Annotated in this window: 159 protein-coding genes and 1 tRNA gene; 72 read left to right on the top strand and 88 right to left on the bottom strand. The window is 57.5% G+C overall.

Annotated features, from left to right (window positions below):
• The coding region (locus IEN85_RS09045) for an IS256 family transposase (protein WP_191616775.1) at positions 1-696 on the top strand (696 nt) is incomplete at its 5' end.
• 44 nt (positions 697-740) lie between these two features.
• Here IEN85_RS09045 and lpxI read toward each other — a convergent pair.
• The 6 genes from lpxI to IEN85_RS09020 form a co-directional block, all read right to left on the bottom strand.
• The gene (gene lpxI, locus IEN85_RS24885; protein ID WP_343222471.1) at positions 741-1,079 is read right to left on the bottom strand and encodes a UDP-2,3-diacylglucosamine diphosphatase LpxI domain-containing protein; all 339 of its coding nucleotides are present in this window, start codon (positions 1,077-1,079) and stop codon (positions 741-743) included.
• Complete coding sequence (locus IEN85_RS24395; RefSeq protein ID WP_224772530.1) at positions 968-3,448, bottom strand: S8 family peptidase; 2,481 nt, start codon at positions 3,446-3,448, stop codon at positions 968-970. The genes lpxI and IEN85_RS24395 overlap by 112 nt, the downstream gene beginning before the upstream one ends.
• Before the next feature lie 7 nt (positions 3,449-3,455).
• Entirely contained in the window at positions 3,456-4,415 is a 960-nt protein-coding gene (locus tag IEN85_RS09035; RefSeq protein WP_191616773.1) for an AAA family ATPase, read from the bottom strand.
• A gap of 76 nt (positions 4,416-4,491) precedes the next feature.
• Positions 4,492-5,328, bottom strand: a complete 837-nt coding sequence (locus tag IEN85_RS09030; RefSeq protein WP_191616772.1) for an LpxI family protein — start codon at positions 5,326-5,328, stop codon at positions 4,492-4,494.
• A 117-nt stretch (positions 5,329-5,445) separates the two neighbouring features.
• Positions 5,446-8,016, bottom strand: a complete 2,571-nt coding sequence (gene leuS, locus IEN85_RS09025) for a leucine--tRNA ligase (protein WP_191616771.1) — start codon at positions 8,014-8,016, stop codon at positions 5,446-5,448.
• A gap of 160 nt (positions 8,017-8,176) precedes the next feature.
• Positions 8,177-8,668 carry a hypothetical protein gene (locus IEN85_RS09020; RefSeq protein WP_191616770.1) on the bottom strand — a complete coding sequence of 164 codons (492 nt, stop codon included), beginning with the start codon at positions 8,666-8,668 and terminating at the stop codon, positions 8,177-8,179.
• 332 nt (positions 8,669-9,000) lie between these two features.
• Between IEN85_RS09020 and IEN85_RS09015 the strand changes: the two genes are divergently transcribed.
• Together IEN85_RS09015 and IEN85_RS09010 are read left to right on the top strand one after the other, a co-directional pair.
• A complete protein-coding gene (locus tag IEN85_RS09015) occupies positions 9,001-9,588 on the top strand; it encodes a hypothetical protein (RefSeq protein ID WP_191616769.1) in 588 nt (195 codons plus the stop codon).
• A 17-nt stretch (positions 9,589-9,605) separates the two neighbouring features.
• A complete protein-coding gene (locus IEN85_RS09010; protein WP_191616768.1) occupies positions 9,606-10,373 on the top strand; it encodes a hypothetical protein in 768 nt (255 codons plus the stop codon).
• Positions 10,374-10,475: 102 nt separating this feature from the next.
• On the opposite strand, the gene IEN85_RS09005 is transcribed toward IEN85_RS09010, so the two are convergent.
• The 3 genes from IEN85_RS09005 to IEN85_RS08995 are packed head-to-tail and all read right to left on the bottom strand — an operon-like array spanning position 10,476 to position 13,254.
• The gene (locus tag IEN85_RS09005) at positions 10,476-10,988 is read right to left on the bottom strand and encodes a 3-keto-disaccharide hydrolase (protein WP_309028744.1); all 513 of its coding nucleotides are present in this window, start codon (positions 10,986-10,988) and stop codon (positions 10,476-10,478) included.
• Between the two features lie 56 nt (positions 10,989-11,044).
• Entirely contained in the window at positions 11,045-11,806 is a 762-nt protein-coding gene (locus IEN85_RS09000; RefSeq protein WP_191616767.1) for a 3-keto-disaccharide hydrolase, read from the bottom strand.
• Between the two features lie 32 nt (positions 11,807-11,838).
• Positions 11,839-13,254 (bottom strand): Gfo/Idh/MocA family oxidoreductase, encoded by a 1,416-nt coding sequence (locus IEN85_RS08995; protein ID WP_191616766.1) that lies wholly within the window; start codon positions 13,252-13,254, stop codon positions 11,839-11,841.
• Positions 13,255-13,326: 72 nt separating this feature from the next.
• On the opposite strand from IEN85_RS08995, the gene IEN85_RS08990 reads away from it, so the two are divergent.
• Complete coding sequence (locus IEN85_RS08990; protein WP_191616765.1) at positions 13,327-14,526, top strand: ROK family transcriptional regulator; 1,200 nt, start codon at positions 13,327-13,329, stop codon at positions 14,524-14,526.
• Positions 14,527-15,007: 481 nt separating this feature from the next.
• On the opposite strand, the gene IEN85_RS08985 is transcribed toward IEN85_RS08990, so the two are convergent.
• Positions 15,008-15,811, bottom strand: coding sequence for an MIP/aquaporin family protein (locus IEN85_RS08985; RefSeq protein WP_191616764.1), 804 nt, complete (start codon positions 15,809-15,811; stop codon positions 15,008-15,010).
• A 228-nt stretch (positions 15,812-16,039) separates the two neighbouring features.
• On the opposite strand from IEN85_RS08985, the gene IEN85_RS08980 reads away from it, so the two are divergent.
• On the top strand, positions 16,040-19,000 hold the full coding sequence (locus IEN85_RS08980) for an ATP-binding protein (RefSeq protein ID WP_191616763.1): 2,961 nt from the start codon (positions 16,040-16,042) through the stop codon (positions 18,998-19,000).
• 79 nt (positions 19,001-19,079) lie between these two features.
• Here IEN85_RS08980 and mog read toward each other — a convergent pair whose 3' ends face one another.
• The 3 genes from mog to IEN85_RS08965 all read right to left on the bottom strand — a co-directional run bounded on the left by mog (position 19,080) and on the right by IEN85_RS08965 (position 24,503).
• Complete coding sequence (mog, locus tag IEN85_RS08975; RefSeq protein WP_191616762.1) at positions 19,080-19,619, bottom strand: molybdopterin adenylyltransferase; 540 nt, start codon at positions 19,617-19,619, stop codon at positions 19,080-19,082.
• A 60-nt stretch (positions 19,620-19,679) separates the two neighbouring features.
• On the bottom strand, positions 19,680-23,309 hold the full coding sequence (locus IEN85_RS08970; protein ID WP_318186598.1) for an efflux RND transporter permease subunit: 3,630 nt from the start codon (positions 23,307-23,309) through the stop codon (positions 19,680-19,682).
• 108 nt (positions 23,310-23,417) lie between these two features.
• Complete coding sequence (locus IEN85_RS08965; protein ID WP_191616761.1) at positions 23,418-24,503, bottom strand: efflux RND transporter periplasmic adaptor subunit; 1,086 nt, start codon at positions 24,501-24,503, stop codon at positions 23,418-23,420.
• Positions 24,504-24,716: 213 nt separating this feature from the next.
• Here IEN85_RS08965 and IEN85_RS08960 point away from each other — a divergent pair, with 213 nt between their 5' ends.
• The 3 genes from IEN85_RS08960 to IEN85_RS08950 all read left to right on the top strand — a co-directional run bounded on the left by IEN85_RS08960 (position 24,717) and on the right by IEN85_RS08950 (position 29,044).
• A complete protein-coding gene (locus IEN85_RS08960) occupies positions 24,717-25,160 on the top strand; it encodes a Minf_1886 family protein (RefSeq protein ID WP_191616760.1) in 444 nt (147 codons plus the stop codon).
• A 107-nt stretch (positions 25,161-25,267) separates the two neighbouring features.
• On the top strand, positions 25,268-27,841 hold the full coding sequence (locus IEN85_RS08955) for a M16 family metallopeptidase (RefSeq protein ID WP_191616759.1): 2,574 nt from the start codon (positions 25,268-25,270) through the stop codon (positions 27,839-27,841).
• Positions 27,842-28,045: 204 nt separating this feature from the next.
• Positions 28,046-29,044 (top strand): tetratricopeptide repeat protein, encoded by a 999-nt coding sequence (locus tag IEN85_RS08950; RefSeq protein WP_191616758.1) that lies wholly within the window; start codon positions 28,046-28,048, stop codon positions 29,042-29,044.
• 18 nt (positions 29,045-29,062) lie between these two features.
• On the opposite strand, the gene IEN85_RS08945 is transcribed toward IEN85_RS08950, so the two are convergent.
• The 8 genes from IEN85_RS08945 to IEN85_RS08910 form a co-directional block, all read right to left on the bottom strand.
• Complete coding sequence (locus IEN85_RS08945; protein ID WP_191616757.1) at positions 29,063-29,971, bottom strand: Ppx/GppA phosphatase family protein; 909 nt, start codon at positions 29,969-29,971, stop codon at positions 29,063-29,065.
• Positions 29,972-30,052: 81 nt separating this feature from the next.
• The gene (gene rsmI, locus IEN85_RS08940) at positions 30,053-30,769 is read right to left on the bottom strand and encodes a 16S rRNA (cytidine(1402)-2'-O)-methyltransferase (protein ID WP_191616756.1); all 717 of its coding nucleotides are present in this window, start codon (positions 30,767-30,769) and stop codon (positions 30,053-30,055) included.
• A gap of 142 nt (positions 30,770-30,911) precedes the next feature.
• The gene (locus tag IEN85_RS08935; protein WP_191616755.1) at positions 30,912-31,061 is read right to left on the bottom strand and encodes a hypothetical protein; all 150 of its coding nucleotides are present in this window, start codon (positions 31,059-31,061) and stop codon (positions 30,912-30,914) included.
• Positions 31,062-31,072: 11 nt separating this feature from the next.
• Positions 31,073-31,822 carry a hypothetical protein gene (locus IEN85_RS08930; protein WP_191616754.1) on the bottom strand — a complete coding sequence of 250 codons (750 nt, stop codon included), beginning with the start codon at positions 31,820-31,822 and terminating at the stop codon, positions 31,073-31,075.
• A 65-nt stretch (positions 31,823-31,887) separates the two neighbouring features.
• A complete protein-coding gene (locus tag IEN85_RS08925) occupies positions 31,888-32,541 on the bottom strand; it encodes a lysophospholipid acyltransferase family protein (protein WP_191616753.1) in 654 nt (217 codons plus the stop codon).
• Between the two features lies 1 nt (position 32,542).
• Complete coding sequence (cmk, locus tag IEN85_RS08920) at positions 32,543-33,211, bottom strand: (d)CMP kinase (protein WP_191616752.1); 669 nt, start codon at positions 33,209-33,211, stop codon at positions 32,543-32,545.
• 53 nt (positions 33,212-33,264) lie between these two features.
• Positions 33,265-34,599 carry a 3-phosphoshikimate 1-carboxyvinyltransferase gene (gene aroA, locus IEN85_RS08915; protein WP_191616751.1) on the bottom strand — a complete coding sequence of 445 codons (1,335 nt, stop codon included), beginning with the start codon at positions 34,597-34,599 and terminating at the stop codon, positions 33,265-33,267.
• A 43-nt stretch (positions 34,600-34,642) separates the two neighbouring features.
• Positions 34,643-35,485, bottom strand: coding sequence for a prephenate dehydrogenase (locus IEN85_RS08910; protein WP_191616750.1), 843 nt, complete (start codon positions 35,483-35,485; stop codon positions 34,643-34,645).
• A 330-nt stretch (positions 35,486-35,815) separates the two neighbouring features.
• On the opposite strand from IEN85_RS08910, the gene IEN85_RS08905 reads away from it, so the two are divergent.
• Positions 35,816-36,820 carry a twitching motility protein PilT gene (locus IEN85_RS08905; protein WP_191616749.1) on the top strand — a complete coding sequence of 335 codons (1,005 nt, stop codon included), beginning with the start codon at positions 35,816-35,818 and terminating at the stop codon, positions 36,818-36,820.
• Positions 36,821-36,977: 157 nt separating this feature from the next.
• Positions 36,978-37,994, top strand: coding sequence for an aldose epimerase family protein (locus IEN85_RS08900; RefSeq protein WP_191616748.1), 1,017 nt, complete (start codon positions 36,978-36,980; stop codon positions 37,992-37,994).
• 82 nt (positions 37,995-38,076) lie between these two features.
• On the opposite strand, the gene IEN85_RS08895 is transcribed toward IEN85_RS08900, so the two are convergent.
• From IEN85_RS08895 to IEN85_RS08880, 4 genes are read right to left on the bottom strand one after another with little or no spacing between them, the layout of a single operon-like run.
• A complete protein-coding gene (locus IEN85_RS08895; RefSeq protein WP_191616747.1) occupies positions 38,077-38,670 on the bottom strand; it encodes a class I SAM-dependent methyltransferase in 594 nt (197 codons plus the stop codon).
• Between the two features lie 37 nt (positions 38,671-38,707).
• Complete coding sequence (gene tsaE / locus IEN85_RS08890) at positions 38,708-39,139, bottom strand: tRNA (adenosine(37)-N6)-threonylcarbamoyltransferase complex ATPase subunit type 1 TsaE (RefSeq protein ID WP_191616746.1); 432 nt, start codon at positions 39,137-39,139, stop codon at positions 38,708-38,710.
• Positions 39,123-40,103, bottom strand: coding sequence for a thiamine-phosphate kinase (locus IEN85_RS08885; protein ID WP_191616745.1), 981 nt, complete (start codon positions 40,101-40,103; stop codon positions 39,123-39,125). Before IEN85_RS08885 ends, tsaE begins: the two co-directional genes overlap by 17 nt.
• The gene (locus IEN85_RS08880) at positions 40,087-40,872 is read right to left on the bottom strand and encodes a CPBP family intramembrane glutamic endopeptidase (protein WP_191616744.1); all 786 of its coding nucleotides are present in this window, start codon (positions 40,870-40,872) and stop codon (positions 40,087-40,089) included. The genes IEN85_RS08885 and IEN85_RS08880 overlap by 17 nt, the downstream gene beginning before the upstream one ends.
• Positions 40,873-40,993: 121 nt before the next feature.
• Between IEN85_RS08880 and mtaB the strand changes: the two genes are divergently transcribed.
• Complete coding sequence (mtaB, locus tag IEN85_RS08875; protein WP_191616743.1) at positions 40,994-42,328, top strand: tRNA (N(6)-L-threonylcarbamoyladenosine(37)-C(2))-methylthiotransferase MtaB; 1,335 nt, start codon at positions 40,994-40,996, stop codon at positions 42,326-42,328.
• Between the two features lie 95 nt (positions 42,329-42,423).
• Here the strand turns inward: mtaB and IEN85_RS08870 are convergent, their stop codons facing one another.
• From IEN85_RS08870 to rho, 12 genes are all read right to left on the bottom strand, one after another.
• The gene (locus tag IEN85_RS08870) at positions 42,424-42,801 is read right to left on the bottom strand and encodes a VOC family protein (RefSeq protein WP_191616742.1); all 378 of its coding nucleotides are present in this window, start codon (positions 42,799-42,801) and stop codon (positions 42,424-42,426) included.
• 86 nt (positions 42,802-42,887) lie between these two features.
• Complete coding sequence (locus IEN85_RS08865; protein ID WP_191616741.1) at positions 42,888-43,379, bottom strand: hypothetical protein; 492 nt, start codon at positions 43,377-43,379, stop codon at positions 42,888-42,890.
• Positions 43,380-43,510: 131 nt separating this feature from the next.
• A complete protein-coding gene (locus tag IEN85_RS08860) occupies positions 43,511-44,851 on the bottom strand; it encodes a cytochrome c3 family protein (protein ID WP_191616740.1) in 1,341 nt (446 codons plus the stop codon).
• A gap of 1 nt (position 44,852) precedes the next feature.
• Positions 44,853-46,811, bottom strand: a complete 1,959-nt coding sequence (locus IEN85_RS08855; protein ID WP_191616739.1) for an FAD-dependent oxidoreductase — start codon at positions 46,809-46,811, stop codon at positions 44,853-44,855.
• 95 nt (positions 46,812-46,906) lie between these two features.
• The gene (locus tag IEN85_RS08850; protein WP_191616738.1) at positions 46,907-47,323 is read right to left on the bottom strand and encodes a globin family protein; all 417 of its coding nucleotides are present in this window, start codon (positions 47,321-47,323) and stop codon (positions 46,907-46,909) included.
• A gap of 30 nt (positions 47,324-47,353) precedes the next feature.
• A complete protein-coding gene (locus IEN85_RS08845) occupies positions 47,354-47,737 on the bottom strand; it encodes a c-type cytochrome (RefSeq protein WP_191616737.1) in 384 nt (127 codons plus the stop codon).
• 87 nt (positions 47,738-47,824) lie between these two features.
• A complete protein-coding gene (locus IEN85_RS08840) occupies positions 47,825-48,418 on the bottom strand; it encodes a Tll0287-like domain-containing protein (protein WP_191616736.1) in 594 nt (197 codons plus the stop codon).
• Between the two features lie 255 nt (positions 48,419-48,673).
• On the bottom strand, positions 48,674-49,108 hold the full coding sequence (locus IEN85_RS08835) for an RrF2 family transcriptional regulator (RefSeq protein WP_191616735.1): 435 nt from the start codon (positions 49,106-49,108) through the stop codon (positions 48,674-48,676).
• 30 nt (positions 49,109-49,138) lie between these two features.
• Positions 49,139-49,894: an imidazole glycerol phosphate synthase subunit HisF gene (gene hisF / locus IEN85_RS08830; protein WP_191616734.1), complete on the bottom strand. Its 756-nt coding sequence runs from the start codon at positions 49,892-49,894 to the stop codon at positions 49,139-49,141.
• Positions 49,895-49,988: 94 nt separating this feature from the next.
• Complete coding sequence (locus IEN85_RS08825; protein ID WP_191616733.1) at positions 49,989-53,777, bottom strand: ATP-binding protein; 3,789 nt, start codon at positions 53,775-53,777, stop codon at positions 49,989-49,991.
• A gap of 259 nt (positions 53,778-54,036) precedes the next feature.
• Positions 54,037-55,803, bottom strand: a complete 1,767-nt coding sequence (locus IEN85_RS08820; protein WP_224772528.1) for a hypothetical protein — start codon at positions 55,801-55,803, stop codon at positions 54,037-54,039.
• 145 nt (positions 55,804-55,948) lie between these two features.
• Positions 55,949-57,109: a transcription termination factor Rho gene (rho, locus tag IEN85_RS08815; protein ID WP_318186599.1), complete on the bottom strand. Its 1,161-nt coding sequence runs from the start codon at positions 57,107-57,109 to the stop codon at positions 55,949-55,951.
• 186 nt (positions 57,110-57,295) lie between these two features.
• Here rho and acs point away from each other — a divergent pair, with 186 nt between their 5' ends.
• Entirely contained in the window at positions 57,296-59,239 is a 1,944-nt protein-coding gene (gene acs / locus IEN85_RS08810; RefSeq protein WP_191616731.1) for an acetate--CoA ligase, read from the top strand.
• A 113-nt stretch (positions 59,240-59,352) separates the two neighbouring features.
• Here the strand turns inward: acs and IEN85_RS08805 are convergent, their stop codons facing one another.
• From IEN85_RS08805 to IEN85_RS08795, 3 genes are all read right to left on the bottom strand, one after another.
• Positions 59,353-59,727, bottom strand: a complete 375-nt coding sequence (locus tag IEN85_RS08805) for a hypothetical protein (protein WP_191616730.1) — start codon at positions 59,725-59,727, stop codon at positions 59,353-59,355.
• Positions 59,728-59,817: 90 nt separating this feature from the next.
• A complete protein-coding gene (locus tag IEN85_RS08800; protein ID WP_191616729.1) occupies positions 59,818-60,396 on the bottom strand; it encodes an Hcp family type VI secretion system effector in 579 nt (192 codons plus the stop codon).
• Positions 60,397-60,496: 100 nt separating this feature from the next.
• Complete coding sequence (locus IEN85_RS08795; RefSeq protein WP_191616728.1) at positions 60,497-61,369, bottom strand: LysR family transcriptional regulator; 873 nt, start codon at positions 61,367-61,369, stop codon at positions 60,497-60,499.
• Between the two features lie 71 nt (positions 61,370-61,440).
• Here IEN85_RS08795 and IEN85_RS08790 point away from each other — a divergent pair, with 71 nt between their 5' ends.
• Entirely contained in the window at positions 61,441-62,700 is a 1,260-nt protein-coding gene (locus tag IEN85_RS08790; protein WP_191616727.1) for an MFS transporter, read from the top strand.
• A 21-nt stretch (positions 62,701-62,721) separates the two neighbouring features.
• Here IEN85_RS08790 and IEN85_RS08785 read toward each other — a convergent pair whose 3' ends face one another.
• The 6 genes from IEN85_RS08785 to IEN85_RS08760 form a co-directional block, all read right to left on the bottom strand.
• On the bottom strand, positions 62,722-66,264 hold the full coding sequence (locus tag IEN85_RS08785) for a caspase family protein (protein ID WP_191616726.1): 3,543 nt from the start codon (positions 66,262-66,264) through the stop codon (positions 62,722-62,724).
• A 122-nt stretch (positions 66,265-66,386) separates the two neighbouring features.
• Positions 66,387-66,950 carry an REP-associated tyrosine transposase gene (locus tag IEN85_RS08780; RefSeq protein WP_191616725.1) on the bottom strand — a complete coding sequence of 188 codons (564 nt, stop codon included), beginning with the start codon at positions 66,948-66,950 and terminating at the stop codon, positions 66,387-66,389.
• 105 nt (positions 66,951-67,055) lie between these two features.
• Entirely contained in the window at positions 67,056-70,304 is a 3,249-nt protein-coding gene (locus IEN85_RS08775; RefSeq protein ID WP_191616724.1) for a caspase family protein, read from the bottom strand.
• Between the two features lie 153 nt (positions 70,305-70,457).
• A complete protein-coding gene (locus IEN85_RS08770) occupies positions 70,458-73,793 on the bottom strand; it encodes a caspase family protein (RefSeq protein ID WP_191616723.1) in 3,336 nt (1,111 codons plus the stop codon).
• 109 nt (positions 73,794-73,902) lie between these two features.
• Positions 73,903-77,316 carry a caspase family protein gene (locus tag IEN85_RS08765; RefSeq protein WP_191616722.1) on the bottom strand — a complete coding sequence of 1,138 codons (3,414 nt, stop codon included), beginning with the start codon at positions 77,314-77,316 and terminating at the stop codon, positions 73,903-73,905.
• A 136-nt stretch (positions 77,317-77,452) separates the two neighbouring features.
• Entirely contained in the window at positions 77,453-78,931 is a 1,479-nt protein-coding gene (locus IEN85_RS08760; RefSeq protein ID WP_191616721.1) for a C1 family peptidase, read from the bottom strand.
• Between the two features lie 132 nt (positions 78,932-79,063).
• Between IEN85_RS08760 and IEN85_RS08755 the strand changes: the two genes are divergently transcribed.
• On the top strand, positions 79,064-79,531 hold the full coding sequence (locus IEN85_RS08755) for a hypothetical protein (protein ID WP_191616720.1): 468 nt from the start codon (positions 79,064-79,066) through the stop codon (positions 79,529-79,531).
• 10 nt (positions 79,532-79,541) lie between these two features.
• On the opposite strand, the gene IEN85_RS08750 is transcribed toward IEN85_RS08755, so the two are convergent.
• The 4 genes from IEN85_RS08750 to IEN85_RS08735 form a co-directional block, all read right to left on the bottom strand.
• The gene (locus IEN85_RS08750) at positions 79,542-79,997 is read right to left on the bottom strand and encodes a hypothetical protein (RefSeq protein ID WP_191616719.1); all 456 of its coding nucleotides are present in this window, start codon (positions 79,995-79,997) and stop codon (positions 79,542-79,544) included.
• Between the two features lie 7 nt (positions 79,998-80,004).
• Positions 80,005-80,565: a hypothetical protein gene (locus tag IEN85_RS08745; RefSeq protein ID WP_191616718.1), complete on the bottom strand. Its 561-nt coding sequence runs from the start codon at positions 80,563-80,565 to the stop codon at positions 80,005-80,007.
• Positions 80,566-80,672: 107 nt separating this feature from the next.
• A complete protein-coding gene (locus IEN85_RS08740; RefSeq protein WP_191616717.1) occupies positions 80,673-84,878 on the bottom strand; it encodes a hypothetical protein in 4,206 nt (1,401 codons plus the stop codon).
• 29 nt (positions 84,879-84,907) lie between these two features.
• Positions 84,908-85,366: a cupin domain-containing protein gene (locus IEN85_RS08735; protein WP_191616716.1), complete on the bottom strand. Its 459-nt coding sequence runs from the start codon at positions 85,364-85,366 to the stop codon at positions 84,908-84,910.
• Positions 85,367-85,440: 74 nt separating this feature from the next.
• On the opposite strand from IEN85_RS08735, the gene IEN85_RS08730 reads away from it, so the two are divergent.
• The 3 genes from IEN85_RS08730 to IEN85_RS08720 all read left to right on the top strand — a co-directional run bounded on the left by IEN85_RS08730 (position 85,441) and on the right by IEN85_RS08720 (position 87,963).
• The gene (locus IEN85_RS08730; protein WP_191616715.1) at positions 85,441-86,043 is read left to right on the top strand and encodes a TetR/AcrR family transcriptional regulator; all 603 of its coding nucleotides are present in this window, start codon (positions 85,441-85,443) and stop codon (positions 86,041-86,043) included.
• Positions 86,044-86,419: 376 nt separating this feature from the next.
• Complete coding sequence (locus tag IEN85_RS08725; protein WP_191616714.1) at positions 86,420-87,613, top strand: MFS transporter; 1,194 nt, start codon at positions 86,420-86,422, stop codon at positions 87,611-87,613.
• A 128-nt stretch (positions 87,614-87,741) separates the two neighbouring features.
• Complete coding sequence (locus tag IEN85_RS08720; RefSeq protein ID WP_191616713.1) at positions 87,742-87,963, top strand: hypothetical protein; 222 nt, start codon at positions 87,742-87,744, stop codon at positions 87,961-87,963.
• Positions 87,964-88,010: 47 nt separating this feature from the next.
• Here the strand turns inward: IEN85_RS08720 and IEN85_RS08715 are convergent, their stop codons facing one another.
• From IEN85_RS08715 to IEN85_RS08700, 4 genes are all read right to left on the bottom strand, one after another.
• A complete protein-coding gene (locus IEN85_RS08715) occupies positions 88,011-89,069 on the bottom strand; it encodes a M20/M25/M40 family metallo-hydrolase (protein ID WP_191616712.1) in 1,059 nt (352 codons plus the stop codon).
• Between the two features lie 57 nt (positions 89,070-89,126).
• Positions 89,127-89,855, bottom strand: coding sequence for an SDR family NAD(P)-dependent oxidoreductase (locus IEN85_RS08710; RefSeq protein ID WP_191616711.1), 729 nt, complete (start codon positions 89,853-89,855; stop codon positions 89,127-89,129).
• 61 nt (positions 89,856-89,916) lie between these two features.
• On the bottom strand, positions 89,917-91,302 hold the full coding sequence (locus IEN85_RS08705; protein ID WP_191616710.1) for a dihydrolipoyl dehydrogenase family protein: 1,386 nt from the start codon (positions 91,300-91,302) through the stop codon (positions 89,917-89,919).
• Between the two features lie 4 nt (positions 91,303-91,306).
• On the bottom strand, positions 91,307-91,867 hold the full coding sequence (locus IEN85_RS08700; RefSeq protein ID WP_191616709.1) for a DJ-1 family glyoxalase III: 561 nt from the start codon (positions 91,865-91,867) through the stop codon (positions 91,307-91,309).
• A 124-nt stretch (positions 91,868-91,991) separates the two neighbouring features.
• Here IEN85_RS08700 and IEN85_RS08695 point away from each other — a divergent pair, with 124 nt between their 5' ends.
• From IEN85_RS08695 to IEN85_RS08680, 4 genes are all read left to right on the top strand, one after another.
• Positions 91,992-92,903 (top strand): NAD-dependent epimerase/dehydratase family protein, encoded by a 912-nt coding sequence (locus IEN85_RS08695; protein ID WP_191616708.1) that lies wholly within the window; start codon positions 91,992-91,994, stop codon positions 92,901-92,903.
• A gap of 90 nt (positions 92,904-92,993) precedes the next feature.
• Entirely contained in the window at positions 92,994-93,302 is a 309-nt protein-coding gene (locus IEN85_RS08690; RefSeq protein ID WP_191616707.1) for a YbaB/EbfC family nucleoid-associated protein, read from the top strand.
• 22 nt (positions 93,303-93,324) lie between these two features.
• A complete protein-coding gene (recR, locus tag IEN85_RS08685) occupies positions 93,325-93,918 on the top strand; it encodes a recombination mediator RecR (protein WP_191616706.1) in 594 nt (197 codons plus the stop codon).
• A 21-nt stretch (positions 93,919-93,939) separates the two neighbouring features.
• Positions 93,940-94,311 carry an Hpt domain-containing protein gene (locus IEN85_RS08680; RefSeq protein ID WP_191616705.1) on the top strand — a complete coding sequence of 124 codons (372 nt, stop codon included), beginning with the start codon at positions 93,940-93,942 and terminating at the stop codon, positions 94,309-94,311.
• A 192-nt stretch (positions 94,312-94,503) separates the two neighbouring features.
• On the opposite strand, the gene IEN85_RS08675 is transcribed toward IEN85_RS08680, so the two are convergent.
• Positions 94,504-95,139 carry a response regulator gene (locus IEN85_RS08675; RefSeq protein ID WP_191616704.1) on the bottom strand — a complete coding sequence of 212 codons (636 nt, stop codon included), beginning with the start codon at positions 95,137-95,139 and terminating at the stop codon, positions 94,504-94,506.
• A 393-nt stretch (positions 95,140-95,532) separates the two neighbouring features.
• On the opposite strand from IEN85_RS08675, the gene IEN85_RS08670 reads away from it, so the two are divergent.
• The 3 genes from IEN85_RS08670 (at position 95,533) to IEN85_RS08660 (ending at position 98,528) form a co-directional block, all read left to right on the top strand.
• Positions 95,533-96,768: a beta-ketoacyl-[acyl-carrier-protein] synthase family protein gene (locus IEN85_RS08670; protein WP_191616703.1), complete on the top strand. Its 1,236-nt coding sequence runs from the start codon at positions 95,533-95,535 to the stop codon at positions 96,766-96,768.
• A gap of 14 nt (positions 96,769-96,782) precedes the next feature.
• A complete protein-coding gene (locus tag IEN85_RS08665) occupies positions 96,783-97,037 on the top strand; it encodes an acyl carrier protein (protein ID WP_191616702.1) in 255 nt (84 codons plus the stop codon).
• 84 nt (positions 97,038-97,121) lie between these two features.
• A complete protein-coding gene (locus IEN85_RS08660) occupies positions 97,122-98,528 on the top strand; it encodes a phytoene desaturase family protein (protein ID WP_191616701.1) in 1,407 nt (468 codons plus the stop codon).
• Between the two features lie 3 nt (positions 98,529-98,531).
• Here the strand turns inward: IEN85_RS08660 and IEN85_RS08655 are convergent, their stop codons facing one another.
• The 3 genes from IEN85_RS08655 to rplU all read right to left on the bottom strand — a co-directional run bounded on the left by IEN85_RS08655 (position 98,532) and on the right by rplU (position 99,693).
• Entirely contained in the window at positions 98,532-98,876 is a 345-nt protein-coding gene (locus IEN85_RS08655; protein ID WP_191616700.1) for a hypothetical protein, read from the bottom strand.
• Between the two features lie 220 nt (positions 98,877-99,096).
• Positions 99,097-99,339, bottom strand: coding sequence for a 50S ribosomal protein L27 (gene rpmA, locus IEN85_RS08650; RefSeq protein ID WP_191616699.1), 243 nt, complete (start codon positions 99,337-99,339; stop codon positions 99,097-99,099).
• Positions 99,340-99,378: 39 nt separating this feature from the next.
• Positions 99,379-99,693 carry a 50S ribosomal protein L21 gene (gene rplU, locus IEN85_RS08645; RefSeq protein ID WP_191616698.1) on the bottom strand — a complete coding sequence of 105 codons (315 nt, stop codon included), beginning with the start codon at positions 99,691-99,693 and terminating at the stop codon, positions 99,379-99,381.
• Between the two features lie 76 nt (positions 99,694-99,769).
• Here rplU and IEN85_RS08640 point away from each other — a divergent pair, with 76 nt between their 5' ends.
• The 4 genes from IEN85_RS08640 to IEN85_RS08625 all read left to right on the top strand — a co-directional run bounded on the left by IEN85_RS08640 (position 99,770) and on the right by IEN85_RS08625 (position 104,740).
• Positions 99,770-100,507 (top strand): class I SAM-dependent methyltransferase, encoded by a 738-nt coding sequence (locus IEN85_RS08640; protein WP_191616697.1) that lies wholly within the window; start codon positions 99,770-99,772, stop codon positions 100,505-100,507.
• 89 nt (positions 100,508-100,596) lie between these two features.
• A complete protein-coding gene (ilvC, locus tag IEN85_RS08635; RefSeq protein WP_191616696.1) occupies positions 100,597-102,081 on the top strand; it encodes a ketol-acid reductoisomerase in 1,485 nt (494 codons plus the stop codon).
• A 323-nt stretch (positions 102,082-102,404) separates the two neighbouring features.
• Positions 102,405-103,733, top strand: a complete 1,329-nt coding sequence (locus IEN85_RS08630) for a cytochrome ubiquinol oxidase subunit I (RefSeq protein ID WP_191616695.1) — start codon at positions 102,405-102,407, stop codon at positions 103,731-103,733.
• Positions 103,730-104,740, top strand: a complete 1,011-nt coding sequence (locus IEN85_RS08625) for a cytochrome d ubiquinol oxidase subunit II (protein WP_191616694.1) — start codon at positions 103,730-103,732, stop codon at positions 104,738-104,740. Before IEN85_RS08630 ends, IEN85_RS08625 begins: the two co-directional genes overlap by 4 nt.
• Positions 104,741-104,758: 18 nt before the next feature.
• Here IEN85_RS08625 and IEN85_RS08620 read toward each other — a convergent pair whose 3' ends face one another.
• Positions 104,759-106,027 carry a tetratricopeptide repeat protein gene (locus IEN85_RS08620; protein WP_191616693.1) on the bottom strand — a complete coding sequence of 423 codons (1,269 nt, stop codon included), beginning with the start codon at positions 106,025-106,027 and terminating at the stop codon, positions 104,759-104,761.
• Between the two features lie 87 nt (positions 106,028-106,114).
• A complete protein-coding gene (locus IEN85_RS08615) occupies positions 106,115-107,608 on the bottom strand; it encodes a DUF4331 domain-containing protein (protein WP_191616692.1) in 1,494 nt (497 codons plus the stop codon).
• 233 nt (positions 107,609-107,841) lie between these two features.
• On the opposite strand from IEN85_RS08615, the gene IEN85_RS08610 reads away from it, so the two are divergent.
• The 5 genes from IEN85_RS08610 to IEN85_RS08590 all read left to right on the top strand — a co-directional run bounded on the left by IEN85_RS08610 (position 107,842) and on the right by IEN85_RS08590 (position 111,878).
• Positions 107,842-108,426, top strand: a complete 585-nt coding sequence (locus tag IEN85_RS08610; protein ID WP_191616691.1) for an RNA polymerase sigma factor — start codon at positions 107,842-107,844, stop codon at positions 108,424-108,426.
• Entirely contained in the window at positions 108,423-109,331 is a 909-nt protein-coding gene (locus IEN85_RS08605) for an anti-sigma factor (protein ID WP_191616690.1), read from the top strand. Before IEN85_RS08610 ends, IEN85_RS08605 begins: the two co-directional genes overlap by 4 nt.
• A 64-nt stretch (positions 109,332-109,395) precedes the next feature.
• Positions 109,396-110,349: a helix-turn-helix transcriptional regulator gene (locus tag IEN85_RS08600; protein ID WP_191616689.1), complete on the top strand. Its 954-nt coding sequence runs from the start codon at positions 109,396-109,398 to the stop codon at positions 110,347-110,349.
• A gap of 110 nt (positions 110,350-110,459) precedes the next feature.
• A complete protein-coding gene (locus IEN85_RS08595; RefSeq protein WP_191616688.1) occupies positions 110,460-110,906 on the top strand; it encodes a cytochrome b562 in 447 nt (148 codons plus the stop codon).
• Positions 110,907-111,023: 117 nt separating this feature from the next.
• Entirely contained in the window at positions 111,024-111,878 is an 855-nt protein-coding gene (locus IEN85_RS08590; RefSeq protein ID WP_191616687.1) for a VOC family protein, read from the top strand.
• Here IEN85_RS08590 and IEN85_RS08585 read toward each other — a convergent pair.
• Positions 111,875-113,365, bottom strand: a complete 1,491-nt coding sequence (locus tag IEN85_RS08585) for a capsule assembly Wzi family protein (protein WP_191616686.1) — start codon at positions 113,363-113,365, stop codon at positions 111,875-111,877. The two genes, IEN85_RS08590 and IEN85_RS08585, sit on opposite strands and share 4 nt — an antisense overlap.
• A 146-nt stretch (positions 113,366-113,511) precedes the next feature.
• Here IEN85_RS08585 and trhO point away from each other — a divergent pair, with 146 nt between their 5' ends.
• Entirely contained in the window at positions 113,512-114,501 is a 990-nt protein-coding gene (gene trhO, locus IEN85_RS08580) for an oxygen-dependent tRNA uridine(34) hydroxylase TrhO (RefSeq protein ID WP_191616685.1), read from the top strand.
• Between the two features lie 31 nt (positions 114,502-114,532).
• On the opposite strand, the gene IEN85_RS08575 is transcribed toward trhO, so the two are convergent.
• The 3 genes from IEN85_RS08575 to IEN85_RS08565 form a co-directional block, all read right to left on the bottom strand.
• A complete protein-coding gene (locus tag IEN85_RS08575) occupies positions 114,533-115,792 on the bottom strand; it encodes a TolB family protein (protein ID WP_224772526.1) in 1,260 nt (419 codons plus the stop codon).
• A gap of 16 nt (positions 115,793-115,808) precedes the next feature.
• Positions 115,809-117,260 carry an SLC5 family protein gene (locus IEN85_RS08570; protein WP_191616684.1) on the bottom strand — a complete coding sequence of 484 codons (1,452 nt, stop codon included), beginning with the start codon at positions 117,258-117,260 and terminating at the stop codon, positions 115,809-115,811.
• Positions 117,261-117,332: 72 nt separating this feature from the next.
• Complete coding sequence (locus tag IEN85_RS08565; RefSeq protein ID WP_191616683.1) at positions 117,333-118,127, bottom strand: class I SAM-dependent methyltransferase; 795 nt, start codon at positions 118,125-118,127, stop codon at positions 117,333-117,335.
• Between the two features lie 357 nt (positions 118,128-118,484).
• Here IEN85_RS08565 and IEN85_RS08560 point away from each other — a divergent pair, with 357 nt between their 5' ends.
• Positions 118,485-118,889: a hypothetical protein gene (locus tag IEN85_RS08560; protein WP_191616682.1), complete on the top strand. Its 405-nt coding sequence runs from the start codon at positions 118,485-118,487 to the stop codon at positions 118,887-118,889.
• Here the strand turns inward: IEN85_RS08560 and IEN85_RS08555 are convergent.
• Positions 118,882-120,045 carry a THUMP domain-containing class I SAM-dependent RNA methyltransferase gene (locus tag IEN85_RS08555; RefSeq protein ID WP_191616681.1) on the bottom strand — a complete coding sequence of 388 codons (1,164 nt, stop codon included), beginning with the start codon at positions 120,043-120,045 and terminating at the stop codon, positions 118,882-118,884. The two genes, IEN85_RS08560 and IEN85_RS08555, sit on opposite strands and share 8 nt — an antisense overlap.
• Before the next feature lie 379 nt (positions 120,046-120,424).
• Between IEN85_RS08555 and IEN85_RS08550 the strand changes: the two genes are divergently transcribed.
• The gene (locus IEN85_RS08550; protein ID WP_191616680.1) at positions 120,425-123,895 is read left to right on the top strand and encodes a hypothetical protein; all 3,471 of its coding nucleotides are present in this window, start codon (positions 120,425-120,427) and stop codon (positions 123,893-123,895) included.
• 128 nt (positions 123,896-124,023) lie between these two features.
• Here IEN85_RS08550 and fusA read toward each other — a convergent pair whose 3' ends face one another.
• Positions 124,024-126,138 (bottom strand): elongation factor G, encoded by a 2,115-nt coding sequence (fusA, locus tag IEN85_RS08545; RefSeq protein ID WP_191616679.1) that lies wholly within the window; start codon positions 126,136-126,138, stop codon positions 124,024-124,026.
• A gap of 228 nt (positions 126,139-126,366) precedes the next feature.
• A complete protein-coding gene (locus IEN85_RS08540) occupies positions 126,367-127,470 on the bottom strand; it encodes a hypothetical protein (protein ID WP_191616678.1) in 1,104 nt (367 codons plus the stop codon).
• Positions 127,471-127,758: 288 nt separating this feature from the next.
• Between IEN85_RS08540 and IEN85_RS08535 the strand changes: the two genes are divergently transcribed.
• The 4 genes from IEN85_RS08535 (at position 127,759) to IEN85_RS08520 (ending at position 134,125) form a co-directional block, all read left to right on the top strand.
• Entirely contained in the window at positions 127,759-129,912 is a 2,154-nt protein-coding gene (locus IEN85_RS08535) for a hypothetical protein (protein ID WP_191616677.1), read from the top strand.
• Entirely contained in the window at positions 129,909-130,886 is a 978-nt protein-coding gene (locus IEN85_RS08530) for a S1C family serine protease (protein WP_191616676.1), read from the top strand. The genes IEN85_RS08535 and IEN85_RS08530 overlap by 4 nt, the downstream gene beginning before the upstream one ends.
• Positions 130,870-132,675, top strand: coding sequence for a hypothetical protein (locus IEN85_RS08525; RefSeq protein ID WP_191616675.1), 1,806 nt, complete (start codon positions 130,870-130,872; stop codon positions 132,673-132,675). Before IEN85_RS08530 ends, IEN85_RS08525 begins: the two co-directional genes overlap by 17 nt.
• A gap of 253 nt (positions 132,676-132,928) precedes the next feature.
• A complete protein-coding gene (locus tag IEN85_RS08520; RefSeq protein WP_191616674.1) occupies positions 132,929-134,125 on the top strand; it encodes a hypothetical protein in 1,197 nt (398 codons plus the stop codon).
• On the opposite strand, the gene aroQ is transcribed toward IEN85_RS08520, so the two are convergent.
• Complete coding sequence (aroQ, locus tag IEN85_RS08515; protein ID WP_191616673.1) at positions 134,086-134,514, bottom strand: type II 3-dehydroquinate dehydratase; 429 nt, start codon at positions 134,512-134,514, stop codon at positions 134,086-134,088. The genes IEN85_RS08520 and aroQ overlap by 40 nt on opposite strands.
• A 395-nt stretch (positions 134,515-134,909) precedes the next feature.
• On the opposite strand from aroQ, the gene IEN85_RS08510 reads away from it, so the two are divergent.
• Positions 134,910-135,644, top strand: a complete 735-nt coding sequence (locus IEN85_RS08510; RefSeq protein WP_191616672.1) for a VPDSG-CTERM sorting domain-containing protein — start codon at positions 134,910-134,912, stop codon at positions 135,642-135,644.
• A gap of 112 nt (positions 135,645-135,756) precedes the next feature.
• On the opposite strand, the gene IEN85_RS08505 is transcribed toward IEN85_RS08510, so the two are convergent.
• The gene (locus IEN85_RS08505) at positions 135,757-136,512 is read right to left on the bottom strand and encodes a Nif3-like dinuclear metal center hexameric protein (RefSeq protein WP_191616671.1); all 756 of its coding nucleotides are present in this window, start codon (positions 136,510-136,512) and stop codon (positions 135,757-135,759) included.
• A 154-nt stretch (positions 136,513-136,666) separates the two neighbouring features.
• Between IEN85_RS08505 and IEN85_RS08500 the strand changes: the two genes are divergently transcribed.
• The 5 genes from IEN85_RS08500 (at position 136,667) to IEN85_RS08480 (ending at position 139,411) form a co-directional block, all read left to right on the top strand.
• Complete coding sequence (locus tag IEN85_RS08500; RefSeq protein ID WP_191616670.1) at positions 136,667-137,230, top strand: YqgE/AlgH family protein; 564 nt, start codon at positions 136,667-136,669, stop codon at positions 137,228-137,230.
• Positions 137,231-137,327: 97 nt separating this feature from the next.
• Positions 137,328-137,453, top strand: coding sequence for a type B 50S ribosomal protein L36 (ykgO, locus tag IEN85_RS08495; protein WP_083794514.1), 126 nt, complete (start codon positions 137,328-137,330; stop codon positions 137,451-137,453).
• Between the two features lie 28 nt (positions 137,454-137,481).
• Positions 137,482-137,733 carry a type B 50S ribosomal protein L31 gene (locus IEN85_RS08490; protein WP_191616669.1) on the top strand — a complete coding sequence of 84 codons (252 nt, stop codon included), beginning with the start codon at positions 137,482-137,484 and terminating at the stop codon, positions 137,731-137,733.
• Positions 137,734-137,893: 160 nt separating this feature from the next.
• Positions 137,894-138,535 (top strand): HAD-IB family phosphatase, encoded by a 642-nt coding sequence (locus tag IEN85_RS08485; RefSeq protein ID WP_191616668.1) that lies wholly within the window; start codon positions 137,894-137,896, stop codon positions 138,533-138,535.
• Between the two features lie 3 nt (positions 138,536-138,538).
• On the top strand, positions 138,539-139,411 hold the full coding sequence (locus tag IEN85_RS08480; RefSeq protein ID WP_191616667.1) for a 1,4-dihydroxy-2-naphthoate polyprenyltransferase: 873 nt from the start codon (positions 138,539-138,541) through the stop codon (positions 139,409-139,411).
• On the opposite strand, the gene IEN85_RS08475 is transcribed toward IEN85_RS08480, so the two are convergent.
• Positions 139,408-140,346, bottom strand: coding sequence for a sugar phosphate isomerase/epimerase family protein (locus IEN85_RS08475; RefSeq protein WP_191616666.1), 939 nt, complete (start codon positions 140,344-140,346; stop codon positions 139,408-139,410). The genes IEN85_RS08480 and IEN85_RS08475 overlap by 4 nt on opposite strands.
• Before the next feature lie 147 nt (positions 140,347-140,493).
• Here IEN85_RS08475 and IEN85_RS08470 point away from each other — a divergent pair, with 147 nt between their 5' ends.
• Positions 140,494-141,570 carry a Gfo/Idh/MocA family protein gene (locus IEN85_RS08470; RefSeq protein WP_191616665.1) on the top strand — a complete coding sequence of 359 codons (1,077 nt, stop codon included), beginning with the start codon at positions 140,494-140,496 and terminating at the stop codon, positions 141,568-141,570.
• Between the two features lie 16 nt (positions 141,571-141,586).
• Here IEN85_RS08470 and IEN85_RS08465 read toward each other — a convergent pair whose 3' ends face one another.
• On the bottom strand, positions 141,587-143,125 hold the full coding sequence (locus IEN85_RS08465; protein ID WP_191616664.1) for a sialate O-acetylesterase: 1,539 nt from the start codon (positions 143,123-143,125) through the stop codon (positions 141,587-141,589).
• A 298-nt stretch (positions 143,126-143,423) separates the two neighbouring features.
• Between IEN85_RS08465 and IEN85_RS08460 the strand changes: the two genes are divergently transcribed.
• Positions 143,424-143,765 carry an energy transducer TonB gene (locus tag IEN85_RS08460; protein ID WP_191616663.1) on the top strand — a complete coding sequence of 114 codons (342 nt, stop codon included), beginning with the start codon at positions 143,424-143,426 and terminating at the stop codon, positions 143,763-143,765.
• Positions 143,766-143,863: 98 nt separating this feature from the next.
• Here IEN85_RS08460 and IEN85_RS08455 read toward each other — a convergent pair whose 3' ends face one another.
• Entirely contained in the window at positions 143,864-144,703 is an 840-nt protein-coding gene (locus IEN85_RS08455) for an aldo/keto reductase (protein WP_191616662.1), read from the bottom strand.
• 518 nt (positions 144,704-145,221) lie between these two features.
• Between IEN85_RS08455 and IEN85_RS08450 the strand changes: the two genes are divergently transcribed.
• The gene (locus tag IEN85_RS08450; protein WP_191616661.1) at positions 145,222-147,132 is read left to right on the top strand and encodes a glycosyl hydrolase family 28-related protein; all 1,911 of its coding nucleotides are present in this window, start codon (positions 145,222-145,224) and stop codon (positions 147,130-147,132) included.
• 34 nt (positions 147,133-147,166) lie between these two features.
• Here IEN85_RS08450 and IEN85_RS08445 read toward each other — a convergent pair whose 3' ends face one another.
• The 8 genes from IEN85_RS08445 to IEN85_RS08410 form a co-directional block, all read right to left on the bottom strand.
• The gene (locus IEN85_RS08445; RefSeq protein ID WP_191616660.1) at positions 147,167-148,378 is read right to left on the bottom strand and encodes a hypothetical protein; all 1,212 of its coding nucleotides are present in this window, start codon (positions 148,376-148,378) and stop codon (positions 147,167-147,169) included.
• 28 nt (positions 148,379-148,406) lie between these two features.
• A complete protein-coding gene (locus IEN85_RS08440; protein ID WP_191616659.1) occupies positions 148,407-150,185 on the bottom strand; it encodes a methyl-accepting chemotaxis protein in 1,779 nt (592 codons plus the stop codon).
• 260 nt (positions 150,186-150,445) lie between these two features.
• Positions 150,446-152,206, bottom strand: a complete 1,761-nt coding sequence (locus IEN85_RS08435) for an ulvan lysase-like protein (protein ID WP_191616658.1) — start codon at positions 152,204-152,206, stop codon at positions 150,446-150,448.
• A gap of 112 nt (positions 152,207-152,318) precedes the next feature.
• Positions 152,319-153,488, bottom strand: a complete 1,170-nt coding sequence (locus IEN85_RS08430; protein ID WP_191616657.1) for an MFS transporter — start codon at positions 153,486-153,488, stop codon at positions 152,319-152,321.
• A 19-nt stretch (positions 153,489-153,507) separates the two neighbouring features.
• The gene (locus tag IEN85_RS08425) at positions 153,508-154,896 is read right to left on the bottom strand and encodes a sulfatase (protein WP_191616656.1); all 1,389 of its coding nucleotides are present in this window, start codon (positions 154,894-154,896) and stop codon (positions 153,508-153,510) included.
• Positions 154,897-155,051: 155 nt separating this feature from the next.
• On the bottom strand, positions 155,052-155,396 hold the full coding sequence (locus IEN85_RS08420) for a diacylglycerol kinase family protein (protein WP_191616655.1): 345 nt from the start codon (positions 155,394-155,396) through the stop codon (positions 155,052-155,054).
• Positions 155,397-155,424: 28 nt separating this feature from the next.
• The gene (locus tag IEN85_RS08415; protein WP_191616654.1) at positions 155,425-155,919 is read right to left on the bottom strand and encodes a DUF4240 domain-containing protein; all 495 of its coding nucleotides are present in this window, start codon (positions 155,917-155,919) and stop codon (positions 155,425-155,427) included.
• A 650-nt stretch (positions 155,920-156,569) separates the two neighbouring features.
• Positions 156,570-160,130, bottom strand: coding sequence for a TonB-dependent siderophore receptor (locus IEN85_RS08410; protein ID WP_191616653.1), 3,561 nt, complete (start codon positions 160,128-160,130; stop codon positions 156,570-156,572).
• Between the two features lie 941 nt (positions 160,131-161,071).
• On the opposite strand from IEN85_RS08410, the gene IEN85_RS08405 reads away from it, so the two are divergent.
• A complete protein-coding gene (locus tag IEN85_RS08405) occupies positions 161,072-164,470 on the top strand; it encodes a TonB-dependent receptor (protein ID WP_191616652.1) in 3,399 nt (1,132 codons plus the stop codon).
• Positions 164,471-164,684: 214 nt separating this feature from the next.
• On the opposite strand, the gene IEN85_RS08400 is transcribed toward IEN85_RS08405, so the two are convergent.
• Positions 164,685-165,656 carry a hydroxypyruvate isomerase family protein gene (locus IEN85_RS08400; protein WP_191616651.1) on the bottom strand — a complete coding sequence of 324 codons (972 nt, stop codon included), beginning with the start codon at positions 165,654-165,656 and terminating at the stop codon, positions 164,685-164,687.
• A 185-nt stretch (positions 165,657-165,841) separates the two neighbouring features.
• Between IEN85_RS08400 and IEN85_RS08395 the strand changes: the two genes are divergently transcribed.
• The 9 genes from IEN85_RS08395 to IEN85_RS08355 all read left to right on the top strand — a co-directional run bounded on the left by IEN85_RS08395 (position 165,842) and on the right by IEN85_RS08355 (position 178,985).
• Positions 165,842-167,767, top strand: a complete 1,926-nt coding sequence (locus IEN85_RS08395) for a Gfo/Idh/MocA family oxidoreductase (protein ID WP_191616650.1) — start codon at positions 165,842-165,844, stop codon at positions 167,765-167,767.
• Between the two features lie 55 nt (positions 167,768-167,822).
• Complete coding sequence (dut, locus tag IEN85_RS08390) at positions 167,823-168,275, top strand: dUTP diphosphatase (RefSeq protein WP_191616649.1); 453 nt, start codon at positions 167,823-167,825, stop codon at positions 168,273-168,275.
• Positions 168,276-168,344: 69 nt separating this feature from the next.
• The gene (locus IEN85_RS08385) at positions 168,345-169,112 is read left to right on the top strand and encodes a hypothetical protein (RefSeq protein WP_191616648.1); all 768 of its coding nucleotides are present in this window, start codon (positions 168,345-168,347) and stop codon (positions 169,110-169,112) included.
• A 71-nt stretch (positions 169,113-169,183) separates the two neighbouring features.
• On the top strand, positions 169,184-170,338 hold the full coding sequence (locus IEN85_RS08380) for an ABC transporter substrate-binding protein (protein WP_191616647.1): 1,155 nt from the start codon (positions 169,184-169,186) through the stop codon (positions 170,336-170,338).
• A 3-nt stretch (positions 170,339-170,341) separates the two neighbouring features.
• Positions 170,342-172,777: a response regulator gene (locus IEN85_RS08375; RefSeq protein WP_191616646.1), complete on the top strand. Its 2,436-nt coding sequence runs from the start codon at positions 170,342-170,344 to the stop codon at positions 172,775-172,777.
• Between the two features lie 158 nt (positions 172,778-172,935).
• Positions 172,936-174,306, top strand: a complete 1,371-nt coding sequence (locus tag IEN85_RS08370) for an SGNH/GDSL hydrolase family protein (RefSeq protein ID WP_191616645.1) — start codon at positions 172,936-172,938, stop codon at positions 174,304-174,306.
• 285 nt (positions 174,307-174,591) lie between these two features.
• Complete coding sequence (locus IEN85_RS08365) at positions 174,592-176,700, top strand: DUF1549 domain-containing protein (RefSeq protein ID WP_191616644.1); 2,109 nt, start codon at positions 174,592-174,594, stop codon at positions 176,698-176,700.
• 20 nt (positions 176,701-176,720) lie between these two features.
• Positions 176,721-178,013, top strand: coding sequence for a DUF1501 domain-containing protein (locus IEN85_RS08360; protein WP_191616643.1), 1,293 nt, complete (start codon positions 176,721-176,723; stop codon positions 178,011-178,013).
• A gap of 27 nt (positions 178,014-178,040) precedes the next feature.
• Positions 178,041-178,985, top strand: a complete 945-nt coding sequence (locus tag IEN85_RS08355; RefSeq protein ID WP_191616642.1) for a c-type cytochrome domain-containing protein — start codon at positions 178,041-178,043, stop codon at positions 178,983-178,985.
• Between the two features lie 224 nt (positions 178,986-179,209).
• Here the strand turns inward: IEN85_RS08355 and IEN85_RS08350 are convergent.
• Positions 179,210-179,294: transfer RNA gene (locus IEN85_RS08350), tRNA-Leu, on the bottom strand.
• 213 nt (positions 179,295-179,507) lie between these two features.
• Between IEN85_RS08350 and IEN85_RS08345 the strand changes: the two genes are divergently transcribed.
• Positions 179,508-180,815 carry a TolC family protein gene (locus IEN85_RS08345; protein WP_191616641.1) on the top strand — a complete coding sequence of 436 codons (1,308 nt, stop codon included), beginning with the start codon at positions 179,508-179,510 and terminating at the stop codon, positions 180,813-180,815.
• Between the two features lie 30 nt (positions 180,816-180,845).
• Positions 180,846-181,970 carry an efflux RND transporter periplasmic adaptor subunit gene (locus IEN85_RS08340; protein WP_224772525.1) on the top strand — a complete coding sequence of 375 codons (1,125 nt, stop codon included), beginning with the start codon at positions 180,846-180,848 and terminating at the stop codon, positions 181,968-181,970.
• Between the two features lie 53 nt (positions 181,971-182,023).
• Here the strand turns inward: IEN85_RS08340 and IEN85_RS08335 are convergent, their stop codons facing one another.
• From IEN85_RS08335 to IEN85_RS08325, 3 genes are all read right to left on the bottom strand, one after another.
• Complete coding sequence (locus IEN85_RS08335) at positions 182,024-182,920, bottom strand: nucleotidyltransferase family protein (protein ID WP_191616639.1); 897 nt, start codon at positions 182,918-182,920, stop codon at positions 182,024-182,026.
• 93 nt (positions 182,921-183,013) lie between these two features.
• Complete coding sequence (locus IEN85_RS08330) at positions 183,014-184,237, bottom strand: energy transducer TonB (RefSeq protein WP_191616638.1); 1,224 nt, start codon at positions 184,235-184,237, stop codon at positions 183,014-183,016.
• 297 nt (positions 184,238-184,534) lie between these two features.
• Positions 184,535-186,310 (bottom strand): DUF255 domain-containing protein, encoded by a 1,776-nt coding sequence (locus IEN85_RS08325; protein ID WP_191616637.1) that lies wholly within the window; start codon positions 186,308-186,310, stop codon positions 184,535-184,537.
• A 157-nt stretch (positions 186,311-186,467) separates the two neighbouring features.
• Here IEN85_RS08325 and queF point away from each other — a divergent pair, with 157 nt between their 5' ends.
• The 3 genes from queF to IEN85_RS08310 all read left to right on the top strand — a co-directional run bounded on the left by queF (position 186,468) and on the right by IEN85_RS08310 (position 188,151).
• Positions 186,468-186,848 (top strand): preQ(1) synthase, encoded by a 381-nt coding sequence (queF, locus tag IEN85_RS08320; RefSeq protein ID WP_191616636.1) that lies wholly within the window; start codon positions 186,468-186,470, stop codon positions 186,846-186,848.
• Between the two features lie 12 nt (positions 186,849-186,860).
• Positions 186,861-187,643: a hypothetical protein gene (locus IEN85_RS08315; RefSeq protein WP_191616635.1), complete on the top strand. Its 783-nt coding sequence runs from the start codon at positions 186,861-186,863 to the stop codon at positions 187,641-187,643.
• A 232-nt stretch (positions 187,644-187,875) separates the two neighbouring features.
• On the top strand, positions 187,876-188,151 hold the full coding sequence (locus tag IEN85_RS08310) for a response regulator transcription factor (RefSeq protein ID WP_309029388.1): 276 nt from the start codon (positions 187,876-187,878) through the stop codon (positions 188,149-188,151).
• A 93-nt stretch (positions 188,152-188,244) separates the two neighbouring features.
• Here the strand turns inward: IEN85_RS08310 and IEN85_RS08305 are convergent, their stop codons facing one another.
• The 3 genes from IEN85_RS08305 to ychF all read right to left on the bottom strand — a co-directional run bounded on the left by IEN85_RS08305 (position 188,245) and on the right by ychF (position 192,852).
• On the bottom strand, positions 188,245-190,557 hold the full coding sequence (locus tag IEN85_RS08305; protein WP_191616634.1) for a carboxy terminal-processing peptidase: 2,313 nt from the start codon (positions 190,555-190,557) through the stop codon (positions 188,245-188,247).
• A 141-nt stretch (positions 190,558-190,698) separates the two neighbouring features.
• Positions 190,699-191,583: a rhomboid family intramembrane serine protease gene (locus IEN85_RS08300; protein WP_191616633.1), complete on the bottom strand. Its 885-nt coding sequence runs from the start codon at positions 191,581-191,583 to the stop codon at positions 190,699-190,701.
• Positions 191,584-191,748: 165 nt separating this feature from the next.
• Complete coding sequence (gene ychF / locus IEN85_RS08295; protein ID WP_191616632.1) at positions 191,749-192,852, bottom strand: redox-regulated ATPase YchF; 1,104 nt, start codon at positions 192,850-192,852, stop codon at positions 191,749-191,751.
• 94 nt (positions 192,853-192,946) lie between these two features.
• Between ychF and rpsP the strand changes: the two genes are divergently transcribed.
• The 8 genes from rpsP to rfbA form a co-directional block, all read left to right on the top strand.
• Positions 192,947-193,216, top strand: coding sequence for a 30S ribosomal protein S16 (gene rpsP / locus IEN85_RS08290; protein WP_191616631.1), 270 nt, complete (start codon positions 192,947-192,949; stop codon positions 193,214-193,216).
• A 144-nt stretch (positions 193,217-193,360) separates the two neighbouring features.
• On the top strand, positions 193,361-194,038 hold the full coding sequence (gene trmD / locus IEN85_RS08285; protein WP_191616630.1) for a tRNA (guanosine(37)-N1)-methyltransferase TrmD: 678 nt from the start codon (positions 193,361-193,363) through the stop codon (positions 194,036-194,038).
• A complete protein-coding gene (gene rplS, locus IEN85_RS08280) occupies positions 194,035-194,400 on the top strand; it encodes a 50S ribosomal protein L19 (RefSeq protein WP_191616629.1) in 366 nt (121 codons plus the stop codon). The genes trmD and rplS overlap by 4 nt, the downstream gene beginning before the upstream one ends.
• 357 nt (positions 194,401-194,757) lie before the next feature.
• Positions 194,758-196,731 (top strand): transketolase, encoded by a 1,974-nt coding sequence (gene tkt / locus IEN85_RS08275; RefSeq protein ID WP_191616628.1) that lies wholly within the window; start codon positions 194,758-194,760, stop codon positions 196,729-196,731.
• A gap of 496 nt (positions 196,732-197,227) precedes the next feature.
• The gene (locus tag IEN85_RS08270) at positions 197,228-197,854 is read left to right on the top strand and encodes a polysaccharide biosynthesis/export family protein (RefSeq protein ID WP_191616627.1); all 627 of its coding nucleotides are present in this window, start codon (positions 197,228-197,230) and stop codon (positions 197,852-197,854) included.
• Positions 197,855-197,892: 38 nt separating this feature from the next.
• Positions 197,893-198,813 (top strand): sugar nucleotide-binding protein, encoded by a 921-nt coding sequence (locus IEN85_RS08265; RefSeq protein ID WP_191616626.1) that lies wholly within the window; start codon positions 197,893-197,895, stop codon positions 198,811-198,813.
• 143 nt (positions 198,814-198,956) lie between these two features.
• Positions 198,957-200,063 carry a dTDP-glucose 4,6-dehydratase gene (gene rfbB / locus IEN85_RS08260; protein WP_191616625.1) on the top strand — a complete coding sequence of 369 codons (1,107 nt, stop codon included), beginning with the start codon at positions 198,957-198,959 and terminating at the stop codon, positions 200,061-200,063.
• A gap of 231 nt (positions 200,064-200,294) precedes the next feature.
• A partial coding sequence (gene rfbA, locus IEN85_RS08255) for a glucose-1-phosphate thymidylyltransferase RfbA (protein WP_191616624.1) occupies positions 200,295-200,950 on the top strand: 656 nt, incomplete at its 3' end.

The following is a 200,950-nucleotide window of genomic DNA, read 5'->3' as shown; positions in this document are numbered from 1 at the left end:
TGGCTGAAGCGCTCGTGGGGAGGCGAGATGGAGAACGTGAGCGTGCTTGTCGCCATCGGCGTCAACGAGCATGGCTTCCGCGAGGTGCTCGGCGTCGTCGAGGGGATGAGCGAGTCGAAGGACAGCTGGCTGGAGCTGCTGAAGAACCTCTACTCGCGAGGACTCGAGAAGATAGACCTAACGGTTTCCGACAAGTCCAAGGGGCTCGTCGAAGCGCTTCCCGAGATCTATCCGGCAAGCAAGTGGCAGAGATGCCTCTTCCACTTCCACCGCAACGTGCTGGCCAAGGTCTCGCACAGCAAGAAGGCGACCGCGGCGGCGATGCTCAAGGCGATCCACGCCCAAGAGTCTGCCGAAGCGGCTACCCGCAAGGCGATCGAGGTGGCCGACGCGCTCGAGTCGATGAAGCTTGCCGCTGCGGCTGCGGTCCTTCGAGAGGGTGTATCCGAGAGCGTCACCTACTACCGGTTCCCCAGGAAGCACCACCGAAGCATACGGACCAACAACATGCTGGAACGGATAATGAAGGAGATCAGGCGACGAACCCGCGTTGTCGGTTGCTTCCCTGACGGCAAGAGCGCGTTGATGCTGGCTTGCGCCAGATTGCGATACGTCGCTTCGAAGTCGTGGTCGGACAGCCGAGTCTATCTGGACATGAAGCTGCTGGCCGAAGAAAACGAGGAGAAGAGCGCCTGAAGCGGCGGCAGCCCCCTCGGGGGCTAATTGACTTTTAGATACCTTTAACCAATAACCAAAAAACGAATACGCCACTGCCTTAAGGTACAGCTACCTTTTTGCGAAAGATTCCGGACACTAACTTCCAGGATCTTTGATCGTGTCGCTGGGCTCGGCACCTTTTCGACCATGATGACGTCGCCGGCTTTGAGGACGGCGGTGCCGATGTTGTGCTCGGCCATGATCTCTAGGGTGCGTAGTCCAAAAACGGGTACGTCGAAGCGGTAGGTGACTAGACCGTTATCTCGACTGGAGTCGAAACTCCTATCTGGGTGGAGACTGGGACATACAAATCCACATCTTCTCTTGGTGTTGAAATTGAAACCACCAGAGAGTATCTGCACTCGCGTTCTCCTTGCCTGAGCCATGTTCGCTCAGCCCACCAACCTCTAACTGGATAGACTGCTAGAACATTAGAGGATGCAAGTTCCGCTGCTGATCCTTTCCAGATGTCAGAGTGGATTGATCCTTTGTGTCGATTGTCGCTTCCCAATGTCCAATATTCACTAGCACCAGACGTATCCACATCATCATCACGCTCGGTCGCTGCACTTACTCGTGCTTCGAAATTCGATTCCGACTCTCCCGGTTTCTTTATTCCAAATCGCAACCCATGCGATGGGTATTTGTATCGATCTTTCCAACCAACTTCACCTGGTCCCGGTTCAATAAAGTAAGACAACGTTACCCTCATCGAAACGTTCGTTTCGGGTGGTAAGTTTAGCAGCGCCTCAGTTGGCCAAGGTAGCTTGTGCTTGTGCCAATCCTTGGTTTTGTACGCGTATCCCGAGGAGTCCCTTTGATAAGGTTGGAGTGTCGACTCTGAAACTAGCGTTAGGGAGTTCGAAGCACTGTATAGGGCTCTTTCTAAGCTAGGTACACCCCAGCCGCACACTCTGACCAAGCTAGCAATCTGCCCTTTGCTTGGATGCTCCACGTCAGTTAGGAACTGACGTTTCATTGTGTCTGTCCATTCCGAGCTATGGATTAACAAGGCTCTAATGGTTTCAGGCCAATACTCTCTGTAACGGCTTTGGATTTGAGCTGCCATCCAAGAGGCTTGGGCACAAGCTGCGCTTGTGGCATTTATGGTGTCGAACGTTCCCTCGTTTGGCTTGTAGTAGGTGGTGAGCAAATCAAAATTGATGCAATCCTGCGTCACTGTCTCGCTGCTAACGGCTAGATTTCCACCTTCCAGTACAATGTCTGGTTTCAATGGCCACTTACTGTCCCATACCGTGGAAGACGAAGAGTGAGGAGATAGTCCACCTTGTGGAGCTAGCGGTCTGTACTCCGGGTATCGATCGGCGTCTATATCGACTAAATTTGTATAAGCTCCCACCGTTACGGCGTTCCATGCTTGTGCAGGGTCTTGAATCGATTCGAGTGTCTGTTGATTTGGATATGCGTTTGGATTGCTATCCCAAGGGGTGTTTCCCGCACTGATGACGAATAGTTTCTTTAGGTCGTCCGACGCCCCAGATGCAGACTTGTCAACATAACCAGACCATGAGCTGGGTCTGCCTCTGTCCCGATGGTCGTCGGCGGTTACGGCCATGCAGAGAATACGTTTACGAAAAGGAGCTGCTTCGGCCGCTCGACTGATAGCTCTGTCGGTGATGTCTCCGTAAAGTCGATACTCTGAACGTCCGAAGGGCGGTAGTATTTTACCCGACTCTAGGACATGGAGAACCTCGACTTCCCCCTGGGTCTCGAGGGCAGACTTCAAATCGCCATAAGCAGCTAGACCAGCCATAAGCGTTCCGTGCCCGTCGTGGTCATGTCCTCCCCAATCAATTTCGGCTGCGTGTTGATCTTCGCGTGAGAGCAACGGTTCCAGCAGAGTGTGTCCGTTGTTGACTCCTGTGTCTAATATGCAGATCGCAATGTCTCGATTTTCGCCGACCCTTAGCCTTTCTCTCAAACTCTGAGCCCAATCAGCTTGCTCTTCGGGCTCGAGCTGAAGAAAGAAAGCTGCAGATTCCTTGGCTTTTCGAAACTCAGCTATGTGCGGAGAATTTTGATACAGTGTTTCCAACTGTTGTCTGCTGGCTTCGATCACCAAAACTCTTCGGTCCGGAAATACAATTGAACCTGCAGTAACAGTAATCTCAAATTCTCCACAGGCTTCAACGAAACGAATTAGGGTATCCTCGCTATCGCTGTTTAGCCAAACCTCAACGTGCTCCGGGGCGTTTCCAGGTAGGGGAGCGGAGTCAGTCCAGAAAGATTCGAGTAGTGCCTTCTTTATGTCTGCAATACTGTTTACCAGCTCTTTATTCTTTGGGACGCCTGGCGTCTGGTCTCTGGCAATGTAATCGTCCAGTTTTTCTGCGATATATCCGCGTTTATCATTAGAAATATAAACTGTAGCGAGGGTGGTTTTCTGGCCTTCCGAGTTTTCTTTTTCTCTTACATTGACGACACGCACTTTTTTGGAACGCATGTCTTCTAAGCGTTTGAATACTAATTCAGTGTTCGGGTCGCTGACAAACTCCAAGTAAACACCTTCCGGTATCCTGTGGGTTACAGTGTTTTCTCCACTGGAAGCGGCCCATGCTTCCTCAAATTTTTGCTTTAGCCTTTGACCGTGACTTTGTCGATCGCGAGTCGGTCCAGGTGGAGAGTTAAAGGGCCTAGGAGGCCGTGTGTAAGCTAAAGGAGTTTGGAAATTCTCGTTGAGTTGGATGTGTGGGTAACGTTCTCCGGCCATTCGGGATTTATTTCAGGTAGGCGTGTTGCTTTTCATGCAAGGAGTTGAGGAGGGATTCGCTTTCGACGGTTTCTTTTCCGGCTAAAATGGCGTTCTTGATGGCGTCGCGAGCTGCACTCGCGATCTCTGCCTGACTGAGTCCTTCTGCTGCAGTGGCGGCTTTGGCAAAGGGGAACCTCGGTGTCTTGAAGCTTGCGAGTAGGTTCTTCAGCAATTTCAGACGCTCGGCCTTATCTGGCAGGCCGTATCGAAGGATATCGTCGAATCTTCGAAAGAGCGCGCGGTCTAGAAGGTTTGGATTGTTAGTGGCCGCAACGATGACGTTTTCGGAGCGGTCGGCATCGATGAATTGGAGAAAAGCGTTCAGCACCCGACGCATTTCGCCTACGTCGTTGTCCCGTCCTCGGTCGCCACCTATGGCGTCGAATTCGTCGAAAAGGAAGACTCCCTTCGAGCTTTCAATGACGTCGAAGATTTGACGGAGCTTTGCGGAAGTTTCGCCCATGAACTTCGTCACGAGCCGATCTACTTGGATTGTGCGCAACGGGAGCATTAGCTCTGACGCAAGAATCCTGGCGGTTAGTGTCTTCCCTGTCCCGGGAGGACCTGAGAGTAAGACCTTGCGGCGATGATCAAGGCCGTGATTCTTAAGGGTCTCTCGTTGGCGGTATTCGCTCAGAATACGTTCAATGCGCTCGCGTTGGCCTTCTTCAAGCACGAGCACCGCAAGACGCTCCTTGGGCTCTTCTGTAAGGATTAGCCCCTCCAGTTCATTGGGGAAGCGAACCAGCGCTTGCTTGCGAGTCTGACGTGACTTGTCGACGAGACTCTTAATTTCGTGGGCTAGTGAAGAGTGCCCCTGCCTCGCTTCGTGGGCGGCAAGCTGGAGTGCGACCGTATAGAATCGCTCCCCATCCTCCTCAAGATGGGAACGGATCAGTGATTTGATCTGCTCAGCGGTTGCCATTGGGGACAAGCGTGCCGATTTGGAGTAGAACTGCAACTCTCCAGTATTCCTTAATCGGGAGTTGGGCGAATTCTTGTTAAAAGCCGATTAGCTGGATTTTGTGACGAGCGGCAGCGGCGAGGATCTTCTCTTTTTCGACCATGATGACGTCGCCGGCTTTGAGGACGGCGGTGCCGATGTTGTGCTCTGCCATGATCTCTAGGGTGCGTAGTCCAAAAACGGGTACGTCGAAGCGGTAGTCCTGCTGGCGCTTGACGGTTTTGACGAAGATGAGCTGGTCGGTCTTGAAGCCGCCGGCTCGCTTCAGCATTGGGTCGGTGCCTTCGAAGGCTTCGACCGCTAGGACCGTTCCTTTGCGCACGACGACGCCTTGGCCGACGTCGAGGCGGGCCATCTCTTGAGCGATCTCGATGCCGTGCTGAATGTAAGTGTCCTCAATTTTCTCGTACGCCTTGGTCATGTGGCCGAGGTCGGCCATCTGGTCGTCGAGGAAACTGCGGGCGTCGAGGGCGGTTTGGCCGTTGGCGGCGAGCTCTTCGGCGATGGCGCCGAAGATGGTGTGGGCGTTCTTGCGCTTGAGCTTCATGAGAAGCGCGGCGGCCTTGAGGTCGGGCTTGAGGTCGCGGAAGAGTTTGCCGGGCTTAACTTGGCCGGCGGCGATGGTGTAGCGACAGTCGAACTTGCGCAGGGCTTTGAGCCAGGCCCCGACTTTGCCGACATTGATGACGGCTCGCTTATCCTCGGGGAAGAGGTCGATGGTTTCTTGGGCGGCTTCGCCGTCGAAGGCGATGAGGTGGAGCTCGATGCCGGCGGCGAGGGCTTTCTCCGCGATCAGACGGGGATAGACGCCGCGCCCGGCGATAAGGCCGACGGGCGCGGTGGGATCGAAGTCTGATGGGAGATATTTGGACATGGTGTTTCGCCCACGAAGAGCACTAAGGTGCAAGAATAGAATAGGTTGTGTTTATCGCGACCAAGGTCGCTCCTACTTTTTTCTTCGTGAATCTTCGTGTACTTTGTGGGCAAATTTCTAGTTGGCGACGATGTTTAGGATGCGGCCGGGGACGTAGATGACTTTGCGGATGGTTTTGCCTTCGAGGTGGGCGGCTACCTTGGGATCCGCTTGGGCAACCGCCAAGACTTCGTCTTGTGTCGCGGTTTTGGATACAGTGGCTTGGCCGCGGGTTTTGCCCATGACTTGGAAGGCGATATTTACCTCGTCGCTGACGAGCTTCTTTTCGTCAAACTCGGGCCAAGGGCCGAAACCGACAGAGTTCTTTTCACCGAGGCGGGACCAGAGCTCTTCGCCGATGTGCGGAGCCATAGGAGCGACCATTTGCACGAAGGCTTTGGCGGTGGCGAGGGAGATGGCTTCTTGGCCTTGCAGGTGGTTGATGAGGATCATCAGCTGCGAGATGGCGGTGTTGAAGCTGAGGGCGTCGAGGTCTTCGCTGACCTTTTTGATGGTCTCGTGGAGGAGCTTTTCGGTTTCCTTGGAGTCTTGGTGCCCGTCCTTGATTTTTGGATTCAACTCGCCGTCCTTGCCGACGATCTCGCGCCAGACTTTGTTGAGGAAGCGGCTGATGCCGCCGATGCCCTTGGAGTTCCAGGGCTTGCGGGCTTCTAGCGGGCCGAGGAACATGAGGTACATGCGCATGGTGTCGGCGCCGTATTCGTTTACTACGGACACGGGATCGACGCCGTTGCCGGCTGACTTGGAGATCTTCTTGCCGTCTTCGCCGAGCAGCATGCCTTGGTGGAAGAGTTTTCTGAATGGTTCCTTGTTCTTCACCACGCCGGCATCGTAGAGCACCTTGTGCCAGAAGCGGGCGTAGAGGAGGTGGAGTACGGCGTGCTCGGCGCCGCCGACGTACATGTCGGGAGTTTCCCAATACGCGATGGCTTCGGGCGAAGCGAGTGCGTCCTCGTTGTGAGGATCCATGTAGCGGAGGTAGTACCAGCAGGAGCCAGCCCATTGCGGCATGGTATTGGTCTCGCGGGAAGCGCGGACCCATTCTTCGCCTTCGGGCTTCTCGCCGGAAGCGGGCACGAAGGCGCCGGTGGCGTAGTTGTACCAGATCTCCATCCAGTCGTCGGCTTTCTTGAGCGGGCTTTCGCCGGTGCCGGCGGGCTCGTAGGACTCGACGTAGGGGAGTTCGAGCGGAAGAGCGGAGGGCGGTACTGGCAAAGCGAATACAGTGCCGGTCTCGTCGGTGTAGGTGACGGGCTCCTCGGGAAGCCAGTCGGCGAGCACGCCGGAGGCGACTGCCTTGACGTAGTCTTCCTTGCTAACCCAGGCGATGGGGAAGGGCTCGCCCCAGTAGCGTTGGCGGGAGAAGAGCCAGTCGCGCAGCTTGTACTGGGTGGACTCTTCGCCGGTGCCTTCGGCCTTGAGCTTGGCAGTGATCTTTTCCTTGGCTTCTTGCCAAGGGAGGCCGTCGAATTCGCCGGAGTTAACGAGTACGCCGTCGCCGGTGTAGGGAAGAGTGTCCTCGTCGCTGCCCTTGATGACTTGGGTGATGGGCAAATTGAATTGTTGGGCGAACTCGAAGTCGCGGGTGTCGTGGGCGGGTACGGCCATGATGGCGCCGGTGCCGTAGGAGATGAGCACGTAGTCGGCGACCCAGACGGGGATCTTGTCTCCAGTTATTGGATGCACGGCGTAGGAGCCGGTGAAGACGCCGGACTTTTCCTTGGCGAGGTCGGTACGCTCGAGGTCGGACTTGGCGGCTGCGGCGGTGACGTAGGCGGCGACTTCGTCCTTCTTCTCGGCGATGGTGAGCTTGTCGAGCAGCGGGTGTTCGGGAGAGACCACCATGTAGGTGACGCCCATGAGGGTGTCGGGGCGGGTGGTGTAGATTTCGAGGGACTCGTCGAGGCCTTCGAGGGCGAAGCGGGCGGTGGCGCCGGTGGACTTGCCGATCCACTCTTGCTGCATCTTTTTGGTGGATGCGGGCCAGTCGACGAGGTCGAGGTCTTCGATGAGGCGGTCGGCGTACTCGGTGATCTTGAGCACAACTTGGCGGAGGTTGCGGCGCACGACGGGATGGTTGCCGCGTTCGGATTTGCCGTCGATGACTTCTTCGTTGGCGAGTACGGTCTTGAGTTCGTCGCACCACCAGACGGGGCGCATGTCGACGTAAGCGAGGCCGCGCTTGAAGAGTTGGAGGAAGATCCACTGGGTCCAGCGGTAGTACTTCGGGTCGGTGGTGTCGACTTCGCGGTCGTAGTCGAAGGAGAAGCCGATGGTCTTGAGCTGCTTGCGAAAGTGGCCGATGCGCTCGACGGAAGTGGTGCGCGGGTGCTTGCCGGTTTTGATGGCGTATTGCTCGGTGGCGAGGCCGAAGGCGTCCCAGCCGATGGGGTGGAGCACGTTCTTGCCTTGGGCGCGCTTGTAGCGGGCGAGGATGTCGGAGCCGGTGTAGCCGAGCGGGTGCCCGATGTGGAGGCCGGCGCCGGACGGGTAGGGGAACATGTCCAGGACGAAGTACTTCTCCTTGTCGGACTCGTTGGAGGCCGCGAAGGTTTTGTTTTCTTCCCAGTATTGCTGCCAGGTCGATTCGATTTCGCTGAAGTTATAGTCGGAGGATTTTGTGGACATGATGGAAACTGTTTTGCCCACGAAGGGCACGAAGGGTCACGAAGGTGAGGTAGGGGAGCTGAAACGCTCTGCTTGCCTCTGGAAAAAGAGGAGGGATGTTGGGGAAAACGGGGGAGGCGTCAAGGTCGAGGGACGGCCGTTGGACATGGGGCTCGCTGCCTCAGAGTTCTTGGGCGACTTGGCGGGCGATTTGACGTTGCAGCCAGTCGATGGACTCGCGGCCGGTGCGGCTGGCGTCGGGAGTGAACATGCGGGTGCTTTGGCTGAGGGAAAGTTGGGTGGCTTGGTAGCCGGAGGGGGATTCGGAGAGGGTGAGCTTGAGGGAGATTGCGGCCTGTCCGGCGGCTCCGTTGGTCTTGATGCGGAGGGGAACGTTGCCTTCTTGGTAGGTGGTGATGGCACCGGAGAGCACGAGCGCTGGGGTGGCTGGGACGGATCGGAGGACTTGGCGGAACTCGTCCTTGCGGATGAGTTCGGAGGCGATTTGGTCGGCGAGGATGCGTCCGACTCGGGGATGGTCCGATTCGAGGTCGAGCACGACGATCGTGTCGTGGCTGGCTCGGTCCACGAAGGGGTTCCACTCGCGGGTGCTGCTGCAGGCGGCGAGGGCGAGGAGCAATGGAAGAAGGGTCCAGTTTCGAAGCGTGTTCATGCCTAGTTTTAATTTGAAAACGAAAATGCCCTTTGGGGCAAAGCCAAGCGCTGCGGGATTTAGGCTTTAAGCTTTTAAACTGGGTTTGGACGACAGGGTGCGGAGCTTGGTTGAACAGCGAGAAAGGCTCCCTGGCTGGGGGCTATGGCCTGCCTGCGGGTTTCATAGAAAACGCACAGGAAGTTCACGCTGGTTTCATCCACGTGGTTCATGATCGGCGTGTGTTGATTCAGATGAGAAGTCAGGCGGTCGCCCTTTTAGCGGGTGAGCCGGAGCCGCTTTGGGGGCGATTGGAGGAGCAAGGGAGCAGGTTGTGGATTCAGTTGCTGACTATGATCGCTCTGGGCGCGGGCGTGTATGGAGCGACGATTGGACTGTGGAGAAGCCCGTGGCAGGCTTTGTATGCGGGAATCAAGTTTCCTGCGGTTGTGCTGCTCACCTGTGCAGGCAATGCTGTGTTGAATGGCATTCTAGCTCAGTTGCACGCGACTGGATTGAGCTTTCGCCAAACGACGCTTGCCATCTTGATGAGCTTTTCGGTGGCGTCCTTGGTACTGTTGGCGATGTCTCCCTTGGCTGTGTTCCTCCTCTGGAATACGCCCCCGCTGGGTTCGGAGGGAACGACTACGGGGCATAGCCTGACCTTGCTGGCCCATGTGGGAGTGATCGCGTTTGCGGGGTGGTGCGGGACGTGGCGCTTGTATCGATTATTGAAATACGTTGCTCCGACTGGAAATCGGGCCCTTTCCACGCTGCTCGCATGGCTTGCGGGCAACCTTTTGTTGGGAAGCCAGGTTTCGTGGATTCTGCGGCCGTTTATCGGCAACCCTAAGCTTCCGGTCGAATTCTTGCGGGACGATCCGTTCTACGGCGGCTTCTACGAGCAAGTATGGAAGTCCCTGATGCAATTGTTTTCCTAAAACTGTATCCAAAAATTATGACAAAAGATAGTGCTGAAAACGAAACCCATGATTCTCCCCTTGCTGCAAGGCAAGTCACGGCGACGCTGGACCCTTATGCGGAAGAGCCGCTAGAGGGGCGCGGTTTGCTCGTATCCTTGGAGTCGCTACTGAAGCGACCGGGTCGCTTGCTGCATGCCCTCAGAGGAAAAACGAGCAAGAGTGTCGTCCTTCCTTTGAGTGTGGTCGCGTGCTTTTGCCTTACGTTTTACGGGGTAGTGGTGGGCGGGCTCTCGGGAGGCGAGCAATTGTGGCAAGCTCCGGCCAAGATCGTTTTGGGAACGCTGGCGAGCGCATTGATCTGTCTGCCCAGCCTGTACGTCTTTCTGTGTTTAGGCGGTGTGGATGCTCGCTTTCGCGAAGTACTGGGTTCCTTGGTTGCGATGGTGGCGTTGTCGGCGGTGATGTTGATCGGACTGGCTCCCGTGGCGTGGGTCTTTTCGCAGTCGACAGATTCGGTGGCCTTGATGAGCGTGATGCATCTGGGCTTCTGGGGCATCGCCACGGCGATGGGGGCGCGCTTGTTGAGTCGCTTCTTGGGAAGCTCGGGAAACAGGGCAAGGTTGAAGGGTTGGATCGCGATCTACTTGCTGGTCTGCGTGCAGATGATGACCTCGTTGCGGCCCATCGTGGGACGAGCGGAGACAAGCCTACCGACCGAGAAACGCTTTTTTCTGCAGCACTTTATGGAAATGCTTGGCGAAGATGTGAACCGAGACCCAGGGATCTCGGCTCGCGGCAGGTGAGGGGGTGTCGCTTTGGGAAGCGGCTTTTATCGCGACGCGAGGTCGCTTCCTACAAGCTAATCGCGTGACAAGCACGCTCCCACACGCACGGTTATAGGAGCTTTAAAGTTCTCGGATGTGGACGTTGCGGTACCAGACTTTGTCGTTGTGGTCTTGGAGGTGGATAGAGCCGGTCCAGCTGCCGAATCCTTCGTGCTTGGCGTATTTGCTGGCGGCGAAGGCGGCATTCCAGGCGGCGCTGCCGTATTCGACTTCCAGGATCTTCTTTCCGTTTAGCCAGTGCTCGATGTGGTTCCCTTTAGCGACGATACGACCGCTGTTCCACTCGCCAACGGGCTTGATCGGCTTGTCGTCGGGAGCGGCGAAGAGGTCATAGAGCGAAGCGGCTCGGTGGCTGGGCAGCTTGCCGTCCCGGTGGTTCTCGTCGTCGAGGATTTGGTATTCGAGCCCGAGGCTGTCGTGGGCCCGATACTTGATGCCGCTGTTGCCGGCGTGGGAAATTTTCCATTCGAAGCTCAGTTCGAAGTCTTTGTATTGGGCGACTGTATTGATGCTGCCAGGACGCAAGCCTTCGCGAGCGACGATGCCGTTCTTGATGCTCCAGCCCTCGCCGATGGCACCGCCACCTGTTTTTGTCCAAGCGGAAAAGTCTCCGTTTTCGAAGAGGTCAGTTACTTGTCTTTTTTTTTTGGAGCGACGAGCTCCTTGACCTTGATGTTGCGGAAGTGGACTTCGCCTTCCTTGCCGGAGTGCACTTGGAGGCCGAAGAAGCCTTCGAAGTAGGTGTCGGTCTGGTAGTGGGCGGCGGGGATGCCGTTGACCCAGGTCTTGATGTCCTTGCCAACGGCTTTAATGGTGATGCGATTCCATTCGCCTTCCTTGAGGGCGTCGCGGACTTCCTTGTGGGCGTCAAGCCAGAGTGGATACAGCCAGCCGCCGGCTGCCTCGCCGTAGATCCCGCCGGACCAGCCGCGCTCGTTTTTCAAACCTTCCATTTCGGCTTGGGGGCCGTAGACTCGGCCGTTCTCGTCCGCTTTGGTCCGCCCTCTGAAGATAATGCCGCTGTTGCTGTCGACGGCCCAAAAGAGTTCGGCTGTGAATATGAAGTCCGTATAGTCGTCGCGGACGGTCGAGAGAAAGGTGTTCGGGGAGCCTGGGACGCAGGTGCCGACTATCTTGTCACCGGTGGGTTCGAAGGTGCAGGTGCCGCCGCGCGAGACCCAGCCATCGAGGTTTTTGCCGTTGTAGAGGTCGACGAAGCCTTTCTTGAGTTTCGGCTCCTTTTCGGTGTTGATGAGGGCGTCCTCGGGAGCGACCTTGAGGGTCTGCTTTTCGTAGCGTGCGATGTATTGCTGCTGGCTGTCCGAAACTTGACCAGCGGTAGCGATCGAAATTATGGATACGGCGACGGAGGCGAGTAGGGCGTTTTTCATTGTTCGGTATACAGGGTGTGAGGTCTTGGTGTTTAAAGGGCGTAGTATTGTTCCCAGCCTTTTCGAGGGGCGGGATCGAGAAGCGCGTTGGCCAGCTTGTTGTTGGTGATCTTTTTCCGATTGCGGCTGAACTTTAGGCTGCCGCCGAGTCGCTGGGCGATGCAGCCGAGGTTGAAGACTTGGGTTAGCGGACCGCTGATGCTGAAGGGCGATCGGGCTTGTTCCTCGCCTTTGCAGGCGCGTAGGAAGTTCAGGTAGTGGTTGGAATTCTTTTGCGGGAAGCGAGGCAGCTCGCGGCGCATGTCCATGTATTTCTCGTAGGGCAAGACCCTGAGGTAGTCCTCGTGGGAGCCGCCTTGGAAAACGAGATCCTTGGAGTAGATGATCTTGCCCGGCTTCTTTATCTCTACGGGAGCGCGGGAGGTCTTGCCGGTGGCGGGGTCCTTTTCCAGCTTGCCGTACTCTGCTTCCACCTCGGGGAGGTTCTCAGTGCCGTCGTACCAGGTCACGTCGCATTTCGGCATGTTGCCGCGTTTCGGGAAGGCGAACTTGATGGTGGAGGCCTGAGGGAAGACGAACTCGTTGGCTCCCTCGCGCTTGAGGGCGCTGATTTCCTCGGGAAGTCCGAGGTCGAGGAATTCGTGGCAGGTATCCAAAATGTGGGGACCCCAATCGCCGAATGCCCCGCTGCCGTAGTCGAACCAGCTGCGCCACTCGGCGGGGTGGAGCTTTTCGCTGTGAGGGTGCTCGGGAGCGTAGTCCATCCAGAGGTCCCAGTCCATTCCGGCGGGCACGGGTTGGCTCGGGTAGGCGGTTACGTCCTGGCCCCATCCGTGCCAGCGGCGCGGATTGTTCATATGGGCGGTGATGCGGGTGACGTCCTTGATGACGCCGGCGTCCTTCCAAGCTTTGAACTGGAAGTAATTGGCTCCGGAGTGACCTTGGTTTCCCATTTGGGTGACGACTCCGCTGCGTTTTTCGAGGTCCATGAGGCGCTCGACTTGGCCGAAGGTATGGGCGAGGGGCTTCTCGACGTAGACGTGCTTGCCCAAGGACATGGCCAGCATGGTCATGCTGAAGTGGGAATGGTCGGGGGTTGAAATGAGGACGGCGTCAATCTGGTCAGCCATCTCGTCGAAGAGCTTTCGGAAGTCGCTGAACTTTCGCGCCTTTGGAAAATTTTCCTGGATCTCGGCGGTGTGCTCGCCCTGCAGGTCGACGTCGCAGAGGGCGACGATTTCGCAAATATCGTTTTGGGCGATATTGTTAATGTTGGCCTTGCCGCGATTGCCGATGCCGATGCAGGCGAGACGGATTTTTTCGTTGGGCGTGCCGGCTCCCCAGAGCATCCGGGAGGGGAGGAAAGCGAAGGCGCCGATCGCGGCGGACGCTTTTAGGAAGTGGCGTCGAGAGAGGTCGGCGCGTGGGGAGATGGGGGCGGGTTTCATGTTTTGGACCTTGAGCCGTTTGGCGCTTGAATTCAATAGTTTATTAACTAAACAAATTGAATATTAGATTGAATGCAGGCGAAGTACGACAGAGGTGATATCAGGCGGCTAAACGCGGTAAGCGCTCTCAAGCAGCTGCGCGAGAACGGTCCCTTGTCGCGCGCTCAAATCGCGGATCGCCTCGGCCTGACGCGGGCGACCGTGTCGGCTATAGTCGCGGACTTGATCGGCGCTTCGCTAGTCACCGAGAGCCAGTACGAGGAGGGCGGCGTGGGGCGGCGGGGGATGTTGCTCGACTTGAATCCCTCTTGCGGGTCGATGGTGGCGGTGGAGTTGGACATCGACCGGGTGGAGGTCGTACTGGCGAATTTGGGCATGAAATTCCTCTGGCGGGGCGAATCGAGCCTGTCGGCCCCCGTTTCGGCAGAGGAGGGCTTGCGTCGCGCGGGGCAGCTGGTGGAGCAGGCAGTAGCCAAGTCAGCCGAGCTGGGCTTGCCTTGTTTCGGGATCGGCGTGGCTTGGGCGGGATTGGTCAAGCGGGCGACCGGGGAATTGGCCTACGGTCCGACTTCCGGCTGGGAGAGCGTAGCGATCAAGGATGAGTGGGAGGCCAAGTTCCGCTTGCCCGTTTACGTGGAAAACGAAGCCCATGCGGGGGCGATCGCGGCCCATCATCTGGGCGAACCGCGCGGGGTGCGGGACTTGATTTACTTGAGCCTGGGAGTGGGCTTGAGCTCTGGCGTTTTCGTAGACGGCGGTTTGCTGCGTGGGAGCCAAGGCTACGCTGGGCAGGTCGGACACACGCCTTTTGTCGCGGAAGGGCACCAGTGCAGCTGCGGGCGCAAAGGATGTTGGGTCACGGAGATCGGAGCCGCGGGAGTGTTGCGCAAGCTGCGAACAGCAGGGGTGGAATTGCCTTCGGGCGCTGACGGAAACCTGGACTGGATTCCGGAGATTTGCGCCATGGCGAAGGAGGGGGACTCGAGGATTCGAAATGTTTTGGCGGAAGAAGGGAGGCAAATTGGAGAAGGCCTAGCCCAGCTCATCCAAGTCTTTAATCCATCCCAGGTTGTGATTGGCGGGCATTTGAGGGACCTGCTGGTTTTGTGCGAGGAGCAGGTTCGCTCTACCTTGCGGGAGAAGGTTTTGTATCCAATGGGCAAGGAGGTCAGCGTTCTAGTGAGTGCCTCGCCAGAGGATCAGCTGATGGGGTGTTTGGCGACGGTGTTTGATGCGGTGATGCAAAACCCGATGCCAATTTCGGCAAGCTAGCCCGCTTTTGATTGAATTGACGCGGAAAGCCGCATGGCGAGCGCGCCCCCCGCAGGAACTTGCGGTCATGTGTCCGGCGATAGGGTTGACGAAAAATGCACGAAACGCTTCGAGTTGGGATCGGAGCGCATCGTTTAGACTTCTGTCCAATAGTAGCGGAAAATGGATACAGGCCTCTTTGCAGGGGGCGACTCGGCTCTTCGGCGAAGGCTTTGCTCGTCCGTCGGAAGCGTCTTCAGCGCGTCGCTCTGCTGTTGGATTGTGTGTGGCGCGGGTTGGCCCGATGGAGCCCAAGGTAAGGGGGTGATCCCTGGTACCGTACTTGGGAGGAATCGCAGGGGGCAAAGGCGGCAAGCGAGTTTGATGGGAAGGTCGATCAGCCACGGCGACCCCAGTGGTCAGACCACTGCCTTGGGTGGTCTGACCACTGGGAGCGCGGAACGTTTTTTTGGTGGGGTGGCATGGGCTCGTTTACGGGGAGCTAGTCCCGGGAGAGCAGGAGCTTTTGCAAGTAAGCTCCGACAATGGCTCCGGCAATGGGGGCGAGGATGTAGACGGTGAGCCAACCGTGTCCGTTCAGCTCGAAGGGGAGGCTGCCCCAGCCGGCTAGGCTGGAAAAGAGCCTGGGAGCGAAGTCGCGGGCTGGATTGAATCCGCCCATGGAGAGCGGCGCGAGCAGGGAAATGAGCACGGTGAGGGTCGCCCCGATGGCGAAGGGAACATAGCGTGGAAGGATGGCGCTGTTTTTCGGGTCGGTGAAGCCGAAGACCGCGAAGGCGAGCAGGCCGGTGCCCAAGAATTCGGCGAGCAGGGCGTGGGGAAGGCCGATGTGCGAACGGGCGGCTTCGGTCAGCGGCGCTCCTCCGGGATTGGGGAAGTATTCGCCGAAAATCATGGCGCTGGCTTCGCTGCCGGCTTGCCCGCGCACGATACCGTTGCTGGCCTCGAAAAGGGCGATGCCGCCTCCAAAAAGTCCGTATAAGGTGGCGGCCGCGAGGAAGGCTCCGAGAAATTGGGCGACCAAATAGAGGGGGACGCGTCGCCAGGGAAAGTCCCGCACGGTGGCGAAGGCGAGGGTGATGGCGGGATTGATGTGGGCTCCGCTGGCGCTTCCAGCAAGGAGGATGGCCACGGTGACGCCGAAACCCCAGACGATGGCGACTTGAAAGAGGCCGACTTGGGCTCCCATGGCTACGGCTGCAGCGACGCTTCCGCATCCGAAAAAGACGAGGAGGAAGGTGCCGACGAGTTCGCCTAGGAAAGCAGTGCTGTTTTTGGGAGACATGTGAGTTGCGGAAATGGGAAGGAAGGCGGCGGTTCGTTTCGCGTCGAACGGTCGAATCTCTTGCGAGCTTCGCTAGGTTTCGATTTGTCGCGAAGGATGCAAGTCCTTCGAAGGCTGCCCTTTAATCGAATCCGCCAGTGTGTGGTTTTCTATTGTTGGATTGCCTTGGAGTACAAGGGATTGCAACGATGTCGATAGTTGGAATGTTAATTTTGCCGACTCGCCCGCATGCTTCCCACCGATCCTAACGCCCCGCAACTGATTCCGAGCTGGATATTCGAGCAGGACTTTTTGGTCTTCCTCTCGTTTTTCGGATGGATGCTGGTTGGGCTTCTGGCGCTTTCCAAGCCCTTGTCCAAGAACGGGGGAGCGCGGCTGCCGTGGCTTTGGATCGGCTTCTACGCATTCTCGCAGGCGGTTTCTGACTTCTTGCGGACTTTGTCTTTTTCCGACGAGTTTTTCCGCACCTTCAACTTGGAAGTAGGCTTCGAGATGCTGGGCTACGGACTTCTGGTGGAAACGGCGATCCGCTATGCCAAGAAGGACGAAGAGCGCTACTTTTTTCCGTATTCCGCGCTGGGGGGCTTGTTTTTGGGGCTATCCATCGAAATCGGTGACCTGCTGTATACCTTGGTGGTGTCGTTTTTGGTCTCGGCTGGGGCGGTGTTTTGGGCTGGTCGCGTGTTTGCTCGGGCTGCGATGGAGGAAAAGCGGAGGGAACTCTATGCGATCGTAGCCGGTTTGGCGCTGCTGTTTCCGACATGGTTGCTGGCTCCAGGGCGCCTGGATGCGCTGATGACGGATCAGTCGGTCGCGTACGAAGATTTTCCCTACTATGGCTTCGACCTCTTGCTGCTGAGAATCGTGGCGGGGTGGACGATATTGGCCGGATTTTGGTACTATCGCTTGCAGCGCCGCATCGAGGACGTTGTGCCGCAAATCGGCAACCAGTTGCGTCTCTGGGGGCATCGAGTATTGCCGGTCGCCCTAGGCCTTGTGGTGGGGGCGAGCTTTCTGGTGACCAGCTGGAACGGGCAACGCATGAAGGATCGCATGTCGCAGGATTACCTGTCGCGCGTGCAGACTGCGGCGGTGCCTATGGACGTGGCGGAAATCGGTACGCTCGACGAGATTTTGGCGGATGGCCGTCGCCTAGACGGCGCGATTGCGGGGCAGCTGCTGGGAATCAAGCGTGTTGGCTCTGATGTTCGAAGCGTGTATTTGTGGAACGGGGACGGAGACGGAATTCGGACGGCGGCTTTCGAAACAGAACAGAGCGAGCAGCCGTTTTTGGCGAAGTCGCACCTCAAGCTCTCGGCTCTAGACGGATTCGACTCAGGGGAAGCCTTCTTGGCTGGCCCCTTTGCGGCGGGAGGCGAGTCGCTCATGTTTCTCAGCGCGCCCATACGCGACCGAAGCACCGGAGAGATCGCTTATTGGCTGGGGATCGACGTGTCCGGTGCGGCTTGGTTTCGCAACGTATCTCTTTCGCGACTACAAACGATCATCATTGCGGGGCTGATCATGGCCCTTGTGATCTTCTTCTTGTACTATCAAATCGAGCACGAGAGCGAAGCGGACCTGATTCTTGCGAAGGAGCGCGCGGAGGCGGGAGACCGGGCGAAGAGCGAGTTTTTGGCGGTGATCAGCCACGAGATCCGCACGCCGCTACAAAGCGTCCTTGGCTATAGCGATTTGCTCAAAGGGACGCGCTTGGACGAGAAGCAGCGGGCCTGTTTGGATACCATCCAGTCGGAAGGCAAAATCCTGCTTCGTATCGTACAGGACATCTTGGACTTCAGTAACCTGCGCAAGGCGAGCTTCCAATTGGAGTACGGACCGGTGCGGCTGCGTCGTTTGATCGAGGAAACCTTTCGTACTATCAAGCCGATGGCGGATCGCAAGGGCCTGAAGGCTCATCTCGAGATCACTCAAGAAGTGCCCGAACTCGTGAAAGCAGACGCGGTTCGATTGCGGCAAGTATTGCTCAACCTGTTTGGAAATTCGGTGAAGTACACCGAGGAAGGGGAGGTTTTTCTCAAAGCTTTCGTCGACGATAAGGATGACGCGCTTCCCTTGAAGTTCGAGATTTTGGATACAGGTGTGGGGATCAAGGAAGCCGACTTGGTCCGCTTGTTCGAACCGTTTATCCAACTGGAACATTCCAGCAAATTCCCCCGCGAGGGCGCGGGTCTGGGGCTCGCCATCGTTAACCGCATCGTGGAGCTGATGGGAGGCCGTATCGACGTGCAGAGCGAAGTGGGCAAGGGCTCTTGCTTTACCGCGTCTTTCGCCTTCGAAGCTTTGGAGCTCGAAGCGGGCGAATCGAATGAGCTAGCCGGGACTGAGGTAGAGGAAGAGGACGAGTTCCCCATGGGACAGCTTTATCCCCTAAAGATTTTGGTGGTCGACGACAACCCGATGGTGCGGCGGCTTATCTTGCAGTACTTGGAGGCCTTGGGCTACGAGGCTGACGAGTGCGATGGAGGGCAAGTTGCTGCGGACCGGGGTCTGGAATATGACCTGCTGATCATGGATCTTCGCATGCCAGGGGTCGATGGCCCGACGGCTGCGAGCATGTTACGGGAGAAGGGGGGCGCTGCCGAGCGACCATGGATCATCGCGGTTTCCGCCTCGCTGCAAGAAGACGAGGTCAAGCGGGCTCGCGATGCGGGCGTGAACGACTTCTTGGGTAAGCCATTCTACGCTGGCCAGCTGGGGGAAACGATTGAAGCGATCGCTTGGATCGAAGAGAAGCGAGTTGATCCGGATTCAATCGTCGGAGAGAGCGCAGCAGCCGCCCCGGAGCCTGAGCATGTACCTTTGTTCATTGGCCCTGCCAGGGAGGAGGAGCCAGAGGAGGAAATCGAGCCAGCAGCGAAGCCTGCGATCCCGCAAACGGTATTTGGCGGAATCGACAGCTACCCCGAAGAAGCGGTCAAGGCGGCGGTAGCCGAAGTGTATTCGAAACACCGTGACATGGAAGCGAGCGCGCAGAAGGGCGATTGGTTTATGGTCAAGGAGGATGCTCATTACTTGGCCAATACAGCGATGGCACTCGGAATTGATCAGCTGTATTTGGATTCCAAGGACGTGGAGAACGCGGCCCTTGCGGAAGACGCGGAAAAGGTCGCCAAAGGCCTATTGGAGTTGAAGCTGAACTTCGAGGCTTGGGAAAGCGACGAGTAGGAGGGGAGGGAACGCTGCGTGTTGAAAGGGTGGGGACAAGGTGGTGCCGCGCGCAGCGACACGTTCACTCATCCCTCCACTACGCTCCCTTGGGGCGGAAGGCTTTCATGACTGCCTCGTTGGTTTCGAAGCGGGCGCCACCGATGAGATCGATGCAGTAAGGGATGGCTGGAAAGACGGCTTCCAGGTTCTCTCGGATGGCTTTAGGCTTGCCGGGCAGGTTGACGATAAGGCTGTGGCCTCGGGTGCCAGCGGTTTGGCGAGAAAGGATGGCGGTGGGCACGTACTTGAGCGAGGCGCTGCGCATCAGTTCGCCGAACCCCGGTAGCATCTTTTCGCAAACGGCTTCAGTGGCTTCGGGGGTGATGTCGCGGGGAGCGGGGCCCGTGCCACCTGTCGTTACGATTAAACTACAGCCTTCCTCGTCGGCAAATTTCTTGAGAGTGGATTCGATTTGCTCCTGTTCGTCGGGAATGACGGCGTAGGAGGTTTCGAAGTCGGTGACGAGCCACTCTTTCAGGATTTCCAAGCAGGCCTTGCCCGGGATATCTTCGTAGATGCCTTGGGAGGCGCGGTCTGAGATGTTGATGACGCCGATGCGGGGACTATAGGGGGACATATTTTTTTTCGCAGATTGCTCAAACGGGTTCAGTGGTAGGCTTTAAGTCATTGGTTGTGACTAGTTGCGGAGTAATCGGAAAATCTTTAGCGTACGCTTCTTCGAAGTCTCTTTATTGGCTTCAGTAGCTGTATGCTCCTCGCTTATTCGAAGAAATTCACTTTGTGTCCGATCCTCCCAGAACTTGATTTCTATCCAAGCGAGGGAGTTCGATATCCATTGAAGAGGGAGACGGTTGATTACTCTATGCTGAAAATTATCTGTGGTGAGCATCGCTGCTCTAATGCTTCTTAGGCGTAACATGCTGTATAAGAAATATCCTGCTCCAACTCCGCTAAGGAATAATGTGACGTTCAGAATCCTTCTGAGAATGGTAAGTGGGAAGTTGCCGAGTCTATGCTCTTGAAGGTACTCAAAATCTTCTTTATCCCATAGGAAATCGTAGGCGACTAATATTGTTCGCTGACATGTGTCTCTCCATACTCTGGGAAGAATTCGTATTGTTCCGGTTATCCAAGATTTTTGAGAAATCTTATTGCATAACCAGATTATGAATACGGCAGGAGAAGCAGCTGCTTTGTAGGTGATTTTAAACGCATAAAATTTAACTGGTGCTCGAATCGCAAGCATCGTCGGGGTTAGTACGAGAGTTAGGACAGTAGCAAACGCAAGCCCGTAAGCAATGGAGCTAGCGAGTTGAGTCCACCATTGGGTCGATGGCGCTCCAACGGAAACGTGTCTACTGACGAAGTCCAAGTTGATGGCGAAAACCATGGGGACGAGGCCCAAAATCGTAGTGACTGTAGTAAGAAGGACCGGTCGTAATCTTTGGGCAGAGGTCAATAATGCTGCTTGAATCGGATCGTTTATAGATTTGCGGTGATGATTAAAGGTGTCGATGAGGACGATGTTGTTGTTGACCACGATGCCGGCGAGGGCGATGACGCCGATGCCATTCATGACGATCCCGAAGGGCTGTTCGGTGATGAGCAGTCCGATAAAAACGCCGAAGGTGGAGAAGAGCACAGCAGTGAGGATGAGTCCGCTTTGATAGATGCTGTTGAATTGGGTGATGAGGATGATGGCGATGGCGAAGACCGCGATGACGAAGGCTTTCTCGAGGAAAAGCATGGCTTCTTGCTGTTCTTCGTCTTCTCCACGGTAGTCGATCTTAACATGGGAAAAATCGATACCGGAGTTGGGTAGCCAGTCTTTCAACTCTTGCACCATTTGGGCGGGCTGGACGCCGTCCTCGACTTCTGCTGCAACGGTGTAGACGCGACGCTGCTCGACGCGATCGATCTTTTGCACGCGGGGCGAAGCTTTTTGTGTGATGAAATTGGATACGGGAGCGAGCCCGGAATCGGTGACAACTTTGAGTTGGCTGAGTTGATCGAGGTTACGTTCGTCGAAAGGGTAGCGGGCTCGGATTTCGACTTCATCGTCGGCGTCGAGCGGACGGTACTCCCCAATTTCGACGCCGTTGGTGAGCATTTGGATTTCGTTGCCGATGAGGGTGATGTCGGCTCCGTAGCGGGCTGCTTCGGTGCGGTCGACGGTCACTTCCCATTCGAAGCCTTCCACGCCGCGGGTGTCGGTGACGTCGATCAGCCCCTCGGTGGCTTCGAACTTGTCGACTACGATTTGGGTGGCGGCTTTCAGTTCCTCTGGGAAAGGAGAGCTGAGCTGAATTTGCACCGGTTTGCCGACGGGTGGGCCGGCGTCGGGCTTGGCGAATTCGATATGAATACCAGCAAGGTCCGCGGTACGTTGGCGAATCGTGTCAAAGATTTCTTTCGCCTTGGGGCGGCTTTCCCAGTGGGTGAATTCGAATTGAATGATACCGATGGTGTCCTCTGGCACGTTTTGAGCCCTCAGTTCAGGATCGGCTCGGGAGTAGAGGTATTTGAGGCCATCCACATCTTGGATACGGTCTTCGACTTGCTTGACCAGCAGGTTGGCTTCGTCGACGGAGAGGTTGCCGCGGGCGCGGATATTCATGCTGGCGAACTCCGGTTCGACCTCGGGAAAGAACTCGATGCCCTTGCCGAAGAAGCCGTAGACGACGAGGACTCCAATGAAGAGGCCCACCAAGGCGAAGAGCTGCAGGATGGGGTGGCGGATGACGCTATTGAGAAAGCGGGCGTAGGCGCCGGTGAAGCCTTTGAGTTGGGTCAAATCTGCCTTCTTTGCCCCGTCGAGGGCGTCGAGGGCGTCGTTGTCGGAATTGTTGGCCTTGCCGAAGATGGCCCCGAGGGCGGGCACGAATATGAGGGCCATGGCAAGCGAGGCGCTGAGGGTGGCGATAAGGGTTATGGGCAAGTATTTCATGAACTCGCCGGTGATGCCGGGCCAGAAGAGCAGCGGGGCGAAGGCGGCGAGAGTCGTCAGGGTGGAAGCGATGATGGGCAGGGCCATTCGCTTGGAGGCCTCCGCGTAAGCCCTGCCTTTGGGCAGGCCTTCGGCCATCTTGCGGTCGGCGAACTCGGTGACCACGATGGCGCCGTCCACCAGCATGCCCACGGCCATGATAAGGGAGAAGAGGACGACGATGTTTACGGTGAAGCCGATGGCATAGAGGAAGAGCACGCCAGCAAGGAAGGATCCTGGGATGGCGATTCCGACGAGGAGGGCGGAGCGCACGCCGAGGGCAATGATGACGACGATCATCACCAGCAAGATGGCGCTGATGACGTTGTTTTGCAGGTCGAGCAGCATGTCGCGGATGCCGATGGACTTGTCTTGGGAGTAGGTGACGGTGAGGTTGTCGGGCCAGAGGGGGCGGGTGCTTTCTACCAGCTCTTTCACTGCAGCAATGGTGTCGAGGACGTTTTCGCCGGCGCGTTTGGAGACTTCGATGCCGATGGAGGGTTCGCCGTTGAGGCGGGCGTAGGCGGCGCGGTCCTTGAAGGTGCGGCGAACGGTGGCCACGTCGGCGAGTCTGATGACCTTGTCCCCGTCTCTCTTGACGGGAATGTCCATTACCTCTTGGGCGGTTTTGAAAAGCCCGGGGACTTTGACTGCGAATCGGCCCTCGCCTTTGTCCATGTTGCCGGCGGCGACGATCTTGTTGTTGCGGGAAATGAAGGTGATGATCTCGCCTTGGGAGAGGCTGTAGGAGCGCAGCACGGTGGGGTCGATGATGACTTCGACCACCTCTTCCCGGTCGCCGATAACGCGAGCTTCCAGCACTTGGCCGATGCTTTCGATTTCGTCGCCGAGGTCTTTGGCGATTTTCGTCAGGGCGCGCTCCGGCACGTCTCCGGATAGGGTGATGACGATGACGGGAAACTGGGAGAAATTGATCTCGTGCACGGTCGGTTCCTCGGCGGCCTGAGGGAGCTCGGCGTTGGCGAGGTCGACCTTTTCCCGCACGTCGGCGAGAGCGGTGTCGGGATCGAATCCAGCGTCGAACTCAAGGGTGACGGAGGCCGAGTTCTGGGAGGCGGTAGCGGTCATCTCCTTCACGCCTTCTACGCTGGAGAGCTCTTGCTCCATGGGGCGGACGAGGAGTCGCTCTGCGTCTTCCGGCGAAATGCCTTCCATGTACATGGAGACGTAGATGGTGGGAATGGTGATGTCCGGGTCGGACTCCTTGGGGATCTTTATGTAAGCGAAGAGGCCGGCCGCCAAGATGAAGAAAAGCGTCAGGTTGACCGTGCGCTTGCGACTGAGAATGAGTTCGATCACTGCGTGTAGGGAGTGGGAGAGTTGGGTCCTAGCTGCTAGGTGGCGAGAAGGGATTTGGTTCGCTCGGGGAATCGCGGCGCAAGGCCGCTTCCCACGGATCCTGCATTATCATTGGATGCTGCTTTCTTCGACGGGGGCGACGGTGGCCCCGGGAACGACGAAGCCTTGGCCTACGGTGATGAGGGTGACTTGTTCCGGAAGGCCGCTGACCCAGACGCCATCGTTGTCGGTGCCGACGATTTGGGTTTTGTGGAAGCTGACCACGTTTTGCTCGTCGATGGTCTTCAGGCCGAGCTCGCCGTTGGTGTCGGCGCTGAGGAAGAGGATGGCAGGAGTTACCTTGTGTGCCATCTGGGTTGCGGTGGTGGCGACGATGTCGGCGGTCATTCCGGCTTCGAAGGAGAGGTTGGGGTTGTCGAACTCGAACTCCACGGTGTAGGTGCGCACGGCGGAGTTGGCAGCTTTTGAAAGGTAGCGGATACGACCCTCGAGCGTCTTGTCGCCGATCTTGGCGACGGCGGGGGAATCGGAGTCGATCTGTTGGATCTCGCGTTCGGTGGCTTCGGCAGTCACGATCATGGGATCGAGGGCGAGGAAGTGGGCGAGGGGATCGCCGACGGCGACGTATTCGCCTGTTTCCACGAGTCGATCGTTGAAGACGCCATCGTAGGGGGCGGTGAGGGTGGTGTTTTCCAAGGCGATTCGGGTGGCGGCGAGGGTGCTCTTGGCGTTGGCGAAGGCGGCGGCGGCTTCGGCGAAGCGGGTTTCGGATTGGTAGCCGCTGGAGCGGAGCTTTTGGGCGGCTTCGAATTCCATCTGCCTTTGGGCCAGCACGGCCTCGGCGGCTTCGAGCTGCTCGGGAAGGTTTTTCGGGTCGATCTTGATGAGGGGATCGCCGGCTTTGACCTGTCCTCCGCGTGGAGCGACGATTTGCAGGATTTGTCCGCCGACCTCCGCTTTGAGCACGCTTTCGCGGGAGGGAAGGGTTTTGCCGCGCAGGGTAAGCTTGGCTGCGAACTCCTCGGCTCGCGACTCCCGCACCCGTACGCTGGGAAGCGGCTTCTCCTCTGCTTTCTCCGCTTGGGCGGCAGCGGCGTCCTTTTGGGCATCGGTTTTCGCTCCGATGGATCCGAACAGCATCCAGAGGGTAAGTATGACGACGATGAGGGTCGCGATCGTGAGGTTGGTTTTCATCAAATGGCTAGGTCAGAGGGAAATGGCGAATCGGAGGTTAGCTTGATTCAGCCTCCCTTACGCAAGGAGGATTCGAATGGTTACGAAAAATGACTGCAGCTTGCGACAAAGGGGCTCAACTTTCTTTTTGCGAGATTGACAGTACAACCCCGCGCAACTGGGGTTCTCTCTAGAAAAGTTTGCCTCTCGTTAGGGGCGGGTTGCGTTACCATAATGAAAGAGCACGATTTTACGGAAGTTGTTAGCCTCATCGTCAAAGAGGATCCGCGCTATGCGAAGAACGGTTACCTCTTTCTGCAGAAGGCCTTGAACTTCACCATAGACCGGGAGCGCAAGCGTCAGGGCAAGGTAGTTACCAAGGCGGCCAAGCGGCACGTTTCGGGCCAGGAGCTCTTGGATGGGATTCGCGAGTATGCGCTAGACCAATACGGACCGATGACCTACTACATTCTAACATCCTGGGGGATAACGAGATGTGAGGATTTTGGCGAGATGGTTTTTAACCTGATCGAATACGGCGTCTTCAGCAAAAACGAGAACGACGCCCGGGAAGACTTCGCCGCCACCTATACTTTCGAAGAGGCATTCGAAAAGCCCTTCAAACCGAAGAAACGTTTCCTCAAGCGTCCCAGCTACCGCTCGATCGATTCGCTCTAAGCGAGCGACCGGCGAGTCTGGAGTGTGGATCGTTCTGAGCAGCGTAACCGTTTTTTTAATTTGCATTGCGGACGACGTGGAAGTCGTCCCTCCAAAGTCTTATCGCTATGATTGATTCTCCTAATAATCGCTCGCTGGACGCGGGACAGGCTATGATCGCTCCTCTGATGAAGGAGCCGGTTCACCGCTACCTCTTGGAAAACGGGCTCACGGTTTTGCTGAAGCCCGACAACGCTTCGCCAGTCTGCTCGGTGCAGGTTTGGGTGAAGACCGGCAGCATGCACGAGGATCGTTTTCTTGGTTCCGGCATTTCCCACTTTGTCGAGCACATGCTCTTCAAGGGAACGGATAAGCGTCCGGGCAAGGAAATCGCCCGCCTCGTGCACGAGTCCGGCGGGTATATCAACGCTTACACCACCTTCGACCGTACCGTCTACTACATCGACATGCCGGCCGAGAATGCGGAGGTCGCTCTCGACGTTTTGGGCGATTCGGTCTTCGCCTCGACATTTCCTGCGGAGGAGGTCGACAAGGAACGCGAAGTGATCAATCGGGAAATAGCCATGGGCGAGGACGACCCCGACAGCAAGGTCATGCATTCGCTCTTCGAGACTGCGTTCAACAAGCACACCTACCGCTATCCAATTATTGGATACAAGGACGTGTTTAACAAAATCTCGCGCAATGACCTCCTTGACTACTATCAGGAACGCTACGTGCCCAACAATGCGGTGCTGGTGGTATCCGGCGATTTCCAGGTCGCGGACATGCGAGCTGCGGTGGAAAAGCACTTTGCCGCCTACCAGCGTCGCTCCTTGGCGCCGGTCTATTTGCCGGAAGAGCCGCTCCAGCTTTCGGAACGTCGCTCGGACCTCTACGAAGACGTGCAAATCTCAAGGGTCGCGATGGGCTTTCAAGTCCCGGGTTTGACGCATGCGGACACGCCGGCTCTCGATGCCTTAGCTCTCGCGTTGGGAAGCGGGGACAGCGCTCTGCTGTACCAGCGCTTGCGCGAAGAAAAGCAATTGGTCCACCATGTCGATGTGTCGAATTGGACCCCTGGAAATGTGGGCGTGTTTTATGTTTCCATGGTTTGCGACCCGGACAAGCTAGAAGCTGCCTTAGAGGAGATGCGCAGCTATCTGGAGTCGCTTCAGGAGGAGGATTTTCCTCAAAAGATCGTGGAGAAGGTGCGGCGCCAGCTGCTGGTGACGGAGATCAATACTCGAAAGACGGCTTCCGGACAAGCTTCTCGGCTGGGCACGGCTGAAGTCGTAGTGGGAGATATCGGCTACGCGAAAAACTATTTGAACCGGATCTCTCAGGTGACGAGTTCCGATCTGAAACGTGTGCTTGATTCGTGGATACGTTGGGAACGATTGACGACGGTGACACTCAATCCCAAGGAGGAACTCGGAAAAGTAACGACCTTGGAGGGGCAAGAAAAAGCGTCTTTGGACTTCGAGGAATCGGTCTTGCCCAATGGCTGCAAGGTTTTGCTGCGCGAAAACAAGCGCCTTCCAAATTTGCACATCCGTGTGGCTTTGCAGGCCGGAGCTCTTTACGAGCCAGCTGGCAAGCAAGGCCTGACGGCTTTGTTGTCGACGATGATGACCAAGGACACGGAAAAGCGCAGCGCTTTGGAAGTCGCCGAGGCGATCGAAGGCGTGGGAGGAAGTTTCTACGAGTTCTCCGGGAACAATAGTCTAGGTTTTGCGATGGAAGTGTTGCCTTCCGATCTGGACCTAGCGCTTGACCTTTTGGAGGAAGCCTTGTTGCGCCCCCGTTTTGACGAGGATGTCTTTGCGATTGAGAAGGACTCGCACATTGCAGGCATCAAGGAGCACCTCGACGACATCGTCACGTCTGGTCGTCGTGCCCTGCGCAAGAAATTCTTTGGGGCCCATCCGTTTGGAGTTAGCGGTAGTGGTGATCTGGATACAGTTGAGTCCATCACTTTGGAAGACGTGAAGTCATTCTGGAAGCAGGTCGTGGTAGGCGGAAACGTGACGATAGGCGTTTCTGGGCACTTCGATGCGACAGAGCTGAAGGCGAAGCTAGAGGCGTTGCTCGAGAAGCTGCTTCCTGCAGCGCTGCCAAAGCGGGAGGTCGAATTCGCAAAACCTGCAGAGCCGGGCGTGCATCGCGAGTTCATGGACCGCCAGCAAGCTATCGTTTTCCATGCTTACCCCGGTCCAGGACTGAAGGCGGACGACTATTTCGTGTCCGAGGTTGCGGATGAGCTGTTTTCGGGGATGTCGAGCGAGTTGTTCGATCGTGTTCGAGAGAAGCTTAGCTTGGCCTACTTTGTTCGCTCTTCGCGTATCGTTGGGTTGGATACGTCGATGTTCTATTTTTATGCTGGTACATCGCCAGAGCGATTTGAGGAAGTAATTGTCGAACTGGATCGCGAAACCCGTCGCGTGATGGACGGTGTTGCGGAGGACGAGTTGGCTCGTTGCAAGAAGCGGCTCAAGGCGGCCAAGCGAATGAGCATGCAAACCAACTCCAGCTGCGCGAGCCAAGCTGTACTGAATGCGACCTACGGCCTTCCTGCCAACGAGTGGCGAATCTATGACGAGAAGATAGATGCGGTATCCGTAGATTCGCTACGCGAGTTCGCGAAAAACTATTTCGCCGCGGAGAATCGCGTGGAGCTCGTGATCGGGCCCAAGCGTTAAGGCGGCTTCCTATCGACCTTCCTCGCTGGCTAAGCGAGGAGGGTATTCTTCTGAGGATTCGTGAGTGTTGACCTCGCGGACGATCTATGGAGCTTAGGTTTTATGTTGCTCGCTCTTTCCCGGTCCGCTCGATCCTCGGTTGTGTTCTTTGCGTTTTTCCTTGGAGGCGATTGCATCGATACGGAGCTTCACGCAGTAGGGCAAGTGGCTGAGAAGGTCTCCTCTGCTGTCGAAGAAAAGTTGCTTCAAGCGTCAGCTCTGCAAGCGTACGGATTGGCGCGAACGGACGAGGAGCGGATCTCTGCGTTGGCCGTTTTGGAACCTCTGGCTGAAAAAGGAGACCTTAACGCTATCCTTGTGGTGGCGGGGCATTATTCCCTTTACCCGACTAGCGAAGCGGATCTTCGCAAGTCGTTCGAGCTCTACCTTCGAGGCGCGGAGTCCGAGGATCCGACCTGCCTGCTTTTGGTGGGCGTAAAGTACGGAGCGGGCGAGGGAGTGGAGGAGGACCGGGAAAAAGCCTTCGCTTTTTTAGATCGCGCCATCGAGGCGGGTTCTGCAGAGGCCTACAAGGCCAAGGCGCATTTGTTGTTGAAGCCTGAAACTTTTGAGGAGGCGAAAGCTCTTTTGTGGAGAGCCTGCGAATTGGGGGTGGTTGATGCCCACGCGTACCTCGGGGACATCTTCTACTACGGCGAGTTTTGTGAGGCTGATCCTGTATTGGCTCTCGCTCACTTCGAAAAAGCGATGGAGGGCGGAGATGCTTATTCGGCGGTGATGGTAGGCGACTGTTATTTGCAAGGATTGGGTGGGGGCAAGGACAGCTCCAAGGCTTATTCCGCATTCATCCGGGCCAAGGAGTTGGGAGATGCGAGGGCCTGGAACCGTCTCGGGCGAATGTACCTGTTTGGGGAGGGGGTGAGTTTCGACATTGAGTTGTCGGTTGCCCATTTCAGGAAAGGAATCGAAGTAGGGGATCGGGAGAGTATGATTTGGCTAGGTGTGGCCTATTCTGTACCCGGAGCCGACTTTGAGGATACCGAAGAGTGTTTTCTCTGGACCTATGTCGCGGGAGAAATGGGAGTCGAGACGGCGCGCAGCCACAACCAAGATTTGGCTGCTTATCTGAGTTCCAAGGCTCGAGAGGAGCTTAAAGCCAAGGCTGCCCCGATAATCGCTCAGCTCAAGGAGGGCGCTCCTTGATTCCGATTGCTCAGAAGCTCACGAGTGCAGCAGTTTGGCGGCGACTCCGAAGCGGAGGTTGAATTCAGTGAAGTAGAGGCGTTCGCAACCGAGGTGTTTGAGAGACGCCTCCAGGGTGGCCATCGCAGTTGGAAAAATGTCGGCTCGGCTGGCGGGAATTCCGTATTTCTTGACCCGTTCGTTGAGGGGCAGGTCGCAAATGTGATGGGCGATCTTGCGGAACTCCTTGAAGTGGAGTCCTCCATCCAGCTTTTTTCCGCTTAAGGCTTCCGCGAGGTGCTTGGCTGCTCCTCCGGTGAGCACCGCAACCTCGGAAGGACTGGAGTTCGCGGGAAATTTGGACGCGAGCCAGCATTCTTTAACGTAGTTGGTGATCTTGGCGCGATTGCTGGAGTCCAAGGGGACCTCGCGGTTGGCGATCAGCATGGAAGCGAGTCTCACGGACCCGAGTTGCAGGCTTTGGGCGTCCCTCAGTCTCCCGTTCAGAAACTGGATACACTCGAGGCTTCCTCCTCCGAGGTCCAGAAGTGAAAAGGAATCGAGGTGCGATAGTGCGGGGTCGCACTTGAGGGCCTCGCCGATGAAAGCGGCTTCCTCGTCGCCGGAAAGGATACGCAGCTCGTGGCCGCAGGCTTTCTCCACGGCGTTCACGAATTCCTGCTTGTTGGAGGCGTCCCGTACCGCGGAGGTGGCGACGATGCAAAGGGAGTCGCAGTCGGCTGCGGCTTTGACGAGGCGGGCGATGGCGGCTGAGCCACGAGCAATCGCTTCTTTGTCAATAACAGGAGGGTGTCCTGTCATGCCTTCGCCAATACGCGTTTCTTCGACCACGAAGGTAACTTTTTCGGCGGGCAGGGTCTTGCCCGGTTTTGCGATCAGCAGTTTGATCGTGTTGGAACCTACGTCGATGACGCCGACTGATTTCATGCGGGAGATAGGGATTTGTTTTTGCCCAGGATAGCTTCGAAGGAAGGTGTGGAGTTTGCGGCGTGGCGGCGCTTGCCAGCCTTACAATTCGTATCCGTCGGGAGCGATGAGGACGACGAATTCGCCTTTCTTGCTGGCGGTGGCCATTTGTTCGCGGATTTGGGAAATGGGGCCGCTGCGGATGGTTTCGAATTTCTTGGTGAGCTCGCGGCCGATGCAGACTACGCGCTGGGGACCGAGCACGTCTTCAAGTTCGGCGGTCATCTTCTCGATGCGGTGGGTAGATTCGTAGAGCGCGATGGTGTGCTTGAAATCTCGATACTCTTCGAAGAAGCGACGGCGGGCGGCTGACTTGGGTGGTAAGAATCCGGCGAAGAAGAAGGCATCGGTGGGGAGTCCGCTGACGCTAAGGAGGGACGTTAGGGCGCAGGCTCCGGGCACGGGGATGACGGGGAGACCGAGCCGTTGGCATTCGCGAGCCGCTCGAAAGCCGGGATCGGAGATGGCGGGAGTTCCGGCGTCGGACACGAGGGCGACGGATTCGCCAGCTTGCAGTTTGGCTACGATGGAGTCGGCGGCCCGTTTTTCGTTGTGGTCGTGGTAGGCGAAAAGAGGGCGGCGTATGTCGAGTCGCGTGAGCATTGCCCCCGTGGTGCGGGTGTCCTCGCAAGCGATGCAGTCGACCTTGGAGAGCAGGGCGAGGGCGCGTTCAGAGATGTCGGCGAGGTTTCCGATGGGAGTGGCGACCACGTATAGGTGGCCGGGTTCGGGAGTGAGGGAGGGATTGTCGGAGGACATTTCTGTTAAGGCGCGGACTTGTGACGCCCGCGGAGCGGAGGTCCCGCCTTGTTTGAGTTTTGCAAAAAAAAGTCGGATCCCTTGCGAGATCCGCTACTTGTTTTCGAATCTCATGGGAGATTCTTTCCAGTGGATGCTGATTTTAGTTGCTGCCCATGCCGGGAACGCCGCCTTCCCAGTCCTTTGGACGGCTCCAAGGAATGGTGGACTCGTCTGGGTCGGCGCAACCGGTGACGTAGAAAAGGGACGCGATGCTCGCGGCAGCGAGGATGATGGAGATGAACTTTTTCATGCTTGTAGAAGTCAGTTGAGGCTGGAGACGGAGTCTCCTGTTTGCGGAGTCTTGACCAAGGACTCTGGCAGAACTCGGGCGATGCTCAAGTTTTCCTTCACCTCGGTGACCTGTATTTTGGCTATAGGTGTGTCAGCGTGCTGAACGTAAAGTTCATTCTGCAGGCGCACGCCGTCGCTGTAACCGATGTCCAAAACGACGAAGGAGGCGCCTTTCCCCACGGTGAGCACGTTGCCCCGGAGGGAGGGATCTGCCGGGATCGAGCTTGGAAGGATTGAGCTAACTTGTTGCAGGGGTTGGGTTTGCTGGAGCTCGAGGACTTGTCGCTCGAGGTTGGCGATGGCGAGCTCGTAGTTGGCGATTTCCTCTTGGGGTACGCTGGTGGCCTTCAGGACATTTACCTCTTGGGTGAGGCGGCTGTTTTCTTTTTGCAGGCGGCGCTCGGCGATCTCCTGGGCGTCGCGCTCGTCGGCGAGGCGCTTGTTTTCGCGTTGGATTTGCAGGAGCTGATTGTTGGCGAGCAGGGAATCGGCGGTGAGCTTCTGGATTTCGTCGGCTTGGGCGGCTAGGGTTTCCGCTTGGGCGGCGTTCTCCTTCTGCAGCTTTTGCACGCGAGTCCTTTCGGCTTTCAGGGAAGCGTTTAGGGACTGGAGGTTGGTATCGAGGGACTGGTACTCGTTCTTGGCGAGAAAGTAGAACACGCCGGCTGCGATGGCTCCGAGAACGGCCAAAGCTTGTAGGGTGCGGGTGATTACTTTCATTGCGGGTAATGCTAGGTTTCTGCTTTTGCGGAGGAAAGCTGTTTTTTCGCGGACAGTGCCGCCTGTTATATAGCTTGAGGGCGGGGGCGGGTGAGTTTGGCGATTTCGGCCATGATGCGGTCGGCTACGATTTGGTAGCGCTCCTTGCCGGCTTCGCGGCCGGGGTCGTAGGCGGATGGGGGAAGCGGCTTCCCGTAGCGCATGTGCACGCTGAGGTTGAAGTTAGGCAAGACCTTCCCTTTGGAGAGGACCTTGTTGGAATTGAAGATGCGGCAGGGGATGACAGTCGCTTGCGACTTGGCGGCGATGAGTCCGATGCCGGGTTTGGCGGCTTGCAGCTTGCCGTCGGGGCTGCGGGTTCCTTCGGGAAAGAGGGAAAGCAGTCCGCCGTTTTTGAGGGTGGAGAGGGTGGCTTTCATGGCCTTGATGTCAGAGTCGCCGTCACGGTCGACGGGAATGGTCCCTACGCTGTCGAGCCACCAGCTGGCGGCTTTGTTGAACCAGAGGGTTTTACGGGCAAAAAAGTTGATATGGCGGCGAAGCAGGCAGCCGATGAGAGGCGGGTCGAAGTGGCTGGCGTGGTTCACGGCGAGGATGACGCCGCCTTTGGCGGGGACGTTGCGCATGCCTTCCACGTCGCCGATGAGGAGCTGGCTGAGGACTCCGGCCGCGAAAGTCTTGCTGGCGTGGTAGATGGTTGGCGAGTAGGGAGCGGGCATATTATTGTAGGTAAGCCTTGGATACGAGGTCTGAGACGTGTTCGACCACTTCTTCGAGCGTCATTTCGGAGGAGTCGACGAGGGTGGCCCCCTCGGGGATGGACAAGGGGGCTGTCTTGCGGCTGCTGTCCATTTGGTCGCGCTTTTCGATGCTGTCGCTAAGACCTTCGGCAGCCCGGCGGGCGGCTCGCTTGGCGGGGTCGGCGTAGAGGTAGAGGCGCAGGTCGGCGTCGGGGAAAATGACGGAACCGATGTCGCGGCCTTCCATGATGAGTCCGGCGAAGCCCTCTTCGCGGGCGATGTTCGCTTGGTCGCGTTGGTAGTCGAAGAGGAACTTGCGCAGTTCGGGAATGGCGGCGTATTGGGAGACGTTGGCGTTGACCTCCTCGCTGCGGATGGATTCGTCGGGTATCCAGTCGTTGACTACGATGTAGGCGGAGTTTTCGTCGATGTAGGTGCCGAGTTCTAGCTTTGCGAGCGCGGCGTCCATGGCGGGGCCTGCTTCGGGAGCGACACCTGCTTCGAGGAGCTTGACGGTGGTCGCTCGGTAGAAGGAGCCGGTATCGACGTGCATGAGGTCGAATTTGCTGCTGAGGGCGCGGGAAGTGGAGCTTTTGCCAGCGGCAGCCCCTCCGTCGACGGCTATGATGATGAAGTCTTTTTTGGACATGTGACGAGTGGCGAGTGGGATCGGGTGGGTGCGGCGTGGCGCAAGCGCCAGCCCTACTGGGCGGAATTGATCGAGTCTTGTCTCAGCTTTTCCAATACTTGGAAGAAGTCTGGGAAGGTCTTTTTGCAGCAGGTTGGGTCTTCGACCTGCAGCCAGGGCTGGCCGTTGCCGAGAGCGTCGTAGCAGCCGAGGATGCCGAAGCTCATGGCCACGCGGTGGTCGTGGTAGGTGGCTACGGTGCCGGGCTGGAGGGGGCGCGGGGTAATGGAGAGAGAGCCCTCGGTCTCTTTGACTTCTTGTCCGAGGAGTTGCAGGCCGTCAGCCATGGCGGCGATGCGGTCGCACTCTTGGTGGCGGGTGTGGCCGATCTCTTCGATGGTGGTGGTGCCGTTGAAAAGCGGCGCTACTGCTGCGGCTGTGAGGAAGGTGTCGGAGTAGGGGTAGAAGCTGCCTTCGAGAGATTCGGGCTGAGCTCCAGGCTCGTAGTGCACGGTGGCGGAGGTTTCGTTCCACACCACGTAGGCTCCGGCTTCCTCCATGCGGCCGGCGAAGGCGATATCCCCTTGTAGCGATTCTTTGGTGACGCCATGGATTTCGAGCTCGCCGGTGACCGCGACGGGTAGGGCGAAGAAGTAGGAGGCGGCGGAGGCGTCGCCCTCGACGAGGTAGCCGTCGGGCTTGGCTTGGTAGGGGGTGTGGTGCTTAATGGAGTAGCCTTCTTCCGAGGCGGCAAGGGCGGACTTTGGCACGCCGAACTGCTTGAGCATGGCGAGGGTCATGTCGATGTAGCTGCGGCGCACGGAGGTGTCTTCCATGACGATTTCGATGCCCTTGGAAGCGTAGGGGGCGGCCATGACGAGGGCAGATACGAATTGGCTGGAGGATGAGGCGTCGATGGAGGCGCGTCCGCCGGCGAGTCCGTTGGAGCGGATGCGCAGCGGGGCGAATCCGTCGGTGGTTTCGATGTTGGCTCCGAGTTGGTTGAGCGTCTCGGCGAGGTCGGCGATCGGACGCTTACGCATTTGCGGGACCCCGTCGAGAGTGTAGTCGCCTCCTTTGCTGAGGCAGAGGAATGCGGTGAGGAAGCGGGCGGAGGTGCCTGAGTTGCCGACGAAGAGCTCGGCTTGTTTGTTGGGAATTTGGCCGGAGAGCCCGACTACGCGAATGGTTTTAGCGGCCGGGTCGGGCTGCACGTCGAAGCCTAGGTCTTGCAGGGCATTGACCATGATTTCGGTGTCTTCAGAGAAGAGACAGTTTTGCAGCAGCGTTTCGCCGTCGGCGAGGGCGGCGATAATGAGAGCCCGATTGGTGATGCTCTTGGAACCGGGCACGGTGACGCTGCCGCGGACGGGCGTGGTAAAGGGGGTGACTGGATAGGGATCTTGCATGGGAGACATTGACGCCCGCGGAGCGGCCGTCCCACGTGGAGTGTTAAAGTTGGTCGCGGAATTGTTTTCCGTCGGCGAGTTGCTGTAGGAGTTCGAAATCGCTTTCGTTGGCGATGGCGGCGGCGAGGGTTTGCAGATGGTTTTGGAAATCGCGCAGGGCGCGGAGGACTTCGTGGCGATTTTGGGCGACGATTTCCCGCCAGAGTTCGGGGCTGCCGGAGGCGACGCGGGTGGTGTCGCGCAGGCCGTTGCCGCAGTAGTCAGCGGCGGCGGGGCAGCGGTTGGCGAGGAAAGTGGCGAGCGAGGAAGCGAGCAGGTGGGGGAGGTGGCTGACCTGGGCGACGATCTCGTCGTGTCGGTCGGGCGTTTCTTCGACGACTTGGGAGCCGACGGCTTTCCAGAAGGCGATGGTTTTGGCGAGGGCTTCGGGATCGGAGCTTTGCGAAGGAGTGACGAAGCAAGTTCGTTGCTCGAAGAGGTCGCCACTGGCGTTCTCCATGCCGGTCTTCTCGGAGCCGGCCATCGGGTGGGAGCCGAGGAAGCGAGCTTTTCCTGCGAGGGCGGCTTCGCACTGGCGTACGATGTCGGCCTTCACGCTGCCGACATCGGTCACGATCGGATTTCCGGTGGCGAAGGCGGCGATTTCGCGGGCGAGGGTGATGATGCGGTTTACGGGGGCGCAGAGGACGATGAGCTCCGCATCGCTGCAGGCTTCGGCGAGGTCGGTGCTGGCGCGGGCGCACCATGGTTGTTGCAGGAGGGAGTCGACGGCTTCGGAGCGACGGGCCCAGAGGGAAACTTTTTGGGCGACGCCTTTCTCGTGGGCGGCGATGGCGAGGGAGGCGCCGAGGAGTCCGGGGGCTACGATGGTGATGGTTTGGAACACGTTGGCGGAAAGGGTCTTGAAAGTGTAGTTGCGAGGAAATTCAGTTCTTGGGCGGCGCTTGGTCCTTTACTGGAAACGGCTGTCCGCTAGCGTTTTGGCTAGATTTCGAAGGATGGAAGAGCCGGAAGAAAACAGTGAAGAGGCAAAGCGCGCCAAGCGAATAATTTATTGGGTCATGACGGTGTTCATCGCTGCCCCAATCCTCGCTCTGGCGTACATGGTATTTTCCGGTTGATTGGGGTCTTTCCGGGTCGATAGGAAAAGGATACCTAGGGCTTCGATTATTGCCCGCCGGACATCCCATAATTCCTGTCCGAAACGACTCCTACCATGAACCAATCGATCTTCACTTTTCGTGCTATCCTTTTGGCGTTCTGCGCCTTAGGTGGCTATGGCGTTTGGTACGCCTTCAACGACCTCGGCAGCGTTTGGCTGGTTATGACTGTTTCCGTCTTGATCGGCTGCCTTCTCATTTTGGTGGACATGCTGATGAAGGGCTTCTCCTTGCGGGGCTTGTCGGCCCTGACTTTCGGTCTCTTGGCGGGAATTTTAGCAGCTCACCTGATCACGATTTCACCGCTTTTCGAAGAGGGAGACGCCCAGGTCATCTACATTTCCCGAGTCGGGGTGTTCGTGGCCGTCAGCTACCTGGGGGCAGTCATAGCCTTGCGGGGCAAGGACGAGTTTAACTTGGTCATTCCCTACGTGCGATTCGAGCAACAGCAGGTGGAAGTGCCGCTGGCGGTCTTGGACGAGACGGTATTGGTGGACGGTCGCGTCTCCAAGCTCGTAGCCGCTCGCATGTTGGTGGACCTCTTTTTCGTTCCCAAGTTCGTGGTGGATGAGCTCAACGAACTGAGCAACTCCTCGGTGGAAGAGGAGCGAAACCGGGGAAAGCGTGGGCTGAAAACCTTGTCGGAGCTGCGGTCCTTCGACCATGTGGAGGTGCGGGTGCACGAGAGCGAGCTCAAGTCTGGGCAAAGCCGCGAGGAAAAGATGCTCTTTATCGTGCGGAGCTTGAAAGGGCGATTGCTGGCGGCAAGCGAGTCGCTCACCACGCGGGCCAAGCAAGAAGGCGTGCCGTTCGTCGACATGCTCGGTTTGGCGAAGGCGATTTCGCAAGAGGTGACGGTGGGGCAAGCCATCACGGTGCGTCTGGTCAAAACCGGCCGCGAAGACAGCCAAGGCGTAGGTTACTTGGAAGACGGTTCCATGGTCGTGGTCAACGGGGCTGCGGATTTGGTGGGAACGGAGGTTCTCATCGAAGTCGACAGCATCATCCCCACCAGCGGCGGGCGGATGGTCTTCGGAAAGATGCTTGGCCAAGGGCGTTAGCGAGAACGCTTCGAAGTGGGGAGCTGCCTCCTTTGGGGGATGCGGGTGACTTGGTGCTTGCCACTCGGAAGGAGCGCTTAGAATGCGGAGCGTCGGCGGGACTTTTGTCCTGCGGGTCGTTTCCACTACTTCATTATCACCCTAGAAACCCTCTTTTATGGAGTTCTTCACGCTCGAAAACAAAAACGGTCTTAAGCTCAAGTTCACGGATCTTGGCGGGATCGTATCGGAAATTCACGTACCGGACCGCGACGGCACCTTCGCTGACGTCGCGCTCGGCTTTGAAACGGTAGAGGAGTATCGCGACCACAACGACGCGTACTTTGGAGCGATCATCGGCCGTTACGGGAATCGTATTGGAAACTGCAAGTTTTCCCTCGATGACGAGGAGTTCGCAGGTTTGTTCGCTAACGACGGAGCAAACCATTTGCATGGTGGGAAGCTCGGCTTCGACAAGGTCGTTTGGAAGACTGAGCTCGTATCCGGAGATGGATACACGGGAGCAAAGCTCACTTACCGGAGCGCCGACGGCGAAGAGGGATATCCTGGCAATTTGGAGGCCACCGTTGTCTACAAGCTAACGGACGCGAACGAGTGGATCATCGAATACGAAGCGACCACGGACAAGCCGACTGTCTACAATCCGACCAACCACGCCTACTTCAACTTGGCGGGCCACGACGGTGATTCGCCCTTGAGCCACGAGATGCAAATCAACGCCAAGTTCTTTACGCCGACCGACGAGGGCGGAATCCCGACGGGCGAGATCAAGAGCGTTGTCGGCACGGACATGGACTTCCGTTCGCCACGAGTATACGGCTCGACCATAAACTCGGAGGACCCGCTTATCAGCCAGCTAGGGGGGTACGACCACAATTGGGTATTGGACAAGCAGTTCGGTTCCTTCGGACTTGCGGCGGTCGCCTACGATTCGAAGTCCGGCCGTGAGATGAAGGTCTACACCAGCGAACCAGGGGTTCAGTTCTACGCTGGCAACTTTCTGGATGGATCGCTCACCGGCAAGGGAGGCAAGGTCTATCAGAAGCGTGACGGCTTCTGCCTAGAAACGCAGCACTTTCCGAACTCGCCAAACTTTGGCCATTTTCCCTCCACGACCTTACGGCCGGGAGAGGTGTTCCGATCGAAGACCGTGTACGCCTTCGGTGTCAGGTAAGGCACGCGCGCGTTTCGCAAATGGCGGCGTTCCCTTTGTGGGGCGCCGCCATTTTTGTGAGCAAACGCAGGTTTGATTTTTCCTACTCCTTAATCGCTACCACTTGGACTATGGATCCGATTCCGGTGTGCAGCTGTCCTTCTCGGATGTCTCGTTCGGTTTCGCGAGCGAGGACAAAGTTAAGCCCATCCAAGTCTTGGCGCAGGTCATCAAGGCTTAGCAGGAGGTCTGCAACGGGAGGCCCCCCAGTGCCTTTTCCGAGTTGGTTCGGCGTGTAAGCTTCCAGGATGAATGCGCCTCCAGGGCGTAGGGCCGCTACTGATTTTCGGTAGACAGATTTGCGCAATTCGGAGGGAAGGTGGCAAAAGATGGATACGATTCCCTGATAGCTTTCGGGTTCGAAGGCGAAGTCGGCGAGGTCGGAGTGAATCGTTTGGATTTGCACGCCTTTCTGGGTGGCGAGCCTCTGAGCTTTTTCAAGTCCGACCCGGGAGGAGTCGACGGAAGTGACTGGATGGCCAAGGCTGGCGAGGTAGACTCCGTTGCGGCCTTCCCCGTCGGCCAGACAAAGGCAGGGACCGCTAGGGATGTGACGGGCTTGCTCTGCGAGGAAGTCGTTGGGCTCAGTTCCGTAGGCAAAGGCTTCGGAGGAGTAGCGTTGGTCCCATTTGTTCATCAGGAAAGGTGGTTAGCGAGCTGCGTTGCGTCCGTCCTCAGGCGAGGGATATGGTCCGCATTTCTCCTTGGGCGGTGAGTTGGAGGCGGTGGGTGATGGGCCAGGGGATGAAGGGCAATTTGCTGGGCCATTCGATGGCGAGGCAAAAGGGCGGAAAGATGAGCTCTTCAAGCATGAGCTCGTCCCAGATCTCGGGCGACTTCTCGAGCCGATAGGCGTCCATGTGGGCGAGCTGCCGCGTTCCTTGGTAGAGGTTGTAGATATTGAAAGTGGGGCTGGTAACCGCTTCCTGGATATCCCAAGCTTGGGCTAGGCCTTTGACAAAGGTGGTTTTGCCGGCTCCCAAGTCGCCCTCAAGGGTGAGCACCGCCTCGTCGGGCAACTGGGCTGCGAGTTCGCACGCGACTTGGTAGGTCGCCTCCACGCTGGAGGTGGTGATGCCTGACTTGAGTCTATCTAAGATGTTCATAGCCGTTAGCGGAAAGTGACTGGGGCGCGTTTTTAAAGCTGAGTCTCGGTGCCTTGCTGACTGTGCGGCTCGTTGCGTATCCAATTTTTGTGACAGGCGTTTGCAGTTCTTTTCTCCATTGAGTCAGGAAAGAGTCGACTGCGGTGCCGGGTTTGAGGGCGAAGATGAGTTCGAAATCTTCTCCGTCGTTGAAAACATGATACAGGGCATCTTTTCCGGAGGACTTTGCGGTTTCGATGGCGTCGTCTGCAATGGGAAGCTGGGAACAGTCGATTTCGCATCCCAAGGCTGGGGGCAGCACATTGGCGAAATCCTTGCCGAGCCCGTCGCTAAGGTCGCTGCAGCTCAAGCAATGTTCTGAACGAGCAAGCCACTGTCCTTCCGAGATGCGGGGAATGAAGCTATGGTGCTTTTTCAATCGGGTGCCTCCGAGAGATCCGGTCACGAAAATGGGGCTGCCCACTTGAGCGGAGTGGCGTAGCAGAGGGGGGTGCGGGGCGGAGGTTTCTCCGTAGAGAGTGAGGAAGGCGCCGAGAAAGTGGTCGGCGCTGGAGACGTCGCCACCGACGATGACGCACTGGAAGCGTTTTGCTTCCTCGGCCAGGGCTTTGTAGAATGGTTCGATCCAAGAAATGGATACCTTCGGATCGAGGGCTAAGCAGATGATCGCGTGGGTGGGACGTCCGCCCATGGCAGCAATGTCGCTGAGGTTCCTTCGCATCAGCTTGGCCGCGGCCTGAGCTGGGGAAACTTGCGCGTCGAAGTGCTTGCCGTAGATGATAGGGTCGGCGGTGACGAGCTGTTGGGCACCGGGGGAAGGGAAGGGCAGGACGGCGCAATCGTCTCCCATGCCGAAGGGGGCTGCGGGCGCTGCATCGCCCAGCCAATCCTTCAGTTGCTCGATCAGCTTGCTCTCGCCTAGGCTCCCGATGGATTGGCTCTGGTCTTCAGTGTAGGGATTCAAGGGATTCCGGGGAGAGGAGGATCAGCCCAAGGTTGATCGAGTTGAAAGCGGAGTGGAAGACGATGTTGGACACGAGGCTGCCGGATTCGCGGTAGGCGAAGGCCAACATAACGCCGATGGTCATGAGGGGCGCGAAAGAGTAGAGATTCGCATGCAGTATCGCGAAGAAGAAGGCGGACAGTCCGATCGATGCGTAGAGCGGCATGCGATAGTGCAGGTAGCGAAAGATGCCGCCACGGAAAGCGACCTCCTCGCAAACGGGCGCGACCAGGACGATGACGGAATACATGATAGCCACTTCGAGGGCCGTGCCGCCTTCCAAGACCATCTTGATGGGGTCTTGCAAGGTTCGTTCGTATCCGAGCGAGTCCAGAAAGATGCTGGAGAAGAGGTTTACTCCGAACATGACTGGATAGGCGATGAGCAGCCACTTGAGTCCGGTGAGGGCGGCTTGGTGGAAGGGCTGGGCCTCGGAAGGACGATGCGCGTGGTCTTGCTCTTGAACGAACTTCTTGAAGCAGAGAAACGCCACCAACATGCCCGCTTGCATGCCAAGGTTGGCGGCGAGAGCGACCATGAGCGGTGGCTCTGACTCAGGTTCGGGAGCAACGAGCCATTGGGCAATCTTGGCGCCGAGGTAGGAGCAGAACCCCATAGCAGAGAAGAGAAGAGCGATGAACACCCAAAAGTCGCTGCCCCGTATCTCCCACTTGGGGAGGGAGTTGCGTGCGATGAGGGGGATGGGCTCCGTTGTGTTTCCTAAAGTCATTTTGGATTGAAAAGAAGGAAGCGTCTTCGAGGCAGGGAGCGAGTCGAAAAGCGCGAAATCCGCTTGGAGAAGGTTTTTGCATGACATCTGGGCGGGATGCTTTTTGGTAGCCGGTCTTCGCATGGAAAAGGCTCACAAGAAAAGGGCGTCGTTGCACACGCTTGGTTGCCGGCTCAACCAATCCGAAACCTTGCTGATTCAGCAAGGCTTGCAGGAGCGTGGCTACGAAATCGTGCCGTTTGGCGAGGACGCGGATCTGGGAATCATTAACACTTGCACGGTGACTAATCTGGCCGACTCCAAGTGTCGGCAGACCATACGCCAATTCGTGCGCAAGAATCCTGAAGCCTACACTGCGGTGGTCGGCTGCTATTCCCAGATGGGAGCCAAGGAAATCGCGGAAATTGGCGGAGTGGACCTGATCATCGGGAATCAGGAAAAGATGAGCGTGATCGACTACATCGGCCAGGAAAAGAACGAGAAGCCGGTCATCGTGCGCGAGAAGATCTCCCAGGAGGACTTCTCGATCCACAATTTCGGTGACATTCCGTTCAACCAGCGGGCGAACCTGAAGATCCAGGACGGCTGTAGCTTCGTGTGCAGCTTTTGCATCATTCCTTTCGCTCGTGGAGCGGCTCGGGCCCGGAACATGGAAAACTTGCTCGAAGAGGCGCGGCTAAAGGCGTCGCAGGGGATTCGTGAGGTTGTGATCACCGGCGTGAACATCGGCACTTACGACACGAAAGACGGTGACTTGCTGAAAGTGTTGGAAGGTTTGAACGCGATCCCTGGCATCGACCGGATTCGCATCAGCAGTATCGAGCCGACGACCATCCCGACGGAGCTGTTCGCATTGATGAACGATCCGCAGCATGCCTTGCTGCCGTTTTTCCACATCCCGCTGCAGAGCGGATGCGACAAAGTGCTCAAGGAGATGCGCCGCAAGTATACGACATCTGAATACTTGGACTTCTTGCACCTTGCTCACGACAGCGTGCCGAACGTTTACATCGGTTCGGACATCATGGTGGGATTTCCCGGGGAGACAGAGGAAGAGTTCCTGGAAACCTGCAGCGTGTTCCTAGACAATCCCTTCGATTTCTGCCACGTGTTCAGCTATTCGGAGCGCAAGGGCACGGTTGCCGCTCGACGAGCTGACCAGATCGAGATCCCGGAGCGAGCGAGGCGTAGCGCTTACCTGCGCCGCTTGTCTTCAAAAAAGCGATACGACATGTATGAAAGCTATCTCGGCCAAGAGATGCGCGTGCTGTTCGAAAATCCGAAGCCGGAAAGCTGGCCTTCCTATACGGACAACTATATCCGCGTGGTGGTGCCGCGGGTGGGAGAGTTGTCAGCGGAGAAGGGCCTTGATCTCGCCAATCGATGCGGGCGGGTGAAGCTGAAAAAACTCGCCGCCGACTACGTCGAGGGCGAGTTGCTGGAAATGCTGGACTGAGCTCGTAGCGCGGAGCTTTGATCCTGCAGCGTGGACGCTGGCCAAAGCGCAGCGCGACGGGATCTGGATGTTGCGGCGGCCTCGGCGATGCCGCCCTACCTTTTGTTGGGCAGGATCTCGACTTCGTAGCCGTCCGGGTCGGTGATAAAGGCCATGGAGAAGTTCTCCTTTTCCTTCCAGTTGCCGGGCCAGACTTCCACGCCGTCGTCCTCGAGCTTCTGACAGAAGGCCTTGATGTCGTCCACGCCGATGCAGGTGTGCATGAGGTCTTCGGGGAACTCTACCTTGAAGTCGGGCGAGTAAGTCAGCTCCAGCATGTGGTCGTTGCCGGGGAGTTCAAGGTGTACGATCTGGTTGCCCTGGGGGCTGGTGTTTGGGCCTTTGAATACTTGGAAGCCACAGTGCTTGCAGTAGAAGTCGATGGACTTTTGCAGGTCGGCTACGCGTACGCGGGTATGGAGGAATTTGATCATAGTCTTGCAGTTATTGAGATGGGTAAGGCGGAGGCCAAGCCTCTATCTCCCAAAGCTACGGTTTTTGGCCAGCTTTGACTGCCGTGTCAGTTAGCCATTCCGTCGAACTCGAAGCAAAGGGTGCGCGGCGCCGCTTCGGGTTTTTCCTCTTGGATTCGGAAAAGGTTTTGGCGAGTGGAGTCGGATTTCGCTCCGCGGGCTTGGGCGGGAACGAGGCGATAGGAATCGAGTCCGCTGATTTCCTCCAGGAAGTAGGAGACGACGGTGAACTCCTCCTTGGTAGCGGCGGTCAGCGTGACCTGGTCCATGGGGCGGCGACCGAGAGGGCTGGGAAACTCACGCTGCAGCCCATGGGGCTTGCGTCGGATGAGCAGGTAGCCGACCGCCTTGATTTGCAGGAGCCAGGTGCGGATCGCGCCCTTGAGGTCGAGGAGGTCCGTGTCGAAGGAGTGAGCGAGAAACTTGTCGTCGATGCTGTATGCGATGACCACGACGGTATCCTCGGATTTCGGAATGAAATCGCTCGAGCGGCACTCGCAAAAGCGACGCCCCGTCTGGATGAGCTGCCCAAGAATCATCGGCTTGCAGCATAGCGAAAATCGGCGCGAACGAAAGCCGTTTCAGAATAAAGTTGGGCAAATAAGTATGGCTTCGCGTCGCGAGCGCGAAACCTTACGGGCAGTCTCTTAGGCGTTTGGAAATCCATTGGCTACTTTGCTCGTTCGGCTGCCACGCGGCTGAGCTTTTCGATGACCATATCGATGCTTTCCACGTGCTCGTTGGGCATGCCCTGGAAGTTGTTCTTTAGCAAAAGGGGATCGGCGAGGGCGTCGATGGAGAAGCCGACGCCGTGGCATTGGATGCATACGGGACGGATCATCTTTTCGTTGGGGCGGAGCACGTCGTTTTGGTTGTGCAGGACCTTGGTGACGGTTTCGCCGAATTCGGTCAGCTCGATTCGGGGCAAGTGGCAGGTAGCGCAGCTCACGCCCGTGCCGGGCTCGGCTTGGCCCTGCGTTTCGGCGACCCAAAGCTGGAAGTGCTTGGACTCCTTGTAGGCTCGGGTGTGCTGGTCGTCGTGGCAGCTCACGCAGGCGTCCATGGCCGCGAACTTCGTTTCAAAGCTGTGGTCGTCGTGGCAGGAGACGCAGCTGAGCTCCTTGTGGGCGGCTCCCGCGTGCATGGGGAGGCGGGCTTGGGCGGGCGTCATGGGCGAGAGGTTTTGGGCGAGCCGCATGCCGTGGCGGCTTTGCAGGAAGGTTTCGGCTTCGTAGTCGTGGCAAGTTTGGCAGGACGCGATGCCGGGCTTGTCGAGCCAAGTTCCCGTATCCTGGGATTGGTGACAGTCGAGGCAATTGACGCCCGCTTGGGCGTGGCTGGAGTTGGACCATTCGAAGGCGACGTCTTGCGAGTAGGAAACGGAGCTTGGCGCGTCGCGTTCGGAGAGGCCGAGCGGGGCGCGTTCGTTTTCCTTGCTCCACTTTCCGTAGTACTGTCGCTGGGGAACGTGAGGGCTGAGCTTGAAGGCTGGCTCGTCGAGGTGCTTTTCCAGGAAGTCTTCGTAGAGGGCGGTGTTATCGTGGAAGTTGTGGCAGCCGGAGGTGGAGCAGCTGTCGAAAGGCAGGCCTTCGTGGGTGGGGCGCTCATCGGCTACGTCTTGGTGGCAGAAGTAGCAATAGTCGGTGGGCAAGGTGACGCCCATGGGGGCGGTTTGGTCCGGCTGGTGCTCGACGTGGCAGCTCACGCACTTGCGGGCGTCGAGGATGGCGACGCGGTCTGCGTTTCGCGGATCGAGAAATTTCGTGATGGGATGGGAGTCGGCGACTCGGTCCAACTCATCCTGGTGGCATGAGGCGCAAGCGTCGTGCTTCACGCCCATGTCAGGGGTGTGGCAGACGGAGCATTGCAGCTCGATCTGATGGTGTCCATGGGAAGCGTCTCCCGGCATGAAGGCGTTGCGCTTTTCGCCCTTGATCGAAGCGAGAAAGTGGAAGGTCAACCAGAGAGGCGTCGCCGCGGCCAAGACCCATTGGAGCTTTTTTCGGTTCATGCTAGTAGGCGTAGGCTTTGTAGATGTGGAAACCTAGCAGGACGGGATAGGGCCAAAAGAAGAGGATGTGGGCTTTGGTAACCAGGGAACGGATACGGCGGGACCAAGGGCCGCTGAATCTGTCTTCCATCGCGATGCTCAGGCCTGCGAGCGCGCCTACTAGGTTCAAGCCGACGAAACAGCTCATGAGCCAGAGGTTCAGGTTTTTGCCGAAGTCAAGGCCGGTATGGGCTACGAGAGTGGCGAGGCAGAGGGTTCCGAGGATGGCATGGGCGGCTCGCCACCAGCCGTAGTTGCCCTGACGCAGGAAGCGAACCCGTTTGCGAGCGGAGAGTAGCAATGCCAGCAAAGACAAGCCTGCCATGCTGTAACCCGAAACTTGCTTGTAGAGGGACTCGTGCCAGAGCTTTGAGATCTTGAAGTATAGCGTCTGCACGCTCTGCGGTTCCGGAAAGGCGGCGAGGAGGAGGAATCCTAGGCAGGCCAGCAGCGCGACGGTTGCAGTTGTCGACAGGCTCTTACGACCTTTGGGGCGATAGGCGGCCTCTTGGCCTGATTCGCCGCAAAGTTGGGCAAGCAACGGACGGCAGGAGCCGCAAACCGATCCTGCTCCGGTCGCTTTGCCGAGCGATGACACCGTCTTGCAGCCGGATGAGATACAGATGGAAAGGCTCCCTTTGGTCGTTTGCGTGCAATTGCAGATGATGGCATTGTTTGGCCAGTCAGCCAATGCGTCTCCCTCTGGAATTTGGCCGTCTTTTTCGAAAGCGGCTTGCTCGGAGGGCGTCATGAAACGCTCTTCCTTGATTGCTAGCTGGAGCTGGTGAGTCTGGTCCCATTTTCCGACGACGGTTCCGCCGGCGAAGCAGTCGCGCTTGAGCACGATCATGCGATAGCTTGTCGGGCTGCGGTGCACGAGGGTGCGTCCCTCTCCGAGATAGTCGCCGAAGGTGCTTACTTCTATCCCTAGGAGTTTGAGGCGACAGGAGAGGTCGGAGCCTTGGTAGGTTTTGCTTCCGTCGCAAAGTTGGTCGGCCAGAACTTCTGCCATTTGATATCCGGGTGCCACGAAGCCGTATATTTGCCCGCGGTGCAGGGCGCATTCGCCGATCGCGTAGATGGAAGGATCGGAGGTTTGCAGCTGGTCGTTGACGATGATGCCGCCGCGGGCTCCAAGATTCAAATCGGCGTCCCGAGCGAGCTGGTCGGCCGGCCGCACTCCAGCGGCAACGACCAGAATATCCGTGAGCAACTTGGTATCGTCGTTGAAGCTGACCAAAAGGCCGTCGTTCGATCGTTCTATCTTCTGAGCTCCTTTGCCCACGAGGGGAGTGACACCGAGTTGGCGTATTTGCTGTTCAAGTACGAGTGACGCGTCTTGGTTGAGTTGGCGCGGCATGAGACCATTGGCAAACTCCACCACGGTGGCGCTTAATCCTAGCTCTTTAAGCGCGTTTGCCGCTTCGAGACCCAGAAGTCCTCCACCTAAAACGATGGCGGAGGATTTGCCCTCGCAATGGCGAATGATGGCGTCGGCGTCGGCGATGGTGCGGTAGACGAAGACCCCCGGAGCATCGCTTCCCTCGATGGGGGGAACGAAGGGGTAGGATCCGGTGGCAAGTACGAGTTTGTCGTAAGGGTGGCTTTGGCCGGCAGCATCGATGACGGTCTTTTGCTCGCGATCGATTTTTTCGATGCGCAAACCGCAGTGAAGCTTGTATCCTTTCCGGGAATACCAGTCTGAGTTTCCGAGGCTGAGGGTTTCGGGGGAGGGGTTCTTGAAGTAGTCGGTGAGGTGGACGCGATCGTAGGCGGGGTGGGGTTCCTCGCCGAAAATGTCGACTTTCAGTTTCTGGTCGAATTTTGCTTTGGAAAGCTCGTCGCAAAAGCGATGGGAAACCATCCCGTTGCCAACGATGACAATACGCAAGGGCGGTGACTCTGGGTGCGATGGTTTCAAGGAAGTAAGGCAGGCAAGGCTTAGACGTGGGGCTCGCATGAACCCCACGCCCTCTCTAAGCGTCTACCTGTATCTAATTTGTAGTTAGAAATTTGTTACGCAGCAACTTCGTTGGCAGCGTCCTTCATGGTGGTAGCGAGGAGCGTATAAGTCGCGATCCAAGCTTCCTTCGTCTCTTCCGTGAAATCGTCGCCGAGGCCTTGGCCGAGCGTCCAAATGAGGGCGGTTCCCACTGTCTCGTAGTGTTCGTCCTTTACTCCGTATCCGACGTGGCGTTTGCCCATGGCTTGGACTGCCCCTACGATCCCTTCGAGATTGTTGAGCCCGCGAACAGCCGTGGTGATCATGGTCATCAGCTTCTTTCCTTGTTCCTTGATGTCGCTCTTGAAAAGTGGCTTGAGGCTAGGATCGAGCTCGAAGAGCTTTGCGTAGAAAATGGAAGCTGCCGTATCGGCGATGGGAATACATTTTTCCCAAGAGGATTGGACGAGTTCGATTTGTTTTTCGGTCATAGATATAAGAGGTTGAGGATGATTGGAGAGTTATTGGCTAAGGTGGGTCATGAAGCGTACCGCTTGCCTGACTTGATCGTCGCTTAGCTCTGCGAAGCCACCCTTCGGAGGCATCTCGGTGTACTCCGGGCCGATGAAGCCGTTGAGGGCGTGGTCGTAGAGGGTCTCGAGTCCCTTGGCTATGCGGTGCTCCCAAGCGGCTTTGTTGCCGATGATGGGCGCTCCGGTGAGCCCAGTCAGATGGCAGGTGGTGCAGGTTTCCGACCAAGTCTTTTGACCTGCGATGAGGTCTGGGTCGGTCAAGGGCACGCTAGACGGATCGAAGCCGCCGCTATTCGAGACCGCAGGCTTTTCACCGCAGGAACAGAACAGAATAGCGAGAACAGCAGAGCTGCACTTCCAGCGAACATTCATATTGAGAGGAATGAGGAGGGCCTAAAGATTGGGTTTTCCAAAGCAGAACCTCACGTGAGAGGCTCTGCTTGGAGTCAGCTTCGCGTATTAGTCTAGGGGAATGCGAATGACGACTCCGCCCATGACGTCGCCGAGCTTGAAGTCGGTTTTGGGGGAGTCCTTGTGCTCGTTGTGGCAATCGACGCAAGCAGCGGCTACTCCGGTGTCTGCGTAGACGCCGGTGAAGTACTTGACTCCGCCAAGCTCCTCCTCGGCGTAGTAGTTTTGTCCTGGATTATCAACTACGTATTGAAGGCCTGTCTTTTCGACCTCTGTCTTGGGAGCGTTCTGAGCGTTGATTGGCCAGATGGATTGCAGGGAGTAGGAGAAGCCAGCGTCTGGCTCCTTCGCTACCATTTCCGCTCCCATCCGGAACATCTGGGCGGGAAGCGGGAGGGCCTTGTCGTCGGCCCAGTGCTCGGAAGCCTTGATGACCTTGTCTTGCTTGACGAGTCGGTTGACGACGTTGCGGGTGTAGATGGTGCGGTCTGACTTCATTACGAGGTGAAGCCCGTCAGCCATCTTTTGAGGAGAGATGCCGCCTGTGGCGGCTTCGCTTTCTCCGCAGCCGGAGAGGAACAGGGTGGATGTCAAAGTCGCTCCACTGAGGAGGACTGCGTAGAGGATGTTTTTCTTTTTCATTTCGGATTAGGCAAATGGGAAACTAATCCGGTTTTAGCATCGGCGATGCCAAAAGAAGTATTTAGAATATTACTTTAAAGAAAAAGAGCGAGTCCGTGTCATTCCTGTATGCATGTATGGGAAATGTAACTACGAAAAATGCGACACATTCTCAAATGGGAGAACTATGAATTTCATTAATCGCGAAGCGTTTTTGAAATCCTGTAAGCTGCGGGATTTTGACGTCGCAGCTTATGAGCGCGAAATATTGGGCGCTTAATCTTTGGCAAGGGCAAGCTTGAGGCCTTTGCGGTTGCGTAGAAGGTTTTGCAAGGAGTGTTGGTCAAGTTCGGAGTAGAAGGCTCGCTCCGCCTTTTTCAGGACGCCTTTCAGGGCGCAGCTCTTTATAATACAACAAGTGTTGCTCTCGGGATCGAAGCACTCGACGAGGGGACTATGGCCTTCGGTGCTGCGTACCACGCTCCCGATATTGATATCCTCGGGGGCTTTGCTGAGTTGCAGACCGCCGCCCTTGCCTCGAGTCGCTTGCACGAGCCCGAGTTTGGCGAGGTGGTTAGAGATCTTGACCAAGTGATTTCTGGAAATCGAATAGGCGTCGGCGATCTCGACCAATGAAACGACTCGGTCGGGATTGAGCCCAAGGTAGAGGAGCATTCTGAGGCTGTAGTCCGAGAATTTTGTAAGCTCCATTTTTTGGGGAAACGGTTTTTTGCTGGGGAACTAGAGCCGCGCGGGCAGTCCGGCGGCAGCGAGATGTTCCTTGGCTTGCTTGATGGTGTAAGTGCCGAAGTGGAAAATGGAGGCAGCGAGCACGGCGGAGGCTTTGCCTTCGTTGAGCACGTCGACCATGTGGTCGAGATTGCCTGCTCCTCCGGAAGCGATGACGGGAACTTCCACCGACTCGGAGATGCGGCGAGTGAGTTCGCAGTCGTAGCCGGCTAGGGTGCCGTCGGCGTCCATGCTGGTGAGGAGGATTTCGCCGGCGCCGAGGGAGACGGCTTTCTTGGCCCACTCGATGGCGTCGAGCGGGGTGGGGTTGCGTCCGCCGTGAGTGTAGACGCGCCAGGAGTCGCCGTCGCGCTTGGCGTCGATGGCGAGCACGATGCATTGGTTGCCGAACTTCTTGGCGGAATCGAAAATGAGGTCGGGGTTGTTGATGGCAGCGGTATTGAGGGAAACCTTGTCGGCTCCGGAGTGCAGCATCTTGCGAATGTCTTCGACCGTGCGCAGTCCGCCGCCGACGGTGAGAGGCATGAAGCATTCTGAGGCGGTGCGCTCGACGACGTCGCGCATGATCTGGCGTTCGTCGGAGGAGGCTGTGATGTCGAGAAAGACGAGTTCGTCGGCTCCTTGCTGGTCGTAGGCTTTGGCGGATTCCACTGGATCGCCCGCGTCGCGGAGCTCTTTGAACTTAACGCCTTTGACGACGCGGCCGGCGTGGACGTCGAGGCATGGGATGATGCGTTTGGCTAACATTGCGGAAAGAAAAAGGTGAAGAGCGAAGACGGTAGAAGCGAGCGTGCCGCTGGCAACGCCTTTTTGGGACGGGTGTGGGCAGCTGGCGGCTCGTTCAGGAACCGAGGACCGCGTTCAAGGTGGCTGCTAGGCTGCTGTAGGTGAGCGGCTTCGAGAGGTAGGCGGTAAATGGCTCTTGGCTGTAGCGCTCGCGTTCTCCTGCCATGGCGTAGGCGGTTTGGGAGATGATGGGAAGAGTGGGGGCAATTTCTCGGATTTTGCGTGCGGCTTCGTCTCCTTGCATTTCAGGGAGCTTTATGTCCATGAGGACCGCGGAAAACTTCGTTTGCTGGCAGAGGTCGATCGCTCTCTCGGCGCTGGTAACGTGAATGTAGGGAAACTGGAGGCGTTCGAGCATCTTCGAGATGAGGTCGACGTTTGCCGCTTCGTCTTCGACGACGAGCAGAGGGTAGAGCGGGACGGTCCGCGAACTGTCTTCCGGCTCCGCTGCGGGTGTGTCTACCGTGGCCTGCTGGTCGACGCGTCCGTCCCATGGCAAGGAAAAGTAGAATCTGCTGCCTTTTCCAAGTTCGGACTCCACCTCAATTTTTCCGCCGAGCTTGGCGATGAGGTTTTGGCTGATAGGCAGGCCGAGTCCGCTGCCTCGATGAGTATGCCCCTTGTTGGTGTCGGCTTTGCGGAAGCGTTCGAATATGAGGCAGAGTTGTTCCTTTTTGATTCCGAAGCCAGAGTCTTCCACGGAGAATTCCAGTGACTTTCCATCGTTAGTGGGCCGGCAACGGAGCAGGATGTAGCCGTCGGGCGTAAATTTTACGGCGTTGCTGAGCAAGTTTTTGAGGACCTGCTTTAGGCGGGCAGGGTCAGTGCGGAGCGTGCAGCCTTCGGGAAGCTCCTTGGTGTCGACTATCAGGTTCAGGTTCTCTTTTCCCAAGCGGGTCAAAACCCCGCGGAAGGTGTCTTGTGTTTGGGTGAGTATCCAATTTACGAGTACGTCCTCCTCTGCAAGTTCAACGGGCTCGGACTCGAGTTTGGAAACTTCGATGATGTCGTCGATGAGGTTAAGCAGGTCCTTGCCGCTGTTTTGAATGGTTTTGATGAAACTGCGATTTTCTTCGCTCTGTTGGGGCGCGTAGGAGAGCAGCTCCGAGAATCCGATGATTGCGTTCATGGGAGTGCGAATCTCGTGGGAAACGTTGGCGAGGAAGGCGGTTTTGAGCCGATCCGATTCTTCGGCCTTGAGCTTGGCTTTCTCCAGGTCTTCGGTCCGTTCCTTTACCCGGTTTTCCAGTTCGGTATGCTGGCTGCGCAAGGCTCGGTTTTGCGTTGCGATGATTTCCTGCTGTTCATTGAGCTGCTTGTTGCTTTGCAGCAGCTTGCTGTTGAGCTTGGAGAGGCTGCGGCTGCGTTGAATGGTTTGGTAGAGGAAGAAGGCGACGAGCGCGAGCAGGGTAGCGATGGTGGCTTGGAACCAGAGCTGTTGCCAAGTAGGGGCTGCGACCGCGAAGACGGCGCTAGCGTGTTCGGACGATATGTTGAAACCGCGGTTTCGGGAGCGTACCTCTATCTTGTACTCACCGGGGGCGAGCCCGAGGAGGCGCTTGGCGCTTTCTTTGGAGAAGGGGCTCCAAGGAGCGTCGTTGATCTTGTAGGAGTATTCAAGCTGTTCTCGCGGGGTGCGTTCGAGGAAGTCGGTTCCGCTCCAGGTAACGCTGGTGTTTCCTGTCGGCCCGACTTTCGGTTCAAAGTGGGTGATCTTTACGATAGGGGCTTTGCGGTCGTCGTAGTAGGAGAGGGTGTTGAAAGGCGAGAGGTCGGGGGTGTATTTGTTTCCAGGATACCCGCGACGGAGCCAGTAGTTGCTGACTTGGGATATGTGCATGGTGCCTGTTGAATCGGGACCGAAGGTGACTGTGCCGCGGGCGTAGCGTTTGTCCTTGGGCTTGAAGAAGGTGCTCCAGCTCTTTCCGTCGTAGCGGGCGATTTGGTCGTTTAGGGCAATCCAAACATCGTTTGACGAGTGAGCATAGCCGGAGACGATTGAGTGGGAGGGAAGCCCTGACTCGACGTTGTGCCATCGACTTTCGTTGGAAGCTATTTCGAGCATGCCTCTGTCCCGGGTGACGAGCCAAAGGTTTCCGTTTGGTTGATTGAAAATGTAGTCGACGAAAACGTCGCTTTCCGGGATTTCGGCGGCGATGCTTTGGACTCCATTCCGGAGGGTCACTACGGGGCGGCCTCCGAGCCAAATGCGCGAGTCGGGGCTTTGGCCGATGCCGTAGTAGCTCTGTTTGGTTGGGAATTGGGTGTTTGTTCCCATTCGGGTCCAGTCTGATTTATCGGTTGTCGGGTTGTTGAAGCGGACAAGGCCTGTTTCCTGGTGTGGCGGAGTGTCTACGGCCGAGGCGAAGTAGATCGCTCCATCCTTGTCTTCGAATGCGGCGCGATGATCGAAGGACCAGGAAAGGTCGGGGTATTCGATAGTTTCCCAGTGTCGTTGGTCGGCGGAATGGGAGAGGGCCGCGTGCCCCCGGTGGCTACCGATTGCCCATAATTCGTTTTGGGACGATAGGAAGAGTCGCAGTGGGGTGTCGATGATCCCGTCTTCAACGCCGAACGAGTTCCATTGCTCGGCCTGGTTCTGCACGAGCCTGCCGTCTTCGGAGAGAAACCAGAGCGACTTGTCGGCGGTTTCTAGCTGGAATGCCAGGCGTTTGCGCAAGTTCCAGGGTTTGCTGGCATAGTCCAGTCGGAAAAGGCGGGAGTTGGTGGCAATGATCCAGATCGCTCCATCCGATGCCTCGAAAAAATTGATACGGTTCGATAGGGTGATGGGGATCGTGGGAAAGCTGTAGCGAGCCCATTGGCCGTCTTTGTAGCGGAAGTACTTGCCGGAACCGTCAACCCACACGGCCCCGTCGGAGGTTTTTATCATGTAGTAGAATGCTTCGTTGCCGGGGAAGAATTCGGAGAGCCTTTGTTGTTTCCAGCGTTCCCCGTTCCACTGGGCGATTCCGATGGTGGAGTTATTGCTTGTTATCCAGATCTCGCCTTCGTCGGTTTCGATGATCGAGGTGAAGCTCTCGGTTTCTGGGCCGTCGGGAGATTTGAAAACGCGATCGAGCGAGAGGACGTGGGTCTCTGGACTGTAGGCGTACCTGACGGCTCGGTTTCCAGCCCGGTTGTTTTGGCTGATGGAGGTCCAGATACTTCCGTCTTTCGCCTGGGTAACCGAGGTGACGTTGAAGCGAAGTTGTCCGTCCATCATGATGCAGGAGTCTTCGGGAACGGGAACGTGCCTAAATGGCTTGGTGAGCAGGATCTCGTCTAGGCCAGCTGGCGGCTCTCTCGAGTAGAGCTGTATCCGTTCTTCGGTTACATGAAGCAGGCCGTGCCACCTTTGAGAGCTCTCCGGGCTTTCCTCCAGCTCGGAGAGCGCAACCAAGATCGACTGGTCTTCGAGGACGACTATGTTTCGGGCTTGGATCTTCTGCGGCGTATGGCTGGACACGATTGCCTGCCATTTCTCGGATGACCAACGGAAGAGCCCTTGGTTGGTCCCTGCGAGCAGCCCGAGGGTAGGATGTCGGGCGAAACAGAGGACCTTGGTCCCTTGGAGGCCGTGTTGAGCGCCGAATTCCTGGTAGCGATATCCGTCGTAGCGAATCGTGACGTCGGCGCCTCCGAACCAGTAGACTTCCGCTGGATACTCAGTCATGCAAGTGATCCGCTTCCCGTCGAAATGGGAATACTCGGTCCAACGCCAATCCTCCAAGTTGGGGTCCGACGCTTCGGGCGTGAATGGCTGTTTGGCTAAGCCAGCGCTGCATGACAAAAGCGCGGCAAGGGAGGAAATCAAAAAGGAACTAATGAGGTTGTGACGCATGGAGGAAGTGAAGAACGTCGTGGATTTCCATAGGGGTAAGTAAGTTCACTTTCTTGTCGTAGTCGAATCGGCAAGGAGTTTTTGCAGGGTATTTATACCTCATTCGGCCATTGCTTAATGAGATCCTCCCGATGGGGATTTCGGAGGCTGTGAATCGTCCGATTGCGGTTGGGACGCTTGGCTATGTCCGGTGGGGAACAAAAAACGCCGGAGCGGGGCTCCGACGTTTTGAAAGGTGTAGCTAGACTGTTGCCTGCGATTACTCGGCGTCGCCGATCTGGATGATGTCCGGATCGAAAGTGGCGGCGAAGCGGTAGGTCTGGCCTGGGCGCATGATGAGCGGATGGTCGCGCTCGAGGATCTGCAAGTAGTGCAGGTTGCCGTAGTTGGTGCGGTAGGCGCTGTCGTTGGTAACCACTTCGGTCTCTTTCCAAGTGCCTTGGAAATCGTCTTTTTGGATGGAGCAACGAAGGCCTTCGGCGCCGAGCATCGGCGAAGTCTCTAGGCGGTAGCTGGAGTGCGGCGAGGCGATGGCGAGCATGTAGCGGAAGCGGTCGAGGGTGACCTGGTTCTTCACGCTGTAGATGTACTCGCAGGAGATCTGGTTGCCGGCGAAGGTCCAGTTGACCTTAACGGTGCCGAGGCCGGGAACGATCTTCTCCTCCTTGGTGATCCACTCCGGTTGCTCGTAGCGGAAGTAGAAGGAGCGCTTGAAGCCGAGGCCGGTGGTGCACTTCTTTCCGTAGTAGGAGGGGACGAAGACGTCTTCTCCGACAGTGAGCTCTGGAATCATGATGGGCGCGTACTGGCTGTTGGGCCAATCGAATACGCCGGGGGAGTGGGGGAAGGCCTGGCAGTCGGCAGTCGCGTGTCCGTTGCTGGACATGAGCGGCATCTGGACTTGCAGGTTGGACTCCACGTTGCGGTAGAGAAGGAGGCCTTGTTCCTTCTTGTTGGACTTGTCGAAAATGACGAAGCGGCAACCGGACTTGAAGGGCTCTGGAGCAGCGGCCGCGGGAGCGTCGATCTGCTTGGAGAGGCGAGACCACTGGCTGAGGTAGCGAGCTCCGTCGAAGTTCGCCATGCGGGTGGTGTGGTTGCGGTACGCGGTACGCTCGCCGTCGCGGACTACGAGGTAGCCGTGCTCTTGGTCGAGGTAGGTGACGTAGAAGAAGTAGAAGAGGCGACGCAGCAAGTCGAAGTACTTGGAGCGCTTGTCATCGGGGACCCAACCGTCGCGGAAACCTTGGAGCAAAAGAGAGATGAGGTGCATCTGGCCGTAGGCGCCGGCGTTTTCGGAGCAGGTCCAGCCGAGGCCGTCTTCGCGGACCATGTCCGGAAGGAGCTTGATGTACTTCTCGGCGAAGGTGCGGAGCGAGGGGAGCTTGCGCTCGCGGAGGCCCGGGTTGCTGTGCAGCTGGAGGGCTTGGCGAGTGAAGACGAAGGACATGACTCCGTAGAGGGAGAAGGATCCGCCGATGCCTTCGTCGCCGACGTCGTCGAAGTAGCCGTTGGAGCTGGTTTCTTCGATACGGGAGAGGAAGCGCTCGATGAGGCGGCCGGTTTCGTCCTTCTTGGAGAGTCCGAGGGAGAAGCGGCAAACGGCTTTGGCCACGTTGAAGGCCTGCCAGTGGTTGTTGTAGTCGCTGCGGTTGAGCAGGAGGCGGTCGAGGTTTTCGCGAGTCTCGTCGACGAGGCGTTCCCACACGGGGTTGCGTTCCTTGGAAGGTCCGAAGGAGAGCAGGGCCAATGCGGCGTAGGCGAGTCCGTTTTCCTGCGGGGGATCGCGGAAGGCCTGGGCTGTGATGCAGCGGGCGGCGAGGTCGATGAGATCCTTGCCGTCAAGCTCGGTTTCTCCGGTGGCGCGGTAGAACTCGCCGATAGCGAGGGCGGCGTGGCCGGACTCGTCCAGACGAGAATCTTCACCTTCGACGGGTGTGATGGTTCCATCGGGATTGATGGAATCCAAATTGTGGCTGAGCATGGAGCGAGCCATGTCGAGGCACTGTTCGGAGAAGCTATCCATTGATATTTTGAGAACTGATGTGGCGCTCGCTTTATGCCCTGCGAGCTGAGGAAACGTACTTTTTCACGCGACGAATCGGGGCAGATCAAGGCTTAAGCGCGTTTGGCGCAGCTTATTCTCGAAAAGAGTGCCCGATTCCTTGCGTTTATCGATTGAGGAGGTTGAGGAGGTCCTGGTTGGAGTCGGTTTTGGAGAGTCGGGTGATCATGGTCTCGGCGGCGTCCTCCGGCTTCTGCTGCACGAGGGCGCGGCGGAAGAAGTGGATGCCTTCGAGCACGTCCTCGGGGATGAGCAATTCTTCGCGGCGGGTGCCGGAAGTGGCGATGTTCATGGCCGGGTAGATGCGCATGTCGGCGATCTTGCGGTCGAGGACCATCTCCATGTTGCCGGTTCCCTTGAATTCCTGGAAAATCATGTCGTCCATGCGGCTGCCGGTCTCAATGAGGGCGGAAGCGATGATGGTGAGGCTGCCGGCTTCCTCGGTATTGCGGGCGGCGGCGAAAATTTGGCGAGGCTTCTCGAGGGCGCGGATGTCGAGACCGCCGGACATGGTGCGCTTGCCCTTGCTGGCGGCGTTGTGGGCTCGGGCTAGGCGCGTGATGGAGTCCATCAGGATGACCACGTCCTTGCCGGTTTCCACGAGGCACTTGGCGCGCTCTACGCAGAGTTCGGCTACGCGCAGGTGGCTGGGGAGTTCTTCGTCGTTGGAAGAGGCCCAGACTTCGGCGTCGATGTTGCGGCGGAAGTCGGTGACTTCCTCGGGGCGCTCGTCCACCAAGAGGATCATGAGGTGGATTTCCGGGTGGTTGGCGTTGATGCCTTGGGCGATGTGGGTGAGAAGGGTGGTCTTGCCGGTGCGAGGCGGGGCGACGATGAGTCCGCGGGTGCCTTTGCCGATGGGGCAGAAGAGGTCCATGCAGCGGGTGGTCATGCGCTTCTTGTCCGTTTCCAGTCGGATTTGCTCCTCTGGCGTGATGGTGGTGAGCTGGGCGAAGGGAGTGAACTTGCGGCGTTCCTCCACGCTGACTCCGTCGACCTGCTCGATGAAGCGGACCTTGGGGTTTTGGAAGCGTGGGTCGGAGGTCGCTTGAGCGACGATGTGGCTGCCGCTGCGCAGCTTGAAGCGACGGATGAGCTCCTTGGGCACGAAGGGGTCCGTGGGACGCTGGCGTCCGTTTTTGCTCAGGTCGAGCAGCTGGCCAGTCTTCTTCTTTGTGACTTCGAGGACGCCCTCGACGGTTATGGTTTCTTCTTTTTGCGCGTTCTCGTTGTCCATGACGGAGCGGAATAAACGGTGATATGTTATAAAGGATTGCGTGCGTGGAATTCGAATACGGAAGGCGATAAGGGGGTTACAGCCGGTTGAACCGCATCGAAAAAAGTGTGAGGAGAGCCTGTCGATTGAGTTCCAAAGCTTGACCGCTAAAGATCGTCGGAGACAGTATCGTGTTTTGCCTTAAATCCCTAACCCCAAGAAACGAGGAGTAAGTTAGTGCCAGACAAGACCACTTCAACTGCGAACCAGAGCGAAAAAGTTTCGCCGTCGCCCGAATTCAGGAAGCAAGCTACTATCGGTAGTATGGCCGAATATAAACGGCTGTACAAAGAGTCCGTAGAGAGCCCCGAAAAGTTTTGGAACGCTCAAGCGAAAGAGTTGCTTCAATGGCGTAAGCCTTGGAAGAAAACGCTCGAGTGGAAAGAACCCCAAGCTAAATGGTTCGTAGGTGGCAAGCTAAATGTTTGCGAGAATTGCGTGGACCGCCATCTCGGCACGGCGCGTGAGAACAAGGCAGCCTTGATTTTCGAGGGTGAGCCGGGGGACCAGCAGACCCTGACCTACAAGCAGTTGCATGTGGAAGTGTGCAAGTTCGCCAACGTTTTGGAAAGCCTCGGCGTCAAGAAGGGTGACCGCATTGCTATTTACATGCCGATGACCTGTGAAGCGGTGGTGGCGATGCTGGCAAGCGCCCGTATCGGTGCCGTGCACACGGTCATTTTCGGTGGTTTCAGTTCCGAATCGATCAAGGACCGCGTGAACGACTGCCAAGCGAAGGTGGTGGTGACTGCAGACGGCGGCTGGCGCCGGGGATCGGTGGTCGACTTGAAGAAGAACGTCAATGCAGCCATGGCCGGTTGTTCGACGGTGACGAACGTGGTAGTGGTAAAGCGGATCGGCAATCGCGTATCCATGAAACAAGGACGCGATCTCTGGTACCACACCCTCATGAACGAGGCCAGCCATAAGCACGCGGCCAAGGCCTTCGATGCTGAGACGCCGCTCTTTATCCTCTACACGAGCGGAAGTACCGGTAAGCCCAAGGGCGTGCTGCACACCAGTGGCGGCTACTTGCTGGGTACCACCATGACTTCGAAGTACGTCTTCGACCTCAAGGAGTCAGATACTTACTGGTGCACGGCTGACATTGGCTGGATCACAGGCCACAGCTACGTGACTTACGGCATCCTCTCTAACGGAGCCACCAATGTGATCTACGAAGGCGCGCCGAACTATCCGGAGGTCGATCGTTTTTGGGACATCGTCGAGCGGCACCGCGTCACTATCTTCTACACCGCTCCGACAGCGATTCGCGCTTTCATGAAATGGGGCAGCGAACATATCGAGAAGCACGACCTCAGCTCGCTTCGCCTCTTGGGGTCCGTGGGTGAGCCGATCAATCCGGAAGCTTGGAAGTGGTATCACAAGACGATTGGCGGCGGCCGTTGTCCAATCGTGGATACGTGGTGGCAAACCGAAACGGGCGGCATCATGATCACGACGCTTCCTGGCGCAGCGTACTCGAAGCCCGGATCCGCGGGACTTCCATTTTTCGGCGTTGTGCCGAAGGTTTTCAACGATGAGGGACACGAAGTGAGGCGAGGCGATGGCGGAAAGCTGGTGCTGACCCAGCCTTGGCCCTCCATGCTGCGAGGCCTCTACGGCGACAAAAAGCGTTACAAGGAAACGTATTGGAGCGAGTACAAGGGCGTCTACTTCTGTGGCGATGGCTGCAAGCAGGACAAGGACGGCTATTTCTGGATCGTAGGTCGTATCGACGATGTATTGAACGTTTCAGGACACCGCATCGGAACGGCAGAAGTAGAAAGCGCTTTGGTCGGCCATGGTGGCGTTGCGGAAGCAGCGGTAGTGGGGCGCCCGCACGATCTCAAGGGAAGCGCGGTCGTTTGCTTTGTCACCCTTAAGGAAGGTGTCGCGATGACCGATGAGCTTCGCAGGGAATTGCGCGAGCACGTAGGCAAGGAAATTGGCGCTATCGCCAAGCCCGACGAGGTTCGCTTCGCTCCCGCATTGCCCAAGACGCGTAGCGGCAAGATCATGCGGCGTCTTCTCAAGGACATTGCCGCGGGCAAGGAAATCAAGCAGGATACGACTACGCTCGAGGACTTGAACGTTGTGAAGGCTCTGCAGAAGGGATAAGGGTTCTGTATCGTAATTTAAACTACAAAGGCGACGCTTGGAGCGTCGCCTTTTCTTTTGTAGTTAAGTTTGGATACGAACTGTGGGGGCGGCGTGGGTTGCGGAAAGTGCAATCAAGCTTGGAGCCACTGGCGAGCTTCGGCGAGGGTGTCGAAGATGCGGAAGGTCCAAGTTTTGTTTACCTTTTGGCAGGTCTCGACGTATTGTTGGTACGCGGCCTTTATTTCGGGTTTGGATCCCACTAGGGCTACGGAAATGTTCTTCAGGTAGGATTCTACGCCGATGTCGTTAGATGCGATCTTTTTGATCTCTCGTTCGGTAACGGCAAAAGCTTCGATATCGGTTCCGTCGAAGATTTGGTAGCGGGCGGTGTCGCAGCGCGGGTCGTCGGAGAACTCGCGATTCATCACGTCGATCTCCCATTCCGGTACGATTCCCCAGAATCGAGAATAGTAGCCTCGGTCTTCCCAAGTGTTTTCGAAGGGCATTGTTTGCTTTTAACTTTTTGGCAGCTGGTGGTGACGGCTGTAGCGATCGTGTCATGTCTGCTGAAGCTGTATGCAATAAATAATACGGAACTATCTGCTGTTTTTATTGGAGCGGGAGGAATTGTAGTCGGTAGTTTTGACGGCATTTGATTCGATCGGTTTCAGTTCGGCGGCCATGGGCAGGATGTTGATGGAAGTGTAGCTGAAGGTGATGGTTTCCGTGTCGCCGTCGCGGGTGGAGCTGAGGACTTTGACTCCGTGCAGCTGGTAGGTTACGCCGTCTTGCTCGATGGTCATGGCAGATGCGAAGAGCGGGGTGTTGGCCGAAGTACCGTTCGCTTCGTGGAGTGGATTGTTCGCTTTCTTGCTCTTCGCTTCGTGCAAGGGGTTTTGGCCGCTTCCGACTGAGGCTTGGAAGAGGGGAGAGGACTTGTCTACCTGCTTGGTGAGGGTGATGGGCTTGTGCTGGCGTTTGCCGGTGGCCATTCCCGAGGCGGCGTCGCGTGGCGCGGAGAGTCCTGATATAGATTCGATATCGATCCAGCCTTTGTGGTGTTCGCTTTTGGATTCGCCTTCGACGCCCTCGATTTTGATGTAGGTTGTGGCGGAGGATAGGATTGCGACTGAGGAGGCGAGAACGAGCGTAGCGAGGAGCTTTTTTAGTTTCATAATGGAGGGGGTTGTTGGTAGTGCTGCGTGTTCAGCTATGGCCTAAAGACGGGGAAGGTCAACCGTCGAGGTATATTGTTAGAGGGAAGGGGCTGGACGGCTAGAGAAAGGTTTTCAAGGCTTCGAGGAAGCGATGGAGGGCGGGGTTTCGGTCGCCCCGACGCCAAAGGGCGCCCACTTTCCATTTGGAGTCAGCGGCGGCGATGCGGTGGATTTGCAGGCTTTTGTAGTCGGAGTTCCAGTAGGATTCGGGGATCATGGTGACGCCCATCCCGGCGCGGGTGAGGGCCAGGGCGGTGGGGAATTCGCTCACCTGCTGCACGATGCGCGGGTGGAAGCCGTGTTTGGCGCAGAGGGCGAGCATGTGGCCGAAGAAGCCGGGGGAGCGTAGTTTGGAAATGGTGACGAAGGCTTGGTCGCGTACGTCGGCGAGCTTGAGTTTTTTTCCTCCGGTTTGGGAACGAGCCGTTACGAGGGCCATGCGGTCTTCGATGGCGGGTAGGCTTTCGTAGTCGCTGTGGTTGGCGATGGGGACGCGAACGAAAGCGAGGTCCAGCTTGCCTTCTTCCAGGGCGGCGAGCTGTTCGGCGGTCGACATGTCGCGTAGGGAAATTTGGATACCTGGGGCTCTGTCGCGGAGTTTTACGACGACGCTGGGCACAAGCTCGAGGGAGTGATAGCCGAAACCGATGCGGATCCGACCGGTTTCGCCGAGGGCTATCTGGCGGCCGCGATCCAGGAGACCGTCCAGTTTCTGGTTCACTTGGCGAGCCTCTTGGAGCCATTGCTCCCCGAAGGCGCTGAGGCGGGTGCCCTGGGTGCCGCGCTCGAAGAGGGCGCCGCCCAGATCTTCCTCCAGGCGTTGGATCTGTTTGGTGAGGGCCGGCTGGGAGAGGTGGAGCGCGGCAGCGGCGCGGCCGTAGTGCAGCTGTTCCGCCAGGACGAGGAAGGATTTGAGTTGGGCAATCTCCATAACTCAGAGTTATTAAGCCCATGAAAAAGTACAATTAGAATTATGAGAGCAGTGCTGATAGAGTGTGGGGCATGGCAGGAACGGATACGATTGACGGAGGAGTGGAAAGCGAAGTGGCTCGGGCTCGTTGGGCGGCTGCGTCGCTTTACTTGATGAACGGAATTGGCTTTGGGATGTGGGCGGCTTTGCTGCCGCTGCTGAAGGAAAGGCTGGATTTGGATGAGCTGGGGCTGTCGGCGCTGCTGTTGTCGATGGTGGGGGGCGCCTTGGTGGGCATGCCTACGGTGGGGCGAGTGGTTTCGCGCTTCGGTAGTCGTGGCGGCTTGACGGCGATCGTGCCGCTATTTGGCCTGGCGTTGCTGGGGCCGGTTTTTGCGGAGAGTTTTGCGGTAGCGGTGGTCGCGGCGGGAATTTTGGGAGCTTTGAAGGGCGCTTTTGACGTGTCGCTCAACTCCCAGGCCATCGTGGTGGAGAAGGCGGTGGGACGTCCGATCATGGCTCGGCTGCAGGCGCTCTGGAGCCTGGGCGGCCTGTTGGTGGCGGCGGCGATTGGAGTGGTGCTGAAGTTTGGCGTTTCGGTGGAGGGGACTGCCTTGTCGGTCGGCCTGCTGGTTTGCGGCTTGGGGTGGGCGCGGGCGAAGCGTCTCCTGCCGGACCTGCCGGTGGCGACCGATAGGGAAGCGCCGGCAAAGACGGGTAGGGGAACTTCGATGAATGGGGCGATTGTTGCGGTGGGAGCCCTAGCTTTTGTCTCTCTTTTTGCGGAGGGAGTCATGATGGACTGGAGTGCGGTCTACGTGCGCGACGTGGCCAGCGCGGAGGCGTGGTTGGCTCCGTTCGCTTACGGAATGTTTAGCTGCGCCATGGCGGCGGGGCGCTTTTCGGGAGACTATTTGATGGAGCGTTTGGGGAGCGTGCGGCTGCTGCGCTGGAGTGGCGGGTTCGCGGTGGCGGGAATCGCCTTGGTCTCGGCGGTGCCGGTGTGGCAAGTGGCTTTCGTCGGATTGGGATTGGCGGGAGTGGGCATTGCGAATCTGGTGCCGATCTTTTTGGGCGCGGGCGGGCGGGCCCATCCGGATGGCGTGGGACGCGGGGTGGCTGCGGTTTCGACGATCGGCTATCTCGGGTTTCTTTCGGGACCGCCGCTGGTCGGCTTGGCGAGCGAATGGGCCGGGCTGCAGGTCGCGTTTGGCTTGGTCGCGATCCTGTCCCTGTTTATCGGCTTAGGCGGCCCTTGGATTCTGCGCCTGAGCGCTCGGAGGTCAGGCTCTGCCAGACCGGAATGTAGCTACCAGGCGGCGAGCGAAGCTTGTTTAAAGGGCGTCAGCTAGGGAGGTGCTCTGCAACATCTTTCAAGGGATGGCGAGGGGGAAGTCTTGGCCGTAGCCGTAGGTGACGGGGTACTGGGCTTCGCCTTTTTCCTTTTGGGTGAGCTCGGGGACTTGGGCTTCCACGTAGGCTTTGAGCTCGTTGACGGAGACGAGGCCGTCGCCGGTGTCGGCAGCGCCTTGTAGGGCTTGCAGGACTACGTGGGTGAAGGCTCCGTGGCCGAGGCTGTCGAACTCGGTGGCGAATTGTTCGCTGCCGGTGGCGGTGAGCCAGTGGGTGCCGCTGCTGCGGGCGAGCTGGGCGATGGCGCGTTCTTCCACGGCTCCGCGTACGGCGAGGCTCTTCAGGGCTCCGGCGGATTGGCAGGCGTCGAGGAGGAAGAGCTGCTTTTGGGCGGAGATGTCGCGGGAATAGGCGAGTAGCTCGTCGCTAGAAATGCCGAGCTGGCGGAGGATGCGGCGTTCGCCGTAGAGCTGGGTGATCTCGTAGGGAGCGAGGAAGAACTCGGGGTCGTCGTCTTCGGAAACGACGCCGTGACCTGCGTAGTAGAATATGAATACGTCGCGGGGATTGGCTTCGGACTTGATGGTGTCGAGGGTGGCGAGGATGTTTTCGCGGGTGGCTTCGGAATTGTAGAGGGCGTATCGGTTCTGGCGGGTGAAGAGTTGTCCGTAGCGTTTGGCGAGGATGGCCTCTATGGCGGCGGCGTCCTTTTGGGCGTAGTTGAGATTGTATTGAGGATTCTGGTACTCGTTGATGCCAACTACGAGGAAGTGGAGGGCGATGCCGCCTTCGCTTTCGGGGGCGGTGGTTTCGGAGTAGACGATGATTTCGTCGGGTGCGGATTCGGTGCCTTGCTCGTTGATGGCGATGGCGCGGAATCGGTTTTTGCCAGGAGTGAGGGCGAAGGTGTGAGTGGCGGTTTTGGTGAAGGTCTCGGTGAGGGGGGCGTCTTCGTCGTCTTCGACGAAGAGTCCGCGGGTGGCGCCGGATACGAGCTTGCCGTTGTGGTAGATGCGCAGGTCGGCGATGGGGGAACCTTCGCAAGTGGCGTCGAGCTTGAGGGTGACCTCGGGGGTGGGAAGTTCGAAGGTTTCGAATTCGTCTTCGACGGTGAGCCCGCGGGTGGCGGGGCCGTCGATTTTCAGAGTGAGCTTTGGGGCGAGACTGAGGTCGCTGAGCGGGATGGTGGGCTTGGGCGAGAGGCCTTTGACAAGGGAGCCGAGGAGGCGGGGTTGGTAGAATTGGTCGAAGTAGGATTCGAGCGGGGTGATGGTTTCGCCTTGGATGAACTTGAGGTCCTTTTGCAGGGAGGTTTCGGAGGTGAAGAGGCCGGTTCCGGGATGGCGTACGAGCCACTTCTTTGGGTCTTCGAAGAGCTTGATTTCGGCGATGACGGCTTGTTCGCGGATGTCGATGAGGCGGAGGGTTTCGTCGTTGTTCGAGGTGGCGACGAGGAAGTTGTCGGAGCCGATGTAGGCGAGAGTGGCGGGCTTGAAGTCGAGGGCAAGAGTTGCGGTCGCTTTTCCGTCGGGAAGGGTTTTTAGGGTGATGTTGTTATAGCTGGCTTGGGCTACGAGGGTGCTCGCTCGGTTGTAGGCGTGGAGGTGGGCGGAGGTGTAGTCGATTTTTGAATTCACCTCGCCCGTGGTGACGAAGCGGGAGCTGAACCAGTTCGAACCGGTCGGGCCGCCGATAGGGCCCTTTAGATAGAGGAGGCGGCCGTCGCCGCTGTAGCGGAGGAAATCGATGGTTTCGAAGGGTTTGTCGCAGGGGGCTTTCCAGAGTAGTTTACCGGTGGATACGTCGTGGCATTCGACGATGTCGAGAGATCCGTTGTCGGTTTTGGTCGTGTAGGCGAAGGCGACAGTCTGTCCGTCGGGCGAGAGGGCGAGGAGTTGCTGGTTGTTGTCGGCGTACGAATACGGGGAGTCGATGGGGAAGGTGGCGATGCGTTTTCCGCTGGGTCGGTCGACGACGGTGACGGCAGTGTTGTGGTGAAGGGCGATGGTTTGGCCGTCGCGGGATAGGTCGTAGAAGTGGGTGTTGCGTAGAGCGAAACGGCGGTTGTCGCCCTCCTTTTGGAAAAAATCGGGGCCGAGGGTGGAGAGTTGGAAGGTTGAGTCTCTGGCTGCCCGTGAGGCGACGCGAGGTTGGTTGCTCCCGAGGAACTGCCAATCTTCGTTTACTGGATGGTAAAGGGGGGTGAAGGGGCCGAGGGCAGCGCTAGGCAATTCGACGTTTTGTATGTCGAGTCCGACTTCGTTGAAGCGGACGATACGGGCGTCGGCGCCTCTGCGGATGGCGAGTTCGAAGTCGTCTGGGCGGGCGGCGATGGCGTGGGGGGCGAAGGTGGGGACGGACCAGGCTTGGCCGAAAATGCCGGAGGGAATTGAGATGGGTTCGAGGTAGGTGGCGGTGGCTTGGGAGTAGTCGCCGCTTTGGCGGTTTGATTGGGCGATGAGGGTGGTGGCCCGATTGGGTTCGCGAACGGTGATGGACGCGTCGGTGACGCGGTTTTCGAGACGCTGGAGGGGAGTCGTCTGGCGAGAGGCGAGATCGTGGACGGCGAATTCGTAACCGGAGGCGAGAAGGAGAGGCTGGCCGAGGCGGGTCGGGAGTTTGGGTGACAGGTTCGAGGATGAGGAGAGTTGGAAGAGTGGCTGGGTTTGGAAAGTGACGGGGTTGACGATGGTATAGGTATTGAGGTTGCTCTCGCGGGTGTGACCGAGAATGCGTCCATCGGGGAGGAAGCCGAGAGCGCCGTGCTGGGCGGGGACGCGAGCGGCGATTTCGCCGTTTGCCAAGTCGACGAGCAGGAGTGGGTTTTCGCCTTGGAAGCGAATGGTGGCGAAGCGGCCTTGGGGATCGACGGTAATGAAATTTCGACTACTCGGCGTAATGGCAGTGCCGGATTTGACGAGGTTTTCCTTGGAGAGGTCGATAGTGTGGGAGGAGGTTCGCTCGCGTGTGGAGAGGTCAACGCGTGTGAGTGTGAGTTGGAGTTTGTTGTATTTGGTATTGTAGACGGCGACATAGACCGCTTGTTCGGCGGCGTTGAACCAGTAGGCGGTCGGTTCGAATTTGCTTTGCTTGCCGGTGGAGAAGTTAAAGTCGTCGTAGAGGGTGAAGCCGTGGTTGGTGCAGACGAGGATTTGGCGTGGCGTGTTTGTGAACCAGGCTCCCATGATGACTTGCGGGTCGTTGAAGCGCCAGCCGCCGGGCGTTTGCTCGAAGGTGGCGATGTTGGCGCGTTGTTCGATGTTCCAAATTTTCAATACATGCTGGTCGAGGCTGAGCAGGTAGCGTCCGTCGGGGGAAGCGTCGAGTTGCAGAATGGGGTCGCGATGCAGGGAAGAGCTAAGTAGGCGGGGCGGTGGGGGTGGGGTGGCGGGCGCAGGGGGAGTGGTGTTGGTTTCGCTGGAAGCGGATTCGGAGGGGGGAGCGAAATCGGATTGTTCGATGAGGTCTGGATTTTGCAGGAGTTCCTCGAATTGGGCGACAAGGGGCGTGCTCGTGACGACGCAAAGGGCGAGGAAGAGAAGCTGGCGGAGAGTCTGGATCATGGATGGCGAGAAGTGGCTTGTAGCGCTGTAGGGGCGGGGTTTATTCCCCGTCCCGTGGTGGTTTGGTGGCTTTGTGTTTTTTTGATGGTAGGCTCTGCGGGACGGGCAGTAAAGCCCGCGCCCTACGGGTGAGTGTCTTGATCAATTAGGTCTTGGGCGGTGGGAGCGTTTTTGTACCAAGCTGCGGGTGGGGTGCCGTTGGGGGTGAGTTGTTGTTGGAAGTCGGGCTTGTAGGTGCGGTTGCAGAGCCAGTGGGGCCAGAGTTGGTCGGCGGTCAGGAGGCTCTTTCGATAGGGGTTGAGGAAGATGTAACGGGCGAAGTCGTTGGTGTTGGCTTCTTGGCGGATGCGGTGGTCGTAGTAGTTGCGGTGCCAGTAGAGTGAATGGGCGGCGAGAGCTTTGCGGGTGGCGTTTTTGAACTTGGAGATTGCGAGCGAGAGATAGCAGACCTCGCCGAGGACGAAGAGCAGATGCAGGTGATCAGGCATGGTTGTGGCGCAGCGGAGGTTTATTATTTTATCTCGATGAAGGGCGCGAAGGGTGTCGGCGATGTGCTCGGGATGGTCGTTGGCGGTGAGGTCGGTTTTGCGGTTTTGGGTGACGAGGGTGATGAAGTAGGTAGCTCCTGGAATCGAGACGCGTCCGTAGGCGAGGTGGTGCGTTTTGCGGATGGGGAGCTGTGGCACGATGCTTTTTGTAGGGGCGGGGTTTATTCCCCGGCCCGCGGTGGTTTGGTTGCTTTGTGTTTTTTTGATGGTGGGCTCTGCGGGACGGGCAGTAAAGCCCGCGCCCTACGGGAGTAATGCTATAGGGAAGTCTTGGCCGTAGCCGTAGCTGGCGGGGTATTGGGGGGCGCCTTTGTACTTTTGGGTGATGGTGGGGAGCTCGCTCTCGAGGTAGGCCTTGAGCTCGTTGATGGTGATGCGGCGGTCGCCGGTGTCGGCCCCGCCGTCGAGGGCTTGCAGCAGCGTGTGGGTGAAGGCGCCGTGGCCGAGGTCGGCGAACTCGGTGGCGAATTGGCTGGCGGAGGAGGCGGCGATCCAATGCGTGCCGGTGGCCCGGGCGAGTTGGGCGAGGGCCTTTTCTTGGCTGGCTCCGCGTTGGGCGAAGGCTTGCAGGGCTCCGCCGGAGTTGCAGGCGTCGAGGATGAATAGCTGCTTCTGGGCCTTAATAGTGGCTGAGATATCGCGTAGTTGATTGGCGGATATGCCGTTTTGGCTGAGGCTTTGGCTTTCGCCGTAGATGCGGGTGACGTCGTGGGGGATGAGGTAGAACTGTGCGTCGTCCCGGGACATGACGCCGTGGCCGGCGAAGTAGAAGATGAAGGCGTCGTGCGGTAGGGCGTTGGCGCGGATCTGGGCGAAGGCGGCGAGAATGCCGTCGTGGGTGGCGGCGGCGCTTTCGAGGTGGTGGACGTTGATCTTGGCGAAAAGATCGCGGTTGGCGGCTTGGATCTTGGCGAGCACGCCGGAGGCGTCGGCTTCGGCGAAGTTTAGGTTGTATTCGGGATTGCGATACTGGTTGACGCCGACGGCGAAGAGGTGGAGCTCGGCGGGGCGGCGGGCGGCGATCTTTTCCCGCAGGAGGGCTTCGGGGGGATCGATGACGATCTCCTCGGAGGTGACGCTGACGCCGGCGGTGTTGGTGGATACGACTTTGATGCGGTTTTGTTCGAGCAGGAGATCGAGGACGTGGTTGTCGCGCAGGCTGGTTTTTCCGTTGGCTGGGAAGCTGTGGACGAGCTTTTCGTTTTGATAAATGGATACGGTGGAAAGGGGGTATTGTTTGGATTCGGAGTTTACGTTGATGCGACGTTCGAGGGCGCTGACCCATTGCTCGCCGACGGTGAGAGAGGGTGGCTGGACGTAGGCGGGGATCTCTTCGTCGGTGGAGAGGGCGTCTTCGCCGAGAGCAGTGGCGAGGAGGTCGGGGCGGTAGTCTCGCTCGAAGACGGTGGCGAGCGCCGTGGGGCGGGTGCCTTGGAGGAGTTGACCGCTTTGGCGGATAGGGGCGGAGGCGTCAAACTTGCCGTTGGGGGTGAAGGCGAGGTAGTCGCCTTGGTCCAAGTCGTAGAATTCGAGCTGGAGAGTGGGGCGGAGGGGAGTAGGTTGAGTGTCGAGGAAGACGAGGGGGCCGGTTTCGAGTTGGGCGACGAGATGGCGTCCGTCGCCGTAGCGGTGGAGCTGTCTAATGCTTGCGGGCACAGTGACGCTGGCGGCTGTGGGAGGAGAGGCGGCGAGGTCGAGCGTTGTAACTTGCGAACCGCTGGCGACGTAGACGAGATCGCGGCTCGGGTGCCACTGTACGCTGTTGGTGGGTACTACGAAATTTTCCGGGTCGAGGCCGGTAATTGCTTGGGAGCTGCTGCTGCCGTCGCGGGGGTCGAGGAGGAGCAGCTGTCCGGATTGCGTGTCCAGGAAATGGATCTCTTGAGCGACGGTTTTGTCGAGCCAGACGAGATTGCTGTGTGGCAGTTCGACGGTCCAGGTCGGTTCCGGGAATTCGTTGGCGGGATCGAGAGGGAGGGCTTCGAGGCGCAGGCCGATGATCTGGTTGTCGTAGTCGTCCCAACTGACGGTTCGAGCGAGGCGGTAGAGAGCGGTTTCGTCGGAGGCGAAGCGGAAGCTTGGCATGGGGGCGTCGTAGGTGCCGACTCCGCCGAGGCTGCTAAGGATGGCGGGCTCGCCGAAGCGGTGCAGGGTGGCGTCGCGGTTGTTTATCTTGATGAGCCAATTGCCGCTGGGGGAGATTTCATGGTCTCCGGTGTAGACTGGAGAGGTGGTGCGTAGCGGAGGGTCCTCGTAGACGAGGCTACCGGGGGACGGAAATTTGTCGGCTGCGATTTGCTCGGTGGGTGGGTCGAAAAGGCCTTCGAAGAGGATGTGTTTTCCGTCGGGCGTGTAGCGGGCTTGGTAGGCTCCCATGCCGCGGCTTTGGTGCTTGAGGCCGGAGGGGGCGACGCGGAAGAAGTGCACGCCTTCGCCGGAGTCGGTGGCGAAGAATTCAGGTTTGCTGGGGTGGAAGGTATAGTTGGCGTAGGCGCCGGGCGAGGGGAGGTTGGGGAGGTTGAGGCTTTCGATGAGGCCAGCGGGTCGCGGGGGCCAGGTGTTGGGTTCTGGCACGCGGACGTTGCGGATGGTCTTCAGCGTGCCGCCTTCGAGGAAGTCTTGGTAGTGTCGGGTTTCGCCTTCTTCGGTGACGGTGCGCAGGGATACGACTTGGTTATTTGGATACAGGCTGAACTTGACGTTGCGGAGGTCGAGGGTGCGGGTGATCTTGCCGGCGTAGGGATCGATCTGAAGGTAGGCGCCGCTGGCGTATTCGAGGAGCTGGCGTTGGTCGTTGGTCCAGCGGATCGTCTCGTAGAGGAAAAAGCTTTCGTTAGGCGCGGGCATGGTGGCGTTGCTGGCGATTGCTCCGGTTTCTAGGGAGACCTGGGTGAAGCGAAAGTCGCCCCAGGTTTTGGGGTCCCACTGGTTTTTTGGCGGGCCGATCTCGCGGAAGATGAGGAGGGCTTGGTCTGGTTCGCGTGCGGGTAGGATGGCCTTGAATTCCAGCCAAGGCAGGTTTTGGGCGGTGATGGTTCCGAGGAGTTGCGGGGCGTTTGCGCCGGTGGGATCGATGCGGTGGAGGCTGTGGGCGTCGCTGTCCCAAGTTCCGGAGAGAGTGACGAGTTGCCCGGTTTGGCTGTTTTGGGCGAGGCTGAGGATGTGAGGGATGGGAGCGAGCTTGGTGATGACACCGGTGGTGAGGTCGAGGGCGAAAAGGCCTTCGGTGGGGGTGGTGTAGTAGAGGCGGGAGTTGTCGGGGGCGAAGTGGCGTGGTTGGGCGTCAGCTTGGCGTACTAGGAATTGGGTAGCGAGGGTTTCGCGGTCGTGGACGGAGAAGCCGGTTAGGGAATAGTCTTGTTTTTTGGATACGACGAGAAGGGAGCCGTCGGGGCTTTGCTCGAGCGGGTCGGGGGACTCGATTTGCCAGGCGGCTTGGGAGGCGGTGGCGATGAGGGTGAGGGTTAGGAAGGTGAGGAGACGAGGGAGCATGGTTTTGGTTTTGAAAAAGTGGATGTGGTAGGGGCGAGGTTTATTTTTCGGCCCGTGGCGGTCGGTTTTGGGTGGAATTGGCGGTTTGGTTTTGATCGGTTTGTGCGGGACTTATGGGATGGCTTCTGCGGGACGGGCAGTAAAGCCCGCGCCCTACGGGAGTAATGCGATGGGGAAGTCTTGGCCGTAGCCGTAGCTGGCGGGGTATTGGGCGGTGCCTTTGTGCTTGGCGGTGACTTCGGGGACTTGGCTTTCTAGATAGGCTTTGAGTTCGTTGACGGTGATTTGGCTGTCGCCTTTATCGGCAGCGCCGTTGAGGGCTTGAAGCAAGGTGTAGGTGAAGGCTCCGTGGCCGAGCTCGGCGAACTCGGTGGCGAACTGCTGGCTGCCGCTGGCGGTGAGCCAATGGGTGCCGGTGCTGCGGGCGAGCTGGGCGATGGCTTTCTCTTCGGCGGCGCCGCGTTGGCTGATGCTGGCGATCGCTCCGGCGGATTGGCAGGCGTCTAGGATAAAGAGCTGCTTTTGAGCGGAGATTTGACTGGATAGCTCTTGGAGCTGGATGCTGGATACTGCTCGGCTTTGGAGCTGGTCGTCGGCGCCGTAGAGTTGGGTGACGTCGTGGGGGACGAGGTAGAAGTCGCCTTGGCCTTGCTTGGCGACGACTCCGTGCCCGGCGTAGTAGAATATGAATACGTCGTCGGGGGTGGCGGTCTTTTGGATTTCTTCGAGGGTTGAGACTAGGGTTTGTTTGATGGCTTGGTCGTTTTTGACGGGGTGGTAGTTGACCGTGCTGAAGAGCGGGGTGGAGTTTTGCTGGAGCGTTGTTGCGAAGGCGGTGGCGTCGGCGACGGCGTAGTTGAGATTGTATTTCTCGTTTTGATACTGGTCGATGCCGATGGCGACGAGGTGGAGGGCGGGGCGGGTTTTGTTGGGATCAGCCTTGAGGTGGATGCTGAGCTCGGCGGGAGGAGACTCGATGTTTTGGGCATTGAGGGCGACGACAGTGAGGGTGTTGTCGCCGGGGAGCAGTTGGATGGGGAACTGGCGATTTTGGTTGTAGCTGGGGGCGGGAGAGTCGGTGGTTTCGGCTGTGTCGTCTTCGACGAAGAGGCCACGGGTGGCGAGGTTGAGGCGTTTGCCGTTGTGGAAGACGCGGACTTCGCGAAGGGGAGTGGTGGGAGAAGCGATGGCTACGTTGAGGAGGATTTCGTTTTGCTCGGTCGTAGTGGAGTCGAGGATACTATTGGTCGCTTTGTCCAGGAGGGTTATCTTGGTGGCGGGAGGCTGGGCGAGAGTGGCTATGTCGATAGTGGGAGGGGTGACGGCTTGTCCTTCGAAGAGGGCGTTGAGGAGGCGGGGGCGGAAGTAAGGTTCGTAGAAGGAGGCGAGCGGTGCGGGGGTGAGCCCAAAGGCGAAGTTGAGGGCGGATTGGGTTTCGGCTGGCGCGTCGAAGAGTCCGTCACGGTTGACGAAGGCCCATTGAGCGTCGGATTGGAGGAGGCTGAGCTCGCCGAGGTAGGTTGGGGCGTCGGTATCGAAGAAAGCGATTCTGTTATCGGAAAGGGCTGCGAGGTGTTTATTGCCCGCGAGGAAGGCTCCGCTGGATACGCGCTTTCGGAGGGGAATATTTGAAGGGTTTCTGAAGTAGGGAGCGGAAACGATGCGCAGGGTTTTGTTGTCTTGGAAAACCCAGCGTCGGCCGTCGGGGGTGGCGGCTACGATATCGGGGTAGTCGGCGAATACGTCGATGCGAGAGGGCTCGCGTTTGGCCGTCCCAGTGTCGGCGTCGACGGTATTCACGAAGTGCCGGATGTAGTTCTTGGTACCGCTGGAGGTGTTGCTGCGGTAGCTTTTTACGGTAGCGAAACGGAGGGCGTTGTCGGTGGGATCGTAGCGAAGGTGGGTGGCGTGGGCGGGGATTTCCCAGAGCTGCTTTCCGGTTTGTAGCTCGACGGCGACGACTGTACTCTTGCTGTTGTCGTTTTGGCTTTTGTGGAAGAAGAGGCGTGTTTCGTTGTCGTTGAATGCGAAGTCGGAGGGGCGCAGGTTTGGCTTGTGAGCAAATTTCCAGAGGAAGTTTCCGTTCGAGGTTCGAACGTGGAAGCCTACGGGGTCGACGATGACGAGGTGGTTTCCGCTGGGGCTGAGGATGGGTGTGGTGGAGGATCGGCGGTTGTTGTCGGTGTCGGTTCCACGGTGCTTGAGAGTGGTGATTGGTTTTGAGAAGGCGGGAGGGTAGAGGGTTGCTGATTGGTAGTTTGGTTCTTGGTAGCTTGAGGAAATCCCTCCGATGGCGATTTGGTTGGATTGTGTTGCGAGACTGATTTGGCTGAGCGGTTGGCCTTTTTGCGAGGCGATGGAGAGGCCGGCGGGGGTGAAATCGATGCGTTTGACGAGGCCGTCGCTGTCGTTGACGAGGAGGGTGCGGGAGGAGCTGCTGGCTTGGATGCCTCTGGGGCGGAAGGCGTTTGTTTGCCAGCGGGTGAATTGCTGCGCGGCCGGGGTGAGGACGAAGCTGAGGGCGTAGTCGAAATTGAGGGCAGCGTGGACGAAGATGTAGTCGTGGTCGGCGGAAGTGGCGATTTTTCGAACGGTTTGCGATCCGAAGGATTCGTTTTTGAAAGAGCGGATGGCGACGAGCTGCCGCGTGGCGGGGTCGAGCTGGAAGAGGTCTTCGCGGGTGGATACAAGGGTTGGCTTGTCGGGGGAAACGGGAGGGAGGATGTTTACGACCGGAGCTTTTTTCGGGAGGGCGATTTCGACGGGTGGGGAGGCGTCGGCGGGATTGGTAAGGGTGATGGAATTGATGTAGCCCTCTGGAGCGGTGAGGATGTGGCCGTCGGGAAGGAGGACGCGTTGGTCTTTGGATGCTGGATACGTTTTGGCGACGACCCAGGAGCGGCCGGTTTTGAGGAGTTCGGTGGCGCCTGACTTGAAGGTGATGAGGGCGAGGTTTTCGCGGGGGGCGAGGGTGATGCGGGTAATGGGGTCGAGCGTTTCTTGGGTGCAGGTGTGGAAGGGGCGGATGCGTCCGTTGGCGGGATCGACGGTCCAGATCGTGGCGCGTTCGCCGCGTTGGCCGGCGATGTAGAGTTGGCCGGAGGATGCGTCGCGTGCGTAGGCGGTAGGTTCCGGAACGTTTAGGTCGCGGCTGAAGGAGTAGGAGGGAAGGTCGAAGGTGCGTATCCGTTTTTCGGAGAGGAAGTAGACGGTGTCTTTGCTGGCGAAGATGGGGATGTAGGGTTCGGTGTAGCGGTCGTGCTCGAGGTTGACGGAATTGAGTGTGCGGCCGGTGGCGGTTTCGTAGAAGATGGCGGTGCCGTCGAACTGGGTGGTGAGGGTGGTTTCGCCATCGGGTGAGAGGGCGATGTGGGGCGTGTTGTGCGGCAGGCCGGTGGAGAGGATGAGCTCGGGGGTGAGTTGGGCGTGGGTGGAGGGGAGTAGGCTGAGGAGCAGGGTGAAGAGGATGGCTTGTGTGATGGGTCGCATTGTCTGTAGGGCGCGGGGGTTATCCCCGTCCCGCGGTGGTGTTATGGTGGTTTCTGGATGGTGGGCTCTGCGGGACGGGCAGTAAAGCCCGCGCCCTACGGGGATCGGGTTACGGGATGATGGCGATTGGGAAGTCTTGGCCGGTGCCGTAGCTGCTGGGGTATTGGGCGCTGCCGCGGTATTGTTGGGAGAGTTGGGGGACTTGGGTTTCTAGGTAGGCTTTGAGTTCGTTGATGGTGATTCGCTTGTCGCCGGCGTCGGCTGCGCCTTCTAGGGCTTGGAGGAGGGCGTGGGTGAAGAGGCCGTGGCCGAGCTCCTCGGCTTCGGTGGCGAATTGCTGGCTGCCGCTAGCGGTGAGCCAATGGGTGCCGGTGCTGCGGGCGAGCTGGGCGATGGCTTTTTCTTCGGCGGCGCCGCGTTGGGCGATGGTGACGAGGGCTTCGGCGGATTGGCAGGCGTCGATGAGGAAGAGCTGCTTTTGGGCGGCGATGTTGGCGGAGAGCTGGCGGAGCTGCTGGGCGCTGATGCCGTTTTGGACGAGGTGAACGGGATCTCCGTAGAGCTGGGTGACGTTGACGGGCGCGAGATAGAACTGCTTGTCTTGCGTTTCGTCTACGACGCCGTGGCCGGCGTAGTAGAATATAAATACGTCGCGGGCGGTGGCTGAGTCGGCGATTTCTTTGAAAGTGGCGAGGATGTTGGAGCGGGTGGCGTCGGAGTCGAGGAGGAGATGGGTGTCGATGCGGGTGAAGATGTTGGCTGCTTTTGCCTGCAGGGCTTTGGAAAAGGCTTCGGCGTCGGCGGCAGCGTAGTTGAGGTTGTATTTGGGATTTTGGTACTGGTTGGCTCCGACGATGAGGGTGTGTAGCGCGATGCCGCTTGTGGTGTTGGAATGGGCTTGGCCCTGGGCGTTGAGGGTGAGGTTGGCGGGGAAGGATTCGATGCCGCTAGCGGTTACAACGACGGCACGGAAGCGGTTTTTTCCGGGGAGGAGGGGAACGGTGTAGTTTTTGGAGAGGTAGGTCTCCGAGCCTTCTTCGTCATCTTCGACGGTGAGTCCGCGGGTGCTGCTGCCGAGTAGCTTGCCGTTGTGGTAGAGGCGGGGTTCGGAGGAAAGAAGGTTGGCTCCGCTGGCGCGGAGGGTGAGGGTGGCGGTGGTGTTTTCGGTGTCGAGCTCGAGGTCGTCTTCCACTATGAGACCGCGGGTGCCGTCGGCGAGGGCGAGGCTGACTTGGGGAAGGGAGGCGAGGCCTTCGATCTGGGTGGCTGCTCGTGAAGGGAGGTCGCCGCCGAGGATGGTTTGCAGGAGACCTGGCTCGTGGAGCTGGGCAAGGAGTTGGCCCCCGGGGACGATCTTATGATCGACGACGGTGTAGAGCGTATCGGCTGCATTGGGAGAGCTTTCGAAGCGGTGGTCGGAGGCGACGAATGTCCAGTCGTTTGTTTCCGGATACACGGTGAGTTCGCCTATGTTGCGGGCCTGATCGAGACTGTAGAATTCGATGGGCCCGGAGGCGGTTGCGGCGAGTAGGAAATCCGATTGAGGCGAGAGGGCGAAGGCGACGTTTCGGCTAGGGAGGTCGAGGGTGGTGCGGGTTTTTCCTGTATCCAGGTTTAGAATATGGGTTTTCTGGGCGTCGCCGAGGATGAGGTGTTGTCGGTTGTGGGAGACTTGAAGGTAGGTTGGATCGGTTTGGGTGGAGGGGATGCTGTTGGATCCGGGAAACGGAGTGGCGGCTCCGGTTTCGGCGTCGTGGAGGGTGAGCTGGTAGGGATTGGTGTGGAGGGCGAGGAGTTGGTTTTCGTAGTTGTAGAAGAGAGGGTAGACGCGGCGGTCTTGTGGGATGTCGATGCTCCAGAGGTGTTCTTGGGAATGGAAGTCGAAGGTGGAGAGTCGTTGGTTTTCGAATACGGTGAGGTAGGCCTCGTTTTGGTCGATGGCGGCTGCAGGCGGCGTTTGGCTATCGATTGGAGAGTCGTAGAGTTTTCGGTCGCGGGGGAGAATGAAGATCTTTTCGGGCGAAAAGGCGTCGAGGAGGGCTCCGGTGCCTTGGGTGGTGAAGACGTAGGAGCCGGCGGGCGAGAAGATGGCTTGGTAGGGACCGGTTTGGTCCATGTGGGAAGCGGTGCGGGCACCGCGTACGGGCTGTCCGTCGGGATAGCTGTCGGCGAGCCAGAAGTTGAAGCGGATGTCGCGTGAACCCTTTGGTTCATACAGGGTGAAGAGACTGGCAGTGTCGGCTTGAAGGGTGAAGTCGCCGACGCTGCGGTATTGTTTTTCGAACTGGGCGCCGTTGGCGTCGAGGGTGAGAGTCGAGAGTTGACGTTGGTCGTCGAGGACGAGGTATCCGGATTGGGTGGCGTTGAGAGCGAGCTTTTGGATACGGGCGGGTGACTGGGGAAGGTAGTCGGCGACGATTTGGTTGCTGGCGATGTCTAAGCGAACGAAGCGGAAGGCGTTGGCGATGAAGAGGGATTTTCCGTCTGCAGAGAACGCGGCTGAGGAGTCGTCGCGAGCCATCTCGAAATGGCGGAGGTCGGTTTGGAAGGAGATCTCTTGTTTGGCGAGGTCGAGGACAAAGATGCGGGTGCCCTCGACGAAGAGCGAGGAATGGGTGGCGACGTGGTAATTGTGTCCGGGAGCGAGTTGGAGCGGGCCAACAAAAGTTTCGACGTAGGCGTGCGGATAGGAGGTGGGTTCGAGGAAAATGATTTTATCGCTCTCGAGAGTCTCTCGGTTTGTGAAGGCGATGTAGCCGATGTCGTAGGTGGGCTGAAACAGGTGGATGAGCGCGCCGCCGGGGGCGACGTAGTGGGAATCGAAGTGGCTTGTCCATTGGTTGACTAGACCTTGGAGGTTTCGCTCGCGGTAGGCGTCGGGAAGGCTGACGGCGGTTTCGAGGGGGGCTTGGGTGAGTCCGACCCCGTTTATAACGTGGTCGAGGTAGGGGGCGTCGGAGTTGCTGGGGAGTAGGTTGAGGAGGGGGCCGTAGGTGGTGAATGCGTTGGTGTGAAGTGTGATGGGGATATCGGGAAGGGCGGTAACGGCGAGAAATTCGGTATCGACGCGGTGGATACGGTTTAGGTTTGCTCTGGTGTCGTGGTCGATGGCTATGAGCTCGCCGGTGTTGGGGTGGAAGGCGAGACGATCGATGCTGGGCAGCGCAATGGCGGAGACTTGGGGAGTTGATGCGGTGGTGGGGAGCTGGATACGAAGGAGGTGGGTCGCGGTGGCGGTGTAGACTTTGGAGCCGTCGGGGGAGAGGAGGGCGTTGGAGGAAGGGAGGACGGGAGTGCCGTCTTCGAGGGTGATGGTGCTGAGGATCTTGCCGGACTTGGATTGCCACCAGTGGGCACCGCTGGCGTTGAGGGTGAGGAAATGGGCGTCGTCGGGGGCGGGGAAGATGGCGAGGTTTGCGGGATTGAGTGCGGAAACGCGGGGACGGGATGTGGTGGTTTGCGCGAGGGTGGTAGCGGCAATGATAGCTGTGGCGAGGAGGAGCTTGAGTGTGAAGCTGCGCATGTTGGTAGGGTAGAATGTAGGGGCGAGGTTCATTCCTCGTCCCGCGGTGGTTTGGTGAGTGTTTGCTTTTAGATCTGCCCTTCGCCGGGCCCAGGGTCTGTGACGGGACGGGCAGTAAAGCCCGCGCCCTAGGGGGTTAGTGGTGGGGGATTTCGATCATGAGGGGGACGACGGTGCCTTTGGTTTTTTCCGTAACCGTGAAGCCGATACGGGCGGAGTCGTACTGGATGTATTTGTCCGGTACGATTTTGTTGCCGAGGGATTGGGCGATCTTGAGGGAGAGGGTGCCGGGGTTGGCGGCCATGGCTTCCTTCAGGGCGTCGATGTCGAGGGGCTCTTCGGAGTAGAGCATGAGCAGGTAGTCGGTGCCGGGTTGGTTGTCCATGCGGACGACTTTGCGTTCGGAGGGGAAGGCGATGGTGCTGTTGGGCCCGATGTGCGGCGACATGTTGTCGGCGAAGGGGAGGATGGTGGTGATGTTGCCGGTGAGGTCCGTGGCGAAGGCGTAGAGGTAGCTGTCGGTATTGGTGGTGATGTAGAAGCGGAAGCGGGTGCCGGACGGATAGGAGCGGGCGAGGCGGTAGCCGACGTAGCGGATTTGGGTGTTGGGGTCGGCGGGAGGGGCGACTTTGACGGCGGGCATGGGGGTGCCGTCGCGTTCTTGGAAAATGACTTTGCCTTTGAGGAGGGGGGCGAGTTCGGGGGTAACGCCGTCGGGGCCGGGGACGGGAGTGGCGCGTTTGGGGCGCTTGCCGTAGGCTTGCATGGCCATGATGCAGTTGCGGCCGAAGTCGGCGTAGGGGATCCAGACGAATCCTTTGTCGGCCCATTTGGGACTCCAGCTGTTCATGACTCGCATAGCACCGCCGTACTTGTTGTCGTCGTAGCCGACTACGACCATGGCGTGCAGGCCGTGCTGGCCGGTGGGGCCAGCATCGCTTTCGAGTTCCCGCCAGAGCGGGCCGGACTTGTAGAAGCTTTGGTGGACTTTGAAGCCAACGACCACGGGGCTGCCTTCGGATAGGGATTTTTTTACGGATTTGACTTTGATGGGGTCGTCGTCAGCGAGATCGGTTCCGTAGAGGATTTGGTAGTCGATGATCGGATACTCGGTGGCTTCTAGAAGCGCTTCGGTGCCGATGGCACTGCCGCATTGGTAGGGGAGCGTGGAGAGAGGCGGGATGCCGACAGTACGGAGGAGCTCGAGGGCGGCGACAGGGCTGGAGCCTTGCATGCAGTCGAGGTCGTCTTCGCTCTTGATGCGTTCGTAGACGAAGGTGGGGGAGAAGATGTGTTGGTCGAGTCGGCCGCGGTGCGTGATTTGTTTTTCGATACCGTAGAGGATGGTGCGAAGGTGGTAGCCGACGGCGAAGGCGGTGCAGGTGGAGTAGGGGCCTTGGTCGCCGGGGGTGGGTGTGTACTTCTCGAGGTTGGCGGATGCGGGGAGATTGGCGTAGGTCTCGGCGGTGACGGGAGCCTTGTAGGGGACGGCGCGGTAGGCTTGTTCGTCGAATACTAGGCCGGTGCCGTAGTCTTGGGCGAAAAGGAAGGTGGGAAGGGCGGCTGCGAGGGTGAGGGCGAGACGGCCTAGTGTGCGGCGGAGGAGGGAAGTCATATGGCTCGGTGGATTAGTGGTGTCGAAGTTGGCTTGTGGTTTGGCTAGGGTAGGAAGATCGGTGGTCGTATGCAGAGCTGAAGGGCGATTCCGCTATTGATTTTGGGAAGGAGCCGTAGCTTTGTATTTGCTATGTTGAATACGAATAGGAGTTGTGGGAGCTGGCAAGGAACTTGGATGTTGCTGGCGGCATTGATTTTGTCAGCTGCGACGCTGCAAGCGAACCCTGCGTCTGAGGAGGAGGCGGCTTGGTTTGCGGGAAAGTGGACCGTCGGTCCTGCTCCGGTGGACGGTTTCGAAACGATTGCAGGCGGTGATTCGATCGAGGCGGTGCTGCGTCACTTGGAGGGGGCTCGAATTGAGCGCGAGATTACGCTCGGCGGGCAACTGCATGTGATGAAGTTCGAGGTGAGAGCCTTTGGGGGAAACTTTCCTTGGTGGGGAGACAATGGTGGAAACTATGTATCCAAAAAGCGGGACGAGAATTCGTTTATCTTGGCTCCGGTCGGTCCGATGGGGAGAGCTGAATGGCAGAAAGGCTGGCTGTATACTCGGATGGGGGAAGAGGGGGCAGATCGAAATTCGCGGGACGGGCAATAAAGCCCGCTCCCTACGGTTTTGCGAGCAAGGCTTTCCAGCGTTTGCCGGAGGCTTTTCCTTCGAGGATGTTGACTTCCTCTTGCCCTTTTCCGCCGCGCCATTCCATGAAGCTTTCGGAGTAGTAGGTGGGCTCGACGGTATTCTGTGGTTTGACGAAGGAGAATCGCAGCTGGTGTTTGGCGAAGCTGAGTTTTCCTCCTGCTCCGAAGTAATACCAGGGGATGTGGAATCGGTTGATCGTGTCTAGTGTAACGGAGAAGAGCTGTATCGGAAAAATGGAGTCGCTTTCCGAAGAATTTGTCCCGTGGGTTTCGAGCAACTCTTTGAGGCGCGTTTCGGAAAAGGTGCCTTGCTCGAGAATGAGGTAGCTGAGCGTGCCGTCTTCGAGGTGGAGGATCCCGGGGAGACTGTGGACAGGGCCGTCTAATAGCCACGCTTTGCTGGAGAATGTATTGGGGGTTTGCATACGATATCTACTTCTTGAATTCTCCTGTTACGGGGCGGTCTTTAATGCCGAGAACTTTTTCTATCTCAGCTTCGATGAATTGGGCCTGCGATGAATCAGTCAGTCCAGAGAGGAGCTTTTTCTGCTTGTTGTTGCGGTCGATGCAGTGGACTTCGTAGGTGATGCTTGTGCTGTTCTTGTTTCGCGTGATCCTCTCTTTGCAGTAGATCTGTTGCACATCTTCGACGGGCGTTTGAGACTGTCCCATCCACCGGAGGGGGTAGTGCTTGACGGTCAGGTAGTACGTGTCGATGCGGACGTCGGTTTTGTTCACGAAGAGGGCTATCGTGTAGTATATCAGGAAGATTCCTACTGCAGCATGGATTGAACCGAAAGCGGCCATCATCCAAACGCCTTGGCTGATGGCGATGCTCATCCAGACGACCATGAAGGCGTTCCAGAAGAGGGCGAACACGATGAGGAAGTAGGCGAGGGCGGACTTCCAAGTGCGTCGGATGACGATGGCGTCGTACTCGGTAACAAGCTCGATATTATCAGGAAGTGGCGAAAGAGGAGAGTTGGAGGCCATGCGAGGTTTTGAATCGAAAATTCTTCGATTTTGCGGGCGCTGTCAACTGCGCGGAGGAACGTGGTGCCCTGTCTAGCGTGGAACGTAGCGCCGGCTAAAGATCGACGCTACCGGACGAGGCGGAAGAAGGCTGTGTTCTCAGGGAGGTCGAAGGTGTAGGTTATCAGGTCGGCTTCGTCGTCGAGGGGTGATTCGCTTTGGCTGTGGGACTCGACTCGGGTCCAGTCGATTAGGTTTGTGGATACTTCGAGTTGCAGCGTTTCGTCGGAGGCAATTTTGGCTCGGGGAAAGACGAGGGTGAGTGTGCTGTTTTTTGAAGATAGTGTCGCGAAGCTTTGGATACCGGGAGCATCGAAGGAGAAGGGATCGGTGCCGAAGAAAGCCTCTATGGCGGCGTTCCATGGGTCGTCGTCGTCGTTGGATTCGGGGTTGATTTGGTTCCAGGCTAGGAAGTCGTCGGTGTCTTGTATCGCGTTGGTGGGTACGGCTTCGAGGGCGACGTAGGCGAGGCGTTCTTGGAAGGAGGGGGCAAGGGCGGGGTTTGATTCCTCAAGGGTGGCGTCGGTGGCGGTGAAGCCGAGAGGGGAGCCGGGGGTGCGGGTGTCGTCGTCGCCGGGGGCGAGCGTGTCTTGGGCGACGGAGAGGTAGTCGGTGTCGGAGCCGGCGATGGCGACTCGCTGGGCATAGTAAGTGCCTTGTACGGGCGGGTCGTCGGTGGGTTCGGGGTGGGCGCCGGCGCTGAGGCTGTGGAAACGGGTGACACCCTCCCAGGGAAGCTTCATGAGCAGGCGGTGGGCATCGCCGGGCGCGGCTTCGCTGGCTCCGCCGTTGGGCCAGGGGAGGAAGGACTTGGAGGTGCCGAAGGCGATGAGGCCGTCGGTGCCATCGGCCAGGGCGGTGATGTCGTCGAGGGCGGGACCGGCGTGGATGGCGAAGCGGCTGACGCCAAGGTCAGCGGTGAGGCGACCGGTGAAGGCGTGGGATCCGGTGAAGTAGCCGACTCCGGAATTGTAGAAGCCCATGGTGCCGCCGATCCAGAGGGCGTCGTCGGCCCAGACCATGTCGCGTACGATGTCGAGGAGGGTTTGGCCGCCGTTTGGTAGCTCGTCGCTGGGGCCGCCGAGGAGAACGGAGTCTACAACTACGCCTGCGGGGTCGAGCTTGCAGATCCATAGGGATGGGATGCTGTCGACGACTGGCAGCTTGAGTCCGCCTCCGGCGTAGTAGTTGCCGTTTGGATCTTGGACGAGGGCGTTGAGCTCGGGGATGCGTTTGGAGGGTAGGATTGAGGCCCAGAGGGGAGAGGCGTCGAGGGAGGAGACTTTGGCTACGAGGCCGTTATATGTAAGATTTGGATACGCATCGGAAAGGTCGAATCCGGGCGCGCTGCCAGTCGCATCGGCATTGGTGAGGGCGAGGTAGGCAATGTGGCCATCGTTGGTGACGATGATTTCGCTGGGGTCGGTGGAGGTGGATCCGCCGCCTGCGTTTTCGTCCGGGGTGTAGACTTTTTGCCAGAGGGGGTCGCCGTTTTCGTCGAAGGCGAAGATGGCGGGGCGGCGATCGAAGGGTGGGCTCTTCAGGGAGGCGCGGCTTAGGACGGCGTAGAAGGGGGTGCCGTCGGGGTTGTAGCCGTAGGCGAGAGCCATGCTCTGGTAGTTGTGGGCTTCCTCGGGGTCGGAAGCGGTGTAGGTCTTGGTCCAAACGGTGCTGCCGTCGGCGTCGATGCGGGTGAGCTGGATCTTGAAGGGATTGGCAGAGAGGACGGTGAAGGTGCCGTCGGCGTGGGGCACGGCGTCGATGGGGCGCGTGTAGGTGGCGTTGAGCATCCAGACGAGTCCGCCTTCGTTGTCGAAGCAGGAGATCTCACCATTGGTGACGGAGCCGCCGCCGGCGATTATGCGATCGGTGCCGGGGAGGGGAAAGACGAAGAGGTCGCGGGTGGCGGAGGTACTGCCATTGGGGCGTAGAGCGCGTATCCAACGACTGGATTCGCCTTCAATGGGTTTGAGGCCAGGGTTGTCGGCGGCGGTTTCGCCGTCGTTGAAGGCTAGCACGGTAGGGTTGCCGCCGAGGGGAGCTCCGGAGTCTTTTTCGAAGATGGGAGTGGTGAAGAGGGTCTTTTCAACATCGACGAGGTCGAAAATGCCGGCGAGCTGGAACTCCATGCCGGCGCGGAGCTCGAGGTCGGCGCCGAGGGTCCAAGCGGGATCGGCGAGGGCGTCGAGCTCGAAGTCGCCGAGCAGGGCGGCGGAGAAGGTGGGACCGAAGGTGACGGGGACTTCCGGTTTGCTGAACTTGAAGTAGAGCTGGGTTTCGGCTTCGGCTTGGAAGGTGACGTTGGCGGCGGAGAAGATGGTCGGGTTGGTAAGTCGGGTGGGGATGGGCAGGACTTCGCAATCGTACTGCGGTTCGCCGTCGACGATGCCACCTCGGAAGACGACCTTCATGCCGGTTGTAATGGGAACGCTGATACCGGCCTCGGCGGCGGCAAGGGCGGAGACGTCGAGTTTGAACTCGGGCGTGAAGGAGAGGCCGCTGGGGAGGACGATGGAGAATAGGGGGAATTCGGCGAGGGTTTCGGTGCGGTCGTTTTCGCTGGCTTCGGAGTTGTCGGTAGCGGCGTGGGCTTCGAGCAGGAAGTTGACGTCGACCACGAGAGTGCCTTCGGCGTAGAGGGATTTCACTTCGCCTGCAGCCATGCTGAGCTCAACGCGGAAGTCGTCCGGCACGACGGCGAAGGAGCCGCTGAGCTCGAAATCGGTGGAGATGGGGATGCGATTGAAATGCAGCGGCAAAGGGTAGTAGGCGGGGCCGGCTTGGCCGAAGGGGCCGGTGCTGTCGATGCCGGTGGCTGGATGGATGCGGGGCAGGCTGGATACAATAGTGCCGTCGATCATGTGGTCGAGGGCGTCGACTTGTTCGCCATTTAGGTAGTGGGTGGTGTCGAGAGATGCGGGGGAGGGGGCGGTAACGCCTGCTACGAGGAAGGGCATCTGTTTGTCGGCGCTTTGGGAGTACTGGGGAGGGATGGTGTCATCGATGACCAGAGGTGGCACTGGATACCTGTCTGGCAGCGCGATGAGCAGCTCGCCTCGCGATACGGGGGGATAGGAATCGTAAGTCAAAATGTCTCCGGAGCCGGTGAAAGATTCGTGGAAGTCGTAGGGGACTGGCGGGTAGTTGAAGGACCAGAGTTCGCGGGCGTCGGTGGTGAAGCGGGAGGTGTCGAGAATGCTGGCCTTGACGGTTTCCAGGTGTTCGTTGGCGACTACGACCTTTAAGTTGGTATCCGGTGTCGTGGATACGGTTTCGTTGGCTTCTATGAACTCGAAGGTAACGGAGGTGGTGGATACGAGGGGAGGGGCTTCCTCCACCTGGAATTCGATGTCGAGGTGAGCTCGCGACCACTTGCTGGTGCTGGTGTTTTCGACTTCGGCGGAGACTTCGAGCTCGGTAGTGCCGTCGCCGAGATCGGTTTCGGAAACAATGACTGGATTCTTGACCACGAGTTTTTCGGAATCCTTCCTCAGGTCGCCGATATCCGGGTGGGTGTATCCGCCAGGAGGAGGATCTAGGATGAGGGGATCGTCGGGGTTGGGGGTGAGTTCGAGAGAGTAGGAGACGGAGGCATCGCAGTTCTTGTTTCCTCGGATAATGACAATGAGTTGGTAGAAGCCTTCCTCGAGCATGCCGGTGGAGCTGAGGTTCTCGTTAATGGCGCTGAGGTTCTCGTGGACGTAGAAGAAGTAGCCGCCCTCCGATGCGTTGTATTCCTGCTTCAGGAAATAGGCGCGGCAGCTGGCGTCGGTGTTGCTGAGGATTTCGAAGTTCAGCTCGTAGTCGGTCCAAAATTTGTCGACCTTAAATTCGAGCACGACCTTGTTGCCGTCGAGAAGCGGGATTGCTGGTTCGTTCCAGGTGGATTTGGAGTGCCAGAAGCCGTCTATATTGGGAGCGGGGTTATCTTCGACAAAGGTGAGGACGGTGCTGGCGGTGCCGGAAAAACTAAGGGATTGTCCGTCGTTCTCGAGCGTGTAGTCGCTATCCAAGTCGGCCGTGGCAGTGGTGCTCCAGGGATTGTCGAACTGGTCGAGCCCTGAGGTTTCATAGGCTAGGTCGAGGCGCCCGTCGGTGGTGCGGAGGGATCCGGAATGCTTGTCGGAAGACGTTCCTGTATGAGTTACTCGGATACTGTATCCGAGCGCTTGAACCTGTTCTACGGAGACGTAGTTGAGGTTGTCTTCGGCGCCTACGAACGGCACGCAAAGTAGAGGGGCTAAAGCAAAGGCGAAACGGCGTAGGGAATTCATATCGCGAAATACCGCGCGGCGTATTGAGCTCAGGCAGGCTCAGGGCCGGCTAGGAACATGTCGTTGGCTTCGCAGGCGGCGAGGACTTGCTGTATGGTTTCGTCGGATACGGAATTCTCGAAGGCGTTCTCCTCGTCGGTGGCGAAGCTAAAGCTGAGGAAGAGGTTATCGGCGCCCTCGCCGGGATCGTGAATGGTGAGGAAGCGGGTGGCGGTGTCGCCGTTGTTGCGGAAGGAGTGGATGGTGCCCTTGGGAATCAGGAAGTTCTCGCCCGCAGTGACGGTGTACCACTCTTCTCCGCGCAGGAACTCCATGGTGCCTTCGAGCACGTAGTAAAGTTCGTTCGCCTTTTCGTGGTAGTGGGGTGGAGGCCCCGGGACCTTGGGAGTGACGTAGACGTCAGCAGTGGCGTAGGCGCCGGTGGATTGGAGAGGGCGAACCTTGTGGCCGATGAACCAGACTTCTGTGCCGAGGGGATATTTTCTCATGGAGAGCAAGGAGTTGAGTGGCAGGTGAGATTTTGTCTTGTTATGAGACAGGCGTCTCATAAGGTACAGCCTTAATGTCAACTTTCGACCTCAGCAAGGGACGCTCCAAGCAGAAGTTGCGCACGCGGCAGCAGTTGTTGCAGGCGACGCGCGAGTTGCTGGATGAAGGGAAGGTTCCTAGCATTGAGGCGGTAGCGGAGCAAGCAGGCGTTTCGCGCGCGACGGCTTACCGGTACTTTGCAAATACGGAGAAGTTGGTTTTTGAAGCGGGGCTGGATGCCGCGTGGCATTCTCTGGAATTCGACCCTTCGAAGCTTCATCCGAGCGACGTGGTGCAGCGTGTGATGCATCTACACGCGGCTATGTGGAAAAACGGAAGGGAGACCGAGCCTGCCTTCCGTCGATTTCTTGGCAGCGCCCTCGCGGAGTGGGTGGAAACCGGTGGAAAAAGTGATTCGAGGGGAGGACGGCGTTTGCTGTTGATTGATATTGCATTGGAACCAGTGAAAGAAGTGTTGGAGTATTCTGAATACAATATGCTGCGGCACTCTTTGGCTGGCATGCTGGGAGCGGACATGTTGGTTTCTTTGCGGGATATCTGCAAGCTGGACTACGAGGAGGCTGAGAGGACGAGTCGGTGGGCAGTTATGAAGTTGCTAGAGTCGGCGATAAGGTAAATCGGGTTGGGTTTGCGTGGCGGTCATTTTGCTTGGGGCCATCGACCTAGGTTGGGTCGCTTTGTGGGGACTAGGAATGGGGGGGGGGCAGCGCTTTCGGGTTTTAGGGAGCTATGCATTTGCGACGAGGAGAAGGCCTTGGTTGACGTGATTCATCGGGCGGGCCTATCTTCGGAAATGGCGGGATTGGATGGAGGGAGTTTACGAGGCGAGGAGATGCCGCGCTGCCAGCGTTGCGGTGTGGAGTTTTCGCGAAAGGAGCGCTCGGGGAATTGGACCGTTTGCGACAGCTGTTACTTGGTGCGGGGATCGTGCTGCCCTGAGTTTGGGCCGGATGATTTGACTCGCGACGATGCGAGCAAGGGGAAGAAGCGTTGTGAGTAGGCGCGCTTCGGTTTGGGGGCACGTTTTTCTGGTCGGCGGCTTGTTGTTGATTGGAACCAATCTACGGCCGGCGATTACGGGAATCGCGCCGTTGGTGGATCGGATGATAGCCGATGGGGTCGATGTGGAGACGATTGGGCTGCAATCGACCCTGCCGCTTCTCTTGTTTGGAGGGGCTAGTGTTTTAGCAGGCGCGGTAGGGAGCTGGCTCGGTTTTGCCCGAGCCTTGGCGCTCGGCTTGGTTGTATTGGCGGCGGGGTGCTTTATCCGCACTTGGGGCCTGGCGGGAGACGGGGGCGTTGCCGCTCGGGTGGGCGGTCCCTTGCTGGTGGGAATGGGGATCGCTTTCGGAAACGTGCTTCTGCCTGGTGTAGTGAAAAGCCGTTATCCGGATCGCTTGGGTGTGATGACGAGTCTCTATTCCACGGCCATGAACGTCGGCGCGGCGCTGGGCTTTGCCCTGGCGGTACCGATGGCGGAAACGTTTGCGGGCGGTTGGAGCGCGTCGCTAGGGTTTTGGGGGCTAGCGGCTTTAAGCCCTCTTGTCCTCTGGATTCCGCAAGTACTCAGGAAGCCGAAAGCGCGTGAGTACACGAATCCTTTCAGGCCGCTGGCCCAGCTCGCTCGAAATGTGAGAGCCTGGCAGGTGACGGCTTTCATGGGGATGCAGTCGCTTTTGTTTTACGCGAGTTCGGCTTGGTTGCCGATCGTGCTCCAAGAACGCGGTATGGGGGAGTCGGCGTCTTATACATGGCCAACTGTGATGCAGTTGTGCGGTTGCGTGGCGAGTCTCACTTTGCCTACTTGGGCGGGAAGGCTACGTTCCCAGAGCTGGGTTGCCGCTGGATGCGGCGCATTGACGGCCCTAAGTATTTGTGGGATCTTATGGTTGCCCTTGGGATGGGTAGGGGGCGCGACAATATGCCTGGGCTTGGGCTTGAATGCCGGATTCGGCGTGGTGTTGCTATTGATTGCGCTTCGTAGTTGGGATGCAAATACGGCAGGCTACTTATCCGCGATGGCCCAGACGATTGGGTACTCGTTGGCCGCGCCTTTTCCATGGTTCGTCGGTTGGCTCAGCGAAAGTAGCGGCAGCTGGCATATCGCCTTTGGCTTCTTGGTTTTGCCGGCGATCGGAGTGATGGTGGCAGGTTGGCTAGGCGGGAAACCGGGCTATATAAAGTAGGTTAGGCCGCGTTAAGGGGATTCTTTAGGTGTTGCTCTCCAAGTCCTTGCGAGCGTTTCCACGAGTGCGGGGATGACTTGATCTAGGGTGTGGTTGCGAGATCTTGGGTTTGGTTGTAGACTACCGTCATGAAATCGAAATTTAGAGAAGCGCAGCGAAATCCAGAGGCGACGTACAGCCGGCCACTCGAAGTTTTGTCGGATGCCGAGCTGACGCAGGAAGAGAAGCGGTCTGTCTTGGAGGCTTGGAAGGCGGAAGCCATCCATTTGCAGGAGTCTTCGGGCGAAGGCTTTGGGGGTGGCGAACGGAGTAGTCTCGATGAAATTGCCAAAGCCCTTAGTCGAGTGTAGGCGGGATCTCGCAGCCCGACTAGGCTCTGGCTAGAGGGATCGGAGCTTTACCAAATACCGGTTTCGCCGGATTTCAGGTTTTTCGCGAAGGCAACCAAGAGTTGGATACAGTGTTCTGCATCTTGCAGGTCGATGACTTCGCTAGGCGTGTGCATGTAGCGCAGGGGCAGGCAAATGAGGCCAGTGGCGACGCCTGGGCCGGCGACTTGAATGGCTCGGGCGTCGGTGCCGGTGGGGCGTGGATCGCTTTCGAGCTGGTAAGGGATGTCGTTCGCTTCGGCCGCTTCGACCAGTTTTTGGTAGACGATGGGGTTGATGTTGGGGCCTCGCGTAATGATGGGGCCACCGCCGAGCTTGAATTCGCCGAACTTGCGTTTGTCGCAGTCGGGGTGGTCGGTGGCGTGGCCAACGTCGACGGCCACGGCGAAGGTGGGGGCGGCGTTGTAGGTTGAAATCATGGCTCCGCGCACGCCGACTTCCTCTTGGGCGTTGGCGACGGAGATGACTTTGGCTTGCAGCTTGTCCTTTTCCTTGGCGAGACGACGTAGGGTTTCGCCGACGATGTAGGAGCCGCCTTTGTTGTCGAACGCTCGTGCGGTAGCGACGCTGCCATGGATGAACTCGAACTCGTGGTCGTAGGTGGCGACGTCGCCGACCTGTACGCGGGATTGGGCGTCGGCCTTATCCTTGGCGGCAATATCGATCCACATCTCGTGGATTTGCGGCACCTTCTCGCGATCCTTGGCATCCATGAGGTGCACGGCTCTTTTGCCAGTGACCCCTTTGACGACGCCGTTCTTCGTCTGAATGAGGACGCGGCGTCCGGAGATGACGATGCGGTCGTGTCCGCCGAGCGTTTGGAAGTAGAGAAAACCGTTGTCGTCGATATAGTTGATCTGCAAACCGAGCTCGTCGAGGTGTCCGGCGAAGAGGACAGAGGTTTCTGCATCCGGATTTAGGATACCGATGCGGTTGCCGATGGTGTCCTTTTGGTAGAGGTCCGAAGCTGGTTCGACGTACTTGTCGTAAGCCGCTTGGGCTTGTTGTTCGGCTCCGGAAGGGCTTTTGGCGGTCAGGAGTTCGAGGAGAAATTCGGGTGCTTGCATAGAGATAGTGATTCGCGACCCCTTTCGACGAGCTTAAGGTCGTCGACAAGGTTGTTCCTACATGGAGAGATTGTAAGTTTTTCCGTTTTCGAGGGATTCAGGTTTTTCTATTAGGTCAGCAATTTTTTGAGCGATCGTATCCGGAGTGGGGATACGTCCTTCTTCCTTCAGCTTGATAAATCGTTCGACCTCCGGAAAGTGGCTGGGGGAGGTTTTACGAATCTGTTCCTGCATGGCGGTTTCCATCACGCCAGGATTGATGTTGGCGAAGACGGTTGGGTGGGGCGCGTTTTCTTGCTCCTTGGCGATGGTGCGGACCAGTTGCTCCTGTCCGGCTTTGGTTGCGCAATACAGGGACCAGCTTGCTTTGGCTCTATCTGGGAGTGCGGCTCCGGAGGAGATTTGCAGAAACGCTTTGGGAACCGGCAAGGATTCCACCCGTTTGAGGAAGGCGGAAGCCGCGAGTGCGGATTGGGTCAGGTTGGCAGCGATGGTTTCTTCGATCTCGAAGGGGTCGAGGTTTTGAGCTGGTTGCAACAAGCCGAGTCGCCCCGCGTTCGCGATGAATACGATGCTTTCCGAGTCTTCGAGTGGTTCGTCCGCCAAGGCTTTTTGAAAGATGCTGGCGGCGAGTTGTGGTTTGGTGAAGTCGCAGGTGTGGAAGGTGCCAGAGAATTCACCTTGCGTACGACCAAATCCTACGAGCTTTGTTTGTTCGTTTTCTAGGACCTTGGAAAGCGCTTGTCCTAGGCCTTTGGATACTCCGGTGATGATGATAGTGCGCATAGTGGGGTGGCTGGTTTTCGTGACCCTTTTGACGAGCTCAAGGTTGTCGACAAGGTCGCTCCTACAGTTCGTCAATGATGTCCTCGAGCGGATAGCTGATAATCTCTGCGAGCGTTGGGTGGTACCAATGCGTCTTCAGGAGGTCGGCCGCTGTCAGATTGTTGGAGACGGCGACGGAGAGGGCGTGGATGAGTTCGCCGGCGTCTTTGGATACGATTTCGGCTCCGAGAATGCGACCCGTTGGCTTTTCGCCGAAGAGGCGAACGAAGCCGTACTTGGCTTCCATGAGGATGGACTTGCCGTGGTCGTCAAAGGGATAGTCGGCGGCGATGTAGTCGATGCCGCGTTCTTTGAGCGTTTTTTCCGTGAGGCCGACGCGGGCCACTTGTGGGTCGGTGAAGACCACGTCGAGCATATGGTCGTAGTTGAGGGGGCCGAAAACGCTGCTTGGCTTTTGGAACGCGTGGCGGGCTGCGTATTCGCCTTGGAGCACGGCGGTGTGAACGATCTCGAAGGGGCCGGCGCAGTCACCCGCGGCGTAGACGTCGGGGTTGGTGGTGAGCTGGTGCGCGTCGGTTTTGATCTGGCCGTTGGGAAGCAGCTCGATTCCCGCGGCTTCGAGCCCAAGGTTTGCGGTGTTGGGACTGCGTCCGAGAGCGTTTACGACATACTGGGCGGTGACTGACTTTTCGAAGCCTTCGTGGTCGAAGACTGCCTTGAATCCGGTGTCCGTTTTTTCGATACGTTTGAGGGAGGTGCCAGTGTAGAGGTCCATGCCTTCATCGCGGAATGCTTTCTCGACAGTTTCGGATACGTCAGCTGCCTGGTCTTTGAGGATGTGGCTGCTGCGTTGGATTTGGGTGACTTTGCTGCCGACTCGATTGAGGAATTGGGCGAGTTCGCATGCTACGACACCGCCTCCGAGCACGATGACGGATTCGGGCAGGAAATCGAGGTCGAGAACTTGGTCGCTAGTCCAGATTTCTTTGTGGTCGAGTCCGGGTATCGAAGGCACGGATACAGTAGATCCGGTGGCGATAATGAACTTTTTTCCTTGGAGCCGAGTGCCGTCGGATAGTTCGATGGTATTGCGATCTATGAACTTTGCGTAGGAGCGATAGAGGTCGTACTTTCGGCTCCGCATAGAATCCACGCGGTAGTCGGAAAACTCTTTGATGGTTTCCACCTTGCGTTGGTGCAAGGCAGGCATGTCGACTTTCGCTGAGGGGATGTCGAGGCCGAACTTCTTGGCGTTTTGGGCGAGGTGCAAAACTTCCGCGGAGTAGATGAGCGTCTTGGATGGCATGCAGCCGCGGAGTATGCAGAGTCCGCCGAGTTCGTCGGCGCCGTCGATGACGGCGACGCTGTCCGAGAAGCCGCGAGCGACGCGGGCGGCGTTGAAGCCGCCGGAGCCGCCCCCAATTGCGATAAAGTCGTAGGTTTTCATTTTATTAGTTTGAAGCTGTGTAGTGAATGGATGCAGCGATCTCTTGAGCCGCGGTTTTGCCCCTGAGCTTTTCAACGAGCGTAAGGGAGAATTCGACTGCGGTGCCGAGCCCTTGGGAGGTGGTGAGGTGCTGGTCGACGACGACGGCTGCGTTCGAGGCGCGTGGTAGAGTGTCGCGGACGGAGATGTGGGATGTGGCATCTCGCTCGTCGAGGATGCCGTGCTGGGCCAATATTTTCGGCGCGGCGCAGATAGCGGCGAGTTCCCTGCCGGCCTTGTCTTGGCCGACGAGCACATCGCGTACATTCTGGTCCTCCGCAAGGTCCAAAACGCCGGGGCCTCCGGGGAGGATCACCAGGTCGAAGGTTTGCTTGCTCGCCAGTGAAAGGGAAGTGTCCGCTGAAAAGGTGATTTGGTTTCGCCCCGTGACGCTGGGACTGCCGTCCACGCTGGCGACGGTAACGTCCACCTCGGCGCGGCGCAGGATATCGACAGGGGTGAGGGCCTCGATCTCCTCGATACCGTCGAATACGATGACGAGGGCGTGTGGTCGATTGTTGGGCATCTTGTTTTTTTGGGGGATGGGCGGGAGGTCAGGCAATCATTTTGCGTCTGTCTGGCCGAACTTAGATGGTGAAGTCACGCTGCTTATGCTTGCGGGTTGACAGGGAGGAAGGGAAAACAAGCGGATGAAGGAATTGAAGGGAAAGCGGTTATTGATCCTAGGCTGTGGTTACTTAGGCAAGATTTTGGTTGCGGAGGCGCTGGAGCGGGGGATGCGGGTATTGGCTGTATCTCGAAATGTGGATACGCTTTCTGAAGTAGGAGCCAAGGGGGCGGAGACGTTTTGTGGAATGGTTGACGCTGAGCTCTGGCATGAGGCAGCGGGCGAAGATGTTGATTTTGTGGTAAACTGCGTGAGTTCGGCGGGAGGTGGCTTGGCAGGCTACCGTCAGTCTTACATAGGCGGTAACGAGTCGCTTAGCAAGTGGGCGAGCAAGGTCGGCTTCAGCGGGCGGGCGCTCTACACGAGCAGCGTGAGCGTTTACGGAGATGCGGACGGGGGCTGGGTGGACGAGTCCGAGGCCCCCGAGCCGGCGAACGAGAGAGGGCGCTTGGTTCGCGAGTCCGAGCGGGTGTTTTTGCAGGGACTGGAAAGGGCGGAAGCCGCGGTCTTGCGTCTGGCTGGACTCTATGGTCCGGGGCGACATTTGATGCTGGATCGGCTGCGATCGGGCGAGCGGGAGCTTCCGGGGTGGGGCGACTACTATTTGAACTTGGTTCGCATCGAAGATGTCGCAGCGGCCGTTTGGCATTGTTGGGAGGCTGAAGAGGGAATTTGCGGGACGTTTACGGTGGTGGACGACGAACCTGCTTTGAAGCAGGACATTGCGACTTGGATTGCCTTCCAGGTGGGGAATCCGCCTCCGGTTTTCACGGGAAAAATCGATTCGAGCGGTCGCGCTTCACGTCGCTTGGGGGAAGGTGGGCGTCCTGCGAACCGTCGCATTCGAAACGCGGCCTTGAAGGAGGCTACTGGTTGGAAGCCGCGGTTCGCCAGTTTTCGCGATGGCTTTAGCGAGCTGCTGGACGAGGGATAGGGATTGACGAAGCGGTAGCCTAGAGGCAGCTTGGCCCGCTGTTTTAGCAAACGAATAACCCGAAACTGATTTTAGAAAAGGAGCTGAATTATGGCTGGAGTTGGAAAATTGATGAAGCAAGCCGCCAAGATGCAAAAGAAGATCGAGGCCTTGCAGGAGGAGCTTGCGAATAAGGAGCTCGAAATCTCCAGCGGGGGCGGCGCCGTCGTGATCACCATCAACGGGCAGAGCGAATTCAAGTCGCTCAAGGTCGATCCGGAGCTTCTTAAGGAAGAGGCCAGCTTGGTGGAGGAAACCCTTTTGGAAGCGATCAAGGAAGCGGCTTCCAAGGCGAAGGCCTACAACGAAGAGGAGATGTCGAAAGCGACTCAAGGGTTCAGCATGCCTGGCCTCATGTAGTTGTTTTTTCGTTACTGCCGATATGACTCCCGCATTCGAAGCGCTGCAAAAGGAGCTCAAGCGCTTGCCGGGGGTGGGCTTCCGATCCGCCGAGCGGATGGCGATCCACCTCCTGCTAGAAAAGCCGGAAGCCGCGAAGCGACTCAGCGACGCGATTTTGAGCGCCAGCGAGCGCGTGCGCAGCTGCTCCACTTGCGGGAACGTTTGCGAGGAGGAGCGTTGTTCTATTTGCGAGGACGTGCGCCGAGAGGAGAGCGGATCGCTTTGCGTGGTCGAGCACGTCAGCGACTTGATGGCGATCGAGAAGTCGGGCGCCTATCGAGGTCGCTATCATGTTTTGCATGGGAAGCTGTCGCCGATCAATGGAGTGGGGCCGGAAAGCTTGAATTTGTCCGGGATTGCCAAGCGGGTGAAGGACGAGGGTGTGACCGAGGTGATACTCGCTCTGCCGAACGACGTGGAAGGCGAGGCCACTTGTCATTACCTGACGGAATTGGTGGAAAGCGATTCGGTGGAGGTTTCTCGAATCGGGTTTGGACTGCCGAGCGGGGCTTCCGTGTTGTATGCAGATTCTGGAACATTGAAAAGTGCGCTTGACGCTCGCAAACGCTACTGAGTTGGCGCAGCGTGCGGAGCCATGTTACCAGATGTTTCTAACGAAGTTGTATACGACAAGGCGACGGTCGATGAGCTGTTGCTGAGAGAAAAGGACGGCCGTCCGCTGTTGCGGCGATTGTTTGAAATCTACCTAGAGGAGACTCCGCGGCTCCTGGAGGAGCTCGAAGCTGCGGTGGCTGCAAAGAACGAAGAAGAGGTGTACGATGTCGTCCACCAAATGAAAGGCTCCGCGGCGGCTTTGGGGGCTCGAAAACTCTTTCGCTTGACCGAGGTGGCACTATCTCTCTGCAAGGACGGCGAGATATTGAAGGTCGATGACTTGGTCGAGCGCATCGAGGACGAGTCGGACGCTTACATCCGGGACGTGTCGCAGATTTTGAACCAGGCCTAGTTGAGTCCGATTGGGTCGCCGAGTCTGCTAGCGGTTGAGTCGAATTTGATCCTGCCTCGTGGACGCCGGCTGAAGCTCGGCTTTGTGGCGGCGCATAGCGAGGAGGCGTTCCATCGCCGCCGTTGGCCAAGCCAGAAAAAAGGCGCCCCTTGCAGGGACGCCTTTTTCGCGAGAAATTTGAATGGGGAACGCCTAGTCTTGGCTGACAAGCTTCAGCTTCACTGCCAGTCGTGTCATGTCCGTCGCCCCGCGCAGGTTTAGCTTGCGCATGATGTTTGAACGATGGGCGTCGATAGTGCGAACGCTGAGGTTGAAGGAGCGAGCGATTTCCTTGGAGCTGTAGCCCTCTCCCACCATTTGCAGGACGTCGGTCTCGCGAGGCGTGAGCATCTTGAGGCTGTCGTTGTAGTCCTTGTTGGTGATGGGCTGGCGGAGCAGCTTGTAGGCTTCGGGAGAGTAGTAGACGGCACCCTTGAGGATTTGGCCGATGGCGTCCTTGAGGCTCTCGATGGAGCTGTTTTTGGTGACGAGGCCGTTGACGCCGCGCTCGACGGTGTTCTTGACGATTTCCGGAGTGAAGTGGGCGGAAACGAGGATGACCTTACATTCGGGGGTGCGGTCCTTGATGCGGTTGAATACGGTGAGGCCGCCGAGCTTCTTGATCTTGAGGTCGAGGATAACGAGATCCGGTTGCAGGTCGAGGCAAGCTTGCAAGCCTTCCTCGCCGTCGTCGAATTGACCGACCACTTCCAGCCCGAAGTCGGTCCGGACGATTGATTCTGTGAGTTCTCTAAAGAGTATTTGGTCTTCGATGAGTACGACTTTCATTCGGTCTACGGTCTAAATACAGGTGCTGGCTGTTGAAGTTTTCTTAGGTGGCGATTCAGGTAGTTTACGTATTACTACCAGCTTGGTAACGACAATTAATGATCAACTGCTGAATCTAAGCAACATGTTTGTTGCCGCTTTACGGTCTATTATCGATTTACGAAGGATGCTTGCTTAAAACAGGGGGTGATTACCCCTTGTTTTGCGACGCTGATCTGGGGATTGCGTCGGTAAGCTGGCGCTGCTGGGTACTTAGGCGCGAGTGCCGTTATTTGAAAATCGCTCGCAAAAGCTTGGGGGCTTAGATTCCCCTCTGATTTTGTGTTGAATGGAGGGCATAAATAGCTAACCCCGATGCCTTGTCCTGCTTGATAGCACTATCCGAACAATCCTATGGCACTTAGTAGAGTAGTAATCACTGGCGTTGGCCTCACTTCTCCCAATGGCAATACGCTTGAGGAATTTCGTCGCAGCCTTCTCGAAGGCAAGGGTGGCATTTGCAGGATCGACATGCGTTACATGGGGCAGGTCTTGGCGGGCGTGTGCGATTTCGAAGCGACCAAGTATCAGCGCCGCAAGGACTTGCGTGTTGGTACTCGGGCGGGGAGCATTTCTATCTACTGCGCTCGCGAAGCGCTGGCCGATGCGGGTATCGAGGCCAACGAACTCGATTCCAAGCGCACTGGCATTTACGTGGGAACCACGGAGCATGGTAATGTCGAAACGGAAAACGAGGTCTACAACATTTCCCAATTCGACTACGACACCAAGTTTTGGTCGCACCACCACAATCCGCGCACTGTTTCTAACAACCCAGCTGGGGAAGTTTCCCTAAACCTGAAGGTGCACGGTCCCGCTTACACGATCGGAGCCGCTTGCGCGGCGGGCAATCTCGGGCTTATCCAAGGCATGCAAATGCTTCAGCTAGGCGAGGTCGACCTAGCGATTGCGGGTGGCGTTTCCGAGAGCATACGGTCCTTCGGCATTTTTGCGGGATTCAAGAGCCAGGGGGCTTTGGCAGAGCACGAGGACCCGAACAAGGCTTCGCGCCCCTTCGACAAAGACCGCAATGGCATCGTGGTGTCCGAGGGAGGCGCCTTGTATACGCTTGAGCGTCTGGAGGATGCCCAAGCCCGCGGAGCCAAGATCTACGGCGAAATCGTGGGCTACCAAATCAACTCCGACGCGACCGACTACGTTTTGCCGAATCCTGAACGCCAAGCGGAATGCATGAGGGGGGCCTTGGAAAAAGCAGGCATGCAACCGAGCGACATACACATCGTGAGCACGCATGCGACGGCCACGCCGCTGGGCGACATTCAAGAGTGCGAAGCGGTTCGCGAGGTTTTTGCGGATTGTCCGGACACCCACGTCAACAACACCAAGGGTTACATTGGCCATGCCATGGGCGCAGCCGGTTCGCTCGAGCTGGCGGGGAACTTGCCGTCCTTCGAGGACGGTTGGGTGCACCCCACAATCAACGTGGACAACCTCGATCCCAAGTGCGACCTGCCGGGCTTGGTGCTCAACGAGGCCAAGCAAGCGAAACGGGTTGACGCCATTCTTAATAATTCCTTTGGTATGCTCGGTATTAACTCGGCGCTGATCATCAAGCGCTTTTCGAACTAGCAAAGAAAACTTACATGACCAAAGACGAATGCAAGCAAGTGGTGCTCGACATCATCGCAGAAATAGCTCCTGACGAGGATCTTAGCGATGTTAAAGGCGATGTCGCCCTACGTGAGCAACTGGACCTCGACTCGATGGATTTCCTCGATATCGTGATGGAACTCCGCAAACAGCACAGCATCGAAGTGCCCGAATCCGACTACGTTCAGCTGGCTTCCCTAGACAGCTGCGCGGAGTACCTGACTCCAAAGTTCAACGCATTGGTCTAAGAGTTTAGCCTGACAGATCAATTTTTTCGAATTGGCCCACCCGGAGCGGTTGGGCCATTCTTGTATCCAAGAGTTGAGTACTAAATGTCTGAACACTACGACGTAGCGATCATTGGGGCTGGCATGTCCGGCTTGTCGGCTGGCATTCGGGCGGCCCACTTCGGAAAGAAGGCGATCATCCTCGAGCAGCATAATGCCCCGGGAGGCTTGAACAGTTTTTACGCCAAGGAAGGGCGCAAGTATGATGTCGGCTTGCACGCCATGACCAATTTCGTGCCGGCCAAGGAGCGCAGGGCGATTTTTAACAAGCTCTTGCGTCAGCTGCGTATCGACCGCTCCGAGCTCGACCTGATCGAGCAAAAGTCGTCTCGCATCGCCTTTCCGGGCGCGAACCTGCGCTTCGGTAACGATGAGGCGTTGCTGGAAAGCGAAGTGGAGCGCGTTTTTCCGGGGCAAGTCGATGGTTTCATCCGGTTGAGCGTGGCTGTGCGGAACTATCCCGATGCCGCGATCAGTCAGCCTTACCAGTCCACGCGCAAGTGGATCAAGCAGTTCATTTCGGATCCGTTGCTGGAGGAGATGCTTTTTTGTCCGCTCATGTACTACGGCTCGGCTGTCGAGGACGACATGGACGTGGGGCAGTTCGTGGTCATGTTTCGCTCGATTTTCCACGAAGGCTTGGCGAGACCGGCTGAGGGAATCCGCTTGTTGATACGGGTAGTGCTGGATCGCTACCGCAAGTTGGGCGGTATCCGTAAGATGAAGACAGGCGTAAAGCAATTGATCGCCGAGGGCGGCAAGATTTCGCGAATCGTCTTGGAGAACGGCTCTGAGCTGACTGCGGATGTAGTGCTCTCGTGCGCGGGCTTGCCGGAGACTTACGCGCTCGTGGACAAGGCTTTGGTCCCGGACCAATCCAAGCTTGCTGGGCAGCTTTCCTTTTCGGAGACGATCGCGGTCTACGAGACTTTGCCGGAGACATGGGGCTGGGGCGATGACACCATCGTTTTCTTCAACAACGCGGAGACCTTTTCCTATCGCAATCCGGCGGATCCGATCGATTTGCGTAGTGGAGTCATTTGTTTGCCGAACAACTTCGAGTATGGCGACCGTCCTCTAGGCGAGGGCTTGGTGCGCGTCACTTGTCTGGCGAATCACGATACCTGGTGCGGGTATTCGGACGAGCAGTATGTGGCGGCAAAGGGGGACTGGTTTGGGCGCATTCAGCAGTCGATTTTGCCGATGATGCCGGTCGCGACGCGACAATATGCGGAAGACTTGGTGGCGACGGACATGTTTACGCCTAGGACTGTCAAGAAGTTCACGCGGAGGGCTCGCGGAGCGATTTATGGTTCGCCAGGCAAGGTGAAGGACGGGCGCACCGAATGGGGCAACCTGTTTCTATGCGGCACGGATCAAGGCTACTTGGGGATCGTGGGAAGCATGTTAAGCGGCGTGGTCATGGCCAACGAGCACGTGCTCAAGGGCTAGCCTTCAGTAGTAGTAAATCACCCAGGCCCCGAGGGCAGCGAGCGCTGTAAAGGCGACGGCGCTGATGATGAGGCAACCGCGTCTGGTTTCGGCGGCGGCGTTCTTGGCGTCGGGACCGAGTTCTTGGTATAGGTCGCTCGCCACTTTGCTGCTGGGGCTCGATTCGATTTCCAAGCTGGATGCGACTTCTCTGTCTTCGGGGATCGCTTCCGCGAGACGGTTCGATCGGGGGCTTTTGCTAGGCATGGTGGCGATGGACTCCCGGTCGATCTCTTGGTTTATCCAGTCGAGGTGGTCGAGAATGAGTTGTTTTTGCTGCTTTAGCTGTCGGAGTCGTTCGCTTTCCATGGCGGTGTTCGCTTCCTAGGATCGACGGAAATTGCAAGGGGTTGAGAGGTGGGGTTCCGTTTTGCTATCGGCCAGCTCCTGCAAAGCGGACCGGGTGGAACCGGTCCCTCCAGCTTGACGACCTCTGTGTCGTCTGCCTTGTGGGAGCCGCATCGGGGCACGAAAAAACCCTTTCCGTTTTCGCGGAAAGGGCTTTGAAAGTGGTGTGCTAAGAATCGTCTTAGGCTTCGATGGCGACCTTGCGGTGTTCCTTGTCGAAGACGACCTTGCCGTCGCTGAGGGCGAACAACGTGTGGTCGCGTCCCATGCCAACGTTCTTGCCAGCGTGGAAGCGGGTGCCGCGTTGGCGAACGATGATGTTGCCGGCGATTACTTCTTCTCCGCCGAACTTCTTAACGCCGAGGTTCTTTGGGTTAGAGTCGCGTCCGTTCTTGGAAGTACCTTGTCCTTTTTTGTGTGCCATGGCTGAAGGGTGCTATCTGCTAGCTAAATCGGTTTTGGTTTAGGACTCGATGGAGTCGATCTTGATGACGGAGAGCTCTTGGCGATGTCCGCGGCGACGCTCGTAACCTTGGCGCTTCTTCTTCTTGAAGACCACGATCTTGCGGCCGCGCTTGTTCTCAAGGATGGTTGCGGAAACCTTTGCGCCGCTAACGAAAGGTGCGCCCAGCTTGAAAGCATCGCCTTCGCCCACGGTGAGGACTTCGTTGATTTCGAGCTTCTGTCCAGCTTCCGTTTCTGGGTAGCGGTTCACGATAAGAACGTCGCCTTCGGTTACGGTGTACTGTTTGCCCTGTGTTTGAATGGTTGCTTTCATCGGAAAAATTGGAAACCGCGTAATAAGGTCGCTTTGCGGCCCATGATCAATCTTTTTATCGGAAAATTTTTGGTAAATGGATGTAGAGAGAGTTCGGGGTTATTTCAACGACGCGGCCACAGTGCAACACTATGCGAAGGCTGTGGCTAACGTTGGGCTTTGGGAATCGGAGAAGCTGTTGTTTAGCAAGTACTTCTTGCGGCAAGAAAGTTTGCTGGACCTTGGTTGCGGAGCAGGGCGCGCGAGCATCGGCCTCTGGGAAGAGGGGTTCGAGAGGGTATTGGGCACGGATTTGGCGGAGGCCATGGTTCAGGAGTCGAGAGATATCGCGGAGTGCCTAGGGTGCCCGTTTTCCTTCCAGAGAGAGGATGCGACTGCTCTCAGCTTTGCCTCGGACCGATTTGACGGGGTGGTCTTTGCTTTCAATGGATTGATGCAGATCCCGGGGCGATCGGTGAGGCGTCGCGCCTTGAAGGAGATCCACCGGGTGTTGCGCGCGGGCGGGCGTTTCATTTTTTCGACCTTGGATCGGGAAGATCGCTTGTACTCGAAGGTGTTTGCAGTGGCGGACGACCCGGAACACGACCTGAGGCAAAACGACCAGCTGCTCGACTACGGGGATCGACATTTCCGGACCGAGCACGGAACGACTTTCATGCACGTGCCGCTGCGAGCTGAGGTGGTGGAAGACTTGCGGCAAGCGGGTTTCGAGCTGTTGGAGGACGCGATGCGTAGCGAACTGGCCTGCGAGTCTGCCTCGGTTCGCGAATTTTCGGAAGACTGCCGCCTTTGGGTGGCTCGGAAGCCGCGCTAGACACTATATATTAGAAGGCGAAAAAGCGCTTTACCCGAGGGGAGAGGAAGGCATAGTGGCCGCTTTCCCAATTTTAGACCACGCTAACCATGAGCAGAAAAAACTACTTCAACACACTGACTTTGGCCCAAAAGCTGGAGCAACTCGGCCGTTGCCGTTTTATGAATCCCTCCGAGTTTAACGGAGTCGAAGCACTCAAGGGCAAGAAAGTGGTCATCGTGGGCTGTGGCGCTCAGGGCCTCAACCAGGGCCTCAACATGCGTGACTCCGGTCTCGATGTCAGCTACACGCTGCGTGGGGCGGCGATCGAGGAGAAGCGCCAGTCTTGGAAGAACGCGACCGAGAACGGCTTCGCAGTGGGTACCTACGAAGAGATGCTTCCTTCGGCGGACCTCGTGTTGAACCTCACTCCCGACAAGCAGCACACTGCGGTGATCAATGCGGTTCAGCCGCTCATGAAGAAGGGCGCGACCCTCGCGTACTCGCACGGCTTTAACATCGTAGAAGAAGGCATGCAGATCCGCGACGACCTCACGGTGATCATGGTCGCTCCCAAGAGCCCTGGCACCGAGGTGCGCGAAGAGTACAAGCGCGGTTTCGGCGTTCCGACCCTTCTCGCGGTTCACACCGAGAACGATCCGGAAGGCAAGGGCTGGGATATCGCCAAGGCTTACGCTTGCGCTACAGGTGGCGATCGCGCCGGCTGCCTCGAGTCTAGCTTCATCGCCGAAGTGAAGTCCGATCTCATGGGCGAGCAGACCATCCTCTGCGGTCTCCTCCAAGCCGGCTCTCTTCTCGCCTACGACAAGATGATCGAAGAAGGCATCGAAGCAGGCTGGGCTTCCAAGTTCGTGCAGCACTCCTTCGACACGATTTGCGAAGCGCTCAAGCACGGTGGCATCACTAACATGATGGATCGCCTCAGCAACCCAGCGAAGCTCAAGGCTTTCGAGCTTTCCGAGCAGCTGAAGGACATCATGCGCGACCTCTTTGACAAGCACCAGGAAGACATCATGTCCGGCGCTTTCTCCAGCGGCATGATGGCCGACTGGGACAACGACGACAAGGACTTGCTGGCGTGGCGCGAAGCGACCAACGAAACCGCATTCGAAAAGTCGACTGCTGGCGATGTGGAAATTTCCGAGCAAGAGTACTTCGACAAGGGCATCCTTATGGTGGCCTTCGTACGCGCCGGTGTGGAGCTCGCTTTCGAGTCCATGACCAACGCGGGCATCAAGGAAGAGTCGGCCTACTACGAGTCCCTCCACGAAACGCCTCTCATCGCCAACACCATTGGCCGCAAGAAGCTCTACGAGATGAACAAGGTTATCTCCGACACGGCCGAGTACGGTTGCTACCTCTTCTCCAACGCCGCGATTCCTCTGCTTGGCGATTTCATGAAGGGAATCAAGACCGACGTGATCGGCAAGGGTCTCGAGTCCAGCTGCACAGCAGTTGACAACCAAGAGTTGGTTGCAGCCAACGCCAAGATCCGCAGCCACGGTGTCGAGAAGATCGGCGCGGTATTGCGCGGTCACATGACTGCTATGGCGAAGATCGCGGTGGGCGGTTAATCGTTCCACTGGTGTAGTTGAAATTTAGGGACGCCCCGCTCGCGAGAGTGGGGCGTCTTTTTTTTTGTGGGGGAGAGGAACGGCCAAGCTCCACGATGGCGAGGGTAGGGCTGTCTGGCCTAGGTAGCCGCGTTGCAAGATCATTCGTCCACGGCGGACTGGGCCAGTCCGCCCTACCTTGGGGCGAAGCGCCCGACTATGAGGCGCGGGATTAGCTCAGATCAAAGAGGCTTATAGTTTTTCGGTTATGCTCGATACCGGGCTAATGAGCCTTTTGGTAGGAGTCGCCTGATTTCAACTTAAACGCCTAACCACGTATTGCCATGGACGCGTTTGTCCTGTCGCGTATCCAATTCGCGGCGAACATCACTTTTCACATCCTCTTCCCGTCGATCACGATTGGGCTGGGGTGGCTATTGCTCTACTTCAAGTTTCGCTTCCAAAGGAGCAAGGACGAGAAGTGGATGGAGCTGTATTTCCTGTTCACCAAGATCTTCGCCCTGACCTTCAGCTTGGGGGTTGTGAGTGGGGTGACCATGTCGTTCCAGTTTGGAACCAATTGGCCCGGCTACATGAATACCGTTGGAAATATCGCAGGGCCGTTGCTCGCCTATGAAGTGCTGACCGCGTTTTTCCTGGAGGCGAGCATGCTGGGAATCATGCTCTTCGGCTTTCGTCGTGTGAAGCCTTGGGTGCATAGTTTGGCGACGTTTCTGGTGGCAGCAGGAACGAGCTTATCCGCTTTTTGGATACTGGCGTTAAACAGCTGGATGCACACGCCCACGGGATTCGAAATGATCGACGGCGTGGCTCACGCAACCAGCTGGAAAGAGGTCATTTTCAACCCTTCCATGCCGTATCGATTTGCGCATGCGGTTTTGGCGTCCGGGCTAACGGTTGCGTTTTTGGGAGCGGGGCTCATGGCTTACAAGCGATTGAGGGGAGACAGCGGGGCGGCGGTGCAAGCGGGTTTGCGGTCTTGTCTGTTTCTAGCGGCCGTCCTCGCCCCGCTTCAGCTGGTGGTCGGTGATCTGCACGGAACGAACACCCGTGACTACCAGCCGCAGAAGCTCGCTGCCATGGAAGCGCTTTGGGAAAGTGGGGAAGGGGTGCATCTGAGCTTGTTTGCCCTGCCTGACGAAGCGGAGAGGGAGAACCGCTTTGAAGTTTCGGTGCCCAAGTTGGGCAGTCTCATCGTGACGCGAGACCCGAACGGGTATGTGCAGGGATTGAACGATTTCGAAGGAGAGCATCCGCCGGTGGCTCCCGTTTACTGGTCGTTTCGCATTATGGTGGGAACGGGCATGTTGATGATATTTGCCGGCCTCTACGGGGCTTGGTCGCTTTGGAAGCGAGGTGAATTGCCGACTTGGTTCCTGCGCTTGCTGCAGTGGATGACGCTGGCGGGGTGGGTTGCCACGGTGGCGGGCTGGTACGTCACTGAGATCGGTCGCCAGCCGTGGCTGGTGCAGGGCGTGCTGAAGGCAAAGGACGCGGTGGCGGACATTCCTCCGGCGAATGTGGGAGTGACCTTGGCGGCATACCTGCTTACCTATGCCGTGCTCTTAGTCGCTTACGTGACGGCTCTTTTCTACCTGACTCGCAACGCCAAGAGGGCGGGGGACGTGAATCGTAAACCGAATCCGCAATGAACGAATTTTTGCAAGATGGGGCTTGGTTGCCTTTCGCTTTCGCCTTTTTGATTGGCCTGTCGATGCTGCTTTATGCGGTGCTCGATGGTTACGACTTAGGGGTTGGCTTGTTGTCGCGTTTCGTTGAACGGCCGGATCGAGACCGAATGGTGGGGTCGATTGGCCCTTACTGGGATGCGAACGAGACCTGGTTGGTCCTAGGGGTGGGGCTGTTGCTGGTGGCCTTCCCGGCGGCCCACGGTTTGGTCTTGGGAGAGCTTTACCTACCGGTCGCGATCATGCTGGTCGGGCTTATTTTCCGCGGCGTGTCATTCGACTTCCGCAAGAAGGTGGCGCCGGAGAAGCAGGAAGGCTGGGACCGGACTTTCTTTTTAGGATCCTTGGTGGTGGCCTTGAGCCAAGGCTACATGGTCGGGCGTTTTGTGGTAGGATTTCAGTCGGGCTGGATCAGCGAGCTCTTCTCGGTGTTCTTCGGTTTTTTGGTGGTGGCTGGCTATGGCTTGATGGGGGCGGCTTGGTTGATTCTCAAAACGGAAGACGCCCTGCAGCGATTTGCGGTCAAGTGGGCGCGCCGGGCGATTTGGGCCATGGTGGCGGCCGCGCTGCTGAGCAGCCTCACGGCCCCGTTCGTGAATACGCGTATCTATGACCGGATGTTTGCGTTTCCGGAAGCGACCCTGCTGATCGCCATGCCGCTGGTTTCCATGCTGCTGACGGTGATCATGCATTTCTTGCTGGGAGCTCTCCCGATGCCCGGCGATCGCTTGTCGGCGATGCCCTTCGCTATTTCCGTTTCCATCTTCGTTCTCGGTTTCGTGGGGCTGGTATACAGTTTCTATCCGTACATCGTGCCGGGACAGTTGAGAATCGTGGAGGCGGCAGCGGCTCCGGAGTCGCTGCGGGTCATTCTCATCGGGACCGCGATCGTGTTTCCGTTTTTGGTGGGCTACACTGTGTTTGCCTATCGGGTTTTCCGAGGCAAGGCCACGGATCTGAGCTATGACTGATGGGTTTTGCCAGGTCGCTCAATGAAGCGCTGCAACTGTAGTACCTGAGGAGGATGCGAGATGCGCCTCTTGTTCAGGTATTTCAGGCCGATTGAATTGGGGGTCAAGTTCGACCGCTCGCTCGAAATTTCTCTGTGCTTCGGAATCATCTCCGAGACCTTTCTGGATCAGTCCGGCGTGATAGTAAATTTCGGGCAAAGGGGGTGTCCAGTGTAAGGCTTTTTCCATGACTCGGGCCGCGTTTTTGTTTTGGCCGAATTTGTGGTAGGCAAGGGCAAGCGTGTGGGCTGACTCAATGTTGGGATACTGGTGAAAAGCGTTTTTAGCTTCCCGTAAGGCTAATTCTGGATACAGGCCTCGATCGAGCCAGAACTTCGCGAGCTGAGCGGATGCGGGTGCGTGATGGTGTCCGTGCGAACCGTGGCCGTGCCCATCTTTGGGATGCTCTAAGCCGAAAATTGGCCCATGATGGTGGCGGTGATAGGAAACGAGCGCTTCGTAGATCTTCTGAGCCTTATCGGTGTTCTCTTGCTCGGTGTAGAGGTCGTAGAGGTGGGAGAGAGATTCGTGGGTAGGCTGGAGTTGGTGGGAGCGTTCGAATAAACTGAGGGCAGTTTCGGTTTCGCCGAGTCGGCGTTTGATGATGCCGAGATTGGCGAGAACGAGCGGATTTTTAGGAGCGTGGGCAGCGGCTTCCGTTCCCAGTCGCAGGGCGTGTTTGAGCTCGCCGGCATGTAGCAGCATGATACTGAGCTTGGATTGGCACCATGCGGTATTTTCCGCGTGAGGGGCACCGGCGCTGATCGCGAGTTCCATTAACTTCATTCCTCTTTCACGGTTGCCAGTCAGCCAGACGAGGTGGGCGGCTCGGCTGTAGCTTGCCAAATCGGGTCGCAGGTCGAGGGAGCGCTGATAGTTGTCAAAGGCTTCCTCGTATTCGCCATGCTCGACTTGGGAGTCGCCAAGTAGTGAATACGCGTCGGCGAGTTCCGAGTTTATTTCTATAGCCTTGTGTGCCCACGCTTCGCCGTTTTCGAAGTTGTGATTCGAGTTCTCAACCCAGGCGATGCCGAGGATGGCGTCCGAATTTTCGGGGTCGATTTCCAAGGCTTCGGAGTATAAGTCCGCAGCTTGCTTGTAGTACTTGGGGTTCATCTCGTCGCGAGACAACTGCATGAGAGCGTTGCCTCGCTCGACCAGATCCTCAGGGGAAGCGAGTAGAAGGCTGGCCATGGCCATGCTGCCGGTGGCCGCGAAGAGTGTTGTGCGAGAGCTACTAAAAGTCATGTTGTATCGGTTTTTAGGTTACGAGTTGAGTGGCGGACTGATGAGGAACAGAGAAGAGCGGGCAGGGGTCTGCCCGCCCCGTGTTTTCTATTTGGATTCCCGTTGGTCTGTGGTCGGACCAGCGTGCGGCGTTGCCAAGTATGGGAATACTTGGTGGTACGAAGCATCGTTGGAGGCTACGTTGTCTCCAACGAGCGTGATCGTCTGGTAGCTAGGTCCGCTAGCGACCGCGGTCAGCGCGATGTCGACGACGTCGTCGCCAATGCGTCGACCGTTAGGCCATCCGCTGTTTACGCCGCTGGTCGTATCTCCTCCAATAAAACCGAGGCGGCTGTATCCTTCCTGACCGGGGAGCCGAACAGGATCTGTTTGGGTATTTACCCGAAGAACGTCTGGAATGAAGACCGCTTTCAGGTCGACACGTCCGCTTGCTTGAAAGTTGGTGCCGTAGACGGTGTTGATGAGCGTGGCGACTTCTGGGTTGGTCGCGTAGCTTGCGTAGCGGCTGTCGCTGGTTGGGCTGGAGCGGTTGTACGCGTCCTTATCCTTGAGGGCTACGAGCACTTCGTTGAAAAGCGGGTTGCCCATGCGATTTACCTGTACCCAGCGCCCGGCGGCGTAGTCTCCCCGATGGTTGCGCAAGGTTATGCTAGGTCGGCTGACGGTCGCGTAGACACCTACACCTTTAGCGTCGCCGAAGAATGGATCCGAGTAGGACATCTCGGGAAGGGAGCTAATCGGAATTTGTATCGAGTAGGTCAATACGTTGAATCCTTGGAATCCGTCGACCCCGTTTCCGTCTTGTCCGAGACCGTCGCTCAAGTCTCCGGTGTTGTCGAGGATGCGGGAATCGAGCAGGTCGAAGATGGCAGGCGTATCGGCGTAGAATCCATCCTCACGAGGTCCGGCGTAGACTGCTTCGCCGCTTGGCAAGTCGTAGATCGTGCTGCGGGTGTAGGAGTCGAGTTCCGTCAGGTTTGCGGCTCCGGAAACAGCTTCCCCGTCCATGTCATTGTAGAAGGGAGTGGTGTTGGCTCCGACATTGGGAGGCGGAATGACGAGGGCGCCCGTTAGGTAGCGTCGGTTTTTGGCGACCCAATAGTATTGGGTGTAGTTTTGACGGGCGTCGCCTGGTTCTTGGATAGCTCCCACTTCGGTGCCCAAGCCGTAGGAGAGAATCGTATCGGGATTTTTCAATACGGGGGCTCGATCCGAATTGGTGCTGGAGAAGCGAAAGTCGTATTGGCGGAAGCTTTTTCCAGTGGTGGGGTTGGCGAGATGGATGCTGTAGAGCGCGTCGGTCGAGAAACGCTCGTAAATCACACCATCTCCCGGATCGCTGAAAGGGCGGACGGAGACGAGCACGTTGAGAACCTTTGTTTCCGGATCGTCGTATTTGGTCCCTACGAAGGCGTAGACATCGGTTAGGTTCGCTTGCGGGTCCTGTTTGATGAGTGGAGCATCGCTGTGGCTGGCGGCGAAGGCTCCTGCGGTGGCGATTATGCCAGCGAGGCTGGCGAGGCAGGTTTTTCGGAGTGTGCCTAGACTGTATCCAAAATATTGGGATGATGCATGTTTCATAGTGTAGTGGTTGGCTTAGGGTTCTTTTTGGGGAGCCGGTGTCCCGGCTTTTTAGCCATTGGACTGGGCTTCGTTTAGAACCGAGGTTCGCTCGGGTGGAGGGAATGGATCCGTTTGGGCGGCAGATTCCTCAAAAAAGCGCGGCAACCTTTGTTTTCTCAGAAAAAGCGCATTTGTTTGGGATCCGATGACGTTTCGAGAGCGTAAGTCTCCGAAAAGACTCCTCCCTTTTTGTGAATTTAAAGTCCGAACAACTTTCCGAACTGACGGATGCGGCCCTCCTGCACGAAGCAGGAAAGGGTGACCGAGACGCGTTTCGCGTTCTCTATCGGCGCATCTCGAAAGCGCTCTACTCTGCAGCGTTCAAGTTTACCGGAAACGCCGCGGACGCTGATGAACTCATGCAGGAGACCTTTCTAGAACTTTGGAAGCAGGCGCCGCAATACGACGCGAGCGTTTCCCAGCCCTTGACCTATGCGTCGCGGATCATCCGCAACCGCGCGATCGATCGGATTCGCAAGAAGTCGCGTCGCGGTCGGATCGTGGACGACTCGAGGGAAGACATCGTGGAGTCGACGCAGAGCAAGCCGTTCGCTGGCGCCTTCGAGAGCTTGCGCAGCAGCGAGGCGGCTCAAGCCGTGCGCCAGGCTTTCGGCGTTTTGACGGAAGACCAGCGGCAGGTTTTGCAGTTGGCATATTTTGGCGGCTTGTCGCAGAGCGAGATCGCGGCCCAGGAGTCGCAAGCTTTGGGCACCGTGAAATCGAGGATTCGCAGGGGCCTTGAACGCTTGCGAGCGGAATTGGAGGGCAAGCTATGAGCCGGGACGAGTTACAGGAGCTGGCGGCCCTCTACGCGGTTGATTTGTTGGAAGGCGAGGAGTTGCTCGCCTTCGAGAGGGAGTTGGCGATCAATCCGGAAGCCCGTTTAGCGGTGGAACGCTTCACGGCTACTTCGGACGTATTGGCGTTGACGGCTGAAGAGGTGGAACCGCCCGCCGATCTGGAGGATCGGATCTTCAGCGAAATCTATAGCTCGGACGTTTCCGCTTCCCGTCCCGGCTTGATCCCGATGCACATCCCGCCCGAGTCGCCCGACACTCGCGCTTCTCGAAGTTTCGGCTCTTGGTTCCCATGGGGGATCGCCGCCGCTTTCGCGGTCACTAGCCTCATCTTCTGGGTTCAGCGATCAGAGGTTGCGGACCGTTTCGAAACGCTGCAGTCGGAGTACAGCGAAAAGGTGGATGCCTTGTTGACCGAGCATTCTCGCGAGATGAACAACTTGGAAGCGAGTTTCACGCAGCGGGTTGAAAGCTTGCTGGCGGAGCACTCGCAAGAGCTGAATTCCCTCGAGGCCGAGGTCGAAAAGCTGGAAAGCCAAGGTGCCTTGCAAAACCTGCGTATCGCCGTTTTGAAGTCCCAGCTGGAGTCGGCTCCCAACGCCCAAGCGGTGGCGGTTTGGAATGCCTCGCGACAGACGGGTCGCCTCACGGTTTCCGAGCTTCCCGCTTTGTCGGAGGACCAAGACTACCAGCTTTGGATCATTGATCCAGCGTACGAGTCGCCGGTCAGCGCTGGCGTTTTCAACACGAGTGACGCCGGCACGCTCGAGTATTCGTTTTCTGGATCCGAGTCGATTTCCACCATCAACGCCTTCGCCCTCAGCTTGGAGAGCAAGGGTGGAAACGCTTCGCCTCAGGGACCGATCGTTTTGGTTGGCAACTAGTTTTCTCGCTCGGTCGCGACAGGAGGATTGCCAGCGGCTCGCCGCTTGAATTGCTTCGGTTTCGATGAACCGAATCGACAGGCTGATGGGAACCATGCTCTTGCTGCAGAGCCGCCGGGTGACGCGAGCGGAGGATATCGCGGCCCATTTCGAAATCAGCTTGCGAACGGTCTATCGCGACGTCTCAGCCTTGAGCGAAATAGGGATCCCCGTGGTCGCGGAAGCGGGCGTCGGCTACTCGTTGATGAAGGGATACCTGTTGCCGCCGATCATGTTCTCCGAAAACGAGGCTGCGGCCTTGGGCATGGCAGGCTTGGCCTTGAGCAAGACGAGCGATCCCTCGCTCGACGCTTCTATCCAGTCGGCGATCTTAAAAGTGAAGGCTGCCTTGCCGGAGCGCCAACGCCGTCGATTGGAACGAGTGGAAGAGTCGGTCGTTTTCGGCTGGAGCAGCCATGCTCCCAAGCCCGACGGGGCGATCGCGCGCTTGGTGGACCTGCAGGCGGCGCTGGCGGAATCGCGGGCCTTGCGGATTTCCTATCAGGCAGGAGGGTGCGGAGAAGTAACGACGCGTGAGGTGGAGCCGTTGGGCATGATCCACTATCTCGATTACTGGCACCTGATCGCATGGTGCTGCCTGCGCGAGGACTACCGGGATTTTCGTATCGATCGTATCCAGAAGCTTGAAGTTCTGGATCGAAAGGCGATCCGCTGCAGCGATTTCGATTTGCAAGCCTATCTCGCTAAGGAGAAGGAGCATACCGAGTCGCTGGAGGCCAGGTTGCTCTTCAGCCGTTATTCGGCCGGTCGGGGACGGCGAGAGTGGTCGCTGGGGTTGGTCGAAGAGGAGGAGAGGCAGGATGGTGTGCTGCTCACCCTGCGTACGGGGTCCTACGAATGGATGACCGGCTGGTTGCTTTCGTTCCGCGAGGACGTTCGTGTGGTGGATCCTCCCGAATTGCGGGAGTTATTGGCGGAGGCGGCGAGAAAGCTTGCGGAACATCATGCGAGCGATTGAAGTCGGAAGCGTTGCTTTCTGGTCGAATGCGTTCCGTTGCTTTGGAAACGCGTCTGGCAGGAGCGCGTATTCTAGAACGTTTTCACCCACTTAGTATCCATCATCTGAATATGAAAAAGAAGACCCTGCTATTTCTCGTCGCCAGCCTGATATTTTCCTCTCAGTACGCTTTGGCCCAGCATCATGACGACCATGAACACACTCCACTGGAAGAGGAGATGGAGCATATCGGCGATGCGTGGAAGCTTGTGCGCCGGGCGGTGCGAAATCCCGATCAATTTCCAGCGGCAGCGGAACAGGTGGAAATCATGATCAAGCACGCCAAGAAGTCGATCGACATGGAGCCCAGCTTGCTCGCCCAACAGGAGGGAGATGCGGCCAAGAAAAAGTTTATCGAAGGCTACAAGAAAGGCATGAAGCACACGGTTTCCTTGCTCGAGGAGCTGCATGCTGCGTTGAAGGCGGGCGATGCCGAAAAAGCCTCCGCCACGATCGACAAGATCAACGATGCTCGCAAGAAGGGGCACAAGGCCTACAAGCCGGAAGACGAGGACTGAGCGATCTGGAGTCCTGAAATTGTTTGCAGGCTCCGCCTTAATCCAGGCGGAGTTTTTTTGTGCATTGATTGTCTGCTGACATAGGGTTGTCAGCGAGACGAGTTAAGGTGGCGGGGTATGAAGAACCGCACTGTTACAATCACTGTTTCCGCTTCGCTGGACGAAGTGTTTTCTTTTTTGGCCGACCCCAAAACCTTGCCGCTGTGGGCAGTCAGCTTTTGCCAGTCCGTCCGCAAGGAGGACGAGCGTTGGGTGGTGACGACGCCTCTGGGTGGAGCGCTAGCGTTTGCTATCGACGCGGATCGCGCCAGCGGTTGCATTGAAATGTTGGCGGGTCCGACCTTGGAGTTGATGGAAACTTTTCCCATTCGCGTCTTCAAGGCGGACAACGGGCAGACGGTCGCTTCGTTTACGATGTTCAAGTCGCAGCGTCCCGGCATGACGGACGCTCTTTTTGAAATGCACTACCGCGGGCTGGTGCGCGAGGTGGGATCCCTTGTCGAGCGTTTTGGCGGTGGGGAAGTGAGCTCCGGTCTGCCTGAAGAAAGCCGGCTTTGCGTGGGAATCGTCAGCGAAAATTTGGAGGCGACGCGAGCGTTCTACTGCGGGTACTTCGGTTTCGAAGCTGTCTTCGATGCCCCGTTCTACCTGCATCTCCGTGGACCGGGCGGAGAGCAGATTGGAGTGATGGCTGCGGCAGCGGACGCGGAGCATCGGGAGTTCGAGGTGGCGACCTCGGGTAGGGGCGTGTGGCTCTCTCTTTCCGTGGAGGACGTGGATGCCGAGCATCAGCGATTGGAGGGCGAGGGCTTGCTGTTCCGCGAAGCTCCTACAGATCAGCCTTGGGGCGAGCGGACGTGCGTAGCAGTCGATCCCAACGGCGTTTTGATATACCTCAGTTCGCCGAACGGGAGGATGGACGGCTCTCGCAAGGGCTTCGTGAAAGAACCCGGAGCTGAAGTTGTCGGCTAGTTGAAAATGGTAAGCGCGAGCTGGATGCTCGACTTCGGGAGTCGCGTATCCGGCGAGACGTCATCCAGCAGGTGACTGGCGTTCAGCCCGAGGCTCAATTGCTCGTTCAGCTGGTGCTCGAACTTGGCCGAGAGGATTCCAACCTGCTCGTGAGAGCTGGCAATGGTGTTGCGGCCGGGGGAACCATCTCGATTGAGAGAGGCGTATTGAGCTTTCCAAGTCAGTGAATTGTCAGAGCCGATTTCATGAAAACCGCCCAAAGTCAGCAGACGGGAGTCGTTGTCGGTGGAGGCTCCGAGCGCGTTTCCGCGGTAGCGGTAGCCGCTTTGGTAGACGCTGTGGTTGTAGGTGCCATTGGCGAAGCGGTCGTCGAGGAAGTCCATAGTGGTGTCGCTGGCTTCGAGGAAGACGCGTCCTTGCGAGAAGTTCGTAGCGATAGGGGTCTCGATTCCGAAGAGGCCAATCTTGCGCGAGGGGAATCCGCCGGCCTCGTCCTCGCCGATGAGCTGGCCGTAAAAGGTGACCGGTTGCTCGGCGATGCGAGTGGTCCAGCGAAGGTCGATGCCGCCGAGCTGGTTGCCCGGTTCGTTGGAGCCGTCGAGCTCGATGCCGTCGTCGCCGACGTTGTCGTTTCCAAGGATGAGGTCCTTCAGGCTGCTGAGGTTTTCGGGACGTCCTTCGCCGCCCCACTGGGCAGTGCGCGAGAGGCCGATTTCGAGGGAGTCGATGGGCTTGAAGGTGAAACGGGCGCCGAGGAGCTTGGCATCTGGGATGTGGCGATCGCTTTCCAGTTGGTTTGCGAAGGCGCTGAAGGACCAAGGGCCCAGCTTGCGCAGGACTGGCAGATCGAAGGCTTTCGTGGTGTTGCGATTGAGAAACAGTCCAGGGCTGGGGCGGGCATTGTTGGAAAGGATGAGGCTTCCTTGCCATCCCGGTCCCCACCAGCGGTCGATGGCTCCGGCTCCGAACTGCCAATTTTTCCAGTCGAGGGAGACGTAGCTTCCGTCGAGGCGGTAGTCTTTGGAGTCGAGCGGGTCGTCGACCGCGGCAGCTTGTAGGTGAAAGGTGAAGAGCCCGACTTGTTCGTTGGTTTGGAAGCGAATTTCGCCGCGCTCGCGGAAATCGTCCGCGAAGCCACGCAGTTCCTGGCGGTCGCTGCCGTATTGAAGGACGGTGGACGCCTTGGCGGTCCGTGCCAGGCGTTGCTGCAGGGCGCTGAGGGACTGGGATTGGGAGGGAGTCAGTTCGTCGGCGTTGACGCTTGCGACGCTGAGGGCGATTTCCTTGTCGGAGAGTGGCCAACTGGTGCTGAGCGTTTCCACGACACCCTCGTCGATGAGAAGCTGGAGGTGGTGGCGAAGGGCTTCGTCTCCCGGAGCGATAGCGTTTTGCGCGGAGAGGGAGGCGGTGGCCAGCGTGGCGAAAACCGTGAGGATCTGAGTAGGAAAGAGGGCGCGAGAAGCTCGTTTGCCGGCGGGAAAATTCATAGAGGGCTGTTTAAAAGGACTTTCGTCTGTAAGTGGAAGCGCGTTTTTAGGCGCGATGGTTTTCTGTATACGTGTGGCATGCTGATGCGGTTGCCCTGCCGAGACTGAAATCTCGACATTTTTGCGGGGAGAGGTATCCCGCCAGCATGAGTACGGAAAAGTCACTGGTCGTTGCCTACTACAAGTTCGTCGATCTGCCCGATTTCGAAGCCCGCAAGCAGCCCTTGCTGGAGTTTTGCGAGCAGCATGGCGTCAAGGGCACCATCCTTTTGGCTCATGAAGGGATCAATTCGACGATGGCAGGACCGGAGGCCGGAGTGGAAGCGGTGCTCGAGTACCTGCAGTCGGACCCAGCGATCGGGGCCCTGACGGTGAAGCGGTCTTGGGCGGACGAGTGTCCTTTCTATCGCATGAAGGTTCGCCTGAAAAAGGAGATCGTGCGCTTGGGCTTGCCGGAGGTGAACCCTAACGACCAAGTGGGCGAGTACGTGCCGCCGGAAAAGTGGAACGAGCTGATCTCAGATCCGGATGTCATTCTAGTCGATACGCGAAACGACTACGAGTACGAGATCGGCACCTTCAAGGGAGCGCTCGACCCGAATACGAAATCGTTTCGCGAGTTCCCCGATTACGTGAAAAAGGAGCTTGCCGACAAGAAGGACAAGAAGGTGGCGATGTTTTGTACCGGCGGAATTCGCTGCGAGAAGTCGACCTCCTACTTGCTGAAGGAAGGATTCGAAAAGGTCTACCACTTGGAAGGTGGCATTCTTAACTACTTGGAGAAGGTGGATCCCAAAGAAAGCCTTTGGCAGGGCGATTGTTTCGTATTCGACAACCGCGTAGCGGTGGATCACTCCCTGAAGAAGGGCGACTACGAGATGTGTCGGGCTTGTCGCCATGCTTTGACGGAAGAGGAAACGAAGTCCGAAAAGTACGTGGAGGGAATCAGCTGTCCCCACTGTTTCGATACATTGACGGAGGAGCAGCGCATTCGGGCGGCCGAGCGCCAGAAGCAAGTGGAAATCAGCAAGGCCCTAGGCCGCAAGCACATTGGGGCGACTCTGCTCGAGCGCGAGCAGTGGCGCGAGCAGAAGCTCGAAGAGCGCAAAAAGGCGAACGAGAAAAAGGGCGAGTAGAGCGAGTATACGCTTCCTGATTTGTCTTCAGCTACTTTGCCTGCTCCGGGTGGAGCGGGACGAGCATGATGTCCGAGTCGGTCAGCTGGCTGGAATTGAAGAGCACCCATTTGTTGTCCGGACTGATGTTGTGATGCGAGTGGGCTTCGCTGGTGAAGGGACTCTTTGAGATTCCACGGTGTCCGGTTGTAAGCAGCGTTTGGATACCGGTTTCGGTATCGATGCGGTAGAGCTCGCCGTCGAAGGTGTCGGCCACGATCCAGCGTCCGTCTTCGCTGCGGTCGCAGTGCCAAAAGCCGCCTTTGCCGATTTGCCCGTGGTTGGTGACTTCGTCGGTGCGCAGGTTGAGGGAAAAGACGCCGGTGGGATTCTCTTGCAAGCGGTCGAGGTGAGCCATGACGTTGAAGACGATGTGATCGGCGTCGCTGTAGACCTCGTGCGTGACCCACTCGGATGGCTTTTCCGGATAGACGGCTCGGTTGGTGACGGAGCCGTCTGGAGAAATGGATACCATCCACATACGTTGAGGGGCGTCGCCGCGGGTTTCCCAGCAGTACATGAATTCGCCGCTGACGTAGGGATTGGCTTGGATGTGGTTGGCCCAGAGCGGGACTTCGAGCAACTGGGTCAGTTCTCCGGTCGAGAAGTCGGCGGAGTAGAGAATGGTGCCGCGGTTTTCTCCTCGTCCGCCGAAATAGGCCCTGTTTTGGTTCGCGTCGATGCCGAGGCCGCCAGTATGGCGAAAGCCTTCGGGGAGGGTGATGAGGGTGGTGAGATAAGTCTCGGGAGCGGCCACTGAGCCAGCCGCGCTGTCGGCGAGCAATTGGCCGAGGTCGAGGGCCTTTAATTTTTGGTCGTGGAAGAAGTAGGCGAGGTTTTCCTTCCAGCCGAGGTGGAGATTGCTGCCCCAATCTGCGGTGGTGACTTGGGTGATTTCGAAGGTTTCCATGGACATCGCGTAGGCGAAGCCGCGGGAGCCGGTATCTTCGTTGCGGCCGCGGCTGGATCGAAAGATGATATACTTGCCGTCCGGGGTCCAGCTGGGGTGGGTTTGGTAGAATTTGGAATTGCTGTGCTTGGAAGTGGTCAGCGCGATGTAGGGCACTTCGGTGACGGGGTCGACGAGCGTGAGGTGCTCGGAAGCGAAGCGCTGGCCGAGAATGTCGCTGTGCGTCATTTCGAAGGTGTTGGCTGGATCTCCGTAGGTCGAGTAGTCGATGCCATTGATGGTTTGGGCTGCTAGGCTGGTGGCGAATCCGAGAGATAGCATAGCGATGGAAAGGGCTTTCATGGAATTGGGGTTGGGGTTAAGCGATTTTGCGAAAGTCGAAACGGGCGCGGCGACTGAATATAGCGCGATTGATGGCAAGAGCGAATCCGATGCAGCAGCAGACGGTGATGAACATGACGTGCAGGAAGTGCCACGGCTTGATTCGGGCGTCGGGGGCGGTGGCGTACCAAGCCTCCCAGCCGAAGGTAAGTAAGGCATAGAGCCCGGCCCCGAAAAGGAGCGAGGCGATGACGGCTCGGGCGTCGACGTTGCGGAAGAGCAGGCCGGTCATGAAGGCGGCGAGGATCGGCATGCTGAAGAGGCCGATGAGCTGTTGAATGAGCTGGATGATGCTCTCGGCCCCCATGTAGAGGGGAACGAGTCCAATGCCGAGGAGAGCGAACAGGATGGAGACGCTGACGCTGAGGCGGGTGATGTTCACCTTCGGATTGAAGTAGCGTTGGTGCAGGTCGCAGACATAGAGGGCGGCGGAGGAGTTGAGGGTCGAGTTGAAGCTTGTCATCGTCGCGGCCACCATGGCAGCGGCGAAGGCTCCGGTTAGCCAATGCGGAAGCGTATCCGAAACGATGCGGCCATAGGTGCTGTCTCCAGTTTCTCCATACAGCTTGAAGGCGCAGAGACCGGGAATGATAACGATCGCAGGAACGATGGTGGCGCGGATGACTGCTGCGGCGTAGCAGCCGAGTTGCGCCTCTTTGAGGGATTTGGCGGCAAGGGCGCGTTGGGTGATGGTTTGGTTGGTGCTCCAGTAGAAAAGCTGGGACAGGATCATACCCGTGAGCAGGGTGTGCCAGGGCACTTTGGAGTTGGCGTCGCCTATCAAGGTGATCCGCTCTGGCGGCAGGTCGGCAAGGTTCCAATCGACCGCGGCGAGAGCGAGGAAGACGACGAGGAGGGCCATTCCGAAGAGGAGCACGCCACTGTAGGTATCGGAAATGGCGACGGCCCGTAGTCCGCCGAAAATAGCGTACAAGGCTCCCGCAACCGCAATCGTTGCGGCCACGAGCAGGAGGGGGATTTGCAGGTCGAAGAGCGAGATGAGGAACAGCGAGCTCGTGTAGAGCATGATCGGCAGAAAGATGGCGACGTTTCCCAGTAGGAAGAGAAAGGCGACCGTTGCTCGCAGGTTGGGTTCGCCGTAGCGGCGTTCCAGCAGCTCCGTGACGGTGGTGCAGTTGTTGCGGTAGTAGATGGGGAGAAAAACCTTGGCGAGCAAGAGGAGCCCCGCCACGCCGGCCAGTTCCCACCAGACCACGATCAAGGTCTGGTTGCCATTCCAGCCGACAAGGGTGTCGGTGTTGATGTTAGTCAACGTGAGGGAGCCAGCGACGAAGATCCAACTGAGGCTTCCCCCGGCGAGGAAGTACTCTTTGGCGCCGGTGCCGCGAGAGCCGAATTGGCGACATTTCCAATAGGTGAGCAGGGCGATACTCGCCGTAATGAGGACGAAAACGAGGGTTTGGGTCATGTGGGATGAGCTCGGGGTTAAGGGACCCAAGCATGACCGTTGCGCGAAATCGACCGCCGCGTTGTCTGACCGTCAGGAAGAGCTCTCGCTCAGCTTGCGTGCGAGGGTGGCGATGTAGAGGGGAGCGTACTTGTTGAGCGGAGTGGCTTCGTCGTTCCACTTGTCTTCATAGAGGTCGGCGACGAGGAAACCGGCGTCGGTTTGGCCGCCGATCTGGGATTCGAGGCTGTGGCTGAATTCGCAGGCGTAGCCTTTGGCTCGGATTTGCTGCAGCTTCTTTTCTGGAAGGCTTTCGAGATCGGAAAAAGGGAGCGAGTATTTCACTTCCAGTTTGCCGTCTCTTTCCGCGTCTTCGTGGTCGAAGAGGAAAAAATGGGGATTCATGAAGCCTGCCAGCAAGCGACCTCCATTGCGAAGGACGCGATAGCACTCCTTCCAAACGGGGCGTATGTCTGGGGCGAATACGTTGGAGACGGGATGAAAAATGAGGTCGAAGGATTCGTCGGCGAAAGCGGACAGGTCTGCCATGTCGCCTTGCACGGCGCGGATGGCGAGTCCGTCGCGCTTGGCTACAAGCGTGTCTTTGGCGAGTTGCTCGTCGGAGTTGTCGAAGCTGGTGACCTTTGCACCGGCTGCGGCAAGGATGGGGGCTTGCTGGCCGCCGCCGGAGGCGAGACAGAGCAGGTCCTTGCCGGAAAGGTCGCCGAACCAGCGTTGGGGAACTTTCTTGTTGGGCGTGAGGATGACGCTCCAGTCTCCGTTTCGGGCGGCGGCGATCTGTTTGCTGGTGACAGGGGTGCACCAAGGGCTTCCGGCCTTGGATTGGCGGTTCCACGCTTCGCGTTGGTAGGAGAGGAGTTCGTCCATGGGGTTGGGGCGTTTGATTCGCTTTTCACTTACTCATGGTTTCAGGGGAGTTGTGGCCAGCCGAAACGAACAAGCCTGCAAATTCCAAGCGATTTAACAGGGCCTCACTATCGTCTCATCCATTAACGCGTTTGCTTGCTCGAACAGATACGCTTCTAACGAACGTCGGGCCTGCCCTGCGGCTTGCGAGCAGGGCGGCTCGGTATAGAGTAGGGACTTCAGGCCATGCATTTTCCACACCGAATTCTCTTTTGGGTGGGTGCTGCGTTTCTGGTTTGTCAATCGGCGACAGCGCTCACGGCTCGATTCAATCTAACGATTTCGGGGAGCGACTATCCGGGAATCGATGGGAGTGGAATGCTAACTCTATCAGACGTTCCAACCGAGGACGACCGTTTCGCGTTCTCTCACACTTACGTTTTTACGGAGCTCATGGGAGGTCCTGTCGCTCCCTATTACCCGTGGGGGGAAGCCATTCTCTCCATCGACTATGAAAACGAATTCGGAAACTTTGCCAATTTCTACATCGGGAACAGCAACCCTGCGGTGGGTATCGCGGGAAGAATCTTCATAATCAACGATGAAGACATAGATCACCTAGTTCGCGCGCATCCCTTTGATGTCTTCGAACTGTTCGAAACCCAGTTCCCGGAAAGCATAGAAATTTCGAGGAAGCCAGTACCGGACAACGTGGGAACGACGGGTGCTATTTTAGGGCTATGCTTATTCGGACTCGTGTTTTTGAGGCGTCTGATTAGCTGACTTTCTTGGGGTTGCGGGTGCCGCCGTAGAGCTCGTATTCGAGGAGGCGGCATTCGATGGGGCCGTTGTAGAACTCGATCTTGCGCTTGGTTTTAAGGCCGACGCGTTTACCGAGGGTTTTGTTGCCGGTGAAAATGTAGCCCCAGTAACCGGGGCACTTTTGTTTGAAGAGGTCGCCGATGGCTTTGTAGGTGGCTTCCAGCTGGCGTTGCTCGCCGAGGCGTTCGCCGTATTCAGGATTCAATACAATGACGCCGGGGCCTTCGGGAATGGGCGCTTCTCGGAAGTCGCAGACGCGGAATTCGATGAGGTGGGCGACGCCGGCCTTTTTGGCGTTGGTTTCGGCGGCGCGGATGGCTTGGCGGTCGATGTCGGAGGCGATGATGGGAAAGGGGAGGGAGTCGGGAATGCGTTTGCGCACTTCCGAGCGAATCTCTTGGTAGCGTTTTTCGTCGTAGGGCTTGAAGTGCTGGAAGGCGAACTCGTGGCGTTGCTGTTGGCCGGGAACGCCGGAAGCGATGAGGGCGGCTTCGATGGCGAGAGTACCGGAGCCGCACATGGGATTGAGGAAGGGCGAGGCTTTGTCCCACTGGGTAGCGGCGATGACGGAAGCGGCCAGGTTTTCGCGCATGGGCGCGGCGCCGGGCATGGAGCGGTAGTTGCGGTTGGAAATGGGAATGCCGGAGGTGTCGAGGTAGATGCAGACTTCCTCTTCGTGCCAATAGAGGAAGATGACGCCGCGATCGCGTTCGTTGCCGGAGTTGGGGCGGTCGCCGGTGACCTCGCGCATGCGATCGACGATGGCGTCCTTTAGGCGGAGGTTGGGGAAGTTGGTGTTGACGACGGTCTCGTTGCGCACGGAGGAGACGATGGAGATGTAGGCGTCTTCTTCGGGGATCCACTCTTCCCAAGGCATACGTACGGCTTGGTGGTAGAGGTCCTCGCCGTCGCGGGCGGTGAAGGTGTCGACTTCCCAGAGCACCCGCAGGCCGGTGCGCAGGGTGAGATTGAGGCGGATGCAGTCCTCGTAGGTGCCGGAGATGAAGACGCCGTTGGAGACGAGGGAAGTGGGCTGGTAGCCGAGCGACTTGAGCTCTTCGGCCAGGTATTCGGCGCAGGCTTTAGGACAGGTGACGAGGATGGTGCGTTTGGACATGTGAAAGTGCTTTGAGGGAGGATCATTTGCAGAAGTGTCGCAACGGTCCTCTCGGGCTGAAGGTAGCGAGGACGCGTACCGAGTAAGCCCATTGGCGAGTTAAGTGGATGGTACGCTTGTTTATGGGAACTTTGGCGGAGGCAAGCCCCTAGGCGAGTTCGTTTTTGATCCAGTTTTACTTTGAATGACTGGGCTGAGATTCGGCCAGTCTCAAAAAAAATGGTAGCTCAAGTTTCAGAAGATGAGGGGGATAGATCATTGCGGAGAAATGAAAAGACAAATTATATTGCATTGTATTGCACCTTAGTGAGAGCTTCAACCCCGACAGAACGGATGGCATCTGCTCTGTCGGCGTTGAACCCCACGGAGAATTAAGCACATGCATTTGGATTACCCTCTTGGAACGAATCGCGCGTTTGACGATGCGAAAGAAGCAGCTGTCGAGAGCGGCTTTGCTGAGATTGAAGGCGAAACGTTTTATCGGATCGCCGACTCGGATCGCATGGATCCGTTTTTGATGAACGTGGTGAGCGGCTCGAACCACTGGATGTTCGCTGGCAGCAATGGAGCGGTCACGGCCGGGCGTCGCAATGCAGACCATGCCTTGTTCCCGTATTGCACGCAGGACAAGCTATTCGAGTCCTACGAGAGGGTCGGTAGTTGCAGTTTGATTTGGGTCAAATCAGCAGAGGGTGACGTGCTTTGGGAACCGTTTCGTAGCGAAATCGGAACTACGGGTCGGCGTCGGAACCTTTTTAAGAGCTTGGACGGAAACAAGATCGTCTTCGAGGAAGTCGATCCGAGCCTGGGCTTACGTTTTCGGTATTCTTGGACTTCAGGGGAAGCCTTCGGATTCATACGGCAGGCGGAGCTTTTCAACGAAGGGCCTGAAAACAGGTCGGTGAGGATCTTGGACGGTATCCAAAATGTGGTGCCTTATGGACTCGATCAGACTTTTCTAAGCCACTTCAGCAACCTCGCGGATGCCTACAAAAAGAATGAACTACTGGAAGCGGAAGGGCTTGGGATCTATTATCTTAGCTCTATCCCTACTGACAGGGCTGAGCCGAGCGAAGGCTTGAAAGCGAGTGTCGTTTGGTCGGTCGGCTTGGAGCGAAGCCAGGTTCTGCTTTCTTCCCGGCAATTGCAGGCCTTCCGCGAGGGGGCGAAGATTCGGACGGAGGATGAAACAAGGGGCGAGCGCGGTTCGTACTTGGTCGAGTCGAGTTTTGCCCTGGGCAAAGGAGAAGGAATCGATTGGTGGTTGGCGGCGGACATCGAGCAGGATGCGGTGCAAGTGGAAGCCTTGCGTAAGCGCTTCAGGGAAGCGCCCTGCATGGTGTCAGAACTGAAAAAAGACATCGCTGAGAATCAAGCGACATTGCGGGCGAAGATTGCCGCGAGCGATGGACTGCAATTGACGGGCAATCAAATTCGCGACGCTCGGCACCGTTCGAATACCTTGTTTAACCTGATGAGAGGGGGTGTCTTTGGTGACGCTTATACGCTCTCTGTAGAGGACTTCGTTGCCTATTTGGGATCTTGGAACAAAGAGCTCAAACTCAAATACGAGGAGCGCTTGGAGGCGCTCGGGGTATCGGTGCGAAGGGATGAGCTCGTCTCTTGGGCGAGGGAACAAGGCGACAGTGACCTCTATCGTATTGCCAGCGAGTACCTCCCGCTTTCGTTCAGCAGGCGTCACGGCGATCCAAGCCGCCCTTGGAACAAGTTTTCCATCGAAATGCAGGACGACGAAGGAAAGCCGGTCTTGGCTTACCAGGGGAACTGGCGCGACATTTTCCAGAACTGGGAACCTTTGGGCTATGCGTATCCAGAATACCTGACAGGGATGATTTTTCGTTTCTTGAACGCGACGACTGCCGACGGATACAATCCCTATCGCGTGACTCGGGACGGATTCGATTGGGAAGTTCTCGATCCAAGCGAACCGTGGTCAAATATTGGATACTGGGGCGATCATCAAATTGTCTATTTGCTCAAGTTGCTGGAAGCCTTGAAGAAGCACTCGCCGCATTTGCTATTGGAGTTGCTTGGGGAAGAGTGTTTTGTTTACGCCCATGTCCCTTATCGCATCAGAGACTTTCGTTCGATCTGGAAGGATCCGCGACAAACGATTTTCTTTGACGACGCTGCAGCGGAAACGCTCGCAACTGCGTCTGCAGAACGAGGCGCTGACGGAAAGCTTTTGTGTCGTGCAGATGGAGAACGGGTACGCGCGAACCTACTGGAAAAGCTGATTTCTCCCTTGTTGGCGAAGCTGTCTAATTTCGTGTTGGATGGCGGCATTTGGATGAATACGCAGCGGCCGGAGTGGAACGACGCGAATAACGCGCTCGTCGGTTATGGCGTGTCGGTGGTGACTCTCTGTTACGTAAACCGTTACCTTGAGTTCCTCGAAACGCTGTTGTCTGGAGTTTCTGAGGAAGCGCATTATCGAATGGACGCTGACCTTGCTGCTTTCTTGAGTCGGCTGGACGATGCATTCTCCCGTTTCGAGCCTGTTCTTGAGGGGAAGATCGATTCTTTGAAGCGATACGAGTTGCTGGAAGCCTTAGGGATCGCGGGAGAGATGTATCGGAAATCTGTATACGATGTTTCGATCGGAGGTTCGCGAGTCGAGGTGAAGGTCACTGCATTACGGTCCTTCCTGCAGCGTGCGAAAGCGTTTGCGGGTCACACCATTGACTCGAATCGTCGTTCGGATGACATGTATCACTCTTACAACCTGTTGCGACCAGTCGGAGAGAGTGAAGTGGAGATCGGGCGCCTTCCGGAAATGTTGGAAGGGCAGGTCGCTGTTTTGAGCGCCAACCGTCTCACCGGAGATGAGGTCTTGAAGTTGTTGGATTCACTGCGACAGAGCCGTTTGTACCGGGAGGATGTGGAGAGCTATCTTTTGTATCCCGACAAGGAATTGCCGCGTTTTCTAGAGAAGAATCAAGTCGATGCGACCCGGGTTGGGAAATCGCGCGTGTTGCAGGCGATGCTCGCTGCAGGCGACAAGCGAATCCTATCGAAGGACAGCGCCGGCGTCTTTCGCTTCAACGGTTCCTTTAAGAATGCGGGCGATGTTCAGCGTGCCCTCACTGAAATTGGCGATGAATACCCAGTGTGTTGCGAGGACAGTGAGGAGGTCTTGCGGATATTCGAAGACACCTTTGACCATCGAAGCTTTACAGGACGGTCGGGCACTTTCTTCGCTTACGAAGGATTGGGGAGCGTTTATTGGCACATGGTATCAAAGCTCCTGCTAGCGATCCAGGAGAACTGTTTTAAGGAAAGAGGAAACGCGGCTTATGAGTCGCTCGTCGCGCGCTACTTTGAAACATTGGCGGGTCTAGGATTTGATAAGGCTCCTGAGGAATACGGCGCATTTCCTATCGATGCCTATTCACACACGCCCAAGCACATGGGGGCTCAGCAACCGGGGATGACCGGACAGGTGAAAGAGGACATACTCTCTCGTTGGGGAGAGCTTGGGGTGTTCGTCTCGCAAGGCTCGATCCGCTTTCAGCCGGATTTGCTGAGGAGCGAAGCGTTTATTCAAGGTGGGGATACTTTCAATTATTTGGATTTGTGGGGCCGGTGGAATTCGATCGAGCTTTCCACTGGAATGTTGGCCTTCACCTATTGCCAAACGCCTTTTGTCTATCGTCTATCCGATGTGTCAGGAGTCGCCTTAATCCATGCGGACGGGGCAGTGGAGCGGAGGGATGATTTGGAGCTCTCTGCAGCTGAATCTGCGAGCTTGTTCGCGAGGAGAGGGCAAATCCTTCGTGTGGAGGTATCGCTCGTTGCTGGAGATCTTTGCCAGCTGCCCGTCGCTTGATCGGACTCTAGCTGGGCGAGGCCGTGCTCACGCCTTTCATCCGGCCCAATATCTTTAACTACCCCAAAAAAACGCCCCGCTTGGAAGAGCGGGGCGTTTGTTTTGAAAGGAATGTATCCGAGTGGCGACTACTTCTTCTTGGCCTCTTCGCGCTCGAGGGCAGCCTTGATGACTTCCTCGGAAACGTTGCGTGGGCAAGGCGCGTAGTGCGAGAACTCCATGGAGAACTGGCCGCGGCCGGAGGTCATGGTACGGAGCGATCCGATGTAGCCGAACATCTCGGACAGAGGAGCGTCCGCCTTGATCTGTACGCCGGTTGGAGTCGAGTCCTGGGACTTGATCATACCGCGGCGGCGGTTGAGGTCGCCGATGACGTCACCGATGTTTTCTTCGGAAACGAACACGTCGATCTTCATGATCGGCTCGAGGATCTGCGGGTTGGCCTTCGGCATGGACTGACGGTAGGCAGCGCGAGCAGCGATTTCGAACGCGACAGCGGAAGAGTCGACCGGGTGGTAGCCACCGTCGGTGAGGGCAACCTTTACGTCGACCACTGGGTAGCCAGCGAGGACACCCTTTTCGACGGATTGCTTGAAGCCCTTTTCAACGGCTGGCCAGAATTCCTTAGGAACGTTGCCGCCCACGACCTGGGACTCGAACTGGAAGCCGGAACCTGGCTCGCCTGGCTCGATGGTGTACTCGATCTTACCGTACTGGCCGGAACCGCCGGACTGCTTCTTGTGGGTGTAGCCGTCGGAGATCGGAGTGGTGATCGATTCGCGGTAGGCAACCTGTGGCTTGCCCACGAGCACTTCGGCTCCGTAGGTGCGCTTGAGGATGTCGACTTTGATGTCGAGGTGAAGCTCGCCCATGCCCTTGAGGATGGTTTCGCCGGAATCTTCGTCGGTCTCGACGCGGAAGGAAGGGTCTTCTGCAACCATCTTGCCGAGGGCGACGCCGAGCTTTTCAGCGTTGGCCTTGTCCTTCGGAGTGATGGCGATCGAGATAACGGGGTCTGGGAAGACCATTGGCTCGAGCGTGGCAGGATCGTTTTCGTCGGCGAGGGTGTGACCGGTTTGCACGGTCTTCATGCCGAGGAAGGCTACGATGTCGCCCGCTTGGCAGGAATCGACTTCGTTGCGGTCGTTGGCGTGCATCTCGATGATGCGGCCGATACGCTCGGTCTTGCCGGTGAACGTGTTGAGCAGGGTTGAGCCCTTGGAGATGGTGCCGGAGTAGACGCGGAAGAAGGTGAGGGCTCCGTACTTGTCGTCCATGATTTTGAACGCGAGAGCGCGAACGGGGCGCTTCGGGTCCACGATACAAACTTGGCCGGTTTCGTTACCTTCGGCGTCAACTTCTGGCTGTGGCTTAACTTCGGTTGGACAAGGCAGGTAGTCGACGACTCCGTCGAGAACGTTCTGTACACCCTTGTTCTTGAAGGAAGAACCGCAGTAGGTCGGGAAGAAGTCGAGGTTGATGGTGCCCTTGCGGATGCACTTCTTGATGTCCGCGAGGGAAGGCTCGTTGCCTTCGAGGTACGCTTCCATGAGATCGTCGTCCTGCTCGACAGCCGTTTCGATGAGCTTTTCGCGCCACTCTTCGACGGCGTCCTTCATGTCTTCAGGAACGTCTTGCTTGGTGTAGTTGAGCGGGTCGCCGGTTTCGTCCCAAACCCAAGCGGTACGGGTGAGGAGGTCGACGACACCCTTGAGTTCGGACTCGCGGCCGATGGGAAGAACCATGACGAGTGGGCGGGCGCCGAGGCGGTCCTCGACTTGCTTGACCACGCGGAAGAAGTCAGCGCCGATACGGTCGAGCTTGTTGACGTAGATGATACGGGCAACTTCCGACTCGTTGGCGTAGCGCCAGTTGGTTTCGGATTGTGGCTCAACGCCGCCGGATCCGCAGAATACGCCGATGCCGCCGTCGAGCACCTTGAGGGAGCGGTAAACTTCGATGGTGAAGTCAACGTGACCCGGGGTGTCGATGATGTTGAAGCGGTGAGCATCGTATTGTTGCTCGCTACCTGGCCAGAAACATGTAGTCGCGGCGGACTGGATAGTGATACCGCGTTCTGCTTCCTGCTCCATGAAGTCCATGGTGGATTCACCTTCGTGAACTTCGCCCAGCTTGTGAATCTTGCCGGTGAGCTTGAGGATACGCTCAGTTGTGGTGGTCTTGCCCGCGTCAACGTGGGCGAAGATACCGATGTTTCTGTACTTGGATAGGTCTGTTGCCATGGTCTTATTCCTTAAAATTTGGCGGCGGAAGCGCTCGCGGAAAGATAGGCGCGTATGGATTCTCGGCCTCGTGGCAATGCAATAATAGAATAAGGGGGAAAAAGACGTAGGCGATTGGGGGGATTCGTTCGCTGTTTCAGGGCTGTTCCTTTTTGCCAAAAAAAGAGGCCAAGCGCGGTGGAAACGACGCTTGGCCTGCATGGACGAAATGCTGTTCTGCGGGATGGGCTACTTCCAGGAGCGCATGTTTGCGGGGTCTCGCAGGGCGACGGGGTCAACCGACGAGTTGATGCGCATGTAGCTGATGATTTCGTACACCCACTTGCTCACGGTGGGAGGGTAGTAGGAAACCTTGGGCGAAACGTCTATGACGCCGCTGTTTGTCGAGCCGCCGAAAACCGTCAAGTCACGCCCCATGCCGCGTACCTCGATCGTCTCGTAGTAGGATCGCGTTTGGTTGAGTTTCGAGATGAGGGTTTTTTCGCTGAAGGCGTAGCCTGCGGAGTCGGGATTGCGGATGAGCATTATGGGGGTGCGGATGCGGCTGAACACCTTTTCGTAGACGAACTCGCGAGTGGGGTCGGTACGCCGCCAAATCTCTTCCGAACTCAGCTTGTCGGACTTCCGGATGACGTCCTCGTGCGTTTTGCTGGAAAACAGGAGGTAGCCTGGCTCCTCGAGGATGAATCCGGAGAAGTTGTAGCGTGAAGTCAGGTAGACCGAAAGGTTGGCGTACTCGCGGGTGGAGAAGAGGAAGACGTTATTCCCGTCGACCGGCTTCAAGTCGCGGACGCGATCGAAAATGCCGATCCAGTCAGGCGTCCTTGCCGAGCGGATGGTTTCCAGGTCGTCCGCTACAATGTAGGCCACGGCGAAACCGTTTCCGAGCATGTTGCTGCCGAAGGGCGACCGCAGCAGGTAGGAGGCGTCGAGGAAGTCGCGTTGTTGTCGCTTCGTGCTGTTGAGTCCTCGGAAGGTGGGGGCGTTGGCGAGAATGTTGGTTTCGATGTCCAGCACGAACACGGCTGGCACGTTTTGGGCCTTCTTTGGCGTTCCGTAGACGAGGCGGATCTTCTTGCCGGAGTCGAGCCGCAGGTTCTTGCTGCGTACGGTGATGTCCTCTCGCATGATGCGACGGCGGAAGGGAGGCGGTTCGTCGGGGTAGGCGGCGGTGGTGTTCGATTCTTCGAGCTCGTCCTGAGCGATCGTCTCCACGGATGTTTCGAACTCGGACCAACCCTCGTCTTGCTCCTGGGCTGGGCTTGTCGTGGCGAGGAACAGACCGAAGGCGAAGAGGGGAAACGAGAGCGAAATGGGGTGTTGGCGGATCATGGTGCTGCTGAGTCCTTTCTTTCTGGAAAACGGCTGTGCGTTCCCCCTGATTGTACCATTTTACTCTGCAAATTGCATGGATCCTGCTGCTTTTTGTTGAGATTTTTATGGGACGTGACGCGGGCTGGCTCACTTTTCTAAAATTGGAAGGTCGGCGGGAACGTAGTAGGAGGGTAGCAGGTCCGTTTCAGGGCTAGCCAGCGTGTCCGATTTGATGGTTGCATTAGCCCACTCCCGTGGGATCTTACGCATTACTGCGATTTTCGTCTTGTGAGAAATTTTCGTTTTATGAAGCCCCTTTTGATCTTGTTCGCTCTCGCGATCGCCGCCGTGGCGTCCGCTAGCGTTTTTCCAGGTTGGCAAGGCCTGCGCGTTATCAAGTCGGATAACGGCGCCTACAAAATGCTGCCTATCCGCGAAAAGAAGGGCGGAGCTTCCTCCCTTTTGGTGGTGGAGACCCGCCAGTCCCGCCTCGATTTCTATCGCTACGTTGGCAAAGGGGAGGGCCTCGACCTTTCCAGCGTGGAAAATCCCAATTACTTGCCGATGGCGGAAGATTTCGAGAAGGTGGAGGTGCCGCTCTCCCGCTTGCCGCAGGTCGCCTCCGTTTACGACATTGAAGGAGACGGCATCGACGAAATCTTTCTGGTTCAGACCGACCCGCGTAAGCTGATCGTGCTCAAGAAGAATAAGGACGACGATTGGAAGCCAATCAAGGAGTGGGAAATCGCCGATTCGGAGCTGAGCACCCACCAGCCGGTGATCGTCCGTCGGGTCAAGAAGGACCTGCAGATCTTGATCAGCATGAACGACGGAGTGCAGATGATCGACTACGGTACGCCAGACGAAGTGGTGTGGATGCAGCCGCGCGAACGGGATATCGAACGCAATCGTTGGTGGTTCCTCGACTTGGATGGAGACGACGACTTGGACATCGTGGAAGCCCGCAATACCGTAACCGCTCCCATCCGCTGGTACGAAGCGGAAGGCGATCAGTTTCGTCCGGCGGTGAGCATTTCAGAAGAGATCACCAACACCAACGTAGCCCGCACCTTGAGGACTAGCACCGGTCCAAAAATCGCGTTTCTCGGCGCCAACCAGGCCAACACCATCAGCTTCTACGAGCTCGGCTTGGGAGACGAATCCCGTTTCGGCAAACGAAACCTCCTGCCCTTGAGCCAACCGGATCTCGGCGGTTGGGCTTCCGTCAAGCTCGAGGGCAAGGAAAGCATCGTGGAACTGGGGCGCAGCAAGCCGATCCTGAACGTTTATGTGAAGAGGGACGGTTTTTGGAGTTTCGATAAGTCTTTCCCCGTCTTGCAGGACATCAAGGCGATCAAATCGGTGGGAGACAAGGCGAAGACCTTGCTCTTCCAAGTGGAAGATGAAGGCCAAATTTACAGCAGCCATTGGGATGGAGCACGATTCACCTTCCCGAAGCGTCTCGGTGACGCGGGCATAGAGACGGGCGAGTGGAAGCTCTTGTCGTTTGACCAGTTTGGTTCGGACACCTGGTGGGTGACCCAGCGGGGCAAGTCCTTGGTCTTGTCCGTGTGGAACAGCAAGGAGAAGGAGCCGCGGGAAGTGGAGTTCGCGGGCTTGGACGGCGACTACGAAAATGCGGTTTGGCTCGGTGGCGAGCGGCTCTTGGTCAAGAAGAAGTTCTCGAAGACGACCTCTTTCTGCACCCGGGGCGAAGGGGGGAAGGCGTCGCTCACGACCTCTCGGTTCAAGGGCTCCGAGATTGGGCGCATCCGCTTGCATGACGACACGCTTTACCTCGCCGAGGGAGGAGTGGTGCAGAAGCTCGACCAGAATTTGGAAGTGATCGACCAAATCATGCTCGACGGAGATTATTCCATCCGCTCCTTCGCTCCTATTTCCAAGCGAGAAGCCTACGCTCTCGAATCCGACGGAGAGCACATCCACCATCTCGAGATGGACAAGTCGGGCATCTTCGAGACGGTCAGCCGCGAGGTCGTCCCGTATTCGATGAGCATTTCCATGGATCCGGTGCTCGGTCTTACCTTGATCAGCTCCAATGCGATCAACGTTCCCAGTTCCGGTCGCTCTCGGCAGTTGGTGCTCAGCTCCGCCGTGGATCCGAACGAGCACGCGGGCAGGGATTATGAAAAGAAAACCTTGGGCACGCTCTTCGACGTAGACATCGATGGAGATGGCATAGACGAGATCGCCACCGTGGACTACGGCCAGCGCGACATCATCGTGTATGGAGAAAGTGGTGACGGCTACGAACAGGTCATTTCTTGGAAGGTCTACGACGACGGCAAGTATCCGTACGGCCAGGACTCCGGAAATCGCAACAGTGTGAATCCGTATCGCATGATTGCTGCCGACTTGGATGGCGACGCCATTCAGGACTTAGTTTTAGCGAGCCACGACCGAATATTAATCTACCTAGCAAGGGATCCCGAATCATGATCAAACGTTTCGCTGCCGCTGCGGCACTATTCTTTTTTTCCAATCAACTCTTCGCCGTCGGATTTGATCGGCTCACCTTTCAGAACGGGACGGAAATCGTGGCGGAAGTTCTCAAGAAGGACGACAATTTCGTAGTGCTCGACTTGGGATTCGAGGTGCTGAAAATCCCGGCTGACCAAGTTCTCACCATCGAGAAGGCAGATGAAGACGGTGCCGAAACCCAAGACGTGGGGAATGGACTCTACACTGTGGGGCGCCTCAAGGCTGCTCCCGTCAACGAGCTGGTGAAGCGTTACGGAGACTCGGTGGTCATGGTCAAGACGCCCAGTGGCTTGGGGAGCGGATTCTTCATCAGCGAGTCCGGTTACCTGATAACGAACTACCACGTGGTGGAGCGCGAAACGGCAATCACGGTGAGCGTCTTCAACAAGACCGAATCGGGCTACGAGCGTAAAGAACTCAAGAAGGTCCGCATCGTGGCCCTGCATCCTGTGCGCGACTTGGCTTTGCTGCAGGTGGACCAAGAAGAGGCGTCGGACGTGGCGATCAAGCCGGTGGTCTTGGCCGAGGGGGATGGCGTGGACGTCGGCTCCCTCGTTTTCGCGATCGGCAATCCGCTCGGCTTGGAGCGGTCGGTGAGCCAGGGGATCGTCTCTTCTCGCACTCGCTCCATCGGCTACCTGCGCTTCATCCAGACCGATGCGGCTATCAACCCCGGCAATTCCGGCGGCCCGCTCTTCAACTCCCGTGGCGAGGTGATCGGCGTGGCGTGCGCGGGGCATGCCATGTTTGCGGGACTGGCCTTTGGCATACCCGTGCAGGAGCTAGTGAGCTTCCTGGAAAACAAGGAAACCTACCTCTACGACTCCTCCTTCCCCCAGAATGGGGTGAAATACCTCGCCCCCCCTTACCGCAAATCTCCGGAAGACGATTCCGACTCAACTCAACCTAGCCCTAGTGAAGAAAAGAAATAAGCTCCTTTGCGGCCTCGTTTCCGTGGCAGCTACTGCTGTCCTTAGCGCCGCCGACCTGAATTCCCCATTCGAATCGTTGCCTGCGGAAACCTTGGCAGCGTTCCGTTTCGACAACTCTCCAGAAACGCTGGACCAGTACGTGGACAATACGCGTCTCGGGCAGCTTCTTTTTTCGGAGGCGAAGATCGCCGAGTACAAGTCGTTCATCGAGGACTTGATCGAGTCTGAGGACGAAGACGGGAATTTCATCTCAAGGCTTGGCGAAGTCGGTCTCGAGTTGGATGACCTCTACCAGATGGTGGGCAGCCACTTCGGTGCCGCTGTCGTGAACCAGGAAGTTCCGGAACACCTCCCCATGCCTACCTTCCTGGTTTGGGCTGAAATGGGAGAGGGCGTGGCGGAGCGGGCCTTCACTGCCGTGCTGGAAGGTTCGATCGAGAACGAAGAAATCGAGCGCACGGACCTGGAGCTGCCAGGCGGCCCGGGGGCTCGCATTAAGAACCTTACGGACGGTTCCTCCTTTTTGGTCTCCCAACTTGGCAATCGCTTCTTCTTCGCGATCGGAAACGTGATGGAACCGATCACCTCTATGGACGAGGCCAAGGTGTTCGAAAACGCGGAACTCGAAGCTCTTGGCCAGTTCATGGCGGCCCAGCAAGAAGGCGGCGGCGAGTTTCTGACCCGCTTCTACGCAGATTCGGGCATTGGCGAAGTGCGTCCCGATTACCCGACCCGCCTAGAGCTGCTCGGCGACCTAGGGGCCGTGTTCGATTTCATCCCGCCTCAAAACCGTCAACTTTTCGAGGCCCTCGAGTTCGATGCCTTCACCAAGTTGGGCGTGTGGAGCGGTTTCGTGGACATGCAGGAACGCTCGACGATCTTTGTCGGTTCGCCGACGCCTCGCTCCGGAATTGCGACGCTTTTGGAGAACGAGTTCTTCGAGTTCCAGCCGCCGGAATGGGTGCCGAGCAACGTGAACGCCTACACGGTTGCCGCTTTCGACATGAACAAGGTCTACGACTTCGCGTTGGACATGGCCAAGAAGTTCATGCCGCCAGAGCAGGTCGAACAGCAGCTCGCCATGGCGAATGGCCAGCTGCAAATGACTTTGCAGTCAGACATACCCACCTTGATGTCGGCATTCGGCAAGCGGATCCACGTCTTGGAGTATCCGATCGAGGTCGTCTCCATGGAGAACCCGAATGGGACCAGCCTCGACTTGCCGCGCGCTTCCCAGGCCATGGTGATGGATTTCACTCGCCCGGAAATATTGCAGGCAGGCATGGCGATGATCGCCGGTATGGCCCAGAATCCAGCCGCGGGAATCGAGTTGGTGGACGAGCAAGGTTTCGCTGGCGTTCGTGTGCAGGACCCAGCTCAGGGCGTGGTGACAATTGCCCACGGCATGGGCAAGCTGGTGTTCGCGGTAGGCTCCGAGGAGACCTCCAGCCGCATCTTCTCCGCTCTCACCAACCCGCCGCAGGGCGAGAACGCATTGGTCAACAGTAGCGAATTTCGCTCCTTCATCGCGGATGCCAACGTGAAGCCGGGCGTGTTGTTCAGCTACTCTCGCGGCGAGGAAATTCTCAAGAACCTAGTGCCGGTCTTCAAGTCTTTGGGCACCTCCATGCGGGCGAGCGCGGGGGAGGATGCTGCAGGCTTGATGGAGCGGGCCATAGCCCTCTTTCCCAGCGAAGAGGAGCTCGACGGGCTCCTCGGAATCACCTTTAGCCGAATGTACCACAACGACCACGGTATCATTCTCGAAGGGTCCAACCAGTACAAGTGACCCTTGGGGGCTAGTCTCTTACCTACGCCGTTTCTCTTTTTGGGAGGCGGCGTTTTTTGTGGTTGTGGCTCCTCGGTTTTCGTCGATGAGAATCGCGGAACCAAATGTGATTCTTCCTTATCCTAGTTCCGGAACCTGTATGTCGCTTTCCCGCTTTCACGTCCTGCTATTCTTGTTTTCCCTTTGGGGGGCGAGTGCGCCTGGGCGAACCGAGGAACCTTCGGAGGGGCCTCCCGTTCTCTTCGTCAGGGACGTGGCTCCGAAGATTCAGCTCAAGACTTCTGCGTATCGCGTTTCGCCTTTAGTGGAGGTGAGCGACCTCGCTTACACCTTTCGCGTCGAGTCGGAATATGGGAGTTATCGAGTGCAGGGGGTGCAGCAGCTTGAGGCATTGTTGCACGAGCTGGAGGTCATCGAAACCTTGGCCGAGGTGAGTCAGAGCGAGGCATTTGCCAGTTCCCTGTCCAGCAGCTTGGCCAGTCCGGTGGCGACGACGGTAGGCGTGGCAAAACGGCCGGTCGCCTCGGTCACGGGCTTGCCTGGGGGAGTGGTGCGCTACTTGGGCGGTAAGCTTTATCAGGTGAAGCGTGGCTCTAGTAAAGCGCTGGAGACTTATCGCGACTATCGCAACAAGGACGACAAGGAGGAGGTCAGGGAAGAGCCGAAGGAAAAGAAGAAGTTGGTCAGTTCGGCAGGGAAGCTGAGCCGCAAGCATCTGGGGCACGATTCTTCCAAGCGACGCTGGGCGCGGCAGCTAGGGGTGGATCCGTATTCCAAGAACGAAGTGTTGCAGGAGGCCTTGGGGCGAATTGCCTGGGCTTCCACCTTGGGAGGTTTCGCCGGAGACTTTGCGGTGCCTTCGAGCGAAGTCTTTTCCTACGCGGGCAAGGCTCGGGAGTTGGTATGGGATCGTCCCGCCCATCAGCTTGAACGAGAGATCGTGGACACGTTGAAGGACTTGAAAGTCGAAAAGGAGCTGATCCATGCTTTTCGCGATACCCCGATTTATTCGCTCACTGAAAAGATGGAGCTCTGCTTGGGATTCAAGAATTTGAAGGAGTCGGGAGACGTGGCCTTCTTGGTCGACTTCGCTCTGCGGGCGGAGAACGACGAGGACGCGGAGCTGATGATTCGCACCTTGGAGGTGCTTGTTTCCTACAGCCAGCGGGTTGCGGGGATTGCCTCCATCGGCGAGCGCCGGGGGATGCTCTACGCGTGTTCAAACCGCGGATACGATATCTATCCGCTAGCCGTCGACTACCTGCACTGGACTCCCTTGGTTTACGAGGCCTTGCTCTCCGAGGAGCTTGCCGCGGACAAGCGGGAGATCTGGGTTTCTGGACAAGTCTCGCCCATCGCCAAGCTGCAACTGCGAGAGCATGGCTGGATCGTTTACGAGCAGGTAGACCGTTACGCCGTGCCGAGCAGCGCGGCCACCGCGAAGCGATAGCCGTCGGTGCCGAGTCCGGTTATCACCCCCTTGGACACCTCGGCGGTGTAGGAGTGATGGCGGAATTTCTCGCGAGAGTGGATGTTGCTGATGTGGACCTCGATCACTGGAAGCCCGGCTCCGCTGATAGCGTCCCGCAGGGCGACGCTGGTGTGGGAGTAGGCGGCGGGATTGAAGACCACACCGTTGGTGTCGGATTCGGCCAGCTCGCTGAATTTGTCGACTAGAGCTCCCTCGTGATTGGATTGGAAGAAGTCGAACTCGGTATCCGGAAAGGCGCTACGCAATTCGCTAGCAATGTCGTCCAGCGTCTTCGAGCCGTAGATTTCCGGCTCGCGTTTGCCGAGTCGGTTCAAGTTGGGCCCGTTGAGTACTGCGATCTTCTTCATGAAGAAGGGTTTTGCTAGAGAAGTAAGACGTTGTACACGCTGAATTTCAGAGCTGTCCAGGTGCAAGACTCCTAGTGCTCATTTCCTAGGGGCGCGTTTTGGGGTAGTTACGTATCCTTACAGATGGCGAACTTCGTTTTTTGCCGCTTATAAGTGTCAGATGTAGAAGAGTTTACTGACAGGAAGAGAGGTTTTATCGAGTTGGAGTGTCGGTATCATTAACAAAAAAATGTGTGAGAAGTTTGGCTGATTTTTAAAAGGATGGTTTTGCAAGTTGTTTTGGAAGAAAGGGTTGTGAGGTTTTTCTGGGGAGCCGTTAGGCGTGTGGCACTTCTCATGCAGAAGGGGTACCTCTCGAACAAAAAAACAGATTTAATCCAAACAATACTGAAGAAATGAAAAAAAACCTGTTCTCCAAAAAATTAGCTACTTTGCTCAGTGCGGCAATCTGTGTAGCGGCTAGCACCACTCATGCTGTCTCGATTTCCGAATCCGATATTGTCAGCAATTGGGATTCCGGCGCGTCGACTGGCTATCGAATTCAATATGGTGGTACCAACAACAACTCGAGTTGGATCCAATCTGGTAATACCGTAGCTAGTAATGGAAACAGGACGGGTTCTCTGGTCAGTGACTTTGTCGCTTCTGGTGATTGGTCATTCTCTACAAAGATCAGAAACAATGGTGACAATGATTTCTCGGGAATCGTCTTTGGCTTCCAAGATATCGCCAATTCGTACGTACTTGGCTGGGGAGGCGGAGGTGTTTCCGGTCTGAATGGGATTCAACTTTTTAAGGGAGTGGCCGGTGTGAAGACCTTGCTCGCATCACAGGCTGGCAATTGGGCGAGTAATGTCACCTATGACTTCATTGCTTCTCGCAGCGGTAACAACCTCACTGCTACCATCAAAAACGGAGCGACTACGATTTTCAGCCAAACGGTAGTCGATACTAGTTTCATGACTGGTAAGGTTGGTTTCGATACCTACAGCCAAAATACCAGCTTCAGTTTCGGTAGCACTGATTTCACCAGTAATACGCAAGGCGTTCCAGATAGTGGAAGCACGCTTGCTTTGCTCGGTTTTGCCTTTGCTGGCGTAGTGGCTTTCAAGCGTCGTAGAGGCGCTTAAACGTTTGGCCAAGCTGGCATTTTCATTGCGGCGATCTCGTAGGAGATCGCCGTTTTTTGCGCCATGATTGGGCAAAAAACTGTCTCTGAAACGAGTTTATCGTTCGGCCCGCTTACAGCGGGCAGTCGGTCTTGATGAACTCCCACTTCAGGTTGAACTTTTTGGCAGCCTCGGCGGCGAGGGCGGAAATGCCGAAGGTTTCGGTGGCGTAGTGGCCGCATGCATACACGTTGAGACCCGCTTCTTGGGCGTAGTTGTAGTGGTGCTGTCGGAGTTCTCCGGTGATGAAGGTATCTGCTCCGGTGGCCTTGACGTGCTCGATGGCGCTGGCCCCGCTGCCGGAAAGCACGCAGATTTTCTTGGGCGCGCGGGAACCGAATTCCATGGCGGAAAACTTGTGTCCGAAAAGTCCTTTGAGGGCGGCTCGTAGGTCGGCGCGGCTACTGGTCCAGTGGCCGATGAAACCGATATCCGTGCCTTCGTATGGCAGGAAACTGCCGGCGGGAGCGATACCGAGTTTTTTTGCGAGGATGGCGTTGTTTCCGATTTCGGTGTGGGCGTCGAGGGGGAGGTGGCAGGAGTAGACGGCCAGGTTCCCGTCGACGAGGGTGCGAATCTTCTCGTACTCGGCGTCGACGACCCTGCGAGCCCCGCTCCAGAACATGCCGTGGTGCACGATGAGAAAGTCGATCTTGGCTTCGACGGCCTTTTGGAAGGGCACGAGCCCGGCGTCGACGGCGGCGCCCACTTTGCTGACGACTCCGTCGTTGGCGAATTGCAGGCCGTTCAAGGCGCCGCTGAAGTCTTTTACCTGGTGGGTGTTGGCCCGTTGGTCGCAGAAGGAGACGATATCCGAAAGCTGGATCATGGATGGTTGGTTGGAGAAATGTGGGTTGTGGATTGGGAGATGAAAAAGAAGCGACAGTGCAGGGGGAGGGCAAGGTCAGCCTGTTGCGAAAGCAACTTTTTGGTCGCCATCCGAGGCCCTGCAATTGAGATTCATCGGGTCAGGACGACAACTTATGTACGACGAGACTCAGGACGATTCCCCGGAACTAGCCGGCTCGCTTTTGCTGGCCCATCCGCACCTTAAGGACCCGAATTTCGCGAGTTCGGTGGTGCTCATGACGCGGCATGAAGAGTCGGGTTCGCTTGGGGTCGTGCTGAACCACAGTACGGGCGAGCGTCTGGGGCAGCTCAGTTCGGAGTTCAACGAATGCGGATTGGGCAATGTGCCTGTTTACGTGGGAGGGCCCGTCAGCCCGAACCAAATTATCTTGGCGGCCTGGAAGCTCATCCCCGACTTGGGGCAGTTTCAGCTCTTTTTCGGCATGGAGCCCTTGGCGGCCCAATCCAAGATGAAGGAAGACCCGGATTTGGTTTTCAGGGCTTTCAAAGGTTATTCCGGCTGGAGCGAGGGACAGCTGTTGAGCGAGCTGGAGTCCAACGCCTGGGTCGTTGCCGAGGTCGATGCGGAATCCATTTCCAGCAAGGACGGCGCTGACCTGTGGCGACACCTTATAATGGAGGTGAATCCGGAGCTGGGCCTCTTGTCCATGGTCCCGGAGGATCCGGACGCCAACTAGCTTTAGAGGGGCGAGCCCAGAGCTTTGGGAGCCGGGACGATATTTAGCGATTCCTCTATTGACAGGCGGGAGGCGACTCGTTCTCTTTACGCCCCTTATGAAAGTAGTGTCATCACTCAAGTCCGCTAAGACACGTCACCCTGACTGCCAAGTTGTACGTCGCAAGGGTCGTCTGTACGTGATCTGCAAGACCAACCCGCGTTTCAAGGCCCGCCAGGGTTAATTCGCTCTAAACCGCTCAACTTTTCGCCGTGAAAAAAGGTATTCATCCAGATTATAACCCAACTGTCTTCGTCGACGTATCGACGGGAAAGAAGTTCGTAACGAACTCCACCATCCCTGCCAAGGGTCATCAGACTGAGACCGTGGACGGCGTCGAGTGCGTTAAGGTATTCCGCGACATCACCATGGACTCCCACCCAGTCTACACCGGCGAAAAGCGCTTCGTCGATACTGCTGGTCGCGTGGAGAAGTTCCAGAACAAGTTCCGTCGCCGCCGCTAAGCGGACCGGACAGCGAACGATTTTTCAAACCCTCGAGCTCAGGCTCGAGGGTTTTTTTGTTGTCCCGAGCGAAACTCGGTTCTTGTAGGAACGAGCTTGCTCGCGAATAAAGGCAAGGCTTTCCGCGACTAGGGTCGCACCCGATTTTTCAGATATCACCATGTCCAAGAAACTTATCTTCATAGACTGCGACAGCACCTTGAGTTCGATCGAGGGGATCGACGAATTAGCCCGCTTGCGAGGCGAAGAGACATTTCGCGAATGCGAGAACATGACCAATAAGGCTATGGACGGTCACATCGCCATCGAAGACGTCTACGGGGCGCGGCTCGACCTCATCAAGCCGAGCGCCGAAGAGTGCGAAAAGATCGGGCAGCTGTACATCGACACCATAGAGCCGACGGCCCTTGAGACCCTTGCCGCTTTGCGTGAGAAGGGCTGGGAGCCGATCATCGTGAGTGGTGGCCTGACGCAAGCGATCGCTCCTTTCGCCAGACATTTGGGGGTGGAGCGTGTCAGGGCCGTGGACCTGATCTTCGACGACGCAGGTCGCTACCTCGGCTTCGACGGGAATTGTCCGACGTCCCGCATGGGAGGGAAGATGAAGGTGATCGACGCGGACAAGGCGGAACGCGGGGCGACCCAAACCGTGATGGTAGGGGATGGCTCGAGCGACTTGGAGACTCAGCCGTTCGTGGATCTTTTCATTGGTTACGGAGGATATTTGGAGCGAGCGAAGGTGAAGGCGGAAGCCAAGCAATTCGTTTACAAGCTCAGCGACATTCCTGCTCTTCTGGACTAAGGTATGTTAGGCGACTGGGTAGAGGCGGCGCGTCCCAAGACCTTGCCTGCGGCGGTGGTGCCGATTTTGGTCGGAACTGCCGAAGCGAAGCGCATGGGGTACTTCGATTGGTGGCCGGTCGCGATTTGCCTCGCTTTCGCGTTGCTGGTGCAGATCGCCACCAACATGGCGAACGACTACTACGATCACGTTCGCGGAGCCGACACGCCGGATAGGGTAGGACCCGAGCGTTTGGTGGCGAGCGGCCGCATCGAGCCGCGCAGGATGTTGTGGGCCTCGCTCGGCATCTTTCTGATGGCATTTTTGGTCGGCTTGAATCTGGTGGCTTATCGCGATTGGTCGCTCTTGATTGTTGGCATCGTATCCATCGTGTTTGGCTACGGTTACACCGGAGGGCCGTTCCCCCTGGCGTATCGAGGGCTTGGAGACGTTTTCGTGATCTTCTTTTTCGGACTCGTTGCCACTATGGGCACTGTCTATGTGGTTGCGGGGCAATTGACTTGGGAGTCCGCGTTTCTGGGCATGATGCTCGGGCTGTTGGCGAACAACATCCTAGTGGTCAACAACTACCGGGATATGGAGACGGACAGGAAGGCCAACAAGATGACCTTGGTCGCTCGCTGGGGACGGAACTTCGGCGCGGCTCAGTATCGTTTGCAGCTGGTGGGCGCCTTCCTGTGCCTGGGCTTATTTGCCATGTCGACGGGCGAAGTCTACCACGCGATTCCCTTTTTGGCATTTCCCCTTGGACTTAAGCTAGCGGGGACTCTGGACAGGACTGAGGGCGTGGCTCTGAACGGAGTCCTCGCCAAAACGGCGGCCTTTTTGCTACTGGTGGGAGTGCTGCTGGCAGGCGCGGTTTTTGTGGCGGCTTAGGCTTCGCTCCAAAGTCGCTCGAAGGTGGCGATGTCCTTCCGCATGGCGTCGAAGACGAAGTCGGGTGACCGTTCGATTTGGCGCCGCCCCTTCTCCGCTCCTCCGAGATCGTACTCGAAGTGGAGAGAGATAGGAACGTCGATCTGCGTTTCTTTGAGGAGTTTGAAGTAATGTGGAAAATCTACCATCCCTTCGCCCAACGGCGTATTGAGCAATTGGGTACGTCCCTCTCTCTTGACCCACTTGAAGTCCTTCATCACGAGGGTGCGGATGCGATCTTGGATCAGGCGAAATCCATTGGTCCAGGAACGTCCGCCTTCCACGGTTGCGTGGCGAATGTCGTATTGGGCCCCGAAGTGTTCAGGTGAAGACCCTTGCAGCAGTTGCCAAACTTCCCAGAGCGAAGCTCCGACGAGGGTCCCGGCGTGGTTTTGGTAGCAGCCGACCAAGCCTAGCTCTTCGTTGAGCGCGTCAAGCTTCTGGATACGCATTTGATATGCGGAGAGCGTTTCGGGGAGCGGTTTGTCATTCTCGTAGCGAAACCAGTTCATCCGATAGTGGGTAATACCGCACTTTGCCGCAGTTCGCAGCACGGCCTGGTCGAGGGTATCCTCGGCGTCATCGACCGCTGTGGTCATCATCACGGTTTCGAGTCCCTGTCTGTGGCAGGCTTCTACCGCTCGTGGCAGGTCGGTTTCGACTTTTTCCGGTTCGACGTGTCCTCCGGGGCGCACTGTGAGGTCGACTCCTTGGAAGCCGATCTCCTTAGCGGCTTCCGCCATCGCTTGGTAGTCGAGAAACTGCAGGTGTTTCGAGAACAGGTTCAGCTTGGGGGTCTGCGATTGGGGCTGGGCCGCAGACCGTCCTGGCAAGGCGGTCGAAACGGCGAGCAAGGTTCCGGCTTTGATGAAGTCGCGTCGATTTGGGGAGTGCATGCTGAGGGAAAACGCTTTGAGCTATCATTAGAATGTAGGGAAGGAAGTCTGGCAAGGAAACGATAGGGTTGCCAATGAGGGACAAGGCGTGCCAACAATAGCCCAAGGTCGAATTCTGAGCCTTGAATACCAAAACGTAATATACCCATGAGCAGAGACGGAATGAACTATGCCCCGGAATTTAAGGGGAATGAGAAAGTGGTAGAAGCGGGCGAGTTCGTGTTCGCGGCTGCGTTCTTCGACCATGGACATATCTATGGGCAGATCGAAGGTCTGGCGAGCGTGGGCGGAAAGCTAGGGTATATCTATGAACCGCAGCCCGAGCGCTACGAAAGCGTGCTCAAGGCTCATCCGCATGCCAAGGTGGTAAGCGACTTCCGCGAAATTCTCGATGCGCCTGAGGTGAAGCTGGTGACCGCCGCTGCGATTCCGAATCTGCGCTGCGAAATTGGTATTCAGGTTATGGATGCAGGGAAGGACTATTTCACCGACAAGGCCCCATTCACCTCGCTCGAGCAACTGGAGCTTGCCAAGGCGAAGACGGAAGAGACTGGCAAGCGTTACATGGTTTGCTACAGCGAGCGTCTCTCCAGCGAGTCAGGTTGGTATGCGGGGGAGCTTATCAAGGGAGGCGCGATTGGCCGCGTCCTGCAGGTGCTCAACCTGGCACCTCACAATTTGGCGGCTCATACCCGTCCGGAATGGTTCTTCGACAAGAAGCGCTACGGAGGAATCCTCACGGATATCGGTTCCCACCAGTGCGAGCAGTTTTTAGAGTATACCGGCGCCACGGACGGGGTGGTCAACTTTGCCCGCGTAGACAATCTAGGGACCCCGGACTATCCCGGTTTGGAAGATTTTGGCGAAACCAGCATCACCCTAAACACTGGAGCCAGCGCCTACTGTCGCCTCGATTGGTTCAATCCAGCCGGTTCCAAGATTTGGGGGGATGGTCGCACTTTCGTTTTAGGCACGGACGGCTATCTCGAAATTCGCAAGTACCGCGACATCGTGAAGGGCGGTAGCGACCACGTTTATCTGGTGGACCAGGAATCCGAGCAGATGATCGATTGCGCGGGCAAGGTGGGCTTTCCGTTCTTTGGCAAGTTCGTGCTCGATTGCTTGAATCGCACGGAAAACGCCATGACTCAGGCGCACGCCTTCAAGGCTGCTGAGCTGAGCTTGAAAGCCCAGCAGCTAGCGGATCAGGGGCGCTCCGTTTAGCAAGCGACGCTCCGTACTAATCGATCGCTTTTCCGGCGGACTGCCATTTCCAGTCGTCCGTTCGGAAAGGGGTGACGGGCAGGCCGTTGCGGTCGTAGAGGTTGACGATCGGGTTTTGGGCCCAGCCGTAGCGTACGGCCACCGGGGAATCGATTGAGTCGGCCCAAACTTCGACGGTGTTCGGGGCGAGGATCTTGGCTTCGGCCCATATGAATTTCTGGTCAGCGGCGGCGATGGCGAAGCCTTTGACTTCAGCCGTGTCGAAGCTGTACAAGCCTTCAGGGCTGGTATGGTCGAAGGTAATTCTGACTTTGTCTCCCACAACTTGCATGCTTTTGTATCGAGGACTTTGATACGCTAGGTCGTAGCCGTAGTCATTTGCTAGCGGCCAACGTACCAAGCGGCTAGCGACGGTTTTCTTGTCGCGAGGGTGGATGTCGCGTCCTTCGCCTAGGTCGATGATGACAGCTTGGCCGGAGTTTTTGAGAACGTCCATGGATTGCGTTTGGGCGTCGCGCAGTTCCGCCCAACCGTTCTCTCCTGGTTCATCGGGTTCGCTGCCCCAGTCGGCCAGTTGTACCCAGTAGAAGGGGAAGTCGCCTTGTTTCCAAGTTTCACGCCAAGTCTTTACTAGGAGGGGAAACAGGTGACGATATTGGTCGGCGCGACCGCCGTTGCTTTCTCCCTGATACCAGATAACGCCCTTGATGCCGTATCCGGCGAGTGGATGCACCATGCCGTTGTAGATGTTGGCGGGGCGATGCTGGCCGGTGAGCGGATGCACGGTATCGTTCCAATTGAGACTGGGTTCGGGGCGGCCCGCAGCTTGCCATTCCTCGAAGCGTTTCAGGAAGGCCTTGTATTTCGCTTCGTCGAAGTTCTGCGTTTTGGATTTCCAATGCTCGAGCAGCGGGGCGTAACGTTCGTCGTCCTCCAGAACGGAGCGGGAAATCCAGCTTTCGGCCATGGAGCCTCCCCAGGCGTTGTCGATAAGACCGATGGGCACGCCCAAGGCTGCGTTTAGGGTTTGGCCATAGAAGTAGCCGATGGCAGAGAAGTGGGGCACGGTCTCGGGAGAGCAAACCTGCCAGGATCCTTCGATATCGTCTTGGGGAATTTGGGTGCCGTTTCTGGCAACCGTCAGGAATCGTATCTGAGGGTGGTTGGCAGCAGCGATTTCAACCTCCGCGCCGTAGGAGTTGGCGACCGGCCACTCCATGTTGGATTGCCCGGAGCAGAACCAGACCTCGCCGACTAGGACATCCTCTATCGTGATGGTATCCTCGCCTTTGATGGTGAGGGCGTGCGGGCCGCCGGCTGGCAGGGGCGGGAGCTTTGCCCGCCAGGCTCCAGCCGCGTCGGCTTGGGTCGTGACGACGTTGCCGGCGAGGCTGATGGTGACCTTTTGCTGGGGGCTGGCTTTGCCCCAGATCGGGTTGGCTTGGTTGCGTTGCAGGACCATGTGGTCCGTGAAAACGTTGGGCACGCTGAGCTGGGCGTAGAGCGAATTAGCGAGCGCTCCGGTGGCCATTAGGAATAAAAATAGGGTCTTCATGCGGTATTTAAGGATAAATCAATCAGCGGGTGGCTAAGGAATTGTGAGCTTTGGGGGAAGGGGTGTTTACGAGTCTCAATGGAGGAAAACTCAGGCTAGGAAAACGACGTTTATTTGGCAAAAGCCTGTTTGTGTAAAAACAAAATGAAGCGGAATAAAATTCATGGAATATCCAAATTTCCCCTACGGTTTTCGATGCGAGGTACGTTTAGATGCGCTTACAACACGCAAACCTAGAAGAAGCATTTCTTTTGGGCGAGCGTCGATTCGGGAAGCACTCCCGTTGCAAAAAAAGAAAATGAACAGATTCAAATCTAGCCTCACGAGCCTTCTAATTCTCGCGCTTGCCGCCTTCGCTGCAAACGCGGTTTCTGCTGCAGATGCCAAATGGGATGTGCAACCTTCTGTGAAGAAGAGTGTCGCCCCTGCGAACCCGAACGGGATCGAAGGCATGGCGATGGCGCTTGTCACTATCTCTGCTGACGGCACCGTTGCTTCTGTGACAATCGACAAGTCTACGGACGCTTCTCTCGAGCAGCCCGTCCTGGACGCGATCAAGCAGTGGCGCTTCAATCCGGCCCAGCTCAACGGCAGTCCGATCGAGTGCAGCATCAAGGTTCCTTTCAAGTTCAAGAGCTAGGAACCAGAAGGACACCGTTCCGAAACGTGCGGCTTTCGCTTCGAGCGAGGCCGCTTTTTTGCGTCTGCAGCTCGGCCTGGAAAGGGCGTCGCTCGCTTTCAGTACCAGTTTTCCGGGTCGGGGCGCCAGTCGGAAACCTCGAAGTCCTCGTTGAGCTGGTCGAGACGGGCTCGGTCCTCCTGCGACAAGGAAAAATCGAAAATCTCGGCGTTCTCCCGAATCCGTGCTGGGGTCGAAGACTTGGGGATGATGGGGATCTGGTGGTCGAGACACCAGCGCAACATAAGCTGCGCTTCCGTTTTGCGGTACTTTGCGGAGAGGGCTTCCAGCTCTGGGTGGCCCCATTTCCTGCCACGCGCCAAGGGACTGTAGGATTGAAGCAAAATCCCTTTGGAACGGCAGAAGGTGGCCAGCTCCTGTTGATTGTGGAAGACGTTGCACTCGACCTGGTTCACCGCCGGACGATAGGAGCTGAGGGATAAGAGCTCCTCCAGCCGCTTTCGCGAAAAATTGCTGACTCCGATCGCTCTGCATTTGCCGGCTTCCAGCAGCAGCTGCATGGCCTCCCAACAAGGTTGCAAGCGTTTGGAGTCTGGGTGAGGCCAGTGCATGAGGTAGAGGTCCACGTAGTCGGTTTGCAACTTTTGCAGGCTTCGCTCCAGGGCCGCAGGCGTTTCCGTTTTGCCCTGTTCGTCCAGCCAGAGCTTGGTCGTCAGGAAGACCTCGTTTCGCTTCAGGCCAGACGCCTGCAGGGCCTCTCCCACCAAGCCCTCGTTTTGGTAGATCGAAGCGGTGTCAACGTGACGATAGCCGCATTCGAAGGCCGCTTGGAGAGCTGCTTCGCCCGATTGCTTGTCGCCCACCTTGTAGGCCCCGAATCCGAAGACGGGGAGTTCCGTGCCGTTGTTGAGAGGTGTGGTGCTGCTTATTTTGATCATCCGCTTTCGCAATCAGGAGGTGACAGGTAGATGACAGACTTGGGGAGGGGAGCCTGTCGAGGACGAAGATTATCAGTGACTTAGGGAGATACGGGTGTACACGCGCGAATTTTTGCTGAATTGTTTTGCCCTTGGAATACTTCTTTCGAAACTTCGTAAGTCATTGGAGAGATGTTCATGCTCTCTTATTGTTGTCTAACTAGCGGTAGCTAGACTACTTGGCCCGTCGATCCTCGGATCGACGGGTTTGTTGTTTTCTGGAGGCGTCTTGAGGGATCATGGCCGGGTGTCGCACTTCGCGTGCGAGGAAGGCGCTTGCCTTGACCGACGGGGCCTCTCAGCGAGTCCAAGTCCGTCCAGATTTTTCGGCCTTGGAGCTCGCTTAGAATCCGAAGGCCTAATGGCTTTTGTCCGCATAGCTGGCGAGAATTGGCCGTTTCGCTATGAAAAGCGCAATTTTCGCGATTTAGTTAATAATTATTACTGCGATTTGCGATTGGCTGCTTTGGGGTGGGGACATGCGATTTGCCCCCATCGTCGTTATCCGAACCCTAGCGTTTTCCTTTGCTCTCTTTTCGACTGTCCACTCCTCGGGGCAGTCCGCTTGGCGATCGAGCTTGTATCCGGCCGATTGGGTTCCGCCGACTCGGGAGGATGGATTGTCCTTTGCCGATGATGCCTTCCTCCAAGATTTTTCCTACGCGGGTTACCGCATGGGTCAGGCCTCCTTGTCGCCGGAGGTGGAGAGCTTGTTTGATGCGGTGGACGGTTTTGGAGCGGATCCGAGCGGCCAAGTCGATGCGACTGCTGCGATTCAAGCGGCGATCGATGCCGCCGAGGCGAATGGTGGTGGGATCGTTTACCTGAAGCCCGGCAGTTACCGTTTGTCGGTTCCCTCAGGCGAGGACCGTTGTTTGCAGATCGAGTCTTCCAATGTGGTTTTGCGCGGAGCGGGTCCGGACCGGACCTTCCTCTTCAATACAACGACCGAGATGCGAAACCGAAGGGTGATTCGCGTGCGCCCAGAGGATTGGGGGAGTTGGACCAGCAAGCGATCGGAGCCGATTTTGCTGCAGCGTGACGAACTGGGGCCGACGCGTTCGGTCCAACTGGAATCTTTAGCCGGACTCGCGGTCGGAGATTGGATCGTCTTGCACAATCCGGCGACGGAGCAGTTCGTGCAGGATCTGAAAATGGGGGCGGGAACGGATGGGGTAGATTGGACCGATACCCTGGATTCGCTACGAGGTCTGCTTTATCTGAGACGCATCGAGACGATCGACGTGGCCAATCGAATCGTGAGTTTCGACATACCGACTCGTTGGTCGCTGAAGCAACGGGACGGAGCGAGCGTCTGGAAACCAGCGTCTCGATTGACAGATGTCGGCTTGGAAGGGTTTTCCATCGGAAACCAGCGGATCGACAAGTCAGGCTGGGGGGAGTCGGACTACACGGTTGCTGGGACTGCGGCTTACGACGCTCATGATTCCTTCCTCATCGAAATGAGGGGCGTGGTGGATGGATGGATACAAAATGTTAGCTCCTATAATCCGGACAATGATAACGGGGTACATTGCCTCTCCAACGGGGTGCTTCTTGATTGGTGTCGCAATGTGACGCTATACCGGTTGCGTTTTCAAAACGCCCAATACGGAGGTGGAGGAGGCAACGGGTACATGATTCGCCTCAATGCGGCAGCCGAGTGTTTGATCGCTGAATGCGAGGTTGGGTTTTGCCGGCACGGAATTGTGATGTGGCGGATGCAAAACTCCGGGAACGTGGTCACCCGCTGCTACGATCACGATAGCGGTATACAACTTGCGGATACGCAGCGAGGGATGACTGCGGGGAGGGGCAGCGACCATCATGGCGTATTCAGCCACTCCAACTTGTTCGATAGCAATCGACTTGAGCGATCCTATTTCGAAGCAGCCTATCGAGGCGATTGGGGGAGTCGCCCGGAACATGGCATGACTTCCAGCCAATGCGTGTTCTGGAATACGGAGGGCTTGGCTTCCCATGCCAACGCGAACTACATTGTGCATAGTCAGCAGTTTGGATACGGATATGTCATAGGAACCAGCGGAGAGGCATCCGCTGTTCGCTTGAGCGAGAAGCGACCGAACTCGGCTGTTCGTACGGCCCCTGACGATATCGTGGAGGGTGAAGGGATGGGAGCAGATTTAGTCCCTTCGTCCCTTTACCAGGACCAACTATTGAAGCGAGTCGACTCGCTTTCCGCCGATCTCATCTTTCTCAAAACCGAGAGCTCCTTGCAGTTTCGCTGGGAGGAATCGCCGAGCTTTCCTTGGGTTTTGCAAAAGGCGGCTGACTTGGCCAATTGGCAGACTGTCGTCAACGGCGCCCAAGGTGAGCTCGAGGCTCCACTGCTTCCGGAATCGAGTTTCTATCGCTTATCGGTGCGGTAGGTTTTTTGCTAAGAGCCGGACTGTCGTTGTGATTTCAAAGTCGGTAGTCGACGAACAGGCGAAGGTCTCGCGCGGACTTGTGGTGTCGATCCGACTCGTCGAAAACGCATTTTCCGTAGCCCGCCTTGATGCAGACGCTTAGCTTTTCGCTCAGTTTCCTTTTCGCCACGAGATCGATTTCGCTCTCGGCTCTTCGGTCTAAGTGTGAAGCAGTCAGGTAGACGGCCGCGAGGGTCCATGAGTTGCGAGAGTACACGGCTTTGGCGTGGTACGTTTGAGCGCCCGCTTCGAATTGGTTGGTGTACCAGAGAAGGGTGGCGTCGTTGGTGTAGCTGGTGCGGAAAGGAACGAGCAGGGATGCGTCTTTCGAAATCTGTGTCCAGCCCGCGTCCAGAGAAAAGGACTTCAGCTTGTAGCGTAGGTTCAGCTCGAGCGAGCTGGCAGAGTGATCCTTGAACGCCCCATCGCCTTGGCCCTTTTGATCGATACCGTGGGCGGATAGGGACCAGCGGCCGTCTCCGCTATCGGTGGGGAGGGTATAGGAGAGCTTTAACCCTGCATTGTTGTAAAGCTTTTCAGCGTAGTAGTCGTAGGCGTGCAGAGAGAAGCTCTTTTTGTTTAGTTCTGTGGATACAAATTGTATTCCTGACTTTGTTGCGCTTGCTCCGATCCTTTCGCCCAGTCGCTTAAAGGAGGTGTCTAGAAGGGAGGTCCCGTTTTCCCGTGAGGGCCAAGAACTGTAACGTTCGATGTGGCCGAGGTCGACTTGCAGGGACTCGCTGATACGTGCGTTGGCGAAAATGCCCTCGAGCGATTGGGCCTGGTGTCTCACTTTGTAGCCGGGAAAGAATGCGTAGCTCAGTTCTTTGCGGCCTAGGCTCAGCAGTGTGCCGTTGGGGCCTATTCCCGCGGCGCGGTAGCTTATGTAGGCCTCAGGCAAAGATGCGGATTTGTCATTGGAAAGCCAATACGCAGCGTTTTCTCTCTCATTTTCCCAAAGATTCTCCACGAGAACTGACTTGATGCCGAACGTAGCCTGCTCCGAGAGTTGAGACTTTGCCGCTATGCTGACTGATGCAGAGGCAGCTGAGCCTTTGACCTCGGCGCCGTAGTCTCTTCCCATGACCAGAAGGGTCGAGGATAGGTCGAACTCGAGCTCGGATGGATAGCTGTCTGCGGCGACCGAATAAGCGGTCGGAGCAAGCAAGGAGAGCAGAGCGTACGCTATTTTTTGATGTGTTTTCATGATGAGCGCTTAGGGCTGTGCTTCGCCCTTAGTTGAAGTAAGTGAGCGTGTCTTCATGTTTCCGGGTGCTGGTCCAGTCGGGTGTATCGAATCGATCCCGGGCATGGTCTTTCTTGTTTTCTGCGGCAGCCCTCTCTTTGCCGTCGAGCACGGCTTGTAGCTTGCCCATAAAATCGTTCATCTGCTCGGCTTGGGCGAAAAGCTGCTCGGCGGCCGCGGCGCTCTCTTCAGAGCTGGCGACGTTTTCTTGGGTCATTCGATCGACGTTGGACATGGAAACGCTGATCTCCTCGATACTGCGAGCCTGCTCGTTGGAATCCTCGGAAATTTCGACCATGCTCGCTGATAGGTTTTGCGAGATCTGCAGGTTTTCCTGCATGGATTGAGCGATTTGCTCGTTGAGTTCGGAGACGTGTTGTACTGAACGGTGGGAGCGGTTGATGAGCTCCCCAGATGTGCGGGCTGCTGCGGCTGCCTTGCCTGCGAGGGCTCTCACTTCGTCGGCCACGACCGCGAAGCCTGAACCGGCTGCTCCGGCTCTAGCCGCTTCGACCGCCGCGTTAAGGGCGAGCAAGTTGGTTTGAAAGGCGATTTCGTCGATCGTATTAACGACCTTGAGCGTTTCGGATGCCGAGTTTGAGGTTTCTTTTATTGCGGCGCGGGCTTGTTCGACCTGGTCGCTGACCGTGTTGAGGCTAGCGATTGCTTTTTCGTTCAGCTCGGACTCAGCTCGATTTGCTTTGCTGGCGTTGCTATTCGTTTTCTGAGAAATCTCTTCAATCGCGGCTGCGGTTTCCTCGACCGAGGATGCCTGTTGGGACGAGCTGTTGGAAAGGAGCTGACTAATTGTCGAAACTTGCTGGGAAGCGGACCTGATGTTTTCGCCGGCTTCTCCGAGGCCTGAGATTATTCCGTGTATTGGTTTTATAATGACGGAAGTCACCCATGAAATGAGACCGGCGGCGATCAAGCAGATGACGATCGCGACCAACAGTGAGGTATAGGCAAAAGTGGAGAGCGAGGAATAGACGTCGTCCTCGTAGGCAGTCACGCCGATGATCCAAGCTGAACTGTCGATTGGGTGCATCGCCCCGATTTTAGGCCTGCCTTCAAACTTGTATTCGATGAACCCTGTCTTTTGCTCGATTATTTGGCGGCCCCAATCGAAGTCCATGAAGTTCAAGGTTCCGACGTGATCGGGGTTCGGATGGTCGACCACCAGAGCGTTTTCGTGTACGATGAAGGCGTATCCATCCGATCCGATTTTTATGTCGCCGATGAATTGCGAGTGAATGTAAGCGAGGGACAGTTTTCCCGCGAGTCGACAAATTTGTCCGTCTCGCTCGAAGCGCTTTCCGACAAGGAAAACGAAGGCTTCGGATTCGCTTTTCAGGTATTCGATTTCGGTGAAAGCGCTCTCGGGACCGAGGGAGGAAACGGTTTTAGCGAGCAGGTTCTCCGCTGCCGTAGGATAAGGATGGGAGCTGGCGAGCACTTTCCCGTCCGGGCCGAGTAGACTCAAATTTGAGAGAAAGGTTTGCGATTCGAGCTTGGCCTTCAGCGTATCCAGTAGGTCTTCCGATTGCTGGATGTCGCTCGACCAGTTGTCTATGATAGACTTTCTTTCCTCCAGCCAGCCGTCGAGATGCTTTGCGGTACGTTGCGCATCGTGCACCGCTTGCGACTCCACTGCTGTTTCGAGGGCGTCGGAAAATAGGTAACGACTAACGAGCGCGAGGCTGCCGATGGCGATTAGAATCAACGCTATGGCGCTGATTACGAATTTGTCGCGTAGCTTAAAGGTCATAATAGAGTAGGATTGTCGTTGAGCGATCCGTGGCGTTGGAAGGGAACCTTCTGTTGTTTCTGCCTAGGTGCTTCGTCAGTCCTATCGGTAATTCCTAGAGGGCGCTTTATGTTCACCCCATGCGGAATCTGACTTGGCTGGCAATTAGCAGAACCGGTTTGCTCGTGAATTAATCGAGCTAATTTTAGCTGGGGTGATGCGCGAGATTAAGTGACCTAATTAACGCGAGCGCTTTGGTGATTGGTGGAAAGTATCAAAAATTAGGATACGTGCAAGCGAATCGAACTGGGAGTGTCTGGGGCTACGGTCATCGCGATGGGTAGCGCTTGGGCCCCAGGAACCAGGTTGAAGGTTCTGCAGCCGAGCGGGCAAACGACTTCGAGGGGGCTATCGCTTTCGATGGTCAAGGTGCCTGCTTCCTTCTCGATTTCGATGCGCGAGGCGGACGGATGCCTTGCTTGGTCGGACACAGGCGAAAGAATGGGAAGGACGTATCGAGCAGGGAATTGAGATTGGACTTGGATCTGGACAAACTCTTTCGCGAAGCGGTAACTCAGCTTGCAGGTTTGCTCCATTGATTGATAGTGGCGATTGTTCAGTTTTGTGGATACGTCTACCTGAATCCCATCGGTGGAGTGGGAAGACGTGAACGTCGCCTTCAGATCGTACAGGTTGCTGTATCGAATGTCTTTTACGCAGGCCTCCAAACGGGGTGTGAGGGCGAAATCAATATCGCTCTTCGGCTTTTGTTGGTTGTAAGGCTCTACGAGTTGGTAGTCTGCCATGCTTGCGGCGCAAAGCGGCCCGAGAGTCTCGTGCCAAAGGAGCGACAGGGTTCCTCCTGTTGCTTGTTGCACGCCGGGGCGATAGATGAAGTCGTAGGCGGTGACGGTAGCTCGCCAAGGGCCGATAGAGAGCAGGTCGGTGGCAATTTCTGGAAATCGCTTTATGCGAGCGCCTCCGCAAAGAGAGAGGGGCTTGGCTTGGGACTCTGGAGCGGTGCCTGAATCCAACAGGTAAGCGAGTGACTTGGCGTGGGCGAAGGTATGGTGGCTGCAGGGAGGGAGGCCTTCCTCTCTGTAGTGAATTCCTCCGTACAAGAGTCCATCCTTGGAAGTGCAACGCTCCATCAACATCGTGTTGCGAAGCGCTGCGGAGGCGAACTTGGAGTTGTGCTTGGCCATGGCGGCGTACGCGATCTGGCAGCCGTCGCTGGTACGACTCCCCCAGTAGGTCCACTTGAATTGGCGGGTTCCCCAACTATTGTCCCAGCCACCGTCTGGCAGCATGAATTCCAAATGGCTCGCGAGCGAGCTCGTTAGAAGGGCAAGTAAGGACTCATCCCTTTCTTGCAGGGCGTAGAGCGTCAATCCATTGAGTGACTCCTCCACGTTGTATCCAAGATCCACTGCCAGCATTCCGCGGGCGCTGAGGGCATTCACTGGTTTTGCCTCGCCGTAGAGGAGATGGTTGGGGTTGGTAAAAAAATGAGGTGCCTCGGCGGCAAGCTCGCGACTGCGGGCGAGGTAGCGTTCTTCTCCCAGGTGGCGTCCCAGCAGGTTGAGTGCGTAGAGAGCGGTGAAGCCGTAGTTGATATTTGCGAAGCGGAGATCGAAGTTCTCGTAGATGTAGTTGGCGGCCAGCTCCAATCGTTCGGTCCATCTTTCGCGGGTGGCCTGGTCGAGCAGGTCACCGTGATGGTACAACGTTTCGGCGAGGGCGATCGCGCCAAAAACGGTGATCCCTCGCCAAGAACGTGGGTTGGCGGTGACGGTCCAACTCCCGTCGGGCTGTGAAACGTTTTTGGACCATTCGAACACGGCCTTGCCCGCCTCGAGGTAGCGGGTATTCCCGCTGCTCTTCGCCAGGCTGAAAAATGGGTAGACCGCGTCCATGCAACGGCCATGGATTCTGCCGCAAGCAGGACAGTCGATGGCTCCATGGCGGCTCGGATCGCTAGGCGCGTCAATTTGGACGCCGATCATACCGTCGCACCAACGCTGCAATAGACTTTCGATCATGGGCGGGAGTTTTAGCGGGGATGTCTGGCTATGGCTCGGGATTGAAGCGAAGGCCGAGGAAGCGGCCAAATGGTTGCTTATTCCTAATTGTAGGGCTTTTCATTGTTCGGACTTAAGCTCTGCGGACCAGGTAGAGCAGGGAAACGAGCAACGCGAAAGCGGCCGCTATGCTAAAGGCACCGAGGAACCCTTGGTAGCCATGGTAGAGAATGGCGTGCTGGACGGAAAGCGGAGAGAGGAACTGCCCGATGAAGATTGAGGTCGTAAGCCCACCGAAGAAACGGCCTCGCTGCCCGGATGGGATCAGGTCGGCTAAGCTCGAATTCGCGTTTGGGCCAATCATTCCGGAGCCAAGTCCACTGAGCGCCATGGCAATGAAGAAAAAAGGGAGGCTTTCCGCGTGGGCGACGACGCTGAAGGCCAAGGCAATTAGGCCAAAGCCAAGCGAGAAGGCTCGGGGAGCCGACACCCATTGGCGAACTCGATTGTAGTTGAAGCCGGATACGGCACCGAAAAAGTTGCTGGTAGCGATGATGGCCCCGACTAGCGGAGGACTGAGTTCGAACTTTGACTTGAGCAGGAAGGGCAATTGTGAAGCGATGAGGTAGAAGAGCAGCATTCCCGAAAAGGAGGTTGCGTAGAGCAGCGTCACTCTGATGGCTGGTATCTCTTGGAGGTCGCTTTTCTCACCGATGTCCGGCTGCGTTGGCGCGGCGCGGTTCGGCGGCTCTTTTATAAAAGCGAATACGGCGGCGAATACCAAAAGCGACAGCGAGTAGAGCGCGAATGGGTAGCGCCATGAGGCTTGGGCAAGAAAACCGCCCGCCACGAGAAAAAGGACGGCGCTTAGCGCCATAGCGGCGAATTGCAGCCCGAGAAAGTTGAGGCGACGGGGGCCTTCGAAGAGATCGGCGATGAGGGTATTGGAACTGGTCATAACGCCTGACACCGCCATGCCCAGAGCGAAGCGGGAGGCGATTAGCAAGTAGAGGTTGTTGGCGTAGTAGCCATAGGATCCAGCTAAGGCGTAGAGGATGAGGCTACTCAGTAGAACCTTTTTGCGTCCCCATCGATCGCACAACAAACCAGCGGGCAAGGAGCAGATCGCAACGCCGAGGCTGGTGACGGTAAGTACCAGCGGGGCTAGGGTAGCGGCGCTGGGGAAGTGGGCGAACGCCGCTCCGATGCCGGGGAGAGCGGGGGCGATGATTGCCCCGGCCATGACAGTCATGGACGCGGAGGCGAGTAGGGAGGCCTTGGCCGCTTTGGCAATCTGTTGCATGGACGGTCCCGCAGGGGGACTAGTCGTGGGTCGCTTGCATGGCTTGATGCAGCTTGCTCGAGAGGCGGCTCACGGTGTCTTGCAGGCTTTTCTGCTCGGCGATGTTCTTGTTTTCGAGAGGGTCGGCTTCGTGGTCGTAGAGCATGCGAGCGGTGAACTCTCCCTTTGAATCTATGTATTCGGAATAGCGATACTGAGATGTTCGAATGGAGTCTCCGCGCCCGAAACGGCTCGCTGCGACCTCCGCCCATGGGCGGCTTGGATCGCGAAGAAGGGGAACGAAGCTTTTGCCTTCCACGCTGTGTGGTATTGGCACTCCCGCGAGCTCGCAGAGCGTTGGGTAGATGTCGATGGACTCCGTGAGGCCGGAGGTGCGTCCCGGCGTGAAGCCGGGGGCTTTGAGCAAGAGCGGAATGTGCAAGGAGGACTCGTAGACCGAGTGCTTGCACCAGAGGGAATGGTCGCCGAGGTTCCAGCCGTGATCGCCCCAGAGGACGACGATGGTATTGTCGTCGAGCTGCAGCTGTTGCAGGGCTTGGAGTATTTTGCCGATTTGGGCGTCCACGTAGCTGACACAGGCGTAATAACCGCGAATGAGCTCCAAGGCTTGCGCGTCGGAAACGGGGCCTTGCTTGGGGATGCCGTTGTAGTTGCGCAGCTCGCCGAACTTGTGCAGTGACTCTTGGGGCGCGTTTGCGGGAGATGAATAGTTCTGGGGGAGTTGTATCGACTCTGGTGGATACAGTTCCCAGTATTTCTGGGGAGCAACGAACGGCAGGTGAGGCTTGGCGAAACCGACCGCAAGCAAGAATGGAGTTTCGGGATCAGCGGACCGTTCCTCGAGTTTTTTGATCGCTTGCAACGCGAGGTCGCCGTCGCCGTAGAAGGCGTCATCCACGTTGGCGCTCTCTATCGGATCGCCCCGAGGTCCGCTTGCCTTGGCAGAATCGTGGAACTTGGGACGATCGCTTTTCCAAGGCTTTTCCGACCAGCCGTCTTCGTGGTCGTCTTTGTGGTGGTACACCTTCCCGAGGGAGATCGCATGGTAGCCGGCGTTTTTGAAATGGGTATTCAGGGGGACGGCCCAAGGGGCATCCTTGTGGGCGTAAGCGTTATGGGTCACGAAGCGGTCCTTGGTCGGACGCACGCCGGTGAGCATGCTGGAGCGGGAAGCTCCGCAGGTGGCGACCATGCAGTAAGCTTGTTCGAAGAGCAGGCTTTCCGAGGCAAGTTGGTCGATATGGGGCGATTGGATGTGGGCGGCTCCGTACGCCCCGAGTTCGGGGCGGAGGTCGTCAACCGCGATGAATAGAATGTTGTGGCGCGAATGCTCCTCTCCAGCCCGAACTGAGACGGGAGCGAGCGGGCAGAGGCAGGCTAGCATGAGGAGGGGAAGTGGGGATTTCATAGTGTGGAAAGGGTAATTGACCTTTGGCTCTCGCCTCGAAGGAAGCTCGCTACTAATTGTAGGATTCGCCGCGTTTCGCCCTTGGGGGGAGGCTATCGGACCTAGGATGTGATCGGGATCTGAATGATCTCCATCGTGGCTTGGCGTTTATTGTCCTAGATTCGTGAATACAGCAGGGTAGCTGCTACCAGGAGAGACGTGACGGCGGCGATGAGGACTGCACCGGCTGCTATGTCCTTGACGCGGCGAATGCTCTCCTTGCGTTCTGGGCTTACTTCGTTTGCCAATTCCTCAATAGCGGTGTTGAGGGCTTCGGCGGAAAGCACGAACCCTGCGCAAAGCGTGACCGCTATCCACTCGCTGCCGGTGAATTCCAAGGCGAGTCCCAGCCCGCCTACGAGGGCGGCGCAGGCGAGCTGGATCTTGGCGTTTGTTCCGCAGGCGATGAAATCGCGTATCCCGCGAATGGCGTGAGCGAAGGACTGGATACGCTTTTTCATTTTTGGGGGTGGAGCCCTGAGCGGATGCCTATTCTCCGAAGCGGGCCCAGAGCTTGGGAAGTCGCTTGGCGCATTCTTTCGGGTCGTCCACGTCCCAGTTTTCTCCGCTCGGCTCGCTGCGCCGCTTGAAGTCGACGTAAGGGATTTCGTTGCCTGTCTTTTCCTCGTAAACCTCGGCGGCGACGTAGCCGAAGGACTCGTTAGCGATGTACTCGTCGTCATCGACTAGATCGGCGATGTTGTCAGGCTTTTCGAGGGCAGCCTCAAAGAAGCTCCTGCCTCTCGATATCAGGCCGTAGCGGAAATCGATGAAGCCGTCGTCGGAACAGCCGCCTTCCATTAGGTAGGCGGCAGCCCACAGTTCCCAGTTATAGGCGCGGTCCATTTCTCGATCGAAGTGTTCTTGGAACTGGGCGATCCTTTCCGGCGAAAGCTTGAGGAGCCGTTTTCTCAAGTCTTCCTCGGCGGCTTCTTTGTTTAAGCCTTCGAGGTGTTTCCAGAACTGTTTTTTCGCTTCGGACATTTGTTATTCCTTTTTTGATGTTGGGTTGCTGTGGAAAGGTTTCGCTCGACGCCCGTTTTTGATTGGGCAGGGCGAAGGGAGTGTCGGAGTTTTATGTGATAGAGGTGATTTCTGTCGTCGCAGCCTTAGCGCTTGCTGTTGGCGCTGTGGCAGGATGGGCATTGGATTATGGATACGCAGTCTTCGGAGGCAGGTTTCTCGAGGAAGCCTAGTGGGGGCAAGCTGAGTTCCCTTCATTTATTGCATCTTGTGGGAAGCGACCTTGCGTCGCGATTGGAGATCGCTTGATCGCGACGCAAGGTCGCTTCCTGCGGAAAAATGCAGATAGGAATTCTGCAAGGAACTACAATTATACCTCAACAGAGCCTCCTCTTGGCTGGGATAGGTCTGCACGGTCTTTTTCATGCGAAGAGGCGGAAGGAAGAGTGTCAGGCGAGAATGAAACCGAGTATGGCGACAATTATGAGCCGTATTTGCATGGAGGAAAAGCCAGAAAAATAGCGGCAAAGAGGATAGCCAGGAAAAGGGGCGAATCCGTGGCGGTGCAGAGGTTTCGCGTTGCCAACTCGGAGTCGCGTGATTGGGAGCAGACGCAAAAAAGGCCGCCTTGGGAGAGGCGGCCTGCGATGATTGTTTTCTCGGGCTGGCGATCAGAGGTCCAGATCGAGGGAGAGCACGAATTGGCGACCGGGTACGCGGACCTCGCTGATGGCTTGGCCGGTGTAGAAATCGATGTGCTTTGGCACGTAGCGATCTCCGGGGAAGGCGTTGCGAACTTGGAAGCGCAGGGTGTAGTGGCGGTCGTCGAGAAACTCGAGCTTGCCGCTGTAGCCGAAGGTGAAGTCGACGGCGTCCTCTTTTGCTCCCTTGAGGATGATGCTGGTATCGGGCACCAGGGCACCGTTAACGTCCTGGACTCCAAAACCGACGGCGGGGGCGTCGCGCCAACGGTAGGCAGCTCCCACGTTGAGCCCCTTGAACTTGCCTTCGGTGAAGCGGTACATGGCGTTCACGTTCCAGCGGTTTTGGCGGACGAATTCGTTGGGGCGCCCTTCGTAGGCTTGCATGACCGGAATGCCGGCATTGCCGAGGAAGACGTCGCGTTCGAACTGTTCTTTCATGGTGTTTCGCGTCCAAGCGGTTTGCCCCATCAAGCCCATTCCGGAATAGATGCTGTCGTTGTTTTGTCCCCAAGGAAGATTGGGATTGCCCACGTTGGTGGGATTGGAGCTGCCGTTGCCGCCACCGTCGGGAATCATGTCCCAGCCGAAGTAGTCGATGCCCGGGGCGAGTCCGTCGTTGGGATCGAGGTCGAGACCGTCCATGTCGAAGCCAGCCGGATTGTGAAAATGGGACTGGCTGTCGCCAGGCACATAACCTTCCACGAATTTGGTATTCTCCATGATTTCGTAAAGCTCTTGGGCGAACTGTATCCAGTTTGTGGCGATGTTGGATTGAACGACCTGCTGGTCGTTCCAGGTGGCTCGGATATCGAGGTTCTTCTTGGGCTTCCAGCGCAGGGTGATTTCGTCGCCGGTAGCCACGGTGTCAGCAGACATGGCGTATGGATCGCCGTAGTTGAAGAAGTTCATGGCATCGAAACCGCCGCCTGACTCGAAGGGGTAGATCTTGGTGGGGTCGGCAGAGGTCGCGAGGAATGGCCAGTCCGGGAAGCGGCTGGTGAATGACTCGAAGGAGTTCAGGTCGTATACGAGGCCTTGTAGCAAGTCTCTGGATACGGGGCGCAAGGCAAAGCGGAAGCGACGGAATGGGAGGTTGAGATTGGAGGGGCCTGCGGTGGTTTCGTATTGGTTGTAGCGCACCGAGAACTTGTCTTCGAAGAGGCTAAGGCGGAAACCGATGTCGTCGCCACTGCCTTTTTCTCCCTCTTGGAAGGATCCGTCCGGCTCCAAGCTGGTACGGTTCGGCTGGAAGGTGTTGGAGTCGCTGTAGAGCAGTGACAAGTCGGCTCCGAGGGGGAGTTTCCAGTCCCATCCGCGGAAGGGGTGGAGCACGACGCCTTTGTATTCGGTTTCTCCGGACGATGCGGCGCCGAAATCTTGGTAGCCGTAGAGGCTGCGGTGGGCTTGGAAGCCCGCTGAGCCCGCGGAAACGACTTGGCCAGTCTCTGGGTTTTGCCAGAAAACTTCAGGGGCCTGCTCGTCGGCGCTGTTTAGCGTGTCCTCTCTCCAGCCGTAGGTGAGTACCACGCGGTTGTCCGCGAGAAACCCTTGGTAGGCCCATTGCTTGGTTTCGAATTTGGTTTTGATGCCGCCGACGTTGCGGCCGGTGATGAGCTGTTCCCCGTTGGTGCCGACTGCAGCGTGGTAGGGATCGATGGTCCATTCTTCGCTGTTGCTGTCCACGATGGTAAAGGGCTGACCGGGGTAGAAGTCGGTTTGCGGAATGAAATCGCCGTATCGGTCAAGGTAGGTGCGGACGCTGAGAAAGCGGTTGCCGTCGATGCCGGTGAAGTTGGCTCCCAGCTCGGATAGGGCGAGGCGTCCGAGCGTGTCGTCTGGATAGTCCGCGTAAGGATAGTTGTCGAAGTAAGGGTCGCGCATGACTCCGTTTTCCACCTTGGGCTGGATGTAGTAGCGGTACTCTTGGGACATGGTCTCCTGGTTCGATTCGGAAGCGAGGAGGGCGAGGCGATGCTTGCCGAAGTGTTTGAAAATGCTGTCGTTGAAGGTGTCCTTGAAGTCGAACTCGTAGGACAGGGCGGTGCGCCATTCATCGCGTTCGCGCTCTCCTTCGTTCGATTCCGGAGACCCTTGGAAATAGAGCTGTCCAGCGTAGGGATTCGGGGTGACTCCGTTCGGAAGGTAGGCGTTCGGATCGACTTGCAGGGTGACGCTGCTGCGGAAGCCCATGAGGTTGCCATAAAAGTCGTCGTAAGTCTCCTTTTGGAATGCTGCTTCGAAGTGGAGATTCTCCACGATCTCATGGTTGAAGAAAACGTTGAAGATCTCAGCGGAGTCTTCCTCCCAGTCGATATTGAACATGGTGTTGCGACTGCGATCGTAGCGGTTGTCGTTGGGCAGGGTGGTGCCGTCGACGTCGCGATTGACGGGGTCGATCAGTCCTGGATAGCCGTCGAGGCGCTCGACGCCTACCGAGCCGTACCAGCTGTTGGGGGCAACCCCTCCAGGGTTGTATCCAGTGAGCAATACGATTGCTTCTCCGCTGGTACCGAAGACGTTTGGATCTGCGATGGCGCGAGGGGAGAGCTCGCCCGCATCGTTGAAGTCGCCGTCGTTGTTGAGATCGACACCGTCGCGCCAAGTTGCGGTATTTTGGAAGAGGTGCTGGTTGCCGTAGGCGGTGGAGCCGAGATCGCCGGCCATGTACCAAAGGGAGGCCTCGTCGTATGGTGCGTTGCGAGCGGGGCGGCGGCTTTCGATATCGGCTGTTTCGTAGTGCAACGAGAAGCTGGTTTTCTCGAAGGGGCGGTAGAGGGCGGTGGCGTAGAAGCGCTCGCTCTTTTCCCAGGCGGGTTCGACGTCGAATGACTTTTTCGAATCGACCGCGGAGATGCGAAAGGCGAGCTTGTCGTCGATAATTTCGGTATTGTAGTCGAACTCTACGCGGTACCCCTCCCAGCTGTCCATTTGCGCGCCAACTTTTCCAAAGGTGTCGAAGGTGGCCCGCTTCAGCGAGGAATCCACCACTCCGCCGGGACTGCCCGTTCCGAACAGGATGGAGTTCGGCCCGGAGGACATGGTGACGCGGCTGAGGTTGTAGTTGTCTGACGCCAGGTAGGTGCCGAAAAATTCGCGAGTACGGCTGCTGGTAGCCAATCCGCGGATACGGACGGCGCCGTCGTTGCTTTGCTTGCCCGCTCCGCTGGAGGCGTATTCCTCCTGATTTTCCATATTGAGCGAATAGACTGCGGCCTCCTCGATCGAGTTGAGTCCGTAGTCGTCCATGAAGTCCATGGTGATGACCTCGACCTGGGAGGCGACGTCCTCGAAGCTCGTTCGCATGCGACTGCCCGCTAGCGTTTCGGTCGCGTACCAGCCCTGCTCGGGCTTAACTTCGAAAGGGGAAAGCTCGAAAATATCTTCCTCCTCGCTCTCTTGAGCGAAAGAGGGGGACAAGTAGATGAGAGAAAGGGCTAGCAAGCTAGCCGTGGATCGGGGGATGAGACCGCTCCTGTGGGGAAAGGCCGATGAATGCGACCCGGAGGTGTTAGTCTTTGAAGTAGTCATTGTGACAAAGTTCGTAGTGAGCGGAAACGGCTCAACTCAGCCATGCCGTGACTTTTTTAGGGGTACGTGCAGGCGGAGTTGAGCGTCGCCTGTTGTCGATGGATTTTGTGTAGTATTTTAGAAGTGGTCAAGTTAGATGATATCAAAAATGAAAACAAAATGATTAAAAACATATGTAGGTTACAAAAATGAAATCATAAAGATGGGTTTCGCATCGAAATTAGTGTGGGAATTGCGCAAAAACGGGCCGTTTTGGCCGTTTGCGGCGTTACGGGCTATCGTTTGGCAGTTTTTGGAGGAGGGGCGAAAATTAGGCAAAACAAGGGTAAACGCTTACTTGAAGGCGGCTTGAACCGGGCTGGAGCTCCTAGCGAGCGAAGATATTTCAAAATTGAAATAGCGTCCTCCCTCCTAGGAGTAGTTTCGCCTCTTTCTAGAGCTTACCCACCTTTCCATCATTTGCCAGCGGGGTGAGGGAGTCTCGGGAGCTCAACTCGAAGCCCTTGGCTTCTCGATTTGCTTTATCGAATAAGGAGCTGAGGCCTTGGGGCTTATCTCAGTGATTCTGAAGTCGTCATCGCTCCAGGCGATCGTTTCGGGGCCCGGGGCGCCTGCAGGACCGAGCGCCGATCGCGAAGCGGGGCTGCGTTTAGGCCTGCAATCTGGAGGCAGAGGATGGCGGTGGGCGCTGCTCTTCTCGAGCCGCGCTTGATTTAGCCTTCTCTCGCCGTCGAAGCGGAAACTTTGATAAGGAGTTTCAAAAATGAAATTTAAACTGACGATAAACAACAAAAAAGATAGTGAAGTGTGTCTTAAAGGGTTGACTGCTTTATTTTTTGTCATGATAACCGGAGCGTACTCCTTAGAACCGAAGTGTTCTCGTATGCCCCGAAATTCTCTCCGAGGCTCCTGCGGGAGCTGACTACAAACAAACGACCCCCATGAACAAAACAAACGCACCCAAAACTGCGGATGGCATCTGCGTCCGCGTGTTGAAGAACCGGCGGATCCCCACATTCGCTTGCGTCGCTGCTGCGGCGATGTCGGCTTCTCTTCCGCAGAGTCTCCTCGCTCAGGACGAGGAAGAGGAAATCTTCGAGCTTTCTCCTTTTGAAGTTACGGCAGACGAAGGTTGGCGCGCCTCCGAAACCCTTGCGGGTTCTCGCATGCGTACGAACTACACGGACGTGGCGACCCAGATCGAGGCCCTGACTACGGACTTCATGGACGACTACGGGCTCAACAACTTGGAGGAGGCAGCCATGTACACGGTCAACGTGGAAGGTACCGACGAGCTTGTGACCGGCAACGGCCTTCCGGGCTCGGCGGGCAACGTTCGTATTCGCGGTCTTGCTGGCGGAACGAACTCTCGCGAGTTCTTCGCTCTGCGGGCTCCCGGCGACAACTACAACGTGGACCGCATCGAAATCGCATCTGGACCCAACTCCATTCTTTTTGGAACGGGAAGTCCGGCTGGCGTTATCAACGGAACGCTCAAGCGCGCCACTTTGAGCGACGACTTCGGCAAGGTTCGCCTGCAAGCGTCCAGCTTCGGTGGATATCGCGGGCAAGTCGACCTCAACCGCGTGTTGATCGAGGACAAGTTGGCGGTTCGCGTTGCCGCTGTCAACGAAGACAAGCGCTGGGAACAGGATTACGCGGACGAAACCCGCCGTCGCTCGTATGCAACTTTCACCTACAAGCCCTGGGAGAACTCCACCTTCTCCGTGCATTTCGAAGACGTACGCATCGAGTCCCATCGTCCTTCCCGCAACTATCCGACTGACGGCATTACGGGCTGGTATCTCTCCGAGTCGATAGGTAACGGAGGCGGCTACCCAAACGAGTATATATTCCCCAATACGGCCGATTGGGCCAATGGAACGGATCTCAATGACGACGGCGACTTCAACGATCCAGGCGAGGTCAATCGTCGCGTCTTCGTGGATGGTAACCAGTTGTTCGAGGGCGGCGATAACGTGCCGGTCATCGTTGACGGCGTAGGAGCCGATGCGGGAGTTCCCGTTTGGGGCTGGCAGAACTCTGTGGAAGCGCGCTCGCCAAAAGACTGGGATCACATCCCCGGTATCAATCGCGAGGCCGATGGCTACACGCTTCTCAACGACAACTTTTATCCGTCGAACGTCAACACGCTCAGCAACGTTCGTTGGGATGAAAGCGACTACCAGGTCATCAATGCTTTCTTCACCCACAAGATCGCCGAAGATTTCTACTTCGAATTCGGTATGCAGGAAGAGCGCAATGGCGGTACCTTCAAGGAGCGCATAAACTACATTGGCGGCGTTCAGGTAAATGTAGACCCGAATCAGTACCTGCCCGATGGAGTGACTCCGAACCCGAACGCAGGAAAGCAATACTTCCAAGGCTACCCAGCCTTTGACGAGTCAATGGGCAAAACGCAGGATTTCCGTGCGGCGCTTTCCTACGAGTTTGACTTCAAGGACAAGACGGATCGATTCGCTTTTCTTGGCCTGCACCGTTTCGGAGCCTTGGCTTCTGGAAACAATTCCGAAAGCCGAAACCAAGTCTTCCGCTACCACCTCCAGCCGACGCTGGAAAATGGTGAATGGAAGGACGCTCAGATTCCAGGTCTTGAGTATGCTCAGACCGAAATCATTCCAGGTTTCAACTCAACTCCGCTGATTTCCTCTCCTTGGCAGACGCTCAACGGTATGGTGGTGCGTGACGACAATGGAAATCCCGTTCCGAACGCGAATTCCGCTTGGTTGCAGGATGGCAAGCGCCGTCCGCAAAATCGCGCTTACGTCGACGCGAGTATGATCGTGCCGAACGCAGCCATGAACCCTGGCGAGAATTGGAGTATCGTCGATGGCAATGGCGAGACTTGGGTAATGAACCCTCGAGAGTGGGGATACACCGATAGCAATGGCGTACCCATGGTCCAGAGCGATGGATCAGCGAATTCCAGCAGGGATCGCCTGCGCACCGAGCAGTTCAGCTACCAAGGTTTCTTCTGGGGGAATCGCGTCATCGCCACTTACGGCTACCGCAAGGACCGCGTTAATAGCACCAAGGTCATTGCGGAGCAAAACTCCGACCTCGGTCTCCGCACCAATACCTTGCTCGCCGATTTCTCCGCCTTCAATCCGGAAACGGCGGATAGCGGTATCACCCGCACCAAAGGGCTCATTCTCCGTCCGATCGACGACATCATCAAGCTGCCTCTTGGGATAAAGGTCGGCTTCCACTACAATGAGTCTTCAACGTTCCAGCCCTCCACCAGCCAGTTCACTGCTTTCGGTGAACGTGTGCCAGGCGCCTTGGGCGATGGCGAGGACAAGGGGGTAACCATTGGCATGTTCGACGGCCGCCTGACCGCTCGCTATAATGAATTTGTGAATACGGCTGGCCCTTCTCGCGCTGGTAACACGCCATTTAACCGTTTCCGCTTTACCCTCAATGGATCCATAAACCGTATCAAGCAAGTGCTGCCGTCCTACAAGGAAGAGGCAGGTTGGCCGCAAAGCCGTGGTGGACCTGATTCCCCAGGCGTTTACGACACCCGAGCCGGTGAGTATTGGGTTACCAGCTTTGCGGAAGCTACCGGCAAGGAGTTCTCCCTCAATTGGGCGGCAACCGACAACCTCGACATTCGTTTCAACTGGAACGAGCAGCAAGTCGTGGAAAGCGACATCGGCAATCCATGGCTTGAATACACGGATACGATCGAGGCCTTCATGGATGGCATTACCTTCAAGGAAAATGGTAATGCAAACCCGCAAGACCGAAACGGCGACGGCGTGGTTAGCGATTACACTTGGGACACGGCTCCGCAGAATGGCAACCAGTGGCCAAACGCTGACCCGAACAATCCGGACGCGGTCTTCACTATCAAGGATCGTTGGGTTGACCAAGTTCGCAACGGCGGCAACGGCATCGGCATCATCAAGGCCTTGGAAGGCAAGTCTAACGACTTCGTTCGCCAAAACCGGTTCAACTTGAACGCGAACTACCGTTTCAAGGACGGCAAGCTCAAGGGAGCTTCCTTCGGTGGCGCGGTCCGTTGGCGCGAAGCTCCACTTATTGGATACGGTTCAGCGATCGTAGCAGGAACGGAAATCGTCGACCTAACCCAGCCCTACTACGGCAAGGAAGAGCTCTACCTCGACCTTCGCTACGGACACCGCGGACTGAAGATGCCGTTCTTCGACCGCAAGTTTAACCTGAACCTCAACGTCCGCAACGCTCTCGATGAAGATGCCGACATCCCAACGCTCTACAATGCGCTGGGCGAGCCGATCCGCTTCGGACGCATCACCGGTCGCGAGATCATTCTCGGCATCGACTTCGACATCTAGGCGGTAAGCAAGCTCAGCTCAACATTTCGCAATGCAAAGGCGCTCCTGATCGGGAGCGCCTTTTTGGGGGATTTGTAGAAAAACGAAGATTATTCGCTATTGTGCCTGTAGGGCTGGCGCTCGCGCCACGCCGCATCTCGGAACGATTGAATCCGGGACTTGCGGCACGTCGCAAGCGACGGCCCTACGCCGCGATATGTAGCGTTAGACCGCTCTAGAATGAGTCCGCTTGGCGGTAGGCGTCGATGACGGCTTGTTCGCCTGCGGCGCCTTTGATGGAGTTGCCGTGCTCCATGCCGACGACGAAGTCCTTTCCCTCCTCCTTGCTGCGGTCGTATATATATTTGAATACGTTGCGGTAATTGATTTCGCCGGTGCCTGGCTCCTTGCGGCCGGGATTGTCGCCCACTTGAAAGTAGCCGATCTCGCTCCAGCACATCTTGATGTTGGGGATAAGGTTTCCTTCCGCGATTTGCTGGTGGTAGATATCGAAAAGGATCTTGCAGGCAGGACTGTCCACGGCGCGGCACACGGCGTAAGCCTGGTCGGAACGCTCGAGGAAAACGCCTCCGTGGTTGGCGTGCCAGTTGAGCGGTTCCAGAACCATCGCCAGATCGTGCGGTTCCAGGATTTCCGCGCAGCGGCGCAGCAGGTCGATGGCGTTGGCAGTTTGGTAGCCTTCGGAAAGTCGGGACCCGCCGTACTTGTTCCATTTGCCGTCGTCCGGATGCTGCTGGTCGACGGAGCCCGGTACCACGGTGAAGTGGGTGGCGTTCACGCGTTTGGCGACTTCTACCGCGTTGCGCATGTTAGAGAGGATCTCCTCGGTGGAGTCCGCGTCTGGGCGGGTGAAGGTGGGTTTGTCGAAACTGGCGTAGGCGACGAAGACGCCCATTTTCATGCCGAGGGAGTCGAGGGTTTGGCCAATCTTGGCCTGCAGTTCGACGGGGCGTCCGGCGATTCCGTTGTCCTCCCAGGCGGTGAAGCCTTGGTCGGCGGCGAACTTGATCTGGTCGATAATAGCGTCGCCGGCAGACGCTTTGAACATGTTAGGGTGCGGAGCGTAACGGAGCTTGAATTTTTGCATGCTGCGAGTGGAAGCGTTTAGGGAGGGGGTGAACAATGGGGTGGAGGCGAGCGCAGCTCCGGCGAGGAGCCCGTTGCGGACGAAGTCTCTTCGTTTCATATGGCAAATAGTGGCTAAATGGATACGTTTTTAGGTGCGGGTAATCGTCTCGGTCCGCGCTTCGGTGGACGAGGGCGAGCATGGGGGTCAGGAGGCGAGTATCCGGACAGCTCCGCGCAATTTAAAGCGTAAAAGTTATCAAGCGTTAAGAAGACAGATTGCGCTCTTCGTGGTAGCTTCGGTCCATGAAAAACCGATTCTCCTGCATGACGGCAAACTTCGTGGCGCAACCGCTGGGCTATCACATGACGGAGGGATGGGCTCAAGGGGACGGAGCCACCAATGACGCTTTCGCTCCGCTGGAGACCTTTGCGGATTGCTTCGAGGGATTGCTGGTCCAGATAAAGGACCTCGGGTTCTCCGCGATCGATCTGTGGTCGCGGCACTTGGCTTGGGAATGGGCCACTCCGGAACATATGGCGATTGCCAAGGAGCTGTTGAAGAAGCACGGCGTCACGGTGCGCAGCTATTCGGCTTGGGTGATGGGAGGAGAGAGCGACCTGCGGGCCGCCTGCCGTTTTTGCCGCAGCTTCGATATTCCTTACATCGTTGGGCATATTGAACTTGTGGATACGGATCGTGATCTTGCGGTTTCGATCTTGCGGGAGTTTGCAGTCGCTTACGCGATCGAGAACCACACGGAAACGAGTATCGAAGCATTGGAGTCTCGATTGGGGGAAGGGGACCGAGATGTCATTGGTATCGGCTTGGATACGGGATGGTGCGCGACGCGGAATTGGGATGCTCTGGAAGGACTGCGTCGCTTGTACGATCGGATCTTCGTCGTGCACGCCAAGGACGTCTTGGCCAAAGCTTCGGAAGAGACGGGATACCAGTTTGTCGACTGGGGACACGAGACCTGTCGGCTAGGCGATGGAATTGTGCCAGTCGAGGCGGTGCTCAAGGAGCTGCGGCGCCGGGGATTTCGCGGTTCGATCTGCATCGAGCACGAACCGGAGCGATACGATCCGAGCGAGGAGATCAAGGAGAGCCTGGCCTTGGCGGAAGCCTGGTGGCAGGAGGCCAAGCCAGTGGTGAAGGATCCATTGAAGGTTGTGGTCGTTGGCTGCGGCAATATCGCGAATTCCTATGGCGAGGCCATGGAGCAAAGGCCGGAGATCGAAGTGCTTGGCGCCTGCGATCTCGACCGGGAAAGGGCGAAGGAGTGGACCGGTCGCTTTGGCGGAAAAGCGTATCCAGATTTTGATGCAGTTCTCGCTGACGAGGACGTGGAAGCGATCGTTAACCTTACGATACAAGCGGCTCATGTGGAAGTTGTCAGTAAAGCCTTGAAGGCGGGAAAGCATGTCCACTCCGAAAAGCCGCTGGCTCCGAGCTATGCGGAAGCCAAAGCGCTCGTGGACTTGGCGGAGAGCGAGGGGCTGCGCTTGAGTTGCGCGCCGGTAACCTGGTTGGGCGAGTGCCAGAGGACGGCCCGACGCCTTGTGTTGAGCGGTGGCTTAGGGACGCCGCGGATTGCCTACGTCAACGTGGATTGGGCTCGCATCGAGCACTGGCATCCGAACCCGAAACCGTTTTACGAAGTCGGACCTTTGGCGGACGTGGGTGTCTACTCGCTCACGCTTCTTACGGCATGGTTCGGTCCGGTGAGGCAAGTGGTGGCGGACGGCACGGTACTCGTGCCTCAGCGCACTGCTGCGGACGGGGAAGGCTTCGAGGTGACGCGGGAAGATTGGATGACGCTAAGCTTGCTTTTCGAATCCGGTTTCCGGGCGCGTATCACAGCCAGCTTTTATGTGGGGGCGGTGGGCGGTTTGACGCCGGATTTGGAGATTCATGGCGACGAGGGATCCTTGCGGACTCAATGGTTCGCTGCGACCGCTCCGATCGAAGTGGGGAAGGTGGGCGACCCGAAAGGATATACGGCGCTCGCTCACGACCAGCGATGCTTGGGCGAGGGGGAGTGGTACTGCGATTGGAGCGCCGGGGTGTACGAGCTTTGGAAGGCTTTGAGGTCGGACCGGGCTCACCCCACTAGCGGCGCCCAAGCAGCCCATGTGGTTGAGATCGTCGAGGCGGCCCACGAGTCGATGCGAGCGGGACGTTCGGTAGCGGTGGCGAGCTCGTTTCCGGCGCCGCAGCTCTCCTGAGCTGATCGCAAGCTCGGTGCTTGCCAGAGCCGCGAATTCCTTTCCTATTGCGGGGATGTCCCAGACCGCTGCCAACCTTCTGATCAAGCCCCTCAACGCTGCCGCTAAAGAGCGCTACCAAAACCATGGCCATTTCCACGATGGCGATGCGGGGCTCGATCTTTACACGATCGAAGAGCTGCGGATCGAGCCGGGCGAAACGAAGCTTATCGAATTCGGAATTTCCTGTCAGCCGACCAACGGAAAAGCCTACTTTTTGATCCCGCGTTCCTCCATTTCCAAGACGCCGCTGCGCATGGCGAACTCGATCGGCTTGATCGACGGCGGCTACCGTGGCCAGATCATGGCTGCGGTGGACAACATCAAGAGCGAAGCCTTCGTGGTGGAGGCGGGAACGAGGCTCTTCCAGTTGATCTTCCCGGATTGTTCGCCGATTTCCTACGAACTTGTCGAAGCGCTCAGTGAGACGACGCGAGGCAGTGGCGGTTTCGGCAGTACGGGCAAGTAAGGCTTTATCCCTAGTCGGCCTTTCAATAATTGATCAAAAGCTGTTTTATCTAGCCTCCGGTTAGACAGGATGGCGTCTCTGCGCAGGTTCATCCACATGCGCGAGTCCAACACAACGCTTAGAGCCATTGCCCGTCGGCGGTTATTCGAGGCATGCCTGATTGCTGCCTTTGCCTGCAAATCCTTGGAGGGAGGCGGCTTCGTCGACGTAAATCTCTATCCCGAGCTCACGGAAGAAAACCGTGACTCGGTCTTCACGGTAAACCTGTTTTCCAGCCTTCCGGGACGGTTTCACTATTTCAGTCTGACCAACATTATCAACCGCGGCGCCGATTCCGAGTTTTCGGGCGATTACCATTACTACACCGAACAGAATTTGCGCTGGGCCATTCGGGAGGACCAGCCCTGGGACCTCACCACGCAGTGGAATTTCCGCAGCGGCAAAGACAAGGAGCGCATTCGATTCGGAGCTCGGTGGCGATTGAGCGATGCCCGTCCCCTCGAGTCGTTTTTCGAATCCATTCATCTGACTTACTCCGTCAACTTCCACCTCGTCCAGTTGGACCACGAAGATGCGGACGTCTGGCAGATGGAGCACGCTTTCAGGAAGACTTTTCCAGAGGTGTCGGATCGCATCTACCTAGCCGGTTTTGTCGACCATACCTTTGGCGAGGACCTAGACGACCGCTTCCCGGATTCTCCTATCGTGGGAGAGGTGCAGTTCGGCTGCCGGTTGTCGGGGAACTGGAATTTGGTGGCCGAGTATCGGGTAAACGAATACAGAAGGTCCTCGACGAGCAATTTAGGTTTGGGAGTCCAGTACCTTTATCGCTGGTAAGATCAAGTAAACTTAAGTAGGAGGATTCGATGCATTGGAGACGTTTTTCTTGGTATGGAAGGGTGAGCCCAATGGGATCAGGGCGCGCTCACGGCGTGTTTGCCTGCCTGAGGCAAGCGGTTGGCCTCGCGATCGCCGCTCTGCTGGCATCCTGCGCCCCGAAGCAGGAGGAGTCAGTGAGCGTGGGCTTCATAGGACCGTTGACGGGAAATGCGGTCGACCTCGGCTTGGCTCCCTCCAAGGCGATCGCCCTGGCCATCCGGGAATACAACGAAACTCGGGGGGAGGGTGACCCTTTGGTGACCTTTGCCTTCGAGGACGATGGCTGGGACGGGGCGAACGCAGTGCCGCTCTACGAAAAGCTGAGGCGTGAGCATGACATCGACATCCTGATGATGAGCCATACCGACGGGACCATGGCCCTCCAGGATCGCGTGCGGGAGGACGGGGTGCTGCTGGTGAATTCCTTGAACAACGACCAACTGCTTTCGACCATGAACGAGAACACCTTCGTGATCGGGAAGAAGACCGAAGAAGCGGCTCAGATTGTGGCCGCCCGGGTCTTGGAGCTCGGCAAGAGGAAGGTGAAGGGCTTCCACGTGACCAATTCCTTCATGACGATTTCCGCTACTGCCTTCTCTGAGCACTTGCGACAGCACGAGGTAGAGGTGGAGATCGTGCCGGTCGACATTTCCAAGGTCGACTTCAAGGAGGAGTTGCAGCGTTTTCAAGCCGAAGGTTGCGACGCGATCGCGTTTTTTGGATACAAGAACTTCGGCTTTGCCATGAAGCAGGCGAGGGAGTTGGGCCTGGAAGCTCCGTTCTTCGCTTCCACGACGACTTTAGGAGATGGCTATTTCGAGAATTCGGAAGGCGCCTTGGTGGGGACCGAGTTTTCGTTTTTCACGGCGAACGATGGAAACTACGTTCTCGCTCGCCGGTTCCTGGACCGGTACCGTTTGGAGTACGGCGAAAAGCCGCTCTCCGTATGGCCGCCCATGCAGGCCTACGATGCAGCGAATATTTTGTTGAACGTACTCCGAAACGGGAAACGCGAAAGCGGTGAGCCAATGGTAGAATGGCTGAAGCGTTCCCTGCATGAAGTGAACTACTATCAGGGCGTCTGCGGAAACGTGGCGATCATGAAGGATGGCACCTCCCGGGGAATCTATTTCTCGCTTTACGAAGTGAAAGGCCCGGGGCAGGTGGAGAAAGTGAAGCGTTAGGGCATGAAGATACGTAGCAAGCTCACCTTGGCGTTTGGCTTGATGTTCGCGATCATCGTCTCGATCGTTTGGTTCAACCGCGGCGTCGCGGCGGAGGCGAAGGAGAATTTCGAAACCTTCAAGAACCAGGTGGAGCCAGTCGTCAGCTTGCTTCGCCAGCTCAAGCAAGGAACCAGCGAGTTGCGTCTGCTTCTGGTGAAGCGTATCCATAGCGCGGATTTGCTGGATTTTGGAGATGACGCCAAGCTGAAGGGCTTGGTGGAAGTGGAGATGCCGTTCCTGAACTCCTCCCTCGCGGCTGCCGACCTGTCTTTTATCGAGCAGCGATATTTGATACGCCAGGAAGAAGATTTGCTGGAGCTGACGAATGAACAACTGAGAGTCGCCCTGGTGGTGCTCGAAACCTTGCCGCTATTGGAGAACGAGGATGCCTCGGATCGTACATGGACCCGGTTGCAGGATTTGGAGAAGCAGTTGGATTCGCTCAGCTCCCAAATCGATTTGCAGGTGCAGAGCTTGCTTTTCGAGTTGGAAAGCCAGAGCGATTCCTACCGAGAGACGGTATCCAAAAAGCTGGACGAAATGAGTCGGACCACCGTTTATCTCGGAGTGTTCGGCTTGTGTGTTGGCTTTGTTTTGGTGGCTGGGGTCGTATCCGGCATCAGCAGGCAGATTCGTAATTTGGAGCGTGGGATGCAAACGATTCAAACGGGCGACTTGAACTTCACAATCGATGACAAGGGGCATAACGAATTGTCGGCTCTGGCGCGTTTCTTCAACGAAATGACGGGATCGCTAAGGGAAAGCCGCGAAGGTCTCCTAGCGGCCCGCGACGCGGCGGAGGTCGCCAACAGCGCGAAGTCGGAGTTCCTTGCCAACATGAGTCATGAGATTCGCACGCCGATGAGCGGTGTGATCGGCATGACCGACTTGTTGCTAGATACCAAGCTGGAGCCGGTGCAGTACCACTACGTCAAGAGCGTGAAGGAAAGCAGCGAATCCTTGCTGTACATCCTCAACGACATTCTGGACTTTTCCAAGATCGAGGCCGGCAAGCTCAGCATGGAGCAGATAGACTTCGATTTCCGCTTGTTGATGGATGACGTTTCCTCCTCCTTTGCGCTGGCGACAGCTGAAAAGGGATTGGAGCTCGCCTGTTGGGTCGACCCGAAGGTGCCCAACGGCCTGGAGGGCGACCCGGTTCGCTTGCGGCAAATTCTGGTGAACTTGATTGGGAACGCGGTCAAGTTCACGGAAGAGGGTCAGATCGCGATCGATGTAAGCTTAGATTCGGAAGTAGGCGAGGAGGCCTTGCTTCGTTTCTCGGTCAAGGATTCGGGGATTGGGGTACCGCAGGAAAAGCGGGAGAAGATTTTTGGGAAGTTTTCCCAGGTTGATGCATCCCATTCGCGCAAGTACGGCGGCACGGGGCTCGGTTTGGCCATCTCGCGCCAGTTGGCCGAATTGATGGGAGGCGAGACGGGAGTAAACAGTCCCTTGATTGTGGAAGGTGTATCCATGATTGGAGGACCAGGATCGGAGTTTTGGTTCACTGCTCGCTTCGTGGTGAAGGCTCAGGAAGCGAACGTGCCCGAGGTGAGATCGGAGTTGAAGGGAAAGGGAGTTCTTTTGGTGGAAGCCAATGCAGCCCACGCCCGCAGCATCTTGTGTCGCCTGGAATCGTGGGGAATGCGAGCGACCTTGGCGACAAGCGGGGAGAAGGCGATCGCTTTGGCACGATCAGGTTCTTTCGATTTTGCAGTCGTCGACATGCGGCTTTTCGGGATGTCGGGCTTCGAGCTGGCGAACAAGCTGAGTGGACTGGAGCTGAAGCTTTTGATGCTGTGTTCCGTCGTGGATACCGACTCCATGAATCGATGCGGGCAGGAAGGTTTTGATGGTTACCTCTGTAAGCCGGTGCGGACGGACGAATTGCAACGCAACCTCCTGTCCCTGCTCGAGGTGGGCAGACCGGAGGTTCAAGGAGGAAGAGCAGACGCAGAGTCGGGAGCTCCGGCCAACTTGGATGTCTCGAACAGGGAGCTAAAGATTTTGGTCGCGGAGGATACACCGACCAATCAGATCGTAGCGAAGGGCTTGCTCAAGAAGCTCGGAATCGATTGCGATATTGCCAGCAACGGGCAGGAAGCGGTCGAAATGCTGAAGCAAAGAACCTATGACTTGGTCTTGATGGATATGCAGATGCCAGTCTTGGACGGCATGGAAGCGACTCAATTGATCCGGAATATGGATACTGGGGCGCTAAATCCACTCGTTCCAATTGTAGCAGTCACGGCAAATGCAATGGAAGAGGATCGGATAAAGTGCATTGAGGCGGGAATGGACGATCATATCACCAAGCCGATATCCGCTCCGGAGCTTGCCAAGATACTCAGCCGTTGGGCAGGCCCAGCGAGGCCGTCGGTCGATGTGAACTGATCCCTATTTTGGGAGGATTCAGAATCTGGATACTATTTGCGTTTTGTTGGATCTTAAATGTTTCTGGTTCAGTCCCTACTCGGGGCGGGAACAGATTGTCAGTTTTGCACGTTTTGGAGCCTTGTCGTATGGGGCGGAGCGTGAATAGTTTGGCGGCAATGAAAAAGCTGACCCCACTTCTGTTCCTCTGCGCTTGCTTCCTAGGGCTTGGTCCCTCCCTCCATGCTACGGATTCGCAGGCGAAGCCTTTCGCGGAATTGGTGGAATTGCAGGATGGGGATACCTTCGTTTTCCTCGGCGACAGCATTACGCATCAGTGCCTCTACACGCAGTATGTGGAGACCTACTTCTATACCCGATACCCGGCGAGGCGCATTCGCTTTCGTAATGCGGGGGTGAGTGGGGATGCGGCAAGCGATGCCTTGTTGCGTTTCGAGGAAGATGTGGCCGCTTTCAAGCCTGACTATGTCTCGGTATTGCTGGGCATGAACGACGGGCGTTACCGGCATTTCGACCATGACATCTTTGCCCAGTACGAAAAGGGCATGTCCGAGCTTTTGCTTCGGATCGGAGGAATCGGGGAGGGGATTCCGATGGGGCCGAGCTACTTCGATTCCCGGTCGGTGCGCTTGAATGAGCGGGCGGCTCATTGGGTTAAAACGCGTCAGCCAATGAGGGACTACTATCCATCGGTGTTGAGTTTCTATTCGGAGTGGGTGGCAGAGCAGGCCCAGTTGGCGGGCTTCAATTTTGTGGATATGAGCGCTCCAATGCGGCGTGTCACTTTTGAGCAGCGTCGAGAGGATCCGGCGTTCACCTTGTCGAAGGATGCGGTCCACCCTGAAGCGAAAGGTCATGTGGTGATGGCGACGGCGATGTTGTCCGACGCTTTTCTCATCGAGCCTGTATCTCAAATTGAGATCTGGCTGAACAGAAAAGGCCGTATCGAGAAATTGGATTCAACAGGGACTTTGGTGAACGCGGAAGCGAAAAAGGGGCGCCTGAGCTTCGACTATACCGCCTCGGCCTTGCCATGGGTGTTGCCTCACTCTGCTCACGAAGGGTACGAGCTTGCAAAGGCGGGCGAGCGATTTAGCGAGGAACGAATCTCGGTCAACGGATTGAAGGAAGGTAGCTACGAACTCTCGATCGACCTGGTGCCGGTCGCTCGATTTTCGCATGCGGAATTGGAAGTGGGGGTAAGTTTGCAAGCTTACTCTCATGCTCCCCAGTACAAGCAGGCCATGGAAGTTGCCCTTCTCAATCGGGACCGCAACGAGCAGGCGATCAAGCCGCTACGTGACCTTTGGCTGCATCGTAAAAGCAAGCTGCGGGGAGAGGAGCGTTGGCTAGCTCAGAACGCCGGGCATGCGGACTTCCAATCGCGGCAGTCGGCCTACGAAAAGGAGATGGAAGCGTTCTACCAAAAGCTGCAGGAATTGGAGGCGTTGGCCCTGCAATTCGAGGACAAGATTTATGAGGCGAACCAGCCCCTAGCTCGCGCTTACTCCTTGAGCCAAGTTGATTGATGCGGGCTTACCGCTCGCCATCCGCTTGGTGGCAATTTCCCATTAGCCTGCGAATCGAATCTAGATCCTTGGAAATAGTCCCAATTTGTCGAAATTCGAATACCAGGGAAAGGATGGTTGGTTCCTTTAAGTTCCTGTATACAAATAAGTAAGGGGGCGTTGGGTCTAGCTGGCGCAGGGGTTGCAAGTGAAGTGAGTTCGCAGCGGCGCGATCGGTGGCCTTTGGGAGTCACTCGCTGAGCTCAAGCTGCTGAGTCTATCTTTATCCGTGCCTGTTTACTCGCCATGAAGCCCCGTCGTTTTGCCGCCCCTTGTTCCTTGATCGTTTTGATTCTGCTGCAGCTTGCAGCCAGCGGGGCGGCGCGAGCGGCGCAATCGCTGGCCAGGCAAGTAGCGTCGGAGAAGATCGACGCACTGGTGCAGCAGGTTCTGGACGCTCAAGGCTTGCAGCGGCAGGCCCTGAGCGACGACCAGACTTTCGCGCGCCGCATCTACCTCGATATCGTGGGGAGAATTCCAAGCTATCGTGAGCTTGAGTCCTTCGAGCAGTCCAAGTCAGCGAACAAGCGAGCGGAGTTGATCGACGCATTGTTGGACTCGGATGGATACGCCAGCCACTTTTACAACTACTGGGAGGACGTATTGCGCATCAAATCGCGTGGGCGCAAGACGGTGATGGTTTCGTACCAGGACTGGGTTAAGCAATCGCTGCGGGACAATATGCCTTATGACGTTTTCGTACGGGAGCTGGTTTCCTCGAGCGGCTTCGTTTGGGACGATCCGGCGGTAGGATACTACTTGCGCGATGCTGGCATGCCCTTGGACAACATGTCCAACACAGCCCAGGTTTTTCTCGGAACTCGCATGCAGTGCGCCCAGTGTCATGACCACCCTTTTGATCGCTGGACCCAGCAAGAGTATTATCACATGGCGGCGTTCACATTTGGCGTGAAGTCATCGGTTAATGGATACAGGAACATTCCAGAGTTCGAAGCCTTTCAGGAAGTGGCTCGTTTCGTGCGCCGCGCGGAAATGAGAGAGAGCGGGCAGATCGATCGCTCGAAGCGGGGAGGCTCGCCGGCAGAAAGACGCGTGATCCGCGACATTTTCGAGCCTCTGGTGACGGAAGTCACGGTGAGCGACCGCAAGCTGAAGTTACCTGAGGACTACGCTTACGATGACGCGAAGCCCAATCAAGTGATGGTCCCCCGAACTCCGTTCGGCCCAGAAGCGAAAGTGGGGAAACGAGCCAATGCCCAGGAGGTCTACGCGGATTGGTTGACTTCGCCGGAGAATCCGCGGTTCACCAAGGCGATTGCCAATCGGCTTTGGAAGAAGGCTCTAGGCGCAGGGCTGATCGAGCCGGTGGACGATTTTAAGGATGATACGGTAGCGACGCATCCGGAGTTGATGGCCTGCCTGGAGGAGCTCATGGTAGAGAGCGGTTACGACATGAAGGCGTACATGCGGGCGATCTTCAACACCCGTACTTACCAAAGCGAGGTATCGAACCAGGAACCAGTCCCCGGGGAACCGTTTTTCTATACCGGGCCCGCCTTGCGGCGTATGTCGGCTGAACAGCTTTGGGACTCTGTATTGACTCTGGCGATACCAGATCTCGACAAAATGACACGCGAGGATCCGCAAATGATGAATTTGCGGTTACGCGAGATGGAAATGAAGCGTCACGTGGAAAACGTGAAGCAGCTAAACGGCAAGGAACTTTACGCCATCGTGAAGCGGCTTGGAGGCGTGCAGGATCACTACCTCGAATTGGAGAAGGAATTCCAGTCCAAGCTGAACGCGACTAAGGACAAGGAGCAGCGGGCTGCCTTGCGCCGTGAATTCAACGAAATCCGCCGCGAGAAAAATACTGCGGTGGAAAACTTGCTTGCTCAAGCGACGGGATCGGAGCCCTTTGACCGGAGGGAGATGCTGGCGGAGCTGGCGGCTGATGATGCCGATGAGGCTAATGAGGGAATGGATCGACGCGAAGCCCGTAGGTTGCAGCGAGTCCGCAGAAATCTAGTGCGTGCTTCGGAAGTGGTTTCGCCTGCTCCGCCTGGACATTTCCTAAGGGAGTTCGGCGAGTCGGACCGAGATATCATTGGAAGTTCCACGGATGAAGCAGCCATCCCACAGGCCCTTGCCTTGCTCAACGGAAACCTTTTTAACCTGATCAGCAGCCGTGAGTCTTTGCTTTCGCAAGAGGTGCAAGCTGCGGACGGAGAGTCTCGCTGGGACGTTGTATTCAAAAGTTTCTACGGTCGCTCGCCTACGGAGGCGGAGCGAAGCCTCGTCGCCGCACAAGTCGAGGCTCACGGATTTCGCAAAGGGTACCAGCAGGTGCAGCTCGCGTTGCTCAATTCCCAGGAGTTTCGCTTTATACAATAGCTTTTTGGCCCAAAATTATAATGAAGACTTTCCTTACTAAACTGTCCGACATGGATCGGCGCGACTTTCTCGCCTATTCGGCCAAAGCTTTTCTTGGAGTCGGATTGATGCCCTCGGTCATACGCAACACCGCTTTTGCAGCGGACTTGCCCTTGTCCCGGCCGACCGCGAAAAACGTAATCTACCTCTACATGGCAGGAGGTATGAGCCATCTGGATACGTTCGACCTGAAGCAAGGAACTGAATTTCAAGGCGCGACCCGCTCGATTAAGACCAACGTCCCCGGCGTACGCATGAGTGGCTATTTGCCAAAGCTCGCCCAGCAAATGGACAAGCTGGCGGTGATCAATTCGATGTTTTCCAATCAGGGAGCCCATGAGGAAGGACGGTACTTCATGCACTCCAGCTATACCAAGCGAGGTACGATCCAGCATCCCGGCATCGGCTCCTGGCTCGTCAAGTTCGACGGGAATCGCAATCCTAACCTACCGGGAGTGGTGCACATCGGCAGTCCTAATCCTGGAGGAAGCAATGGCTTTCTTGAGCAACGCTACGCCCCCTTGGTGGTGGGCAATCCAGAAGCGGGTCTGCAAAACAGCGCCCGCCGTTCCTCCATGTCGGAGGAGGAGTTTCAAGATATGGTATCCCTGACAAATGCCTTCGACGCGGAATTTCACGGTCGCTACAAGCAGCAGAAGAAAGTGGATGCGTATTCGGAAATGTATGACGACGCATTGAAGCTGATGCGAAGCCGAGATCTGGTCGCCTTCGAAATCGACAAGGAACCGAAGTCGCTGCGCGACAGTTACGGAGCCAATCCTTTCGGGCAAGGGTGTTTGCTGGCGCGTCGCTTGGTCGAGCACGACGTCCGTTTCGTGGAGGTGACGCTGGGGAACTGGGATACCCATACCAATAACTTCGAACGGGTGGAGGAGAACGCGGCGATCTTGGACAGCGCGATGGCTACCTTGCTGGCGGACTTGGAAGTGCGCGGAATGCTGGAAGAGACGATGGTGGTGCTCGCAACGGAGTTTGGGCGCACGCCGAAAATTAACGAAAACGACGGGCGCGACCATTCGCCGACTGCTTTCTCCTGCGTGCTGGCAGGCGGCGGAATTCGCGGAGGACAATTGTATGGGAAAACGGATACGAGCGGAAAAAATGTGGTCGAAAATCGCGTGAACGTGCCCGACTTCAACGCGACCATTGCCTACGCCTTGGGAATTCCCACCGAAAAAACGGTCTACTCTCCCACCGGCAGGCCGTTCCGGGTGGCGGACAAGGGCCGTCCGGTATTGGACCTTTTTGCGTAAGCCTAGCTGGAGCTAGTGGAAACAGTCATGCTTCGACTTAAAGAGAGTATCGGTTTCTTCCTCGCGGGAGTGTTCTTGTCAGAAGGCTCTTGGATGTCGGCCCATGCAACGGTCGATTTCTATCACGAGGTTTTTCCGATCCTGGAGGCTCGTTGCTTCAAGTGCCACAGCGACGAAAAGCAAAAGGGCGACCTGCGGCTGGATTCCCCGGCTTGGATTCTGCGAGGTAGTGAAAACGGCAAGATCCTCACGCCCGGGCAGGCGGACGATAGTCCGCTCTATTACCTGACGACCTACGACCCAGACGATCCGGACTACATGCCTTCGAAAGGCAAGGGGCTGACTGTCGGGGAGCAAGGTTTGCTCAGGCGCTGGATCGAAGAAGGGGCTCGTTTCGGCGATGAGGCTTCAAGCATGATGGAGATGTCTGAAGCTGTACCGCCCTCGAGTTCCGTTGGCAAAAAGTACACCGAAGATCAGCCATTGCCGCCAGCGACTTACGACATTCCGACCCAGTTTGCCGAAACGGTAGAATCCCTCCGGGAATTGGGGCTGTTGGTGGACACGGTCAATCATGACGCGAATCGTTTGGAGCTGAGCTTCACCTACGCTGGAGACGAGCGGGCCTTTGAATGGAACAGGATCGAGCCGCTCGCGGCCTCGGTGGTGAAGCTCGGTTTTGCCCGTTCCAAGGTGAGCGATAGGCAGTTGGCGAAGCTGCCTGTTTTCGAAAACCTTCGATCCTTGGATTTGCGCGACACCGCTATCACGGACGCCGCGCTGGAATCGGTCGGAGAGCTGGAGGGCCTCGAGTCCTTGAACCTCTACGGCACTGCGGTTACTGACGCCGGCATCGCCCACCTGTATCGATTGAAGCAGCTACGGCAGCTCTACCTGAGGGGAACCTCCGTTTCCGCGGCCGGCGCTAATCGCCTGCAGCAAGCGATCCCCGGTTTGCGGGTGCTGCGGTAAGGCTCTCGCGTTTGGAATTTCGTTTCTCTCAGGTGGATCAGCCGCTCCGCGGGTGATGGTATGCGGCCTTGGATCGCTTTTTTTCTCTGCGTGGGCCGCTGGAGGGAGAAGACGCCCGCGCGGCCGTGCCACCTAGGATGCTTGAACTGTCCGCTGGGGCATCGGACGCTAGCAATCCGGGCACAAAAAAGCCCGCGTCGTTTGCGGGCGTTTCTTTGTTCCGATGGTACCCAGGACAGGGGTCGAACCTGCACATCTCTCGATACTAGAGCCTAAATCTAGCGCGTCTACCAATTCCGCCACCTGGGCACGTCTCGGAAAAGCGGAGAAGAAGACGCGCATTGACGCTGAAATCAACCTTTAATTTGGAGGAAATCCTGGGGTTCCATCCTCGGGGAGGAGGGGACCACAATTAGTGTTGAACGCATTTCCCGCTTTTCACAGAACCGAACATCCCATGTTCGAGCGTATCGCCTGAGACGTTCGAAGCCGTGTTTCCGATATTTGATCCTGTTTCTCCCTATGCGTCCCATCTTGTTGCTTGTCGCGTGCTGTTTCAGCTCGAGTACTTTCGCCGCCGATCCCATGCGGGGCCGCCTGCCGGAGCATATGATTCCTCAGCTCAAGGAGGTGATCGCGTCAGCCTTGGAGGGCTCGGAATCGATGTTGCTGCGGGAGTATTTCGAGGAGGAGTCGGAGGGACGCCGCATTTCCGCCCGGGCCGCGGTGATGCCTACGTTCCAGTCGAACGTGGCCTTTCGCCAGGAGAAGAATTTGGATACGGCCGCGGGAGAAGGCTGGGAGAACCGAGTCGTTTACAACGTCACCTTGAGCCAGCCTCTGTACCACTGGGGCACGCGGCGCTCGGAGAAGGAGTTGGGCGAACTGCAATACGAAGCCGAAAAGCTGAATACGGACTTGGTGGCGGCCAGCGTGGTTTCCCGGGCGAGGATGGACTTCATGCGGCTGATCGTGGCTAAGCAGCGGGCCAAGCGGGCTCGCTTGGATGCGGACCTAGCCTCGGGCCAGCTGGACTTTCAACGTTCCCAGGTGGAGGCGGGCGCGGCCAGCGAGAGTTCGCTGACCCGTTTCGAACTCGATTTGGAGCGCAAGGATCTGCAGGCCCTGCGAGCGGAGGCGGACTATGACTATCGCCTCGACGAATTGGCGATTTTCGCGGCCATGTCGGCTAAGACCTTGGACGGCTTGGCGGTGGGCTTGGTGCCGCAGTTCGAAATTCTCGACGAGGCTGCGGTTGCGGGCTTGGTGAAGTACTACGACCAGGCGGTGGAGCAGGACGAGCGGATCAAGCAGAGCGCTATCAACATCGAAGTGAACAAGCGCCAGCTTGAGATTGCCCAGAAAACCTTGTTGCCCAAGGTCGACGCCCAGCTCGGCTTGAGTTCGAACGCCCTGGACTTGGACGGGACGCGTCGCGAGCAGGAATACTCCTATTTTGGTCTGAGCGTGGGATGGACGGTGTTCGATGGGTATCGTAAAAAGGGCAGGACCATGGAGGCCTTGAGCCGCTTGAGTCGGGCGGAGCGGGCCAAGCGATTGGGCGAGGAGCAGCTGGTGCTCGGCTTTGATCGGTTGCTGCAAAAGCTGAATATCGAAGGGCGCGCCTTGGCGATCGAGGAGCGGGTTTTGCAGCGTTCCTTGGAGGAGCTCGAGCAGGTGAAGCTGGCGGTGGAGGAGCAGAGGGCCCCGCTCTCCTCTGAGGAGAAGGCCCAGCGGGACTACGACAATACGTTGATTCGTACCCAGGACTCGCGCATTTCGTATCTTGATACTCTCTCCCAGGTCGCTAGTGAGTTGGGCTTGGACTAAGCTCCGGCCTGCGCCGGGATAGGAGTTCGCATGCTAAAGATGAAGCCAAGTTTGCTAGTAAAGATTTTCGTGGTCCTCGCTCTTTTGGCGGCCGGTACGGTGTACTTCGTGAGCTCGATGAAGCCGGTTGCGACCATTGCCAAGACCAAACGGCACGTGGCGGTACGCTCCGTGCCGGGAACCTTGCAGGTGGTAGCCGAGAGAGAGATGAGCGTGCGCAGCGATTTGCACGGCCGCGTGATCCAATCGAAGCTGGAGCTCGGGGCGACCGTGCAGGAGGGCGACGTTTTGATGTCGCTGGACTTGGGCGACTTGGAAATTCAGATCGAAAAGCTGCAGATCGAGATGGAAGCGGCGAACTTGATTCTCGAGCAAGGGTCGAACCGCCGTTTCAGCCTTATCACCCAGCAGGAACGACTGGAAGACGTGAAGCGACGCCACGAGGCCGGCGATGCCAGCAAGTCGGAAGTGGAGGCTCGCGAGCGAGACATCGTCAGCACGGAGCTTGCGATCGAGGCGGAGATCAACGCCAAGGAAGTGCGCATTGCCCAGCTGAAGAACGAGCTGAAGCTGCTGGAACGCCAGCGGGAAAAGATGTCGATCCGCGCTCCGATGGATGGAGTGATCACGGAGGTGCTCGCATACCGAGGCGATTTGATCTCCGGAGGCCAGGAAGTGGCCCGTATGATTTCGCTGGACCGCATCGTGAAGGTGAAGGTGAGCGAGGAGAATTTTTCTGGAATCGAACTCGGGCAGATCGCCCGCGTGAAGTTCCTCGGCTATGGGGAGTCGACCTTCTCGGCCACGGTTTCCAAGACCTTGCCGGTGGCGGATCCGGTAACCCAGCGCTACACGGTGCACCTCGACGTGGACATCGACCGGGAAAAGCTTTTTCCGGGGCTGACCGGCGAGGCGACGATCACCTTGGACGAGCGTGATCAGGCCCTCATCATTCCCGGCACGGCCATTATCGGGGACCGCGTTTTCGTGGTGGAAGACGGCTTGGTTTCGATGCGAGAAATTGAGAAAGGCTTCGGCAGCCTCACCAATGTGGAAATCCTCTCCGGATTGGAAGAAGGCGACCAAGTGATCGTGGAGGACCTGGATCTCTTCAAGATTGGCGATCGGGTTCGCACCACGGAAATGATTTTTTAGGGCGAGGGGCGGAACCTTTGCCTGTCAGGAGAAGCCGGCCCACCTTTTATTCGCTAGTAAGCTCCCTTGGCGTGGAGCTGGGCGATGGCTTCGCGGACGGAGGGAAGGTCCTCGCGGTAGGTGACGCCGAGCCAGCGGGAGTCGCATGGAAGGGCTAAGGTGCGGGCATTGCCGGACTTGATGAGTTGGTCGACGGCGGCGGGAAGGTAGAATTCGGATTTTGCCTCGCTGCCGCGTTCCTCGAGGAAACGTTTGAAGAGAGGCTCCAGCTCTGTAGCCCAGCCGGCGGGAAAGCCCCAGCAGTTCAGCGAAACGAGGGTGTCGGGCGAAAGGGAGAGGGCTTCTCCTGCTTCGTTGCGGGCGGAGATGGTCTTGTCGGCCCGATAGCCGATCTCGGTGTGCTCCTCGATGGAAATCAAGGCGCCGTCGGCGGTCGTTTGGCAGACGCCGCGGGACACGGTGCCGTGTTCCGAGAGGGTGTTGCAAAGGCGGTAGCCGACAAGGCCGTAGGTTTGGGTGGCGGCTTGCTGGCTGGCGTCGGTGAGGAAGCTGGCGAGGGTTTGGAAGGCGTCGGCTCCGTAGAAGTCGTCGGCATTTATCACGGCGAAGGGGGCTTCGAGGTGCTGGCGGGCGGCGTAGACGGCGTGTCCGGTGCCCCAGGGCTTTTGGCGCTCCTCGATGTTGGGGATCGCGATGGGCGTGTCGCTCTTGTCCTGGAAGGCGTAGGCGAGCTCGATGGTGCCGGAGTACTTGCTTTCGGTGAGGCGGCGGAATACCGCTTCCATCTCGCGGCGAATGACGAAGACGATCTTGCCGAAGCCGGCTCGGGAGGCGTCCAGCACGGAGTAGTCGAGGATCCATTCTCCGTTGGGGCCGACTGGCTCCATTTGCTTGAGGCCGCCGAATCGGCTGCCCATTCCGGCTGCGAGTACGAGCAAGGTGGGTTGCATGGGGGAGGATTTGTGCGTGGGCGGCGGGAGCTGGCAACAGAAAAGGGCGGCTCGTAGGAGCCGCCCTTTGGCAGATATGCTTTTTCGTTTCGCCTAGCTTTGCTCGTTGAAGACGAAGGGGATGAGGATGGAAGAGGGAACCCTTTCGCCCCCGCGGGTCGCAGGCTTGAAGGACCACTGTTTGGCTGCCTCGATTGTGGGGCCGATCAACTCGTCGTGGGAGCTTTGCGCCACGGATGCGTTTACCACGTGGCCACGGTCGTCGAGGCTGACCCTGACTTTCACGTAACCCTGCACGAGAGCAAGGGCTTCGGGAATCTTGGGCGTTTGCGTGCGTTTGACTTCCGGAACGGAATCGACGGGAGCGTCTGCGACCAGCAGGCCTCCGTTGAAGGAGAAGGGTTGCGTTACGGTTGAAGGGACTGCCTTTCCGTTCTTGAGGGCGGGTTTGAATTTCCACTGCAGGGCGGCAGCTTGGGCGAGGGCGGTGAGCTCGGAGTGGGTCGATTCCAATACGTCCACGTCGGCTACGTATCCGTTGGCGTCGATGGTGAGCTTCAGCTTCGAGTCGCCTCTGGCGTGGCGCAGCGCCTTCGGAAGTTCGGGGGCTCGCTGGCGGATCGCGTAGGGCGCTTGGTCCAGGTTTTTCGTCCGCTTGGCGACAGCTACGACGCGGGCGTTTCCGGATCCCTTGAATTGGAAGGGGATGATGACCTTGGAGGCAACGGCCTGGCCGGCTTCGGTCGCGGGCTTGAACTTCCAGTTTTTCAGGGCTTCGGCCGCGACGGGCTCCAGCTCGCTGTGGGTCGAGGAGTTGACGGCTACGGCCTTCACCTTTCCGTCGGCGTCGAGATCCGCTTGGAGGACCACTTCGCCGGTGATGTGCTTCAGCTCTTCGCTCACCTGCGGGCGGGTCTTTACCTTGGCGATTGGCAGGCTGTCCTCCGGCGTCTTCTTAGCTTTGAGAACGATCGAGCCGCGATTGAAGGAGAAGGGTTGTACCACGCGGGAGGATTTGGCGGCGCCGTCCTCCATCGCGGGGGTGAAGGTCCATTGGTGGATGGCGGACAGGGTGGCATCGTTGAGTTCGGAGTTTGTCGAATCGTAGATCTGAGCGTCGATTACGTATCCGAATTCATTGATGTCGACGAGTACGCTGACTTCGCCAGCGGCGTCGCGCAGGTTACCGGAAAGGTGAGGCGCAACGGTTTTTTTAGGGGTAGGGACAGAGGTCGCAGCGTTTGCGGCGATCGTGAGGGCGAACGCTACGACAATGCCAAGACTACCCAGTGTTTTTGAGTGTTGAGAGCGTTTCATATGATCGAGATTTCCATCTAAAATCGACCTTATGCTCCATAAACTTGATGCTCGCGATTACCCAAGCCTGAGGGGAGCGACCTTTAAGGCAAATGAGTAGGCCACGCAAAAGGGCGGGGTAATTTACCTCAAGGACCCGTAAATCGAATCGAAAACGCTTATGAAAAGAGCCTTGTCGCTCAGTGGGTTTGGGACGGTTTATTCGATTTGGGTCGACTTCTGCGAATGCGATCTGGACGTCTTCGGAGAAGCCGTCCCACCTTTTCCAATACACCGTCCGCTTGCGGTGGGGGATGTTTATCGCTCTGCTGCTTGTTGGCTGGCGAACTGGACCAGCGATTGCAGCGATGCAGGATGTTCGACCCAGGTTCGCGGCAGCCCGGAGAGGGCGGCGCGGAGGATTTCAGGCGAGAGCTTTTCGAGTCGTTTGAGATTCTCCAATTGCAAGGCGAGCGGGCTTTCCAAGGCGGCGTCTTGGTAAATGGCCGTTCGCAGGCCTTCGATGCCGATATCCCGCCCGAGGGTTTCGCTTTGGAAGCGCGAGTCGGCTTGCAGCGTTTTTAGAATCTTGGTAGCGGTATCCAAAAACTGGGGATCGCCTGTGTGTTCGTGCAGGTCGAGGCAGGCGCTCAGCAGCTGGCTGTAGTCGTGACTGGTCGCTTGGACTCGTCGGTGGTCGGAATTGTAGAGAACCTTGTCGGAAAGCTGGCCGTTCGCTTGCAGCAGGTTTTCGAAGAGTTTTTGGGCGGTTTCGCCAAAGGCGTTTTCTCGTGTCGCCTGAGCCGCCCGGAGGAGGGCTCGCACGAGTAGGGCGTTGGTTGCGGTGTATCCACTAGGATCGGACAAGGGAAACTTCTTCTGGGATCTCAACTCTCTCAGTTCGTCCCGCTCGCTTGCGAGTTGATCGCTCAAAGTCTCTGGCGAATGGGCAAAGGGAACGTTGAAACCTTGATAGATGCCGAGGATGTCGGTGTCTTCGTCGAGGTTGCCGCTTGTCGAAAGTCCCCATGCTGCTGCGGCTTCGCTGGAGAGCGTTTCCACCTGCTGGCCTGCTATGAGGTAGTAGCTGCCTTCCACCATGTCGGGCGTTTCACCGCTGGCGAAACTGTCCAAGTATTGTAGGGCGAGGCCATTTTCTTTTAGCAGCTTTTGCCTCACGAAGTCGGCGGTCAGCTCCATCAGGAATCTGTATTCAGGTTTTGGATCCTGCTCTTGCAGCTCGGAAAGGGCGAGCAGGAGGTAGGCTTGGTCGCTGGTCGATTTCTGGAAAAGGGGAAGCCTCCAGCCGGTGTCGTTGGAACCGATGAAGAAGCCGCCGTCGACGCTGTCGAATCCTGCCCCGCGAGAGACGCGTTCGACGAAGCCGTGCAGGGCCTCGAGCTGCGATTGGGCCGCTGACTGCGAGAGGGTCCTCGCATGGCGGGCGGTGTTGTAGAGTTTCACCGCGGAGAGGCTGGGCGCTTCCTTGGCGGCGAAGGTTTCGATGGGGAAAGCGTTGGGCAGCGCTCCAAGCTGACTTGAGGAGAGGGGCTGGGTGGCAAGGGACTTCTTCAGGCGTCCTTGGGCGGGGGCGAGGTAGTCTTCCCGATTGGCCTGCCATTGCTCGGAGACGTTGCGGGCTACGCTGAGAAATCCTTGCCCGCCCCAGTCGTCGGTGGGGGGGAAGTAGCCGCCCCCGTTGAGAGGGGCTAGGTTTACATCGGTCCAAAGGCAGGTTGGCAGCTCGTTGGCCGAAAAGTGCTGGAAGGCCAACTGGCCCAGAAAGGCGGCGAGTTCCGGAGATTCGTTGGTGTCGACGAGGACGGGGATAGCGGTGTCGTTGAGGGTGCTGGCGATGGTCTCGTTTTGGAAGGTCTCGTGCAGCATGGAACGGGCGAGGCTATTGCCGTAGTGTCCCACGAAGAAAAAGAGCGGGAGCTCCGCCTTTTTTGCGGCTTGCAGCGTCTCTTCGTTCCACTGGCGCCATCGCACCGTGTCCGATTGGTGGGCGTTCCAGAGGGCGGATTGCCCGAGAAGGGTGTGGGGGAGGGTGGCGAGGAGGCAAGCGAGCAGCAATTTGGGGTAGAAGGACATAGGCAGAGAACTATTGCTTGCGAGCTCTGTCGCAAGACCTCTGTCCGTTGCAACATTAGATCGGAAGCGAGAATCGGGATAAGCGAAGTGGCGCAGGCAAAGCTTGATGTCGCATGGGCAGCCTTCGATAGTTTCCAGTTTTAGGAAAAGAGCGGTTATGGAATCGAAATACCTTGGGAAAATAGTACGCGAACCAGTGACGGAGCTCGACAGCTTCGACGCTCCAGATGGCGTTTCGCAGGTGACCATGACCTCGGACGAGCTAACGAGCTCCTGTCCGATCACGGGACAGCCTGACCTCTACACGGTTTCGATCGAATACGTCCCGCAAAAGCTGTGCATCGAAAGCAAGAGCTTGAAGCTGTTTTTGTGGGGCTTTGCCGACAAGGCGATGTTTGCGGAGAAGATCGCTGCGGTGATCTGCGACCGGGTGGTGGCCGATATCGCCCCCAAGCGTTGCAAGGTCGTGACCGTACAAAAGCCTCGCGGCGGCATCACTATCGAATCCGTTGCGGAATTTCCCAAGGCTGAGGCGTAGATAGAGCGAGATATGAGTTTTCTAGACAAGCTGGAGAAGCGCTTTGGTTCCTGGGCCATCCGTGGACTGACGAACTATATTGTGGTGGGGCAGGCCCTTACCTTCCTGATGGCAGCACTTCTGGGGCCCGGGGGTGAGTCACGGATTAGAGAGTTGATGGAGTATAACCTGATTTATTTTTTGAATGGAAACTTTTGGAATCCGATCAGCTTCGTCCTCATTCCCAAGACGTTCAGCCTGATCTGGATTTTCTTCTCCTTGATGATCCTGCACATGATGGGCAGCGCCTTGGAAGAGCGCTGGGGGGCGTTTCGCTACAATCTCTACGTTTTGCTAGGCATCGTCTGCGTAGTGGCATCCGGAGTGGTGTTTCCTTACCACGCGTTTTCCAGCTACTTTTTGCTGACCTCCATTTTCTTGGCCTTTGCCTATCTCCATCCCGAAATCGAGCTGAACCTGTTTTTCGTACTGCCGGTCAAGATGAAGTGGCTGGGCTGGTTCTCTTTCGGCCTAGCCCTTGTTTTCGTATTGAGGGAGGGGCCGGCCACCAAGCTGGAATTCGTGGCCTCGTTGATAAATTTCCCGGTTTTCTTCGGGGCGGAGATCATACGGCGATTTCGCTCCAAAACGAGGGTGCGGGAGATGAAAGCGGAAAAAAGGAAGCAGGAAGCGGAACCTTTTCACACCTGCTCGATCTGTGGAGCCACCGATATCTCGCATCCTGAGCGCGATTTCAGGTATCGGAAGGAGGGAGCGGTCTGCTCTGAGTGCGTTCCCTTGCGCGAGGAGGACTGATCCCTGCTTAATATTGAGTCGTCGTAAGTTCGCCTAGTAGTTATCCTGAGAAGGTGGGGGTGGAAAATATCCACTATTGACTCAGGATAAGGAGCGCTCTTAGTAAAAACATCGTAAACGCATTATCCAACTTTGGGAATCGCTATGTTCAGCAGGGAAGCTGCTTGCGAGGAACCAAGCCTCCAAGGCAGCTGTTACGGCCGAAGAGGAACAAACCGGAATCAATCCAGCAGTGAAATCCAACAATTTGTCCGAAACAGACTCTGAAACAAGCGCCCGGGCGATTCCCGGAGCGGAGCAGCTCGACCGGCTCACGAAGCGAGAGAAGCAAGTGCTTTTCTGGATCGTGGAAGGAAAGACCAATGGCGACATTGGCCGTATCCTCGGCATCAGCCACCGCACGGTGGAGAAGCATTGCGAGAGCATTTTCCGCAAGCTCGGCATCGAGAACCGATACGCGGCGATCGTGTGCGCCTTGACCAACAATTGGCAGCTCGCCCCAGAGTAGGGAAGGAGCTGCAGTAACAGTTTTAGCCAAACAAAAAGCCGCTCCCTCAAAGGGGAGCGGCTTTTGTTGTAAATGGGTTCGAGCGTCTTAGCTTTAGTTGAGTAAGCGTTCGAAGCGTGACTTGGAGGCGATTGGCAGAGCGGGTTGGCTCCAGTCCACGGGATTGGGCGAAATCTCGATGGCTTCGGTCATGATGCGCAAGGTTTCGCGCAGCTGGATGTCGAATTCGGGGAGGTCCTCTTCTTCTTCATCCTCTACGGCTTCCTTCTGATCTGCGACGGCCACATCGCTCGTTCCCGTTGTCTCTTCCGTGGGAGCGTCGATTTCCTTCGCTGCCTGTGTAGCCTCGTACTCCTCTTCCTCCAGCTTTCGCTGGGCTTCTTCGCGCACTACGCTGTCGAGCTTCACCTCGGTGAACTCGTAGTTTTTCTCGGCGAGTTTGCGTTGCTCTTCCTTGATGGCGTCGAGGAAGGCTTCGTCCTGCTCCATCATGATCTTTCGCTGCTCGAGGTTGAGGGAGATTTGCTTGCGCTCCTCGCGTTCCGCGAACCAGTCGAGGCGTTTTTGCAGGAAGCTGAATTCCTCGAGGGTCTCGGCTCTTTGCTCGCTGTTCATGGTAAGGGTTTCGAGCAGGCTGTTCTTCAGGGTCATTTCGACGAAACGGGCGACGGGCTTGATGTAGTCCCAGGAGAGGGACTCCGGCAGGTCTGCTTCGCCAACGGCGGTGACCTCTTCCATGGAGTGAAGCTGGATGTCGGGCACTACGCCTTTGCGCTGGGTGGAGAAGCCGTTGGGCAGGTAGAATTTTCGGATGGTGAGCTTGGCGGCTCCGGCGCGGTCGTTGGCGAGCTCCTTGCGCAGCACGTACTGGTCGAGGGAGAAGACCTGCTGAACCGTGCCTTTGCCGTGGGTAGACGAGTTGCCGATGGTGATGGAGCGCCCGTAGTTTTGCAGGGCTCCGGCAAGGATCTCAGAGGCCGAAGCGCTGTAGCGGGAGGTCAGCACGGCGAGAGGGCCGCTGTAGGCGACCTTGGGATCGCGGTCCATGTGGGAAACGACATAGCCGCTCTTTTCGCGGACTTGCACCACGGGGCCGCGGCGAATGAAGAGACCGGTCATTTTGATGGCTTCATCGAGCAGGCCGCCACCGTTGCGACGCAGGTCGAGCACGATGCCCTGAACGCCTTCGGCCTTCATTTTCAACACAAGCTCCTCTACGTCGGCTGTGACGCTGGTGGTGTAGCGTTGGCCGTTTTCGATGTACTCGTCGCCCCCGTAGAAGGTGGGGATATCGATCACGCCGATGGGGCTGTTGCCGCCTTTTCCGTCGGGAACGTCGAAGATTTTGCCCGTAGCGCGGCTGGAATTGATGTGAACCTCGTCGCGCACGATCACCACGTCTTCGCGCACGGAATCGTCGGTCGCGTCGGAGGGGATGATGGTGAGGGTGACCTTAGTGCCTTTCTCGCCGCGGATCTGGTCGACGATCTTGCGCAGGCCCATACCGATGATGTCAACCGGCTCTTCGCCCTCTTGGGCGACGGCTACGATGCGGTCGTTGGGGGAGAGCTTCTTGCTGCGAATGGCAGGGGCTCCCGGGACGAGTTCGCGAATGACGCAGTAGCCATCCTCTTCGCTGAGCATGGCTCCGATGCCGATGAGCTTGAGCCGCATGCTGATGTTGAAGTCTTCCAAGGTGTCCGAGGAAAGGAAGCTGGAGTGCGGGTCGAACATCTTGGTCAGGCTGGTGAGGAAAATTTCTTGCACGTCCTTGGAGCCGGATTCGTAGATGCTGCGCAGCACGCGCTTGTAGCGCTTGGTGATGCGCTCTTTGGCTTCTTCCTGAGTCTTGTCGTTGAGTATCTCTTGAAGGAGCTCGTACTTGATTCGCAAGCGCCAGAGTTCGTCGGCTTCCTCTTCGCTGCTGGGCCAAGGGCTCTCGCTGCGGTCGTAGATGAAGTATTCGTCCTCGTCGAAGGACCAATCCTTCTCCAGTTGCTGGAGGATCCAGTCCACGCGGTCGATGACGCGGTCGCGGTAGAGGGTGTAGATTTCAAAGGCGGACTCCAGGTCTCCCTGGTAGCGCAGCTTGAATCCAAGGATATCGCCGTACTTCTTTTGGAAGTGCTCCTCGTGCTCGCTCAGGTAGAAGAGCTTGTTGTAGTCGAGAGCTTCCATGTAGTGAGTGATGAGCTCATAGAAAGAGGCGTTGGAAATCTCGGCGCTCTCGAAGTGCATGGTTTCCAGCATCTCCACGATGAGCTTTGCCTCGTTCTGCATGAGGGGAGTGCTGGCGAGCTGGGGGAGCTCTCCGTCGGTCGCCTTGTCGGGCGCGGTTACGGAGAAGCAAAAGGGAACGATGGCGAGGCCGAAGAGTGCTGCTGCGGCGGTGAAACGCTTGATCATAGGGTTCTGGTTCGAGTTGATGGCGTCGGCAGCCGCGGGCGCGAGGGCCTCGCTCCGCCGAGCGGGGTGGTTGGTAAGTGTTTGTATCGTTGTTCTACGAATTGCGGCAGATTTTGCCAGCGCGGAATAGCGCTTGCACGCTTATCGCTTGCGTAGCAGATCCCGCGCTTCGTCCAGCACTTCTCGTTCTTTTACGGAAAGGGAGGCGAATCCCTTGCTGTTGATCTTGTCCAAAATCCGGTCGACTTCGCCTTTCAGATCGCGCGTTTCCTTGGATACGTTGACGCGATAGGTGTAGCCGGCAGAGCTTTTTTCAGTCTTGGGCTTTTTCTTGAAGAGCCTGGAGAAGGAGAGGGAGACGGTGCCGGTGTTGCTGTACGGATTGGGTTGGTAGACGTATTTGTAGTAGAGAAAGGCGAAGAGCATTCCGCCGAGGTGGGCGGAATGGGCCACCGCATTCGGGCCTTTGGCGAAAAGCTCTTGGAAGAAAAGTCCGAGCACTCCGATTCCTACGTAGAGGTAGGCGAGGTAGCGGGGCTTAACCGGCAGGACGAAGAAAAGCAGAATTTCGCGGTCGGGATTCAGGCAGGCGAAAAAGATAAGTAAGGCGGAGGCTGCGGCGGAGGCGCCTATGACTGAACCGGCGCCCGAGACGAAACTTGCGGCGAACCAAGCGAGACCGCCGACGAGCACAGCTCCGAAGTAAAGCTGCAGGAATCGCTTTTGGCCGAGAGTTGCGATGGCCGTCCTGCCGAAGAAGTAGATCACCACCATGTTGAGGATGAGGTGGAGGGGGAGGATGTTGCCCGTGCTGTGCAGGAAAGAGTAGGTAATCGGCGTCCACAGCATGCCGCTCTGCAGCGAGTCGTCGTGGAACGCGAAGAAGCGGGCGACGAAGCCCTTACCGTTGGACAGGTCGAAAATGTTCTGCAGGACGAAGACGACGATGTTGGCTCCGATGATCCAGGTGAGCGTTTTCTTCGCCGTATCGTCGGAGCTGGGGGTCATGTAGGAACGGTCGTACATCGGGTCGTTGGGTAGGGGCCTAAGGTCGCTGCTTTTACTTTAATTACAAGGGGTGACGTTTTGAATAAATCGCTCTAATGTGCTCGCGCCTTAAGGAATTAATAGGATGCGAGCGGCCAAAACCGCTTCTTGCAGGCCCAGGAGACCGCTCAGACTGCCCCAGGTTCAGTTGTTGAAGCGGAAAACCGTAACATCGCCATCCTTGAAAAGGTATTCTTTCCCTTCCAGGCGGTATTTGCCGGCGTCGCGGGCGGCGGCGACGCTGCCCAAGCTGGAGAGGTCGTCGTAGGCGACGACTTCCGCCTTGATGAAGCCTTTCTCGAAGTCGGTGTGGATGACTCCGGCGCATTGGGGCGCGGTCATGCCGTCTTCGAAGGTCCAAGCCCGGACTTCCTTTTCGCCGGCCGTAAAGTAGGTTTTCAGTCCCAGCAGGGCGTAGGTTTCACGGATGAGAAGGGAGACGCCGGAGTCCTCGACCCCGAGGTCGGCCAGGAATTCGGCAGCATCCTCGTCGGAGAGGTCGATCAGCTCGGACTCGATTTGGGCGGAAATGACCACGCAACCAGCGTCGTGGGCAGTCTTCGCGTACTCGCGCACCTTGGCCACGTGCGGGTTGGAATCCGCGTCGGCGAGGTCGTCCTCCATGACGTTGGCCGCGTAGATGACGGCTTTGGAGGAGAGGAGGTGAAGCCCGTGCAGGATTTCCAGTTCCTCCTTGCTCATCTCGAGCGTGTTGGCGGGGCGTCCGTCGTTGAAATGGGGGATGAGGCGGTCGATGAGTTCGACGGCGGCGGCGGCTTCCTTGTCGCCCGAGCGAACCTTTTTCACCAGCTTCTCCTTCTGGCGTTCCACGGATTCGAGGTCGCAGAGAATGAGTTCTGTATTAATCACCTCGATGTCGCGGATGGGGTCGACCGAGCCCATGCTGTGTACGATGTCGTCGTTCTCGAAGCAGCGCACGACTTGTACGATGGCGTCGGTTTCGCGGATATTGGCGAGGAACTTGTTGCCGAGGCCTTCGCCCTTGCTGGCTCCCTCTACGAGACCGGCGATGTCCACGAATTCGATGGCTGCGGGGATGACGACGTTGGTTCCGGCGATCTTTTGCAGGACCTGCAAGCGGGAGTCCGGCACGTTGACCACGCCCACGTTGGGATCGATGGTGCAGAAGGGGTAGTTGGCCGACTCGGCCTTGCGTGTGCGAGTGAGCGCGTTGAAGAGAGTTGACTTGCCAACGTTAGGAAGACCGACGATACCAGCTTTCAGCATAAGGGCGGAAAGATCATTGGATTGGATGTTGCTTGACAAGATTCATTTTTGATTAATCTTCGCCACCTTTTCCAATTTTCTAGGAGACGCAAAGATGGCACTTAAGATCAAACTTCAACGCGCAGGCGCAACACACGAACCAGTCTACCGAGTAGTGGTAGCGGAAGCACGCGGACGCCGCGATGGTCGCTTCGTCGAAAAGCTCGGCACCTACCTGCCTAAGCAAAAGGACGCAGCTAAGCAGCTCGAGCTCAACGTAGAGCGCGCTGAGTACTGGATGTCCGTAGGCGCTCAGCCAACCGACACTTCCAATTCGCTGATCAAGCGTGCTCGCAAGGAGCAGGCGGCAGCAGCTGAAGCGTAAGGCTTAGGGCGGGGCCCTGTAGTCACACTTTCCGAACCCGGCTTTTTTTTGAAATCGCCGGGTTTGTTCGTTTCCGAGGCGATGGCCTCGCTTTGCCGCAACATTATTATATAGGGGCCTCTGTTTGCCGCTCGTCTCGTTCCGATGAAGATCGATGTTTTAACTCTCTTTCCCCAGATGCTCGACGGATTCCTGTCCGAGAGCATGATCGGGCGCGGGCTGAAGCATGGCATTTTGGACGTGGCCGTGCACAACCTGCGCGATTGGTCGAAGGGGAAGCACAACCAGGTCGATGACCGTCCTTTCGGCGGGGGTGCGGGCATGGTGCTCATGCCGGAGCCGCTTTTCGATGCGATCGAGGAATTGCAGACGCCACAGACGCATCGCATCTATCTGGCTCCGGACGGGGATCCGCTTACGCCAGACTTGGCGCGGGACTTGGCCAAGAAGGAGCGGCTGCTCTTGGTGAGCGGGCATTACGAAGGGATCGACGATCGGGTGCGGGAAAACTTGATCGACCAGGAGGTCAGTATCGGCGACTACGTTTTGACCAATGGGACCTTGGCGGCAGCGGTTTTGATCGACTGTTTGAGCCGCTTTTTGCCCGGATTTTTAGGGGAAGAAAAGTCATTGACTAACGAAAGCTTCCAAGACAACTTGCTCGACTTTCCACAATTCACGCGCCCAGCGGTGTTTCGAAATATGCCGATTCCGGAGGTTCTGCTCTCGGGAAACCATGCAGAAATCGAGAAATGGCGGCAACGGGAGAGGGAAGAAAGAACGCGAAAACGCAGACCAGATTTATTAGAGGATTCACCATGAACGCAGTAGTAAACGAAGTAACACAAGAGCACCTGAAAGCAGACGTCACTCCCTTCAAGGTAGGCGATGGCGTCAAGGTCCACACCCGCGTGGTCGAAGGTGGTAAGGAGCGTATCCAGATTTTCTCTGGCATCGTAATCGCTCTCAAGGGATCGGGCATCAACCGTACATTCACGGTTCGTCGCATCTCTTACGGTGAAGGCGTTGAAAAGGTGTTCCCTGTTCACAGCCCGCTCGTTTCCCAAATCGAAGTCGACAAGGAGTCCAAGACTATGCGCGCTCGCATGTACTACCTCCGCGACCTCGTGGGCAAGAAGGCGATGCAGGTTAAGGAAAAGCGCTTGGCCAAGGGCAACCACTAATCGCTGCGACCTGATTCACTTTTTAAAAGCCGTCTCCGTTTGGGGACGGCTTTTTTGTGTGTCTGGAGGGCTTGGCCTCCAATCGGTCCACGGACGAGGTGGAACTCGTCCCTCCAGATGTTTATCTCTTTCACTTATTTGGCGAAGGTTGCGGTTAAGGTCGTGCGTTAGGCTTCTTTTGCCACGTTTCATTAGCCGGATTGGGGTTTCCCTTGAAGCGGTTTAATCGGATTGGGCTTTCGTCTCATTTTAGCGCAACGGTTTAGGGGCTTTGTGTCCTTGAGACTTGAAACCGGAGCGGGGGCGCTGATGCTCTTGCCCTTTCGATTTTCACAAAGATTCACCCTAGAACGATCTATGAACAAAGAACTCCTCCAGAAAGCCGCTACTCAAGCGCGTGGACTCGCTATCGATGCAGTGCACGCCTGTTCCTCGGGCCACCTCGGCCTTCCGCTGGGCGCGGCTGAAATTGGCTCTGTCCTCTTTGGCGACGCGTTGAGCCTCAACCCAGACGAACCACGCTGGGTGAATCGCGACCGTTTCATACTCTCCGCGGGACACGGCAGCATGTTTATCTACAGCTGGCTGCACCTTGCCGGTTTCGATCTCCCGCTCGAGGAGTTGAAAAACTTCCGCCAATTGCACTCCAAGACCCCCGGTCACCCTGAGTACAAGGAAACTCCGGGCGTTGAGTGCACCACAGGACCTTTGGGGCAGGGCGTAGGCAACGGAGTCGGTTTCGCGATCTCCGGCAAGATGGCTGCTGCCAAGTACAATACGGCAGAGCACAAGATCATCGACAACCACATCGTGGTTTTGGCTGGCGACGGTTGCTTGCAGGAGGGCGTCGCTCAAGAAGCGTCCGCTCTCGCTGGCCACCTCAAGCTCGATAACCTTATCCTCTTCTACGATAGCAACGACGTCACGCTGGACGCTATGGCGGAAAAGAGCCAGAGCGAAGACACGGCCGCTCGCTATGAAGCGATGGGCTGGGATGTGGCGACGATCGACGGTCACGACTTCGACGCGATTTCCAAGGCTTATGCCGCAGCCAAGGCAGCCACGGGCAAGCCGCAGCTCATCGTCTGCAAGACCGAAATCGGTCGTGGCATTCCTGAAGTGGCCGGCACCAGCGCGGGTCACGGCGAAGGCGGCGCGAAGTATGCCGAAAGCGCTCGCAAGGGGCTCGGTCTCCCCGAGGAAACCTTCTACGTTTCTGACGAAGTTCGTGAATACTTCGCTGCCAAGAAGGCGGAGCGTGTTTCCGCTTACGAAGCTTGGCTTGAAACCTACAGTGCTTGGAAGTCTGCCAACGGCGAGCTCGCGGCCCAGCTTGAAGCCGGCGCTTCCGCTCCGGTCGATGTTGATGCGCTTTTCGCTGCGATTCCTGTCACGGGCGACGACACCAAGGCCGCCACGCGCGCTTCTGGCTCCTCCGTGTTGCAACCCATCGCCAAGGCTCGTCCCGAGCTTATCTCGGGCTCGGCTGACCTCCATGGTTCTACCAAGAACTACATCAAGGACGGCGGCGACTTCCTTCCCGGCAACGAGACCGGTCGCAACTTGCTCTTTGGCATTCGCGAGCACGCCATGGGCGCCTTGATGAACGGTATCGCTTACGACGGAATTTTCCGTGCCTCCGGCGCTACGTTCATGGTGTTTGCCGACTACTGCCGTCCGTCGATCCGTTTGGCGGCTTTGGCTGGCTTGCCAACCATCTATATTTTCACCCACGACTCCGTAGGCGTCGGTGAAGACGGTCCAACGCACCAGCCGGTTGAGACGGTATCAGGTCTGCGCGTCATTCCAAATCTCGACGTGATTCGCCCAGGAGACGCTGAAGAGACTGCTGGCGCTTTCGTGGCTGCTATGGAGCGCCTGGATGGTCCCACCATGCTTTCGCTCACACGCCAAAACATACCGAACATCGGGGCTGCCTCCGCTGAGGAGCGTCGCAAGGGCGTTCTCAAGGGTGGTTACGTGATCAAGAAGGAGACAGCAGAGCTGGAAACGATCCTCATCGCTACCGGTTCCGAGCTTCAGCACGCAGTAAAGGCGGCTGACGAGCTAGGGGCAGGAACGCGTGTGGTATCCATGCCGTCTATGTTCCGTTTCGACGCCCAAAGCGACGAGTACAAGGAGTCCGTTCTCCCCAAGGCCTGCACCAAGCGTATCGCTATTGAAGCGGGAGTTTCAGGACTCTGGTACAAGTACGTTGGCACCGAAGGGAAGGTTATCGGTATCGACCGCTTCGGAATCAGCGCCCCTGGCGACACCGTTATGGAAATCCTCGGCATGTCGGCAGCGAATGTCGTGAAGGTTGCCAAGTAGGCAGCTGCTCTGAAACATTGCTTTATCGGCCTCGAGGACTCAGCTCCTCGAGGCTTTTTTTTGGTTCATCACCCTATTGCGGGGATAGTGATTCTGTAGTGGGAAGTGCCCTTGTGGTACGATCGATCCTGCCCAATCGCGGCACAAGGCCGCTTCCCACAGTTGCTTTTTTTCTTGGTCCACGGGAGGCCAGTGGAAGCAGGGGAGTCGTTCGAATGGCTTCCTGGAGCTCGGCCTTCTTTTTTGATCTCTGGAAAGGGATCGTTTCTGGGAGCGTTCCATTGGGTCCTGTGCGTTCCACTTGCCATTTGCCGAATCAAAGCGGGGCAGACAGCTGAAGGCTTGTGCCTTGGATTGAGAGAAACCACTACCCGCGGCGCCAAGTTTCCGCTACATGTTGGTTGCAAGCATTTCCTTGGGGGCTTTCTGCTTGATGCGCTGATTTAAGTTGGGTGGGATTGCGCCGTTCCCTAAGCGACTCGCCTGAAAATTTATTATGAAAAACCTATCCCTCTTGGCCTCGAGCACCCATCGCTCCCTAGAGCGCTCGTTCGCGCGCGCTCTCCTGTTCGTTCTCGTCGGTATTTTTTCCTTGGCTGGCCTCTCGGCGCAGAGCGACGCTGGCCCTCGGGAGAAGTTCATTCTGCAGGCTGAGGACCAGTTGCGTATCACCTTTCCTGGCGCTCCGGAGTTGGATTCGGAATTGCAGGTCCGCCGTGACGGAGTGATTTCGGTTCCCATCGTCGGAGAAATCATGGCTGCGGGCAAAACCCCCAGCGAGTTGGAAGCGGAACTCGAAGGAAAGTTCGAAAACCAATTGGTTTCCAACGAGGTAATGGTGGTCGTTGTCCAGTCCTACTTCACTTACTACCTGGAAGGCGAAGTGGCGTCGCCTGGCATTATCAGATCTTTTCGTCAGCTCTCCGTTTTGGAGGCAATCATCGCTGCGGGTGGAATCAATAAGACGACAGGCAAGCTCAAGTCGGTGGTGGTCATTCGTCGCCAAGGCGACAAGTACCAGCGCTATGAGCTCGACCTAGCGGCCGTAATCGATGGCAAGAAGGACAGCGCCTTTGTTTTAGACTCTTATGACATCGTTTCCATCCCGCAACGGGTTTGGTAGCTCGTCGATCGTCAATTTCTAATCCTCTCAAATCAATCATGATAGCACTCGTAGGTTCCACCGGCTACGTCGGTAGCGCATTTCGCCAATTGCTCGAGGGCAAGGGCGTCGCCTTCAAAACGCTTAGCGGCCGCCAGATCGCTAACGGGTCCAAGAAGGACTTCGCCGACGCCCTCAAGGACGCCGGCGCCACCTTCCTGGTCAACTGCGCCGGCTACACCGGCAAGCCCAACGTCGACGCCTGCGAGCTGGACAAGGGGAACTGCCTCGACGGCAACGCCGTACTGCCGGGCGTGATACGCGAGGTCTGCGGCGACCTGTCCATCGGCTGGGGCCACGTCTCCAGCGGCTGCATCTTCGGCGGCGAGCGCCCGGGAGGCGGCGGCTGGCGCGAGGACGACGCACCGAACTTCTCCTTCCGCAAGCCGCCTTGCTCCTTCTACAGCGGCACCAAGGCCTTGGGCGAAGAGGTGCTCGGCTACCGCGAGGTCGACCGCGGCGACGGCCAGTGGCCCGCCTGGGAGCACGAGTCCTCTCCCGAAGGCTACGTATGGAGATTGCGGATACCGTTCAACCACCTCGACAATCCCCGCAACTACCTGACCAAGGTGCAGAGCTACGCCACCTTGCTGCAGGCCACCAACTCGCTCAGCCAGCTGGAGGACTTCGTGGCCGCCTGCTACGAGTGCGTGGAGAAGCAGGTTCCCTACGGGATCTACAACGTGACCAACCCCGGGGCCGTCACCACCTCCCAAGTGGTGGAGCTGATCAAGAAGACGGGCGTCAACGGCAAGGAGTTCCAGTTCTTCGAGGACGAGGCGGACTTCATGTCCAAGGCGGCCAAGACCCCGCGCTCGAACTGCGTGCTCGACGAAAGCAAGCTGCGCGACGCCGGCGTCATCATGCGACCCGTCGAGGAAGCCCTCGAGTGGTCCCTCAAGAACTGGCGGAAGGCCTAAGTTTTCCTGAACCGCGAAGTTCGCCAAGAACGCTAAGAAGAATCGGAGCGTTCTTGGTCCTCAACTTTAAATCTAATTCCTGCCTTCAAACCCTTAGCGACCTTCGCGTCCTTCGCGGTTAAAACCAAACACTTCCTCTCCCTATGAACTCCATCCTCGTAACCGGCGGCTGCGGCTTTATCGGCTCCAACTTCATTCGCGTCCTGCTGCGCGACGACGCCAAGCTCCTCAAGGAGAGGGGCTTCGACCGCGTCGTCAACGTCGACTCGCTCACCTACGCGGGCAATCCCGCCAACCTAAGCGACTTCGAGTCCAGCGACGCCTACGTCTTCTCCCATTCCAGCATCCTGGACCAGGACACGACTGCCTCCCTCATAAAGGAGCACGGCGTCAGCGCCGTCGTGCACTTCGCCGCCGAAAGCCACGTGGACCGCTCCATCGACACGCCCGAGCCCTTCGTGGAGACCAACGTGACCGGCACCCTGCGAATGCTGGAGGCCGCCCGCCACCACTGGGCCAAGCTGGAAGGCGAGGCCAAGGAGGCCTTCCGCTTCCTGCACGTCTCCACCGACGAGGTGTTCGGCACCCTCGGCCCCAGCGACCCGGCCTTCTGCGAGACCACGCCCTACGCGCCCAACAGCCCATACTCCGCGTCGAAGGCCTCCAGCGACTTCCTGGTGCGCGCCTACTACCACACCTACGGCATGCCGGTGGTGACCACCAACTGCTCCAACAACTACGGCCCCTTCCAGTTCCCCGAGAAGCTGATCCCTCTGGTCACGCTCAACGCCCTGGAGGCCAAGCCGCTGCCCATCTACGGCGACGGCAAGCAGATCCGCGACTGGCTCTTCGTGGAGGACCATTGCACCGGCATCCTGGCCGCCTTGGAAAAGGGAGCCCTCGGCGAGACCTACTGCATCGGCGGGCGCAGCGAGATGGAGAACATCCAGATCGTGAAGCGCATCTGCGCCCTGCTCGACGAGCTGGCCCCGGTCTCCGGCAACGAGGCGGCCCAAAAGGCCGGCATCGCCAAGTACGAGGACCTGATCACCTACGTGAAGGACCGTCCCGGCCACGACCGCCGCTACGCCATCAACTGCGAGCGCAGCGAGAAGGAGTGCGGCTGGGTTCCGGCCGAGACCTTCGAGAGCGGCATCCGCAAGACGGTGCAGTGGTACCTGGACAACCAGGACTGGTGCCGCGACATCGCCGAGAAGAAGTACGCCCGCGAACGCCTCGGCAACAGCTGACTTTGGAGTGACCGCTAAAGGCGCCAAACAACGCTAAAATGGCTGACCTGATTCAGAAGGACGAATGCTATCGCGTGGTCGGCGCGCGCTTCGAGGTCTACAGAAACAGTCGAAGCATATCCAAGACTCCGCGTTCTCCGCGTCCTCTGCGGTTCATCCCTCATCCACGCTTCAAAAGGCTGTAGCGACCTTCGCGGTTAAAACTCCTCAACCAAATTTCCTCCTAACACTATGTCCACCAAGCCAAGAAAAGGGATCGTCCTCGCGGGCGGTTCGGGAACCCGCCTCTATCCGTGCACCATCGCCGTGTCCAAGCAGCTGATGCCGATCTACGACAAGCCGATGATCTACTATCCGGTCTCGCTGCTGATGCTGGCGGGCATAAAGGACATCCTGATCATCTCCACGCCCCAGGACACGCCGCTTTTCGAGCGCCTGCTCGGCGACGGCTCCGCCTTCGGGGTCAACTTCAGCTACGAGGTGCAGCCCAGCCCCGACGGGCTGGCCCAGGCCTTCCTGATCGGCGAGGAGTTCCTCGACGGCGCCCCGGCCGCCCTGGTCCTGGGCGACAACCTCTTCTTCGGCCACGAGCTGGTGCGCACCCTCAGAAACGCCGACGCCCGAACCGACGGGTCCACCATCTTCGGATACAACGTGGCCAACCCGACCGCCTACGGCGTGGTGGAGTTCGCCCCGGACGGCAAGGTGCTCTCCATTGAGGAGAAGCCGGCCCAGCCCAAGTCCAACTACGCGGTGCCGGGCCTCTACTTCTACGACGAGAAGGTGGTGGAGTACGCCAAGCAGGTGAAGCCCTCGGCGCGCGGCGAGCTTGAGATCACCGACCTCAACCGCATCTACCTGGAGAAGGGCGCCTTGAACGTGGAGCT

The organism is Pelagicoccus enzymogenes, assembly GCF_014803405.1.
Taxonomy (GTDB): Bacteria; Verrucomicrobiota; Verrucomicrobiia; order Opitutales; family Opitutaceae; genus Pelagicoccus; species Pelagicoccus enzymogenes.
The sequence above is the reverse complement of the archived record's forward strand: the minus strand, read 5'-3'. Positions and strand labels throughout refer to the sequence as shown.

Bases quoted from the DNA above. Each gene is read 5' to 3' on its own strand.
- IEN85_RS08335 (WP_191616639.1), bottom strand. From the start codon at position 182,920: ATGCAACCCACCTTGCTCGTACTCGCAGCCGGAATGGGCAGCCGATTC.
- rpsP (WP_191616631.1), top strand. From the start codon at position 192,947: ATGGCACTTAAGATCAAACTTCAACGCGCAGGCGCAACACACGAACCA.
- IEN85_RS08680 (WP_191616705.1), top strand. From the start codon at position 93,940: ATGTTACCAGATGTTTCTAACGAAGTTGTATACGACAAGGCGACGGTC.
- recR (WP_191616706.1), top strand. From the start codon at position 93,325: ATGACTCCCGCATTCGAAGCGCTGCAAAAGGAGCTCAAGCGCTTGCCG.
- IEN85_RS09020 (WP_191616770.1), bottom strand. From the start codon at position 8,668: ATGAACACGCTTCGAAACTGGACCCTTCTTCCATTGCTCCTCGCCCTC.
- IEN85_RS08465 (WP_191616664.1), bottom strand. From the start codon at position 143,125: ATGAAGACCCTATTTTTATTCCTAATGGCCACCGGAGCGCTCGCTAAT.
- hisF (WP_191616734.1), bottom strand. From the start codon at position 49,894: ATGTTAGCCAAACGCATCATCCCATGCCTCGACGTCCACGCCGGCCGC.
- IEN85_RS08930 (WP_191616754.1), bottom strand. From the start codon at position 31,822: ATGAAAGTAATCACCCGCACCCTACAAGCTTTGGCCGTTCTCGGAGCC.
- IEN85_RS08730 (WP_191616715.1), top strand. From the start codon at position 85,441: ATGTCAACTTTCGACCTCAGCAAGGGACGCTCCAAGCAGAAGTTGCGC.
- IEN85_RS08455 (WP_191616662.1), bottom strand. From the start codon at position 144,703: ATGATCAAAATAAGCAGCACCACACCTCTCAACAACGGCACGGAACTC.
- IEN85_RS08270 (WP_191616627.1), top strand. From the start codon at position 197,228: ATGAAAAACCTATCCCTCTTGGCCTCGAGCACCCATCGCTCCCTAGAG.
- trhO (WP_191616685.1), top strand. From the start codon at position 113,512: ATGAGTACGGAAAAGTCACTGGTCGTTGCCTACTACAAGTTCGTCGAT.
- mog (WP_191616762.1), bottom strand. From the start codon at position 19,619: ATGTCCCCCTATAGTCCCCGCATCGGCGTCATCAACATCTCAGACCGC.
- IEN85_RS08775 (WP_191616724.1), bottom strand. From the start codon at position 70,304: ATGCTCCCTCGTCTCCTCACCTTCCTAACCCTCACCCTCATCGCCACC.
- rplU (WP_191616698.1), bottom strand. From the start codon at position 99,693: ATGAAAGCAACCATTCAAACACAGGGCAAACAGTACACCGTAACCGAA.
- IEN85_RS08440 (WP_191616659.1), bottom strand. From the start codon at position 150,185: ATGACCTTTAAGCTACGCGACAAATTCGTAATCAGCGCCATAGCGTTG.
- IEN85_RS08430 (WP_191616657.1), bottom strand. From the start codon at position 153,488: ATGCAACAGATTGCCAAAGCGGCCAAGGCCTCCCTACTCGCCTCCGCG.
- IEN85_RS08595 (WP_191616688.1), top strand. From the start codon at position 110,460: ATGAAAAAGAAGACCCTGCTATTTCTCGTCGCCAGCCTGATATTTTCC.
- IEN85_RS08305 (WP_191616634.1), bottom strand. From the start codon at position 190,557: ATGATCAAGCGTTTCACCGCCGCAGCAGCACTCTTCGGCCTCGCCATC.
- IEN85_RS08360 (WP_191616643.1), top strand. From the start codon at position 176,721: ATGAAGACTTTCCTTACTAAACTGTCCGACATGGATCGGCGCGACTTT.
- IEN85_RS08985 (WP_191616764.1), bottom strand. From the start codon at position 15,811: ATGTCTCCCAAAAACAGCACTGCTTTCCTAGGCGAACTCGTCGGCACC.
- IEN85_RS08470 (WP_191616665.1), top strand. From the start codon at position 140,494: ATGAGCAGAGACGGAATGAACTATGCCCCGGAATTTAAGGGGAATGAG.
- IEN85_RS09000 (WP_191616767.1), bottom strand. From the start codon at position 11,806: ATGAAAAACGCCCTACTCGCCTCCGTCGCCGTATCCATAATTTCGATC.
- IEN85_RS08880 (WP_191616744.1), bottom strand. From the start codon at position 40,872: ATGACTTTAGGAAACACAACGGAGCCCATCCCCCTCATCGCACGCAAC.
- IEN85_RS08605 (WP_191616690.1), top strand. From the start codon at position 108,423: ATGAGCCGGGACGAGTTACAGGAGCTGGCGGCCCTCTACGCGGTTGAT.
- IEN85_RS08675 (WP_191616704.1), bottom strand. From the start codon at position 95,139: ATGAAAGTCGTACTCATCGAAGACCAAATACTCTTTAGAGAACTCACA.
- IEN85_RS24395 (WP_224772530.1), bottom strand. From the start codon at position 3,448: ATGGCCGGAGAACGTTACCCACACATCCAACTCAACGAGAATTTCCAA.
- IEN85_RS08530 (WP_191616676.1), top strand. From the start codon at position 129,909: ATGATCAAACGTTTCGCTGCCGCTGCGGCACTATTCTTTTTTTCCAAT.
- IEN85_RS08330 (WP_191616638.1), bottom strand. From the start codon at position 184,237: ATGAAACGCTCTCAACACTCAAAAACACTGGGTAGTCTTGGCATTGTC.
- IEN85_RS08895 (WP_191616747.1), bottom strand. From the start codon at position 38,670: ATGAACAAATGGGACCAACGCTACTCCTCCGAAGCCTTTGCCTACGGA.
- IEN85_RS08340 (WP_224772525.1), top strand. From the start codon at position 180,846: ATGCTAAAGATGAAGCCAAGTTTGCTAGTAAAGATTTTCGTGGTCCTC.
- IEN85_RS08380 (WP_191616647.1), top strand. From the start codon at position 169,184: ATGGGATCAGGGCGCGCTCACGGCGTGTTTGCCTGCCTGAGGCAAGCG.
- leuS (WP_191616771.1), bottom strand. From the start codon at position 8,016: ATGTCCACAAAATCCTCCGACTATAACTTCAGCGAAATCGAATCGACC.
- IEN85_RS08750 (WP_191616719.1), bottom strand. From the start codon at position 79,997: ATGCAAACCCCCAATACATTCTCCAGCAAAGCGTGGCTATTAGACGGC.
- IEN85_RS08655 (WP_191616700.1), bottom strand. From the start codon at position 98,876: ATGGAAAGCGAACGACTCCGACAGCTAAAGCAGCAAAAACAACTCATT.
- queF (WP_191616636.1), top strand. From the start codon at position 186,468: ATGGAATCGAAATACCTTGGGAAAATAGTACGCGAACCAGTGACGGAG.
- IEN85_RS08375 (WP_191616646.1), top strand. From the start codon at position 170,342: ATGAAGATACGTAGCAAGCTCACCTTGGCGTTTGGCTTGATGTTCGCG.
- IEN85_RS08325 (WP_191616637.1), bottom strand. From the start codon at position 186,310: ATGTCCTTCTACCCCAAATTGCTGCTCGCTTGCCTCCTCGCCACCCTC.
- IEN85_RS08410 (WP_191616653.1), bottom strand. From the start codon at position 160,130: ATGACTACTTCAAAGACTAACACCTCCGGGTCGCATTCATCGGCCTTT.
- IEN85_RS08460 (WP_191616663.1), top strand. From the start codon at position 143,424: ATGAACAGATTCAAATCTAGCCTCACGAGCCTTCTAATTCTCGCGCTT.
- IEN85_RS09030 (WP_191616772.1), bottom strand. From the start codon at position 5,328: ATGTCCAAATATCTCCCATCAGACTTCGATCCCACCGCGCCCGTCGGC.
- ychF (WP_191616632.1), bottom strand. From the start codon at position 192,852: ATGCTGAAAGCTGGTATCGTCGGTCTTCCTAACGTTGGCAAGTCAACT.
- IEN85_RS08505 (WP_191616671.1), bottom strand. From the start codon at position 136,512: ATGATCCAGCTTTCGGATATCGTCTCCTTCTGCGACCAACGGGCCAAC.
- IEN85_RS08735 (WP_191616716.1), bottom strand. From the start codon at position 85,366: ATGAGAAAATATCCCCTCGGCACAGAAGTCTGGTTCATCGGCCACAAG.
- IEN85_RS08965 (WP_191616761.1), bottom strand. From the start codon at position 24,503: ATGAAAACCAACCTCACGATCGCGACCCTCATCGTCGTCATACTTACC.
- IEN85_RS08795 (WP_191616728.1), bottom strand. From the start codon at position 61,369: ATGGAGATTGCCCAACTCAAATCCTTCCTCGTCCTGGCGGAACAGCTG.
- IEN85_RS08435 (WP_191616658.1), bottom strand. From the start codon at position 152,206: ATGATCGAAAGTCTATTGCAGCGTTGGTGCGACGGTATGATCGGCGTC.
- IEN85_RS09035 (WP_191616773.1), bottom strand. From the start codon at position 4,415: ATGGCAACCGCTGAGCAGATCAAATCACTGATCCGTTCCCATCTTGAG.
- IEN85_RS08695 (WP_191616708.1), top strand. From the start codon at position 91,992: ATGAAGGAATTGAAGGGAAAGCGGTTATTGATCCTAGGCTGTGGTTAC.
- IEN85_RS08560 (WP_191616682.1), top strand. From the start codon at position 118,485: ATGCTAACTCTATCAGACGTTCCAACCGAGGACGACCGTTTCGCGTTC.
- IEN85_RS08660 (WP_191616701.1), top strand. From the start codon at position 97,122: ATGTCTGAACACTACGACGTAGCGATCATTGGGGCTGGCATGTCCGGC.
- IEN85_RS08835 (WP_191616735.1), bottom strand. From the start codon at position 49,108: ATGGAGCTTACAAAATTCTCGGACTACAGCCTCAGAATGCTCCTCTAC.
- trmD (WP_191616630.1), top strand. From the start codon at position 193,361: ATGAAGATCGATGTTTTAACTCTCTTTCCCCAGATGCTCGACGGATTC.
- IEN85_RS08355 (WP_191616642.1), top strand. From the start codon at position 178,041: ATGCTTCGACTTAAAGAGAGTATCGGTTTCTTCCTCGCGGGAGTGTTC.
- IEN85_RS08370 (WP_191616645.1), top strand. From the start codon at position 172,936: ATGAAAAAGCTGACCCCACTTCTGTTCCTCTGCGCTTGCTTCCTAGGG.
- IEN85_RS08770 (WP_191616723.1), bottom strand. From the start codon at position 73,793: ATGCGACCCATCACACAAGCCATCCTCTTCACCCTGCTCCTCAGCCTA.
- IEN85_RS08535 (WP_191616677.1), top strand. From the start codon at position 127,759: ATGAAGCCCCTTTTGATCTTGTTCGCTCTCGCGATCGCCGCCGTGGCG.
- IEN85_RS08345 (WP_191616641.1), top strand. From the start codon at position 179,508: ATGCGTCCCATCTTGTTGCTTGTCGCGTGCTGTTTCAGCTCGAGTACT.
- mtaB (WP_191616743.1), top strand. From the start codon at position 40,994: ATGGAAAAGGCTCACAAGAAAAGGGCGTCGTTGCACACGCTTGGTTGC.
- aroQ (WP_191616673.1), bottom strand. From the start codon at position 134,514: ATGAAGAAGATCGCAGTACTCAACGGGCCCAACTTGAACCGACTCGGC.
- IEN85_RS08450 (WP_191616661.1), top strand. From the start codon at position 145,222: ATGCGATTTGCCCCCATCGTCGTTATCCGAACCCTAGCGTTTTCCTTT.
- IEN85_RS08765 (WP_191616722.1), bottom strand. From the start codon at position 77,316: ATGCGCAGCTTCACACTCAAGCTCCTCCTCGCCACAGCTATCATTGCC.
- IEN85_RS08420 (WP_191616655.1), bottom strand. From the start codon at position 155,396: ATGAAAAAGCGTATCCAGTCCTTCGCTCACGCCATTCGCGGGATACGC.
- rsmI (WP_191616756.1), bottom strand. From the start codon at position 30,769: ATGTCCTCCGACAATCCCTCCCTCACTCCCGAACCCGGCCACCTATAC.
- IEN85_RS08670 (WP_191616703.1), top strand. From the start codon at position 95,533: ATGGCACTTAGTAGAGTAGTAATCACTGGCGTTGGCCTCACTTCTCCC.
- IEN85_RS08385 (WP_191616648.1), top strand. From the start codon at position 168,345: ATGGCGTCTCTGCGCAGGTTCATCCACATGCGCGAGTCCAACACAACG.
- IEN85_RS08475 (WP_191616666.1), bottom strand. From the start codon at position 140,346: ATGCACTCCCCAAATCGACGCGACTTCATCAAAGCCGGAACCTTGCTC.
- IEN85_RS08540 (WP_191616678.1), bottom strand. From the start codon at position 127,470: ATGATCCGCCAACACCCCATTTCGCTCTCGTTTCCCCTCTTCGCCTTC.
- IEN85_RS08710 (WP_191616711.1), bottom strand. From the start codon at position 89,855: ATGCGCACTATCATCATCACCGGAGTATCCAAAGGCCTAGGACAAGCG.
- IEN85_RS08860 (WP_191616740.1), bottom strand. From the start codon at position 44,851: ATGAACCGAAAAAAGCTCCAATGGGTCTTGGCCGCGGCGACGCCTCTC.
- IEN85_RS08980 (WP_191616763.1), top strand. From the start codon at position 16,040: ATGCTTCCCACCGATCCTAACGCCCCGCAACTGATTCCGAGCTGGATA.
- IEN85_RS08790 (WP_191616727.1), top strand. From the start codon at position 61,441: ATGGCAGGAACGGATACGATTGACGGAGGAGTGGAAAGCGAAGTGGCT.
- IEN85_RS08600 (WP_191616689.1), top strand. From the start codon at position 109,396: ATGAACCGAATCGACAGGCTGATGGGAACCATGCTCTTGCTGCAGAGC.
- IEN85_RS08485 (WP_191616668.1), top strand. From the start codon at position 137,894: ATGTCCAAGAAACTTATCTTCATAGACTGCGACAGCACCTTGAGTTCG.
- IEN85_RS08425 (WP_191616656.1), bottom strand. From the start codon at position 154,896: ATGAAATCCCCACTTCCCCTCCTCATGCTAGCCTGCCTCTGCCCGCTC.
- IEN85_RS08840 (WP_191616736.1), bottom strand. From the start codon at position 48,418: ATGAAAAAGAAAAACATCCTCTACGCAGTCCTCCTCAGTGGAGCGACT.
- IEN85_RS08900 (WP_191616748.1), top strand. From the start codon at position 36,978: ATGGAGTTCTTCACGCTCGAAAACAAAAACGGTCTTAAGCTCAAGTTC.
- aroA (WP_191616751.1), bottom strand. From the start codon at position 34,599: ATGCAAGATCCCTATCCAGTCACCCCCTTTACCACGCCCGTCCGCGGC.
- dut (WP_191616649.1), top strand. From the start codon at position 167,823: ATGTCCCAGACCGCTGCCAACCTTCTGATCAAGCCCCTCAACGCTGCC.
- IEN85_RS08510 (WP_191616672.1), top strand. From the start codon at position 134,910: ATGAAAAAAAACCTGTTCTCCAAAAAATTAGCTACTTTGCTCAGTGCG.
- IEN85_RS08665 (WP_191616702.1), top strand. From the start codon at position 96,783: ATGACCAAAGACGAATGCAAGCAAGTGGTGCTCGACATCATCGCAGAA.
- IEN85_RS08705 (WP_191616710.1), bottom strand. From the start codon at position 91,302: ATGAAAACCTACGACTTTATCGCAATTGGGGGCGGCTCCGGCGGCTTC.
- IEN85_RS08715 (WP_191616712.1), bottom strand. From the start codon at position 89,069: ATGCAAGCACCCGAATTTCTCCTCGAACTCCTGACCGCCAAAAGCCCT.
- rpmA (WP_191616699.1), bottom strand. From the start codon at position 99,339: ATGGCACACAAAAAAGGACAAGGTACTTCCAAGAACGGACGCGACTCT.
- IEN85_RS09015 (WP_191616769.1), top strand. From the start codon at position 9,001: ATGATCGCTCTGGGCGCGGGCGTGTATGGAGCGACGATTGGACTGTGG.
- IEN85_RS08365 (WP_191616644.1), top strand. From the start codon at position 174,592: ATGAAGCCCCGTCGTTTTGCCGCCCCTTGTTCCTTGATCGTTTTGATT.
- cmk (WP_191616752.1), bottom strand. From the start codon at position 33,211: ATGTCCAAAAAAGACTTCATCATCATAGCCGTCGACGGAGGGGCTGCC.
- IEN85_RS08405 (WP_191616652.1), top strand. From the start codon at position 161,072: ATGAACAAAACAAACGCACCCAAAACTGCGGATGGCATCTGCGTCCGC.
- IEN85_RS08555 (WP_191616681.1), bottom strand. From the start codon at position 120,045: ATGTCCAAACGCACCATCCTCGTCACCTGTCCTAAAGCCTGCGCCGAA.
- tkt (WP_191616628.1), top strand. From the start codon at position 194,758: ATGAACAAAGAACTCCTCCAGAAAGCCGCTACTCAAGCGCGTGGACTC.
- IEN85_RS08745 (WP_191616718.1), bottom strand. From the start codon at position 80,565: ATGGCCTCCAACTCTCCTCTTTCGCCACTTCCTGATAATATCGAGCTT.
- rfbB (WP_191616625.1), top strand. From the start codon at position 198,957: ATGAACTCCATCCTCGTAACCGGCGGCTGCGGCTTTATCGGCTCCAAC.
- IEN85_RS08990 (WP_191616765.1), top strand. From the start codon at position 13,327: ATGCAGGCGAAGTACGACAGAGGTGATATCAGGCGGCTAAACGCGGTA.
- IEN85_RS08820 (WP_224772528.1), bottom strand. From the start codon at position 55,803: ATGGATAGCTTCTCCGAACAGTGCCTCGACATGGCTCGCTCCATGCTC.
- IEN85_RS08575 (WP_224772526.1), bottom strand. From the start codon at position 115,792: ATGAAAGCCCTTTCCATCGCTATGCTATCTCTCGGATTCGCCACCAGC.
- IEN85_RS08955 (WP_191616759.1), top strand. From the start codon at position 25,268: ATGATTGATTCTCCTAATAATCGCTCGCTGGACGCGGGACAGGCTATG.
- IEN85_RS08315 (WP_191616635.1), top strand. From the start codon at position 186,861: ATGAGTTTTCTAGACAAGCTGGAGAAGCGCTTTGGTTCCTGGGCCATC.
- IEN85_RS08995 (WP_191616766.1), bottom strand. From the start codon at position 13,254: ATGAAACCCGCCCCCATCTCCCCACGCGCCGACCTCTCTCGACGCCAC.
- IEN85_RS08800 (WP_191616729.1), bottom strand. From the start codon at position 60,396: ATGAAACTAAAAAAGCTCCTCGCTACGCTCGTTCTCGCCTCCTCAGTC.
- IEN85_RS08760 (WP_191616721.1), bottom strand. From the start codon at position 78,931: ATGACTTCCCTCCTCCGCCGCACACTAGGCCGTCTCGCCCTCACCCTC.
- IEN85_RS08565 (WP_191616683.1), bottom strand. From the start codon at position 118,127: ATGGACGAACTCCTCTCCTACCAACGCGAAGCGTGGAACCGCCAATCC.
- IEN85_RS08300 (WP_191616633.1), bottom strand. From the start codon at position 191,583: ATGTACGACCGTTCCTACATGACCCCCAGCTCCGACGATACGGCGAAG.
- IEN85_RS08700 (WP_191616709.1), bottom strand. From the start codon at position 91,867: ATGCCCAACAATCGACCACACGCCCTCGTCATCGTATTCGACGGTATC.
- IEN85_RS08845 (WP_191616737.1), bottom strand. From the start codon at position 47,737: ATGAATGTTCGCTGGAAGTGCAGCTCTGCTGTTCTCGCTATTCTGTTC.
- IEN85_RS08825 (WP_191616733.1), bottom strand. From the start codon at position 53,777: ATGCGTCACAACCTCATTAGTTCCTTTTTGATTTCCTCCCTTGCCGCG.
- fusA (WP_191616679.1), bottom strand. From the start codon at position 126,138: ATGGCAACAGACCTATCCAAGTACAGAAACATCGGTATCTTCGCCCAC.
- IEN85_RS08865 (WP_191616741.1), bottom strand. From the start codon at position 43,379: ATGATTCTTGGGCAGCTCATCCAGACGGGGCGTCGCTTTTGCGAGTGC.
- IEN85_RS08935 (WP_191616755.1), bottom strand. From the start codon at position 31,061: ATGAAAAAGTTCATCTCCATCATCCTCGCTGCCGCGAGCATCGCGTCC.
- IEN85_RS08630 (WP_191616695.1), top strand. From the start codon at position 102,405: ATGGACGCGTTTGTCCTGTCGCGTATCCAATTCGCGGCGAACATCACT.
- IEN85_RS08805 (WP_191616730.1), bottom strand. From the start codon at position 59,727: ATGCCCTTCGAAAACACTTGGGAAGACCGAGGCTACTATTCTCGATTC.
- IEN85_RS08570 (WP_191616684.1), bottom strand. From the start codon at position 117,260: ATGACCCAAACCCTCGTTTTCGTCCTCATTACGGCGAGTATCGCCCTG.
- IEN85_RS08590 (WP_191616687.1), top strand. From the start codon at position 111,024: ATGAAGAACCGCACTGTTACAATCACTGTTTCCGCTTCGCTGGACGAA.
- IEN85_RS08500 (WP_191616670.1), top strand. From the start codon at position 136,667: ATGTACGACGAGACTCAGGACGATTCCCCGGAACTAGCCGGCTCGCTT.
- IEN85_RS08265 (WP_191616626.1), top strand. From the start codon at position 197,893: ATGATAGCACTCGTAGGTTCCACCGGCTACGTCGGTAGCGCATTTCGC.
- IEN85_RS08905 (WP_191616749.1), top strand. From the start codon at position 35,816: ATGAACCAATCGATCTTCACTTTTCGTGCTATCCTTTTGGCGTTCTGC.
- IEN85_RS08850 (WP_191616738.1), bottom strand. From the start codon at position 47,323: ATGACCGAAAAACAAATCGAACTCGTCCAATCCTCTTGGGAAAAATGT.
- IEN85_RS08960 (WP_191616760.1), top strand. From the start codon at position 24,717: ATGAAAGAGCACGATTTTACGGAAGTTGTTAGCCTCATCGTCAAAGAG.
- IEN85_RS08620 (WP_191616693.1), bottom strand. From the start codon at position 106,027: ATGACTTTTAGTAGCTCTCGCACAACACTCTTCGCGGCCACCGGCAGC.
- IEN85_RS08415 (WP_191616654.1), bottom strand. From the start codon at position 155,919: ATGTCCGAAGCGAAAAAACAGTTCTGGAAACACCTCGAAGGCTTAAAC.
- IEN85_RS08585 (WP_191616686.1), bottom strand. From the start codon at position 113,365: ATGAATTTTCCCGCCGGCAAACGAGCTTCTCGCGCCCTCTTTCCTACT.
- IEN85_RS08720 (WP_191616713.1), top strand. From the start codon at position 87,742: ATGAAATCGAAATTTAGAGAAGCGCAGCGAAATCCAGAGGCGACGTAC.
- IEN85_RS09010 (WP_191616768.1), top strand. From the start codon at position 9,606: ATGACAAAAGATAGTGCTGAAAACGAAACCCATGATTCTCCCCTTGCT.
- IEN85_RS08480 (WP_191616667.1), top strand. From the start codon at position 138,539: ATGTTAGGCGACTGGGTAGAGGCGGCGCGTCCCAAGACCTTGCCTGCG.
- IEN85_RS08625 (WP_191616694.1), top strand. From the start codon at position 103,730: ATGAACGAATTTTTGCAAGATGGGGCTTGGTTGCCTTTCGCTTTCGCC.
- IEN85_RS08395 (WP_191616650.1), top strand. From the start codon at position 165,842: ATGAAAAACCGATTCTCCTGCATGACGGCAAACTTCGTGGCGCAACCG.
- rplS (WP_191616629.1), top strand. From the start codon at position 194,035: ATGAACGCAGTAGTAAACGAAGTAACACAAGAGCACCTGAAAGCAGAC.
- IEN85_RS08740 (WP_191616717.1), bottom strand. From the start codon at position 84,878: ATGAATTCCCTACGCCGTTTCGCCTTTGCTTTAGCCCCTCTACTTTGC.
- ykgO (WP_083794514.1), top strand. From the start codon at position 137,328: ATGAAAGTAGTGTCATCACTCAAGTCCGCTAAGACACGTCACCCTGAC.
- IEN85_RS08640 (WP_191616697.1), top strand. From the start codon at position 99,770: ATGGATGTAGAGAGAGTTCGGGGTTATTTCAACGACGCGGCCACAGTG.
- IEN85_RS08870 (WP_191616742.1), bottom strand. From the start codon at position 42,801: ATGATCAAATTCCTCCATACCCGCGTACGCGTAGCCGACCTGCAAAAG.
- IEN85_RS08690 (WP_191616707.1), top strand. From the start codon at position 92,994: ATGGCTGGAGTTGGAAAATTGATGAAGCAAGCCGCCAAGATGCAAAAG.
- ilvC (WP_191616696.1), top strand. From the start codon at position 100,597: ATGAGCAGAAAAAACTACTTCAACACACTGACTTTGGCCCAAAAGCTG.
- tsaE (WP_191616746.1), bottom strand. From the start codon at position 39,139: ATGAACATCTTAGATAGACTCAAGTCAGGCATCACCACCTCCAGCGTG.
- IEN85_RS08615 (WP_191616692.1), bottom strand. From the start codon at position 107,608: ATGAAACATGCATCATCCCAATATTTTGGATACAGTCTAGGCACACTC.
- IEN85_RS08925 (WP_191616753.1), bottom strand. From the start codon at position 32,541: ATGCCCGCTCCCTACTCGCCAACCATCTACCACGCCAGCAAGACTTTC.
- IEN85_RS08945 (WP_191616757.1), bottom strand. From the start codon at position 29,971: ATGAAATCAGTCGGCGTCATCGACGTAGGTTCCAACACGATCAAACTG.
- IEN85_RS08550 (WP_191616680.1), top strand. From the start codon at position 120,425: ATGCATTTGGATTACCCTCTTGGAACGAATCGCGCGTTTGACGATGCG.
- IEN85_RS08785 (WP_191616726.1), bottom strand. From the start codon at position 66,264: ATGATCCAGACTCTCCGCCAGCTTCTCTTCCTCGCCCTTTGCGTCGTC.
- IEN85_RS08400 (WP_191616651.1), bottom strand. From the start codon at position 165,656: ATGAAACGAAGAGACTTCGTCCGCAACGGGCTCCTCGCCGGAGCTGCG.
- IEN85_RS08755 (WP_191616720.1), top strand. From the start codon at position 79,064: ATGTTGAATACGAATAGGAGTTGTGGGAGCTGGCAAGGAACTTGGATG.
- IEN85_RS08445 (WP_191616660.1), bottom strand. From the start codon at position 148,378: ATGAAAACACATCAAAAAATAGCGTACGCTCTGCTCTCCTTGCTTGCT.